Annotated in this window: 244 protein-coding genes, 4 tRNA genes, 2 other RNA genes, 1 pseudogene, 1 riboswitch and 1 other annotated feature (2 of these 253 only partly in view); of the genes and pseudogenes, 64 read left to right on the top strand and 187 right to left on the bottom strand. The window is 42.1% G+C overall.

Annotated features, from left to right (window positions below):
• From BK582_RS22300 to BK582_RS22325, 6 genes are all read right to left on the bottom strand, one after another.
• Positions 1-74: the 5' portion of a Rha family transcriptional regulator gene (locus BK582_RS22300; RefSeq protein WP_169911217.1), read on the bottom strand. Its footprint begins 550 nt before the window's first position; only the first 74 of its 624 coding nucleotides appear in the window; its start codon is at positions 72-74; its stop codon lies off the left edge, out of view.
• Positions 75-146: 72 nt separating this feature from the next.
• Positions 147-344: a hypothetical protein gene (locus tag BK582_RS22305; RefSeq protein ID WP_078597142.1), complete on the bottom strand. Its 198-nt coding sequence runs from the start codon at positions 342-344 to the stop codon at positions 147-149.
• 232 nt (positions 345-576) lie between these two features.
• Positions 577-930 (bottom strand): hypothetical protein, encoded by a 354-nt coding sequence (locus tag BK582_RS22310; RefSeq protein ID WP_078597143.1) that lies wholly within the window; start codon positions 928-930, stop codon positions 577-579.
• Position 931: 1 nt separating this feature from the next.
• Positions 932-1,189 (bottom strand): helix-turn-helix domain-containing protein, encoded by a 258-nt coding sequence (locus BK582_RS22315; protein WP_078597144.1) that lies wholly within the window; start codon positions 1,187-1,189, stop codon positions 932-934.
• 92 nt (positions 1,190-1,281) lie between these two features.
• Positions 1,282-1,479: a hypothetical protein gene (locus BK582_RS22320; protein WP_078597145.1), complete on the bottom strand. Its 198-nt coding sequence runs from the start codon at positions 1,477-1,479 to the stop codon at positions 1,282-1,284.
• Positions 1,480-1,492: 13 nt separating this feature from the next.
• The gene (locus BK582_RS22325) at positions 1,493-1,726 is read right to left on the bottom strand and encodes a helix-turn-helix transcriptional regulator (RefSeq protein WP_078597146.1); all 234 of its coding nucleotides are present in this window, start codon (positions 1,724-1,726) and stop codon (positions 1,493-1,495) included.
• Positions 1,727-1,851: 125 nt separating this feature from the next.
• Between BK582_RS22325 and BK582_RS22330 the strand changes: the two genes are divergently transcribed.
• From BK582_RS22330 to BK582_RS27355, 7 genes are all read left to right on the top strand, one after another.
• Positions 1,852-2,289: a helix-turn-helix domain-containing protein gene (locus tag BK582_RS22330; protein ID WP_078597147.1), complete on the top strand. Its 438-nt coding sequence runs from the start codon at positions 1,852-1,854 to the stop codon at positions 2,287-2,289.
• A gap of 251 nt (positions 2,290-2,540) precedes the next feature.
• Positions 2,541-2,777 carry a hypothetical protein gene (locus BK582_RS26600; protein ID WP_139368285.1) on the top strand — a complete coding sequence of 79 codons (237 nt, stop codon included), beginning with the start codon at positions 2,541-2,543 and terminating at the stop codon, positions 2,775-2,777.
• A gap of 95 nt (positions 2,778-2,872) precedes the next feature.
• The gene (locus BK582_RS22335) at positions 2,873-3,484 is read left to right on the top strand and encodes a DUF4352 domain-containing protein (protein WP_078597148.1); all 612 of its coding nucleotides are present in this window, start codon (positions 2,873-2,875) and stop codon (positions 3,482-3,484) included.
• A 72-nt stretch (positions 3,485-3,556) separates the two neighbouring features.
• Complete coding sequence (locus tag BK582_RS27720; RefSeq protein ID WP_218190754.1) at positions 3,557-3,733, top strand: hypothetical protein; 177 nt, start codon at positions 3,557-3,559, stop codon at positions 3,731-3,733.
• 12 nt (positions 3,734-3,745) lie between these two features.
• A complete protein-coding gene (locus tag BK582_RS22340; protein ID WP_078597149.1) occupies positions 3,746-4,237 on the top strand; it encodes an ImmA/IrrE family metallo-endopeptidase in 492 nt (163 codons plus the stop codon).
• The gene (locus BK582_RS22345) at positions 4,238-5,773 is read left to right on the top strand and encodes a recombinase family protein (RefSeq protein ID WP_078597150.1); all 1,536 of its coding nucleotides are present in this window, start codon (positions 4,238-4,240) and stop codon (positions 5,771-5,773) included. It begins immediately after the preceding gene.
• Between the two features lie 224 nt (positions 5,774-5,997).
• A complete protein-coding gene (locus BK582_RS27355) occupies positions 5,998-6,147 on the top strand; it encodes a hypothetical protein (protein ID WP_167553243.1) in 150 nt (49 codons plus the stop codon).
• A gap of 49 nt (positions 6,148-6,196) precedes the next feature.
• Here BK582_RS27355 and comGB read toward each other — a convergent pair whose 3' ends face one another.
• Positions 6,197-7,222 carry a competence type IV pilus assembly protein ComGB gene (gene comGB, locus BK582_RS22350; RefSeq protein WP_078597151.1) on the bottom strand — a complete coding sequence of 342 codons (1,026 nt, stop codon included), beginning with the start codon at positions 7,220-7,222 and terminating at the stop codon, positions 6,197-6,199.
• Complete coding sequence (gene comGA, locus BK582_RS22355) at positions 7,219-8,298, bottom strand: competence type IV pilus ATPase ComGA (RefSeq protein WP_244895462.1); 1,080 nt, start codon at positions 8,296-8,298, stop codon at positions 7,219-7,221. Before comGA ends, comGB begins: the two co-directional genes overlap by 4 nt.
• A gap of 103 nt (positions 8,299-8,401) precedes the next feature.
• Between comGA and BK582_RS22360 the strand changes: the two genes are divergently transcribed.
• Positions 8,402-8,476, top strand: a tRNA-Gln gene (locus tag BK582_RS22360).
• 52 nt (positions 8,477-8,528) lie between these two features.
• On the opposite strand, the gene BK582_RS22365 is transcribed toward BK582_RS22360, so the two are convergent.
• Positions 8,529-9,059 (bottom strand): YtxH domain-containing protein, encoded by a 531-nt coding sequence (locus BK582_RS22365; protein WP_078597153.1) that lies wholly within the window; start codon positions 9,057-9,059, stop codon positions 8,529-8,531.
• Between the two features lie 236 nt (positions 9,060-9,295).
• Here BK582_RS22365 and BK582_RS22370 point away from each other — a divergent pair, with 236 nt between their 5' ends.
• On the top strand, positions 9,296-9,997 hold the full coding sequence (locus tag BK582_RS22370) for a helix-turn-helix transcriptional regulator (RefSeq protein WP_078597154.1): 702 nt from the start codon (positions 9,296-9,298) through the stop codon (positions 9,995-9,997).
• Positions 9,998-10,120: 123 nt separating this feature from the next.
• Positions 10,121-10,366, top strand: a complete 246-nt coding sequence (locus BK582_RS22375; protein ID WP_078597155.1) for a DUF2626 domain-containing protein — start codon at positions 10,121-10,123, stop codon at positions 10,364-10,366.
• Between the two features lie 122 nt (positions 10,367-10,488).
• On the opposite strand, the gene BK582_RS22380 is transcribed toward BK582_RS22375, so the two are convergent.
• Together BK582_RS22380 and BK582_RS22385 are read right to left on the bottom strand one after the other, a co-directional pair.
• Positions 10,489-11,622 (bottom strand): SAM-dependent methyltransferase, encoded by a 1,134-nt coding sequence (locus BK582_RS22380; protein WP_218190755.1) that lies wholly within the window; start codon positions 11,620-11,622, stop codon positions 10,489-10,491.
• Positions 11,623-12,078: 456 nt separating this feature from the next.
• Positions 12,079-12,720: an MBL fold metallo-hydrolase gene (locus BK582_RS22385; protein ID WP_078597157.1), complete on the bottom strand. Its 642-nt coding sequence runs from the start codon at positions 12,718-12,720 to the stop codon at positions 12,079-12,081.
• Positions 12,721-12,983: 263 nt separating this feature from the next.
• Here BK582_RS22385 and BK582_RS22390 point away from each other — a divergent pair, with 263 nt between their 5' ends.
• On the top strand, positions 12,984-13,169 hold the full coding sequence (locus BK582_RS22390; RefSeq protein WP_078597158.1) for a DUF2759 domain-containing protein: 186 nt from the start codon (positions 12,984-12,986) through the stop codon (positions 13,167-13,169).
• 78 nt (positions 13,170-13,247) lie between these two features.
• Here BK582_RS22390 and BK582_RS22395 read toward each other — a convergent pair whose 3' ends face one another.
• The 5 genes from BK582_RS22395 to BK582_RS22415 form a co-directional block, all read right to left on the bottom strand.
• Positions 13,248-14,342: an MTH1187 family thiamine-binding protein gene (locus BK582_RS22395; protein ID WP_078597159.1), complete on the bottom strand. Its 1,095-nt coding sequence runs from the start codon at positions 14,340-14,342 to the stop codon at positions 13,248-13,250.
• Between the two features lie 17 nt (positions 14,343-14,359).
• Positions 14,360-14,947 (bottom strand): hypothetical protein, encoded by a 588-nt coding sequence (locus BK582_RS22400; RefSeq protein WP_078597160.1) that lies wholly within the window; start codon positions 14,945-14,947, stop codon positions 14,360-14,362.
• 78 nt (positions 14,948-15,025) lie between these two features.
• Positions 15,026-15,988, bottom strand: a complete 963-nt coding sequence (locus BK582_RS22405; protein WP_078597161.1) for an ROK family glucokinase — start codon at positions 15,986-15,988, stop codon at positions 15,026-15,028.
• A 61-nt stretch (positions 15,989-16,049) separates the two neighbouring features.
• Complete coding sequence (locus BK582_RS22410) at positions 16,050-16,253, bottom strand: YqgQ family protein (protein WP_078597162.1); 204 nt, start codon at positions 16,251-16,253, stop codon at positions 16,050-16,052.
• Positions 16,254-16,535: 282 nt separating this feature from the next.
• Positions 16,536-17,048 carry a hypothetical protein gene (locus BK582_RS22415; protein WP_078597163.1) on the bottom strand — a complete coding sequence of 171 codons (513 nt, stop codon included), beginning with the start codon at positions 17,046-17,048 and terminating at the stop codon, positions 16,536-16,538.
• 302 nt (positions 17,049-17,350) lie between these two features.
• On the opposite strand from BK582_RS22415, the gene BK582_RS22420 reads away from it, so the two are divergent.
• Positions 17,351-17,749, top strand: a complete 399-nt coding sequence (locus BK582_RS22420) for a YueI family protein (protein WP_078597164.1) — start codon at positions 17,351-17,353, stop codon at positions 17,747-17,749.
• A gap of 41 nt (positions 17,750-17,790) precedes the next feature.
• On the opposite strand, the gene BK582_RS22425 is transcribed toward BK582_RS22420, so the two are convergent.
• Positions 17,791-19,251: a spore germination protein gene (locus tag BK582_RS22425; RefSeq protein ID WP_078597165.1), complete on the bottom strand. Its 1,461-nt coding sequence runs from the start codon at positions 19,249-19,251 to the stop codon at positions 17,791-17,793.
• A 176-nt stretch (positions 19,252-19,427) separates the two neighbouring features.
• Here BK582_RS22425 and BK582_RS22430 point away from each other — a divergent pair, with 176 nt between their 5' ends.
• Complete coding sequence (locus BK582_RS22430) at positions 19,428-20,327, top strand: hypothetical protein (RefSeq protein ID WP_078597166.1); 900 nt, start codon at positions 19,428-19,430, stop codon at positions 20,325-20,327.
• 293 nt (positions 20,328-20,620) lie between these two features.
• On the opposite strand, the gene BK582_RS22435 is transcribed toward BK582_RS22430, so the two are convergent.
• The 8 genes from BK582_RS22435 to BK582_RS22465 form a co-directional block, all read right to left on the bottom strand.
• Positions 20,621-22,189, bottom strand: a complete 1,569-nt coding sequence (locus BK582_RS22435; protein ID WP_078597167.1) for a rhomboid family protein — start codon at positions 22,187-22,189, stop codon at positions 20,621-20,623.
• Entirely contained in the window at positions 22,186-22,935 is a 750-nt protein-coding gene (locus BK582_RS22440) for an HAD family hydrolase (RefSeq protein WP_169911219.1), read from the bottom strand. Before BK582_RS22440 ends, BK582_RS22435 begins: the two co-directional genes overlap by 4 nt.
• A 251-nt stretch (positions 22,936-23,186) precedes the next feature.
• On the bottom strand, positions 23,187-23,363 hold the full coding sequence (locus BK582_RS26605; RefSeq protein ID WP_139368286.1) for a sodium:proton antiporter: 177 nt from the start codon (positions 23,361-23,363) through the stop codon (positions 23,187-23,189).
• Positions 23,364-23,479: 116 nt separating this feature from the next.
• Entirely contained in the window at positions 23,480-24,499 is a 1,020-nt protein-coding gene (locus BK582_RS22445) for a ThiF family adenylyltransferase (RefSeq protein WP_078597169.1), read from the bottom strand.
• A gap of 14 nt (positions 24,500-24,513) precedes the next feature.
• A complete protein-coding gene (locus tag BK582_RS22450) occupies positions 24,514-25,314 on the bottom strand; it encodes a DUF92 domain-containing protein (RefSeq protein ID WP_078597170.1) in 801 nt (266 codons plus the stop codon).
• Positions 25,311-25,916: a 5-formyltetrahydrofolate cyclo-ligase gene (locus tag BK582_RS22455; RefSeq protein ID WP_078597171.1), complete on the bottom strand. Its 606-nt coding sequence runs from the start codon at positions 25,914-25,916 to the stop codon at positions 25,311-25,313. The genes BK582_RS22450 and BK582_RS22455 overlap by 4 nt, the downstream gene beginning before the upstream one ends.
• Positions 25,917-26,184: 268 nt before the next feature.
• Positions 26,185-26,334 (bottom strand): 50S ribosomal protein L33, encoded by a 150-nt coding sequence (gene rpmG, locus BK582_RS22460; protein ID WP_078597172.1) that lies wholly within the window; start codon positions 26,332-26,334, stop codon positions 26,185-26,187.
• Between the two features lie 91 nt (positions 26,335-26,425).
• Complete coding sequence (locus BK582_RS22465; RefSeq protein ID WP_078597173.1) at positions 26,426-27,025, bottom strand: hypothetical protein; 600 nt, start codon at positions 27,023-27,025, stop codon at positions 26,426-26,428.
• A gap of 83 nt (positions 27,026-27,108) precedes the next feature.
• Between BK582_RS22465 and BK582_RS27360 the strand changes: the two genes are divergently transcribed.
• The 3 genes from BK582_RS27360 (at position 27,109) to BK582_RS22475 (ending at position 28,482) form a co-directional block, all read left to right on the top strand.
• Positions 27,109-27,255 carry a hypothetical protein gene (locus tag BK582_RS27360; RefSeq protein WP_169911220.1) on the top strand — a complete coding sequence of 49 codons (147 nt, stop codon included), beginning with the start codon at positions 27,109-27,111 and terminating at the stop codon, positions 27,253-27,255.
• A 318-nt stretch (positions 27,256-27,573) separates the two neighbouring features.
• Positions 27,574-27,912, top strand: a complete 339-nt coding sequence (locus BK582_RS22470) for a hypothetical protein (RefSeq protein WP_078597174.1) — start codon at positions 27,574-27,576, stop codon at positions 27,910-27,912.
• 15 nt (positions 27,913-27,927) lie between these two features.
• Positions 27,928-28,482, top strand: coding sequence for a hypothetical protein (locus BK582_RS22475; RefSeq protein WP_078597175.1), 555 nt, complete (start codon positions 27,928-27,930; stop codon positions 28,480-28,482).
• A gap of 46 nt (positions 28,483-28,528) precedes the next feature.
• Here the strand turns inward: BK582_RS22475 and BK582_RS22480 are convergent, their stop codons facing one another.
• The 9 genes from BK582_RS22480 to BK582_RS22520 all read right to left on the bottom strand — a co-directional run bounded on the left by BK582_RS22480 (position 28,529) and on the right by BK582_RS22520 (position 36,540).
• Positions 28,529-30,550 carry a penicillin-binding transpeptidase domain-containing protein gene (locus BK582_RS22480; RefSeq protein ID WP_078597176.1) on the bottom strand — a complete coding sequence of 674 codons (2,022 nt, stop codon included), beginning with the start codon at positions 30,548-30,550 and terminating at the stop codon, positions 28,529-28,531.
• A 171-nt stretch (positions 30,551-30,721) separates the two neighbouring features.
• Positions 30,722-30,926, bottom strand: a non-coding RNA gene (gene ssrS, locus BK582_RS22485) — 6S RNA.
• 74 nt (positions 30,927-31,000) lie between these two features.
• Positions 31,001-32,257 carry an MFS transporter gene (locus tag BK582_RS22490; RefSeq protein WP_078597177.1) on the bottom strand — a complete coding sequence of 419 codons (1,257 nt, stop codon included), beginning with the start codon at positions 32,255-32,257 and terminating at the stop codon, positions 31,001-31,003.
• 730 nt (positions 32,258-32,987) lie between these two features.
• Positions 32,988-33,596: a superoxide dismutase gene (locus BK582_RS22495; RefSeq protein ID WP_078597178.1), complete on the bottom strand. Its 609-nt coding sequence runs from the start codon at positions 33,594-33,596 to the stop codon at positions 32,988-32,990.
• 227 nt (positions 33,597-33,823) lie between these two features.
• Positions 33,824-34,021 carry an iron-sulfur cluster biosynthesis family protein gene (locus tag BK582_RS22500; RefSeq protein ID WP_167553247.1) on the bottom strand — a complete coding sequence of 66 codons (198 nt, stop codon included), beginning with the start codon at positions 34,019-34,021 and terminating at the stop codon, positions 33,824-33,826.
• Between the two features lie 417 nt (positions 34,022-34,438).
• Positions 34,439-34,531, bottom strand: a tRNA-Ser gene (locus BK582_RS22505).
• A 12-nt stretch (positions 34,532-34,543) separates the two neighbouring features.
• A tRNA-Ile gene (locus BK582_RS22510) sits at positions 34,544-34,620 on the bottom strand.
• 37 nt (positions 34,621-34,657) lie between these two features.
• Positions 34,658-34,734, bottom strand: a tRNA-Met gene (locus BK582_RS22515).
• Between the two features lie 168 nt (positions 34,735-34,902).
• Positions 34,903-36,540, bottom strand: a complete 1,638-nt coding sequence (locus BK582_RS22520) for a Na/Pi cotransporter family protein (protein ID WP_167553248.1) — start codon at positions 36,538-36,540, stop codon at positions 34,903-34,905.
• Between the two features lie 255 nt (positions 36,541-36,795).
• On the opposite strand from BK582_RS22520, the gene BK582_RS22525 reads away from it, so the two are divergent.
• The 3 genes from BK582_RS22525 to BK582_RS22535 all read left to right on the top strand — a co-directional run bounded on the left by BK582_RS22525 (position 36,796) and on the right by BK582_RS22535 (position 38,744).
• Positions 36,796-37,590 carry a DUF1189 domain-containing protein gene (locus BK582_RS22525; RefSeq protein ID WP_078597181.1) on the top strand — a complete coding sequence of 265 codons (795 nt, stop codon included), beginning with the start codon at positions 36,796-36,798 and terminating at the stop codon, positions 37,588-37,590.
• Positions 37,591-37,881: 291 nt separating this feature from the next.
• Positions 37,882-38,220, top strand: a complete 339-nt coding sequence (locus tag BK582_RS22530; protein ID WP_078597182.1) for a helix-turn-helix domain-containing protein — start codon at positions 37,882-37,884, stop codon at positions 38,218-38,220.
• 296 nt (positions 38,221-38,516) lie between these two features.
• Positions 38,517-38,744 (top strand): helix-turn-helix domain-containing protein, encoded by a 228-nt coding sequence (locus BK582_RS22535; RefSeq protein ID WP_078597183.1) that lies wholly within the window; start codon positions 38,517-38,519, stop codon positions 38,742-38,744.
• Between the two features lie 115 nt (positions 38,745-38,859).
• On the opposite strand, the gene BK582_RS22540 is transcribed toward BK582_RS22535, so the two are convergent.
• From BK582_RS22540 to BK582_RS22550, 3 genes are all read right to left on the bottom strand, one after another.
• Positions 38,860-38,991, bottom strand: a complete 132-nt coding sequence (locus BK582_RS22540; protein WP_078597184.1) for an anti-repressor SinI family protein — start codon at positions 38,989-38,991, stop codon at positions 38,860-38,862.
• Positions 38,992-39,019: 28 nt separating this feature from the next.
• Positions 39,020-39,107: riboswitch (cyclic di-GMP riboswitch) on the bottom strand.
• Between the two features lie 265 nt (positions 39,108-39,372).
• Positions 39,373-40,005 carry an NfeD family protein gene (locus BK582_RS22545; protein ID WP_078597185.1) on the bottom strand — a complete coding sequence of 211 codons (633 nt, stop codon included), beginning with the start codon at positions 40,003-40,005 and terminating at the stop codon, positions 39,373-39,375.
• Between the two features lie 143 nt (positions 40,006-40,148).
• On the bottom strand, positions 40,149-41,090 hold the full coding sequence (locus BK582_RS22550; RefSeq protein WP_078597186.1) for a DUF1002 domain-containing protein: 942 nt from the start codon (positions 41,088-41,090) through the stop codon (positions 40,149-40,151).
• A 348-nt stretch (positions 41,091-41,438) separates the two neighbouring features.
• Between BK582_RS22550 and BK582_RS22555 the strand changes: the two genes are divergently transcribed.
• On the top strand, positions 41,439-41,807 hold the full coding sequence (locus tag BK582_RS22555) for a hypothetical protein (protein ID WP_078597187.1): 369 nt from the start codon (positions 41,439-41,441) through the stop codon (positions 41,805-41,807).
• 56 nt (positions 41,808-41,863) lie between these two features.
• Positions 41,864-43,000, top strand: a complete 1,137-nt coding sequence (ispG, locus tag BK582_RS22560) for a flavodoxin-dependent (E)-4-hydroxy-3-methylbut-2-enyl-diphosphate synthase (RefSeq protein WP_420841239.1) — start codon at positions 41,864-41,866, stop codon at positions 42,998-43,000.
• A gap of 48 nt (positions 43,001-43,048) precedes the next feature.
• On the opposite strand, the gene BK582_RS27935 is transcribed toward ispG, so the two are convergent.
• The gene (locus BK582_RS27935; RefSeq protein WP_244895463.1) at positions 43,049-44,011 is read right to left on the bottom strand and encodes a hypothetical protein; all 963 of its coding nucleotides are present in this window, start codon (positions 44,009-44,011) and stop codon (positions 43,049-43,051) included.
• 272 nt (positions 44,012-44,283) lie between these two features.
• On the opposite strand from BK582_RS27935, the gene BK582_RS22570 reads away from it, so the two are divergent.
• The gene (locus BK582_RS22570) at positions 44,284-44,925 is read left to right on the top strand and encodes a 5' nucleotidase, NT5C type (RefSeq protein WP_244895464.1); all 642 of its coding nucleotides are present in this window, start codon (positions 44,284-44,286) and stop codon (positions 44,923-44,925) included.
• A 112-nt stretch (positions 44,926-45,037) separates the two neighbouring features.
• On the opposite strand, the gene BK582_RS22575 is transcribed toward BK582_RS22570, so the two are convergent.
• The 6 genes from BK582_RS22575 to BK582_RS22595 form a co-directional block, all read right to left on the bottom strand.
• Positions 45,038-46,633 (bottom strand): IS1182 family transposase, encoded by a 1,596-nt coding sequence (locus BK582_RS22575; RefSeq protein ID WP_078593299.1) that lies wholly within the window; start codon positions 46,631-46,633, stop codon positions 45,038-45,040.
• Between the two features lie 65 nt (positions 46,634-46,698).
• Positions 46,699-46,941 carry a hypothetical protein gene (locus BK582_RS27365; RefSeq protein WP_218190756.1) on the bottom strand — a complete coding sequence of 81 codons (243 nt, stop codon included), beginning with the start codon at positions 46,939-46,941 and terminating at the stop codon, positions 46,699-46,701.
• Positions 46,925-47,335 (bottom strand): Fur family transcriptional regulator, encoded by a 411-nt coding sequence (locus BK582_RS22580; protein WP_078597189.1) that lies wholly within the window; start codon positions 47,333-47,335, stop codon positions 46,925-46,927. The genes BK582_RS27365 and BK582_RS22580 overlap by 17 nt, the downstream gene beginning before the upstream one ends.
• 28 nt (positions 47,336-47,363) lie before the next feature.
• Positions 47,364-48,209: a metal ABC transporter permease gene (locus tag BK582_RS22585; protein ID WP_078597190.1), complete on the bottom strand. Its 846-nt coding sequence runs from the start codon at positions 48,207-48,209 to the stop codon at positions 47,364-47,366.
• Between the two features lie 37 nt (positions 48,210-48,246).
• Positions 48,247-49,080 carry a metal ABC transporter permease gene (locus tag BK582_RS22590; RefSeq protein ID WP_078597191.1) on the bottom strand — a complete coding sequence of 278 codons (834 nt, stop codon included), beginning with the start codon at positions 49,078-49,080 and terminating at the stop codon, positions 48,247-48,249.
• Positions 49,077-49,889 carry a metal ABC transporter ATP-binding protein gene (locus BK582_RS22595; RefSeq protein ID WP_078597192.1) on the bottom strand — a complete coding sequence of 271 codons (813 nt, stop codon included), beginning with the start codon at positions 49,887-49,889 and terminating at the stop codon, positions 49,077-49,079. Before BK582_RS22595 ends, BK582_RS22590 begins: the two co-directional genes overlap by 4 nt.
• Before the next feature lie 229 nt (positions 49,890-50,118).
• On the opposite strand from BK582_RS22595, the gene BK582_RS22600 reads away from it, so the two are divergent.
• Complete coding sequence (locus BK582_RS22600) at positions 50,119-51,042, top strand: Ppx/GppA phosphatase family protein (protein WP_167553249.1); 924 nt, start codon at positions 50,119-50,121, stop codon at positions 51,040-51,042.
• A gap of 88 nt (positions 51,043-51,130) precedes the next feature.
• Here the strand turns inward: BK582_RS22600 and BK582_RS22605 are convergent, their stop codons facing one another.
• The 3 genes from BK582_RS22605 to BK582_RS22615 all read right to left on the bottom strand — a co-directional run bounded on the left by BK582_RS22605 (position 51,131) and on the right by BK582_RS22615 (position 53,673).
• The gene (locus BK582_RS22605; RefSeq protein ID WP_244895465.1) at positions 51,131-51,853 is read right to left on the bottom strand and encodes a lytic transglycosylase domain-containing protein; all 723 of its coding nucleotides are present in this window, start codon (positions 51,851-51,853) and stop codon (positions 51,131-51,133) included.
• Positions 51,854-52,051: 198 nt separating this feature from the next.
• On the bottom strand, positions 52,052-52,915 hold the full coding sequence (locus BK582_RS22610) for a metal ABC transporter permease (RefSeq protein WP_078598245.1): 864 nt from the start codon (positions 52,913-52,915) through the stop codon (positions 52,052-52,054).
• The gene (locus BK582_RS22615) at positions 52,915-53,673 is read right to left on the bottom strand and encodes a metal ABC transporter ATP-binding protein (protein ID WP_078597195.1); all 759 of its coding nucleotides are present in this window, start codon (positions 53,671-53,673) and stop codon (positions 52,915-52,917) included. The genes BK582_RS22610 and BK582_RS22615 overlap by 1 nt, the downstream gene beginning before the upstream one ends.
• A gap of 422 nt (positions 53,674-54,095) precedes the next feature.
• Here BK582_RS22615 and BK582_RS22620 point away from each other — a divergent pair, with 422 nt between their 5' ends.
• Positions 54,096-54,371, top strand: a complete 276-nt coding sequence (locus BK582_RS22620) for a DUF2624 family protein (protein WP_167553250.1) — start codon at positions 54,096-54,098, stop codon at positions 54,369-54,371.
• Positions 54,372-54,550: 179 nt separating this feature from the next.
• Here the strand turns inward: BK582_RS22620 and BK582_RS22625 are convergent, their stop codons facing one another.
• On the bottom strand, positions 54,551-55,444 hold the full coding sequence (locus tag BK582_RS22625; protein WP_078597197.1) for a deoxyribonuclease IV: 894 nt from the start codon (positions 55,442-55,444) through the stop codon (positions 54,551-54,553).
• Between the two features lie 31 nt (positions 55,445-55,475).
• Complete coding sequence (locus tag BK582_RS22630) at positions 55,476-56,771, bottom strand: DEAD/DEAH box helicase (protein ID WP_078597198.1); 1,296 nt, start codon at positions 56,769-56,771, stop codon at positions 55,476-55,478.
• 354 nt (positions 56,772-57,125) lie between these two features.
• Here BK582_RS22630 and vrrA point away from each other — a divergent pair, with 354 nt between their 5' ends.
• The 3 genes from vrrA to BK582_RS22645 all read left to right on the top strand — a co-directional run bounded on the left by vrrA (position 57,126) and on the right by BK582_RS22645 (position 59,880).
• Positions 57,126-57,923 carry a VrrA/YqfQ family protein gene (vrrA, locus tag BK582_RS22635; RefSeq protein WP_169911222.1) on the top strand — a complete coding sequence of 266 codons (798 nt, stop codon included), beginning with the start codon at positions 57,126-57,128 and terminating at the stop codon, positions 57,921-57,923.
• A gap of 176 nt (positions 57,924-58,099) precedes the next feature.
• Positions 58,100-58,594 carry a CarD family transcriptional regulator gene (locus BK582_RS22640; protein ID WP_078597200.1) on the top strand — a complete coding sequence of 165 codons (495 nt, stop codon included), beginning with the start codon at positions 58,100-58,102 and terminating at the stop codon, positions 58,592-58,594.
• 320 nt (positions 58,595-58,914) lie between these two features.
• Complete coding sequence (locus BK582_RS22645) at positions 58,915-59,880, top strand: 4-hydroxy-3-methylbut-2-enyl diphosphate reductase (RefSeq protein ID WP_078597201.1); 966 nt, start codon at positions 58,915-58,917, stop codon at positions 59,878-59,880.
• Between the two features lie 184 nt (positions 59,881-60,064).
• Here the strand turns inward: BK582_RS22645 and BK582_RS22650 are convergent, their stop codons facing one another.
• The 7 genes from BK582_RS22650 to BK582_RS22680 all read right to left on the bottom strand — a co-directional run bounded on the left by BK582_RS22650 (position 60,065) and on the right by BK582_RS22680 (position 67,335).
• Complete coding sequence (locus BK582_RS22650) at positions 60,065-61,183, bottom strand: Nif3-like dinuclear metal center hexameric protein (protein WP_078597202.1); 1,119 nt, start codon at positions 61,181-61,183, stop codon at positions 60,065-60,067.
• On the bottom strand, positions 61,180-61,887 hold the full coding sequence (locus BK582_RS22655; protein ID WP_078597203.1) for a tRNA (adenine(22)-N(1))-methyltransferase: 708 nt from the start codon (positions 61,885-61,887) through the stop codon (positions 61,180-61,182). The genes BK582_RS22650 and BK582_RS22655 overlap by 4 nt, the downstream gene beginning before the upstream one ends.
• Before the next feature lie 163 nt (positions 61,888-62,050).
• A complete protein-coding gene (locus tag BK582_RS22660; RefSeq protein WP_078597204.1) occupies positions 62,051-62,419 on the bottom strand; it encodes a c-type cytochrome in 369 nt (122 codons plus the stop codon).
• Positions 62,420-62,590: 171 nt separating this feature from the next.
• The gene (locus BK582_RS22665; RefSeq protein WP_078597205.1) at positions 62,591-63,307 is read right to left on the bottom strand and encodes a glycerophosphodiester phosphodiesterase; all 717 of its coding nucleotides are present in this window, start codon (positions 63,305-63,307) and stop codon (positions 62,591-62,593) included.
• A 334-nt stretch (positions 63,308-63,641) separates the two neighbouring features.
• A complete protein-coding gene (gene rpoD / locus BK582_RS22670) occupies positions 63,642-64,760 on the bottom strand; it encodes an RNA polymerase sigma factor RpoD (RefSeq protein WP_078597206.1) in 1,119 nt (372 codons plus the stop codon).
• A 47-nt stretch (positions 64,761-64,807) separates the two neighbouring features.
• Positions 64,808-66,619, bottom strand: a complete 1,812-nt coding sequence (gene dnaG, locus BK582_RS22675; protein ID WP_078597207.1) for a DNA primase — start codon at positions 66,617-66,619, stop codon at positions 64,808-64,810.
• Between the two features lie 248 nt (positions 66,620-66,867).
• Complete coding sequence (locus BK582_RS22680) at positions 66,868-67,335, bottom strand: DUF188 domain-containing protein (protein WP_139368287.1); 468 nt, start codon at positions 67,333-67,335, stop codon at positions 66,868-66,870.
• A 563-nt stretch (positions 67,336-67,898) separates the two neighbouring features.
• On the opposite strand from BK582_RS22680, the gene BK582_RS27725 reads away from it, so the two are divergent.
• Positions 67,899-68,225, top strand: a complete 327-nt coding sequence (locus BK582_RS27725) for a hypothetical protein (RefSeq protein WP_139368288.1) — start codon at positions 67,899-67,901, stop codon at positions 68,223-68,225.
• On the opposite strand, the gene BK582_RS22685 is transcribed toward BK582_RS27725, so the two are convergent.
• From BK582_RS22685 to rpsU, 20 genes are all read right to left on the bottom strand, one after another.
• Positions 68,191-69,015 (bottom strand): pyruvate, water dikinase regulatory protein, encoded by an 825-nt coding sequence (locus tag BK582_RS22685; protein WP_236939246.1) that lies wholly within the window; start codon positions 69,013-69,015, stop codon positions 68,191-68,193. The genes BK582_RS27725 and BK582_RS22685 overlap by 35 nt on opposite strands.
• Positions 69,016-69,038: 23 nt before the next feature.
• A complete protein-coding gene (gene ccpN, locus BK582_RS22690; protein WP_078597208.1) occupies positions 69,039-69,680 on the bottom strand; it encodes a transcriptional regulator CcpN in 642 nt (213 codons plus the stop codon).
• A 112-nt stretch (positions 69,681-69,792) separates the two neighbouring features.
• Complete coding sequence (glyS, locus tag BK582_RS22695) at positions 69,793-71,886, bottom strand: glycine--tRNA ligase subunit beta (RefSeq protein ID WP_078597209.1); 2,094 nt, start codon at positions 71,884-71,886, stop codon at positions 69,793-69,795.
• Complete coding sequence (gene glyQ, locus BK582_RS22700; protein WP_078597210.1) at positions 71,879-72,766, bottom strand: glycine--tRNA ligase subunit alpha; 888 nt, start codon at positions 72,764-72,766, stop codon at positions 71,879-71,881. The genes glyS and glyQ overlap by 8 nt, the downstream gene beginning before the upstream one ends.
• Positions 72,767-73,070: 304 nt before the next feature.
• Positions 73,071-73,820 carry a DNA repair protein RecO gene (recO, locus tag BK582_RS22705; protein ID WP_078597211.1) on the bottom strand — a complete coding sequence of 250 codons (750 nt, stop codon included), beginning with the start codon at positions 73,818-73,820 and terminating at the stop codon, positions 73,071-73,073.
• Positions 73,821-73,853: 33 nt separating this feature from the next.
• Positions 73,854-74,000 carry a YqzL family protein gene (locus tag BK582_RS22710; protein ID WP_078597212.1) on the bottom strand — a complete coding sequence of 49 codons (147 nt, stop codon included), beginning with the start codon at positions 73,998-74,000 and terminating at the stop codon, positions 73,854-73,856.
• A gap of 492 nt (positions 74,001-74,492) precedes the next feature.
• Positions 74,493-75,392 (bottom strand): GTPase Era, encoded by a 900-nt coding sequence (era, locus tag BK582_RS22715; protein ID WP_078597213.1) that lies wholly within the window; start codon positions 75,390-75,392, stop codon positions 74,493-74,495.
• A gap of 7 nt (positions 75,393-75,399) precedes the next feature.
• On the bottom strand, positions 75,400-75,798 hold the full coding sequence (locus BK582_RS22720) for a cytidine deaminase (RefSeq protein ID WP_078597214.1): 399 nt from the start codon (positions 75,796-75,798) through the stop codon (positions 75,400-75,402).
• Positions 75,799-75,809: 11 nt separating this feature from the next.
• Positions 75,810-76,559, bottom strand: a complete 750-nt coding sequence (locus BK582_RS22725; protein ID WP_078597215.1) for a DUF502 domain-containing protein — start codon at positions 76,557-76,559, stop codon at positions 75,810-75,812.
• A gap of 20 nt (positions 76,560-76,579) precedes the next feature.
• On the bottom strand, positions 76,580-76,972 hold the full coding sequence (locus BK582_RS22730) for a diacylglycerol kinase family protein (RefSeq protein ID WP_078597216.1): 393 nt from the start codon (positions 76,970-76,972) through the stop codon (positions 76,580-76,582).
• Positions 76,953-77,423 carry an rRNA maturation RNase YbeY gene (gene ybeY, locus BK582_RS22735; RefSeq protein ID WP_078597217.1) on the bottom strand — a complete coding sequence of 157 codons (471 nt, stop codon included), beginning with the start codon at positions 77,421-77,423 and terminating at the stop codon, positions 76,953-76,955. The genes BK582_RS22730 and ybeY overlap by 20 nt, the downstream gene beginning before the upstream one ends.
• Positions 77,423-79,672, bottom strand: a complete 2,250-nt coding sequence (locus tag BK582_RS22740; protein WP_078597218.1) for an HD family phosphohydrolase — start codon at positions 79,670-79,672, stop codon at positions 77,423-77,425. The genes ybeY and BK582_RS22740 overlap by 1 nt, the downstream gene beginning before the upstream one ends.
• Positions 79,673-79,702: 30 nt before the next feature.
• Entirely contained in the window at positions 79,703-80,680 is a 978-nt protein-coding gene (locus tag BK582_RS22745; protein WP_078597219.1) for a PhoH family protein, read from the bottom strand.
• The gene (yqfD, locus tag BK582_RS22750; RefSeq protein ID WP_078597220.1) at positions 80,673-81,881 is read right to left on the bottom strand and encodes a sporulation protein YqfD; all 1,209 of its coding nucleotides are present in this window, start codon (positions 81,879-81,881) and stop codon (positions 80,673-80,675) included. The genes BK582_RS22745 and yqfD overlap by 8 nt, the downstream gene beginning before the upstream one ends.
• Positions 81,882-81,902: 21 nt before the next feature.
• Positions 81,903-82,184, bottom strand: coding sequence for a sporulation protein YqfC (yqfC, locus tag BK582_RS22755; RefSeq protein WP_078597221.1), 282 nt, complete (start codon positions 82,182-82,184; stop codon positions 81,903-81,905).
• A 144-nt stretch (positions 82,185-82,328) separates the two neighbouring features.
• On the bottom strand, positions 82,329-82,886 hold the full coding sequence (locus tag BK582_RS22760; protein ID WP_078597222.1) for a hypothetical protein: 558 nt from the start codon (positions 82,884-82,886) through the stop codon (positions 82,329-82,331).
• A 63-nt stretch (positions 82,887-82,949) separates the two neighbouring features.
• Positions 82,950-83,957, bottom strand: coding sequence for a flotillin-like protein FloA (gene floA, locus BK582_RS22765; protein WP_078597223.1), 1,008 nt, complete (start codon positions 83,955-83,957; stop codon positions 82,950-82,952).
• A gap of 14 nt (positions 83,958-83,971) precedes the next feature.
• Complete coding sequence (locus tag BK582_RS22770) at positions 83,972-85,315, bottom strand: NfeD family protein (RefSeq protein ID WP_078597224.1); 1,344 nt, start codon at positions 85,313-85,315, stop codon at positions 83,972-83,974.
• Positions 85,316-85,495: 180 nt separating this feature from the next.
• On the bottom strand, positions 85,496-85,939 hold the full coding sequence (locus BK582_RS22775; protein WP_078597225.1) for a GatB/YqeY domain-containing protein: 444 nt from the start codon (positions 85,937-85,939) through the stop codon (positions 85,496-85,498).
• Between the two features lie 17 nt (positions 85,940-85,956).
• The gene (gene rpsU / locus BK582_RS22780) at positions 85,957-86,130 is read right to left on the bottom strand and encodes a 30S ribosomal protein S21 (RefSeq protein ID WP_078597226.1); all 174 of its coding nucleotides are present in this window, start codon (positions 86,128-86,130) and stop codon (positions 85,957-85,959) included.
• 167 nt (positions 86,131-86,297) lie between these two features.
• Here rpsU and BK582_RS22785 point away from each other — a divergent pair, with 167 nt between their 5' ends.
• Positions 86,298-87,224 carry a Na/Pi symporter gene (locus BK582_RS22785; RefSeq protein ID WP_078597227.1) on the top strand — a complete coding sequence of 309 codons (927 nt, stop codon included), beginning with the start codon at positions 86,298-86,300 and terminating at the stop codon, positions 87,222-87,224.
• A gap of 225 nt (positions 87,225-87,449) precedes the next feature.
• On the opposite strand, the gene deoC is transcribed toward BK582_RS22785, so the two are convergent.
• The 12 genes from deoC to BK582_RS22845 form a co-directional block, all read right to left on the bottom strand.
• A complete protein-coding gene (gene deoC, locus BK582_RS22790; RefSeq protein WP_078597228.1) occupies positions 87,450-88,124 on the bottom strand; it encodes a deoxyribose-phosphate aldolase in 675 nt (224 codons plus the stop codon).
• 154 nt (positions 88,125-88,278) lie between these two features.
• A complete protein-coding gene (gene mtaB, locus BK582_RS22795; protein ID WP_078597229.1) occupies positions 88,279-89,616 on the bottom strand; it encodes a tRNA (N(6)-L-threonylcarbamoyladenosine(37)-C(2))-methylthiotransferase MtaB in 1,338 nt (445 codons plus the stop codon).
• 5 nt (positions 89,617-89,621) lie between these two features.
• Positions 89,622-90,374 carry a 16S rRNA (uracil(1498)-N(3))-methyltransferase gene (locus tag BK582_RS22800; RefSeq protein ID WP_078597230.1) on the bottom strand — a complete coding sequence of 251 codons (753 nt, stop codon included), beginning with the start codon at positions 90,372-90,374 and terminating at the stop codon, positions 89,622-89,624.
• An 8-nt stretch (positions 90,375-90,382) separates the two neighbouring features.
• A complete protein-coding gene (gene prmA, locus BK582_RS22805; RefSeq protein ID WP_078597231.1) occupies positions 90,383-91,324 on the bottom strand; it encodes a 50S ribosomal protein L11 methyltransferase in 942 nt (313 codons plus the stop codon).
• A 27-nt stretch (positions 91,325-91,351) separates the two neighbouring features.
• Entirely contained in the window at positions 91,352-92,476 is a 1,125-nt protein-coding gene (gene dnaJ, locus BK582_RS22810) for a molecular chaperone DnaJ (RefSeq protein ID WP_078597232.1), read from the bottom strand.
• 147 nt (positions 92,477-92,623) lie between these two features.
• Positions 92,624-94,474, bottom strand: coding sequence for a molecular chaperone DnaK (gene dnaK / locus BK582_RS22815; protein WP_078597233.1), 1,851 nt, complete (start codon positions 94,472-94,474; stop codon positions 92,624-92,626).
• A gap of 34 nt (positions 94,475-94,508) precedes the next feature.
• Entirely contained in the window at positions 94,509-95,117 is a 609-nt protein-coding gene (gene grpE, locus BK582_RS22820; RefSeq protein WP_139368289.1) for a nucleotide exchange factor GrpE, read from the bottom strand.
• 116 nt (positions 95,118-95,233) lie between these two features.
• Positions 95,234-96,262, bottom strand: a complete 1,029-nt coding sequence (gene hrcA, locus BK582_RS22825) for a heat-inducible transcriptional repressor HrcA (protein ID WP_078597234.1) — start codon at positions 96,260-96,262, stop codon at positions 95,234-95,236.
• A 191-nt stretch (positions 96,263-96,453) separates the two neighbouring features.
• A complete protein-coding gene (gene hemW, locus BK582_RS22830) occupies positions 96,454-97,593 on the bottom strand; it encodes a radical SAM family heme chaperone HemW (RefSeq protein ID WP_078597235.1) in 1,140 nt (379 codons plus the stop codon).
• 74 nt (positions 97,594-97,667) lie between these two features.
• Positions 97,668-99,500, bottom strand: coding sequence for a translation elongation factor 4 (gene lepA / locus BK582_RS22835; protein ID WP_078597236.1), 1,833 nt, complete (start codon positions 99,498-99,500; stop codon positions 97,668-97,670).
• 316 nt (positions 99,501-99,816) lie between these two features.
• Positions 99,817-100,242: a hypothetical protein gene (locus BK582_RS22840; RefSeq protein ID WP_078597237.1), complete on the bottom strand. Its 426-nt coding sequence runs from the start codon at positions 100,240-100,242 to the stop codon at positions 99,817-99,819.
• Positions 100,243-100,248: 6 nt separating this feature from the next.
• On the bottom strand, positions 100,249-101,436 hold the full coding sequence (locus BK582_RS22845) for a stage II sporulation protein P (RefSeq protein ID WP_078597238.1): 1,188 nt from the start codon (positions 101,434-101,436) through the stop codon (positions 100,249-100,251).
• Between the two features lie 130 nt (positions 101,437-101,566).
• On the opposite strand from BK582_RS22845, the gene BK582_RS26615 reads away from it, so the two are divergent.
• Both BK582_RS26615 and BK582_RS27370 read left to right on the top strand, forming a co-directional pair.
• Entirely contained in the window at positions 101,567-101,929 is a 363-nt protein-coding gene (locus BK582_RS26615; RefSeq protein ID WP_139368290.1) for a hypothetical protein, read from the top strand.
• Positions 101,930-102,026: 97 nt separating this feature from the next.
• On the top strand, positions 102,027-102,173 hold the full coding sequence (locus BK582_RS27370; protein WP_169911224.1) for a hypothetical protein: 147 nt from the start codon (positions 102,027-102,029) through the stop codon (positions 102,171-102,173).
• Between the two features lie 63 nt (positions 102,174-102,236).
• Here the strand turns inward: BK582_RS27370 and gpr are convergent, their stop codons facing one another.
• On the bottom strand, positions 102,237-103,364 hold the full coding sequence (gene gpr / locus BK582_RS22850; protein ID WP_078597239.1) for a GPR endopeptidase: 1,128 nt from the start codon (positions 103,362-103,364) through the stop codon (positions 102,237-102,239).
• A gap of 170 nt (positions 103,365-103,534) precedes the next feature.
• Between gpr and rpsT the strand changes: the two genes are divergently transcribed.
• On the top strand, positions 103,535-103,801 hold the full coding sequence (rpsT, locus tag BK582_RS22855; protein WP_078597240.1) for a 30S ribosomal protein S20: 267 nt from the start codon (positions 103,535-103,537) through the stop codon (positions 103,799-103,801).
• Positions 103,802-104,012: 211 nt separating this feature from the next.
• Here rpsT and holA read toward each other — a convergent pair whose 3' ends face one another.
• Complete coding sequence (gene holA / locus BK582_RS22860) at positions 104,013-105,047, bottom strand: DNA polymerase III subunit delta (protein ID WP_078598251.1); 1,035 nt, start codon at positions 105,045-105,047, stop codon at positions 104,013-104,015.
• Positions 105,048-105,362: 315 nt separating this feature from the next.
• Between holA and BK582_RS22870 the strand changes: the two genes are divergently transcribed.
• On the top strand, positions 105,363-105,500 hold the full coding sequence (locus tag BK582_RS22870; protein ID WP_078597242.1) for a YqzM family protein: 138 nt from the start codon (positions 105,363-105,365) through the stop codon (positions 105,498-105,500).
• A 70-nt stretch (positions 105,501-105,570) separates the two neighbouring features.
• On the opposite strand, the gene BK582_RS22875 is transcribed toward BK582_RS22870, so the two are convergent.
• The 4 genes from BK582_RS22875 to BK582_RS22885 all read right to left on the bottom strand — a co-directional run bounded on the left by BK582_RS22875 (position 105,571) and on the right by BK582_RS22885 (position 109,626).
• Entirely contained in the window at positions 105,571-107,862 is a 2,292-nt protein-coding gene (locus BK582_RS22875; RefSeq protein ID WP_078597243.1) for a DNA internalization-related competence protein ComEC/Rec2, read from the bottom strand.
• A gap of 135 nt (positions 107,863-107,997) precedes the next feature.
• Positions 107,998-108,564 (bottom strand): ComE operon protein 2, encoded by a 567-nt coding sequence (locus BK582_RS22880; protein WP_078597244.1) that lies wholly within the window; start codon positions 108,562-108,564, stop codon positions 107,998-108,000.
• A 251-nt stretch (positions 108,565-108,815) separates the two neighbouring features.
• Positions 108,816-108,968 (bottom strand): hypothetical protein, encoded by a 153-nt coding sequence (locus BK582_RS27375; RefSeq protein WP_169911226.1) that lies wholly within the window; start codon positions 108,966-108,968, stop codon positions 108,816-108,818.
• A 46-nt stretch (positions 108,969-109,014) separates the two neighbouring features.
• The gene (locus tag BK582_RS22885; protein ID WP_078597245.1) at positions 109,015-109,626 is read right to left on the bottom strand and encodes a helix-hairpin-helix domain-containing protein; all 612 of its coding nucleotides are present in this window, start codon (positions 109,624-109,626) and stop codon (positions 109,015-109,017) included.
• 95 nt (positions 109,627-109,721) lie between these two features.
• On the opposite strand from BK582_RS22885, the gene comER reads away from it, so the two are divergent.
• Positions 109,722-110,564 (top strand): late competence protein ComER, encoded by an 843-nt coding sequence (gene comER, locus BK582_RS22890; RefSeq protein ID WP_078597246.1) that lies wholly within the window; start codon positions 109,722-109,724, stop codon positions 110,562-110,564.
• 10 nt (positions 110,565-110,574) lie between these two features.
• Here the strand turns inward: comER and BK582_RS22895 are convergent, their stop codons facing one another.
• From BK582_RS22895 to BK582_RS22930, 8 genes are read right to left on the bottom strand one after another with little or no spacing between them, the layout of a single operon-like run.
• Positions 110,575-111,339, bottom strand: a complete 765-nt coding sequence (locus BK582_RS22895; protein ID WP_078597247.1) for a class I SAM-dependent DNA methyltransferase — start codon at positions 111,337-111,339, stop codon at positions 110,575-110,577.
• 39 nt (positions 111,340-111,378) lie between these two features.
• The gene (gene rsfS / locus BK582_RS22900; protein ID WP_078597248.1) at positions 111,379-111,732 is read right to left on the bottom strand and encodes a ribosome silencing factor; all 354 of its coding nucleotides are present in this window, start codon (positions 111,730-111,732) and stop codon (positions 111,379-111,381) included.
• A 20-nt stretch (positions 111,733-111,752) separates the two neighbouring features.
• A complete protein-coding gene (yqeK, locus tag BK582_RS22905) occupies positions 111,753-112,313 on the bottom strand; it encodes a bis(5'-nucleosyl)-tetraphosphatase (symmetrical) YqeK (RefSeq protein ID WP_078597249.1) in 561 nt (186 codons plus the stop codon).
• Entirely contained in the window at positions 112,306-112,881 is a 576-nt protein-coding gene (locus BK582_RS22910; protein ID WP_078597250.1) for a nicotinate-nucleotide adenylyltransferase, read from the bottom strand. Before BK582_RS22910 ends, yqeK begins: the two co-directional genes overlap by 8 nt.
• A 15-nt stretch (positions 112,882-112,896) precedes the next feature.
• Positions 112,897-113,187, bottom strand: a complete 291-nt coding sequence (gene yhbY, locus BK582_RS22915; RefSeq protein WP_078597251.1) for a ribosome assembly RNA-binding protein YhbY — start codon at positions 113,185-113,187, stop codon at positions 112,897-112,899.
• A gap of 6 nt (positions 113,188-113,193) precedes the next feature.
• Positions 113,194-114,030, bottom strand: coding sequence for a shikimate dehydrogenase (gene aroE / locus BK582_RS22920; protein ID WP_078597252.1), 837 nt, complete (start codon positions 114,028-114,030; stop codon positions 113,194-113,196).
• A gap of 25 nt (positions 114,031-114,055) precedes the next feature.
• Positions 114,056-115,174, bottom strand: a complete 1,119-nt coding sequence (gene yqeH / locus BK582_RS22925; RefSeq protein ID WP_078597253.1) for a ribosome biogenesis GTPase YqeH — start codon at positions 115,172-115,174, stop codon at positions 114,056-114,058.
• Positions 115,147-115,677 carry a YqeG family HAD IIIA-type phosphatase gene (locus tag BK582_RS22930; RefSeq protein ID WP_078597254.1) on the bottom strand — a complete coding sequence of 177 codons (531 nt, stop codon included), beginning with the start codon at positions 115,675-115,677 and terminating at the stop codon, positions 115,147-115,149. The genes yqeH and BK582_RS22930 overlap by 28 nt, the downstream gene beginning before the upstream one ends.
• 529 nt (positions 115,678-116,206) lie before the next feature.
• Here BK582_RS22930 and BK582_RS22935 point away from each other — a divergent pair.
• A complete protein-coding gene (locus BK582_RS22935) occupies positions 116,207-116,365 on the top strand; it encodes a sporulation histidine kinase inhibitor Sda (protein WP_414457999.1) in 159 nt (52 codons plus the stop codon).
• A gap of 28 nt (positions 116,366-116,393) precedes the next feature.
• Here BK582_RS22935 and BK582_RS22940 read toward each other — a convergent pair whose 3' ends face one another.
• A complete protein-coding gene (locus BK582_RS22940) occupies positions 116,394-116,612 on the bottom strand; it encodes a hypothetical protein (RefSeq protein WP_078597255.1) in 219 nt (72 codons plus the stop codon).
• 399 nt (positions 116,613-117,011) lie between these two features.
• Here BK582_RS22940 and BK582_RS22945 point away from each other — a divergent pair, with 399 nt between their 5' ends.
• From BK582_RS22945 to mnhG, 7 genes are read left to right on the top strand one after another with little or no spacing between them, the layout of a single operon-like run.
• Positions 117,012-119,441 (top strand): Na+/H+ antiporter subunit A, encoded by a 2,430-nt coding sequence (locus BK582_RS22945; protein WP_078597256.1) that lies wholly within the window; start codon positions 117,012-117,014, stop codon positions 119,439-119,441.
• A complete protein-coding gene (locus BK582_RS22950) occupies positions 119,438-119,863 on the top strand; it encodes a Na(+)/H(+) antiporter subunit B (RefSeq protein ID WP_078597257.1) in 426 nt (141 codons plus the stop codon). The genes BK582_RS22945 and BK582_RS22950 overlap by 4 nt, the downstream gene beginning before the upstream one ends.
• The gene (locus BK582_RS22955) at positions 119,863-120,201 is read left to right on the top strand and encodes a Na(+)/H(+) antiporter subunit C (protein WP_078597258.1); all 339 of its coding nucleotides are present in this window, start codon (positions 119,863-119,865) and stop codon (positions 120,199-120,201) included. Before BK582_RS22950 ends, BK582_RS22955 begins: the two co-directional genes overlap by 1 nt.
• Positions 120,194-121,678, top strand: a complete 1,485-nt coding sequence (locus tag BK582_RS22960; RefSeq protein ID WP_078597259.1) for a Na+/H+ antiporter subunit D — start codon at positions 120,194-120,196, stop codon at positions 121,676-121,678. The genes BK582_RS22955 and BK582_RS22960 overlap by 8 nt, the downstream gene beginning before the upstream one ends.
• 5 nt (positions 121,679-121,683) lie before the next feature.
• Complete coding sequence (locus tag BK582_RS22965; protein ID WP_078597260.1) at positions 121,684-122,160, top strand: Na+/H+ antiporter subunit E; 477 nt, start codon at positions 121,684-121,686, stop codon at positions 122,158-122,160.
• Positions 122,160-122,441: a Na(+)/H(+) antiporter subunit F1 gene (locus tag BK582_RS22970; RefSeq protein WP_078597261.1), complete on the top strand. Its 282-nt coding sequence runs from the start codon at positions 122,160-122,162 to the stop codon at positions 122,439-122,441. The genes BK582_RS22965 and BK582_RS22970 overlap by 1 nt, the downstream gene beginning before the upstream one ends.
• Complete coding sequence (gene mnhG, locus BK582_RS22975; RefSeq protein ID WP_078597262.1) at positions 122,422-122,781, top strand: monovalent cation/H(+) antiporter subunit G; 360 nt, start codon at positions 122,422-122,424, stop codon at positions 122,779-122,781. The genes BK582_RS22970 and mnhG overlap by 20 nt, the downstream gene beginning before the upstream one ends.
• Before the next feature lie 75 nt (positions 122,782-122,856).
• Here the strand turns inward: mnhG and BK582_RS22980 are convergent, their stop codons facing one another.
• Positions 122,857-123,657: a phosphatidylserine decarboxylase gene (locus BK582_RS22980; protein ID WP_078597263.1), complete on the bottom strand. Its 801-nt coding sequence runs from the start codon at positions 123,655-123,657 to the stop codon at positions 122,857-122,859.
• Between the two features lie 185 nt (positions 123,658-123,842).
• On the opposite strand from BK582_RS22980, the gene BK582_RS22985 reads away from it, so the two are divergent.
• A complete protein-coding gene (locus BK582_RS22985) occupies positions 123,843-126,443 on the top strand; it encodes a CBS domain-containing protein (RefSeq protein ID WP_078597264.1) in 2,601 nt (866 codons plus the stop codon).
• Positions 126,444-126,647: 204 nt separating this feature from the next.
• A complete protein-coding gene (deoD, locus tag BK582_RS22990) occupies positions 126,648-127,358 on the top strand; it encodes a purine-nucleoside phosphorylase (protein ID WP_078597265.1) in 711 nt (236 codons plus the stop codon).
• Positions 127,359-127,503: 145 nt separating this feature from the next.
• Here deoD and BK582_RS22995 read toward each other — a convergent pair whose 3' ends face one another.
• From BK582_RS22995 to BK582_RS23015, 6 genes are all read right to left on the bottom strand, one after another.
• On the bottom strand, positions 127,504-128,037 hold the full coding sequence (locus BK582_RS22995; RefSeq protein WP_244895466.1) for a CBO0543 family protein: 534 nt from the start codon (positions 128,035-128,037) through the stop codon (positions 127,504-127,506).
• A 112-nt stretch (positions 128,038-128,149) separates the two neighbouring features.
• Positions 128,150-129,136: a lipoate--protein ligase gene (locus BK582_RS23000; protein WP_078597266.1), complete on the bottom strand. Its 987-nt coding sequence runs from the start codon at positions 129,134-129,136 to the stop codon at positions 128,150-128,152.
• A gap of 147 nt (positions 129,137-129,283) precedes the next feature.
• Complete coding sequence (gene sigK, locus BK582_RS23005) at positions 129,284-130,003, bottom strand: RNA polymerase sporulation sigma factor SigK (protein ID WP_078597267.1); 720 nt, start codon at positions 130,001-130,003, stop codon at positions 129,284-129,286.
• 390 nt (positions 130,004-130,393) lie between these two features.
• Complete coding sequence (locus BK582_RS23010) at positions 130,394-131,305, bottom strand: peptidylprolyl isomerase (protein WP_078597268.1); 912 nt, start codon at positions 131,303-131,305, stop codon at positions 130,394-130,396.
• Positions 131,306-131,569: 264 nt separating this feature from the next.
• Positions 131,570-131,740 (bottom strand): hypothetical protein, encoded by a 171-nt coding sequence (locus BK582_RS27380; RefSeq protein WP_167553252.1) that lies wholly within the window; start codon positions 131,738-131,740, stop codon positions 131,570-131,572.
• Between the two features lie 226 nt (positions 131,741-131,966).
• Positions 131,967-132,710: a PRC-barrel domain containing protein gene (locus BK582_RS23015; RefSeq protein WP_218190757.1), complete on the bottom strand. Its 744-nt coding sequence runs from the start codon at positions 132,708-132,710 to the stop codon at positions 131,967-131,969.
• A 177-nt stretch (positions 132,711-132,887) separates the two neighbouring features.
• On the opposite strand from BK582_RS23015, the gene BK582_RS23020 reads away from it, so the two are divergent.
• The 3 genes from BK582_RS23020 to BK582_RS23025 all read left to right on the top strand — a co-directional run bounded on the left by BK582_RS23020 (position 132,888) and on the right by BK582_RS23025 (position 135,991).
• Entirely contained in the window at positions 132,888-134,876 is a 1,989-nt protein-coding gene (locus tag BK582_RS23020; RefSeq protein ID WP_078597270.1) for a S9 family peptidase, read from the top strand.
• Positions 134,877-135,078: 202 nt separating this feature from the next.
• Positions 135,079-135,222 (top strand): lmo0937 family membrane protein, encoded by a 144-nt coding sequence (locus tag BK582_RS26620; protein ID WP_134163595.1) that lies wholly within the window; start codon positions 135,079-135,081, stop codon positions 135,220-135,222.
• A gap of 139 nt (positions 135,223-135,361) precedes the next feature.
• Positions 135,362-135,991 carry an NUDIX hydrolase gene (locus tag BK582_RS23025; RefSeq protein ID WP_078597271.1) on the top strand — a complete coding sequence of 210 codons (630 nt, stop codon included), beginning with the start codon at positions 135,362-135,364 and terminating at the stop codon, positions 135,989-135,991.
• A 243-nt stretch (positions 135,992-136,234) separates the two neighbouring features.
• Here BK582_RS23025 and BK582_RS23030 read toward each other — a convergent pair whose 3' ends face one another.
• From BK582_RS23030 to mtnN, 3 genes are all read right to left on the bottom strand, one after another.
• Positions 136,235-136,471 (bottom strand): YrhC family protein, encoded by a 237-nt coding sequence (locus tag BK582_RS23030; RefSeq protein WP_078597272.1) that lies wholly within the window; start codon positions 136,469-136,471, stop codon positions 136,235-136,237.
• 130 nt (positions 136,472-136,601) lie between these two features.
• Positions 136,602-137,159, bottom strand: a complete 558-nt coding sequence (locus BK582_RS23035) for a thioredoxin family protein (protein WP_078597273.1) — start codon at positions 137,157-137,159, stop codon at positions 136,602-136,604.
• Positions 137,160-137,283: 124 nt separating this feature from the next.
• Positions 137,284-137,982 carry a 5'-methylthioadenosine/S-adenosylhomocysteine nucleosidase gene (gene mtnN / locus BK582_RS23040; protein WP_078597274.1) on the bottom strand — a complete coding sequence of 233 codons (699 nt, stop codon included), beginning with the start codon at positions 137,980-137,982 and terminating at the stop codon, positions 137,284-137,286.
• A gap of 230 nt (positions 137,983-138,212) precedes the next feature.
• On the opposite strand from mtnN, the gene BK582_RS23045 reads away from it, so the two are divergent.
• Entirely contained in the window at positions 138,213-138,425 is a 213-nt protein-coding gene (locus BK582_RS23045) for a DUF2536 family protein (RefSeq protein ID WP_078597275.1), read from the top strand.
• 44 nt (positions 138,426-138,469) lie between these two features.
• On the opposite strand, the gene BK582_RS23050 is transcribed toward BK582_RS23045, so the two are convergent.
• The 20 genes from BK582_RS23050 to BK582_RS23145 all read right to left on the bottom strand — a co-directional run bounded on the left by BK582_RS23050 (position 138,470) and on the right by BK582_RS23145 (position 158,593).
• On the bottom strand, positions 138,470-139,180 hold the full coding sequence (locus BK582_RS23050) for a YrrS family protein (protein ID WP_078597276.1): 711 nt from the start codon (positions 139,178-139,180) through the stop codon (positions 138,470-138,472).
• Positions 139,181-139,376: 196 nt separating this feature from the next.
• Positions 139,377-139,850: a transcription elongation factor GreA gene (gene greA, locus BK582_RS23055; RefSeq protein ID WP_078597277.1), complete on the bottom strand. Its 474-nt coding sequence runs from the start codon at positions 139,848-139,850 to the stop codon at positions 139,377-139,379.
• Positions 139,851-140,210: 360 nt separating this feature from the next.
• Entirely contained in the window at positions 140,211-140,846 is a 636-nt protein-coding gene (gene udk / locus BK582_RS23060; RefSeq protein WP_078597278.1) for a uridine kinase, read from the bottom strand.
• On the bottom strand, positions 140,846-142,114 hold the full coding sequence (locus BK582_RS23065; protein WP_078597279.1) for a peptidase U32 family protein: 1,269 nt from the start codon (positions 142,112-142,114) through the stop codon (positions 140,846-140,848). The genes udk and BK582_RS23065 overlap by 1 nt, the downstream gene beginning before the upstream one ends.
• 190 nt (positions 142,115-142,304) lie before the next feature.
• Positions 142,305-143,234, bottom strand: coding sequence for a peptidase U32 family protein (locus BK582_RS23070; RefSeq protein ID WP_078597280.1), 930 nt, complete (start codon positions 143,232-143,234; stop codon positions 142,305-142,307).
• Positions 143,231-143,899: an O-methyltransferase gene (locus BK582_RS23075; protein WP_078597281.1), complete on the bottom strand. Its 669-nt coding sequence runs from the start codon at positions 143,897-143,899 to the stop codon at positions 143,231-143,233. The genes BK582_RS23070 and BK582_RS23075 overlap by 4 nt, the downstream gene beginning before the upstream one ends.
• Before the next feature lie 167 nt (positions 143,900-144,066).
• On the bottom strand, positions 144,067-145,182 hold the full coding sequence (gene mltG / locus BK582_RS23080) for an endolytic transglycosylase MltG (RefSeq protein WP_078597282.1): 1,116 nt from the start codon (positions 145,180-145,182) through the stop codon (positions 144,067-144,069).
• 644 nt (positions 145,183-145,826) lie between these two features.
• Positions 145,827-146,138, bottom strand: a complete 312-nt coding sequence (locus BK582_RS23085) for a DUF1292 domain-containing protein (protein WP_078597283.1) — start codon at positions 146,136-146,138, stop codon at positions 145,827-145,829.
• A gap of 33 nt (positions 146,139-146,171) precedes the next feature.
• Positions 146,172-146,588 (bottom strand): Holliday junction resolvase RuvX, encoded by a 417-nt coding sequence (gene ruvX / locus BK582_RS23090; RefSeq protein ID WP_078597284.1) that lies wholly within the window; start codon positions 146,586-146,588, stop codon positions 146,172-146,174.
• A complete protein-coding gene (locus BK582_RS23095) occupies positions 146,585-146,860 on the bottom strand; it encodes an IreB family regulatory phosphoprotein (protein WP_078597285.1) in 276 nt (91 codons plus the stop codon). The genes ruvX and BK582_RS23095 overlap by 4 nt, the downstream gene beginning before the upstream one ends.
• A 102-nt stretch (positions 146,861-146,962) precedes the next feature.
• Positions 146,963-149,599: an alanine--tRNA ligase gene (gene alaS / locus BK582_RS23100; RefSeq protein WP_078597286.1), complete on the bottom strand. Its 2,637-nt coding sequence runs from the start codon at positions 149,597-149,599 to the stop codon at positions 146,963-146,965.
• Positions 149,600-150,002: 403 nt separating this feature from the next.
• Positions 150,003-151,076, bottom strand: coding sequence for an AI-2E family transporter (locus BK582_RS23105; protein ID WP_169911230.1), 1,074 nt, complete (start codon positions 151,074-151,076; stop codon positions 150,003-150,005).
• A 64-nt stretch (positions 151,077-151,140) separates the two neighbouring features.
• Complete coding sequence (locus tag BK582_RS23110) at positions 151,141-151,332, bottom strand: hypothetical protein (RefSeq protein WP_078597288.1); 192 nt, start codon at positions 151,330-151,332, stop codon at positions 151,141-151,143.
• A gap of 15 nt (positions 151,333-151,347) precedes the next feature.
• A complete protein-coding gene (locus BK582_RS23115; RefSeq protein ID WP_078597289.1) occupies positions 151,348-151,824 on the bottom strand; it encodes a PRC-barrel domain-containing protein in 477 nt (158 codons plus the stop codon).
• Between the two features lie 26 nt (positions 151,825-151,850).
• A complete protein-coding gene (gene recD2 / locus BK582_RS23120) occupies positions 151,851-154,163 on the bottom strand; it encodes an SF1B family DNA helicase RecD2 (protein ID WP_078597290.1) in 2,313 nt (770 codons plus the stop codon).
• 18 nt (positions 154,164-154,181) lie between these two features.
• Positions 154,182-154,853, bottom strand: a complete 672-nt coding sequence (locus tag BK582_RS23125) for a tetratricopeptide repeat protein (protein WP_078597291.1) — start codon at positions 154,851-154,853, stop codon at positions 154,182-154,184.
• A 66-nt stretch (positions 154,854-154,919) separates the two neighbouring features.
• On the bottom strand, positions 154,920-156,032 hold the full coding sequence (gene mnmA / locus BK582_RS23130) for a tRNA 2-thiouridine(34) synthase MnmA (protein WP_078597292.1): 1,113 nt from the start codon (positions 156,030-156,032) through the stop codon (positions 154,920-154,922).
• A gap of 236 nt (positions 156,033-156,268) precedes the next feature.
• Positions 156,269-157,408 carry a cysteine desulfurase family protein gene (locus BK582_RS23135; protein ID WP_078597293.1) on the bottom strand — a complete coding sequence of 380 codons (1,140 nt, stop codon included), beginning with the start codon at positions 157,406-157,408 and terminating at the stop codon, positions 156,269-156,271.
• Between the two features lie 122 nt (positions 157,409-157,530).
• The gene (cymR, locus tag BK582_RS23140; protein WP_078597294.1) at positions 157,531-157,950 is read right to left on the bottom strand and encodes a cysteine metabolism transcriptional regulator CymR; all 420 of its coding nucleotides are present in this window, start codon (positions 157,948-157,950) and stop codon (positions 157,531-157,533) included.
• A complete protein-coding gene (locus BK582_RS23145; RefSeq protein ID WP_078597295.1) occupies positions 157,934-158,593 on the bottom strand; it encodes a YczE/YyaS/YitT family protein in 660 nt (219 codons plus the stop codon). Before BK582_RS23145 ends, cymR begins: the two co-directional genes overlap by 17 nt.
• A gap of 621 nt (positions 158,594-159,214) precedes the next feature.
• Here BK582_RS23145 and BK582_RS23150 point away from each other — a divergent pair.
• Positions 159,215-160,549, top strand: coding sequence for an AAA family ATPase (locus tag BK582_RS23150; protein WP_078597296.1), 1,335 nt, complete (start codon positions 159,215-159,217; stop codon positions 160,547-160,549).
• Positions 160,550-160,669: 120 nt separating this feature from the next.
• Complete coding sequence (locus BK582_RS23155; RefSeq protein WP_078597297.1) at positions 160,670-161,365, top strand: RsfA family transcriptional regulator; 696 nt, start codon at positions 160,670-160,672, stop codon at positions 161,363-161,365.
• A 60-nt stretch (positions 161,366-161,425) separates the two neighbouring features.
• Here BK582_RS23155 and ssrS (BK582_RS23160) read toward each other — a convergent pair.
• The 15 genes from ssrS (BK582_RS23160) to BK582_RS23225 all read right to left on the bottom strand — a co-directional run bounded on the left by ssrS (BK582_RS23160) (position 161,426) and on the right by BK582_RS23225 (position 177,175).
• Positions 161,426-161,619, bottom strand: a non-coding RNA gene (ssrS, locus tag BK582_RS23160) — 6S RNA.
• Between the two features lie 420 nt (positions 161,620-162,039).
• A complete protein-coding gene (gene aspS, locus BK582_RS23165) occupies positions 162,040-163,824 on the bottom strand; it encodes an aspartate--tRNA ligase (RefSeq protein ID WP_078597298.1) in 1,785 nt (594 codons plus the stop codon).
• 76 nt (positions 163,825-163,900) lie between these two features.
• The gene (hisS, locus tag BK582_RS23170) at positions 163,901-165,172 is read right to left on the bottom strand and encodes a histidine--tRNA ligase (protein ID WP_078597299.1); all 1,272 of its coding nucleotides are present in this window, start codon (positions 165,170-165,172) and stop codon (positions 163,901-163,903) included.
• A gap of 118 nt (positions 165,173-165,290) precedes the next feature.
• Positions 165,291-165,528: a binding site (T-box leader), on the bottom strand.
• Between the two features lie 70 nt (positions 165,529-165,598).
• A complete protein-coding gene (locus BK582_RS27385; protein WP_167553255.1) occupies positions 165,599-165,775 on the bottom strand; it encodes a hypothetical protein in 177 nt (58 codons plus the stop codon).
• Positions 165,776-165,903: 128 nt separating this feature from the next.
• Positions 165,904-166,344, bottom strand: coding sequence for a D-aminoacyl-tRNA deacylase (gene dtd, locus BK582_RS23175; RefSeq protein ID WP_078597300.1), 441 nt, complete (start codon positions 166,342-166,344; stop codon positions 165,904-165,906).
• A 103-nt stretch (positions 166,345-166,447) separates the two neighbouring features.
• On the bottom strand, positions 166,448-168,628 hold the full coding sequence (locus tag BK582_RS23180) for a RelA/SpoT family protein (RefSeq protein WP_088035810.1): 2,181 nt from the start codon (positions 168,626-168,628) through the stop codon (positions 166,448-166,450).
• Between the two features lie 268 nt (positions 168,629-168,896).
• Positions 168,897-169,409: an adenine phosphoribosyltransferase gene (locus tag BK582_RS23185; RefSeq protein WP_078597302.1), complete on the bottom strand. Its 513-nt coding sequence runs from the start codon at positions 169,407-169,409 to the stop codon at positions 168,897-168,899.
• Positions 169,410-169,512: 103 nt separating this feature from the next.
• Complete coding sequence (gene recJ / locus BK582_RS23190) at positions 169,513-171,864, bottom strand: single-stranded-DNA-specific exonuclease RecJ (protein WP_078597303.1); 2,352 nt, start codon at positions 171,862-171,864, stop codon at positions 169,513-169,515.
• A 74-nt stretch (positions 171,865-171,938) separates the two neighbouring features.
• Positions 171,939-172,286, bottom strand: a complete 348-nt coding sequence (locus BK582_RS23195; RefSeq protein ID WP_078597304.1) for a LapA family protein — start codon at positions 172,284-172,286, stop codon at positions 171,939-171,941.
• A 6-nt stretch (positions 172,287-172,292) separates the two neighbouring features.
• Positions 172,293-173,201, bottom strand: a complete 909-nt coding sequence (locus BK582_RS23200) for a cation diffusion facilitator family transporter (protein ID WP_078597305.1) — start codon at positions 173,199-173,201, stop codon at positions 172,293-172,295.
• A 164-nt stretch (positions 173,202-173,365) separates the two neighbouring features.
• Positions 173,366-174,295: a protein translocase subunit SecF gene (gene secF, locus BK582_RS23205; protein ID WP_078597306.1), complete on the bottom strand. Its 930-nt coding sequence runs from the start codon at positions 174,293-174,295 to the stop codon at positions 173,366-173,368.
• Complete coding sequence (gene secD / locus BK582_RS23210) at positions 174,285-175,595, bottom strand: protein translocase subunit SecD (protein ID WP_078597307.1); 1,311 nt, start codon at positions 175,593-175,595, stop codon at positions 174,285-174,287. The genes secF and secD overlap by 11 nt, the downstream gene beginning before the upstream one ends.
• Positions 175,592-175,789 carry a hypothetical protein gene (locus BK582_RS27390; protein ID WP_078597308.1) on the bottom strand — a complete coding sequence of 66 codons (198 nt, stop codon included), beginning with the start codon at positions 175,787-175,789 and terminating at the stop codon, positions 175,592-175,594. Before BK582_RS27390 ends, secD begins: the two co-directional genes overlap by 4 nt.
• Positions 175,790-175,879: 90 nt before the next feature.
• The gene (locus BK582_RS23220; RefSeq protein ID WP_078597309.1) at positions 175,880-176,188 is read right to left on the bottom strand and encodes a post-transcriptional regulator; all 309 of its coding nucleotides are present in this window, start codon (positions 176,186-176,188) and stop codon (positions 175,880-175,882) included.
• Positions 176,189-176,368: 180 nt separating this feature from the next.
• A complete protein-coding gene (locus tag BK582_RS23225; RefSeq protein WP_078597310.1) occupies positions 176,369-177,175 on the bottom strand; it encodes a DUF368 domain-containing protein in 807 nt (268 codons plus the stop codon).
• Between the two features lie 170 nt (positions 177,176-177,345).
• Here BK582_RS23225 and spoVB point away from each other — a divergent pair, with 170 nt between their 5' ends.
• Positions 177,346-178,899 (top strand): stage V sporulation protein B, encoded by a 1,554-nt coding sequence (spoVB, locus tag BK582_RS23230; protein ID WP_078597311.1) that lies wholly within the window; start codon positions 177,346-177,348, stop codon positions 178,897-178,899.
• A gap of 203 nt (positions 178,900-179,102) precedes the next feature.
• Here spoVB and BK582_RS23235 read toward each other — a convergent pair whose 3' ends face one another.
• Positions 179,103-179,765 (bottom strand): DUF421 domain-containing protein, encoded by a 663-nt coding sequence (locus BK582_RS23235; protein WP_078597312.1) that lies wholly within the window; start codon positions 179,763-179,765, stop codon positions 179,103-179,105.
• Positions 179,766-179,964: 199 nt separating this feature from the next.
• Positions 179,965-181,254 (bottom strand): ArsB/NhaD family transporter, encoded by a 1,290-nt coding sequence (locus BK582_RS23240; protein ID WP_167553256.1) that lies wholly within the window; start codon positions 181,252-181,254, stop codon positions 179,965-179,967.
• Positions 181,255-181,979: 725 nt separating this feature from the next.
• Between BK582_RS23240 and BK582_RS23245 the strand changes: the two genes are divergently transcribed.
• A complete protein-coding gene (locus tag BK582_RS23245; protein ID WP_078597314.1) occupies positions 181,980-182,357 on the top strand; it encodes a TIGR04086 family membrane protein in 378 nt (125 codons plus the stop codon).
• 77 nt (positions 182,358-182,434) lie between these two features.
• Here BK582_RS23245 and yajC read toward each other — a convergent pair whose 3' ends face one another.
• The 14 genes from yajC to BK582_RS23320 form a co-directional block, all read right to left on the bottom strand.
• Positions 182,435-182,701 carry a preprotein translocase subunit YajC gene (gene yajC / locus BK582_RS27940; protein ID WP_269148991.1) on the bottom strand — a complete coding sequence of 89 codons (267 nt, stop codon included), beginning with the start codon at positions 182,699-182,701 and terminating at the stop codon, positions 182,435-182,437.
• Between the two features lie 215 nt (positions 182,702-182,916).
• Positions 182,917-184,056, bottom strand: a complete 1,140-nt coding sequence (gene tgt / locus BK582_RS23255; RefSeq protein WP_078597316.1) for a tRNA guanosine(34) transglycosylase Tgt — start codon at positions 184,054-184,056, stop codon at positions 182,917-182,919.
• A gap of 14 nt (positions 184,057-184,070) precedes the next feature.
• Complete coding sequence (gene queA, locus BK582_RS23260; protein ID WP_078597317.1) at positions 184,071-185,099, bottom strand: tRNA preQ1(34) S-adenosylmethionine ribosyltransferase-isomerase QueA; 1,029 nt, start codon at positions 185,097-185,099, stop codon at positions 184,071-184,073.
• A gap of 54 nt (positions 185,100-185,153) precedes the next feature.
• Entirely contained in the window at positions 185,154-185,372 is a 219-nt protein-coding gene (locus BK582_RS23265; RefSeq protein WP_177344652.1) for a DUF2905 domain-containing protein, read from the bottom strand.
• Positions 185,369-186,370: a Holliday junction branch migration DNA helicase RuvB gene (gene ruvB, locus BK582_RS23270; RefSeq protein WP_078597318.1), complete on the bottom strand. Its 1,002-nt coding sequence runs from the start codon at positions 186,368-186,370 to the stop codon at positions 185,369-185,371. The genes BK582_RS23265 and ruvB overlap by 4 nt, the downstream gene beginning before the upstream one ends.
• Before the next feature lie 27 nt (positions 186,371-186,397).
• Positions 186,398-187,006 (bottom strand): Holliday junction branch migration protein RuvA, encoded by a 609-nt coding sequence (gene ruvA, locus BK582_RS23275; protein ID WP_078597319.1) that lies wholly within the window; start codon positions 187,004-187,006, stop codon positions 186,398-186,400.
• Between the two features lie 366 nt (positions 187,007-187,372).
• Positions 187,373-187,930: an intercompartmental signaling factor BofC gene (locus BK582_RS23280; RefSeq protein ID WP_078597320.1), complete on the bottom strand. Its 558-nt coding sequence runs from the start codon at positions 187,928-187,930 to the stop codon at positions 187,373-187,375.
• A gap of 217 nt (positions 187,931-188,147) precedes the next feature.
• The gene (locus BK582_RS23290) at positions 188,148-189,143 is read right to left on the bottom strand and encodes a YhcN/YlaJ family sporulation lipoprotein (RefSeq protein WP_078597322.1); all 996 of its coding nucleotides are present in this window, start codon (positions 189,141-189,143) and stop codon (positions 188,148-188,150) included.
• Positions 189,144-189,287: 144 nt separating this feature from the next.
• Positions 189,288-190,448, bottom strand: coding sequence for a SafA/ExsA family spore coat assembly protein (safA, locus tag BK582_RS28165; RefSeq protein WP_139368291.1), 1,161 nt, complete (start codon positions 190,446-190,448; stop codon positions 189,288-189,290).
• 310 nt (positions 190,449-190,758) lie between these two features.
• Positions 190,759-191,655: a prephenate dehydratase gene (gene pheA, locus BK582_RS23300; protein WP_078597324.1), complete on the bottom strand. Its 897-nt coding sequence runs from the start codon at positions 191,653-191,655 to the stop codon at positions 190,759-190,761.
• Positions 191,656-191,672: 17 nt separating this feature from the next.
• Positions 191,673-192,122, bottom strand: a complete 450-nt coding sequence (locus BK582_RS23305) for an ACT domain-containing protein (protein ID WP_078597325.1) — start codon at positions 192,120-192,122, stop codon at positions 191,673-191,675.
• Positions 192,123-192,264: 142 nt separating this feature from the next.
• A complete protein-coding gene (gene obgE / locus BK582_RS23310; protein ID WP_078597326.1) occupies positions 192,265-193,548 on the bottom strand; it encodes a GTPase ObgE in 1,284 nt (427 codons plus the stop codon).
• Positions 193,549-193,581: 33 nt separating this feature from the next.
• A complete protein-coding gene (locus BK582_RS23315; RefSeq protein WP_078597327.1) occupies positions 193,582-194,118 on the bottom strand; it encodes a Spo0B C-terminal domain-containing protein in 537 nt (178 codons plus the stop codon).
• Between the two features lie 65 nt (positions 194,119-194,183).
• Positions 194,184-195,338, bottom strand: coding sequence for an ATP-binding protein (locus BK582_RS23320; RefSeq protein WP_218190758.1), 1,155 nt, complete (start codon positions 195,336-195,338; stop codon positions 194,184-194,186).
• A gap of 227 nt (positions 195,339-195,565) precedes the next feature.
• Between BK582_RS23320 and BK582_RS23325 the strand changes: the two genes are divergently transcribed.
• A complete protein-coding gene (locus BK582_RS23325) occupies positions 195,566-196,525 on the top strand; it encodes an agmatinase family protein (protein ID WP_078597329.1) in 960 nt (319 codons plus the stop codon).
• 284 nt (positions 196,526-196,809) lie between these two features.
• On the opposite strand, the gene hemY is transcribed toward BK582_RS23325, so the two are convergent.
• The 5 genes from hemY to BK582_RS23350 form a co-directional block, all read right to left on the bottom strand.
• A complete protein-coding gene (gene hemY / locus BK582_RS23330) occupies positions 196,810-198,228 on the bottom strand; it encodes a protoporphyrinogen oxidase (RefSeq protein ID WP_078597330.1) in 1,419 nt (472 codons plus the stop codon).
• Positions 198,229-198,234: 6 nt separating this feature from the next.
• Positions 198,235-199,164, bottom strand: a complete 930-nt coding sequence (hemH, locus tag BK582_RS23335; protein WP_078597331.1) for a ferrochelatase — start codon at positions 199,162-199,164, stop codon at positions 198,235-198,237.
• Positions 199,165-199,178: 14 nt separating this feature from the next.
• Positions 199,179-200,234, bottom strand: coding sequence for a uroporphyrinogen decarboxylase (gene hemE, locus BK582_RS23340; RefSeq protein WP_078597332.1), 1,056 nt, complete (start codon positions 200,232-200,234; stop codon positions 199,179-199,181).
• 219 nt (positions 200,235-200,453) lie between these two features.
• On the bottom strand, positions 200,454-202,619 hold the full coding sequence (locus BK582_RS23345) for a transglycosylase domain-containing protein (protein ID WP_078597333.1): 2,166 nt from the start codon (positions 202,617-202,619) through the stop codon (positions 200,454-200,456).
• A gap of 192 nt (positions 202,620-202,811) precedes the next feature.
• The gene (locus BK582_RS23350; RefSeq protein WP_078597334.1) at positions 202,812-203,324 is read right to left on the bottom strand and encodes a type 1 glutamine amidotransferase domain-containing protein; all 513 of its coding nucleotides are present in this window, start codon (positions 203,322-203,324) and stop codon (positions 202,812-202,814) included.
• A gap of 219 nt (positions 203,325-203,543) precedes the next feature.
• Between BK582_RS23350 and BK582_RS23355 the strand changes: the two genes are divergently transcribed.
• From BK582_RS23355 to BK582_RS23360, 3 genes are all read left to right on the top strand, one after another.
• A complete protein-coding gene (locus tag BK582_RS23355; RefSeq protein ID WP_078597335.1) occupies positions 203,544-204,290 on the top strand; it encodes a cytochrome c biogenesis CcdA family protein in 747 nt (248 codons plus the stop codon).
• An 18-nt stretch (positions 204,291-204,308) separates the two neighbouring features.
• On the top strand, positions 204,309-204,464 hold the full coding sequence (locus tag BK582_RS27400; protein ID WP_169911233.1) for a hypothetical protein: 156 nt from the start codon (positions 204,309-204,311) through the stop codon (positions 204,462-204,464).
• A 475-nt stretch (positions 204,465-204,939) separates the two neighbouring features.
• Complete coding sequence (locus BK582_RS23360; RefSeq protein WP_078597336.1) at positions 204,940-206,145, top strand: M20 family metallopeptidase; 1,206 nt, start codon at positions 204,940-204,942, stop codon at positions 206,143-206,145.
• A gap of 69 nt (positions 206,146-206,214) precedes the next feature.
• Here BK582_RS23360 and BK582_RS23365 read toward each other — a convergent pair.
• From BK582_RS23365 to BK582_RS23390, 6 genes and pseudogenes are all read right to left on the bottom strand, one after another.
• Positions 206,215-207,135 (bottom strand): annotated as a pseudogene (locus BK582_RS23365) (IS3 family transposase); the annotation flags it as partial.
• A complete protein-coding gene (locus BK582_RS23370) occupies positions 207,090-207,761 on the bottom strand; it encodes a helix-turn-helix domain-containing protein (RefSeq protein ID WP_088035827.1) in 672 nt (223 codons plus the stop codon). The pseudogene BK582_RS23365 and the gene BK582_RS23370, both read right to left, overlap by 46 nt.
• 112 nt (positions 207,762-207,873) lie before the next feature.
• On the bottom strand, positions 207,874-208,614 hold the full coding sequence (locus BK582_RS23375) for an EcsC family protein (RefSeq protein ID WP_078597337.1): 741 nt from the start codon (positions 208,612-208,614) through the stop codon (positions 207,874-207,876).
• A 32-nt stretch (positions 208,615-208,646) separates the two neighbouring features.
• Positions 208,647-209,879 (bottom strand): ABC transporter permease, encoded by a 1,233-nt coding sequence (locus tag BK582_RS23380; protein WP_078597338.1) that lies wholly within the window; start codon positions 209,877-209,879, stop codon positions 208,647-208,649.
• Positions 209,869-210,618 carry an ABC transporter ATP-binding protein gene (locus BK582_RS28405; protein ID WP_078597339.1) on the bottom strand — a complete coding sequence of 250 codons (750 nt, stop codon included), beginning with the start codon at positions 210,616-210,618 and terminating at the stop codon, positions 209,869-209,871. The genes BK582_RS23380 and BK582_RS28405 overlap by 11 nt, the downstream gene beginning before the upstream one ends.
• A gap of 64 nt (positions 210,619-210,682) precedes the next feature.
• Complete coding sequence (locus BK582_RS23390; protein WP_078597340.1) at positions 210,683-211,840, bottom strand: MFS transporter; 1,158 nt, start codon at positions 211,838-211,840, stop codon at positions 210,683-210,685.
• Positions 211,841-212,011: 171 nt separating this feature from the next.
• Here BK582_RS23390 and BK582_RS23395 point away from each other — a divergent pair, with 171 nt between their 5' ends.
• The 5 genes from BK582_RS23395 (at position 212,012) to BK582_RS23415 (ending at position 215,970) form a co-directional block, all read left to right on the top strand.
• Entirely contained in the window at positions 212,012-212,446 is a 435-nt protein-coding gene (locus BK582_RS23395; protein WP_078597341.1) for an HIT family protein, read from the top strand.
• Between the two features lie 217 nt (positions 212,447-212,663).
• Positions 212,664-213,752 carry a 3-phosphoserine/phosphohydroxythreonine transaminase gene (gene serC, locus BK582_RS23400; RefSeq protein WP_244895467.1) on the top strand — a complete coding sequence of 363 codons (1,089 nt, stop codon included), beginning with the start codon at positions 212,664-212,666 and terminating at the stop codon, positions 213,750-213,752.
• Between the two features lie 111 nt (positions 213,753-213,863).
• Positions 213,864-214,226 carry a hypothetical protein gene (locus BK582_RS23405; protein WP_078597342.1) on the top strand — a complete coding sequence of 121 codons (363 nt, stop codon included), beginning with the start codon at positions 213,864-213,866 and terminating at the stop codon, positions 214,224-214,226.
• Positions 214,227-214,384: 158 nt separating this feature from the next.
• Positions 214,385-214,969 (top strand): HTH-type transcriptional regulator Hpr, encoded by a 585-nt coding sequence (locus BK582_RS23410; RefSeq protein WP_078597343.1) that lies wholly within the window; start codon positions 214,385-214,387, stop codon positions 214,967-214,969.
• A gap of 446 nt (positions 214,970-215,415) precedes the next feature.
• Positions 215,416-215,970: a DUF3267 domain-containing protein gene (locus tag BK582_RS23415; RefSeq protein ID WP_078597344.1), complete on the top strand. Its 555-nt coding sequence runs from the start codon at positions 215,416-215,418 to the stop codon at positions 215,968-215,970.
• 42 nt (positions 215,971-216,012) lie between these two features.
• On the opposite strand, the gene BK582_RS23420 is transcribed toward BK582_RS23415, so the two are convergent.
• Positions 216,013-216,591, bottom strand: a complete 579-nt coding sequence (locus BK582_RS23420) for a YpmS family protein (RefSeq protein ID WP_078597345.1) — start codon at positions 216,589-216,591, stop codon at positions 216,013-216,015.
• 114 nt (positions 216,592-216,705) lie between these two features.
• Here BK582_RS23420 and BK582_RS27405 point away from each other — a divergent pair, with 114 nt between their 5' ends.
• Complete coding sequence (locus tag BK582_RS27405) at positions 216,706-216,882, top strand: hypothetical protein (RefSeq protein ID WP_167553258.1); 177 nt, start codon at positions 216,706-216,708, stop codon at positions 216,880-216,882.
• 317 nt (positions 216,883-217,199) lie between these two features.
• On the opposite strand, the gene BK582_RS23425 is transcribed toward BK582_RS27405, so the two are convergent.
• Positions 217,200-217,445: a sporulation YhaL family protein gene (locus BK582_RS23425; protein ID WP_078597346.1), complete on the bottom strand. Its 246-nt coding sequence runs from the start codon at positions 217,443-217,445 to the stop codon at positions 217,200-217,202.
• A 140-nt stretch (positions 217,446-217,585) separates the two neighbouring features.
• Here BK582_RS23425 and BK582_RS23430 point away from each other — a divergent pair, with 140 nt between their 5' ends.
• A complete protein-coding gene (locus BK582_RS23430; RefSeq protein WP_078597347.1) occupies positions 217,586-217,906 on the top strand; it encodes a hypothetical protein in 321 nt (106 codons plus the stop codon).
• Between the two features lie 160 nt (positions 217,907-218,066).
• Here the strand turns inward: BK582_RS23430 and yhaM are convergent, their stop codons facing one another.
• From yhaM to BK582_RS23460, 6 genes are all read right to left on the bottom strand, one after another.
• Positions 218,067-219,026 carry a 3'-5' exoribonuclease YhaM gene (yhaM, locus tag BK582_RS23435; RefSeq protein ID WP_078597348.1) on the bottom strand — a complete coding sequence of 320 codons (960 nt, stop codon included), beginning with the start codon at positions 219,024-219,026 and terminating at the stop codon, positions 218,067-218,069.
• Between the two features lie 72 nt (positions 219,027-219,098).
• Positions 219,099-220,472 carry a sensor histidine kinase gene (locus BK582_RS23440; protein WP_078597349.1) on the bottom strand — a complete coding sequence of 458 codons (1,374 nt, stop codon included), beginning with the start codon at positions 220,470-220,472 and terminating at the stop codon, positions 219,099-219,101.
• Positions 220,469-221,140, bottom strand: coding sequence for a response regulator transcription factor (locus BK582_RS23445; protein WP_078597350.1), 672 nt, complete (start codon positions 221,138-221,140; stop codon positions 220,469-220,471). The genes BK582_RS23440 and BK582_RS23445 overlap by 4 nt, the downstream gene beginning before the upstream one ends.
• A 121-nt stretch (positions 221,141-221,261) precedes the next feature.
• Positions 221,262-224,282, bottom strand: a complete 3,021-nt coding sequence (locus BK582_RS23450; protein ID WP_078597351.1) for an AAA family ATPase — start codon at positions 224,280-224,282, stop codon at positions 221,262-221,264.
• Positions 224,279-225,517 (bottom strand): metallophosphoesterase family protein, encoded by a 1,239-nt coding sequence (locus tag BK582_RS23455; protein ID WP_078597352.1) that lies wholly within the window; start codon positions 225,515-225,517, stop codon positions 224,279-224,281. The genes BK582_RS23450 and BK582_RS23455 overlap by 4 nt, the downstream gene beginning before the upstream one ends.
• A gap of 105 nt (positions 225,518-225,622) precedes the next feature.
• A complete protein-coding gene (locus BK582_RS23460) occupies positions 225,623-226,024 on the bottom strand; it encodes a hypothetical protein (RefSeq protein WP_078597353.1) in 402 nt (133 codons plus the stop codon).
• A 596-nt stretch (positions 226,025-226,620) separates the two neighbouring features.
• Here BK582_RS23460 and BK582_RS23465 point away from each other — a divergent pair.
• On the top strand, positions 226,621-226,806 hold the full coding sequence (locus BK582_RS23465; protein WP_078597354.1) for a YhzD family protein: 186 nt from the start codon (positions 226,621-226,623) through the stop codon (positions 226,804-226,806).
• A 55-nt stretch (positions 226,807-226,861) separates the two neighbouring features.
• Here the strand turns inward: BK582_RS23465 and BK582_RS23470 are convergent, their stop codons facing one another.
• From BK582_RS23470 to BK582_RS23485, 4 genes are all read right to left on the bottom strand, one after another.
• Positions 226,862-227,293: a PaaI family thioesterase gene (locus BK582_RS23470; RefSeq protein WP_078597355.1), complete on the bottom strand. Its 432-nt coding sequence runs from the start codon at positions 227,291-227,293 to the stop codon at positions 226,862-226,864.
• A 146-nt stretch (positions 227,294-227,439) separates the two neighbouring features.
• Positions 227,440-228,291 carry a Cof-type HAD-IIB family hydrolase gene (locus tag BK582_RS23475; RefSeq protein WP_078598261.1) on the bottom strand — a complete coding sequence of 284 codons (852 nt, stop codon included), beginning with the start codon at positions 228,289-228,291 and terminating at the stop codon, positions 227,440-227,442.
• 935 nt (positions 228,292-229,226) lie between these two features.
• Positions 229,227-229,583: a YlbF/YmcA family competence regulator gene (locus BK582_RS23480; protein WP_078597356.1), complete on the bottom strand. Its 357-nt coding sequence runs from the start codon at positions 229,581-229,583 to the stop codon at positions 229,227-229,229.
• A gap of 160 nt (positions 229,584-229,743) precedes the next feature.
• Positions 229,744-230,686, bottom strand: partial view of a DUF445 domain-containing protein gene (locus BK582_RS23485; RefSeq protein WP_169911235.1) — the 3' portion only. The gene runs 200 nt beyond the window's last position; 943 of the gene's 1,143 nt are visible here — the last part of the coding sequence; its start codon lies off the right edge, out of view; the stop codon is at positions 229,744-229,746.

Raw genomic sequence — 230,686 nt, forward strand, 5'->3', positions numbered from 1 at the left:
ACGTCTGCAATTGTAAGTGAGTCAGTTACCACCTGATGGTCCTGGGTGTAAACAAGATCAATGGCTTGTTCCACGTCCCTGCCTCCTTTCATTTCTGTTGAGTAGGTTAAATAGTTTTCTCTTCTTTCATGGAGAACATCTTCGAACTACGAAACAACCGAAAAGAATATTTTTTCTCCTTCTGCTGTCACTCGGAAATAAGCCATGCTATCTTCCCAACCTCTATGCTTTGTGGCATAACCCTTATTTACTAAGTCATTCCACTCTTTGTTATTTGCTTCCGCATAAAATCTATTCCCGTTTTTTAATGCGTGTTTTACTAATGAAACCTGTATTACATCCATTTTATTCACTCCTTTTTATGTCATAATTTTGGTCTAAACTGTCGGCTTCATTCACCTTCCTTTCTGATGCCAGCTGCACCGATCAGTTCATATCAGAGGATTGCGAAGGAGGAGGCGAAAAACAATCTTGATATGAACCCATCGGCAAAGCCGGATGGCTTGCCTTGATATTAAAAGGGGGTTATAATCGAATTAGGTTAAATATTTTTTTGTTCTTTCTACAGCTGATCGTTCACGCGGTCAGCTCTTTCTTTTGGCCTACCTTCGGACCATTATCTCTCTGGAAGATAATCCTCTTAATATCTACTTCATGAGCAATATTGAGCAGGAGCTGCCTGCGTTCTTTCATTTCACTTGCTCCATGTTTTTTGAACAACATAATGCTTGTCCTCTTTAAAGCCAGAGAAATCTGCCTCATTCCCATTCCGTCTAATTCTGCTTCCTTTTTAAACCGAACAACTTTAGCAAAATCGAGATCAAACAGATCACGTTCTGATTTAGGTAGTGTGTCCCTGTAAGTTTGCATAGAGCTAATAACTGTCCTTATTTTCTTATTATTAAAATCTTTCAATGGTTGAGTTTTCATATTATCCTCCAAATAATCTGGCTATCATTTCTAAACCCTGTGTAATTGTGTTTGGATCAATGCCTATCAATGTTGCGATCATGATGTCCTGGGCGTTAGTATGTTTTGCCCATTGGACAAAAGTTGGTACATCAATAATTTGCTTATTGTTTTCGAGCTTTGAAATTGTACTACGTGGCATGTAAAGCTTCTCAGCAAGTAATTCTTGTGATAGTCCTTTTCGCTTCCTTGCCGCCTTTAAAACGGCGCCGACATCCACTCCCCTCACCCCCTCCCAATTGTTCTGAATTAGAACATGTTCTGATGATGAACAGACAAGTTATTATGATGGTCATACAATGAAGGTAAGAGCTAACTTACTTTCTCTTTGCTGAGAAGCTCCGTTAATTCGTCATACATAGGGGTGATTGGCTTCTTTTTTTCGCCCCATTCACGCATTAAGCGCAGTGCTTCTTTTTCGTCCTGGTAGGACAATTCAGCGATTAGCTTCGGGATCTCCATTTTCTTGTGCAAAATCACCGGGTCGATTGGTAGGTTTGTTGATTGCATATTAATCCTCCTTTCAGGCTGAATTGGGTTTTTGTTTAACACGTTGAACACTATCTATAAAAAAAATTTGCGATACATCTTTTTTCAATGCCTTAGCAATAGAAAACATTAGCATTCCAGAAACATCTTTATGGTCTTTCTTTTCAATATTATAGATGGTTTGCCTTGTCGTTCCTGCCCTTCTCGCTAATTCAGAAACAGACATTCCGATTTCGGTTCTTACTTCTTTCAGCTTGTTGTTCAACACGTTTAACACCTCCTTGTACACATTGTAAAACACGTTAAACACTAGTGTCAAGTATGTAGAACAAAAAATATTATGAAATTTTTATTCCAATAGTGTAAAGTATGTATTACAGGTAGGTGGAGAATGTGAACGAAATTAGTAATGTTATCAGAGAATTAAGGGGAAAAGATTCCTTAAGATCCGCAGCTAAAAAAATTGGCATAAGTCACAGTTATCTAAGTATGTTAGAAAGTGGCTTAGATCACAGAACTAAGGCTCCAATAAAACCATCTCCGGATACATTGAGGGCGATTTCAGAAGCTTACAACTACCCTTACAAGAAACTACTCGAAATTGCAGGGTACATTGAACCCGAAGAAAATAACTACGACCCCCTCGAAGATTTAAAACAGTACATGATCGAAAACAACATGCAAGACATGGACTTCGGATTTTTTGATATAGAAAAGTGGAAAAAGCTAGGACCCGATGAAATTGACGAGGTTAAACGGCATTTTGAGTGGGTAGCCGCAAAGGCCGAGCAGATGGCTAGAGAAGAAGAGGAACGAAAAAAGAAGAAATGATGCCGCTCTATAAAGTAATTTATAGGTGAAAACCGGATGAATTCAGGGAAAGCCTAAGTCCTTGGATAAGGTAACCTTGATCCAAGCCAGGGAACCCTTTAAAGTACCTGGAAGGTGCAACGCATAGTCGGTGAGCAAAGGGAGCAATAATCCGGCCACGAGCGTCCGGCATCCCTCAAGGGATGAAGATATATGCTGAACTTTATGGAAACATAAAGAAGCACCGGATAAAAAACCGGTGCGATAACAAAATGATAGCAGTCGAAAGCTTGTCGTCAGTAACTCAGACTCTCGATAATGTAACTACGGGGGTAGATAATACACTAATGACCGGCAACATCAAATCAGTTGTAGAAGAAGCCTGCAGAATCAGTCCTAAGCTTTCCGACTACGGTATTAATTTTATTCTTCTTTTCTTTTATTATACCATTTATATGTATGATAACCATTATTGGTGTTCTTCTTTTTTTTATCTTTTTACTGTTTAAATTTGTCATTTTAAGATATATTTACTACTTAGTGGTGATAATTGGCTTTTGCCAATCACATATAAAAATACATTACATAAAGGGGAAATTTTGTTATGAAGAAAATTTTATCAGTTTTATCTTTATCTACTATTTTGATGTTGGCTGCATGCGGGGAGTCGGAGGTAACACCTGTGGAAGGGAGCACAAACAATAACTCTGATAACGACAACACAGAAGTAAATGAGTCAAATAACAACGGAAATGAAGAAAATGACAACGTTGCTGATAATGAAGATAATGATGCAAACGACAACGAAGGAAGCGAAGAAGGCGGAGATCAAGAAGAATCTGTCTCTATTGGTGATACTATTAATTTTGACGGCTTAGAAATTACAATTAATGATGCCTACTCTACTGATGGCGGAGAATTTGACGAGGCTGAGTATGACCACTTCGTAGTGTTGGATTTAACTATTGAAAACACAACAGAAGAAGCTGCTAATGTATCTACACTCCTCCAAATGTCGTTACAAGACGAAGAAGGGTATACGCACGACCCAGCCTTTATGATGGATTTAAAAGGAACGCTGGATGGAGAAATCGGTCCAGGACGTGACAACCGCGGAGAAGTAGGTTTTGATGTTAATGAATCCGGAGTTTATGAATTTATCTTCGAACATCCATTCACAACTGGACAAGCAATCTGGGAAATCGAGATTGACTGAATTAATATAAAGAAAGGCCCTTATCGGGCTTTTCTTTTCAAACAAAAAGGGAACAAATGTTCTTTTTGGGAGGTGATACTGCTGGGTGAATGGGTAAAAATCTCTGAAAATAGGATTCAAATAATTGATAAAGGGCTTAAGATTCCGGTCTTCACTTCATTTAAATTAATAGATGGAGAAATATATGGAAAATTAGAAGGTTACAAGGTAGCTCCTGAAAAATTGACCCCTAGCTACTACCAACATTAAGGAGTGGTCACTGTGCAATACATCCATAGCCACCGAGAAGAATGGGTACTTCGCTTTTATAAACGTATGCAAATCAATCACCCAGATGATATTGATATAAAGGTAATCGCTCGACATCATCGTATTTATTTAAAATACCACTATAAACCCACAACATTCGTCCAGATGGGCAATTATCGGGCAATCAATCTGCAATATGGACTGACTACTCAGGAAGAGAGGATTCACTTTTTTCATGAATTAGGGCATTTGTTGAGACATTCTGGTAGTCAATTATTTATGACTGATAGTTTTAAAGAGTTGCAGGAATGGGATGCTAATTTTTTTACCTTTTATGCCTCTCTCCCGTTTCATATGATAAAGGATTATGATTTTGATGATAAAGGTACGATTATTGAATTAAGTCAGGTATTCATGGTTCCGGAGTGGTTTGCTGCTAAACGGGTTGAGTTTATAAAAAAGAAAACTCATGAATATCAACTTCTCATGAAAGGAGTCATATAAATGCGTTGTGCTAAATACATAAGAGTCAGCACTCATCTGCAGGAGAAGAAGTTTTCCCTAGCTGCTCAGCAGTTAGAATTAGAGGAATACGCAAAGAAACAAGGGTGGAAGATAATTGGGGAATTCAAAGACGTAGAAACGGGCGGCAAGCTTAACAAAAAGGGATTAAGTAAAATGCTAGACCTTGTAGAAGATGGCCGGATAGATGTTGTCCTCTGTATCGACCAGGACAGACTTTCAAGGCTTGATACAGTTGCCTGGGAATACCTTAAATCCACATTACGGGACAACAATGTAAAGATAGCTGAGCCGGGGACCATTACAGACCTTGGAGACGAGGATCAGGAGTTCATTTCTGACATTAAGAACCTTATTGCCCGTAGAGAGAAAAAGTCTATTGTGAAGCGAATGATGCGCGGAAAACGGCAGCGACTTCGCGAAGGTAAGCCCTGGGGAAAGCCGCCGATCGGATATACTTACAATAAGGAAACAAGCACTTTTCATATTGATGAGAAATGGGCTTGGGTAATCCCTATGATTGACCGCTTATACCTCGAAGAACAACTCGGTATGAAGACCATTGCACACAAGCTAAATGAGGTGTCCAGGACTCCGCGTGGGACTCTCTGGAATGAAACGCTTGTATTCCGTCGATTGGTCTCTAAAGCCTTCCACGGTGTCATGGAGAAGAAATTCTCTAATGGGGAAACCATTGAAATAGAAAATATATACCCTCCATTAAGAACCAAAGAAACTTACGAACGAATCCAGGAAGAACGAAAAAAACGAGGGACCATTTACAAGGCCACCAGCCGGCGCAGAGAAAATTTAAATATACTTAGACGAACTCTTGTTACATGTGGCCTATGCGGGCGAAAACTTAGCTTACAGCAAAATTCTCCCTGGCATGATCCGAATTATTATTTAAAGCACGGAAGAAAACAAATGGGGTTAAAGGAAGAGGCAGTTTGTGATATTTCTGTTAATACAAAACGTTTTGAACCAAACTTAATTAAAGCAATCAAAGACATTTTGACAGACGAATCATTTGCAATGAAGTATATAAATTTAGAAACTACTCCTGACGATCTTACCGAGTTAAAACAAAAAACAAGTATTGCTAAAAAGAATATGCAAGCAGTCCAGGAAAAGATTGATCGATTACTCGACCTATACTTGGATGGTAAATTTTCAAAGGAACAGCTTGACCAAAGGCAAAAGCAATTAGAGATACAATTAAATCAGCTTGAAGAGGAATATAAACAGGCTACAGCGAAGTTAGAGGCATATAAGCGTAAAGAGTGGAATTACGAAACAATTTATGCTTATCTGGAGATAGCAAAAGACTTCGACACAGACCTCACCCACTTGGAACGAGCGCAGCTGCTCGGTAGCCTCTTTCCGAAAGCTATCCTCTATAAAGAGAAGATTGTCTTAATTGGAACCATAAACGAAGAATTGCCACTGGAAATTGAGATACCCATCGAATTAGACCGTTATTTATGGCACCACAGCAAGAAAAAGAAGGGTGTTTAATGTACCCTTTTTATGTTCTTGCCCCCCTTCATTTCAATTAAGGTAAACCCTTTTTCATTTCTAAGTCCCTTGTTAATTAACGATTTAATCTTTTTCATAATTCCTTCCACTCCTTTTTTGTAGATATTTCGCTAATGCTGGCGGAAAAAGTCTTTTATTTTTTCTGTTGAATGAACGGGAACGCAGTTATAATATTTCATAGAACGATACAGGGAGAGATGAAAGTGTCTGAAACAATGGGGAAACTACTGTACGAAGAATTTATTAATAAACTCGGGAGACCACTGACCGAGGAAGAAGCTGAGCTCCTCGAATGGGCGGCAGGGAATCTTACCGGAGAACAGGGAGAGCTGAAATTGAAGGGTACATCATAATACAATCTTCGGCTGTCACAATTAGATGAACATCGATAACACAATCGATTTACCATCCATCAACGATACTGAAAACCGGAAGCATCATAGACAGAAATAAAATCAATACAACGGCTCCTATAAGACTGAAGAGAACAGGCTGAAGAACAGTTATGAAACGTTCCATTTTTTCATAGTGGGTGTTGAACAAATAATTTCCATAGCGTTCAAGTTCTTCACCGACCTTCCCCTTCGCTTCTCCAAGTGAAATTACTGCTGAGAGCTGAGGTTCAAAATGTCTTCGGCTGCTAATGCATTCTGAAAAGGAATTACCCTCAAGCAAGTCAAATGTCACGGACTCTGCCTCCTGACGAAAGAAGAGAATAGGAGCGTCTTTTTTAATTGTTTCAAGAGAACTCTTCATGGAAAAACCGCTTTTCAGCAGCGGAGCTAACTGGGAGATAAAATAATATGTGAGCATAGATCTGGTTAAACTGCTGATATAAGGTATTTTCACCAGCATCTGCATTCTCTCAAGGGCCGGCTTTTTCTTGAGCCAGATAAGAGCCAGTAAGATTACTGTTAAGAAACTTATGAGAAAGGGCAGCTGAAAAAAAACAGTCAGGGAGATAACCGCAGATGTAATCCATGGAAGGGGCTGTCCTGATGAAGCGAAGTAAGACTGAAAGTGAGGGAATACCCCCTCTGATAATGCTCCTGCCATTACAAGCAGACCTGTAAAAAGAAATAAAGGATACTGAAGGAGTTTCCTTCCCTTTTGTCTGATATCGTGTTTCTTCTTCAGCAGGAGGCTGCCATTATTGAGGGCACTGCTGAAATCACCTGTCCGTTCAGCAAAATACAAATAACTTATCACATCATTTGTAAAGCCTGCATCACTGAGCTGTTCAGCAAAGTATTCACCAGCCTGCAGGGCGTCATATACTCTCAAAGACCAGTCTCTTGCCGCTCCTGGCTGATACGCTCCTAAGAGCTTTAACGCCTCCCCCATGCTGTATCCTTCTTCAAGAAGAGATCCTAAATGCCGGAGCCATTCTCCTCTTTCCAAATCATTACGGAAGATGTACTTTTTCATTTCAATTCCTCAATTTCCAGAGCTGGTATAAATCCCAGGGCTATCCCTTTATTTACTACCGCCCCCAGCTTTTTTATGTTTTTCCGTGCTTCTGTCTCCCGGCCAGAAAGCGCGTCATCCAGCAAGGTTCCCTGCAGCAGTTCGAAGACTGCGCCTCTTCTTCTGGAGCGGTATTTTTTGCAATATGGAGTGCACTCTTCACAGTACGGACATCTTATTTCTACCAGCCTCTGTGCTGCCACAGCTTTTACAGTATCCCTCAGCTCTTCATTACTGATCCCAAGGTCATTAAGCCTTCTTATAGCGTTTAATGTATCACTGCTGTGCATAGTGGAAAAAACAAAGTGTCCTGTTAAGGCTGCTCTTACAGCCATCCTCGCAGTTTCACCGTCTCTGATTTCACCAATCATTATGATGTCAGGGTCGTGGCGCAATAAGCTTCTGAGCCCTTCAGAATAGGTGACTCCGGCTCTTTCATTAATTTCCATCTGTAGAAAATTGTCATGCTTCTGCTCCACCGGGTCTTCAAGGGTAATAATATTTCTGTTCATTGTGTAAAAGCAGGAATCGAGAAGAGAATATAAAGTAGTAGTTTTCCCGGAACCTGTCGGACCGCAAAGAATAAACAATCCGGATCTTGACTTGACGGTATTCAGCAGCTGTTCTGCCTGATTAGGAAAAATGGCAAGCGTCTGGAGTTTTTGTCTGTTGTAATAAGGAAATAACCTGATGACCAGTGTTTCACTGGCTGAAGAAGGAAAGGTGGATAAGCGCATTGCATAAGGGGTATTTCGAAGTAATATTTCCAGAGAACTGTTTTGCGGACGCCTCCGTTCACCAACATCCATACCTGATAAAAACTTAAGGTGACTTATAATCTTTACCATCATATGGACCGGCAGGCGTTCCATTTCTGTCAGATGGCCATCGATACGAAATCGTACAACCGCTGTTTTCTCCATGGGGACAAAATGAATATCAGAGGCATTAAATGAGGCGGCGCGATGAAGAATATTTTTTGATTTTTTTTCAACTTCCATAAAGACACCAACACCTTTCTGTATCAATTTTTTCAAACACTAATTTATTCGCTGTCTTTTTACAAATACCTTCTTTTTTCTGCAAAAAAGTTGAATATTTTTTTAAGTTTTTTCGTACTATATGTAACAGATAAGATAATGGGATGTAGCCAAGCGGTAAGGCAACGGACTTTGACTTCGTGATACGCAGGTTCGATCCCTGCCATCCCAGCCATTTTCATGACAAAGAAGTAAGCAATGGAGCGATTGCCCCATTGCTTATTTTTTTACTGATTATTAGTATTTGCTGTATCTTTACCAGACTCGCTTTCCACCTTAGTGTCTTCAGTTCCCTGGCTTCCTGCCTGATTACTGTATTGCTCAATATCGCTTCTCAATTTCTGGCTTGTGTCCTCGATTTCAGCCACTACTTTTTCAGCAAGTTCCCGGCCCGCGTCTTTTTCAGTCTCCATTATATTTTTAATATCCTCAGTCAGTTCAGAACCCATATTAGCTGCTTTATCAGCCACCGATTTATAATCTCCTTTAACACGGCTGAACTGCTCTTTAGCTGCTCTGGAAAGCTCGGAGGACTTATCTTTAGCAAGCTGAGTATACTCGTTGCTCTTTTCCACTGCAGTGTTTTTGAACTCTACAGTCTTACCTTTAGCCGTGAGCGCCTTCTCGTTTATATTTTCTCTAAGTTCCCTGCCTGACTTCGGGGCAAGCAGCATTGCTGATGTTGCTCCAATAACTCCGCCAATAATTGCACCGATCAGAAAATCTTTCGTATCCATGCTGTTACCGTTTTTTCCCATTATAAATAACCTCCCTAATTAAGTATCTCTTCTTTATTACTATACGTTCCTTGTTTTTTCCTTCAATAAACCCCGATTACTTATGTACATCAAGGAATTTTTTTCAAATGTTCACAAAATTGTACGGGGCCAGGCCCCCATTTATCACGTAAAGTAGTTTATTATATTGTAAAATACACTTTTTTATAAAGCTGCCTCTTGTAAATGGACGGCGGTTAAAGGCAGGAGTGAAATTTATGGAACAGCAAACACTAAAAATCACAGGGGTTCTGTCAGACCCTACCCGTTTTTCAATTTATCAGTATGTATCCCGCCAGCATCGTGATGTCACTGTTCAGGAAATTGCCGAAACTTTCGAGATCCATGCAAATGTTGCCCGCCTCCATTTGACTAAACTTGAAGATGTAAACATGCTTGTTTCAGATACGAAAAAAACAGGTAAAGGAGGAAGACCAAGCCGTTTCTACAGACTTTCTGATGAGGTTGTCAGCTTGCAGTTTCCTTCCCGGGATTACCAGCGTCTTTCGGAGATTGCAATTCAGACTCTCGCCTCCCTTGGAGAAAAAGGCGAACAGGCGCTGATTGAAACAGGCAGAACCTTTGGATTTGAAACGGCAAAGGAGTTTGCCGAGAATCTAAACTATAACCCTAGGCTTATGAGCCCCGAAGAAAAAACAGAGATTATTCAAAAAATTGCATTGTCACAAGGCCTGAACCCTGAAATTAATTATAACAACGAAACAAATGAAATTTCATTTCGGATTTTCAACTGCACTTATAAAGAAATCGCCCAGCACCGCCGGGGAATCTGCAAGATGCACCATGCGCTGATCAATGGCATATTCAGCTATTTTTTCGGGGATATTAAGCTTAAAGAAGAAGCAAACATGTTCGCCAGAAACGCAGCGCCGTGCATGTATTCAACAGTAACTGTATAGCTGTTCCTGGCTGATATATTTATTTTTATTTTACAAAGAACTGCTTTCGTTTTATAATAAGGTGTACTGTTAGCGTCCCATATTATAAAAACTTAAGCAGTTACATAAAAGGAGGGAAGCATCTTGGATCGCATGTTCCGTGTTTGCGGCTTCTGGACTGGTATATTTGCCGTATTATTTTTGGTTGGATCCATGCATGAGATGGCGATTTTGTTCTTCGGGCAGACTGGTGCTTTTATCGCGCTTAGCTACCTGAAGCTGACAGAAAGAGCTTACATGTATATTTTCGGCGCATACTTAACTTTGTTCTTCGTAGGATTCACGTATTTTTCAACATTCCTGCTCGAACCAGGAATCGGAGGACATTAATAGTCCCTTGCCGAAATTATCTAAAACCCCCGCCTGGCTGGATCTGGCGGGGGTTTTAACGTTTTGGAACTGTAAAAGCATGTTTTCATGATTTCAAAGACCAGCATTTCGCCAGCCTGACGCTATAAAGAATACGGATCTTCATTGAATATTTTATACTCAGCAGACCTCGCAGTGTTTTTACCGAGTATATTAACCTGGAAAGCCGAGCTAATGCCTCCAGGCTGAACCAGAGACTGTATAGCTCTGTTTTGCCTGAAACTATCGGAAAAAGGATGCGGGTCCCTTACCTCCTGAAGAAATTTAAACAATCCCCCATTTACGAGAAATTTATCCTGATTATTATGATAAATAATAGAATAACCTGCATCTTCCCCAATCTTAATAAAAGCATCCCACTGTACATGAGAGGTAATATCCATTTCTCCAGGCATATCTAAAGGATTATCAACCAGTTGGTGCTTATGATAACCTCTTAATGAACCCTCTCTCCTCTCAGGCTGAATTAGCTGCTCATTTGTATACCCATAATCGACTGTTACGAGGAGTCCTCTCTTTTGCCATCCGGCAAATTCCTTAAGCAGTTTCTTCATTTCCAGATTTACTTCTGTGCGGAATCCTTCCGGCAGCTCAGGACCATAATCCTTTATCCAGCTGATAATCTCATCATTTTCACAGGCTCTCAACTCTTCTTTCAGGAGAGCTTCTTCCCCTGGAAAAACAACAGCTTCCAGCAGCTCCTCTTTACCCTGTACAACAGAATGGACAGGCAGGGCATCAATAAGCTCATTGGAAAAAATTATGCCTGAGAAGTCAGGCACAAGATTCCTTGCTGAGGCTGCAGAGGAAACTATCTGAACCTTTTCTCCGTAAGCTTCGGATATCTTATTAAGTGTGCTACGGTGATAGGGGCTTGCATCGGCAATAATATATATAATATCTTCATACAATTCAGGCACTTCGTCTTTGAAATATGAGAGTACATTAGAAGCAAAGCTTCCATCTCCGCCCCCTGCTTCAAAGATGACTGGTGTAAGCTCCTCTTTCTTGAAAACATCCGCAAAAAACCTGGCAAATGTCCGTGCGAAGACAGGGTGTACATGGTTGCTCGTATAGAAGTCTCCTGCTTTCCCGAGCTTCGTTTTCTCTTTCATATAATAACCTGTATCCGCATTATACAAGGCAGTCCTTATGTATTCAGCATAGCTCCATGGCGGGTCTGTCTGAGCGAGCAGTTTATAAACAATGTTAGTCATAAATCCATCTCCTGTGTATATCGTTATCATTTAATCAGGCTGAAATCATATTAGTCCTGGTTGCCTCTGGTCACTGTCTTTCTGTCTTCTGTTCAGACCTGCAGCTGGATTTTTTACACCAAAAAATAGTTTAACAACATTGACATAGTGTTTATGTCGATTTATAATAAATTTGTCAGTAGAACAATGAATTTCGGGAGTTCCCCCTCCCCCCTCAAAAGTTCATTGATACTTGATTAACTCCCCAAACGACCTTTCATTTCCCCATGAAAGGTCAATTTTTTTTGCACTTTAAGAAAGCATTAAATTTTGCAGTGAAGCTGCCTCGACGCAGTGAAAAATTTTTAAGGCTAAAGTATAAATGCAACTACGCCTCTGTCATCGCGAATCTGCGAGTTTTCTTTACCTGAAAACAAGGGCGCGGCATTCAGAAAAGCGCCCCCATTCAGACAGCTGTTACCAGCCAAAGCCGTTAATAAAAGGATTTATTTCTTTCTCCTTGCCAATCTCCGTAACAGGACCATGGCCATTTGCTACAATTGTTTCATCAGGCAGACTGAGCATTTTTTCATAAATCGTATCCATGAGTGTCTCATGGTCTCCCCCTGGCAAATCTGTCCGGCCTACTCCTCCATGAAACAAAACGTCACCAGAAAATATGATGCCCTTTTCTTTCCAGTAATAAGAAACACTTCCTGGAGAATGACCTGGTGTTTCAAGTATTTGTAAGTGGATTCCTATTAGTGAAATGTCTTTTTCTTTCGAGGACAGAATATGATCAGCCGGACCAGCCTTCACCGGCTCTATCCCCGGAAAGAGACCTGACCCGTTAAGCTGTGGATCAGTGAGCCATTCAGCTTCTTTTTCGTGTATGTATACTGGCGCTTTAAAAGTGTCTCTCACGATGTCCACTGCCCCGATATGATCGAAGTGAGCGTGTGTCAGCAATATTGCCTTTACAGATATGTTTTCATCTTTCAGCCAGCCCAGCAGCTTTTCTCCATCACCGCCAGGATCCACGATAATCCCCTCTGTCCCATCGTAAATGACAAAACTGTTTGTTTGCAGAGGCCCCAGGGGAATTTGTTTCCATTTCATAATTTATACCTCCTCTTATTACACTACTAGTATTGTACTATTTTAAATGCTTACAGGAAAATAATTAATTCTCCCCCTTTTTCAGTCTTTATTCAGCTTTCCCTCGACAAAAGCTAAAAAAGACAGTAAAATATAATATGTATTTTGTTCTCATAATAAAGAATGATGGCTGATTGTCCATCACTGTATTCCATCTTTCAGAAAAGCAGCATTCTGGAAACATTTACAGAAAAAGGATTACATAATTGAAGGAGGCACAATAAATGGAATTTGGTATCATTACCTTGTTAATTGCCATTTTTGCAGCAATTGGCTTGTTCCGCGAACTGAAAACGAAAAACTTTTTCGCTGTCGGTTTCGCAGCAGTTACTGTTGCTGTGTTTGGGTGGTTCGCTGTCATGACACTTTACTCTGTAATATTCACTGGCGGCGGTGGAACAGTAGGATAAAACTTAATTTCAAAAAAAAGGAACGGGAAACCCCGTTCCTTTTTCCATTATTTATAACTTTATCCCGGTTTGAAACCATTAGGAATTATCCGGGTTCTCTCCCTCATTTATTTTTTCCCTTACAGAACGCAGTTTTCCTTCCATTGAAGAACCAGCTGAGTCCCTGCGGTCATCAATTCTGATGTTAGTTGCCGTTCGCTGATGCCCTGACTTGAAAGGCAGTTCATGAATTTCCCTGATTATCTCGAACAGCACATCAATATCTCCTTCAATAATTGTACTCATAGGAGTCAGTTCAAATTTTATCGGTTTATCTGTTTTCTTTAACATCTGATGTATTTCCGCTACAGCTCCCGATACACTTGTAGTGTTTGTTCCAATTGGAATTACCGTAATATCTGCTATTGCCATTTTTGATTCCTCCCTTTTATTAACGTGCGTGCTGCGAGGCATTCTCACTCTTGAAGGAAATTCCTTCAGAGCAAGCCGGCGATATGCCCTGACAGCAGTTTTCAAGTGGCGGTCTTCAGGATCTCCAGTGGTCACATACTTCTGAAGCTGGTATGACAGATTTAATATCTGTGTATGCAGCTTTGTACCGCCTCTCCTGTTCATCCAGTATGCAGCGGCAGGCAGAAGTATCAGAGACAGAACGGAAGCTGCCTCAAGAGCTCTGAGCCATGGTACCCCGGCTGCTGATATACCCGCAAATAATATTGGCACCATCAAAAAATAAAGCAGGACTACATTTGTGGAGCAGTACCTGTTTGTAATATCCGCCGCCCTGATCTTGTCCATATTTCTTGTGGACACGACCCCTTTATAGCTGAATACTTTATGTTCAGCTCCATGATATTTTTTTAATTCCCGCGGAAACCAGAAATGTGTTCCAAGCAAAAAATAAATCAGAGTAAATGCCGGCAGTCCGGTCCATCCATCCCATCCGGCAATTGATGCAGCATAAGGAATAATTATGAGCAGAAGCCATGTTAAGAAGAAAAAATGAAACCACAGAGGCATGGAGAAGTATAATATTTTCCCTGCATAGGCAAGTGAAAATATATTCAGAGGTTTCAGCCATGTTTTCGATCTGCCATTCACTTCATGTGTACATGCGATATTACTTTTCCCGATAAATAATATGCCTTTATTAAACGACATTCCTTTTATCATTTAGGTGAACCCCTTTTTTACGGAAGCCTCTCAAGACGCTGCAGTTCCCAGTATTTACCGGAACCTTCGTTTAATATGTCTCTGACAGAGACACCTTTCTGCCCTGTTATATCCGAATCTTCCCAAGTATGATAATAGCTTACTTCAATATATTCCGCTGTGCTGGAAAAATCAGAGAAGGTTATCGTCACTTCACCGAGTGGTCCGTAATATATATTCTCATCCGCTCTGTTAGGAAACTGTACGAAAATTCCTTCATCTCCCTGTTCAAACTGATCTCTTTCATAAATAATTTCTGCAGACTGTGTTAACAGGAGCCTGGAATCCATTATCTCAAAATCAACCGGTTCGCCTGCATCATCAACAGGAGTAATTTCTATAAAACCCGCGCCTCTCAGACCATCACTCGGGAAATCCCCCCACTGCCAGTTCACCCTCAGTTCTGTTTCACCATTATTGTTTTCTGTCTCAGCCGCCAGCTGGACAAAATTTAAAAGCTCTTCATTAGTCACCTGTTCCGCTTGGTTTAATGTCATATACCCCATAATGAATAAACCTATCATTACAGTGAGGGGCACGAATAATACGATTTTATTTCCTCTCATGTCTCTGTTCTCCTTCTCTGCTAAACTTCTTAAAAGAAGGCTGGAGCATATGCCCCAACCTTTCCGGCTCAAAATTTGCTATAAATTCTGTTTCGCAAGCCATGCTGCCCCAATGACTCCTGCATCATTGCCCAGCTGAGCCTCCCTGATCCTTGTTTCCATTGCGATCTTAGGAATGGCATGTCTTTTAAACACTTGTTCAATTTTATTAATAAGGTAGTCCCCGGCCTTAGATACACCACCACCGACTACTATCATTTCAGGATTCAGCCCGTTAGCAAGGTTTGCCAGCGCAAGACCAAGATGAGCAGCAGCGTGATTAACTACTTCCAAAGCTGCATTATCTCCTTCTTTTGCACAATCAAAGACATCTTTAGCAATCAGCCTGCCTGTTTCTTTATAAAGCGTGCCTAGTTTTCCAGCCGGATCCCGTTCCGCTGCTTTCATACCCTCTCTTGCTATACCTGTTGCCGAAGCAACCGTTTCCAGACATCCGTGCTTTCCGCAATTACAAGGGCGGCCATCCTCCATCACAGTTGTGATATGGCCGATCTCCCCGGCCATACCACTCATTCCGTGGATAATTTCTCCCCCTGCAATTATTCCTCCGCCCACACCAGTGCCCAGAGTGATACAAAGGAGATTTTCGGCACCATTACCTGCACCCTTCCACATTTCTCCTGCTGCTGCAAGATTAGCATCATTGTCTGTAAAAACAGGCACACTAAGCAGCTTTTCCATTTCATCTTTTAAATAATAATTTTTCCACCCCAGGTTTACAGCTTCATAAATCAGCCCGATCTCAGTATTTATAAACCCTGGTGCACCGATACCCAGCCCCAGTAACCGTGAAAAATCAAAACCAGCCTCTTTCAATTTAGCAGAAACAGAGTCGGCGATGTCCTTTACTATGTTCCTGCCTGCATTTGATACGTCTGTATGTATCTCCCATTTCTCAAGGATATTACCTTCAAGGTCAGTTAACGCAAGTTTTACAGTAGTTCCTCCTATATCCACTCCAGCCAGCAAATGCTTTTCCATCCTTCTTCATCCTTTTTATGCAGAATACTTTTTTCATGGCAGCAATATGTTTCTATATTTCCTATTGCTTGTCCTTACCTACAGCGAGCCGCTGCTCCTTTTTAATCAGGAGCAGGCTGTCTAGGTATACATCTTTTTCAATTAAGCCAAGCCGTTCCAGTTCTTTAATCTCTTCTTCCATGAGTTCCAGGTCAGCGGCCCTGTTCCCTGTATAAATGATTGTTCCATATTTTTTTAATAACTGCTGCAATTTAAAAAAAGTCACGGTAACCACCTTATATTAAATAACTAGATTTTAAATTTTATCGTTGATATTCACTGCAGGACGCTCTTGTCCTGTGGGCATTGCTTCAAAGAGCGTTACTTCGCCGTAAATGCGTCGATTTGTCTCGACGGTTTCTCTCCGGAGCTACGCTGGCAGTGGAAGAGACAGTCTCGCACCTTTCATGGAAATCAACAATGCGCCTAAAATTAACTTCTGCCTTTAATACACCAAATTTTAAATCTGACCTGTTAAAATGCAGTGTCTGGTAAAGCTCTGTGTTTATTATACCAGCTTAAACAGGGCAAGGAAGATAAAAAAGAACAGTGGAACATAAATAAGCACTGCGCCCAGTCTGAACAGCATCTTTAATTTCCACATTAAAAGCGCCCCAAGAAACAGCATGCCTGCAAAAACAGGGAGGAATAAAAATAAGAACCATGCTGAGAAGCCAATTATAGCAAAATCGATTCCTATGATAAAGAAGAAAGCCGCTAATAGGACCCAGTGCAGCCAGCCACGGTATGGAAAATACCCATAGGACGGATGAAACTGGCGGAAAAAGAAGAAGGCTAAACCAAGACAAAAGAGAATAATAAAAAATTTAGTGAAAAAGACAGGAAGCCAGCTGAAAAATGCCGCCCCTGTTATAATTCCAAACCAGAATGAAATAAAACATACGGCTCCGGCCACCATTAAAAATACCGGCAGAGAATACCAAATTTTCACTGTGGCTAAAGTACCTATCGCCATTCCCGCCAGGCTGATAAAAATGAAAAATAAAAAAAACTGACCCATATTACTCGCCCCCTCACAGTATCTTATGACTGGCAGTCCATGATAAGGACAACTAATTTATCCCGATGTAACCGTCCGTATAACTCCCGCCCCAAAACACGAGATGAAGTGAAGATGTTCAGGCGGGATATAACGGGCGCTAACATCCCGATTGGTTCAGCTAACAATCAGTGGGGATGAACAAAACTCCCACTGATTGAAAGTTCACTTTATCGTTTGTAAAGTCTTCCTGAATCCTGTTATACTAACCCACATAAATACGAACACTAAGACCAGCCTGGTAAAGAAGAGAGGGACATAAAATGTCTAAGAACAAACTGGAAGAAATTTTAGAAAGAGGATTATACGGTACTCCGGAAATCCGCCCGGAAGAACGAAAATTATTCCTCGGCACGATTGCAGAACGGGTTCATCTTGCATTGACAAATAACCAGGTACGGAAAAAAGGGCTGTATGAAGAGGCAGTGGAAGTGATGAAGAAAAACAGCGATGTTCAATTATACATTAACGGATTTTTAAGCTACCCTGCTTACTCTAACTATATCCAGGAAGCAAACAAACACTCCGTCGGTTTTACGATTGTAAATGACGGCCATCCCACGCCATTAGGAATCGTACTGGCTTCTTCCCGTGCTCTGGATACTCCTGAAGACTTTTTTATTAAAGATGATGAATTTTACAGAGACATGCCTGATGAATAAAAGAAATGCCGTCAGCTCAATATGCTGCCGGCATTTCTTTTTTATTTGTCCGGATCCATCGGATGGATAGCTCTTGGTCTTCTGTTTTTCAAAGGCATAGGTGCTCTTAATAAAACATCGCGAAAACCACGGAAATTAAACGGAATAAATGGCCAGAAATATGGTGTGTCGTATACCTTGATAAAGGTGAGCAGGAAAATCAGTGCTAAAGAACCTGCCATGTAGCCAGGAACATGAAAGAAAGCGGCTATTAAGAGCAGGATTACTCTCATAAGCCGGTTCGCAAGACTCATTTCATAACTTGGTGTTGCAAACGTTCCTATTGCCGCCACCGCCAGGTATAAAACGACTTCATGGGAAAATAAACCAACCTCAATCGCAACTTCCCCAATCAGTATTGCCGCCACCAGTCCTAAAGCTGTAGCCAAAGCTGACGGAGTATGAATAGCCGCCATCCTCAGCATCTCAATTCCTGCTTCCGCGATAATAAACTGTGCAATTAAGGGCACCTGCCCTGTTTCATTTAAACCAATATAAGACAAGCCTTCAGGAAGAAGGTCAGGGTTATCGGCAAAAAGGAACCATAAAGGCAGCAGAAAAATAGAAGTCCATACTGCTGCAAATCTTACTAACCTGAGAATACTTCCTATGACAGGCTTCTGTCTGTATTCTTCTGCATGCTGCAGATGGTGCCAGAAAGTAGTTGGAGTAATAATAACACTGGGCGAACCATCTACAATAATTAAAACATGCCCTTCAAAAAGATGGGAAGAAGCTACATCCGGCCGCTCTGTATACCTTACAAGAGGATAAGGGTTGTAATGCTGTCCAAATATATACTCTTCAATTGTTTTATCCCCCATGGGCAGCCCGTCAGTATCAATCTTTTTCAGTACTTTTTTAATATGGCGCACTAATGCCGGGTCAGCAATGTCCTCAACATATGTAATACAAAGATCCGTATAGGAGCGTCTGCCGATCCGGAGATATTCATTTCTTAATGTCCGGTCCCTCACACGCCGCCGGATCAGCCCGGTGTTAAAAACAAGGGTTTCCACAAATCCATCTTTGGAACCGCGGATAACCTGCTCTGTATCCGGCTCATCCGGGCCCCGTACCGGATACTCTCTTGTATCCATTAATATTATATTGTCATAACCATCCACTAAGAGAGCTGACTGTCCGGACAGAATCTGGATAATTACTTCCTCCAGGTCTGTTGAGGTCTCAAGCTCAATGTAAGGAATTCTCGACTTGATCCAGTAATCTACAAGGTCGACCTCATCAGGCTCCGCTTTGCTCCTGTTCAATTCTCTTTGAATCTGAGTCAGAGCTACATCTTTCGCAAAGGCATCAACCGTGAATAAGGCCAGTTTTACACCTTTGTATTCCAGTTCGAGGAAAATGAGGTCAAAGCTTTTGTCGACAGCGAGCTGTTCTTTTAAGTAGGCTACATTTGTACTCAAATTCTTTGCCGCCGCTTTTTTTACAGGTTCAGCCATATATTCACCCCCTGTCCTTCCTACATTGTTTGCTATTTAAGAAAAAACAATACACTTTTTCCAGCAGCATCTCTAACAAGGCATTAACAGAAGAATAGCTGGCATACCCCACAACTGCTGCACATATAAGTAAATAAGACAGGCTGCAAAGCGATTTTTGCCGGGGGTGCATATTGATGCAGAGAAAAAAACAGCTGATGCTGCTAGTGATTTTATCCGTCTTGGTTACATTTATACTTTTAGTTTTTAATACTCCTTGGTTTTCTTCATCAGCTATGCGAGAATCCTTTGTATATCATCCCCAGGCTGATGAACGTCTCCTGTTTTCAGAGGCGGAAACAAAGCTTTACATTTCTGATATAAAGGATGAAAATGAATATTCCCTTGAAATGGAATATTCAGCAAGACTGAATATTCCTGCCTATTCAATTCATTCGATAGCACTGCTGTTTGAAAATGGCATACTTGTTGACTTTAAGGCAGATAAGGTGGCTAAAACCGACAATATTGAAGGTCAACTGAATTTTCATGGGAAAGACAGTGGAAGGCACGAAGCGGTTACCTACTACTATGCAGAAAGCAGGTATGGAGAAAACAGCATTAAAAGTAAGCAAACGATGAGCAGTGATATTATCTATATTACTGATTCACCATTGTCACCACTCACCAGTTTTGAAGTTCCAGGAGATGAAGAGGAGAAAAAAACAAAACAGCTGCTGGATTCCGTAATTGAACAACAGCTGAATTTTGTATGGGAAGGGTTAACCGAAGAATTTGGTTTAAACGAAGAAGAATATTTTAAAATCCCGTTAAATGAATTCCCTGAATTTTTGTCCCGGCTGCCGGAGTCTATACAGCCATCTGAAGCAGCCGAGATTACCGGGAGATTATGGGAAGGCATTTATAGATATTATATCCTTGGAGCTGATACTTTTACTGATTCCCCTTATAATCCAGCAGGAAATACAATGCCTCTTGTACTTTTACACAGGAATGGAGGACATTTAATTACAGTTTATGAGACTTCAGAGAACAATAAACAACAAATCCTTCAGCTAATCCCATATGTGCATTGATAAAGAGGGGCTGCACTCTGCCCCGGCTTTTATCACATAACATAGGAAATCAGATGGAGCCTCCTTTGCTCCGGGCTCAACATCTCTGTGATACATATAGTGAACCTTCAATCAGCGGGGGGGGGGTTTATTCATCCCCCACTGATTGTTAGTTGAACCAATCGGGATGTTAGCGTCCGTTATCTCCCACCTAAACATCTTCGCTTCCACTCATGTTTTGAGGCGGAAGTTTTTACGGACGGTTACATCGGGATAAATTTTACAGACATCCTGAGCTAATGACATACTCTATTCTAATCAATATGCTGAGAAAGTTCGGATTCCAGCTGGTTGTATGCGTCCGATTCAGGCTGGAGCTGGAGAGCTTCTTCCAGCTGTGCATAAGCTTTTTCATAATCCCCTCTCTCATAATAAATGAGCGCAAGATTAAAATGAGCTTCATGGAACATCGGGTCTCTTTCAATTGTCCGAAGCAGATTTTCTTCGGCTTCAGCTAATTCGCCCTCATTTGCCTGGATATACGCAAGCCAAAAATATGCATCTGTTAAAATTATTTCATGGTTTGGTATATCAGCTTCAATAATTGCTTCAAAATATGTCTTTGCTTCTTCCGGTTCATCATTCTGAATATACTCAATACCAGTCTGTAAGTATGCTGCATAAGACTGTCCGGTCAATTCCTGAGAGTAACCGTAAAATAACAGCGCCCCAAGTCCGGCTGCCAGCAGTCCAAGTGAAAGTACCCGGCGGCGGTTTTTGTGTTTAGGAAGCCCCATTACCGCTGAAGCCGCAAAACCGCCAACAAGACCGCCAATATGAGCACCGTTATCCACCATGGGCACCATAAACCCTATCCCGAGATTTATAAGAAGAATAACGATTACATTCATCCCCATCGTTCGGAAAAATAGCCGTTTATGCTTTACGCCAAAATAGAGTAAAGCTCCGAAACAGCCGAATATAGCTCCGCTGGCTCCTGCAGACACCTGTTCATTAAAGGCGAAGCTGGCAACAGATCCTGTCAGTCCTGCAACACCGTAGATAAAAAAGAACCTGGCAGTTCCAAAAATTCTTTCAACCGCCCCGCCCAGATAAAATAAAGCCAGCGAGTTCATTAGCAGGTGAAACACGCCAATGTGCAAAAACATAGCACTGAAAAAGCGCCACCATTCCCCCTCATATATGAGCGGGTTAAATTTAGCGCCAAAATTTATGAGCGTCTCCGGGCTTGTGGAGGAACCGTACATTTCAACTATAGTAAAAACAGCAAGAATAACACCTAAAATAAGGTATGTCAGAATCGGTTTCCCATAGAAAAACAGACCTTTTTCCTTTTCGTGGCGTGTATCAGAAGCTCTCTGCACCTCTGATTTTAATACCCTTACGATAGCTTCTTCATCCTCTAACTGTTCCGGAACCGTAAAATCCGGCATCTCCTTAAGTCTCCACTCTGTAGCCAGAGGGAAGAGCTGCTCCCTGAGGTTTTGCAGGGTCAAAAGGATCGTTCTCTGCTCGTTCTTGCCCCGGCCGGAAAGCGGCACCGGCTTATCAACCAGCTCCGAGTAATCATCTACCGGTGCATAAACAGACAGGATCACATTAACAATGTTCGCTGAACGAAGCCCGATTTGTTTTCGAAGCTGTTTACCTCGCTGATATGTTTGTTTAATGTCAGCCCTTAACTCATTACTCCAGTCCAGTTCTTTATAACTAAGGCGAATAAGCTGAAAAGGCTCTTTCCGGTCATCCTCTATCCAGACCTCGTCTCCGTTTCTCCCAATGTGAACAAGGCGCAAATCTTCCTTTATAACTAAGTAATGTATAATTTCCCAAAAGCGTAGCTTTAATAAAACTGCGTTCATGGAGTCTCCCTCCGCCCGAATATCTCCGCTAAATAATCTTTCACATCAGCCAGTTTCTTAACCGTGGCTGCTGGTCTGTGTGCCGAATCGGGAGATGCTTCTCTCGAATTCAGATATACAGCCTGCCATCCTGCATTTATAGGCCCTTCCACATCATGTTTCCATGTATCGCCCACGTAGAGAAGCTGTTCTGCTTTCAGGCATAATTTATTTTCGGCCAGCTGAAATATTTCTTTCTGAGGTTTTTCAAATCCTGCTTCTTCAGAAATAATAGTATTTTCTTTTTTTATCCATTTGTCGGCACCGATTGACTGAATTTTAGCATGCTGTGTTTTTATTTTTCCGTTTGTAATAATTGACATGCTGATTTGCTTTCGGGCTAAATATGATAATAATTCTGCCATCGCAGGGAAGGGGGTGCTAAAATCACTGACCACTTTATAATATAAAGAATGAAACCTTTCCGAAGCCTTGTCATTGCCTGGAAGATTAAAATTCTTCATTGTTTCGTTAAAGCGAATACGATGATACTCTTTTCCCGAGATTTTCTTTTTCTCAAACATACTCCAGTACTTGTCGCAGTTATTTTTAAAGATATGAAAAAACTCTTCAGGCTGGATGAGCCTGCTTTTCTCAATCTCTTTCTGAATATATGCGGAGAAGCAATATTTTATCGCCTTTTCAAATGCTTCTTCGTGGCTGTAGAGCGTATTATCCAAATCAAATCCGATTCCTTTAATCCCCACGGGCATTTCACCTCAGAATAATTATAACAATACGGGAATAATTTTACGATTAATATAAAGAAAGTAAAGAAAACTTGCCGATTGGCAAGCCTTAATAATAAGGATCTTCGGCAAAGTTCTTCACGTCCTGTGGAAGTCAGAAGCCTAGTTGCATTTATACTTTAGCCATAAAATATTCACTATGTCGAATCAGCTTCATAGCTAATATTTTATAATATCTTAAAGTGTAAAAATCCCGGCGGACCGGGATTTTAACGAAGGGCCTGAAAAAGCATTTTTTCTCTCAAAGCCGGTATTCTCATGATCATGGCGACCGACAGGCGCCTGAGCCATTTTTTCGATAAAAAGATGTTGAGTAACTTGTATTTGTTCCGGTATAAGCTGCTTAAACTGATTACTAAACCTACAAAAAACAGAATTCTTCTCATAGTAAGACCTCCTCCGTATTATCATTTTTAAAAACGGAGCTTTTTATTGATGACAAAATTTGTATTTTCATTTAATAAACTCAGAAAAACGGCTGCCCCAGGGGACAGCCGCTGCTTTACATTCCTATATATTTCGAAAAAACTGTTTTGGCACGGCTGATGTCTTCTGTCCCCTGAACAAGCACTCTTCCGTCCGGAAAAATAACAAGAGTTATATCTTCCACTTTGAGCCTTGCCCTTAAAAGGAATGGAGTCTTTTTCGTCTCAGCAACAGGGGAAAGCCGTTCTTCCCATTCACTTAAGTCCATTTTATGCTTCAGGAGTATTTGCACTGTCTCTCGGCCGCAAAGAGTTGTTACTCCGTCATCTTCTCTTTTTGTGAGCGCAGGAAAAATTTCCTGGCCGCATGTTTCGCAGCCTTCCCGCCTTTTTCCTAACTGAAGATTATAACTATGGTTGTTCCAGACATCAAATGTAGTAAGCTCCCCGCGTAATTTTTCCGTGTTTCCTGTTAAATATTTCAGAGCTTCGATTGTCTGCATGCTTGCAGAAATATCAACGACGGGCGCTAGCACTCCGATAGTATCACATGTCTGGCCGCCACTCCCTCCATCAGGAAAAAGACAGCGGAGACACGGTGTTTCTCCCGGTATCAAAAGTGCGCTCATTCCTCTTGAGCTCACCGCCCCTCCATAAACAAAAGGAATATTGTATTTATATGACACATCATTGATTAAATATCGTGTCTGGAAATTGTCTGTACCATCCATAATAATATCCACACCATCAATAAAATCTTCCATATTGTCCGCATTTATATCAGTGACGTGGCCTTCGATTCTTACTTCACTATTCAGTTTTTTTAGTTTTAATTCTGCTGCAGCTGCTTTTGGCATATATTTCTCAACATCTTCTTCGTCAAATAACATCTGCCTTTGCAGATTGCTTTTTTCTACATAGTCCCGGTCACAAAAAACTACATGGCCGATTCCGGCTCTTACCAGATGGTTTGCAATCACAGTTCCCAGAGCGCCCATACCGATAATCAGTACTTTTGAATCTTTAAGTTTTTGCTGTCCCTTTTCGCCTATCGGCTTAAAAAGCATCTGTCTCGAATACCTCGTCCAGTCTTCCATAAGTAACACCTGCCTTACGTGAATATTGCCAGACCTGCCAGCCATACGAATAATACGGCGGAAGCTGTACATATATAATTGACCGCATCATTTGTAACTTTCCGTGACCCTTTAATCAGTCTCGTATTTTTACCGCAATGCTTCCTTCTTTCTGTTATTTCACTGCATTCTCTGCATTTATATAAGCCCTGGAAATAAGCTCCGGCAATGCTGTCTGCCCATTGGCCTGCAAAACCTGCCAGTGCGGCCAGCACAAACAGTTCAGGAGAAACGGACAGCTTATCAGGTCCCGTTCCGGCAGCTAATAAAAAATATGCAGCACCTGTGACGAAGACACTTCCAGCCAGCGCAGCTCCTGTTCCAAGAGCGGTAATGCCTCCTGACTGCCCTGCAGGTACTGGCCGGAGTGTAAATATTCGCACGGGCTGTTTTTTACTTTTCTTCCCCGCTTCAGTTGCCCATGTGTCACTTGCTGCGGCAGCCAGGGCTGCAACGAATGAAACAGCCCATAAAATATGCCCGGTATATCCATATAAAACAGCACAAGCCGCGGCCACCCCTCCATTCGCCCCGACCTGGCCAGCATCCCTTCTTCCACCTTTTTCTTCCATCAAGCTTTCGTTGCTGCTTTTTAAAACCCTTCCAAGAAAAGTGGATGAAACAAAGAAGACAGCCAGAACTGCCAGCCCGAACAGAGACAGTCCGAAAAGAACAAAAAGCCCGGCAGTTACTGCGGCTATGGCACCGCTTCCTGATAATGCATCCTTTCTGTATGCCAGGAACGCAAAGAAAATAACCGCAATAAAATAAATCATTTTTTTATCGCCTTGACCGGTGAAATAATATAATTCACAGGTATATCAAAGGAATCATGGGGGAGCTTCCGGACAAGCTGGAAATCATAGCATAGAGAACATGTCTTTATGTCCCTGCCTTCCAGAAATCGGTCATAGTAGCCTCCGCCGTAACCTATTCTGTAGCCTTCTTCATCAAACACAAGACCCGGCACAAGCAATAATTCCATCTCTTCAGGGGTTATTTTCAAAGTTTTGGAAGGTATCGGTTCCTTTAGCCCGTAAAAACTTTCTTCAAGGTCTTCAAAAGAAGAAAACTCATAAAAAATAAGCTGTCTGTTTTCAGGGAAGCATTTCGGTGCTGCAATTCGCTTATTTTCTTCCCAGGCCTGTTTAATAATGCTGTACGTATCTAATTCATTGCCAACAGAGATCGTGGTACCCACAACGTCTGCTTTTTTCCATAATTCTGACGTGAATAGTTTTTCCTGTACCGTTTTTGATTGTTCCTTCATTTCGGCCTGAGAGAGTTCGTTCATCACTTTTTTTATTTCTTTCCGCCACTGGCTCTTATCCATCTCACTCACCCTGTTTCCTGTTTTGTCTCCTAAATAGTTTAACACAAAGTGAACCTTCAATCAGTGGGGGCTTTTATTCATCCCCCACTGATTGTTAGTTGAACCGATCGGGATGTTATCGTCCGTTATCTCCCGCCTGAACATCTTCGCTTCCACTCCTGTTTTGAGGCGGGAGTTTTACGGACGGTTACATCGGGATAAAGTAACTTGCCAATCAGTGAGTCTGCCCGGCAGTATGAACCAATATATGCAGAAAAAATAAAAAAGAGCGGCAAAATCTTTGATAAGATTCCTTCCGCTCTCTTTTTGCTACTTATTTTGTTTCACGGTGCAACGTGTGACGCTTCAATCTCGGGCTGTATTTTTTAAGCTCTAGACGTTCCGGATTTTGACGTTTATTTTTAGTAGTAATGTAGTTGCGGTCGCCTGTCTCTGTGCAAGCTAACGTTACTTGTACACGCATGTTTATCCCTCCAACTCTGTCTGTTCTTACTCATACTTTAAAATAATAACAAAATCAGCGGAGAGATTCAAGAGAAAGAAAATTCTGTAATTTAAACTGGTACTTCTCTTTTTCTTAACAGGCACTGATATTGTAAATGTACTTCTTCTAATTCCTGGAGATTCTCTCCTGAAAAAGACCATTCGTATAAATAACCTGAACTGTTTTTTTTCATAGAAAAACAATATTCTGTTCCCCAGCCGCTGCTCTGCTTAGAAAGAGGCTGCATATTAAAAGGTTTCCCTTTCAGCCAGTCAACGGTTTCTACTTGTACTGTACTGAACTGATTTCCGGTTCCGGAGCTTCCTACACCTCCAAACAGCCGATAATAAACATCATCATATGTAACAAGGGCATTTCGCGTAGAAGAATAATAAACAAATGGAATGTCACTTGCCGTTTCCACCTTGTAATCTACTAAAATTGAAAAATTGAGATCCTTGCCAGATCTGTTTACAAATACAAGTTTATTCAATTCATTCTGAACAGGCTTAACAGGCAATTCAAGCCACTTCCAGGCCAGCTTTTCGCTCCAGCCTTCCTGAAAATGGTTGAGCTCCGCAGGTGTTATACTGATTGTTTCTCCAGACTCCATTTTAATTACATATTCCTTAATAAATCCGGCCTTTATATCCGGGGGCTGTGTTGCCATTATCACCACTCCTTATTAATTTTTAAAATGAATGAATTTCATCTATAGACTTTGCATAAAAACAGACGGACATTACTTTTCGATTGAAGCGTAAGACGGCGACTCTTGCGGGAACAGCGCGAGCTGAAAATCCATTTTTGACGGCTGAACGCCGTCAAAAATTAGTTGAAGCCGTGCCCGCAGAACGCGTCCGTCTGAAGCGTAAATCGAACAATAAAGTAACATTATAAGATAGTGTTCGTATTAATTATGAAAATCTTGAATTATGAAATTGATTCAAATATAAAATAAAATGCCTGGCTCGTCCTTTTTATTTAAATATAAATATATGGATTCCAGTATGGGCATAAGTTAAACCTTGAAAGATGCTGTATTACCATCTTACCCACTCTTCGGGACTTGAACAAGAAGGTATTTTTGTCATAATTTGTTCTATTATCCCCAGGTCGTACAGTTGGATATAGCTTTTATTTTTTCTCCAAGAGGAAGCTGAATGTGCTATAATTATAAATGTTTGCTGAGAATTAATATTTATCGGAGGAAAGATAATGGAATTAATGATTGTTAGTTTATTAGGAGCCGGCTGTTTGTTAATCCTCGTTTCCCTGCTTCAGAAGGATCCGGCAAAAGAAGTGGAAAAACAGGTGGAAAATGTCTCTATTCAGCTTATGCAGGAGATGTACCAGCTTCGTAAAAAAGTTAGTTTACTTGAAGAGGAACACATGCTTAGTACTCCTGTACATAAAGCTGAGAATACAGTGGATGAACAGTCTTTATCGAGAGATTATGTCTTATCTCTTCATGAAGAAGGTCTCTCCGTCGCTGACATAGCAGGGATGACACAATACAGCGAGGAAGAAATTGAAAATATCCTTGCAAACGATTAGAAAGGAAGAAGTAATGTGTCTTTAAAATATACTTTAAGAGGTACCGGTATCGGATTGGTTGCAGCAGGAGCAGTTATTGCAGGAATTCAATATATGGGAATCACAGAGGCAGATTTCGAGACGGGTGCTCAAGCCTCAGAATTAAATATTGAGGAAGCGCTTGCCCTTCTGGAAGACCATACGGAATTCTTTGTTATACCTGAGAAGAAATACAATGAGCTTACAACTACTCTTTCTGAAACTGAGCTGGAACTCGAAGCGTTAAAGGAAGAAAAGGAAAAAAGAGAAGCTGAAAGCAACGAAGAAGCTGAATCTGCAGAAGAAGGTACGGATGAAGAAACGAATGAAGAAGCCCCGGCAATCGTAAACCAGACGATCTTCAGCATTGAAGCAGGAATGAACTCTAAAGATATTGCTGCTGAACTGAAAGTACTGGAAATCATTGAGGATGAAAGAGAGTTTGAACGATATTTGCTTGATCAGGAAGTGGACCGCTATTTAAGAACAGGGCGTTACCGCCTGGACAGCGGGATGAGTTTCCAGGAGATCGTCACCGTTTTAACAAATTAAAAATGAATCAAAAAAAGGAACCCACACTCGTGGGTTCCTTTTTCGTTTATTCTTCATCGTTATCTTCGCTGACTTCCCTCTCCTGTGGCCCGTTTCTTTCTTCCTGTAATTCAAAATAAGCGTCAAGAGAAGCTCTAGCAATTCCGTTAGCGACACCTGATCTTTCCCGGTCCACACCAGGAACGACAACAGTAACGGTCACTTCCGGATTATCATAAGGAGCGTACCCTACGTAGGTCTGGTTGTTAGCTCTCTCTCCGTCAACAAATACCTGGGCTGTACCTGTCTTTCCAGCTGAACTGTATGAAGCATCAGCAAAGAATCTGGTAGCAGTACCATTAGAACCATTATTTACTCTGTAAAACCCTTCCTGTACTCTCCTGATGTAGCTTTCGTCCACATCAATTTTATTTAAGACCTTAGGTGCCATTTGCTGTGACAGCCTTCCAAGCTCCTCTTTTGAGCTGCCAGGTTCCCGTATTTCCTGAACAAGACGAGGCGCGACCCTGTAACCACCGTTTGCTATTGTTGAAATATACTGGGAAAGCTGCATAGGAGTATATGTGTCAAACTGCCCGAATGACAAATACAGTAAACGACCTGGTTCGGCCCGGCCTCCGTTAAGGCCTGATGTCTCACTTGGCAGATCTATTCCAGTTTGGACACCAAGACCAAACTGGGCAAAATAATCCCTCAAAAAGTCGTACCCCGCAAAATAGTTGCCCCAATTTCTCCCTGAGACACCAGGTATATAGCCAATCTTCCTCATAGCGACTTCAATCATATAAATATTGGAAGACTGTTCAAGTGCCTGAAGATCGTTTATTCTTCCTAAAGGTCTGTGTGAACTGATATCCGGGGTATCCGGAAGCTGCACTGTTCTGTCAATGATTGTAGTCCCTGGCGGCATAACGCCGGAATCATAGCCGGCAAGCACAGTAGCCCCCTTTATAGTAGATCCCATCTCGTAAGCACTGTTAATGATAGGGAGGGGAGACATGTGTTCGTTATAACCTGCCATTGCGAGGATGTCTCCAGTATCCGGCTCCATCATAACTACGTATGCTTCAGGGGTATCAAGAAGAATATCACTTCTTGCATCATTCATTGCCTCTTCCAGAATTTCTTCCACCTCTTGCTGTAATTCCATATCGAAAGAAAGAATTAAATCATTCCCCCGGCTTCCGAGTCTTTCCTCCGGGTTCCGCAAGAAGTCCCCATCCTGATTCATAAAGTTTTCAAGTTCCCCTTTTCGGCCTCTCAGCACTGACTCATACTGTGCTTCAAGGTAACTTATGCCGACCTCTTCATTTCTCTCATATCCGTTGGAAAGGAAATAATCCAGGTCATCACGAGGAATGGATCCCACCCTGCCGAAAACGCCAGTCAGAGAATCTCCATAAACATATTTCCTTTCAGAATCACGGATGATATCCACTCCTGGTAGCTCTTCCATATTTTCCATTATCTGTGCAGCTTCTTCATAAGTAATTCCTTGTTTTACTTTATGCGGCAGATTATTATACCCTGCGTTAAATTCTCTCCAGAGAGCAAAAATTTCCATCTCTTCTCTGGTAAAGGATTCTAATTCACTATCTGTTATTGAATCAATCCTTCTCTGATGAGCATCACTATCACTGAGCCCCTCGGAAGCAGCTTCTTCCACACTTAGTTTTTCTAAGTATTCGTCAGGATTTAAGATTGACCAATATTCCCTCAAATCCCTGTCCCCAGGGTTGTCGTTTTCCACTGTAATATATTCGTTTAATTTTTTTGCCGTTTCAATCATCTCATCCTGTGAAGTCCGCCGGTTTGTATAAGTAACAGTAAACAGCAGCTCATTATCCACAAGTAAATTTCCAAACCTGTCATACATCAGGCCTCTGGGCGCTTCAACAGGAGAACTGATATTTATAGTTCTTTCAAGCTGTTCTTCAAAATCTTCCCCCTGCACAATCTGTACTACTCCAAGGCGAAGAATCAGTGCAGAAAACAATACGAAAACAAGAAAAAATAATATATTAAGACGGACAGGCAGATGATTTTTCTTTACTTTCTTTTCATTCATATATGACAAATTCCTTTCTCAGCATGTAACTTTACTATGACAGCTGCTGTTATAACAACGACAGCATTTAAACTTAGCAAAATCTACAGCAACAGCCTTTGCTCCATAATTATTATCAGCGAAAAAGTATTTATGCGCAACAATAGACACCTCTGAAAGGTGTCTATTAATGGTTTGCCCGCAATGCGGTTATCTTCCAGATTTCACGAACCCGCACTAGGCAGGTGGGTGCCTTCAAAAACATTTCCAGCTTCCTGCCGAAGTACTGAACGTACCATTAACCAGGCATGCTGTACGTGTTCTAATATTAGGCTCCCAATGTGAATTGGTGTTCGGTTCGAATTAAACTCGAAGTTCACCAACACCGCAGGCAGCATTGTTTTTTCCTAATTAATTTAACAATATTATATCATATTCATCTGTTTTTTCAATCAATACAATAGTCCTGCTTTATCTCTCTTTTTGGACATTAACCGACCCTTTTTTGACTCCAGGCTGTAAATTTATCTCACGAATGAACCAGTAGATCAGCATATGCCCGGACCCTAATATTGCAAGGGCGAACGGAATTCCTGTCTTTTCCCCGAAAAGAAGGATAAACACCATTAATATGGCGATAGATATGATCCTCCCGCTGTTAATAAACAGTTCTCTTACTACAATATACTCCACCCTCATTTCTGCTGCCTTCCAACCCTTTCCAATGACATCGTAAGTAAGGGAAACGTAAGGTACAAGGAGCAGAGGATAAGCTGCTGAGACAATAACTCCGTAAATTATTAAACGGGTAAACGACAGTTCAAATAAAATGATAAAAATAGCTGCGTAAAGCACTATACCACCAATCAGAATTGCCTTTTTCCGATAGACAGGCTTCAGGAACCTCCCTACACAATAATAAACGACGAAGGAAACTCCTGATGCAATCAGTCCATATGTACCGATCGCAAGCTCACTTCCGGTTGTCACATATACCCACAGGACTATTATAAAGATAAAGCTTCCTTCCCGCAGTCCCTGTAAAAAGTTTGCTTTTAAAATTCTTCCCCAGTTTTTGTACTTTTTTCTCAGCCTCATGATTTCCCTCAGGTGATACTGGCCATCAGCAGCTCTCCGTTTAATGAAAAAACTTAAAATAACAGCCAGCAAAAACATGCCAAGTGAAATACCAAAAATAAGCCGGTACCCTGTAAGCTTTTCCATATGAGTAATAAGAAACCCAGCACTAAACGGGCCGATCATTCCGGAAAATGATGTTAACAGACCGAGAAAGCCATTAAATATATCCCTCGTTTCCGGTTCAGTAATTTCAAACGTCAAAATATTGAAGGACAGCCAGTAAAATCCGTACCCGATACCAAGCAGTGAACCAAGCACCAATAAATAGCTGCCGGCATTTTCTCCAAGAAACAAAACTGTAAAGAAAAATACGGATAAAAATATTACACCAAGACGCAGCACCACTACCCGGTCAATTTTCTTTGCCCACCGGCCCGCAAGTATAAATGTCAGAAGCTGCAGGACTACGACAGCCAGATTGTATGCCGCAAGGTCCATAAATTGTCCTGATTGTTTCCACAGATATACGTTCACAAAAGTATTGGAAAGGGCAACACTTAATGAATATAATCCACCGATTACAAGAAGCAGTATCAGGTCTTTCGTGATCTCCGGCCCGCCTGTAACCGTCTGTAATAATTTCTTCATTAGAACCGCACTCCTTTTGCAGTAACAATAACTATTGTGCCACTTAGCATGAAAGGATATGCGGTAACTGCAAAAACACACTGCGTTCATTGTGCCAGTCCATTTTACGGGCAGCTCGAAATAAAATAGACTCTAATTAAGTATAAAGCTCTGTTAAACTTTAGTGTTGATTTTCACTACAGAACACTCGCTTGCACACAGGCATAAGCACACAACTTCTGCCTACTACATAGCCAATTAAAGAAAAGCGCAAGCGCCTTGGTCACGAGCGGCGCTTTATATCTGCAACGAGTAACCGCTGCTCCAGTGGTCCAGACACTGCCTCTTCCTCCTCGATTGTATATCCGGTGTTGTTGTTGAGCTAATTGCTGCTCTTTCGTACGTTTTGTGGCATTGGTCAACCGATTCAATTCCTGAATCAGCTTCAATTCATCCCTTGAGTGAGTGATTCGGAGGACAGCATAATTAGATTGCTGCTTTTTCCTCTTCATCCAGTACTTCGAGGTGCTTCAGCAGAGAGATGCAAATTCAGGTAGCAGCCTGCCTGAAGTGACCTCGAGTAGCTGTCTCTTCCTCTTCCAGCAGAGCTTCGATGTGTATCCGTCGAGACAACTCGAAGCATAATCGTGATGAAAACGCTCGTCGCTGGAGCTGGACGACTTATCCACAGAATTAAACTTTTATAATTTCCTAAATAAAAAAGCTGCCCTGCTAAGGACAGCTTCAGTAATTATTTTGCTTCGTTGTAACGCTTGGAAACTTCTTCCCAGTTAATTACGTTGAAGAACGCATCCACATAATCAGGACGCTTGTTTTGGTATTTTAAGTAGTAAGCATGCTCCCAAACATCCACTCCAAGGATTGGTGTTACGCCTTCCATGATTGGAGAATCCTGGTTTGGAGTGCTTGTAACTTCTACTTTTCCTCCTTTAACAACAAGCCATGCCCAGCCGGAACCAAAACGAGTTAAAGCAGCATTTTTAAACTCTTCTTTGAACTTATCTAAGCTTCCGAAAGCATTGTTAATTGCATCTGCAAGATCGCCAGAAGGCTCTCCGCCGCCGTCTGGAGACATGATCTGCCAGAATAATGTATGGTTGTAGTGTCCACCGCCGTTGTTACGTACAGCACCACGAATGTTCTCAGGAACCGCGTCAAGGTTACCAAGTAAATCCTCTAAACTCTTCTCCTGTAAATCACTGTGACCTTCAAGAGCATCGTTTAACTTTGTTACATAAGTGTTATGATGCTTTCCGTGGTGGATTTTCATTGTTTCTTCATCAATATAAGGTGTTAATGCGTCTGCTGAATAAGGTAGTTCTGGTAAAGTAAAAGCCATTTCATATCTCCTCCTTTAGTAGTATGTAGGTACAGAGCTTATCCGCACCGTACTGGCAATATTTAATCAAAACAGTTAAATATTACCCTATTCAATCTAAACATTATCAAATATTGAACCGCCTTTCAAATATTTGAACTTGCAATAGCACAAAAAACAGGCATAAAAAGTATACCCGCCAAGCCGTAATTTAAATCTGTCTTATCCTTCGAAGCTTCTGGAAATCACTACAGTGATTTCAGCTTCATCCTGGGATTAAAAATCTGATTATCACTTCTAAGCAGGAAACTTTGCGCCTTGCTGTTAAAATCAATTTTCATGTTTTCATCATAAGCCCACTCATATTGTTTTTCAACAGCTAAAGTAAGAATATTTCTGTCAGTTTCAGCAATCAGGTGGCTGTCGTCTGTTTGTTCTGTTTCCAACAGAACAGGAATCCCATTAACTGTTCAGCCATCCTCTGTATCATAATGAATCAGAATACTGTTTTTGGAAATGGAAGTACAATTCTTCTTTAACTCTTCCAAAGCAGTGTCAGTGACTTCTATAAACACATCTCTCACTCCTGTTAAGTTATTACTTATTGTTATACCCCGGAAAAAAAATCCTGTAATCATTGATTGTAAACTTAATACCATTCCAGGCCGCAATTACCGATCGTATCATTTTTGACTACATTAAGAAAGTGTTTTGCTTTCTGCCAGGTAATACACGGCTCTCTTTCAGCCTGTCAGACATACGACAGCTTAACCTCAAATTTTACAATTTATCCTCCACTTATACAAAAAAAAACGATCTGTACGCTCTAAGCATACACACCGCTGGTTCAATGGTTTTAATTATGGCGGAGGAAGAGGGATTCGAACCCCCGCGGGCTTTGACACCCCTGTCGGTTTTCAAGACCGATCCCTTCAGCCAGACTTGGGTATTCCTCCGTGGAATACAAATGGTGGACCCTGTAGGACTCGAACCTACGACCAACCGGTTATGAGCCGGTTGCTCTAACCAACTGAGCTAAGGGTCCATTTAGAAAAGTCTTTCATTGCTTTTCTTTGCATTATTGGTAGCGGCGGAGGGGATCGAACCCCCGACCTCACGGGTATGAACCGTACGCTCTAGCCAGCTGAGCTACACCGCCACATTTTATTCAGAGACAATGAATATAATAGCATGTCATTCGTTTTACTGTCAACGTTTTTTAATAAATCTTATTTACGTGGAAAACACGGCCACTGTCCAGCCGGAAATCATCCTGAAAACAAAAGCCGGACAGTAACCATATTGGCTTACAGTCCGGCTTTACTATTTATTCTTCACCAATTACTGCTTCTGCAATATTTACAGCATGATCGCCGATTCTTTCCAGGTTACTGATCATATCTGCAAATATTATTCCTGCTGATGGTTCACAACGGCCTTCGTTCAGTCTGATAATATGCTCTTTACGAAGCTGCCTTTCCATCTTATCTATCTTCTCTTCTTTAAGAACTACCGCACGAGCTTCGCCAATGTCATCATTCTCAAGAGATTTAATAGCCTGTCCTACTGTCTCAATTGTTAAATTGAACATTTCATCCAGATCATTCATAGCATCAGGGGACATCTTCACTTTATTAGCAACTTGATATTCAGCAAGTTCAATAATGTTTTCCATGTGATCCCCAATTCTTTCAACATCTCTGACAGTTCCCATTAATGTGGAGTGAATAGCAGAATCATGATCTGACAGAGAGTTAGCGGATATCTTCACAAGGTAATCTGTAATTTTTCTGTCCAGATTATTAATTGCGTCCTCAAACTGATACGCAAGTTCAGCATGGCGTTTTTGTTTTGTCTGTACGAATTGAGAAGCTTCAGCAAGCCCCTGTTCAGACAACTCAGCCATACGCAAAGTTTCCTTCTTCGCCTGGCCCAAAGCTATAGAGGATGATTGCTGGATAAGCACAGGGTCAAGATGCTGCGCCTTATATTCAATAACATTTTCCTTCCCTGGTATCAGCTTTGTTACTATCAGCGCCAGCACTGCTACGAACGGAAGCTGAATAATAACGTTAGAAACGTTAAATATACCATGAGCCACGGCAATGGTCATTTCTGGATTTAACTGCCATGCTGCCTGAATGTATTGCATCATTGCGATGTAAGGATTAATGACAATCAGAACGATAATTGTACCGACTAAATTAAAAATAACATGGGTTAAAGCTGCACGCTTTGCTGCCAGAGAAGCTCCTAAAGCTGCAAGCACAGCTGTTATCGTTGTACCTATATTATCCCCGAATAAAACCGGGAGTGCCGCGCTGAGTTCCATAGCTCCCTGAGCATAAAGCTGCTGCAGCAGACCAATTGCTGCTGATGAGCTTTGAACAGCTACAGTAAAGATAGTACCAATAAGTACACCAAGAAGGGGATTCTCACTCATCGTTACAGTGAGCTCTGCAAAGACATCAAGCTCCCGCAGCGGGTATAAACCCTGTCCCATAAGGTTAAGTCCATAGAATAACGCTCCAAAACCAAAGAATACCTGACCTATATTATTAGCTTTTTTATTCTTCAGGAAAAAGATCAGGAAAGTCCCTATTGCAATAATAGGTAAAGCATAATCGGATATTTTAAGACCGATAATAAATGCAGTCACTGTTGTACCAATATTCGCTCCCATGATAACCCCGATTGACTGCCGAAGAGTCATGAATCCGGCATTAACCAATCCAATGGCAAGAACGGTGGTACCAGTACTCGTCTGTAGTAATATTGTAACTATAATACCTGCTATAACACCCATTATTGGATTGCTTGTAAATTTATCAAGAACATCCCGCAGCCTGTCCCCCGCTGTTTTTTGGAGGCCATCACCCATATATTTAATCCCGAACAGGAAAATAGCCAGTCCACCAAAGAACATAAATAGAAGATCTCTTAACGCTACATCCAACAACCTCATCCCCTTATTTCAGCATATGACACGTTTTTTCAATACCTTACAAATCATACTTGCAAATTATTAACTTTTTGTTAACCAATTGTAAAGATTTTATTAAGTTTTTGCCATAGACAATCCTACACTGTTTCGACAAAAAAGCCAATGCTTGTTTGAAAGTTTTCTATCATATAAAATAATAACTGAAAAAAACCAGACTTTGTCTCACGTTATTAACAAAGAATATAAAACTGGCAATAATAAACAAGGAGTGCAGAAATGAATATATTCCAGCAATTTTTTAAGAGCTTGTATTCTCCGTCCACAATATCAAAATTTCGGTTTCAAAAAATAGGTAAATCAATTCTGTATGTATTTTTCCTCATGCTAATAGCTACTATTCCGGCAGCTGTTATACTCGGAGTGAGCCTCAGCTCTGTATATAACTCCGCAGAGAGACATCTCACTGAAACATTCCCTGAATTTGAAATTCAAAATGGAGTATTAACTGCAGAAACAGATGAGCCGATAATAATTGAAGAGGACGGTGAGCTGATCATATTCGATCCAACAGGCGAACTGAATCCTAATGACCTGGCAGGGGCCCGGACTGCTATTGGCCTTTTTGAACGGGAAGCTGCTATCGTAACGGACGGTATACCACAATCAGCAGCTTATAATGAAATTAACATTAATATAACAAGTAACGAGTTAGCTGAATTGCTTGAAAGTGTAGGTGGTGTATTACCACTTATTATTAGTTTCATAATAGTACTTATGTATATATTTTCTACTGGGATGAAATTTATTGGTATTTTTTCCTTATCTTTTATTGCACTGCTCATGAAAAATAGTATGGCCCCGCAGCTTAAATACCGCCATTGCTGGGTTCTTGCAGCCTATACCGTTACATTACCGACCATACTTTTTGCCCTTCTGGAAGCAATGCAGATTTTCATTCCATTTTCTTTTACCCTATACTGGGTAACTGCAATCGCAATGATGTATTTTGTACTTAAAGAAATACCTGTACCAAATAGAAGCACAGACGGGGAAGATCTAAGAACTCCTTAACTGAACTTATGGACCGTGAGTAACCGTATAACCGAAGGATGCTTCACCAATTTATTTCGGAACGCTACTTTAGTTCTGGAGCTTTTTTGCATATTTCCTGCTCACTTTTTACAGATACAATTATTATTGCGTGTTAGAGATAAAAGTATGGTATATTATTCATATTAATGTGTATACCATAAGTATTTTGTTCAGAGGCCGGTCATACTGACAAGACCTTCATCGAATATATAGTTAATAATTACAATTATTCAGCGTATAAACATACAGAATAAAAGGAGATATGGGAATATGATAGGAGAACGAGTAAAAAAGTATCGTTCTGAAGCAGGTATGACTTTAACTGAACTGGCTGACAGAGCTGGAGTAGCTAAATCGTACTTAAGTGCTTTGGAACGAAACATCCAGACAAACCCATCCATTCAGTTTTTAGAAAAAATAGCTTCCGTGCTGGATGTCTCGATGGATCAGCTTCTATACGATGAGGAAAACCGAAACACTGGGGATGGAAATTCCGGCCTTGATAATGAATGGAGCAAACTTGTTAAAGAAGCAATGGATTCCGGGATCTCTAAAGAAGAATTCAGGCAATTCCTTGAATTTAATAAATGGAAAATGAATCAAAAATAAATTAATAAAGGAAATGAATTAAATTCACTTCCGTTAAAATGAGCTGTTAAATACCAGCTCATTTTTTTATTGCCTTATTTTAGATAAAGGTTCCACATTAAATTTGGCATTTAATTATACTTTATTGTGTTAATTCTGAAAAGCTTCAAAAAAGTTGTTATTCTTTATAAAGAACAAATAAGATCGTCATCCCTCTCTTTTTCTTCAAATTATTCTTTTTTATCCCCCTTTAAATAAAATCCCCTGTGCTATATAATGAACAAAAAGCTGTTTTGTTTTATAAAGGAGGTTTGTCTTTGATTGGAAAAGTGATCAGACAGAAAAGAAAAGAAAAAGGGATTTCCTTATCAGAACTATCCCGATTGACGGGTGTATCAAAATCATATTTAAGCTATATAGAAAGAGGCTTAAAGAAAAATCCTTCCATTGATGTAACAAAAAAAATCTTCAAGACACTTGATTTACCAATCACACTTCTTGCTTCGCTTGAAGAGAAAAAACCCTTTAAGGAATATCATCATTAGCAGGATCCTTTTTAATATCAAAAAAGATTAAAACCTTTTAACAAATGTTAAAAGGTTTCTCTCTGTCCTGTGCTGGCAGGTGCGATTATGTAGAAGAAAGCAGACCAGGAGAATATTAAACTTTGGATAAATTTCTCTTGCTTGTTAAGAAAGCCCTGATTTGTTCAGGTGTCAAGCCTATTTCCTTCGCCTCCTTTAATAAACTCGTCCATTCTGCTTCATAATTCTGGTTCTCTGTTTTTTCCATTTCCCCCCGCTCCTCCTCTTCTGCTCTGCTAGGCAGCCCGGCTGTCATAGACGTTCCCCATCCTTAGATCCGTAGCTTTGCGTCTCTATTTTTCAATAGATTTGCCCTTATCTAGAGAAGAATGGCTATTAATTCTTAACTTACTAAGATTATATTAGTATCCAAATATAAATTTTAGGGAATCTTGTCAGGAAAACAAAAATAGGCTAATAGTCCCGAAATAATTGTTAAACTGACAAAATCCATGTCTTCGAATTTTTCATTTATTATAAATAAAGATAATTGTATGGCTTTATTTTCATCTCTGTCTTCCATCAAGAGATTTTCGACATTTAGGCGAAAAAAAACCGGCTACTGGGCCGGTTTTTGCTAATCCTGTCGTCAATCTGTTTCCGGAACTACAACAATGCGGGTTCCATCAACAGAAATTACTTTTACTTTCTGGTCCGCCTGTACCCACTGGTTATCTGCAGTAGCGCTGTATAGTTTCCCATCAAGCTCTACTGTACCTGTAGGACGAAAAGGCGTTTTAGTTACCCCCGTTTTTCCTATAAGATCTTTGTAGGATTCATTCATAGAATTATAGCCAAGATCACTTGTTAATTTATCTGCCAGTGTCATCTTTGCCCACATATTTCTTGATGGAAAGACTTTGGTAAACAGATAAGAAGCGGGAGCCGCTAAAATAAGGGCCATTGCGACTAATATTCCATATATAATCCCAGGAGCAGGCAGCGCCAGACCAAGGACCATCAGAAGCAGACCGAGTAATGCGATAGTGCCATCTGTTGTTACCTTCCCATCGAAAATAATCAGTCCAAGACCTACGAGATACAAGAGAACGACCCACAAACTATCGGCCGCAGAAAGATGGTACGAAAAATAAATCGCCATAATTACGATCCCAATAACTCCGAACAATCCCTTAGCTCTCACAAACAGCTCTGCGAAAATAAACAGAGTCCCGATAAATACTACGAAAAAGCCAAAGGAGGCTATATCGAGCAATTCCATAAAAAGTCCCCCTTTCAGTACCAATATAGTATAACTTTATTTTACCAGAAAATAATTATTATGTTTATTTACGTACAAAAGGAGAAAAAGTTTCAGCAGATATATAAATTGGCTGCTTCTGTATATTGAAGCAGCCAGCACAGTTATAGCTTTATCCGTTCCTCAATCCCTTTTGCTGCATCAATATTTCCGGGAAGTATCGCTTCCGATGAGCTTAACCACCCTCTGATAGCCTCAATGAGCCTGCTGAAAAAGTCCAGTATTGACTGAATAAGCCCCTGTCCTTCTTCACTGTTTACGAATTCACTTAAGTTATCCCGGATACTGTTAAGCTGAGTACGAACCTGATCCCAGTCAATATTTAAGTCCTTCATACGATTAAATAACGATACAAGACCGTCAAGTTCACTGTCTGTTAATTCCATCCCCAGTTCATTTGCAAGACGCTGAATCAAAGCCCGCAGATCTTCTTCGGTTTCCACATCCTCTTCAGCGATCGCTTCTTTTATTCTGGCCATCAGTTCAGATGCCTGCTCCACTCCATGCTTTTCTCCTAAATCCGCTGTTTTTACGAGTTCCTCATTAGCGACCTGTTTTTGTTCCTCAGGAATTTCCACATCCGCGGATGCTTCATATGCTTTAATTAATCCAGTAAGGGCACCTGTGCCAGACACATCAAATGGTGCTGTAACATATACATCGGCATCCTGGACACCTGCTGTAACAAGAGCATTCGCGTACATGCCTTCAGAAACCCAGGTAATTCTGTTTGTCTCTACATTTATCCCTTCTCCGGAAGAAAGCAGAGTAATCTTTGATGAAGATAATGCTCTGGATCCAATAATATTTGCACTTATATAATTACCCAGGTAATGATGTTCTTCTTCATTACTTACATAAATAATTTCAGTACCTTCCTCTTCAACTCCCATTTCATTCAGTAAATTTCCTCTCTGCTCTGCATTCAGATCCTCACCTAATGTCACGACTACCTCACCTGGTACTGCATCGGCAGAAATAACCGATACAAAAAGAAACCAGAAGGAAAAGAAAGCAATAACGCCCGTCCACAATCTGTTTTTCATCTGATGAACCCCTCTCTCTTTCTGAACCATAAATTATTATTTTAGTATGCTTTTTTAAAATTACCGGCTCTTCAGTCCTCTATAAAAAAACGAAGAGCATTGAGCGAAAAATTCGCCTCTACTTTTTAAGACGGTTCATGCGCTCAAAAAGTTACAAAGCTCCAAGGATTCCATCCTCCTTGAAAAAAACTTTATTAAACAGTGTAATTATTTCTGTATATGAATATACGGGTTTCCCTGGTGAAGGTTCCCTAAACAAAAATTAATCAGACATTGTTTGTAAAATCAGTAATATCAACATATGGACAAGCATAGGCTGTATAAAACCTTCAGGAAGGAGCAAGTATAATGCGGCCTGTTCTGGTGCTTGCAATCATTATTCTTTTCATAATAAGTGCTTACTATGACCTGAATAACGGTACTATACCTGATAATCATTATGAGGGCAACAATACAACGGTAAATACAGAAGAAAAAAAGGAAGGGAACAATGAAATATCCAGCAGCCAGGACTATCTGGAAGTCATTGTGGAACCAGGCCATACCGTTTACGGCATTGTACGGGCATTGCATGATACGGAGCTTACTGTACCACCGTATATAGTTACGGAGGATTTCGAACTTCTGAATCCTGGGACGGAAGCCCACAGAATTCAAACCGGACAAGCATACCGCTTTCCTGTATATAATAGTTCAGAATCAGATAATCAGTCATAGTCCTTGCCTCTGGGTTAACTCGCTGATACAATATACAAGGATATTTGTATATAATTATGATTTATTATAAAGGGGCGATCAGCTTGACCCAGATTATTCACAGAAAGAATACACGTCCTGTCAAAGTAGGTCCGATTACTATAGGCGGCAGTGACGAAGTAATCATTCAAAGTATGACGATGACCAAAACTCATGACGTAGAAGCTACAGTAGCTGAAATTAAGCGCCTGGAAGAAGCGGGCTGCCAGATTGTTCGTGTTGCCTGCCCGGATATGAGAGCTGCGGAGGCTATTCCGGAGATTAAAAAACGAATCAATATCCCTCTCGTAGTGGATATACATTTTGACTATAAGCTCGCCTTGAAGGCAATTGAAGGTGGAGCTGACAAAATCAGGCTTAACCCGGGGAATATAGGGCGCCGGGAAAAAGTGGAAGCAGTTGTAAAAGCAGCCAAAGAAAAAGGGATTCCGATCCGAATCGGAGTTAACGCCGGGTCCCTTGAAAAACGAATTTTAGATAAATATGGCTATCCTACTGCAGACGGAATGGTGGAAAGCGCGCTGCATCATATAAAAATCCTGGAAGATCTGGATTTCCACGATATTATTGTTTCCATGAAAGCTTCTGATGTAAGGCTTGCGATAGAAGCATATGAAAAAGCGTCCAAAACCTTTGATTATCCTCTGCATCTTGGTATTACAGAATCAGGGACTTTATTTTCCGGCACAATAAAAAGTGCTGCAGGTCTTGGAATTTTATTAAACCAGGGCATCGGAAGCACTGTCAGGATTTCATTAAGTGCGGACCCTGTGGAAGAAGTTAAAGTTGCCAAGGAACTTCTTAAATCGTTCGGACTCGCTGCCAACGCAGCTACACTGGTTTCCTGTCCTACATGCGGGAGAATTGAAATCGATCTAATCAGCATTGCGAATGAGGTTGAAGAATATATACAGAAAATCAATGCGCCGATCAAAGTCTCTGTTTTGGGATGTGCCGTAAACGGCCCTGGTGAGGCAAAAGAAGCCGATATTGGGATTGCCGGAGCAAGGGGAGAAGGATTACTCTTCCGCAAAGGTAAAACCATCCGTAAAGTACCGGAAGCTGAAATGGTGGAAGAGCTGAAGAAGGAAATCGATAAACTGGCAAAAGAGCATGAAGAGAAACAAAAAGCTGAACTAAGCAGCCAGGAATAAAAAGAAAGGCGCACGATTATTCGTGCGCCGTTTCTGTATTTGCTTCATTCAGGTAACAAATGGAGCAAAGAATACGCTCATAATAATAGAAAATGCACTTATAGCGATCGCGGTGTAACCCAGACCTTTACTGTTTCTGTTAACGGTAATAAAACCAAGAACCAGACCTGCTGCGCCAAAAATTACCGGCATGAAAAATAAGGAGACAATAGATAAAGCAACTGCAAAGGTACCTACACCTTTTCCTTCTGCTGTCTCAGTCTCTGCTTCAGCCCGTGCTGCTGGTTCCTCTTCCACTCTGTCTGCTGTAACTGCAGCTGGAGCAATTTCCGCGGCTGTTTCTTCAAGATAGTCATCGTTTTCTATGCTGCTTTCAGCTGTTGCTTCTGGTTCTTCTGAAGCACCGAAAATTTCTTCATACTCTTCCTGACGAGCATTGTGAATTTCTTTATTTTCCTCTGCAGCTGTATAGTTCTGTTGGCTCACCGGCTGCTGTAATTTTTCATACTGCTGATTCATGCTGCTCTGAGCAGCGAATTGTGCCTTGCCGCCAATCGGCTGCTGCATTGTACTTTGCTTCCCTGATAGTTGCTGCATTGATTCTTTATACTGCTGGTTTATGCTGCTTTGAGTGCCTGACTGGGCCTGCTGGACACCTGTCATTTGCTGCATGTTATTCTGCTGTCCTGTTGTCTGCTGCAGCGATTTATTATACTGCTGATTCATGCTGCCCTGAGCAGACGGCTGTGTCTGGGACTGCAAGCCTCCAGATTGCTGCTGCAGTGACATTTTATATTGTTGATTTATACTGCCAGCTGACCCCTGGTTCTGGCCCGCACTATTTTGTTGGGTGAATGGCTGGCTGGCTGACTGCTGCTGATTAAAATTTTGCTGGTTGTTATTCTGCCCATTCGTAGTGCCCGCCTGCTGTGTCATCATTTTGTACTTCTGGTTTATTGAACTCTGCTGGTTTGCAGAGCCCTGCTGATTGAAGGTGTTCTGCTGATTCATTAAAGACTGTTTATTCATACTTTGCCCAGTATTTGAATTTTGGGGATTCTGCCCATTCTTTACTAAATGGAAATTGTACGGATTTTTATTTCCATTCTGCGGCATATCTTTTTCACTCCTTTACCAGTTGATACACTTTTATTATTCCAATGGTATAATGGATTATCTATGACAATGATTTCAAATTAACGAAAAGCCATCCCCTGTCACTTCCTCTTCCGGACTTCTTTTAAAGAAAATATAGAGGCCATTTATTCCTGGGGGTACCGGCCATGGCTGAGATTACATTAAATAAAAAAAGTGGTGATCATATGAAACGTCGTTTAGGAATCGATATAGACGGCACGGTAACAAGCCCGTCCGCCTTCCTTCCTTACTTAAATAAGCATTTTAATAAAAAACTTACAATAGAGGATATAACCGAATATGAATTATCTGCAGCTCTCGGTATAAATAAAGAAGAGTTCTGGAAATGGATGCAGGAGCACGAAGGGAATATTTATCAGGCTGCGGAGCTTGCCATAAATGCAAAAGTTACATTGACCCAATGGAAGAAAGAACATGAGCTTTATTATATAAGCGCACGGCCAGCGGAATATGGGGAAATTACTAAAAAATGGTTTCATAAATACGAAATCCCATATGATTATATAGAACTTATAGGCAAACATGACAAACTGGCTTCAGTAAGGGAGCACAACATTGAACTCTTCTTTGAAGATAAACACGATAATGCATGTAATATTGCTGAAGATTGCCATATCCCGGTAATTCTGATGGATACACCATATAACCGTGACCCTGTCCATCAATTCGTCTACCGGGTGAATAACTGGAATGAAGCAAAACAAACAGCGGAAGACATACTCGGCAAAGCCCTCAATATTGAAACAAAAATAAACAGCAAAATTTAACAAGCCCAAAATTAAAAGAGGCTGTCCCAAAAGGTCGCTAAATTGCGATCTTTAAAGGACAGCCTCTTTTTGTAAGCTTTTTTTAGTTAATTTTTCGAGAGTCGAAGGCCTCTTACCCTGCCTTTGGCTCTCTTTTTATTTCTTTTTGTTCCTTCAACCTCAGATGTGTTTCCCATTTTAGAAAGTTATGGGCAATACAAAGAAGACCCCATTCCAGCGTCGTTTTGGAAAGGCCTCTCAGATGGAACCGATTAAAGCCTCGGTTATATTTAATTTGTCCAAAAACCGGCTCTACGTCACACTTTCTCCGCCGGTAAAGCTGACTTCCTGTTTCTGTCTGAAGCCGTTCCCGAACCTGCCTTCGCTGTTCCTGATTCTTCATGGACACACTAATCGTTTTCGTATCTTTTCCTTTAGCGCATACTTCCTGGAAAGGACAGCCGTGGCAATCCACGCACCGGTAAACACGTTTGATCGTCGTATAACCGTTTTCTGTTTTTCGATTAGAATTATACTGAAACGTAAGACGCTTATTATTAGCGCAATTCCACTCGTCTTCCTCTTCATCATATTGGAGGTTCTCCACCCGACCGATCTGATCTTTAAACTTTTTGGTCTGTTCCTTATCCAGTGTACTGTATTTCACATAGGCTTCTATCTTCTTCTCTTTACAAAAGGAGTAGTTTTCCTCACTTCCATAGCCTGAATCGGCGATCAGGTTGTTGGGAAGTCGGCGACCGTATTTTTCCAGTAAATCGAAGTGTGGTTTCAGGCAGCCTGGATCTCCAGCTCGCTGATGAAGGCTAAATCCGGTGATAAACTGGTTTTCTGTCCCTGTCTGTACATTGTAGCCTGGCTTAAGCTGGCCGTTACGCATGTGGTCATCCTTCATTCTCATGAAACTCGCATCAGTGTCGGTTTTAGAGTAACTGTTTCGGCCGTTCAGAATCTCTTTTTGCGTCTCATATTTTTCTTTTCGTGGAAGGAGATCCTTTTCAAGAAGGCGCTTCGCCTTTTTAACCTCACGGTTTTGTGGTGCCTCATCCAGTTTCTCTTCGAGTTCAGTAATGGACTGTTTGATGTCAGCTGAAGTGATTGGGTCAGCCGCTAGTTTCTCTTGTTCGTCCAACTCTCCTGCGTGATCCTCGTCTTGCCGGATCACCTTCTCTATACCCTGCATAATCTTATGGTACTTTTCGTTGAGCTGGCTGTCGTAGCGCTCGGTGGCTTTTCGCCAGACGAACGTATATTTATTGGCGTTAGCTTCAACCTTGGTGCCATCAAGGAAGTAGTCTTCTAACTTTACGAGACCATGATTCCGAAGGAGATCCACGATAGAAAAGAAAATCTCATAGATAATTTCTTTCATTTTCTCGGAGCGAAAACGGTTAATGGTGCGGAAGTCCGGCTGTTGGTGGCGAGCCAGCCACATAAAATAAATATTTTCCTTAAGCTGTTTTGCGATTTGTCTGGAGGAGTAGATTTTCTGTGTATAGGCATAGAGGATAATTTTTAACATCATTTTCGGATGATAAGGAGGACGTCCGCCCCCGTCATAACACCGATAGAGAATATTCTTATCGAGTTCTTCCACGGCTCGATTGACAATGCGACAAACGTGATGGGTTGGGATTTCTACTTCAAGATCCATTGGTAAATACAGCTGATCCATGTTATAATCTTGGAAAGAAATATGATCATGTTTCATAAAGAAATCGCCTCCTGGTATGGTTTTGGTGTGGTGCTTTAATTATACCAAATGGGGCGATTTCTTTATTTTTCAATTTTATTAAAATAGCTCGAAAGAGCGGCAGGCGGCGACTCCCGCGGGAAAAGCAACGGCTGAAGACCCCGCAGGGCGTTTTTCCCGAGGAGGCTGAAGCGTTGCCCGGGGAACGCGTCCGCCGAGAGCGATGCGAGCGAACTAATTACATTTACTTCAATTAATTGGTAAAGAAAGAGGGTGTCACCAAAAGCTAGGCTTTTGGGACACCCTCTTTTAACTGCATTCTTCACAGTATCCGTATATTTCAAACTTATGGCCAACTACTCTGAATTTCTCTTCAGGTACTGAAAGAGTATCCATAGGGCATGTATGAATATGCTTTGTTTTTCCGCATTCAAGACAAATAATATGATGGTGATGATGTTCTGTAGAACACATAAAACGGAATTTTTTTTCACCATCCAGCTCTGTGGACTCCAAAATTCCCAGATCTGCAAACAAAGATAAATTTCTGTATATAGTGTCAAAGCTTAAACCGTTATATTTCTTGTGCAGATGTTCAAGTACATCTTTGGCAGCCAGGTATCTTTTTTCGTCTGAAAAAAGCTGAAGGATATCCTCTCGTTTGTCAGTATGCTTGTATCCATTTTCTTTTAAAAGAATCATCGCTTCTTTAAGGTCCATTTCACACCCCACCTTTTATCCACAATACTCAGGAAGCAGCCGTTCCAGCCTGGGTTAACCGCTTCACTAAATTTGTGATTATAAGAATAACTACACCGGCTACTACGATTACTCCTCCGGTTGCAATATTTAAGTAATATGATAAAGCAATCCCTGCTATCATTGCTGTTTCACCAAAAATAATCCCGAGTATTATAACTTGTTTAAAGCTCTTTGCTATCTGTATACTCGCGGCAACCGGAAGTGTTACCATCGCGCCCACGAGCAAGATACCAACAACTTTCATGGACATGGAGATGACCAGTGCGACTAAAACTGCGAAAAAGAAATTCAGTCTGTTCACTGAAATTCCCGTTGTTTCCGCAAACTCCTGATCAAATGATATTGATAATAACTCCTTATAGAAAGCACCAAGAATAAGCAGTGCTGCAAGTCCGGTAAACATAATGAAAAAGAGATCATTCAGCGTAACTGTTACGATACTGCCAAAAAGATAGCTGTACCATTCATTATAACTGCTTTGGGCAAGACTGATAAGCACTGCGCTCAGCCCGATACCTGAAGATAAAATTATCGGAACAGCGAGCTCCTGAAAATGCCGGTATATTTGCCGAAGCTTTTCCACTAACAGAGAACCTGCGAGAGAAAATAAAAAGCCTGTGTACAGAGGGTTAACAAAATTTAGCCAGATTACCGCCTGGCTCAGAAAAACACCAGCAGTAATGCCTGTTAAGGTTATATGTGATAGTGCTTCAGAAATTATCGTAATTCTGCGTACAAGCAGGAAGGCTCCCACGAGAGGGCATATAAACCCAATAATTAATCCTGCTATAATGCCTCTTTCTAAAAAAGTAAGCTGCTGGAGAATCTCCATATTTACCACCTGTGTTAATTATTTTTACATTCCCGCTTTATCCTTGCTTTCCCTTCGTTAAAGCAAGCGAAATAAGAAGGATAAGAATATTTACCATAACGATCATTCCCCCTGGAGCCACATCCAGATGAAAAGCGCTCACAAGCCCTGTGACTACAGATATTTCTCCGAAGATTACCGCATAAACAAACATTTGCCTGAAACCTCTGGCCCATCGTATTGCTGCAGCAACAGGAAGTGTCATTAATGATGATACAAGAAGGATTCCAACAACCCTCATGGAAGCGGCAATAACAAGAGCGACCATGACAATAAACAAAGTGTGAAGCACACGTTTAGGTATGCCTGAAACAACCGCCTGATCTTCATCAAAACTAAGAAAAAACCATTCTTTATAAAAAAGTATTATCATAATGCTGACTACTATTGTCAGTATACCGATTAACTGGAAGTCTGACTGACGTATGGCAATCACACTTCCAAATAAATAATTAAACAAATCATTGTTAAAACCGTCTGCGAGAGATATAAAAACCACACCTGCACCGATACCAGCAGACATAATTACAGGTATTGCCAGCTCCTTATAATATCTGTATACATTGCGGAGCCTTTCAATAAATAGCGCACCGCCAACTGAAAAGGCCATGCCCATGTATAATGGATTCAATCCGGCAAAAAAAGGATAATACCTTCCAAGCAGAAGACTGAATGCAATACCTGACAATGTTATATGTGAAAGAGCATCAGATATAAGAGAAAGACGTCTGACAACGAGAAAAACACCCAGAAAAGGTGCCATAAAGCCAATCATCAGACCTGTATATAAGGAATAGGTTAAAAAGTCATACTGAAAGAAAACCTGAATCATTGAGGAGCGCCTCCATCATACTCGTGGTGATGGTGGTGGTCATGATTGTGAGTTAGAACCTGCACGTCATGTCCATACAGTGCAGACATCATTTCCTCCTGCTGGAACTCAAACTCCTGTGCTCCACCATGGAAATGTAAGAACTTATTTATACAGGCTACATCTGTAACATACTCTGACATAGCTCCAATATCATGTGTGACAAGTATGAGTGTGATTCCCTTTTCCTCATTAAGCTGTTTAAGCATTGTATAAAAGTTATTCACGGAGCGGGCATCCACCCCTACTGTAGGCTCATCCAGAATAAGCAGGCTTGGCTCGCTGACCAGTGCCCGGGCAATAAAGACACGCTGCTGCTGGCCGCCGGAGAGCTGACCGATATTCTGGTTAATATAATCTTCCATCCCTACCTGTTCTATCGCTTCGATTATTTTTTCTTTATGTTTTTTAGTAAGGAAACGGAACATTCCTATTTTCCCGTATAGACCCATGGAAACAACTTCATAAACAGTAGCGGGAAAACCACTGTTAAAACTGTTTGCTTTTTGTGATACAAAACCGATCCGGCTCCAGTCTCTGAACTTATTTAATGGTTTTCCAAAGATTTTAACCGACCCCTTCTGCGGGGTAAGTAAACCGAGAATACTTTTAATTAATGTGGATTTTCCGGATCCATTAGGTCCTACCAAGCCTAAAAATGAACCTTCATCTATCTTCAGATTAATATTTTCAATAGCGTTACGGCGCCCATAGGAATAGGATAAATTTTCAATTTCCAAAACGTACGGTCTTTCTTTCTTTCTCTCCATTTGTTCCTCCGTTTTTTATTTATCAGTGGCCCATTTCTGTCCGGATTAAGAACCACTTTTACTACAATAAGAATGATTACGATTTATTATCTCATCGTAGTATAACTTACAGCTTTCCTTTTGTAAATAAACAGGCTTGCTGTTTTATTTTTGGAAGTATAGTGTACTATTAAACCATAGTTGTATTATGTTCTGCTTGTGTTCTTGAAATATGCCAGAGGTGAAAAATATGCACCATAAAAATATTGGAGTAATAGATGCAGGCTCCAATTCAATAAAGCTTGTTATATTTCGTGCAAAAGACGAAGAACGTTTTTTGCTGACAGAAAAATATACGGTTAATGCAAAAATGGGAAGTTATATAAACAATAACGGAATGATAACAGAGGAAGGCATTTCTGTGCTGCTGAAAAGCCTTAAGGAGCTAGCGGGCACTGCTTTAAAGGCCAATCTTGCTGTTTTAAGAATAACAGCAACTGCAGCAGTACGTAATGCCCGGAACTGGAAAGAAATTAAAGCAGCAGCCGAAGAGCTTATTGAGCTACCTTTTGAGGTACTGAATGAAAGATCGGAAGCTTATTATGGTTACTTAGCAGTTAAACATTCTGTTCCCGTGAGAGATTGCATTATTGCCGATCTTGGAGGGGGAAGTACAGAAGTCAGTTTAATGAAGAGGGGGGAATTTTTCCATTTCCACAGCTTTCCTTTCGGCACCTTGACCTTACAGCAAAAATTCACATGCACTATTTCAGGGGAAACAAACATCGTGGAGATGAGGAACTGGATCATGGAACAATTTTACCAGCTTTCATGGCTTAAAGATATTAACCTTCCTGTAGTCGGAATAGGTGGGAGCGCAAAAGCAGCCGGGAAAATATTAATAAAGAACAGACTGGAGTCAGTTCCCGGGCTCCATTTATGCACTCTATCAATAACTGAGATTCAGCAGCTGAATGCTCTGCTTCTCCCTCTTTCCTTAAAAGAACGGAGAAAAATAAAAGGGCTGCCAAAAAAAAGAGCTGCCGCGATTGTTCCTGCTTTAACGGTTTTCGAGGAGCTTGTTAACTGCTCAGGGGGGCATTCTTTCATCATCAGTGAAAATGGGCTTAGAGAGGGCATTATGTTTGAGGAACTGGCCAGCGACCTGGGTTAAAGAGCATAAAAAAAGCAGCGCATATCCGGATAATACTGCTGGAAAATGCGCTGGCCAGGGATCATGGTTTATCTGTCCACTTTGACTTCTATGAACCGCTTCCAGTTACAACAAGGGAGTTATCTTTGGCGTTCTCCTGAATTTCCACAGCATACCAGCTTTTCGCATTACCATTTTTTTCGATGTATTCTTTCATTCCGTAGATGCCTCGATGGTACGCTGTTAACGCATGATCCCAGTCTCCAAACTGATCATATAAAAAGTCAAGGTACACAACAGAGAGCTGAATGGAGTAATATGGGTCAAACAACATTTCATGCTCATAGTGAAGGCCAGCCATGTCAGCTATCCAGGGGCCAGTATTTTCCATAAACTGGGCCATCCCATATGCATGTCCATATTTAGTTTCCGGCCCCACCGCTTCAGGGTCAAAGGTGCCTCCAGTTTCAACCTTCAGAAGCTCATACACGATGAGTGGGTCAATGCCCCTTCTTTCCGCTTCTAATGCCATAAAGGTTCCCCAGTCCTGCCGGAACCTTCCCTCGCTTTCCTCATAGAGATATTCCGCAACATATTTAGCATTCATCCAGGCATCATACCCTGCCTGCTTATATTCCTCGGGAAGGGACCTTGCGTATCCTTTAATTCTTTCTATTTCCAGTGCATGTTTAGTTTCCGCTTTCAGATCTTCTTTCTTCACTTCTATTATTTCCAGCTCATCCTGCAATTCAGCGTAGTTATTTCCGAGCTGGAAAGAATATATACCTATAACTACTAAAATAAATGACAGTAAATAGACCGTCGTTTTCAAGTCTTTTCCTCCTCCGTCCACTGTAAGACCCATTCGGCCTTACATGTAAGCCTTTCATATTCTCCCTAAACAAGTTTGAAGAAATAAAAAAGGGCAATCGCTTTACACGATTACCCATTTACCCGTTTATATAAAAACAAAACATGCGGCCAGGCGGTTTTTTATTCCATTAGCTGTCCAAGTCCTTGCTGCTCAGCTTTAACTGCTATGCTGCACAGACCTGAAATACCTGGGGATAATACCTTGTTTTGGTGAGAAAAAGAATGCTGCCGCGAAAAGGACCGAAGCTACAAGGACAATCGCCGCTCCGGATGATATATCATAAATAACTGAGAAAAACAGCCCGGAAACGGCTGAAATCACTCCTGTAACAGCCGAAAGTACAAGCATGACAGAAAATCTTTCAGTAAGGAGATATGCTGTTGCCCCTGGCGTAATCAGCATAGCTACAACGAGAATTATACCAACAGTCTGCAGAGATGCAACTGTTACGAGAGACAAAAGCAGCATAAGCATGTAATGAATAAATCTTACAGGAAGCCCGCTTGCTTTTGCCATTGTTTCATCAAAAGTACTTAATAATAACGGGCGGTAAAATAATATCACCATCAAAATGACAAATATGCCGATGCCTAAAGTAATCCATAAATCAGCCCTTGAAACAGCCAGGACATTACCGAACAGAATATGCCATAAATCAACACTCGTTCCCTGAAGCCCAGTGATCATAGCGATCCCCAGAGCAAACATGGCGGTGAACATTATTCCAATCGCTGAGTCTTCCTTAACCTTGCTGTTCCTGGTAATATAACCTATCGACAGAGCAGTCAATACCCCTGTGATAACCGCACCAATGAAGAAGCTTGCTCCAAGCATATAAGCGATTACCACTCCTGGAAGAACAGCATGAGATATAGCATCTCCCATTAAGGCCATCCCTCTTAAAATAATAAAGCAGCCGATTACACCGCAAATCACGCCCACAAGAATAGCAGCGAATAATGCATTCTGCAGATAAGGGTAGCGAATCAGCTGGTCAATAAACAGTAGAATCTGATCGATCAAGGGTTCACCACCACCATCTCTTTACCCTCTTTAATTACCGCTGTGTTACCTTTGTAAGCTCTCTGTATATTTGAAGAAGAGTATACTTCGTCAACTTTTCCTGCATGAATTAATTCCTGATTAAGAAGGACGAGCTGATCAAAATACTTCTCTACCTTGCTTAAGTCATGATGAATGACAAAAATAGTTTTTCCTTCACTGCTTAAGCTTCTCAGAAGATTGATAATGATCTCCTCAGACTTTACATCGATACCTACAAATGGTTCATCAAGGAAAAATAAGTCGGCGTTTTGGGTGAGTGCTCGTGCGATGAAGACACGCTGCTGCTGGCCGCCTGAAAGTTCACCTATCTGCCGTCCAGAAAATTCTTCCATTCCGACCTTCCTCAAAGCTTCTGCTGCTTTAGCTTTATCTTTCCTGCTTGCTAATTTATACCATGGAATATGCATATACCTGCCCATCAGCACCACATCTTCCACCCGGACAGGGAAATCCCAGTCAATCATACTCCTCTGTGGCACATACGCTATATTCTTCCTCATACTTTTTACAGGTTTTCCGAAAAAACTGACGGATCCGCTGCTTCTCTCCAGCCCAAGCATCGCCTTCATTAGCGTTGATTTTCCCGCTCCGTTAGGCCCGATCACTCCGACAATAGAGCCCTCATCTACTGAAAAGCTTACATTTTTTAAGGCCGTGTTTCCGTGATAATTTACCGAAAGATTTTTTACCTTAATAGTACCTGGGTTATTCACTGTTTATTCACTCCTCCCTGTTCAAACTCTCTCATCATGCTATTCATGTTTAATTTATCTCTGCAAATTTCACTCAGACGGTGCTGTCAAAGCCTCCCAGCGCAGACAGGACCTGATACTGCAAGCCTCAAATTAATATCTCAGACTTTTAATAATTGATCGTGTTTAATATATGTCGCAAGCTCAATGATTGTGCGTAAATTCGAAAATTTTTCCCTCGAATCAAAAAGTTGGTCTAAGGCAAAACTCCCCTTTATTCCATTATAAAACTCTTCATTGAATTTTTCAATAAGAAGGGATAAAAGCAGCTTTTTATTTCTGTCTCATAGGGGGATTGTGTAACATTTTTTTTGTTTTCCCATATTTATAAAGTGGATGCCCAGATTGCAGGAGAATAAATTTTACCGGGAGGGGGAACTTTATTGAATCCGGTTATTCGCAAAATTGTTAATCAGAAAATAAGAGAACTTACAGTAAAAGAAATTATCAGACTTGCAAGGGAAAACAATATAAACATTACAGTAAAGCAGGCAAAAGAAATATTCGCTGTTTTGCAGGAACAACCTTTTGACATCGGGAATAAAAATACGGTTTTAAAAGTGAACAGACGGTTAAAACAGCTGGATCCTTCCTTATATAAAAAGGCAAGAAAACTGTTAAAGCCTTATGAGGCTTATCTTGATTACTCTCTGGACTAAGAAAAAAGGAAAAAGCAAGGAGAAACCAGCCAAACGCTGAATTTCATCCTTGCTTTTTCATTAGCTGTTTTAAATTTCGCTCTGTTAAACTTTAACGTTGATTTTCACTTCGGCACGCTTGCTGCAATCAACAACGAGTAAAATTAACAGTAACCTTTATCAAAGCCTTAAACTTAAAACTATACAAGCTCCAGTAACCGGTCTTTTAATGCAGTATCAAATTCCCTGTTGCGAATCATTTCAATTTCATGTTTGTACGGGGCTTTTTTGTTTTTCTTATCCGTGCCTATATATGGTGTTTCAAGAATCTTAGGAACATCGCTGAAAGCTTCATGATAGAGAATCCGCTCTAATGCCTCGAAACCAATATGGCCGAAGCCAAGATTTTCATGGCGGTCTTTGCGGGAGCCCCTTTCATTTTTACTGTCATTAATATGAAGAACTTTAAGCCGGTCAAGCCCTATCGTTTCATCAAACTCCTTTACTACATTGTCCAGATTGTTAACTATATCATAGCCAGCATCATGAACGTGGCACGTATCAAAGCATACGGATAGCTTTTCGTTATGTGTGACTCCATCGATTATTTTAGCGATTTCATCAAAAGAACGGCCGCATTCTGACCCCTTTCCTGCCATTGTTTCGAGAGCAATTTGCACATCCTGGTCAGGGTCAAGCACCTCATTAAGGCCTTCAATTATTTTTTCAATCCCTTTATCAGCCCCTGCGCCAACATGAGCGCCAGGGTGCAGAACAATCTGCTTAGCTCCGAGAGCTTCCGTGCGGTCAATTTCACTTCTCAGGAAGTTTACTCCAAGTTCGAAAGTTTCTTTCTTTGTCGTGTTAGCGATATTAATAATATATGGCGCATGTACCACTATATGTGAAATTCCATTTTCCCCCATATGTTTCTGACCAAGCTCAATGTTCAAATCCTCAATCGCTTTTCTTCTCGTATTCTGCGGTGCTCCTGTATATATCATAAATGTTGTTGCGCCGTATGAAGCTGCCTCTTCACTCGCTGCCAGGAGCATTTTCTTTCCGCTCATAGATACATGTGAACCTAATAACATTTTTCTTTTTCCTCCCCCGGCGAAACAGACTTTACTTCTTGTTGTTCCGCTCAATTCTTCGTTTTCTTCTTTCTTCCTTTTCCTGTTTAAATCGTGCTTTCTTTTTGTAACCTGGTTTTACTTTTTTGGGTTTCGCTACTGCTCTGGCTGCTTCTCCAGTTTCCTTTTTCGGCTGGGGCCGCTTTCGCTTTTCCAGATCCACCCATTCATCTTTCTTTAACTCTTTATATACAAATTTGATTCCCTGTTTTTCAAGCTTACTGACAGGAAGCTGGTCTTCCCGGCCAATAAAAGTAACGGCAATACCATCCCACCCTGCGCGGGCGGTTCTTCCTACCCGGTGAACATAATACTCAAGCTCTTTAGGCAGTTCGTAGTTGATAATATGGCTGATTCCTTTTACATCGATCCCTCTGGCGACAAGATCTGTAGCCACCAGGTACTGCACTTCCGCATCCTGAAGGCGTTTCATTACTTTCTTCCGCTGCCTCGGACTGACTCCTCCATGGAGAACGTCTGCATTAAGTCCTGCAGCCTGGAGTGCTTCAAACACTTCGTCAGCCGTCTCTTTTGTATTTGTAAAAATCACTGCCAGAAACGGGTTAAGCTTTTTCAGGACCGGTATTAACAGCTGTTTTCTGTCCTTATCTCTGTCAGGAACAAGCCAGTGTTCAATCTGCTTAGGAGACACATTTTCCGGCTGCACTTCCACCTGACGGGGATTTTTCATATATTTACGGAGAAACGGCTTCAGCTTTTCCGGTATCGTAGCGGAAAAAACCATCATTTGAACTTCCTTTTTCATTTTTGAGGCAGCCCGGTCTACATCTTCCAGGAATCCCATGTCAAGCATCTGATCTGCTTCATCTACTACAAGCATATCCACATGGTAAACATCGAGTGCTTTCTCATCAATCATATCCGCAATACGGCCAGGTGTGCCTACAATAATATGAGGCTTATGTTTCAGCTTTTCGATCATCCTTTGTCTGTCTGTTCCTCCGGTAACTAATTGTGAACTGATTGCCTTCTCAGAAAAACGGGTGAGTTTTGTCAGTTCATCATAAAGCTGAGTTGCCAGCTCCCTTGTTGGAGCTGTAATGACAGCCTGTGTCTCTTTTCTGTCAGGGTTTATTCTGTGGACTGCAGGAATCATAAATGCATATGTCTTCCCGGTTCCAGTCTGAGATTGCCCGATCACATCCAGGCCGTTTTTAATAGCCGGAATTAAACGTTCCTGAATTTCCGTAGGAAGGTCTATGTTTTGCTCCATTAAAGCTTGAATTAAAAATGGCTGCAATTCAAATCGATTAAAGTTATGCTCCATCTTATTTCATCATCCTTTTCAATAAAGTGAAACTTCAATCAGCGAGGTGTACTTCCCCCGCTGACTGTTAGCTGAACCAATTCCGATGTTAGCGTCCGTTATCTCCCGCCCGGATATCTATGCTTCCACTTATGTCTGTGAGGCGGAGGGTTTACGGACGCTTACATCGGGATAAATAACCCGTCCGTACATATTATTGCACTAATTATATATTTTAGCATGAATTGGGAAGATATAGCTACTGGCTGTTCCTGTGAGGTTTGTTTTTTAATAATTTTGTTTTTGCCCATACATATTATTGACTGTTGCATATACCTATCATGAGAGATCTTGTAAATCGAAAGGATGTTTCTCATGTTCGGACCAAGACCCTTTCCTCCAGGCCCAGCTCCTCCAGGCGGACTGTTTGGCGGTGGTTCCTTCCTTGGCCCGCAGGCCTCTATGCTTCCTCAGACAATGGCCCCTGTGCAGCAGGCCGGACAGGGGGCAGGGCTGCTATCCCGCTTATTAGGCGGCGGATCCTCATTGGGCGCTGCCGGACCTGCAGGCTCAGCTGCTACCAGTGCAGTTGGAAGTGCAGGAGCAGCTGGCGGCGGATTAACCGGATTGATGGGTTTCGTGGAGAACACCCAAAAGGCGATCCAGGTTGTACAGCAATTTGCCCCAATGGTCCAGCAATATGGTCCTCTTGTAAAATCTTTGCCTCAGCTGCTATCTTCCATGAGCTCTTCTGATGATGAAGAAGAAGAGGATGAAGAAATTAATGAAGAGGAAACTGCGCCGGACGAGGAAGAAGCGGAAGAAGACACTTTAGAGAATCCTGGTGAAGATGATTCAGAAGATGAAGATGTTAGTAAAGAAAAAAACGACGGAGAAGATAAGAATAAAAGCAAACCGCCAGCAAAGAAAAAAAACGCGTCAGGTGATGTCAGAAAAAAAAGTAAGCAAAATAAACAAAACGCTGCAAAAAAGAAAGCTGCTGTAAAAGAAAAAAAAGAAGGCGTTACTTCCAGCACTAAAAGCAAAAACGACATAAGCAATAAAAAAACAGGAATGTCTGCAAAGAAACAAAGCCGAAAACGCCCTCAAAAAAATACAAAGAAGCCAGACAGGAGTATCGGGAATTCTCCTGCGCCGAAACTTTATATTTAATCCAGCCTCCGTAGTTTGCAGGCTGGATTTCCCTGCTTTTTCTTTTCTTTTTTTATGAAGTTCGACACTGTTTTTTCTCTGTTTTTCATTGACTATTAGGGGATTACATAGTAAAATTTTAAATTTAATTCATTTTATGATACAATATAGATACTATTGTATTTGGAGGAATGCTCATGTTTAATGTCGGTGATCACGTAGTTTACCCTTACCACGGAGCAGGAACGATTCAGGATATTGAGGAAAAGGATATCTTAGGGCAAAAGTTAAATTACTTTGTTGTATACTTTCCTCTTAACCATGTCACATTAATGCTTCCGGAAAACAGAATTGATTCATCAGGGCTTCGAAAAATTATACAGACTAAAGAAATAGAGGAACTGGCTACAGCATTGAAGCCGGCGGAAGATAATGCCTCCAAGAAGGATGCAGCGAGACCATACTCCAAAGAAAATGAAACACTATTGAAATCAGGATGTATTCTCGATGCAGCAGCAGTAATATCAAACCTGACATCAAAAGAAGGCGAGAGAACAAACGGCCTGCATATGGAGGACCGCAAAAACCTTGATCGCGCAAAACAATTTATTGTGAGTGAACTTATGCTCGTTAAAAACATTACTGAAGAAGAGGCATACAGATTCATAAGCGACAATTCAAAAGGCGCCTGACTTCTGGATATAGTATAAAAAGGCTATGTTAAAGATAATTCTGTGTTGATTGTAGCATAAGGAGGCGAGACGCGCCTTCGGGAATAGCATTAGCTGAAGACCCCCTCGGAAGCCAAAAAGGCTTCCGAGGTAGCTGAAGCAATGCCCGAGGCAAACGAGCGTCCTGTTGCGGAAATCAACTTTAAGGTTTAACTAAGCTTTAAAAGTGGTCTTTCGCATCCTTGCGAAAGACTGTTTTGTTGTCTGGATTGTAAAATCAGATCTTAAAGCTTTATAATAGACCTATATTATAAATAGTGTTTTTGTTAGGAGGAATCACAGTGGAAGTCATTAAAATTTCTCCCCGCGGTTACTGCTACGGTGTCGTTGACGCCATGGTACTTGCCAGACAGGCGGCGGAAAATCTTGATTTGCCAAGACCGATCTATATACTGGGTATGATCGTTCATAATAAACATGTAACTGATGCATTCACAGAAGAAGGAATTACTACCCTTGACGGGCCGAACAGGCTGGAAATATTAAAGAAAGTCGATAAAGGAACAGTCATCTTTACAGCTCACGGAGTTTCTCCGGAAGTCAGGAAGCTCGCAAAGGAAAAAGGGCTTACGACCGTTGACGCTACTTGTCCCGATGTTACAAGAACCCATGACCTTATCCGCGAAAAAAAAGCGGAAGGCTATGAAATTATTTATATCGGCAAAAAAGGCCATCCTGAACCGGAAGGAGCAGTTGGAGTAGCTCCCGATATCGTTCACCTCGTAGAAAAAGAAGAGGATGTAAGGGCGCTGAATATTAACTCTGATAAAATCCTTGTAACAAACCAGACGACAATGAGCCAGTGGGACGTGTCACATCTGATTAACAGCTCCATTAAAAAATATCCTCATGCTGAAGTCCATAACGAGATCTGCCTTGCGACTCAGGTAAGACAGGAAGCAGTCGCTGAACAAGCCAAAGAGGCTGATCTCCTTCTTGTTGTCGGGGATCCTAAAAGCAACAACTCGAACCGCCTTGCCCAGGTTTCTAAAGAAATTGCCGGCACACAAGCATACCGGATCGCAAATTTAAACGAACTCAATCTGGAATGGCTGAAAGGTGTTAATAAAGTGGCGGTTACCGCAGGAGCAAGTACACCTACTCCGATCACAAGGGAACTCATTAAATTCCTTGAACAATTTGATGAAGACGACCCGCATACATGGGATGCCACCAGCACAGTCAAGCTGACAAAAATACTCCCTAAAGTAAAAAAGAAAAGCACCGATAAAAAAGCGGTGAATTAATAAAAAACCAGCCAGTATAATCTGGCTGGTTATATTAATATATGAACCAATTTCATAATTAAAGATGATCATACTTTTTCTGAAAATAGTATTGTGTTATTCGATTTACACTTCAGACGGACGGCAATCGAAAAGTAGTGTTCGCCTTTTTTTTATTCTGAGCCTATATGAAATTCATTCATATTTATAAAAATTTAAAAGGATCTGTATTTATTTTTGAGCTGATAACTTCTGTCTCATAGTTGTTTTCCTTTATAAAGCCATCAAGAATCCGCTTTACTCCATCCTTCATTATTTTTTCGACGTTATGGCCAGGATCCACCATAGCCAGTCCTTCGAGCATCGCATCATGGGCAACGTGGTAATACACGTCCCCTGTTACAAAAGCATCCGCTCCTTTAAAAAGAGCTGCGGAAACATACTTATTCCCGTCTCCGCCCAGTACGGCAACTTTCTTTATCAGTTTATCAAGATCTCCTGTCACTCTTACCCCATCTACTTCATAAGCAGCCTTTACATGGCCGGCAAATTCCTTCAGGGTCATTTCCTCCTTCAGACGGCCAATGCGACCCAGACCATACTTGTCTCCCGGAACAGCAAGCTCATAAATATCATAAGCCACTTCTTCGTATGGATGAGAATTAATTACAGCGCGAATAACCTTTTTTTCAATGGAAGCCGGAAAGACTGTTTCAATTTTCACTTCATCCACATATTCCATTTTCCCTTGTTCGCCGATAAATGGATCTGTTCCTTCACCTGGCCTAAACGTACCTGTCCCCTTCGTATTAAAAGAGCAATGGCTGTAGTTACCAATAAAGCCTGCACCTGCATTCCCCAGTGCGCCCCTCACTTTGCCAGCTTCGTTTTCCGGTACAAAGACGACAAGCTTCTTAAGGGAGTCCTCAAAAGTTTCCGCCAGCACTTCTGTTTCTTCAAGGCCTAGAGCTTCTGCCATTAAATCATTAACACCCCCCGGTGCTACATCCAGATTAGTATGGGCGGCATAAACGGTAATGTCATTTTTTATCAGTTTTTCAATAGTCCGGCCGTATGTCTGATCGGTACGTAAAGCTTTTATTGGCTTAAAAATAATTGGATGGTGAGCGATAATTAAATCCACTCCTGCTTCGACAGCCTCGTCAACCACTGGTTCGATCACATCAAGAGCAATCATTACTTTTTTAACCTTTTTATTTAGTGTACCGATCTGCAGACCTATTTTGTCCCCTTCCACAGCATATGCTTTAGGAGAAAAACTTTCAAAAGCCTGGATCAATGTCTGCCCGTTTGCGATTTTCATGTTAATTCCTCCTTTATCCAGCCAGCTTTTTTTTCAACTTCCTTTTTTCTATCCAGAAGTTCACCCGAGTCCGAAGCTTTATCAAGCTGTATTCGAATATTCTCCAGCTGTCTTAATTCCCTGTTCCACTTCTTTTTAAAAGCAGAATTCTTTTCTTTCAGCAGCAGCGGGCCGAGCCATATTTCTTTTTCAGTATTTTCGCTGTACAGAGCAAGAGGATCACCTTTTTCCGCTGTAAGGATTTCATAGATATGCCCGTCCTCTTCCATGATCGCTTCCTGCGTAAGCTTCCACTCATTTTCAATGAGCCACCGGCGTACAGAATCAGCAGCTACATTAGGCTGTAAAATGAGCTTCCTGACAGCCTCCAGATTCTCTTTGCCTTCTTCGAGGATCTGGCTTATAAGCGGTCCACCCATCCCTGCGATAACTACAGTGTCGGGTGCCTCTCCTTTAATAACAGAAAGCCCGCTTCCAAGCCGGGGTTGAATCTTATTTTCCAGGCCGTGCTTCTTAACCTGTTTAATGGCTGATTGCAGCGGGCCTTCATTTACCTCTCCAGCGATCGCTTTTTTAGCAATTTCATTTTTAATAAGGTAAACAGGAAGATATGCGTGATCCGAACCAATATCGGCAACATATGCTTCTTTATCAACAAATGAAGCAACTTTTTCCAGTCTCTTTGATAGTTTAATTTCGGCCATTTTATTCACCTTTGGTTTTAAGTTTGTCTTTTCCCTATGTACTCTTTATATCTTTATATTTATTGCTCCACTTCATGCCTTCTTCAGAAGAGTTCCTGTGAGATATTTCATGAATTAAGATAGCAAAAAAGAAGGATAAACATCCTTCTCTTTGTCCTGGTATTTATTCTGTTTCTGTAATAAGATACTCCGCAACTGCCTCTGCTTCTTCTCCTGATACAAGGCCTGGTGGCATTGCACCTGGACCTTCAGCAATGATATTCACGATATCTTCCTGAGAAAATCTGTCTGCAGCGTCAGTTAAAGCCGGATTTCCATCAAGGTTTTCTCCGTGGCAAGCGGCACAGTTCCCGATATATACGTGTTCACCTAGTTCATACGGGCTGTCAAAGTTCTCGGCAGCTTCATTGTTCTCACCGTTCTCGCCAGCCATATCATCACCAATATTAAGGCCGATAAAGGAAAGAATGATTATGAGACCAATGCCCAGTACCGCTGTGATACCAAATGGATAAAGGGGTTTCCCTTTCATAACTATGTACCTCCTTCTGACTTAAAGAAATTACTGTTGCTTAAAAGTTGTGAGCTTGTAAGAAGTCAAGCTAATGTATATTGTACTTCAAATTCCTCTTTTAGAAAAGTAAAATAAAGAAAATCCGAAAAGCATTGCTATTTGTTGTCAATTGTTGTCGATTAAAGCCTTTTACTTTAGCAGCCCGCTCATCAATTTAGGATCATCTGAAATAATCCCGTCCACTCCCGCTGCCTGGCAGCGAAGCGCCTCTCTCGTACTGTTAACATTGTAAGTTCTTACTGTATGGCCGTTTCTGACCCATGATCTGTAAAATTTAGCATAATAATAAGAATGCCTGATATGGATGGAATCCGCATTGACAGTTTTCCTGTATCCGCTGATACGAATAATTGGCGTTTTCGTCAGAAGCGCCGTCTCAATAGAAGAGTTACGTTCTTTAATATACGGGAGGTAAGAATGGGCAAAAGTAGAGATAACCACCTTTTTCTCGGTTCTGGTACCGTGTATTACAGCAAGGCAGCTGTCTAAAAACGCCTCGTAATTATCTTTCTGCTCTTTTAATTCTACATGCATAGTTATATTTTTCTCTTTTACCCACAATAATACTTCCTCGAGGGAAGGAATTTTTTCTCCGCGAAACTGTTCGCCAAACCAGCTTCCGGCATCAAAATTACGCAGTTCTTTAAAAGTAAACGAATTTACATTTCCTTTTCCGTCAGTGGTCCGGTCTATTTTGCTGTCATGAATAACGACAGGAATATGATCCCTCGTAATCTGAACATCCAGTTCGATACCATTTATTGAATACTCTGCAGCAGATATAAACGCTGCCATAGTATTTTCAGGTGTGTAACGCTTATTCCCCCGATGGGCAATTATTTTCATTCCACAGCACCCTTTACATCGATTGATTACTAAGATAAAAGCATCTATATTCTTTTTTTGTTCTACAGCTATCTTTGGCAACATAAGAAAAAAATAAGGACCTGTATTTTCAGCAGCTGCATTCCATTGTATACTGTTGCCCTGACTGAATCTGTTCCCCAAAGTCAAGTATTAAAAACATATTTTAATCAGCTGCGCTTTTTCATCAGTTTGCATTAACCGATGAAAATGAGTACAATAAGTTACAACAATGTCAGCGCTTACAAAAAAGACCGGGTTACTATTAACAACTAAAAAAACAAGGAGCCTGACAAATGACAGGCCCCGTGAATTTTTATTCCAGGAAGTCTTTCAGGCGCTTGCTTCGGCTTGGGTGCCGCAGCTTACGTAACGCCTTTGCTTCGATTTGACGGATTCGTTCCCTTGTTACACCGAATACTTTCCCCACTTCTTCGAGTGTACGAGTTCGGCCGTCATCCAGACCAAATCGTAAGCGAAGCACATTTTCTTCACGGTCTGTAAGAGTATCCAGAACATCTTCCAGCTGTTCTTTTAACAGCTCATAAGCCGCTGCATCAGATGGAGCCAGAGCTTCCTGGTCTTCAATAAAGTCACCAAGATGAGAATCGTCTTCTTCTCCAATTGGTGTCTCAAGCGAAACAGGTTCCTGGGCAATTTTAAGGATCTCCCTCACTTTATCAGGGGTCAGATCCATTTCTTTCGAAACCTCTTCAGGTGTTGGTTCACGCCCAAGATCCTGCAGCAGCTGCCGCTGTACCCTGATCAGCTTATTGATTGTTTCAACCATATGAACCGGAATCCGGATCGTTCTCGCCTGGTCTGCAATCGCACGGGTTATTGCCTGGCGAATCCACCATGTAGCATACGTACTGAATTTGTATCCTTTATTATAATCAAACTTTTCCACTGCTTTAATCAGGCCCATATTCCCTTCCTGAATTAAATCAAGGAAAAGCATGCCTCTTCCCACATACCTTTTAGCGATACTGACAACGAGACGCAGATTGGCTTCCGCAAGACGCCGTTTAGCCTCTTCGTCACCGTCTTCAATTTTCTTTGCAAGTTCAATTTCTTCCGTAGCAGATAATAAAGGCACACGCCCGATCTCTTTTAAATACATACGGACAGGGTCATTTATTTTAATTCCCGGAGGAACACTTAAATCGTTCAGATCGAATTCTTCCTCTTCCTTTTCCACTTGCTGGAGACTTGGCACAGCTTCTGTTTCATTTAAAATCTCTACTCCCTGCTCACCAAGATACTCAAAAAATTCATCCATTTGTTCTGAATCCTGATCAAAAGCGGCAAGGCGTTCGGTAATATCGGTATAAGATAAGACCCCCCGTTTTTTACCCAGTTCCACTAACTGTTCTTTTACCTGATCGATGGTAATGTCACCTTCCGCCATCGGACGCAATGGTTTGTCTGCCATGCGACCCCTCCTTCCTGAAATTCAAGCCAACTTCCACAATTTTCGCTTTATATCTTTTTTAACGCTTGCTCCATTTTAATTATATCCATAGCTATCGAGGCTGCTTTGTTAAAATCTCCGGCTTCTTCAGCCTCTTTCCTTGCTGTTTTCAGCTGTTCGATTTCAAGGCGCTTTGGATACTTCTTAATTTGTTTTATATAATCGTCCAGTTCCTGCTCAGACATTTCAGTGTTTATAGTCATCATCGCAAGTTCTGTTGTGATCCTTTTCAGTTTTTCATCCTCCATCCGTTCAATGAACAGAGACGGGTCGGGAGAATGGCCTTCTCCGTAAAAGCTGTACAGGTGAGCGGCTATCGCCTGATACTCATCTATATTAAAGGTTCCGCCAACCTGATCCTGCACCTGGGCAGCCACACTGTCACTGTGCAGCATATGGGCAAGCAGAAGCCGTTCTGCATTTTCATGGGCCAGCTTTAATTTTTTTTGCGGTTTCATCGCATAAGATCCTGCAGCTGACCTGATTTCCCGTTTTTCTTTCTTTTTCTGGGATTTAAAAATCTGGTGCTGTTCCTGCTTTAGCGCTTCAAGGGATATATTAAATTCCTCAGCAAGCTGACGGATATAATGATCCCGCTCGACCGCTCTCTCAAGCAGGCTGATTTCTTTTAGTACAGTATGGATATAGTCCATTCTTTCGCCTTCATCAAGCAGATTTCTGCCCCGGCGAAAATATTGGAACTTAAAAGCCATTAAAGTCATACTTTGTGAAATCACCTGGCTGCTAAATTGCTCAGGCCCGTTTTGCTGAATATAATCATCCGGGTCATAACCTTCCGGCAGCCTTGCCACCCTGACCTGAAGTCCGGCCTCTTCAAGAATTACAGCATTTTTAAATGTCGCGTTCTGGCCTGCATCATCGCCGTCATAGCAGATGATCACCTTATCAGCATTACGCCGGAGCATTCTGGCGTGATTTTCTGTAAGTGCAGTGCCCAGGGCTGCCACTCCATGTTGTATACCCGCTCTCCATGCCGAGATAACATCCACGTAACCTTCAAACAACACTGCCTCGCCCTTTTTTTTAATTGCCTTTCGCGCCTGATGAAAATTATACAGAATCTCGCTTTTTTTAAAGAGAGCTGATTCAGGGCTGTTCAAATACTTAGGATTGCCTTCACCAAGTATCCTTCCGCCAAAGGCAACTGCTTCCCCGTTTTTATTCCATATTGGGAACATTATTCTGTCTCTGAAACGGTCAAATGATTTCTTGTCAAAATCACGAACTGCCAGAAGACCGGATTCAGCCATATCTTTTAGAGAAAAATTCCGCTTTTCTAGGAAATTAGTCAGCAAATCCCATGAATCGGGAGCATATCCAATTTGAAAAGTATCAATCGCCTCTCTCGTAAACCCTCTTTTTCGCAAGTATTCCCTTGCATCCCTTCCTTCATCAGTGGCTGTAAGAATGTGGTGATATAATTTTGCAGCCAGCGTATGGCCTTCAATCCAGGGTTGTAACGTCTCGTCTTTTTTACCTGAATTTCCTGCAGCCTCTTCTGCTTCCGGAACCGATATATTCACTCTTCGGGCAATCTTTGCGACCGATTCACTAAAGGAAAGGCCGTCTGTTTCCATAAGAAAAGAAAAGACATTCCCTCCCGCTCCGCATCCAAAGCAGTGATAGAGCTGTTTATCAGGTGATACCGAAAAAGAAGGGGTTTTCTCTCCATGAAAAGGGCAAAGACCGGTGAGGTTTCTGCCTTGCTTTTTCAATTGAACATATTCACTGATAATATCCACAATGTCCACGGATTTTCTGATTTCTTCGATTTTCTCTTCGGGAATTCGTGGACTCAATGTTAAATCACCAGCCTTTTTTCAGTAGGCTTTGTTAAAATTTGCTGTTGATTTCCGTTTCAAGGTACTTGCTTGCCTCGGGCATTGCCTCAGCTCCTCGGGAAAACCGCCCTGCGGGATCTTCGCCTAATGCTATTCCCGAAGGCGTCTCGCACCTTTTCACTACCATCAAACATAATCTTTAAAAATCAACATTGGCCTTCAATGTTTTTTCAATAAGGATGGCGTATATAGTTTCGCCCTCTCCGTCAAAATTCCTGCCAATTTGACAGAACTTTTTCTAATTCTTTAATAAAAGTTTCCCTGTCTTCTGAAGTAAGCTTTTTTGGACCTTTTGTCTTTTTCCCCGCCCGGCGGAGTTTGGCTGACTGGTACCTTGAGTCAAGCAGATAATCGATTTGCTGATTTGTGACCTGTCTGCCTCGTGAATTGAGAACAGTTACACCTTTTCCGAGGAGCAGGCTGGACAGCCCAAGATCATCAGTCACAGCGATCTCGTCTTTGTTTATTTCATTCGCAATCTTCAGGTCAGCAGCTTCCTTATCCTGGTCAACTGTCAGCTGAACTACAAAGTCAGGAAATTCTCCTTTCCGGATATGAGCATAGGAAGAAACAAATACTACAGCAGCCCTATAATTTTCCGCTGCTTTCAGAACTTCGGGAACAACAGGGCAGGAATCTCCATCGACAAAAATCTTTGGTTTATTCTTTTGCATATCTTTCTATTCTACATCCTTTTAGATATTCCTTCTTTCCCGCTTCTTCTTATCAGAATAAAACTCATTTTAAACTCATTTACTATCTTTACCAAAAAAACGAGAAAAAGTCTTGACATTTACATTTTATTTGTTCTACTTCTCTTTATGCCCAATTTCAATGAAAAATATATGAAATCACAATATTTCATTATATAGTAACAACTGGGTATACGCTATAATTTTGCTCACAATTTTTATGGAATTATGGAAGTCACTTATAAATTAATAAATTATGCTCTTGATTCTTTAAAAGACACGCGCTTTCCTCGGGCGTTGCCTGGTTCCATGTCTCAGAGTATCGATCTGGAGCAGTGTCAGTCGAGATAACTCGTAATAATTCAAGATGCGTTGGTCGTTGCTTTTCCCGATCGGCAAGAGCATCGCTCCCCCGCAAATGCATCGATTTGGCTCGATGTATGCTCTGTGTAGCTGATCTGGCAGAGGAAGAGTCAGTCTCGCGCTTTTACCTAAAAACAACTGAATGAATTGCATCGATAGGCTTTATATAACAAAAGCCGAACATGACTTTTCGATTACAGCGTAAGACGGCGACTCTTGCGGGAAAAGCGCGAGCTGAAAATCCATTTTTGACGGCGTCAGCCGGGCAGAAATTAGTTGAAGCCGTGCCCGCAGAACGCGTCCGTCTGAAGCGTAAATCGAACAACCAAGTAACTAAGATAATGTCCTCGTCAAAGTTGAAAATCGTGAATTATGAAATAAGTTCAACTACTTATAAAAAATCAGCATCCACCATAAAAAGAGCTAATAAAAAACAGCACAATTCATTATATGAAGTGTGCTGTTTTTTATATCTCATTCTTTATTATTCTGAATCATGTGATAAATAAGGTTTGCTGTTTCCTCCACAGCTTTATTTGAAACGTCAATAACATCACAGCCGATTCGCTCCATAATTTTCTTGGAGTATTCAAGCTCCTCCTGGATTCTCTTTACATTAGCATAATTCGCTTCTGCTTTCAGTCCCAGTGCTTTCAGACGTTCTGTCCTGATACTGTTTAACTTCTCAGCTGTTATATTCAATCCGATGACTTTTTCTTTCGGGATTGCAAAAAGCTCATCAGGTGGCTCTACTTCAGGGACAAGAGGGATATTCGCGACTTTAAGGCGCTTATGGGCCAGATACTGGGACAGCGGTGTTTTGGATGTTCTGGAAACCCCCACCAGTACAACATCAGCTCTCAGCACTCCCCGCGGATCCCGTCCATCATCGTATTTTACCGCGAATTCAATCGCTTCTACTTTCCTGAAATATTCCTCATCCAGTGCATGAACTAAACCTGGCTCGTTCCTTGGGTCTTCGTCCACCCTTGTCTGGAGCAAGTTAATCATAGGGCTCAGAATATCATATACAGGTATATTTTTTTCCCCTGCTTTTCTTGTCAGATGTTCGATTAACTCTGGTAAAACAAGTGTAAAAGCAATAACCCCGTTATTTTCTTCTGCCTGTATAATCACTTCATCGATAGTAACTTTTTCTTCTACATAAGGTACTCTTCTGATCTCGGTATTTGAGCCATTGAACTGGCTGGCAGCAGCTCTGACAACTAACTCTGCCGTTTCACCTACGGAGTCAGATACAACATATACGATTGATTTTTCACTCACAGGATAATTCACACCCTTCTCCCGGCCGCTGAATTTTATTGAATTTCATCGTTAGCGATACTGACAAAAGCTTTTGTTATGTTTGTTTTTGTAATCCTGCCGATGACTTCAAGTTTCTGAATGCCTTCCTTTTCTACTTCCTTTACAACAGGAACGCTGTCTATTTGCTTACTGATCAGTTTGGTTGCCACATCAATCAGGAGATCGTCAGGGCTGCAGCTGGTGATATTGGGCATTCGCGTCATAATGATACTGACCGGTACTGATTCTAAGTCCTGCTTCCCCATACTCGCCCTCAACAGGTCTTTCCTGGAAAGAATACCGGTAAGGCTGGATTGTCCGTCTACAACAAACAACGTGCCTACATCTTCTAAAAACATATTCACAATGGCATCATAAACTGAAGCTGATTCGTTAACGACCACCGGCATAGATTGAAAATCTTTTACTGTTAATTTCTTTATTCTTTCAGTCAGCAACTGCGAGCCAGTTTTACCGGTATAAAAATAACCTACTCTTGGTCTTGCATCCAGGTAACCAGCCATTGTCAAAATAGCAAGATCAGGACGTAATGTCGCTCTTGTCAGGGACAATCTCTCAGCGATCTGGTCCCCGGTAATAGGTCCGTTATCTTTTACTATTTGCAGAATCGTTTCCTGTCTGTTATTTAATTCCATATCTTCACCGCCCTCTGCCAGAGGCAATTATCAAATTAGCCAGCGCTTCTGATTTTTCACTTTTTCCGTCCCGCAGCACAGTTTGTTTAAACCACCTGTTTAACAACAGTTTCTATTCTTCCCCATGAAAAACTATTGACTGGAAATCAGCAAACCTGGTGATTAAATCTGCTGTGTCATTCATTTGAGCAAGCCTGTTTCGCTTAATCTCCGGATTGTCCGCCATAACCATAATATTATCAAAATATTTATGGATAACAGGTTCAAGGCTTCTTAGTTCCTTATATGCATCTTCCACATTCCCCTGCTTTAACAGATCACTAACTTTATCGCCGATTTTCAGCCTTAACTCCTGTAATTGTTTTTCTTCTTCTTCCTTGAGTAAAGCCGTATTGATTGTTCCCTGATTATCGCCTGCTTTTTTAGCAATGTTTGTAACACGGCTGAATGCTTCAACAGCATTTTTGAAATCCGGTTCAGCCAGCTGGTTCATCAGGAAGCTCGCCTTAGTGAACAGAAGTTCTAAATCTCCTGTATTGGTTTTTAAAACCGCGTCAATTACATCATAACGCACACCTTGTTCCTGAAGCAGACTTTTAATCCTGAGCTCAAGAAAGTCTTTGAGTTCATCCATGACTAATTCCGGGCTTCGTTTTAAATGACCTCTTTTTTCGGCAAGGTTAATAGCATCCTCAAGCACATCAAAAATATTAAGCTCCCAGTTTTGAGAAAGAATAACCTGAACAATGCCTGCTGTCTGCCTTCTAAGGCCATGGGGATCCTGTGAACCAGTAGGCTTTAAACCAATGCCAAAACTGCTCACAACTGTATCAGCCTTATCTGCCACACTGATAAGTGCGCCCGTTCTCGTTGCCGGCAGTTTGTCACCAGCCTGTTTTGGGAGGTAATGTTCGTAAATCGCTGCTGCCACTTCTTCCTCTTCTCCTGACAGCACAGCGTACTCCTGACCCATACGCCCTTCCAGTTCTGGAAACTCATTGACCATATTTGTAACCAGATCCGCTTTGCTGAGAGAAGCAGCCCGTTCTGCTTTTTTCAATTCTTCCGCATCAAATCCTGCTCTTTCTCCAATCTGCAAGGCCAGCTCTTTAATTCTTCTGACCTTATCACCCATAGAGCCCAGCTCTTCATGATACACGATTGATTCCAGCCGCTTCAGCCTGTTTTCGAGAGGCTGTTTTTTATCTTCCTCGTAGAAAAACTCAGCATCTGCGAGTCTTGCCCGAAGAACTTTCTCATTACCTTTCTGGACATTCTCGAGATGTCTGTGGTCACCATTTCTTACTGTGACAAAATAAGGAAGGAGCTTGCCTTCTGTGTTTTTTACAGGGAAGTATCTCTGATGCTCTCTCATCGATGTAATCAGCACTTCGTCTGGCAGCTGTAAAAATCTTTCATCAAATTCTCCGTATAATGCAGTAGGATACTCAACCAGATTGTTAACTTCTTCCAGAAGATTTTCATCAACAGGAATGTCCCATCCTTCTGATTCTGAAAGACGCATAAGCTGAGAACGGATTGCATCCTTTCTCTCCTGAGGATCCGTAAGTACAAATTGTCCCAGTAAAATCTCACGATAGCTGTCTGCATTATCAATTACAACTTCACCGCCAAGGAAACGGTGGCCATATGATATATTTCCTGTTTTCACTTCAGCAATCTCAAAATCAATAACTTCATTTCCGTATAATGCAATAAGCCATTTAACTGGCCGGATATATTTAAGGTTGTAATCCGCCCACTTCATATTCTTCGGAAACTGAAGATTAAGCAGCACATCTTTAAATCCGCTGAGCAGATCTTCTGCCGGCTGACCCTCTGTAAATTTCTTTACGAATACGTACTCTTCACCTTTTAATTCCCTGAAGAAAAGGTCGTCCACTGATACTTTCTGGCCTCTGGCAAAACCTTGCGCTGCTTTTGTCCAGTTTCCATCCTGGTCCAGCGCTATTTTTTTCGCCGGGCCTTTCGCCTCCTCCTCTTTATCAGCCTGCTTTTCGGAGAGGCCGTGTATAATGACAGCCAGCCTCCTTGGAGTGGAGAATTTTTCAATATTCTTATATGACAGCCGCTGTTCTTCCAGCCACTTTTCAGCCTTCTCAGCAAGCTGATTCATCGCATCCGTAACAAAGCGGGCAGGCATCTCTTCTAAGCCAATCTCAAGCAGAAAATTACGATTATTCATCGTTTCCACCCTCCTTTTTCAGCATTGGAAAACCCAGGTTCTCCCTGATGTCAAAATACTTTCCGGCACATTTTCTTGCCAGGCTGCGCACTCTCCCGATATACCCGGTGCGTTCTGTAACGGAGATTGCCCCCTGAGCGTCAAGCAGATTGAAGACATGGGAGCATTTTAATACATAATCGTAAGCAGGAATAACAAGCTCTGCTTCCAGTGCTCTTTCTGCTTCTCTTTCATAAGTGGAGAATAGATTAAACAGCATATTACTGTCAGCCACTTCAAAGGAGTACTTAGACTGCTCAAACTCATTTTGCAAGAATACATCGCCGTACGTAAAACCATTCACCCATTCTAAATCATAAACATTTTCCTTATCCTGAATATAAGAGGCAAGACGCTCAAGCCCGTATGTAATCTCCACTGCTACTGGACTGGCTTCAAGCCCTCCAACCTGCTGGAAATAAGTAAACTGCGTAATTTCCATACCATCAAGCCACACTTCCCAGCCAAGTCCCCAGGCTGCGAGTGTAGGCGCCTCCCAGTTATCTTCCACAAATCGAATATCATGCTCTTCCGGGTTAATTCCGAGCATTTTCAAGCTTTCTAAATATAATTCCTGAATATTGTCAGGCGATGGTTTCATTATTACCTGAAACTGGTGATGCTGGTAAAGGCGGTTAGGATTCTCTCCATACCTGCCGTCTGCCGGCCGTCTTGAAGGCTCTACATAAGCCACATTCCACGGCTCTGGACCGATACTGCGCAGGAAAGTCATCGGATTCATCGTTCCTGCTCCCTTTTCTACATCATAGGCCTGCAAAATTAAACAGTTTTGTTCGGCCCAGAATTTCTGCAATGTCAAAATCATTTCTTGAAGATTCATGGCGTTCCCTCCATTGTTTTCGGTGCTGGAACAGAAAGCTCTCCATTAAAAAAACCCCCGTCTATGTCATTGGACATAGGGACGAGAGTTACCCGCGGTTCCACCCTAATTGCTTAAAAGAAATTGTGGTTCCTTATAAGCCTCTTTCTGAAACACTGTGCTCTGGAGTGCCTTCACTGCTTTCTGTATCCCTGGCTTCCACCATCCCAGGTTCGCTTTATACAGATTGAGCAGATACTCTTTTCCATCTGCGCACCGATATTAATTTATACACATATTACTTAAAAAAAATCTCCCTGTCAACTTAACTCTCATATAGCTGATCCACCTGGTCAAGAAACTTTTTTGATTTAAGCCTGACTCCTACATATTCGTCATAATAATAATTCAAAAGGGTTTTAAGCTGCTTCTTTGTTTCATCTTTAACATTAATATTTCCGATACGTTTTATATCTATGTACTGAAAGAGCCTGAGAAGTTTTATAACCGAAGGGGAAACAGAAAGCCGGTGTTCATCCTCGGCCTCGCATCGCCGGCAGAGCAGTCCCGAATGCTTCAATGAAAATGAAACTCCTCCTTCAGGGTTTCCGCATAAGGTGCATCTGTCAAGCACAGGAGAGGTTCCGGCAACTTCAAGCATTTTTGTTTCAAAAATTCTGGTTAAGATATCCGGATCACTGCCTTCATTCAGATAGTTCATGGTTTGATAAAGAAGTTCAAACAGATAGGGGTTGCGGGAGTTGTCTTCAGTCAGCTTATCAATTAATTCAACCAAATAAGCTGCATGAGCGGTAAGTCTTAAATCACTCCTTACATCCCGGAAAGAGCTAATAACGTCAGCCTGGTTCAGCGTACCGATTCCTCTGGAACTCTGGTAAATAAAAATTCCGTATACAAAAAGCTGGGCACTTGAAGCGTGCCGGCTCTTAGGCCTTTTCGCTCCCCGTGCCATCAGTGCAATTTTTCCATTCTCCCTTGTATATATAGTTAAAATTTTATTTGTCTCACCATAATCATTTGTTCTGATTATGATCCCTTCAACCTTCTGAAGCATATTAGCACCACCTGTTGGCAGCATGCAGGGTCTTTAGTGGGCAGGAGGGTCTAATTCTTCAAATTCAAATTCATTATCCTTTTCATCAAATAAAGAACCATCTCGTTCAACTTCCTTGAATAACAAATACGAATTAATATTGCCTGTCAGGGAGAATACTTTCCAAGTTAAGTTGATCATGAATTTAACTCCACCTTTCAGCACAGACTTTATTTTCCTGACGTTATTTGTTATCTTGACCACTGCAGCATAATTAATGTTATGGAATAATTGTCAATCGACTGTTACAAATACAAATTGTATTTTAAAACTGCCAGACACACAAAAAACTGTATAAAACTATGATAGTATTTTTTAAAAGAAAAAACAACGGGGCGGACATCTAATATTATGATTTTTTTAAATTTTCCGAAAATATTACTATGTCCCAGGTATTACTTTTGCCTCCGGCTGCTTAAAGTAGTTGCCTGGCATCCTGGTTATAAGGGAAACTTTGATCAGTGGGGAGCTGTCTACCCCCACTGATCGTCAGCTAACCAACCGGGATGTTTAGCTGACGATATTTCCCGCATCATACATTTAGCTAAACCTCGTGTTTTTGGTAGGGAGTTTTACGGACAGGTACATCGTATTAAATACGAGAAATGCAGCTGCCTGCAGCCGCATTCCCTTTTAATACTCATCTTCCCGGTAGCCGAACTCTTTCAGGTACTTCCCTTTGTTGCGCCAGTCCTTTTCTACTTTAACCCAAAGTTCTAAAAAGACTTTGGATCCCAGCAATGCTTCTATGTCTTCCCGTGCCTTTCTGCCGATCTCCTTAAGCATCTTGCCTTGTTTTCCGATGATAATGCCTTTTTGGGAACTTCTCTCTACAATTATTACCGCACCAACATGGACAGCAGCATTTTCCTTCCTTCTGTTTATCTGCTCAATGTCCACAGCTATCGAATGCGGCACTTCTTCATGTGTAAGATGCAGAACTTTCTCCCGGATCATTTCTGACATTAAAAATCTTTCCGGATGATCTGTTACCTGATCCTCAGGATAATATTGAGGGCCTTCCTCCATATATTTAAATACCTGGTCAATCAGGGTGGAAATATTATTTCCTTTTAAGGCAGAGATAGGGATTACCTCCGTAAAATCAAACAGCTTCCGGTAATCATCAATAATCTCAAATAATTTATCCGGATGTATTTCATCAATTTTATTCACCACCAGAAAAACCGGCGTTTCCAGGTTTTTAAGGCGTTCTATAATAAAGTCATCCCCTCGGCCACGGCCTTCCTTGGCGTCAACAAGAAACAGAACTACGTCTACTTCCCTCAAAGTAGTCTGCGCCACTTTGGTCATAAAATCACCCAGACGGTGTTTTGGTTTATGAATACCAGGTGTATCAATAAAGACAACCTGTCCCCTCTCTTCTGTAAAAACACCCTGAATCCTGTTCCTGGTAGTCTGTGGTTTATCACTCATTATAGCAATTTTCTGGCCGAGCATTTCGTTCAGCAGCGTGGACTTCCCTACATTTGGCCGTCCAATTAAAGCTGCGAATCCTGATTTTTTTGTCATGATGTACTCACCCTTCCAGATCCTCCGGAGAAAATGCACCTGGTAATATCTCCTCGAGACTCCATTCAGATACTTCTCCATTTAAATTAGATAAAAATACTTTAGTGTCTTTCTGAAGCAGCTCAGACATAACCTGCCGGCATGCTCCGCACGGAGATACTGGTCCTTCTGTATCAGCAATAACTGCCATAGCAGTAAACTTACGGACTCCTTCTGAGACAGCTTTAAAGATCGCTGTTCTTTCCGCACAATTACACATAGAATAAGCTGCATTCTCAATGTTACAGCCGTGATAAACTGTACCGTCCTCAGCCTGAAGAGCAGCTCCTACCTTAAATTTCGAATAAGGCACATATGCTTTCTCTCTTGCTTTTTTGGCTTCCTGTATCAAACTGTTCTTATCCATATTTTTCCCCCTCAGTGATTGTTTCGGTGTTTCCCTACCCTTACGACCATTTCCTTAAACGATTTATCATTTGTATTATTATTCACTGCGTCTTTTTTCAAAAGTCTGGCTTTTTCAGGAGGAACTACCACACCGCCGGAAATTATGAATTTCAGCCCCTGCTCCACGCTCATCTGAAGCACCTTTACATCCTCTGCAGGTACAACAACGAGCCATCCGGAGGTTGGGTTAGGTGTTGTAGGGAGAAACACGTTCAGACAGTTTTTGTCTGCTATCCGCTTAACTTCTCCTTTCGTCTCACCTGTTAAAAAGCCGAGAGTATAAACTCCTTTTCTCGGATATTCAATCATTACAACCTTTTGAAACGATGTTTTTTCCTGAGTAAACGCGTTAATAAGCTGGTCAACTGACGAATATATGTAATTAACTACAGGAATCTTTCTGAAGAAACTGTCAACCCGGTGAAAAGCCTCTTCATTATTTCCCTTCCGCTTGGACGCCCCTACTGCAGCGACCAGTAAAATTGTGATAATGAATCCTACTCCAACAAGCCGTTCTGTAAACGGCGTATAAATCCCCAGAAGGTATATTGTGCCCTCTTCAATACGGACGATGCGGAGAACCCGCAAAACGTCCGTTATAAAAGGGCCGAGGAAATTATCAATTATTGAAAAAACCAGCTGCAGTACATAAATGGTTGCGATAGCAGGCAGAAGAAAGAACAGACCGGTTATTAAGTTACGCTGAAATGTTTTCCACATGGATGAGGCTCCCCCTCTCCTTAAAACAGTGCAATTATTTTAGGAAGAAAGATGAGTACACCCACCAGAGCAGCAGCTAAGGAAAATACAAATACTGCTCCGGCAGCTGTATCCTTTATAACCTTCGCTCTCGTATCATATTGCCGGACCATCAGATCGACAGTCCGTTCAATCGCAGTATTTATAAGCTCAAGAGCGAGCACTCCTCCTGCCATAACCGCAAGTATGGCCTGTTCTGTTAAAGGCACATTTAGCACCTGGGCAAAAATAAAAACTAACGCAGTAACGACAGAGTGAATTCTGAAATTCTGTTCATATTTCCAGGCCTTTTTAATTCCGTGCCACGCATAGACAAAACTTTTCGTGAGCCTGCTCCATAAGATGAACGGCTGTTTATCTTTTTTTGAGTCCATGTTTTTCCAGGATTTCCTCTTGCCGGCTGAACATGGATTTTTCCTGCGCTTCATCTCCGTGGTCATATCCGAGCAGGTGGAGAAAACCATGAACGGCCAGGAAGCAAAGCTCACGTTTTATATCGTGGCCATACTCTTCTGCCTGCTGTTCAGCCCTGGGCACGGATATAACAATATCACCAAGTAAATCCGGCATCCCTTCGACTGCTACTTCATCATCTTCGCCCTCATTAAGAGCAAAGGACAGCACATCGGTTGGTTCATCCTTGCCACGGTAATCACGGTTAAGCTCTTGTATTTGTTCATTATTCACAAATGTAACGGACAGCTCGGAATTTTCTTTAATACCTTCCATCTTCATTGCTGTATCAAGAACATCAGCCACTAAATTAAGCATATCCTCGTGAAGCTTCCCTGTTTCATCGATAAGGCCTGTTTGTTTATAATCCATTACGATTGGTCACCTTCTTTCTTTTCTGTTCTTTTATCCGAAACATCTTCCGGATATTCAATCCTGGTGTGAAAAGTTCCCTGTAATGTCTCAAGAATTGATACGGCTATCGTATTAAGTTCTTTTAAAGTTAAATCACATTCATCAAACTGACCGTCTTCAAGACGTTCTGTTATTATTTTTTTTACGAGCTTTTCAATCTTATCAACAGTAGGCTTCTGCATAGAGCGGACAGCAGCCTCCACACAATCAGCTATACCGACGATTGCAGCTTCCCTGGACTGAGCTTTAGGGCCAGGATATCTGAACTCTTCTTCAGGTATGTCTTTTTCCGATTCCTGCTGTGCTTTATGGTAAAAATATTTCAGTAAGGTTGTCCCATGGTGCTGTTCTGCGATGCTGATTATTTCTTTCGGCATCTTATATTCCCTCAGTGTGTCTGCTCCATCATAAGGATGTGAGATTATAATCGTTTTACTGAGCTGAGGAGAAATCTTATCATGGGGATTTTCAATTTTCATCTGATTTTCTATAAAGAAATGCGGGCGCCTTGTCTTCCCCAGATCATGATAGTATGCCCCTACTCTCGCTAATAAACCGTTCGCTCCTACTGCCTCACAGGCACCTTCAGCCAGGTTTGCTACCATTACGCTGTGATGATAAGTACCTGGAGCTTCCAGAAGAATTTTTCTTAAAAGTGGATGATTTGGATTAGACAACTCAATTAGCTTCGTCGTGGAGAGAACTCCAAAACCTGCTTCAAAAAACGGAAGAACACCTAATGTGAGTACTGCTGCCAGAATTCCCGCTAAAGCTGAAAATCCAATATGGAGCCCAAATTCAGCGAGGCTGTACTGCCCGTTTTTTAACAGCATCAGGGCAAGTATAACTAAGACGTTCAATGTCCCCACAAATAATCCTGCCTGAAGAATTCTCATCACTCTCTGGGAATGAGAGAGAAAGAAAACGCCTGCAACGGAACTGAAGAAGACATATATACCATGTGTAGCACTAAACGCACCAGATGCTTCCGCGTTAAATATAACGCTCGCTGTTATCGCAAAAATCATTGCTGTAAACAAAGCTGCCCGGGAATGAAGCAGTATAGTGATTAGCATTGTGCCCATAGCAGCAGGAACAACAAAAGTAAGCCCATATAATTCAAGCTGGTGGGTCAGGCTTACCACCTTAATAATAACCAATGTCAGCGTAAAGATAATCACATACATAAGAAGATGTGTATTATTTGTTTTCAGCGAAGTATGCGCATCACTTAAATAATACGCCAGTACTCCCACTAACAGCATGACGAGAAGAGCCAAGCCAATGAAAGGATATGCATTTGAATGATCATCCAGCAGCCCTACAAGAGAAAGCTGATTATAAATTTCCGAAGTAACCATCTGTCCTTCTTCTGCAATCAGCTGGCCTTCCCTGATCAGGACAGGTTCAACAGCCTCAACTGCAGCTTCTCTGGCTTCTTCTGTCGCCTCCTCATCAAGGAGATAATTGGCAGTCACTCCAAGCCTGGCAATTTCGATCATTGACCGGTACAGCCCCGGATCAATCGTGGATATGAGCACCCGCCGCTCTGCCTGGTTCCTGGCCTCTTCTACCTCATCAATGTGAATCTCGTTACTCATTACCTCGTGTATAGCGTTTGCAGTAGTCTCCTGAGCAAGTTCAAGGTCTTCTTCCGATGCCTCCAGTAAAGCAATCAGAGTATCATCTGAGAGCCCTTCACTAAGCTGCTCAGAAAAAATTGTGCGTATTCTTTCTACTTGTTCCTCTGTCGTAATCTCCTCGGGAGGATCTTCCTGGAGCCCCGCATTGTTCCCGTTCTCGTTTTCTTCTTCTAATTCCGCCGTCTCCTCTTCAAAATCCGCTATTTCCCTTTCACGTTCCCTGGCTTCTCTGCGAACAGTCTGAACGGTATTAAAAATATCGTTTATTCTCTCAATTTGGTTTTCAGTATATCGGTTTTTTGTTGTATAAATAGGGCTTACAGATTCGTATGCCTCCTGCTGCAGGCGTTCTGTTTCCGATCTATATTCAATAGTAAGCGGGGAACGGATATCCTGGTCGGCTGTCGTTCCAACCTCAGCCTGAAGCGTTTCAGGAACAACATTGGAAACCATCAGAGCATACGTAATAACTCCCAGTAGGATAAACAAAAAAAATCTGATATAGCGGTGGTTTTTCAGGTTCTGCCACCACTGCTGGTGATCGATTGACGATCGTTTCCCCATCTCCTCACCCCGTCGAGGCTGCCGGTATTTTTATTTTTCTTTATTCCGGTCAGCTTTATCATAAGCGTCAATGATTCTCTTGACTAATGTGTGCCTCACCACATCCGTTGACTCCAGATGTATAAACCGCATGCCATCAATATGCTGAAGGATATTCAAGGCAACCTTTAAACCGGATATCTTGCCTTTAGGCAGGTCAATTTGTGTAAGGTCGCCGGTAACGACCATTTTTGAACCAAAACCAAGTCTTGTCAAAAACATTTTAATTTGTTCAGATGTAGTATTCTGAGCTTCGTCGAGAATAACAAAACTGTCGTCAAGCGTTCTTCCTCTCATATATGCAAGTGGAGCAATTTCTATAGTTCCCCGCTCCATCAGCCTGGTTGTCTGTTCCATTCCAAGAACATCATGAAGAGCGTCATACAACGGACGTAAATACGGATCCACCTTTTCTTTCAGGTCTCCCGGAAGAAAACCAAGGCTTTCTCCTGCTTCAACAGCTGGCCTTGTAAGAACAATTCTTTTTACCTGTCCCTCTTTAAGTGCGTGCACAGCCATCACGACAGCAAGGTATGTTTTACCAGTTCCTGCAGGCCCAATACCAAAAACTATATCGTTTTTTCTGATGGCCGATACATAATGCCGCTGCCCAAGAGTTTTAGCAAGAATCGGCTTCCCTTTGGAACTGACAGTGATTTTGTCTTCAAATAATTCGGGCAGTTCATTGAGCATGTCCCGCTCAGCAAGCTGGGCTGCATACACAACATCCCTCTCCTGTATGGATGTTCCTTTTCTGATAAGCTGAAGGAGCAGCTCAAGAATGTCTTTAATATTATCAGCTTTTTCATTAGCTGCTGTTATTGTAACTTCTTCGCCTCTTGTGACAATCGAAGCGTTAAAAGCTTCTTCAAGTCTCTGAAGATGACGGTCATTAGGCCCAAACAAAGCCTGGACTTCGTTTGAATCCTGAGTATGGAGTTGAATCGTCTGTTTTTTGTCTTCAGTCAATCGTCTCAGTCTCCTTAGTCTCCTTGATTATCGGTTGTTTTACTGTTATTTCATCCACAATACGGTAGTGAATGATTACTTTTACTTTACCATTCTCAACCAGATGGTGCAAAACTTTTTCGCCCGTCACCACGGCTTCCGGGCTGAATTTGGAAAGCACTGCATCTGCCCCTTTTTCCTTCGCTGTATCTATAGCCTTGTCGACTGCCTGCTCGGCTTCCGCCTCTTTAGTTTCGAGGATATCCTTATAGCCATACTTAACAGGAATTTCAAATCCGAATATACTCCAGGAGCTTTTATAGCTCTCTTCTTTAATTTTTTCAAATTCAGGGGAATTCCATCCCCAAATTGGAATGTTAAAATCTCCTGCATGCAGATAATGCGTCCTGTATTTATTTCCAGTGGCAGTATACAGTGTCCGGGAAAGAGGTACTTCCACTTCTGCCTTATACCATATCTCCCCGAACACTTTCCCTCTGGCTGGCACCTCTTTCTCTTCACCTTCCCGGCCGATCAGCCCTGACACAAGCACGTCCCCTTTTTCAACAACCTGATTTATATCTACGAGAGGCTTCCCTTCCTCAACAAAAATGTCATGGATAACAGCTTTACGCACTGCTACTAAATTTCCTGCATCTGCTTCAGGTTCCTTTTCCGCAAATTCCTTTTGCACAATCTGAAAATGATAAGTTGTTCCTCTTTTGGTCACACCAATCCATGTAGCATCTTCAATCTCATCTGTTAACACTGACTGGAGATTTTCCGGAGCAGGAAGGAGAAACTGGAAAGCTCCACGTTTTACCCCCAGCTCTGCAGCTGTCTGTCTCAGTTCATGCTCAAGAGACGCTGTTGCTCCTTCCACTTCCACCTCCCAGACCATGTTAGATAAGAGATACAGGAGCAGCAATGCACCAGCCGCGCCAAACAGCAGCCCGTTGCGTCTCCACAGTCTTTTCATAACAAAAGGAAGCCCTTTTCTGTCCGTAAAAGAGATTTTACAATCAGATATTCTTGCCAGTTTTCTCAGCCGGGGTATCTCGTCCAATAAAACAGAGCAAACAAGCACCTGATCCTCCTGATGCTCGATATCCCATATTTGAATATCCGAATCAATGCAGCGGTTGACAAACAACTCGGGATAAGGGCCCGAAATTCTGATGCGTACATAGCCTGAGAGCTTGTGTACCCAGTGGTTTTTCATATACCAGCACCTGCCTGAACATTACTTTTTAATAAAACGCACATCCTGTATCTCTCCTTCCAGGAGTATTTCTTCAGGGAGAATATTTTTAATGACAAAAGCGTTCCCTGAAACGAGCAGTTCACCCTCAGTAAGCCTGAGCCTCAGCTCTTCACGGGTGAAACGAATAACTCCTTTATGATTTTCTATATATATGTGAAAGTTTCCGATCATAGTGATCCTCGGAAGATCCATCATGACATCTGCCGGAAGATCCATTTGTTCTGTCATCCATCTTCGCACACGTTTTTTTATTCTTTTCATGATAGACCTCCCTTCAAATCATATGTATGTTCATCCGGACCCTCCTATCACATAAATAATGAAGCCAAAAAGAGTAAAAAGAGTAATACAGTAATTACCCGCATAAAAAAAAGCAAGGGTGCATTATACACCCTTGCTCCATGTTTATTTATTTACTCTGCCGGACTTTGGCCTGCTTAATATTTCCGACCATACTACACCTTTAATGACTTCTTCCCTAGAAACTTTCGAAAAGTTCAGCGCTACTTTTGGTTTTATAACATCTCTGATTTCACCTTGCATAATAGGCGAATCACCAATTTCACCAATATCTTTAGCTACCTGCTCTTTTCGCTGTTTCGCTCTTTCGTATTTCTCGTAAAGCTCCCTGTTCGCCTTGTTCCGCTCTTTCTCCGCCTCGGTTTTAACAGCAACACTGTCTTCTGCAGGAATCTGGCTCTGGGTAGAACCAGATCCGGCCCTTGGCTGTCTCTCTGTAGGATGTTCCTGGTCCGGGAACTGTTCCTGCCTGAAAATCTCCCGCCAGTCTATCTCATCCTCCTGAGTTTCAGCTCTTCGGTGTTCCTGCTGCTGCGGACCCTGGCCCTGGCTCCGGCCCTGATCATTCTTGCCTCCGAGACCTTGAAAAAAGCTTAACAGAGCAGCGATGATAAAAAAGAGAAGGAGCGGGTTTCCAAGTATCGCTTCGAATAACCCTTCCATAATTACTGGCTCCCTTCCTGCGTGAAAGTTTACAAATCAGTGTTCACCTGTAGCAGGCTCAGATTAATATTTTCTCTTGCCGCCATCATTGTTGTCACTGCTTCCATCATCGGTTGCTTTTCCGATGGATTCACGCATTTCAGTATCAGCCATTACATTTTTAATATTCGTGTAATCCATGATACCCATATTGCCGGAACGGAATGCATCTGCCATCGCAAGAGGTACCTCTGCTTCAGCTTCAACAACCTTCGCACGCATTTCTTCGACTCTGGCTTTCATTTCCTGTTCTTGTGCTACAGCCATTGCCCGGCGCTCTTCTGCCTTCGCCTGTGCAATTTTCTTATCTGCTTCAGCCTGATCAGTCTGAAGGACCGCACCAATGTTTTTACCGATATCGATATCCGCAATATCAATGGACAGAATTTCAAAAGCAGTACCTGAATCCAGTCCTTTTTTCAGGACCGTCTGAGAAATCATATCTGGATTTTCCAGAACTTCTTTATGTGTATTAGCTGAACCGATAGTTGATACAATACCTTCCCCGACACGTGCAATGATAGTATCTTCACCAGCACCACCAACAAGGCGGTCGATATTAGCACGTACAGTAATTCGCGCTTTCGCTTTTACTTCAATCCCATCCATCGCAACACCGGCAATAAACGGTGTTTCAATAACTTTAGGATTAACACTCATTTGAACTGCTTCCAAAACGTCACGGCCTGCAAGATCAATTGCAGCTGCACGTTCAAAGCTTAAATCAATGTTCGCACGCTGTGCCGCGATAAGCGCATTAATCACACGGTCAACGTTACCACCTGCAAGGTAATGGCCTTCCAGCTTATTAATGTTAATTTCGAGACCTGCTTTCACCGCTTTGATTAACGGATTAATAACACGGTGAGGGATAACACGGCGGAGTCTCATACCTACTAAAGTAAATATTCCCACCTTTACACCGGCAGCCCATGCAGAAATCCATAGCATTACCGGGACAAATGTGAAAAGAACACCTAACCCAATGATAATTAAACCGATAATAATAATTAAACCTATTTCGCCTGTCATACATCTTCCTCCTTTTAATTCTGTTCTTCTGATTGTTCATTTACTTCGCGGACCACAATACGTGAGCCCGCTGCAGTAATTACTTTAACTTTGCTGCCCTGTTCAATATATCCTCCCTCGGAAACCACGTCAAGTCTTTCTCCATCAACTAAGGCAGTTCCGGAAGGTCTTAAGGCAGTAAGCACCTCGCCAGTTTTGCCCACGATTTCACTGCGGGTGACACTGGAAATATAACCTTCCTCTGTTCTCGTGGAATCAGTCAGGATTACGCGTTTCAGAGGCCCCCTGTATCCAATATATTTAAAGACGACAACAGACATAATTATCGTCAGCACTGCAGCAATAAGCAGAGACAATAATATATTCACAGTGGAATAGGAAGCCATGACCATACTGCCTACCATCGCCCCAATTCCTATAATGCCAAATATACCGAATCCGGGGACAAATATTTCAATGAGCAGGAGCACCGCCCCCACACCAAATAATATAAAAGTCTCCCATCCTGCAAACCCTGCAACCATATGTCCGAAGAAATAAAGGAACAGCGCTGAGGCCCCCATGATTCCAGGTATCCCGAAACCTGGAGAATACAATTCGAGTACAAGTCCCATACTGCCGATTGATAAAAGAATCGGTATGACTATAGGATGAGTAACAAAACGGGCAATTTGTTCTGCGAAGCTGACTTCCATTTCCCGTATTTGTGCATTTTCCATGCCTAAATATTCAAGAAGCTCATCCCGGTCTGAAACGATCGCTTCTGCGTACTCGGTTTCCAGTGCCTCACTGGCAGTTAAGGTGAGAAGGTCACCTTCTGCTGCACCGTATTGCGGCAGGTCTATTCTCGGATCTGCCATGGCAAGAGCAAATTGTGGATCCCGGTCATTTAATTCTGCAGCACTTCTCATTCGTGCGAGCCATGCCGACTGCGCCTTGTCGTCAGCCGCTGTGCCTGACCCGTCAATTACCTGGGCTGAGCCCATTTCAGAGCCTGGAACCATAACAATTTCATCCGCGTTCAATGAGATATAAGCTCCTGCGGACATGGCTTCCCCAACTACAAAAGCAGTGGTCGGTATAGGCGAATTACGGATAAGACCGGCTATATCTCCTGCAGCATCAACAAAACCGCCAGGAGTATTGACCTCAAACACAAGATGATCTGCTCCTTCTTCAAGCGCGGTGTCCACAGATCTGTTCAGAAACGCTTCAAGTCCTCTTTCCACCGCCTGCTCTACTGGTATGAAATAGACTATCTCGCCATCCCCTCCGCTTTCTGTAGCAGCCGGCAGAAAAGCAAGCAAGAAACTAAGACATATTAAAAATCCAAAAAAAGTAATTCTTACTTTTTTCATAATGGAAGTAAATCCCCCTTCCTGCTGAGACTTTATCGCATATCTTCTATACGGATAACCACCTGAAAAGTTTCAGTTGTTCATTAAAAAATATGTACATGTTTATTATACTTCCTTATGGCCATCTTTAAAACTTTTAAACAATTTTAAAACGCCTTGTATAAATACAAGGCGTTATGCTTAACTTAAGTTTTGTTCCACCATCTGTTTTACGCGGGTACCGTCTGCACGGCCCTTAACTTTTGGCATGATGGCGCCCATGACTTTCCCCATCTGAGCTTTAGATCCGGCACCTGTCTCCTGAATCGTTTCATCGACAATCTGCTGCAGTTCCTCGTCAGACAATTGGGCGGGCATATATTCTTCCAAGAGCTCTATTTCAAGCTTTGTTTTTTCGACCAAATCACTTCGATTGGCTTGTTCAAATTCATGGAGGGATTCTTTTCTTTGTTTCATTTCACGACTCAGAACGCTGAGTGCTTCTTCATCAGTAATTTCTTTACCAAGCTTAATGGATTCATTCTGCAAGGATGCTTTTACTGACCGAATGACTGAAAGCCGCTGCTTCTCTTTATTCCTCATCGCTTCCTTCATATCCTGATTCAGTGTATCAAGAAGTTTCAAGGAAAAACACCCTCTCCTTAGAACTTACGCTTACGAGCCGCTTCGGACTTTTTCTTACGCTTAATGCTTGGTTTCTCATAATGCTTGCGCTTACGAACCTCTGCCATTGTGCCTTCCTTAGACATGGTTCTCTTGAAGCGACGAAGAGCAGCATCAATAGATTCATTTTTACGTACACGTGTTTCTGCCATTCTGTATCCCTCCCTCCAAAAAACCAATCCAAAAGACACGCATATTTGCATGTCTTTGTAGATTATAAACGAATCCGGGATTATGGTCAACTTTTTCTGCAAAAAAACATTTGGATGTCATCCTTGTCCCAGGTACGCCATACATATGAAAAAGGGGGTGGGTACGTATGAATCAGCTATTTTCAATGTTTATTATATACATAGCTTTATTTTTATTCGGAATGACAGTAATGAGGCAGGGACTTCTGCAGCTTCAGAGGCAGCGGGTCACAGACTGGATCGCATATACTGTAAATACTCCACTGAAAAGTTTAATTGTCGGCACAATTGTTACAAGCCTTCTGCAGAGCAGTTCGGCAGTTATGATTATTACAGTAGGACTCGTTGCAGCAGGGGTAATTACTTTCCGGAATTCTGTCGGCATTATTCTTGGAGCTAATATTGGAACAGTTGTAACTCTGGAGATAATTGCCTTTGATTTATCGTGGCTGATATTCCCGCTGCTGATAACAGGCGTGTTGTTTATCGTAATGAGAAACCAGCTTTTATTTTGTACAGGCTGCTTTTTCTTTGGGTTCAGCAGTATATTAGTCGCAGTGGATGGTTTTGAAAAACTGGCTTCCCCTTTATCATCACTCACTTTAATTTATGACTGGCTGCTGTCCGCAAACAATATTATAAGTATAGCGGGCGCTGCCGGCATTTTGTTAAGCGCTGTAATACAGTCCAGTTCAGCAGTTACCGCTATTGCTATGAGCTTTATGAATGAAGGCTTCTTATCTCTTCCGTCAGGAATTGCCATCATGCTTGGAGCTAATATTGGCACTTGTGCAACAGCATGGCTTGCAAGCATTGGTGGCTCCAGGGAAGCAAAACTAACCGCGTATGCTCATATTTGGCTGAATATCGCCGGTGCCGCACTGTTTTTCCCTTTTATTATGCAATTCTCCAGTCTTATAGAAATGACAGCGACAGCGCCGTCCCAGCAACTTGCACACGCTGCATTATTATTTAATATTTTCACTTCCCTGATTGTCCTGCCGTTTATAAAACATTTTTCAAGGTTCGTGGAATGGGCGCATAAACGAGGGTAGCTGACTTTTGTTAATCGGTTCTTCTGTCTCTTCATTTAAACTACTGTTTTCGTCGATTAAACCGCCGATTTCGTTGATTGAATCTCTGTTTGAGGTATGTTTTCACAAAATGACATAACTTGTATTCGAAATCAATACAAAAAGGCTGTTGAGATGGCATTCTCAACAGCCTGACACTACTCACCTTTAAAAAACCGGTGTATTTTACAGGAGAAAAAGGATGATTTAATAATCCCCTTCGCCAGTGCCTCCCTGTACGATGGAAATTCCGGCACTTGCCCCGATTCTGGTTGCCCCCGCCTTTACCATTGCCTCTGCAGATTCTTTATCCCGGACGCCACCGGAAGCTTTCACACCAATTTCAGGGCCAACCGTTTTTCTCATAAGTTCAATATCTTCAACAGTAGCTCCGCCGCCGGAAAAGCCTGTGGAGGTTTTTACATAGTCTGCCCCTGCTTTTACAGCCAGTTCGCAGGCACGGACTTTTTCCTCTTCAGTTAAAAGTGATGTTTCAATAATAACTTTAGTAAGTGCTTTGCCTTCAGCAGCTTTCACAACCGCCTGTATGTCATTAAGTACTGCCTCATCGTCCTTGTCCTTTAAGGCCCCGATATTAATAACCATATCGACTTCTTCTGCTCCATTTGCGATGGCATTTTCTGTTTCAAATGCCTTAACCTCCGGTGCCGAAGCCCCTAAGGGAAATCCTATTACAGTACAAACTTTTACTTCCGGCTTATCTTTTAAGATTTCATAGGCAGTCTTGACCCAGGCTGGGTTTACACAAACAGAAGCAAATTCATGTTCCTTCGCTTCCTCGGATAACTTAACAATCTGTTCTTTTGTTACATCAGGTTTTAACAATGTGTGGTCAATCATTTTAGCTAATTCATGGTTCATTCTAGACATCCTCTCTAAAAATCGTTAGATGTATGTACCTCTTATGGTAGCATACCATGTTTTAAACACTATGACGAGTTTTCCCATCATGAGTTAAAATATTATAATACCCCTGCCCGGGATTTCGGACAGGGGCATGCTGAATAAATGAAGTTTAACCAGTAACAGTCTCTTCTTTAAGGACTCTTACAAAGCTTCCCACATTATATGGATAACCAGCTTTCTCAATCTTCACTTTAACGATTTCACCAACCATACTTTCATCAACCGGCACTTTAACTTTCAGGTAGTTATCTGTATAGCCGACATAGTTGCCGCTTTCCGGATCTTCTTTATCCGGCTCTTCCGGTATTACTTCAAGCACTTCCCCTTCATAATTTGAAGCATACTCTTTAGCAAGCTGCTCAGAAAGAGAAATTAACTTATGAACACGCTCATTCTTAATTTCATCATCCACCTGATCGTCCATCCTAGCTGCAGGAGTCCCTGTGCGTTTAGAGTATGGGAAAACATGAAGCTCAGAAAAACCAACTTTCCGGATAAAATCATATGTTTCCTGATATTCTTCTTCTGTTTCACCTGGGAATCCTACAATTACATCAGATGTAACCGCCAGTCCAGGCAAAGCTTCTTTCAGTTTTTCAATTCTTTCATAGAAAAACTCATTTGTATATTTCCTTCTCATCCGTTTAAGAACACTGTTGGATCCGGACTGGAGAGGAACATGCAGGTGATTAACAACTTTTTCAGATTTATCAATGACGCTGATAACTTCATCAGTAATCTGGCTTGCCTCTATAGAAGAAATTCTGATCCGCTTAAGTCCTTCTACTTTTTCGAGTTCCACAAGCAGATTAGCGAGGCTGTAATCTTTCATATCCTCTCCATATCCGCCTGTATGAATGCCTGTCAAAACAATTTCTTTATAGCCTGCTTCCACAAGCTGTTTTGCCTGGCTCAGCACATCTTCTGGTTTTCTCGATCTCAGTAAGCCTCGGGCCCATGGGATGATACAGAACGTACAGAAGTTGTTACAGCCTTCCTGGATTTTCAGTGAAGCTCTTGTTCGATCTGTAAATGAAGGAACGTCCAGTTCTTCATATACTCTCGCTTTCATGATATTACCTACTCCATTGATTGGCTGCCGTTCTTCCTGATACTGCTTAATATAATCAAGCAATTTATGGCGGTCCTGGGTACCTACAACAATATCAACACCAGGTATCGCCATAATTTCCGCAGGAGATGTCTGAGCATAACAGCCTGTCACACAAACTACAGCATCCGGATTTTTTCTTACGGCACGCCGGATAACCTGCCGGCTTTTTTTATCGCCTGTATTTGTTACAGTACAAGTATTTATTACATAAACGTCAGAGGTCTGCGTAAATTCCGTTTTTTCGTATCCCTCAGACTGAAACAACTGCCAGATCGCCTCTGTTTCATAATGGTTAACTTTACAGCCTAATGTATGAAATGCTACTGTTGGCATTTTATTCACCCCGATAGTTCAAAATGATAGGATATGGCTGACAGGCCATATAATGGAGCTGTTTCGCTTCGCAGGATTCTCGGTCCAAGGCCGCAGGGCACAGCTCCGTTTTGCTTCATAACGTCAATTTCACGATCAGAAAAGCCACCCTCAGGCCCGGCAATAAACAACAAACTGTCACCAGGACCCAGCTTTTTCAGCTCGGAATGAAAGCTGCTTTTCTCATCGCTTTTAGCCGCTTCTTCATAAGCTGCTAAAACACAAGTATAATTCTTAAACAGATCCGTCAGTTCATTCAGGGATTTAACATTCTCCACCAGGGGAATGTTCTGTCTGTGTGACTGTTCAGCCGCTTCTTTGGCTATCTTATTCCAGCGGGTAAGTTTCTTTTCTCCCTTTTTCTTATCCCACTTAACGACAGATCGTTCAGCAGAAAACGGGATAAACGAATTTGCCCCCAGTTCAGTCCCTTTCTGGATAACGAGCTCTAATTTATCACCTTTTGGAAGCCCGTGAGCAATAGTAACGCTGACAGGAAGCTCAGTATCTTTTTTTTCTTCAGCTATTATTCTGGCATTGACTGTTTCGTCATCCAAGCTGGTAATTTCACAAATAAAACAGCCCCGGCTGGCGGAACAGCAAATAATACTGTTCCCGGGCTCCATACGCATCACGCGCTGTATATGTTTTGAATCTTCTCCTGTAATTATCACATGTTCTTCCGTAAATCCGGATTCATCGATAAAATAACGCTGCATACTCTCACCTACTCTGGTTTTTTCGCAACTATCGCAACCCAGTCTTCCATTTCCGTAATTTCTTCAAGTGTAAAACCGCTTGAAGAAAGGGATCGCTTCACTTCTTCTTTCTTCCCTTCAATAATGCCGGAAGTTATTAGTATTCCGCCAGGTTTTAACAGCTCGAACGCATCATCCGTCATTCTTACGATTACTTCGGCGAGGATATTAGCCACAATTAAGTCAGGCGTTTCTCCCACATTGGCCAGCAGGTTTTTCTGTTCAACTGTAACCTTATCCTGAACCTTGTTCAGTTTAACATTTATTCTTGCAGCATTCACTGCCACTTCATCCAGGTCAGCAGCTAAAACTTTTGAAGCGCCAAGCTTCGCAGCAGCAATACTCAGAACACCGGAACCAGTACCTACATCAATTACGGAATCCCCTTTACTGAGATATCTTTCAAGCGTCTGAAGACACAGAACGGTTGTTGGATGGGTGCCAGTGCCAAAAGCCATCCCCGGGTCAAGTTCAATGATAAGCTCATCTTCTTTTACCTTTTCATACTCCTCCCAGGTAGGAGTAATAGTAAGCCGGTCAGAAACCTTCACAGGTTTATAGTATTTCTTCCAGGCGGTTGCCCATTCCTCTTCATTAACTTCACTGACTGTAACTTTATTATGTCCAAGATCAATATCATACAAAAGAAGTTGGTTAATAGCTTCTTTAATGGCTTCCACCGTCTCACCAAGAAAGCTGTTTACCGGAAGATAAGCTTTAACGATTACCCCTTCTTCCGGATAATCATCCGGAGACAGCTGGTAAACTTCACCAAACGTTGTATCCCAGGATTTCACCAGGTCATGGGGGTCTTCAATAACTACTCCGCTGGCTCCGGCCTCGTGCAAAACGTTGCTGACCGGTTCCACCGCTTCCTGGGTGGTGTGTATACTGATTTCAGACCACTTCATATTAACCAACCTCTCTTGTTTCAGATACTATTCTCCGAAGTTTTTAAATGCTCTTTTTACTTTTGCGAAGAAATTTTCACTTTGCTCATCAGGGGCTTCACTGCCGCTTATTTCTGCAAATTCCCGAAGCAGCTCTTTTTGCTTTTCGGAAAGCTTTTTAGGTGTAATGATTTTAACTTTAATATGCTGATCTCCCTGTCCCATACCTCGCACATTAGGCACACCTTTGCCGCGAAGCCTGAAATGGGTGCCAGTCTGTGTTCCTGCAGGAATTTTCAGCTTGACCTTTCCATTCAAAGTCGGCACTTCTATTTCATCTCCGAGTGCAGACTGTACGAAGGTAATCGGCATTTCACAATGTATATCGTCGCCGTCCCTCTTAAAGAATTCGTGCGGTTTCACGTTAAAGACCACATATAAATCTCCCGGAGGCCCTCCGTTAACTCCTGGCTCGCCCTGTCCCGCTACACGGATTTGCTGGCCGGTATCAACACCTGCCGGAATTTTAATATGGATCTTCTTGCGTTTCTTAACTTTCCCCTGGCCGCCGCACGTTCGGCATTTATGTTTGATTTGCTGCCCAGTTCCATCACACTGGGTACAAACCCGTCTGTTTACTACGCGGCCGAACGGTGTGTTCTGCTCTATGTTCAGCTGGCCGGTCCCTCCGCACTGGCGGCATGTTTCAGGGCTTGTTCCTGGCTTTGCCCCTGATCCATCGCAAGTTTCACAAGTTTCTTCACGAGGGATTTCTATATCTGTTTCTTTCCCAAAGACTGCTTCCTTAAACTCAAGCCCCATCGTATACTGAAGATCTCCGCCTTGTCTTGGAGCATTTGGATCGCGGCGGCCGCCACCACCGAAGAACATATCGAATATATCGCTGAAACCGCCAAAATCACCGGCTCCGCCAGCCCCTCCGAATCCCTGGTTTGGGTCTGTATGTCCAAAACGGTCGTAATGGGCACGTTTTTGCTGATCACTGAGTGTATCATATGCTTCTTTTACTTCTTTAAATTTGTCTTCAGCGTCCGCTTCCTTGTTCACGTCCGGATGATATTGACGTGCAAGTTTTCGGTACGCTTTCTTTATTTCTGCTTCAGACGCGTCTTTCCCCACGCCGAGCACGTCATAAAAGTCTCTCTTACTCATGCGTTTCACTCCCGACTCTAATCCATAACGAATATCTTATCATTCCGGCCTTAAACAGGCAAGGAACAAAATTTGTAAGGATATGGTTTTTCGTGAAAAAAGTCAAAGCCGAGGACTACCTGACTTTGACTTTTCCACTAACCTTGATTATTGCTGTTTTTTATCGTCATCATTAACTTCTTCGTATTCAGCGTCAACAACATCGTCTGCGTTTTCGCTTCCCTGCTGTCCTTCCGCTCCTTCAGCTCCCTGCTGAGCCTGAGCCTGCTGTGCAGCCTGCTCGTAAAGTTTTGTGGAAAGCTGCTGGACTACTTCCTGAAGCTCGTCTTTTGCAGTGCGGATCGCTTCAATGTCTGTACCTTCAAGAGCTGTTTTTACTTTGTCTTTTGCAGCTTCCGCTTTCTCTTTGTCTGCTGCGTCAACATTGTCGCCAAGGTCTTTCAATGTTTTTTCTGTAGTAAAGACAAGCTGATCAGCCTCGTTGCGAAGATCCACTTCTTCACGGCGTTTCTTATCAGCCTCTGCATTTTCTTCTGCTTCTTTTACCATGTTTTCAATCTCTTCATCAGAAAGACCTGAGGAAGAAGTAATAGTAATGGATTGTTCTTTATTTGTACCAAGGTCTTTTGCACGTACGTTAACAATACCGTTTGCATCGATATCAAATGAAACCTCAATCTGAGGCACGCCTCTAGGTGCCGGAGGAATATCAGTTAACTGGAAGCGGCCTAAAGTTTTGTTATCGGCAGCCATTTCCCGCTCTCCCTGCAGAACATGAATATCTACTGACGGCTGGTTATCAGACGCAGTGGAGAAAGTCTGTGATTTACTTGTAGGAATGGTTGTGTTTCTGTCAATAAGCTTAGTGAATACTCCGCCCATTGTCTCAATTCCTAATGACAGTGGAGTTACATCAAGAAGAACAACGTCTTTAACGTCCCCTGTTAAAACTCCTGCCTGGATAGCTGCACCAAGTGCAACAACTTCATCAGGGTTAACCCCTTTATGAGGATCTTTTCCTGTAAGCTGTTTTATTGCTTCCTGTACTGCAGGAATACGGGTAGATCCACCAACTAAAACAACTTTATCGATCTCGCTTGATGAAAGTCCGGAATCCTGCAATGCACGGCGTGTAGGCCCCATTGTTCTTTCCACAAGTTCGGAAGAGAGCTCTTCAAACTTAGCACGGGACAGTGTAAGTTCCAGGTGCTTAGGACCGGACTGGTCAGCTGTAATAAATGGAAGGGAGATTTGTGTCTGGGAAACACCAGATAAATCTTTCTTCGCTTTTTCAGCCGCATCCTTTAAACGCTGAAGTGCCATTTTGTCCTGAGAAAGATCAATACCATTGTCCTTCTTAAATTCCGCTACTAAATAATCAATAATTACCTGGTCAAAGTCGTCTCCGCCAAGTTTATTGTCGCCTGATGTAGCTTTAACTTCAAAGAATCCGTCTCCGAGCTCAAGAATGGATACGTCAAAAGTTCCTCCACCAAGGTCATATACTAGAATTGTCTGGTCCTCTTCTTTGTCAAGCCCGTAAGCAAGAGCAGCTGCAGTAGGCTCATTCACGATACGCTCAACTTCGAGCCCTGCAATTTTACCTGCATCTTTTGTTGCCTGACGCTGAGAGTCGTTGAAATAAGCAGGAACTGTAATAACAGCTTTTGAAACTTTCTCGCCAAGATAAGCTTCCGCGTCTTCTTTCAGTTTCTGAAGGATGATCGCTGAGATCTGCTGAGGTGTATATTCCTTCCCTTCAGCTTCTACTTTGTAGTCAGTACCCATATGGCGCTTAACGGAAGTAATCGTATTAGGGTTAGTGATCATCTGGCGTTTTGCCACTTCACCAACCTGGCGCTCTCCATCTTTAAAAGACACTACAGAAGGGGTCGTCCTTGAACCTTCTGCGTTAGTTATAACAGTAGATTCACCGCCTTCCATGACGGCTACACAAGAGTTTGTGGTTCCTAAGTCAATACCAATAACTTTACTCATAATACTTCCTCCCTTTAATTCAGTATGTAATTCTTTAACTGTTCACTTTAACCATTGCTGGTCTGATTACCCGGTCTTTAAGCATATAACCTTTTTGCAGTTCTTCAACTACTGTATTGGAATCGAAGCCTTCTTCTTCCACCTGCATCACTGCCTGGTGAAAATTAGGGTCAAACGGCTTTCCAACAGCTTCTATCTCTTCAATCCCTTCTTTCTTAAGGGCATCCTTCAGCTGACGGTAAACCATTTCCACACCGGCCATAAGGTTTTTTGCTTCCTCTGACTCGATCTCCGTTTTCAGTGCTCTTTCGAAATTATCGATCGCAGGAAGAAGTTCTTCTGCGAGCCTTTGAGATCTATATTTAGCATCCGCCTCTTTTTCCTGTCGTGTACGGCGGCGAAAGTTTTCATAATCTGCATGTAAGCGAAGGAGGCGGTTGTTTGATTCCTCCAGTTTTTCTTCCAGTTCCTTCTCATTGGAAGGGCTGTTTTCCTCTTCTGAATCTGAAACAGCATCTTCCTCAGCTGTTTCTTCCTCAGCCACTTCCGCATCAAATGGTTCTTCTGCATTTTCTGGTGCGGATGCTTCCTCATCAACTTTATGTTCAAGATCTTCCTTGTTTATTTCGTTTTTGTTTTCCACTACTGTCACCTCCTTAAATTCAGTGCTCAAAAGCACCGCAGGGAACTTCCTGAGTACAAAAAGCACCCCGCTGCACTATGCACATTAAATCCCCATCGTACAATTGTCAAGCAATGTTACTGCTGGTACCTTTTTGTCAATAGTTTCGACAAATCCTTGGAGAGATAATCCAGAATACCAATGACTCTCTGGTATTCCATTCTCGTTGGTCCCAATATACTTATCGTCCCCATGTTTTTCCCTTCTACTGAATAGGTGGCTGTAACCACTGTACAGTCATCAAAAGGCTCAAAACGGTTTTCCTGGCCTATCTTTATTGTTAGTCCTTTATCTTCAGGGCGAAACAATCTTGAAATCAGTTCATCTTCTTCAAAGATATTAAACAGCCGCCTTACCCGTTCAACATCATTGAACTCAGGCTGTGCCAGTATGTTCGTTTTGCCGCCGAAAAATACTTTTTCATTTTGCTGCGAGAGAAAAGTTTTATTCAGCAAAGAGAGCATTTCATCATACTGGTCAATATATTTTTCAAGGACTTTGCTTATTTCAGTAGTGAGTTTATCACGCAATTTCACAAGCGGGACCCCTTTAAGGCTGGCATTCAAAATATTTACAACCTTCTCCAGCTCATTAACATCGAGGTTCTCCGGAAGCGCAACTGTCTGATTTTCAACATGCCCGGTATCAGTAACTATAATCGCCACTGCTGCACTTGAGGATATTGGAACAATTTGAATTTGTCTGAGAGTGGATTCGAAAACTTCCGGCCCCAGAACAATCGAAGTGTAGCTTGTTAGATTGGAAAGGATTTTTGCTGATTGCTGGATCACTTGCTCAATTTCGCTGAAGCGGTCCCTGAACATGGACTGAATACCAATAATTTCATTTTTCGACAGCTTTTTTGGAGACAATAAATGATCAACATAATAACGATAGCCTTTGTGAGACGGAATTCTCCCTGCTGAACTATGGGGCTTTTCAAGAAACCCCAGCTCTTCGAGATCTGACATTTCATTACGTATTGTCGCAGGACTGTAATCAATGTCCTCCCGTTTAGATACGCTTCTTGAGCCTACAGGTTCTGCATGAGTAATATAGTTGTCTACGATAGCTTTTAATATAAGCAGCTGGCGCTCTGTCAGCATATTCATCCCCTCCTGTTAGCACTCGGGAGTGTTGAGTGCTAAATCTATATAATAACTTACCAAAGAAGGATTCCTCTTGTCAATCGACAGAATTTACTGCTGTAAAATTTATTTTAAAGGTAAAGCAAAGCACTTAAATTGCCTTATAACTCCTGCCCAGTTTCCGCGTTTAACGAAGATAAGAAGTCGTTTTAATCATCGCTCAGAAGAAAACCTTCAAAGACTTCATTTCCTAACAGCAGTCCTTTTTCCGTAAGCCTGAAAGTATCCTCATCTTCCTCCAGGAGTCCCTTTTCTGTCAGGTTTGCCGCTAACGGAAAAACCTCGGATATTTCCCTGCTGTATTTATCCTTGAACAACTGCTTTGAAACACCAGCAAGTTTACGCAGTCCCATGAACATCTCTTCTTCCATTTTTTCCTTTAAGGTAACTTCGTGTTCTTCCCGGTATGGAAAGCCGCTTTCTTTAACAGCATTCATATATTTTGGAAGTGGGCCATGGTTTATTCTTCTGGTACCGGCAGTATAGCTGTGGGCACCTGCACCTATCCCGTAGTATTCTTCGTTTTGCCAGTATGTTAAGTTATGGGAGCTTTCAAAACCAGGTTTCGCAAAGTTACTGATTTCATACTGATGGAAACCTGCATCCAGCATATACTTCCTAAGCTCTTCATACATCTCCGCTTCTGCATCCTCTCCTGGAAGCGGGAGTTTCCCTTTTCTCCAGAGCTGATAAAACACTGTTTTCTCCTCAACTTTAAGGGAATACGCGCTCACATGGTCAATGGGGAGCGCCACTGCCTTTTCCAACGTTTCTCTGAACTGTTCCAATGTCTGGCCCGGAAGGCCGAACATGAGGTCAACAGATATATTAGTTATCCCAGCAGCACGTGCTGCCGCAATAGTTTCCTCCACCTGCTCCGGTCTGTGGTCTCTGCCGATTTTATTAAGAAGAGCTTCATCAAAGGTCTGAGCTCCGATACTGAGCCGGTTTACCCCGGTTTCGTTCATCATTTTAAATTTTTCACTGTCTGCACTTCCCGGGTTTACTTCCACAGTCCATTCATATTTCGGCGCCAGAGGAAAATTAGCCTTCACGCCATTCAGAAGCTTTTCAAGCTGATGGACATTCAGCGAGGTTGGCGTCCCTCCGCCAACATAGATTGAAGAAAGACCTTCAGTGGAAAAAGCTTTCACTGTATTTCTCATTTCAGTTTCACAGAGGTCCAGGTATTCATCAACAGGCTGGTTTGCCAGGAAAAATTTATTAAAATCACAGTAATGGCATATCTGTTCACAAAAAGGCACATGTACATATAAAGCCTTAATCATTCTGTATCCCGCCTCTTTTTATTATGGTAAAGACCGCAGGAACCTCCTGCGGCCTTCTGGACAATTATAGTATTTTATTTACTGTCGCCTTCGTCCATGCTCAGTACTGACATAAATGCTTCCTGAGGAACTTCCACACTTCCTACACTCTTCATCCGCTTCTTACCTTCTTTTTGTTTTTCAAGAAGCTTACGTTTACGGGAAATATCTCCGCCGTAACATTTTGCCAGTACGTTTTTACGCATTGCCTTTATGGTGGACCGGGCAATAATTTTCTGGCCTATACTGGCCTGGACAGGCACTTCAAACTGCTGCCTTGGAATAAGCTCCTTCAGTTTTTCAACTATCGCTTTTCCACGCTGATAGGCGCTGTCACGGTGAACGATAATCGACAAGGCATCAATCTGCTCTCCATTAAGAAGAATATCCATTTTAACGAGGCGGCTTTCCCGGTGGCCGATCATCTCGTAATCGAAAGAGGCATAGCCTTTTGTGTTAGATTTTAATGTATCGAAAAATTCATACACTATTTCTGCAAGGGGCAGTTCATAAGTAATCGTTACACGATTTTCATCCATGTACTGCATATCTACGTATGTTCCCCTTTTCTTCTGGCACAGTTCCATTACCGCTCCTACATACTCGTTAGGAACCATCAGCTGTGCTTTTACATAAGGTTCTTCCACATATTCGATTTTCTGAGCATCAGGCATCGCGGATGGGTTATCAATTCTCATTGATTCGCCGTCAGTCAGATGAACATTATAAATAACGCTCGGTGCAGTTGTAATCAGGTCAATATTAAATTCACGTTCAATACGTTCCTGTATGATTTCCATGTGAAGCAGACCAAGAAAACCACATCGGAACCCAAATCCTAAAGCCTGGGAAGTTTCGGGTTCAAACTGGAGTGAAGCATCATTTAACTCCAGTTTTTCAAGAGCTTCCCGAAGGTCATTATAATCATTCGTATCTATTGGATACAATCCGCAGAATACCATAGGGTTCAGCTTTCTGTACCCTGGAAGAGGTTCTGCTGTCGGACGGGCTGCGTGTGTAACTGTATCACCGACTCTTGTGTCACTGACATTCTTGATAGAAGCGACCATGAATCCTACATCCCCGACTGTGAGTTCGTCTCTTGCGTCAGGCTTAGGAGTAAATACTCCTAATTCCTGTACTTCAAACTCCTTGCCGGTAGCCATCATCCGTACTTTTTCACCTGGCTTCACAGTCCCTTCCACTATTCGCATATAAACAATAACGCCTCTGTATGGATCATAAAGAGAATCAAAAATCATGGCTTTCAAAGGTGCTTCCGGGTCTCCGGATGGAGCAGGAACTTTTTCAACTATAGCTTCAAGAATCTCCTCAATACCAATCCCGCTCTTAGCAGAGGCAGGAACACAATCTTCCTTTGGAAGGCCGATCACGTCTTCCACTTCCTGGGCAACCCTCTCAGGCTCCGCGCTCGGAAGATCTATCTTATTAATTACAGGAAGAATTTCCAAATCATTATCCAGAGCTAAATACACATTAGCAAGTGTCTGGGCTTCTATACCCTGTGCTGCATCCACAATAAGCAGAGCACCTTCACAGGCTGCAAGGCTTCTTGACACCTCATAGGTGAAATCCACATGCCCCGGAGTATCAATCAAATGAAAAATATATTCCTCTCCTGCATTGGAAATATATTTCAGCTGTACAGCGTTCAATTTTATAGTAATACCGCGTTCTCTCTCCAGATCCATTGCATCAAGCATCTGATCCTTCATTTCCCGCTGTGTTAACGCACTTGTTTTTTCAAGAATACGGTCAGCCAAAGTAGACTTGCCGTGGTCAATATGGGCTATTATAGAAAAATTACGTATTTTGTCACGCCGTTTAATACGGTCTTCTCGTTTCATCTCGCCATCACTCCTACTGTTTTCCGAGAAATACACTAACAAACATTATAGCAATAATGGCGGTTATTCATCAAATATCTTTTTACCGAAGTGTAAATTACTTTAGTTTCCTTGAGTCACTTGTGGGTCGAATGGGACTTTTCGTTACCTGACGGTGCTGCTTTCACATAACGCGGGAAAGAATCATACCCTTTCGTTACCTGACCACGCCCTTTGCAACAGCGAGGGAACGAATCCTACTTTCTGAAGTTATGTAACCCCTCGTTTTTTCACAAAGAAAAAACCTTTAAACAAAGTTTAAAGGTCAAAGAGGTACTCAATCATCAACAAGAGAGAAAAATTTCCGGAAAGTTCCTTCCAGGGCATCAGCTGTTCTGAGACCCATATCCGAGAAAAAATTATAACCGGCATCCTCATCCGCCTGCTGCTGTTTACCAGTAAGGTCCCTTTTTAAATCTTCCCTTTGGATAAGATTTTCTCTGATTGATTCGTCATCATGTTCATAAATGACTGTATTATCCCCGTCTTCAATTTCAATTTTATAATCTTCCGTCTCTTTCAGTATATATCCCTGATAAGGCTGCCTGTTACTAAGAGAGGCAAGAATACCCGAACCTGGTCCGTTATTCTCCTGATGTCTTTCTGGTCCGGCTGATATATGGTTAGAGTATAAAATCCCAAGTATAAACCCAAACATCAGAATAGTTGTAAGAAAAAATCCTCTGCCAAGGAGATGTCCCATAATAATCTACTCCCTTTCCCCATCTTCCGATAGAGCACCGGAGAAATAATAATCGCTGAAAACCTCTGCAAAGGCCTCTACAGAACGATAAACCTCTTCTAAAGAATTATCCACTCCGCCGAATTCTATTAAGATGGAGTTAGGAGATAGATCCTGGTTATAAACTCCATTCCTCCCGCTTGTAACAGGCGGGGAATAGACCGACTTCCCTACTCCAGGATATTCCTGCTTCAACCTTTCAAATAAATCGTTTGCCACCATCAGATTTTTCTCATACTCAGGATTCCCTTTACCAATAACGAACAAGATTTGCGCATATTTTTCTCCGTTTAGTTCAACGGTAGTTTTTTCCCTTCTTGCTGAATCACGGTGAAGATCAAAGTAAAATTCAAATTCTCCATGGGCGTCAATTGCTCCCTGCAGAACCTCCCGTGACATACTGTACGATTGCCCGTACTGCCAGCCCCTCTCGTTAAGCTTTGCGCCTATATCACTTGTATCGACTTCTGCTCCAATCCCTCTTTTCGCAAGCTCCAGACCAAGACGTTCACCGGCGAGGGTAATATTAACTGTACCGTGATTTGCCTGATGTGGATCAGAAACATCTACATCTTTGAGTTCAGGGAAAAATGATTCACGATTATGTGAATGAATAATATGAACCACCTTCTCGAGCTCTTCTTCCCCTGATAATGCTTCCTTGAACTCATCCATTTCTTCCAGACGCTCTGTTGATGCTTCTCTCTCAGCCATCAGTACTTCCATTGGAGGAGAAGATTCCACAGGCATATCTGCATAACTGATTTCCTCACTTGCCGCAAATATTCTTCCGTCAAAAAGAGCGAAGCCAGGAAGCTCTCTTCCAAGCAGGCTCCGCGGATCTTCCGGATTAATGCTGGTAGCCAATTCAAAAACAGCCGAGGTTACGGAAGGAGCTTTATGGTCTTCGGGCAAGGCCTTCAACAGATGCCTGTTTTCCATGCCCATCATATAGACGAACATTTCGTTGGAGATATTCCTGCTCGCATCATTAATTGATGATGAGGAGAGAGAATATCCAGGGCCCATAGCAGTGAGCAGTGAGCTGAAGAAAAAAAGCGAAATTATTCCTAAAACAGCCGAAACGATGCTTTTTTGAATGCTTGTCCTGTTCCAGGCACTGTTTTTTCTTCGTCGGTATGGATGTTTTCTCATACTGTCCATCCTTTCTTCAGCAGTGTCCTGATACATATTTATGACAAGCTGGACAGGATAGAACAGTTATTTACTAAATGAATGGAAATTCATATATAACTTTGAATAAAAAGCCGAACATTACTTTCGATTGCAGCGTAAGACGGCGGTGACTGTCTCTTCCTCTGCTCCTGCGGTTACTCGTCGCAAAAAGAACTCTGCTCCTGCGGTTACTCGTCGCAAAAAGAACTCTGCTCCTGCGATTACTCGTCGCAAAAAGAACTCTGCTCCTGCGATTACTCGTTGCAAAAAGAGTATTGCCAGGATTAGCTCGGTAGAAAATCCGTCGAGACAACTCGACGCATTTTCGGTGAAGAAGATGCTCGTTCTTGCGGGAACAGCGCGAGCTGAAAATCCATTTTTGACGGCGTTCAGCCGGAAAAAATTAGTTAAAGCCGTGCCCGCAGAACGCGTCCGTCTAAAGCGTAAATCGAACAACAAAGCAACTTTTTAAGATAATGTGCGTATTCGATTTGAAAATCTTGAATGATGACGTTGATTCAAAGAATTAATATATAGGGTGTGTAAAAAAAGACGAACATTGCTTTCGATTGCAGCGTAAGACGGCGACTCTTGCGGGAACAGCGCGAGCTGAAAATCCATTTTTGACGGCGTTCAGCCGGAAAAAATTAGTTGAAGCCGTGCCCGCAGAACGCGTCCGTCTGAAGCGTAAATCGAACAACAAAGCAACTTTTTAAGATAATGAGCGCATTCGATTTGAAAATCTCGAATGATGAAATTGTTTCAAATACTTTAAAAACTTAATGAGTGTACGCCCCAACATTATCCTGGTTGATATTTTGATGCAAAGCAGCATTCAGGCCCTGGGCAAGTACATTGCCCAGGTCCTCAATAAAAACATCCACTTCCTTTGGTGTAACCATAAGATTGTGTCCGATAGGATTCAGAACTTCCGAGATAAGCTGCCTTTTTTCATTATCTTCAAGAGAACCTATTACCCCCATGTACTGTTTTCTTTCCTCTTCTCCAGGGAGGTCTTCTTCTGTCAGCACTCTTTTTTCGCCGAATGTCATACCTGCCGGCGCCAGCTTGCGTTTAGGGTTTCCCTGTTCTCTTGTTTCTCTGCCAAGGTGCTTAAGTATGAAATCAATCGTGTCACTCGTAATGGAAACAGCATCCACTACTGTCGGTATACCTACAGCGATAACTGGAATTCCAAGTACTTTTTCTGAAAGTTCCTTCCGCTTATTCCCCACTCCTGAACCAGGATGAATACCAGTGTCCGAAATCTGAATTGTTGTGTTAACTCTTTCAATGGACCTGGACGCCAGCGCATCAATAGCTATAATGAAATCCGGCTTCACCTTATCCACAACTCCGTGAATAATATCGCTCGTTTCGATTCCTGTAATTCCCATTACTCCCGGAGTGATTGCGCTCACCGGCCGGAAGCCTTCTTCCACGTTTTCAGGCTGCAGTTCAAACAGATGGCTTGTAATAAGGAGATTTTCAACGACAAGGGGGCCAAGAGCGTCAGGAGTAACATTCCAGTTTCCCAGACCCACTACAAGACAGCTGGAATCCTTCGTAATCCCCAGCTCTTTTAGAAACAAACTAAACTCTTTTGCGAAAATCTCCTCCAGACGATCCTGAAGCTGCGTATCTTTCTGCCTGATCCCCTGCACTTCAAACGTCAAGTACTGGCCCGCTTTTTTCCCTATTTGTTCTGTAGCTTCTTCAGAAATATCTACTTTAGTAATCCTTACCCCGTCTTCTTCCCGCTCCTTGACGACGACTCCATCTATTGAAGACTGATTCTCCTGTTCTTCCGCAATTTGCTGTTTTTCTTTTTCCATTAACATTTCGTGTGCTTCCAGCGCCAGGTCAGTCCGTACCTGGTATTGGCTTAAATCCAGTTCTTCACCCATTTTTCATATCACCTCTTTATAGTTTTCTTATCTCTGCACCTGCATGAACATGATGGGAACTGCCCCGTATGTTAATTTTCCTGTTGCAATTTAAAAATGCTTTTGGTACAATCCTTATTGTTGCACGTAAAAGGGAACGTTATTACGGTTGCATCAAGGAGGTGAAACGGATGGCTAACATTAAATCTGCTATTAAACGTGTTCAGACAAGCGAAAAGCGTCGCGCACAAAATGCTGCATTCAAATCTGACCTGCGAACATCTATCAAAACGTTTAACGCAAAAGCTGAAAACAATGATGTTGAAGGTGCTAAAGAAGCATTCTTGGTGGCAACCAAAAAAATTGATAAAGCAGCTGACAAAGGTCTTATCCATAAAAACGCTGCAAATCGCCAGAAATCCCGTTTGCAAAAGCGTTTAAACGAAGTATCTGCATAAGTAATCCGGTATAGGCATTCCCTTAAAAGAGGTTGAATGCCTTTTTACTTGCTCTATATACATATAATGTGCAGATGATTATGGATAGTATGTACGAATACTGTCTAAAGTAGTACAGAACATGAAAAAGGCGTCCGCCATGGACGCCTTTTTTGTTATTAAATTTTACAGGATGTACCCCTTTACACAGGGCATAAGGGTACAAGAGCACTCATACAGATTTGACCGGCATACTGCGTCTGGAAAAAAACATTTCAACAGCAATAAATTTATCAATTTTTCCTGTTTTTATCTGATAATCCATATCTGCCAGCTGATCCAGAAGGCTGAGAAGCTCTCCGTCCTCAAACCTTCTCGATTCATTTGCAGTTAGTTTAACGACATATGGGTGAAGCTTCAGCTGTGAGGCAATTTGTTTCTGCCCATACCCTTGCCTTGAAAGTTGTTTCACCTGGTAAAGAATTCTGAACTGCCTTACCATCAAAGCGATAATTTTCAGCGGATCTTCCTTCTGTTTCAGCAAGTCCTGGTATATTTTCCAGGCTTTATCTATTTCCTGCTTTACAACGCCATCAACTAAAGCAAAAATATTTTGTTCCAGTGATCTTGCTGTTAAGCTGTCCACAATGTCCTTTGTTATTTCGGCACCTTCCCCTGCGTATATAGAAAGCTTCTTTAACTCAGAAGCCATTATCATCAGGTTTGCGCTTGTCAGCTGTATTAACAGCTCTGAAGCTCCCTCCGTAATCGAGGTGCCAAACTCTCTGCACCTTTCTGCAACCCATTCCCCTAATTCTTTATCAGATAAAGCTGAACCATCCAAATGTTCGCCATTCTTTTTAGCAAGTTTTACTATTTTTCTCCGTTCGTCCAGTTTCTCATACGGGGCGAGAATTATAAAGACAGTTTCAGGTGCAGGATTCTCCAGATAAGCTTCGAGTTTTTTCAAATCATGCTCAATTTTTGACGACTCTTTTCCAGAACTGTAAAAATAAGCGTCTTTGACAATAACAACTCGTTTACCGCCCATAAAAGGAAAGGTGTAAGCTTCTTCAACAGCCATTTCCACAGGATACTCCTTCATATCATATCTGGAAAGGTTGAACTCTTTTTCTTCAGCTGTTAAGCATGCATTCACTATACGGTGGAGTGTATCTTCAATAAGATAATCTTCCTGCCCGGCAAGCAGATATACCGGAGATAAATTCCCCTTCTTTATTCGCTGTATTAAGTTAATATACGACAATTTCAGCCCCCCCTCCAGCTTTCTTTCCATATTACCATATGTGTTAATATAATGGAAAAAGGGAAGAGGACAGTAATTGTCTCTTCCCATTTATGATAAACGCTGAAGTGAAGCACCCGGGAAAACTCCACTGCAGCGATAATCCTTTATTGATCTGTCTCTTTCTGTATTTGTTATCTTATCCTATGCAGCGCACTTCTATAGGTGACAACTCTTTACAAAAAAGTCAGCTTTCCGGGACTATTTTGATTGAATTAAAACTGGATTTTTTTTTATTATTACCGTATACTAAAATGGTGACAGGAGGGATTTTATATGAATGATTTCGAAAAAGATGTACAGTCAAAAAGAAATGACCTTATAGACAGCGGTGTAGGTTTTGTCGTATCTTTTGTATTCTTCATTTCCATTTTTGCTATCGCACAGGTAATTGAATTTTTTGGAACTCGTTAAGACAATTACATAGAACCATTAAAAAACACACTTCCCTGCCGGCAGTGTGTTTTTCCTTTTCATATACTTTTTATTGATCTCCGGTCATCGTCCTGAAATCAGCCCGTCCTCTCTTTACTGATATTTCTACCGCACCTTGCAGATCGGTTCGGTAAACAGCTATCCCCTGCTCTTCCAAACGGCTGATAACTTCCCCGTGAGGATGGCCGTATAAATTATTCCTTCCTGCAGATATCAATACAGCTTTTGGGCTGACATGCTGAAGAAACTCTTCTGTAGTAGAGGTACGGCTCCCATGATGGCCGGCTTTTAATATGTCAGCTGATAACACTGGGTAATCAGAAATCAGCCTTTTCTCCCCTTCTTCTTCAAGATCCCCATTAAATAAGAAAGCAACCTCTTCAATTACTGCATGCAATACAATAGAACGGTTATTCTCTGTAATTTCAGTTCCTGCAGGATTTAAAGCTGTAAAGACAGCTTCCCCTGTTTTCCAGCCTCCCCCCTCAGACACAAGCTTAAAAGCACTCCCTGTTTGCAGCATACATTGCAGTACAGGCAGAACCGACTCTGCAGGCGGTGAGGACTGAGGAAAATAAATTTCTTTTACAGGGAACTTTCTGGCAACATGACAGCCGTCTCCCATGTGGTCAAGATGTCCGTGAGTGATTATCAGCTTGTCGATTTTTTTAATCCCTTTTTCCTTTAAAAATGGCTGCAAAGCCCTTATTCCGGGCCCTTTCTGGTTTAGTATATCAGGCTCCTCCCCGAAAACCACAGCTCCTCCAGTATCAATCAAATAAATGCCTTTCCTGTATGGAAGCTCTATCACTACCGCGTCCCCCTGGCCCACATCAAGCATCGTAATAACCGCCTTATTATTGAAATATGGATGAATGAGCTGAAGAAAAAGCAAAAAACAAACAATTAGAGAGGAAAAAAGTCTGCTTATTCCTGAAGATCTTTCATAAGAAGTAAAAAAATAAAGAACGGACAGAACAATGAGAATAAGCATAAAGCCTGCGGGCCTTCCAAAAACAAGCATATCCCAGTGCCAGGTTGCAGCAGTATCAGCTGCAGTGTGTACAATTCTGAGGGTTGTGGAGATCAAATAATAACTGACAGAACCAGCTGATGGAAAAATAAACAATAAAGCAGTGGTGAAATATGAAAGAGGAAGAACCCAGAAGGATATAAAGGGGATAAAAATTAAGTTAAACGGAACGGTAAGCAGGGATATTTCATAAAAGTGATAAAGAATCAGAGGAAGAGAAATAAGCTGTGCAACAATAGTTACTTTTATTACCTGAACGACTGGAGAATCGTTCTTATAAAGATTATAAGAAAGTATTAAGGAGAAACTCGTTAAGAAGGAGAGCTGAAATCCCAGCTGAAAAATATAGAAGGGATTATATAACAGCAATATCAGACAAAGGATGGAGAGTGTATCCGCAGCCTTTACTTTCCACTTAAGCTGTCGTGCCGCAAGTACAGCTATACACATTAGAGAGGCACGTACTACAGAAGGAGCGCCGCCAGCTATTACTATATAGGCCGGTAGAATAAATATTAATACGAGGGATGATCTCTCCCTTGTAATCCCGATCCTGCAAAGCAAATAATACAGCGAATATGCTACAAGCCCTGTATGGAGTCCTGACACCGCGAGTAAATGAAGGATTCCAAGCTGCTGATAAACCCCTGTTCTGTCAGCAGACAGAAAAGACCTTTCACCGAAAACCAGGGCAGCAATCAGGGATGAGGCTTCTGCATCGTCTTTGGCCATAATCTTTTCTATGCCTGCTTTTCTGAATTTTAAAGCAGCAGCCATAAGTGTTGTATTATTTGTTCTGCAAGCCGGCCCGAAATGATCCGGTCTGATAATCCAGTTAATTCCCTGCCGCTTTAAATAGGTGCCATAATCAAAAGAGCCAGGGTTTCTTCCTTGCCCAGGCTGTACAAGCTCTCCTGTGAAGCCGCAATAATCATTATAGAATGGCGGTTCTTCATTCTCCTGCAGGAAAACCTGAATTCTTTCACCATTATTCAGCTTCATTTGAAAGGACCATTGTCCAGAACCGGTTGTGACAGGTTCTGTGATAATCTGACCGGCAAAGTAAGTCTCTGTACCCACGAGCACGGAGGCTGTCCTGTCAGAATACCAGCCGCCGTGAAAGTAAAAAAGCAAGAAAAGCAAGAGTGCGAATACTGCTTCTGCCTTCCCTGTTTTTCGCCGGGAACCAGCGAGCATAGGAAAAAGACCAGCCACCAGGAAAAAGATTCCCCACAGTCCAGGCCCATCAACAGCAAGAAGGATCCCCGCTACAGCCAGGAGGGCATATGCATAAGTGCGGGTATTCATAATTTATTATCACTCCCTTTTAATGAGGGATTTTTTATTATTTGGGATAAATATACAATCAGAAAGAGGAAAGGAAAAGAAGATAAAATCAGCCCGGCTGTTATGGGGGATAAAGGGGTTATCCCCCTGCCGGTGTCATGGTGAAGTATACAGCTTATTTGCTTTTTCTTTTAATTCCTCCAGCTGGTCTCTGTTAATACCAGTATCTTCAAGGAGAGCAAGGAGGTCTGCAGTGAACATCAGTTTTTCTTTATTGTTTCTGTCAAGAATCATTTCTTCAAGTTCAACCTGCTCGGCAGCCACACCTGCCTGGCTGAAAAGTTCTTCAGCATACGGATGGTTTTTGTAATCTGCTGCATAATAAACTTTTTTTATCCCAGCCTGAATCAAAGCTTTACAGCAGTTCAGACAAGGAAAGTGGGTAACATAAACCTCGGCGCCTTCTGTTGCAACACCAAATTTGGCACACTGAAGCAAAGCGTTAACCTCTGCGTGAATCGTTCTTACACAATGATTATCAATGACGTAGCAGCCTTCATCTATACAATGCTCTCCACCGGAAATAGCTCCGTTGTATCCGCCTGCGATTATTCTTTTATCCCTGACGATCGTTGCACCAACCATCAGCCTTGTACAGGTGCTTCTTAAAGCAAGAAGATGGCTTTGTGCCATAAAATATTGGTGCCATGAAATTCTGTCCATTATAAAGTCCCTCCGGCAAAAAATATCATTTTACTTATTAAGTTTAGACAATCCATTCCTGTTCCGTCAAACTAAAATTAATTAATATGTTATTGAATCAATTTCATAATTCAAGATTTTCAACTTTATTATGAAGATTATTATAAAAAGTTAATTTGTTAGATCGATTTACGCTTCAGACGGACGCTTTCTGCGGGCACGGCTTCAACTAATTTTTTCCGGCAGAACGCCGTCAAAAATGGTTTTTCAATTCATGCTATTCCCGCAGGAACGAGCATCTTCTTCACCGCAAATGCATCGAGTTGTCTCGACGGATATTCTTCGGAGCTAAGCTGGCAAAACTCTTTTTTGCGACGAGTAACCGCAGGAGCAGAGGAAGAGACAGTCGCCGTCTTACGCTGCAATCGAAAAGTAATGTTCGTCTTTTTTCACAAAGCCAATATTATAAAGTTATTTTACAGAAATTAATTCTTTTAATGTTTCCATCGTTTTTTCTCCTATCCCAGGTACATTCACCAATTCCTCTTCGCTTTTGAAGGGGCCTGCCTCTTCACGGTACTTCAGAATAGCTTCCGCTTTAGCTGGTCCTATTCCCGGCAGCGAGACTAGCTCTGCAGCAGAAGCATGATTTATACGCACTTTATCACTATCCCCGCCGCCCCCCTGGAAAATGACCTCCACATCCTCCCCTGCTGCAGGTACTGTAATCACCATTTCATCATAAACCTTTTCCGCCAGATTAACCGCTTCCTCTGCTGCATCCTCAGTAGTTCCCCCTGCCTTTATAATCGCATCATTGACCCTGTCTCCTTGTTCCATTATGTAAATCCCGGGGTTTACAACCTCTCCCTTAATATCAACAATAATTACAGTTTCTTCTTCTGCATAATCTGTCTTGTTCTCCTGCTGAGCGGCCCCTCCTTGAAGGAACGATTCCCAGTCTTCCTCGTCAGCTTCTCCTCCTTGTGTAGAGGGCAGCAGGAGAAATACAGCGGCAATAACCGTCAGTGCAGCTGCCCCGAACAACAGATTTTTTTTGTTTTCGCCAATGAAAGAATGCATTTTTATCACTCCTTAGAAATAAGATTTTGATTCATAATAAATAACAATCAATCATACGATTACTATGAGAATGTTTTGTAAAGGAGGGGAATGGTTTGAAGAAAGTTGGCTTTATCGGAACAGGAAGCATGGGCAGAATACTCGTTGAATCCTTATTAGATGCCCGGGCAATCTCATCAGATAATGTCATCGTTATGAACAGGACAGCTGACAAAGCCTACCAGTTAGCCTCTTCTTATCCTGGGTTAAAGGTTGTTCATGACCCCCGTGCCATAGTAACTGAATGCAGCTGGATTTTCCTGTGTGTAAAACCACTGCAGATGTTTCCGGTAATAAAAAGGGTTAATGACTTGCTTGACAGGAGAAAAACCCTCATTTCAATAACAAGTCCTGTATTAACAGATGAACTTGAGGAAATATCCGATTGTCAGGTAGTCCGCTTTATTCCAAGCATAGTAAACCGGGCAATGGAAGGGCCTTCTCTTGTTACTTTTGGAGAAAAAGTGGAGGAAACTAATAAACAGGAATTACTGCGTTTTTTCAGCACAATTTCCAGGCCGCAGATGATCGGGAATGGCATTACAAGGATTGCATCGGATCTTGCAAGCTGCGGTCCGGCATTTATAAGTTATTTAGTAGAAGAGATGATCAAAAGTGCTGTTGAGGAAACGGATATAAAAGAAGATGAGGCAATCAGAATTACTGAATCCATGCTGATTGGTTACGGTGAACTGCTGAAAAGGAAACACTTTACATTGGAGACGCTGCGAAAAAGGGTCACCGTTCCCGGAGGAGTTACCGGAGCAGGGCTGGAGGTACTTAGAGATGAGATAGGGGATCAGTTTAACCTGCTGTTCAGGAGAACACATGAGAAATACGCCGAGGACCGACAGCTGGTATGCCGGCAGATTAAAGAAAAGGAAAAGAGCAAGGACTAGTCCTTGCTCTTTATATTTCTCGGCCGTCTGAAGAATTCCTGCTGTTTTTTTCAGCTTTAATAAAAATTCTTTCATCTGTTTCCAGTGGTTCCCTGCGGCCGAAATCCCCAGTTATTTCAACTTTCGAAAATCCCGCTTCCTGAAGCCAGGTTTTATAAATCTCTGGTGGAAAAGTTCGCTGAAACTGCTCCTCATCTTTCCTTTCGTACAAACCGGTATGAGTTTTCAAAAAGAAAGTTAAAGAATGCTCCACACTATCCGGCTCCCTTCCTGGTGTACAAAACCATATATACGAAATATCCTCTCCGTTTTCTCCGTACATCTGGTCGTTGAAAATAGTGTTCATTTTAAACAAGGAATGAACATCAAATAAGAGTATGCCCCCAGGTTTTAAAGCGGAATATGCTTTTTTAAAAGCTTGTTGTACGTCCTCTTCCGTTAAAAGATAATTCAGACCGTCACAGAACAACGTAATACCATCAAGGTTATTAAATCCGGTAAGCTCACGCATGTCCTGCCGGTAGAGAGGAATTTCTAACTTTCTCTCCCTGATTTTCTCCTCCCCGATAGTAAGCATATCCTGAGAAAGATCCGTGCCAGAGGCATTAAAGCCTGCCTCCTGCAGCATAATGGTAAAAGTGCATGTTCCGCAGGCAAGATCCAGTACCCTGGAGCCTGCAGGCAGGAAGGCAGTGGTGTATTCAAGCCATCTGTCGTATGGGGCATCTTCCATTAGATAATCATACACAGATGCAAAATGCTCTTCGTTTTTCATTATTTTTCCCCTTCTGAATAAGCAGTAAAAGTGCGGGGATTAATTTAACACCTGTTCAGCTGTATATGCTGGTGCGTCTCCCCATAATTTTTCCAGATTATAATATGGCCTCTCATCTTTATGGAAAACGTGGACAACTATATCGTTTAAATCGATTAACACCCAGCGGCTTTCATCGATACCTTCCAGCCTCTTGATATCCTGCCCCTGTTCCATAGCACGGTCTTTCACTTCTCTGGCTATAGCTTCTACCTGCTTTTCTGAGTTACCATGGCATATAATAAAGTAATCGGCAATTAAAGAAATGCCTTTCATATTTAAAACAACTATATTTTCAGCCCTTTTATCATCAGCTGCTCTGACAGCGGTATCTAACAGTTCATTTGTGTCCATGAAAATGTGATAACCTCCTTTTATTTGTTCATCGTATAATAATTATACGCTTCAAAAGTATCCGGATAAACCGGCTTCTTCTTTTTCACTAAAAATCCAATCGTATTTTTTAAAGATAATAAACAAGCTTCGTCTAAACTTGCCTTAGCTGTCTCCCGAACTTCTTCAATACCTGGAAACGACCTTCCAGGTTCAATATAATCAGCAAGGAAAATAATTTTTTCAAGTTTTTTCATGTCTGCTCTTCCAGTTGTGTGGTAACGGACTGCCGAAAGAATATCTTCATCTTCAATACCCAGCTCTTCCATAATATAATACGCACCAACGAAAGAATGGAGTATTTCATCGCCAAAATAAAGTAAATTTCTGTTTAAACCAGCTTTTGTTACTGTCTGCCTCATTTCCGCCGGAGAGCGGTATTTCGCATAATCATGCAAAATTGCTGCTAAACGGGCTTTCCCCACATCTGCGCCATACATTTCAGCAAGGCGTTCTGCTTCTTCGGTTACCCGTTCCGTGTGTTCAAACCGCCTTTGTTTAAGGCTCTTTCTGACGGCAGCAAAAGCTTCTGCTTCATTCATATAGTCCCCTCTCCTTAATCAATGAATAGACATCTTTCGTTAACAAAAATTTGTTTAACTTCTTTTCATATATTGTTTCACGAATCAGCGTAGAAGAAACATCAATTACCGGACCTTGTATAATGGTAATAGATGGGGCAGTCTCCTGTTCTCCAAATGTATAGCCTGGCCTGCGGATAACGATAAAATTTACCATGGCCAAAAGCCGGTCACTGCCATACCAGTCTTGAAGAGTGAGCAGACTGTCCTCCCCGATAATAAAATAAAAAGTAAAACCAGGGAATTTTTCCAGAAGCTTATCAATCGTATGCACAGTATAGGAGGGGCCTTCCATCTTCAGCTCAATGTCGCAAACCTTATAGCTTTTATTGAGCTTTGTCATTGACTCAACCATATCGAGACGGTCCATGGCAGTTGTACGGCTTGTCTTTTCCTTATGTGGCGGAACCCTGTTCGGAAGCCACCAGATTTCATCAAGCTCCATTTTCAGACGTGCTTCTTCAGCCATTAATAAATGACCTATATGAGGAGGATCAAACGTACCTCCTAACAGCCCAATCCGCTTCATCCTCTCACCTCTTAGTTATGGCAGCTCTATCTTTTTCTGGTTTTTAGATTCCTTATACAGGACGATCGTGCTGCCGATCACCTGGACAACGTGAGCACCCGCTCCCTCAGAAATGGCTTCAGCTACCTCATATTTATCTTCTTCGCAATTTTGAAGGACACTTACTTTAATCAGCTCTCTGGCTTCAAGGGCATCATCCACCTGTTTAATAAGGTTATCATTTACCCCGCCTTTTCCCACCTGGAATATAGGCTTCAGATGGTGAGCTTCAGATTTTAAAAATTTCTTTTGTTTACTTGTCAGCATTCTTAATTATTCTCCTTTCAGGTTGCGGAGCACTGCTTCTCTCATTACTCTGATGGGAGCTTCCACCCCTGTCCATAATTTAAAAGCAATCGCTCCCTGGTAAACGAACATATTGACACCGTTTAAAGCAATTCCGCCTCTTTTTTCAGCTTCTTTAAGCCATCTTGTTTTGAGGGGATTATAAATTAAATCACTGACAATCGTTCCTCTGCTCAGCATTTCCATTGACATAGGCATACTTCCTGTTTCCGGATACATACCTACAGATGTGGTATTTATAATTACGTCAAATTCAGTCAGCCTGGCCTGTGCCCTGCCCATGGGAAGAACAGTTGTATTGGCGAATTTTAAGCATGTTTCTGCAAGGTTTTCTGACTTTTGAAGCGTGCGGTTAGTAATAACAAGTTCCCCGACGCCGTTTTTAGCAATTGTAACTGCGACAGCCCGGGCCGCGCCTCCTGAACCAATTACAAGCACCCGCTTATCTTCCAGGCTGCTTCCTGCAGCCTCTCTCAATGACTGGAAATACCCTTCTCCGTCAGTGTTATATCCTTTAAGCCGGCCGTCTCTGTTAACAATCGTATTCACAGCCCCTATTTCTGCTGCAAGGTTATCAATTTCATCCAGATAATTCATAACTTCCACTTTGTGGGGTATCGTAACATTCATCCCTTTTAATCCTAATCCTCTGATCCCCTTAACTGCGTCGCTTAAGTTTTCCAGCCGCACCTCAAATGCATGGTAAGCCATATTTAAACCTAGTTCTTTAAAGGCCGCTTCATGCATTGCCGGGGACAAAGTATGCCCTATCGGATAGCCTGCCACCCCCATTATTCCTCTCATACTGATCTCTCCTCCATATTATCTGTTAAAAGATTGATGGCCGGATCGTGACATGAACTCCTTTAGGAGCGTAAGTTTTTACAAAAGCGCCCTTTCCATGGACCGTAATCCAGCCCAGCCCGGATATTACAATATCCTGCTTCTCATTTTGCAGCTTCCATTCCCGCGCAGTAAACTCCGGGAAGTCATCTTTGTTCTTTTTGAACGGAGGGGTCAGCAGTTCTCCCAGATGTTTTTCATACAGCTCATCTGCTTTTTCAAGTTTTGTCCGGTGAATATTCAGGTCATTCGACACATAGCATACGAACGACATATCACTGCCCTGTACAAAATCAACCCTGGCCAGTCCTCCAAGAAATAAAGTTTGTCCATCTCCAAGCTGAAACACTTTCGGCTTTATTTCCTTTTTTGGACTAATCACTTTTAATTCTTTTTTATCAAGCAAATGAGCCATTTGATGATGATTAATAATTCCAGGTGTGTCATAGAGTGACGACCCGTCATCTAATGGAACATCTATCATATCAAGTGTGGTTCCCGGAATATTGGATGTAGTTATCATAAATTCGTCCTCCGCTCCGAATTCTTTTAGGAGCCGGTTAATAAACGTTGATTTCCCCACATTCGTAGACCCAACTACATAAACATCACGGCCTTTGCGATGTTCTTCAATTAAGTTGGCTGTTTCGATAACTCCTTCTCCGGTTGCAGCGCTCATCAAATGAACTTCTTCCGCTTTCAGGCCATATTCCTTACTGCGCTCCTTCATCCAGTTAGTAAGTTTATTTCTTTTTACGGATTTAGGAAGCAGGTCCACTTTGTTCCCTACAAGCAGTACCTTATTCTTTCCTGCAAAACGATGCAGCCCCGGAAGCCAGCTTCCGTCAAAATCAAATATATCCACCAGTTTAACAATTAAAGCATCTCTGCTGCCTATTTCATTTAGTATCTTCAGAAAATCATCATCTGTCAGGGAAACATCCTGTACTTCATTGTAATGTTTTAATTTAAAACAGCGCTGGCAAATAACTACTTCACGTTCCAGCGCCGCTGATGGAGTGTACCCTAATTGTTTTGGGTCTTCGGTCTGAATTGATACACCACAGCCCGAACATATTACTCGTTCTTCTTTTGCTTTTCCCATTCAATAAGCCCTCTCTTCCTCATTATTTCAAATACTCTTCTTTCAATACGCCTGTTCACTCTCGTAAGTACACCATCAGTCTGCGCTACAGGGACAACAAGGATTGTCTGAAAGCCGCTTCTGTTGCCTCCCAGAACGTCCGTCAGAAGCTGGTCTCCTATAACCACTACTTCTTCCCGTTTCAGCTTCATAAGTTTGGCAGCTGTTTTAAAGGCTCTGCTCAGCGGTTTCCGCGCACTATGAATAAACGTTACTTTATGAGGTTCCGAGAAACTTTTAACACGTTTTTCATTATTGTTCGATACAATGACGATTTCAAAACCGTGTTTTCTAACCTCCTCAAACCAGGCAACGACCTCTTCCGTCGCGTCTGCTCTGTCCCATTCAATAAGGGTGTTATCAAGATCTGTAATGATACCTTTAATGCCGTTTTCTTTCAATTCCTCAATAGAAATATCATATATAGACTTTACGTACTGGTCAGGAATAAACTGTTTTAGCACGGTTTGTCCTCCAATCTATTGGCAGCTTATGTTATACTTCCTTCCCTATAATACATGTATTCTATCTTTGTTTTCAAACTGGAGAGAATTTTTTTCCTTGATTGAGGTATTCTGGATGATTCGACACAGTTCTTCAGGCAGCCCGCTTTATTCTAAAAACTTTTCGACAGTTTCTGCACCCTGCCTTCATTGTGGATAAACTTACTAACATATCCCCCTTTATTCCAACAACCATCTGTACCTTTATATACAGTTCATCAACAGGTTATCCACTATGAATTGTGGATAATATACACGTTGAGAAGGCAGCAGGATCATGATATTATCAACTCAGTAAGAAACAGCAGGCTATAGAGCAGACTTTCAGTCAGCAGGACATTACATAACAGAAATTAATAATAGAGGGCAGCAACCAGATGGAAAATATATAAAACTAACCGGAGATTATTCAGAATTTTCCTTATTTTATTTCAGGTAACTGTAGAGCCTTCACTACTAATTAGTAAAAGGAATAGGAGGTGGAGCTGCTATGCAGCGGCAGGAGGCTATGAGATATTTATCCGATGATCTGTTGGTTGAGACCTATAATAAAGCACGAGACCTGAAACTGAGCGAGGACTTTATTCTTCTTATTCATGAGGAAATGAAGCGCCGTTCTCTGGCGGACAAGCATCCGTTCATGTCCTGATACAAATTGCCGGAAAAGCAATAATTCATTATTCTCTGGAAGGCTGCTTATCCACCTGGATATACTCTCTTGGCTGAAATTTCAGATCTTCCAGAGGTCTTCCTCCAATAAAGAAACCTTCAATATTTTCTTCGGAGGTCTGCCTCTCAATAATCTGATTGTTTGCGCTTATATGAAACGGAACTGCAGACAGTAATAGTACCAGGAAAACAGCAGCACTTACAGTATATGTTTTATTGTTGTTCAATCGTCTCATCTCCTTTGTAATAAGGATGAGGCGATTTTTTCTTTTTTATACGTAAGGCAGGTCACTTCTTTAAAAATTCCGTTTAGAAGTCGATATAAGAGGATAAGTGATGAAAGGAGACTCTGTCTTTTTACACGGAAACATTTCAGAATTTTTTCAAAAAAACCTTGACATACCGCCTTATTTAAGACGTTCGAAAAATTTTTTTCGAGTTTTTTTGCGCACTTTCTACTTATTTAATAAAAACTAAAATTATAGTAAAGGATAAAACTGCCTAACGTGCAAGCACTAATAATTTATATTATAATTTACAAAGCGATAAGCAGGAGGCAGTGGAATCAACAAAAATTACCAATAGTACTGACACCTGAAACAATTTACATAAAGGAGGTAAATCATTTGTCAACGCTTCATTACTTAGTTTTAGCACCATTTATTATGGCAATATTTGTCCCGTTTTTTTATAAATGGTTCCGAAATATCCATACCGGGTGGTTTGTATTAATACTGCCAACGGTGTTATTTGTTTATTTATTGCAATATCTGCCTGTTGGCGGTCCTATGGAGCCGCTTCAGCTTACAGTTCCCTGGGTTCCGTCCCTGGGTATTAACTTTACGGTGTACCTTGACGGTTTAAGCCTGTTGTTTGCTCTCTTAATAACAGGAATAGGAGCACTCGTAGTCCTGTATTCTATTTACTATATTGCAAACAAAAAAGATGAGCCGCTTAATAACTTCTATGTGTACCTTCTTATGTTTATGGGGGCTATGCTGGGAGTAGTTCTGTCAGATAACCTGATAGTAATCTATGTTTTCTGGGAACTGACGAGTCTTGCTTCTTCTTTATTAATTGCCTACTGGTTCCATAAGGAAAAGTCACGATATGGGGCACAAAAGTCCATGTTTATCACAGTTACCGGCGGATTCAGTATGCTTGCTGGTTTCTCCTTGTTATATGTGATGACAAATACGTTCAGTATTCAGGAGATAATTGCGCAGGCTGGTACAATAATTAATGATCCGCTGTTTATTCCGGCTATGCTGCTGATCTTATTAGGTGCATTCACTAAATCAGCTCAGTTTCCGTTCCACATCTGGCTTCCGGATGCTATGGAAGCACCTACGCCTGTTAGTGCGTACCTGCACTCAGCTACGATGGTAAAAGCAGGGATCTATCTTGTCGCCCGTTTGACACCTGTTTTCGGAGGAACAGCCCAGTGGTTCTGGCTGCTGACGATCTTCGGCCTTGTTACACTGGTCTGGGGCTCCGTCTCAGCAATCAGGCAAAAAGACCTTAAAGCAATACTGGCGTTTTCAACGATTAGTCAGCTGGGGCTGATTATGTCCCTGCTTGGCCTTGGTTCAGCCGCCGTTCACTATGATGTTGCAGAAGTGGATATGCTTTACGCTACTGCTGTAATGGCAGCTGTATTCCACTTAGTTAACCATGCTACTTTTAAAGGAAGCCTGTTTATGGTGGTCGGGATTGTGGATCATGAGACCGGGACCCGTGATATCCGGAACCTTGGCGGCTTAATGACCATCATGCCGATTACATTCACCATCTCTTTAATCGGTCTTGCTTCCATGGCGGGACTGCCTCCGTTCAATGGATTCCTGAGTAAGGAGATGTTCTTTACAGGAACGCTTAATGCTACGACTCTTGATATATTCAATGTTTCCACATGGGGCTTTTTATTCCCTGTGTTAGCATGGGTAGCCAGTGTCTTTACCTTTGCTTATTGTATGATAATGTTTTTCAGAACCTTCACTGGTAAATACCAGCCGGAGAAACTGAAAAAAGAAGCTCATGAAGCTCCGGTAGGTATGCTTATTTCACCAATCGTGCTTGCTTCTTTAGTTGTCATCTTCGGGCTGTTCCCTAACCTGCTTGGCTACACAATTATTGAGCCCGCAATGCAGTCTATTCTCCCTAACCTGTTAGGGGAAGGAGATAGATTCTATGTAAATATATACCACTGGCACGGGTTAAATCCGGAACTGTTTATGACTATAGGGGTCGTACTGTTCGGTATGCTCGTAGTCCTGAATCTGAAACGCTGGCAGGAAACAACTTTCTTCCTGAAAGAACGGGATCCGCTGAACAGAGTGTATGACAGCGGTCTGGATGGCCTTATTACAGGCTCTCAGCGTGTAACAAATTTCCAGATGACAGGATTACTGAGAGATTACTTTGCTTTTATGATGGTATTTATGATTTTCCTCGTCGGCTGGACATTTATTCAGTTTGACGCGTTATCGTTTGAGTCTCTGGCAATGTTTGACGCAGGGGAAGTCACGCCATTTCTCTGGATAATTACCCTGGTTCTTATTGCAGCCACAGTCACGATGCCTTTTATTCAGCAGCGTATTACAGGAATAATTGTCGTAGGTGTCATTGGGTTCCTGATCGCCCTTCTGTTTGTTGTATTCAGAGCACCCGACCTTGCACTTACACAGCTGCTTGTAGAAACAGTAATGGTAGTACTTCTGCTTCTTGCTTTCTACCACCTTCCGGAACTGAGAAAAGAAAAATTCACACCAAGATTCCGGTTTACCAACCTTGTTATCTCTGTAGGGATGGGGCTTATGGTGACAATAATTGCATTTAGCGTACATGCTTTACGGCAAACTTCAGGTTTTGATCCTATTTCCGACTTTTTCGTAGAGGCTTCTGTGCCTCTGGCGGGAGGATATAACATGGTAAACGTCATTCTTGTTGACTTCCGGGGACTGGATACATTGCTCGAAGTGCTTGTTCTAGCGATAGCAGCCTTAGGTGTGGTCACATTGATTAAGCATAAATTTAAAGGAGGCGAGGATGTATGAAGACGAACTTTCTGATGCTGCATACAATAACGCGGATAGTTGCATTCATTATCCTTTCCTTCTCCGTCTTCTTGTTTTTTGCCGGGCATAATAATCCTGGCGGCGGATTTATTGGAGGGCTGATGACAGCTTCTGCCCTGCTGCTTTTGTATGTCAGCTTTGACCTTAAGACAATCAAGAGAGTCATTCCTTTTAATTATTCAACAATGATTGCTGTGGGGCTTCTTATCGCAATTGCCACCGGCCTGAACAGTTTTCTTTTCGGAGATCCATTTTTAACTCAGTATTTTGAGTATTACGATCTTCCTGTCTTAGGAGAAACTGAACTGACAACAGCTCTCCCGTTTGACCTTGGGATTTACCTTGTTGTTGTAGGGGTAGCTTTGCTGACGATTCTTACGATCGCGGAGGATGATGCATAATGGAGATATTAATGATAATAACGGTTGGAGTACTCGTCTCCGTGGCAACCTATATGATATTGACTAAAAGCCTTCTCCGTGTAGTGCTGGGAATCATGCTCCTTTCCCATGGAGCCCACCTGCTCCTTCTCACTCTTTCAGGACTTGGAGAAGGAGCACCTCCCCTTCTCGGAGAACAGGCGGAAGCGTATAGTGACCCGCTGCCTCAGGCATTGATTCTGACAGCAATCGTAATCAGTTTTGGGGTAACAGCTTTTTTACTTGTTTTAGCTTACCGCACATATAAAGAACATAAAACAGATGATCTTGATGAATTAAGGGGTAGTGCCGATGAATAATATTGTCTTACTCCCTGTTCTGATACCTTTCATTATGGGCGTTATTTTGATCCTTTTCAGGAACAGCCCGTCCATCCAGCGTTTTATCAGCGCCGTGACAGCGTTCGCTATGCTCGCTGTCTCCATATACTTAACGTATATTATCTATCAGAACGGGATCACTACAGTTGAATTAGGAAATTGGCCTGCACCATTTGGAATAGTGTTAGTCGGTGATTTATTTGCAGGACTGATGCTTATCCTGGCCAGTATTGTCGGAGTGGCGTGTCTGTTCTTTGCATTTCAGACAATTCACTCAGAAAGAGAAAAATTCTATTTTTATCCTTTTTACTTTTTCTTATTGACAGGAGTAAACGGTGCATTTCTGACAGGGGATTTGTTTAACCTCTTCGTATTTTTTGAAGTTATGCTGATTGCCTCCTATGTTTTAATAGTGATAGGTGGAACAAAGTATCAGCTTCGTGAGTCTTTTAAGTATGTAGTAATAAACATTTTCGCTTCCATGTTTTTCATTATCGGGATAGCGTATTTATATTCTGTAACAGGAACGCTGAACCTGGCCCAGCTCGGGGAGCGGGTTGGCGAACTTGAACAGACAGGTGTCCTTAATGTTGTCGCTATTCTGTTTCTCATTGTATTCGGTATGAAGGGAGCCCTTTTCCCACTGTATTTCTGGCTTCCTAAGTCATACTATGGCCCTCCTGCAGCAATTGCTGCCCTGTTCGGGGGACTGCTTACAAAAGTAGGGATTTATGCAATCATCCGCTCGTTCACCCTTATTTTCACGCATAACCCTGATTTCACACACAATATTATTTTAGCTTTGGCAGGTTTTACAATGTTCTTTGGAGTATTAGGAGCTGTTTCCCAGTTCGACTTCAAACGCATCCTTTCCTACCACATCATCAGCCAGGTTGGCTATATGGTGATGGGGCTTGGGCTTTATACTCCACTTGCCATTGCCGGGGCAATCTATTACATCGCCCACCATATTATTGTAAAAGCTGCATTGTTCCTTTTTGCAGGTGCTACGCAAAAGATTACAGGCACCACTGACTTAAAGAAGATGAGCGGCTTGTTAAAGACCCACCCTGCACTGGCCTGGCTCTTTTTCATCGCAGCCATCTCACTTGCAGGGATACCGCCGCTAAGCGGATTCTTCAGTAAATTCGCGTTAATTTTATCCGGTATTCAGGAAGAGCGTTATTTTATCGTATTTGTAAGTTTATTAGTAGGGCTGTTGACCCTCTTCTCCATGATGAAGATTTTCGTCTATGTTTTCTGGGGCAAACCTTCATTATCAGAGGAAGAAGTTAAAAAGACGAAACTGGCTCCCCTTCTCTGGCCTGTCGCTCCGCTTGTAGCTTTATCCATTATTATGGGGCTTGCGGCCGAGCCAATCTTTTCTTTCTCTATGGAAGTTGCGGAACAGCTGCTCGACCCATCACTTTATATAAATTCTGTACTTAAGGAGTAGGTGCTATGGCTTTTCAAATCCTGCTTAATATCGGTATTGCGCTCATATGGATGCTGTTAAGAAACGAATTCTCCGGCGTGGAATTCATGCTGGGCTATATTGTAGGTTTAGCAATGCTATTTTTGCTCAGGCGTTTTTTAAAGTTCGACTTTTACTTTCGCCGGGTAATTGCAATGTTTAAACTGATTGGTTTATTTATCTACAAACTGATTCTGTCAAACATTGATGTAATTAAAATAGTATTAAGCCCGAAAATGGACATAACTCCTGGAATAATAGCTGTTCCCACAAAGCTGAAAACCGACTGGGAGGTAACCTTGTTAGCAACGCTTATTTCGCTGACTCCAGGAACACTGTCCATGGATTTTTCGGAAGATGGAAAAACGATATTTGTGCATTCTATTCATGTACCTGATAAAGACGAAGCAATCAAAGAAATTCATGATTCTTTCGAAAAGGCTATTCTGGAGGTGACAGAGTAATGCTGCAGCTTACAGCCCAAATAGTACTTGCTGTCATGTCACTTTCCATCCTGGTCTGCACATACAGAGCTGTAAAAGGTCCGACAATGTCAGACAGGATTGTGGCTCTGGATACAATCGGAATAAATCTTATCGGATTTACCGGGGTCATAATGGTATCCCAAGGTACCATCGCCTATTCAGAAGTGATGCTTGTATTAGCTATCCTGGCATTCCTTGGATCTGTTGCACTCGCTAAGTTTATTGAAGGAGGTGTGGTTCTTGACAGAGATCGTGATTAGTATCTTCCTGCTTATCGGCGGAGGCCTTTCTCTCTTAGGCTCTATCGGGATCATTCGTTTTCCTGACGTGTATGGGAGACTGCACGCGGCTACGAAAAGTGCCACACTTGGTGTTATCAGTATTATGATAGGGGTTTTCCTATACTTCCTGATTCTTGAGGGAATATTTGTTGGGAAAGTACTGTTAACCATCTTGTTTGTTTTCTTAACAGCCCCTCTTGCCGGTTTTATGATTTCCCGCTCTGCCTACAGAGTTGGAGCTGAACTTTCCGACAAGAGCATACAGGATGACTTAGAAAAAGAGATGAAAAAATCCGGTAAAAAAGCAACTACAAAATAGAGAAAAGCCACCGCAGACTGTTATTTGTCTTCGGTGGCTTTTTATTTTGGCTGTTAAAAGTATGTGTTTAACGGCTTATTGGTCCCGTTCCCTGAACCTTCCCAGAGTCTGTCCTTGTTTAACAATAACGTTTTCTTCATTCCAGTCTGTCAGCGGCTCAACAGTATCCGCTTCAAAAAGAAGGATAACCGTGGAACCAAAGGAAAAATAAGCAACTTCCTGGCCAGTTTTTACGTCCCCTTCCAAATGGGTTGGATGTATACTGTTAACATTCAAAGCCCCGATTTTAACCATCGCCATACGTACATTATTTTCGTTTTCGAACTCTGTAATAATTCGATAATTATTTGAAAGAGGATCTTTACCGAACATCAGACCTAGCTGGTTTACCGGGTCCGAATATTTTCCGAGAGCCCATCTTTTAGTAATAAAACCATTCAGTGGACTGTGAATACGATGGTAATCTTTCGGGCTTAAGTAAAACAGCATGTAATGGCCTCCGGTATATCTCTTCCATGTGTTTTCCAGGCCTACCATTTTACTTAAAGAATAATCTTTGCCTTTTACATGAAAAGCAGCATCCTCTGTAATAATCCCTGCTTTTGAGAGTACGCCGTCTACCGGACTGGCGATAATCCCCTTTTCTGATGCAACTGGCCGGGAACCTTCTTTAAGTTTTCGCGCAAACAATTCATTGATGGTTTTGTATTCTTTGATATCTAATTCCATTTCTTCTTTATTTATTTTATAGAAATCCACGAAAGATGAATTCAGTATTCTGCTTAATTTTGATGCAGTAAACATTCTGAGAATCTTCGTATACAGCGGGTTTTGAGTTAACTCCACAAGCGACTGGTAAAAACGCTGCTTTATCATTATCCTACTCTCCTTTTTTCCTGAGTTTCAGTTGCGTCTTTCATCGTCCTTATTGTACCATCTTTGTTAACTTAAGCAATTTCATGGTAAAAAAGATATAATAATATTAATGCGTTTTCCAAAGCGGAGAACGCTTTTTACAGCTGTTTAAATTTCAGCTTCTTCTATATGTGGAGGGACAGCACATGCAAATTATATTATCACATAACAATCTGGACTTCGATGGTCTCGCATCTATGATTGCTGCAAATAAGCTTCATCCTCAGGCAGCTATGGTGCTTCCGGCCAGATTAAGCCGGGACGTACGGCATTTTCTGGCTATATACAAGGATACTTTTAACTTTAAAAAAATTAAAGATATACCTTGGGAAGTTATAAAAGAAGTGATTCTCACAGATACCAGTGTCTTAGAAAGACTCGGTGAGCCAGGCGGAATACTTTCACGAAGACATGTAAATTACATAGTTTATGATCATCACCCGGTAACGGATTCATCAGTAAAAGCTGCTGGAATCATGCAGGAGACCGGAGCCTGTATCACTCTTCTGGCTGAAGAAATCATCAGAAACTCATTGGAAATAACTAATTTTGAAGCGACTGTCTTTGCTCTTGGATTATATACTGATACCGGGGCGTTTACATACGAAAACACTACAGCAAGAGACTTAAGGGCAGGAGCCTATTTTCTGGAAAAAGGAGCCAACCTGTCTGTAGTGGAACAATACCGGGACGCTCCTCTGCCAAAAGAAGGACAGGAATTGTTTCAAATTTTGCTGGAGAATGCCGAGACAGTAACTGTCGATGACGCAGAAATATTGATCAGCAGCTACGAACAAAAGGACTACTCAGGCAGCCTTGCTCAAATAACCCGAAAAATGGTAGAGATGACAGGCGCGTCAGCAGCCTTCTGTATAGTAAAAATGGGTACGAAAGTCTTTATCACTTCCAGGGCATCTTCAGGCAGGATAAATGTCCTCCCTGTCATCAGTTTATTGGGAGGAGGAGGACATACAAAAGCAGCTGCAGCCATGCTGAAGGAAAGACAAGTCTCCTCCGTCGTGAACGAGATTAAAGAAAACTTGCATAAAATCGTCGTTCCTTCAGTTACAGCTTCGCATATAATGTCCAGCCCTGTCCGGGTAGTTTCTCCTGAGACCACCATTGAAGATGTCTCAAAAATGCTTTACCGGTACGGTCACACTGGTTTCCCAGTAGTGGAAAATGACAAACTTTCGGGGATAATATCCAGAAGAGATGTCGATAAAGCTCTTCACCATGGGTTAGGCCATGCTCCTGTAAAGGGATTCATGAGCCGCCAGCCTGTTAAAATCAGCAGGAATGAAAGCATGGAAAAAATTCAGGAACTGATGATTGAAAAACAGGTTGGCCGACTCCCGGTAACAGACAACGGGGAATTAATTGGCATAGTATCTAGATCGGATGTAATTAAAGCCATGCATGGAAATGATAAACTGGATATAAAATACTCCTCTGCATCACTCTCTCCGTTCAAAAGAAGTCTTGATGCGGACATGCGGGAACAGTTTTCCCCTACCGTCTACGAACTGCTTAAGCTGATTGGAAGGGAAGCTGATACCCTTGGAATGAAGGCCTATCTTATTGGCGGCATGGTTCGGGATTTACTGCTGGAAAAACAAAACGAGGATATAGATATTGTCGCGGAAGGCGACGGTATTCAGCTTGCCAGGCATTTAAAGGAGAGATACGGGGGTTCTGTACGTTACCATGAAGATTTCCGTACGGCAACCTGGAAACATCCATCCAGCTTTAAAATTGATATAACGAGCGCCCGTACGGAATATTACGATTTTCCCGCGGCGCTTCCAAAGGTTGAAATGTCCAGTATTAAAGAAGACTTATACCGTCGGGACTTTACTATAAATGCTATGGGTATCTGTCTTCATAAAGAGGAATTCAGTGAACTAATCGACTATTTTCATGGTTACGAACATTTACGGCAGAAAAAAATTAAAGTCTTATATAATCTCAGCTTCGTTGAAGACCCAACAAGAATTCTCAGAGCCCTCCGCTTTGAAAACAGGTTCGGTTACAGAATGGACGCGCAGACAGAACAGCTGGCGAGACAGTCTGCCAATAATTTGACAGCAGTTTCCAGACCGAGAATAGCAAGTGAACTATCCAGATTGTTTTATGAAGAAGACCCTGTATCAGGAGCAGAGAGAATCTTAGACCTTAACCTGCAAAATTACATCTTAAAAAAAAGCGACGAGCCAACAGCTATTCTGAGGAGGATAAAAAACCTTGCAGCTGCAGTTAATATGTTTATGAGAAACGGGCTGGATGTCACTCCGTCAACCTGGATAGCATACCTCCTCGTATGTACACCAATGGAAGCGGAAGACTGGGAAGAGATATCCCTGTACGCTAAAAATAAAGAGGATGCCAAGCTGCTTAAGGATCTATACTCTATAATCGAAATTCAACCGCTGGAGAAGCACGATGTCTCCCATTTTCGATTAAGTGACTGGCACCGCATTTTCTCTGAAACAAATACTGCGCCACTGCTCATTTATTTCGCAGTATCAGGCGGGAAAGCAGCTGAAAAAGGGCTGGATTACTTAAAGTCCCGTGAAAAGTTGACGAGCAAGGTTAGCGGGGAATTATTAATAGAAACCGGTTTTCAACCTGGTCCTGTCTTTAAAGAGCTGCTCCATCAAGCGGAGATGATTCAGCTTGACTCACCCGAACTGACGACAGAGGATATATTAAACTCTCTTAAAATTCACTATAAAAATCGATTATAATCAGAAACTAGTTGAACCCATGCCCGCAGAATGCGTCCGTCTGGAGCGTAAATCGTCGAATCGCAAATTAACTTTTTAAGTAATTCCCACATTGAGAATCTTGATTTATGAAATTGATTATATTACCATGTCATTTTTTGCATTATGCTGTTCAAATGTGTTAATTTAAAGTGAAGAAAAAATCACTTGAAAGGGTGTTTTAACATGAGTGTACATATTGGTGCAAAAGAAGGGGAAATCGCTGAATCTATTCTGCTGCCAGGTGACCCTTTAAGAGCAAAATACATTGCGGAGAATTTTCTTGAAGATGCTGTCTGCTATAATGAAGTCCGGGGTATGCTCGGGTATACAGGAACATATAAAGGGAAGCGAGTTTCGGTACAGGGGACAGGAATGGGCGTTCCTTCCATCTCTATCTATGTCCATGAACTGATTAACAGCTACGGTGTTAAGAACCTGATCCGTGTAGGAACATGCGGCGCATATCAGAAAGACGTAAAAGTAAGAGATGTGATTATCGCAATGAGCGCTTCTACAGACTCCGGGGTCAATAACAAGTTTTTCAACGGAGTAACTTACGCTCCTACTGCAAGCTTCAAGCTCCTGAAAAAAGCTTATGACGGGGCTGTGAAAAATAACATGAACGTAAACGTAGGAAGTGTCTTCACAAGCGATGTTTTCTACCACGATGATAAAGAAATGGTACAAAGGCTCGCAGACCACCAGGTACTTGCAGTTGAAATGGAAACATCTGCTCTTTACACCATTGCATCCCGCTTTGGAGTAGATGCACTGTCAGTTCTAACAGTAAGCGATCATTTAATTACCGGTGAAGAAACGTCTTCACAGGAGCGCCAGGAAACATTCAATGAAATGGTTGAAGTAGCCCTGGCAGCCGCAGTGTCAGAGGACTAAAAATAGTTAAAAGAGCCGGCATGAAAGCCGGCTCTTTATTTGTCTCTTTTTCTCACCGTAAGATATACGGCCATACAAATATATATCCCTGTCAGAAGGGCAAAAAACAAAGGAGTAGATATCATATCCATATAAAAACTTCTTTCTATTTTAAATCCTGCAGCGGCGGGTGAAAAAACAGGAGCAGTACAAAAATAACAGGTACAGCAACAATCAAACCCAGAAGAGTATTTTTATGATGGAGTTTAATAATTGTAAAAGTAATAATATTAAAAATAAACGACCACCAGAGAGTCCAGCCATTATCCAAAACAAATAACCCTTTCTTTATAAACAGGAATTCAATAAGAGTAAAGTATAAAACCCAGGCAAATATGTAGGCCCACTGTTTTTTACCAGCAGGATAGTATTGCAGATAAATCATCAGCACAACCGGAACGATAAAAAGTGTAAATGTGAGATCTATCAGCGTGTGGTTCAGCCAGTCAACTGTAACAGCTTTGTACGACCATAGCGGATGATTATAAAAGAGAAAGTTATATAACAAATTACAAACGATGTAGAATTGGATAGTAGGGTAAAACTCTTTCCATCTTTTCCAGTCCACAAACACTTTAGCAAATATTATATAAACAATAACGACAAAAAGTAAATACATTAATCCCATACCTTTTTCCATTTCATTATTGACTGCCAGACTCCTGTTTATTCAGTTTAGTGATCTCTCTGTTTCACATCTGCCAAATTAAAAAAGCACGGACAACAGCGTTGTCCATGCTTTCCAGTCTGATTTAATAAATGAGTTCGGTTAACCCCTCTTTGGGAATTCTCCCGAAGTAATACGTCATATCCATCTCGTGCAGCGCTTTATGAATAGCGTTCTTTTCATATTTGACTCCTGTGAGCATATCCTGAACATCCGATACATCACCCACACCGAAGAAGTCACCGTAGATTTTGCATTCCTGAATGGTTCCTTTAGATATATTCAGACGGACATCAATCGTCCCTGCATCAAAACGCTGGGATCTCTGGATATCGAACTTTGGGGACTTTCCATAGTTCCAATCCCAGTTTTTATATCTCTTTTCGGAAATGTCGTGTATCCCCTTCCAGTCTTCTTCCGAGAGCTTGTAGGTGCCGATCTCCTGTTCCTTATACAAATATTCCAGTAAAAGCTGCTTGAACTCTTCCATAGTCAGCTTATTTTGGAGAAAGTCATTAATATTAGCCACACGGCTGCGAATGGACTTAATACCCTTTGAACGAATTTTTTCATCCTTTACTTTAAGGGCGTTGACCACGTTTTCGATTTCCGAATCAAGCATTAAAGTCCCGTGGCTAAACATCCTTCCCTTTGTAGTGTACTGAGCGTTCCCGGAAACTTTTTTATCTCCTACATGGATATCGTTTCTTCCGCTTAATTCAGCCTTCACACCCAGCTCGTGCAGCGCATCGATAACCGGTTGTGTAAAACGGCGGAAATTAAGGAAGCTGTCCCCATCATCCTTCGTTATAAAACTGAAGTTCAGATTACCTAAATCATGGTAAACTGCCCCTCCGCCTGATAACCGGCGCACAACATGAATATCATTTTCTTCTACATATTGTTTATTAATCTCTTCTATTGTATTTTGGTTTTTGCCGATAATAATTGAAGGGCCGTTAACATAAAAAAGCAGATATGTTTTATCCGGGTCGAGGTTCTTTAGTGCATACTCTTCAATGGCAAGATTAATTCTCGGGTCTGTAATATTTTCATTATCAATAAATAACATTGTCATCCTCCTTCAGAAATAACGCTCCGGTTTTATCTTATCATAACCCTCTGAAAGAGGAATAAAACTACGGCTTAAAGTCTCCTCTAAAAGAGACAAAAATAAAAAAAACGGTAATGTCTGGTTGTGACGTTACCGTTTTTTGCCCTATTCACTTGTGCGATAGACTCCTTTCTGGCTTTTATAAAACTCATGAAACAGTTTCATCAGAGCTCTCTTTTCAATCCTCGAGACATAGCTTCGTGATATGCCAAGTTCCTTAGCTATTTCCCTCTGTGTTTTTTCCTTTTTCATATCCAGTCCGAATCTGCCCACAATTACCTCTTTTTCCCTGCCGTCAAGAACATGAATGTATTCATAAATTTGTTTCTTTTCCATATTAAGATGAATCGTATCCGCTACATCTTCTGTATCAGCCTGAAGAACGTCTATAAGACTGATTTCGTTGCCCTCCTTATCCTGTCCTATGGGATCATGGAGAGAAACATCTTTTCTGACTTTCTTTAATGCTCTCAAATGCATGAGAATTTCATTTTCAATACATCGGGCCGCATATGTCGCAAGCTTTGTCCCCTTTCCCGGGGAATAACTTTCTATCGCCTTAATCAGCCCTATCGTTCCTATTGAAATAAGGTCCTCATTTTCTTCCCGGGTATTTTCGAACTTTTTGACGATGTGGGCGACAAGACGCAGATTATGCTCGATCAGGAGGTTCCTGGCTTCTTCATCTCCTTCATGCATCCGCTTAATGTATTCCTGCTCTGTTTTAGAATCAAGCGGTTGTGGAAACGCGTTGTTCTTGACGAACGAAACAAATAGAAATAATTCTTTTACAAAGCTGGCAACCGCCGCGAGAATGCTGGACATGGAACTGCACCTCCAATATTGGCATTGTATCTAATCTATATGCAGCCTGGAGGTTGTTTGTGTCTGTCTCGTTTTTTCGATTTTTTTCTTATTTGCCGCCGGCCATTAATACCAAGCAATAACTATATAAAGTGAACCTTAAATCAGAGGGGGGGATTATTCATCCCCACTGATTGTTAGTTGAACCAATCGGGATGTTAGCGTCCGTTATCTCCCGCTAAAACATCTTCGCTTCCACTCATATTTTTAGGCGGGAGTTTTACGGACAGTTACATCGGGATAAAAGCTGTTTCCTATTTTTACTTACACCGACCTTTTGGAAAAACGACAAAAACCCCTGGCACTCATCCATATGCCAGGGGTTTCTTGAATAATAAAGCACTACATTATTTATTCAGCTTCTTCTTCGTCAAAATCAAAGAGATTTTCAAATTCTTCAATCTTAATATCAATGACTCCGTCTTCAATAATTGCTGCTATTTTTTCCTGTACTTCGGCTGCGTCTGTCTGTTCATTAATTAACATGAGACGAATTTCATTTTTCACATCTTCAAAAGGTTCTGCATCTTCATTTTCCCTCTTGTCGTTCACTTTAATAATATGATAACCAAACTGTGTGCCCACCGGACTGCTGATTTCGCCTGCTTCCATCCCAAATGCTGCCTCTTCAAATTCAGGCACCATTAAACCAGATGTGAAGTAGCCAAGATCTCCTCCGTCATCAGCGTTAGAAGCATCCATGGAATACTCACTTGCTAATTCATCAAAATCTTCCCCGTCTTCAAGTTTCTGAAGAACTTCTTCAGCAGTTTCTTCGTCTTCCACAAGAATATGCTGGGCGCTAACTTCAATATTCATCTGGTCATATCTGTCTTTTACTTCTTCATCACTTATTTCAACACCTTCAGCTCTTGCTTCTTCCTGGAGCAAAGTAAGGTGCACAAGCTGGCGGAAGGACTCTTCGTTACCGAGATTCTGCATCTGGAGCCATTCGCTGAACTGGTCTCCTAACTGGTCTTTCAACATTTCGATTTCCTCGTCAATCTCTTCCTCGCTCACTTCATATTTATCTTTTAGAATTTGTAACGTTATCATTTCCTGCAGGATTTGTTCTCCATAACGGTCTTTTAATAGTTCATAAAAATCTTCCTTGGTAATATCCCCGCCTGAAGTCTCTGCAATTACCTCTGAGTCTGGCGTTCCTTCTGCAGCGGCAGCTTCCTGGTCATTTTCTTCAGGGCTGCAGGCAGCAGTTACCGCTACAACACCTGTCAGGAATAAAGTTAATGCGATCTTTTTCATCTGTTCCAATCTCCTTCTGCTGAATGAAGTAAGTTTGTGGACATACTAGTATAAACCTTGGGCAAAAAAAATAATAATAGCTGTTGCAAACATCAAATAGCCCTTCACGGAAATACACAGCCTGGCCAACTACTTCTTTTTGTAGTTTATTATACCATTATTCCTGACCTTGCATATAACCCGTCTGTACTAAAATAATAGATTCCGGGAAAAAATAAGACCTCCTGCCGTCCGGCAGAAGGCCAAGCTCAGTACTTTTAACTATCAGCAGCAGTCTGATTCAGTCCCTGTCATCATTAATCCCTTGCCTTCAGGTGTTTCCCTGACCTCCAGAGTAAGTTCCTTTGTCTGGGAATAGATAGTTTCATCAAACCCTACCTTAATACCGTTAATTTCTTCTATTACATCATCTTCTGTTGCCTCATCCAGAGACAAACCTAGCTGCGGGCCTCCTCAGCCCATGCCTGCGAAGAAGACTCGGATATTTCCGGCATTGTGCTCTTCCATTAGTTCTTGTATAAAGCTTTTAGCCTGATCTGTTATAACCATAGTTTCACCTCATTGTTTTAACTGTGTTGCTGCACAATGGATACCCTACCACTTATTTTTGAAAAACACAATTATTCTGCTTTCCTGGAGCAGAGGTATTCCACCTTCTGCCTTACCAGTACGGTGCTCTGTTGTAATAGGAATATAAATCAACTTCCATTTCCCGTGATAAAGGGATTTCCGGCAAGTATTCCGGTGAGTTTTCCACTTGCTCTTTTGTAACATTCGTCTGTATCTGCGCTTTTATCCAGTCAATGTTTTCCACCCAGTCAGCAGAGATCAGGACTTTTTTTCCGCCAAAAAATTTCCTTGTATCTATAACAAAATAACGTACTTTATAGGAATCTTCCTCTATAAGCAGGTCTTCTACCTGACCGAAGGAATCGTCCTGCGCTGCAAATTCGTAACGGATAATATCCTTTGCTTTGTAGATTTCCGGTTCTCCTTTACTATCTTCCTCAGGCTCCGGCATAGCCACTGGCTGCTGGGCAGCGAGCTCCCTTGCAGTAAAACTGGTCCCCCACACTCCAGGTCCTGTCCAGTATGGGTTCAGGCCATAATGAGTATGGAAATTTGTTTCGTACGTTCTGTCAATCAATTCTCTCCCTTCTAACCTGGGGGCGTTTTCAGCTTCTTCTTTAGTTATATCTGTTGTTATTACTTCATCGTTAACATTTATACTCTCAATGGAAGCAGGAGAAATATACATTTTTTCTCCGGAAAACCAATTTCCTGTTTTGACTGTAAAATATCTGATTGTCAGATCCTTTTCATCAATTAAGGCATCATCCACACTACCAAAATCTTCGTCTTTGCCAACTACATCAAATGACTTCAGCCAGCTTTTAAAATGCATCAGCATGGGATCACCACTTCCTTTCCCGGAAAGGATTTTATATATTATTTTCCCTGTACGGATATTTGTAAAACAGTGGATCTGCATTACAAAAAATTATTTCGGTTTTCGAATATTTTTGGTAAAATAATATGAAGGTTCAGAATTTACTTTTTTATATAAGAGAGGGGTAATTAAATGGCTGAAAAACGAGCTCTGCAAATGGAGGATCTGCGCCAGATTAATGTTTTGAATGAACCGCATCTCTCAGCTGACGGAGAAAAAGCAGTATTCGTGCGGCAGTACATAACGGAAAAAGATGAATACACTTCCCATTTATTTGTACAGTCAGTAAATGAAGCTGAATCAGTCCAGTGGACTTTCGGTAAAGGAAGAGTTTCCTCGCCTAAATTTTCACCTGACGGGAAATTCGTTGTTTTTGTAACTTCAAGAGGTGAAAAAGTTAAGCCTCAGCTTTATCTTCTTTCCACAGCAGGTGGCGAAGCAAAGCAAATTACAGAGCTGGAAAACGGCGCTTCCCAGCCTGTCTGGTCACCTGACGGCAGGAAAATACTGTTCACTACTTCTTTTAAAGAAAACGAATTACCAGGAGAGGAAAAAGCCAGTACTGAAGAAAAGGATAAGAAGTCTCAGCCTCTCGTTGTTGAAAGACTGAAATATAAATCAGATGCAGCCGGCTTCCTTGATGGAAAGCGAAAACAGCTGGCTCTGTATACACTGGCAGACGATTCTGTAACCTTCCTTACAGATGGGGACTTTGACTGTGAACCATCCGGCTGGTCGCCAGACAGTTCAAAGATAGTATATGCCTCCAATAAACAGGGAGATACAGCTATTATCGCCGACTTGTACGTTATGGATGTCAAGTCGAAGGAATCCACTTTGCTTACGGACAGCAATGGGATGTTTTTTAACGGAAGCTTCTCACCTGACGGCACTAAGGTAGCATGCTTCGGGCATGAGAGAGAGTTCTCAGGTGCTACCCAGCTAAAACTCTGGATAATAGATCCTGAAAAGAAAGAACGTAAATGTATTACGCCTGACTGGGATGTCCATCTGACTGACGCTGCAATTGGCGACATACGTTCAGGCCATCCCAACCCGGGGCCAGTCTGGTCAAAAGACGGAGAAAGAATTTACCTGACAGCAAGCACGCAAGGTAATACAAATTTTTACTCAGTTACCCTCGATGGGAAAATAGATGAACTGTATACTGGCAGCCACCATGTATATGGCTATACTGTTAACCCGGAAAAAGAGCTGGCAGTGCTTGGGGTCAGCAATTCTGTAAACCCAGGGGAACTCTATTTGTTTAACCTGAATACAGGGAAAGCTGAACAGCTCACAAATATGAATCAGTCGTTTCTTAATGAAGTCCATATCCAGGAGCCGGAAGAAATCCGCTGTAAAGCAGAGGACGGCTGGGAGGTCCATGGATGGGTGCTGAAACCGGCTGGATACGAAGAGGGCAAGAATTATCCTGCCATTCTGGAGATCCATGGAGGCCCGCATGCTATGTATGCAAATACCTTTTTCCATGAACTGCAGCTTCTTGCTGCTGAAGGCTACATGGTTCTTTATTCCAACCCAAGGGGAAGCCATGGCTACGGCCAGAAATATGTAGATGCTTGCAGGGGAGATTATGGTGGTAAGGATTATACCGATCTGATGAGCTTCCTTGATGCATGTATTGAGAAATACGATGCAATTGATACAGAACGGCTTGGAGTTACAGGGGGCAGCTACGGCGGATTCATGACAAACTGGATTGTTTCCCATAACAACCGTTTTAAAGCAGCGGCTACACTCCGTTCCATCTCAAACTGGATCAGTTTTTACGGAGTGAGTGATATTGGCTACTTCTTTACAGAATGGGAAGTCGGTACAGATGTGCTTAATGACCCGGAAAAACTGTGGCATCATTCGCCTTTGAAGTACGTTAACAATATTGAAACTCCGCTTCTCATTCTTCACGGAGAACTTGACTACCGCTGCCCTGTTGAGCAGGCGGAGCAGCTATTTGTCGCTTTAAAGCATCAGGACAAGGAAACAAGGTTTGTAAGATTCCCTGAATCAAATCATGAGCTCTCCAGAAGCGGCCCTCCCCATCTTCGTTTTGCCCGGCTGGAAGAACTCACTGGATGGTTTAATAAATATTTAAAATAAAAATTCATTTAATTAAATACCGCCTTTCACAGGCGGTATTTTTATTATGCAAGTGACGGCTTTATGAATGGAAGTACGCTTGTTTCATTACATGGTAATATTTACCAAAAATAATGATTTTGTTTTAAAAATATTTTTTTCGGGAAATTAGCGAACAAGCGTAACTAAATGCTTAACAAATAACCAATTGGAGGAATTAATCATGCTTTGGACAATCATCGGAATTTTAATTGTACTATGGTTACTTGGCTTTATTTTTGAAGTTGCAGGAGGATTAGTGCACATTCTTCTCGTAATAGCGCTGATAGTATTTATCTTCAATATGATTACCGGCAGGAAAGCCTGACTAAGATAAGCTGAACAAAAGGGATCCTTCAGGACTAGTCCTGAGGGTCCCTTTTTTCTTTAGTACTCTCCTGTCGCAGTACCGGACCGATTTTTGGTATGATTAGTTATATAACTGCTTTTAAAGGGGGAGAAAATAGTTGGATGAAAAACAATCGCTATGGCTGGAGCACTTCCGGAACAGAAAAGCAAACGTGATGGACCATGAACTTTATAATGAATTTGCAATTCTCGTGCCCCTTGTGGAGAAACGGGAGGAACTTCATTTTGTCTTTGAGGTGAGAGCACAAAATATCCGCCAGCCAGGGGAAATCTGTTTTCCTGGTGGTAAAATAGATAATACAGACAGCTCTCCGGCACATGCTGCCTTAAGGGAACTGGAAGAAGAATTAGGAGTACCTCCTTCAAAGGTACGGCTCGCAGGTGACCTGGATTATATGATCACCCCGTTTCGTTTTATGCTCTATCCATTTCTTGGCCTGATAGACTCTGATACAGTCTTTAAGAAAAATGATGATGAAGTGAAGGAAATTCTATTCGTCCCATTATCAAAACTTCTTGAGATGAAACCAAAAGAACATAAAATCTTTCTGAATGTAGAGCCTGATGAGGAATTCCCTTTCCACCTTATCCCAAACGGAGAAAATTATAATTGGCGAACTGCGTTTGTAAATGAGCAATTTTATGAGTATGAAGGCAATGTGATCTGGGGGCTTACGGCAAGAATTCTCACCCACGTACTGCAGGAAATTAAGGGGGTCAAGAAGTGATTAAATACGCAACCCACTTCCCCTTCCTGTTCCTGCAGGGATGTAAAAGAACCAAAGCGCAAGCGCTTTGGTCACGAGCGACACTCTTTACCTGCGACGAGTAAGCGCTGGAGCTGGACGACTTATCCACAGAATTAAACTTTTATAATTTCCATTTCCTAAACAATAAAAAAGCACATCGCAACCGATGCACTTCCTGTCCCTGCTATATATTAAAGAATAAGCGTTTCATGTTCACCTGACTTATTCTTCTTCATTAATTTCGTGTTGTGTGTTCATTGCCTGACGATGGAAAAAGTAAGCAGCAATTAACAATACAATTATTATACCTGCCAGAAGACCTTGCTGTTCTCCAGCTGAGAACTCTGTTGGCAGTGCTAAGCCGACAGTAAGAAATCCTGAGATTGCCAGTAAGATAAATGCAAATCTTTTAAAATCGGTTACTTTATTTTTCATATCATGCAGCTTCTTTTCAGTCATGTTAACCCACCTCTCTATTAAGCAGATGAACAATGAAACTATGAACAGTATAACATGACCAGGAAGCTTAAAATGCCGGTAATAGTTTCCACTTTCCCCTATAGCCCAGGCTTACAGACAGAACTGCCCCTTAAATAGTTTTTAATTTTTCTATTATGCTTCTGGAAACATATTTCCAAATCTGTTCATCTTCCAGGAAGGTTTTCGTAAGGTGGTTAAACATACTCTTTTGTTTTTCCTGAAAATCTTCAGCTCCCTTGTCTGGCAGTTCAGATTTGAATGAGTCAACCAGATCCTGCACCTCTCCAGCTCTGGGACCCCAAATAACCTTTTCCTCGCCCACATGATTTATAAAAATAAAGATAGGGATCGACCGGGATGTTCCGTTTGTTAAATATTGATCCATCAGCTCCAGGTTGGAATCCCGCAAAATAAAGCGGACATCCATCTTTGTTTGTTCTGCAATTCTTAATAAGACAGGAATGTTTAGCATGGCATCCCCACACCAGTCTTCGGTTAAAACAAGTACCTTTATTCCGGAAATATTCAGCGTCGAAAGTTGCCTTTTATCAGTTTCACTCAATTGAAAACGGTTATAAATCAATTCCATATTCTCATGATTTACGTTCATTTCAGTTTTATATTGTTCAACTGTCAATCCTTTTTCAAACCACGCAAGTAAATCCATGCAATACTCCCCCCTTTTCCTTTTCCTGTTCCTAATTTTTTGTAAATATACTGAAAGCCATAGCCCATAATTGAAATATGTTCTGTAAAAGAGGCCACCTGTATGATGGCCTCTTAGTTTCCTTTTACTTATTTCTCAGCTCTCCAAGCATTAATAACACCATATTAGCTGAATTAACAGAGGCTGTTTCAAGGAACTCCTCATAAGACACCCTTGCATCCTGGCCCGCCACATCTGAAAGCGACCGTATAATCACGAACGGACACTGAAATTGATGGCAAACCTGTGCAATAGCGCCAGCTTCCATTTCCGAACAATACGGGTCAGCAAATCTGCTGCGGATTTCTTCCACCCGTACTTGATCGCTCATAAAGGAATCTCCTGAAATAACAAGCCCTTTTACAGAGTTAACGCCTGTTCTTTCCGCACAGCTTTCCGCAACGGATACAAGCTTGCTGTCAGGCTTGTAGTATGCAGGCATTTGAGGAACCTGGCCAAATTCGTAGCCGAATACAGTAGCGTCCACATCATTATACCTGACTTCTGTAGAAACAACGATGTCGCCTACAGACAGTTCCTTATGAAAACCTCCCGCTGATCCTGTATTTATTATGTAATCCGGCTGAAACAGCTGATTCATTAGTGTAGTGCTTATTGCTGCGTTTACTTTGCCGATGCCTGATTTTGAGAGAACTACATCAACGCCTTCCAGCTTTCCGGAAATTAATTCACAGCCGGCAATCTCTGTTTTGTCTTCTATATCCATTTTAGATCTGAGAAGTTCAACCTCTTCTTCCATCGCTCCAATTATACCGATTTTCATGGGAATACCTTCTTTCTGTTAAGCATTATTAACTCTTTTTACATAATAACGAATCAGGTATCCAATAACAAGGCATAACCGTTTTACATGCACACCCCAGTATTCTTGCTGAACAAGTTAAAGGTAAAAATGCGCCATAGCCTGACTTCCGGGAAAAAGATTCAGTATTTGTCATTCGCGAGTACATCAGCTATCCTATAGATGAGAAAAACAGTGAGGTGGAAATGATTATGTTTATCCAGACGAATCCTTTGAAAGATAAAGTTGAATTTTTTGAAGCAGGGAGTATAGAAGCATTAGAAAAACAAATTACTGAAAAGATTGAAGATAATCAGGCGATTATGCTCGGCGTGCACCATGTTCAGCATAATACAGCGTTCGATCCGAAAACAGGCCAGCGTTTATATACAGCAGTAGTGCATTTTAAGGCAGAAAAAAAATAAAATTATAAAGGCAGCGGGAATGGTGCTCCCGCTACCTTTTACTATTAATTATATGGATTGCTGTTTAATCGTTCTACTGATACAGGCATCCATCCTTCGTTAGTTACCCATTCGATGCGCACCTGATATGGTGTATTGCTGTTTTCCGGAGTACTTAATGTTCCAACAGCAGATTTTTGATCCCCGCCGTTTTCAATACGCCATAAAGTCATTTCATCTTCGCTCAGACCTGTTGCATACGTTAAAGCCTGTACCATTTCATTCCAGTTCGTACTGCCCCGCTCAAAAGAAATTGTGAAAGGCTCACTTTGTACGGTACCTATCGGCTCCCAGTTACCCTCAGTTTCAGGGCGTTCGTCGTTGTTATCGTTATTTTCTTCATTGTTCTCATTGTTATCGTCATTGTTGTTATTTTCTTCATTATTCTCGTTATTATTTTCCGAATTACCCTCATTATTATTATTTAGGTTGTTCTCCTCATTATCAGCCGTATTTATGTTAAAAACGCTGTTACTCTCCTCTGTGTTTTCATCTTCAGCATCAGCCTCCGGGATGTTCAGCGGGCCGTTATCCTGCTCTTCATTTTGATTAGTATCATTTTGAGTTACAGGCTCAGAACCCCCTCCAAATATCATTGAGCCCCCGACAAACAAAATTGCGAGAACCGCTACTCCAATAAGACCGTTCAACCATATATTCATCCGGCGCTTTTTTCTCAATTCACTGCGCCGTGTATAAGATCCATACTGACTCATATAAAAAAACTCCTCCTTTTTCCTTTCACTAAAACTATTATAAGGGATGTCGTCAAAAAATTCGATAGTAATTACGAATGTATGTCCGTAACAAAAAGTTTAGTACGTTAGACCCTTCTGCTTCTGAGGAGCGCAATATAAAAATCCCGCTGCAAACTGGAATAGCTTGCAGCGGGATCAATAGTAAAAAATATATTCAGCTTACTTTTGTTATTTCTACTCTGATATCTCCGCCAGGTGTGCTTACAGATACCTGGTCGCCAATTGTTTTGCCCATAAGGCTTTGGGCCATTGGCGAATCGTTGGATATTTTCCCCTCAATTGGATCGGCTTCTGCACGTCCGACAATTGTATATTCTTCCTCTTCTCCATCCGGCAGTTCCTTAAAAGTAACTGTTTTGCCAAGTGAGACGATAGAAGAGTTATCTCCATCATCTTCAATAATGTGGGCATTGCGGATCATTTTTTCCAGCTGATTAATTCTTCCTTCTACAAAAGCCTGTTCTTCTTTCGCTGAATCATACTCAGAGTTCTCTGAAAGGTCGCCGAAACTGCGGGCCACTTTTATACGCTCAACAACTTCCTTACGGCGCTCCGTTTTTAAATACTCCAGTTCTTTCTCCAGCTTTTCCTTACCTTCTGTGGTCATATAATGTTTTTCTTCTGTCATCTCTTTCACTCCTCCAAACTAAATCAAGGTTCCTCTTAGCGAACGCTTACATTAGTCTATTTTACAAGCATTCGTTTGAAATTAAAGCTATCAGGAAACGGCTTTGTTTAACCATATGAAGCCTGAACAAAAAATTGATTAATAATTTATTTATAAAGGCCCTTTACAGTATAAATTTTGAGTAGTATTTCCACCTAAAAGAATTAATACTCATGAGCCCCGGTCTCTCTTAAATAAATGGGAAGCGCCCAGTTATTCTGCCACCCATTTGGAGGCAGCCCACTGGAGCGCTGTTTTACAAGCATACATAAAGTATTCTTTACCGTTTCTAACAACTTTTTCCTTGTTTATCTAATGCTATTACAAAATCGATTTTTCTTCAAGAATGGTTTTAATTTTTGTAACCATTAAATCTATCGCAACCTGGTTATGGCCTCCCTCAGGGACGATTATATCTGCATAACGCTTCGTAGGTTCGATGAATTGAAGATGCATGGGACGCACAACGGAAGTATACTGGTCAATAACAGAATCAATCGTTCGCCCCCGCTCCTTAATATCACGCATAAGTCTGCGAATAATACGCACATCTGAATCTGTATCAACAAATAACTTAATATCCATCATATCTCTCAGCCGTTCATCTTCAAGAATTAATATTCCTTCAAGTATGATAACATCCCGCGGTTCAATGATAGTTACATCATCTGACCTTGTATGTTTTGCATAATCATATACCGGCTGTTCTATAGTTTCACGGTTAATAAGTTTTTTAAGCTGATCCAGCAGCAAATCGTTATCAAATGCCAGAGGATGGTCGTAATTCGTTTTCAGTCGCTCTTCCATTGGAAGATGAGTCTGATCCTTATAATAAGCGTCCTGAGCGATCATCAGTATTTGCTGTTGTTCAAATTTATTGTATATCTCTCTTGCTACAGTTGTCTTGCCAGAGCCTGAACCACCTGCAACACCGATTATAACAGGCTTTTTCTCCATTAAAATGCTCCCTTTCTCATCATGTTATTACGGTACACAGGCTTTTCTGCCTTAAATTTCACGATCTGAAGCGGATGACGGGCCGCATCAAGCTCCCTGCCTTTTTCATCCCATAGCTTGTCTACCTTCTGTGTAAAGTTATCTATTTCCGGGCCGAAAAACTCCACTTCATCTCCCGGGCGGAAGAAGTTACGCTGCTGAAGAGTTACTATTTCAGTTTCAGGATCGTAATCAAGCACGAGGCCGGCGAAATCATAGGCTGGTTTCTCTCCATGAATGCCAAACATCTGCTCTTTATACCCTGGTGTATTTTCAAAGAACGCAGGGGCTGCAGGCCGGTTTGCACATTTTGCAAGCTCTTCCAGCCACTCCCGTTTAATTTTAAAGTTATCAGGGTCTGCACAGTACGCATCGATCACTTTCCGGTAAACACTGACTACTGTTGCTACATAGTGGATAGATTTCATTCTGCCTTCGATTTTCAGGCTGTCTATTCCAGCCTCTACAAGTTTAGGTATTGACTCAATTAAATTAAGGTCCTTTGGAGACATTGCAAACGGTGAATCTGTTTCAGCAAATAATGCCTCGCTGCTGGTCATGTCCTCTCCGTCTTCATAAAGGAAATAATCCCAGCGGCAGGACTGGCAGCATCCGCCTCTGTTTGAGTCTCTGGCAGTCATATGATTACTAAGTACACAACGGCCTGAATAAGCAATACACATCGCCCCGTGGATAAATGTCTCAATCTCAATATCCACATTCTTTTTCATTTCAAGCATTTCCTGGAGTCCAACTTCCCGTGCCAGCACTACTCTTTCAAGTCCTTCTTCTTTCCAGAACTTAACAGCCTGCCAGTTAGTCAGGGACTGCTGCGTGGACAAATGTATTTCCAGTTTTGGTGCCGCCCGTTTACAAGCTTCAATTATTAGAGGATCAGCGACAATTATTCCTGCAACACCTGCTTCCTCAATCCCTTTCAAATACTCTTCCAGGCCTTCCATGTTTTCGTTATGGGCGAAAATATTTGTAGTTACATATATTCTTGCTCCATATTTTTTCGCGAACTGTACACCTTCTGCCATTTCTTCCATTGAGAAATTCCCTGCATTGGAGCGCAGGCCAAATTCCCGCCCTCCTATAAAGACCGCATCAGCGCCGTAATGAACGGCAATTTTTAACTTTTCAAGGTTTCCTGCTGGAGCCAGAAGTTCTGGTTTTTTTGTTATTACACGTTTTCCTTCAGCTGATTTAACTGCTGTTTTCTCCATCGCGGCCGCTCCTTTCTTATAACTTTGCAGTTGATTTAGCTTCAGGACGCTCGCTTGCCTCGGGCATTGCCTCAGCTTCCTCGGAAGTTAAAAGAGCACTTCCTGCGGGATCTTCGCCTAATGCTATTCCCGAAGGCGTCTCGCACCTTACGCTACAATCAAGTTAACTCTTTTTAAAAAGCAGAGCCTTCTAATAAACGGTTTCTTTAAAGAAGAATCCTGTATCTACGTCTCTGTTAGGAGGCTGAATTTTTTTTATTTCATCAAGGAAATATTCCCGCTTCTCGTCATACTGATCAGGGTCTTCAAAATATAGATCAATAGCCTGGCGATAAAGCTTAGTGGCTTTAACGAGATAGTCACCATCTTTTAAAATCCCGTCAATTTTCAGGGAATCGATTTTCCCTTCAAGGAGTTCTTCCAATTCATCAATAATACATATATCTTTTGGACTCATTATGTGTGTTCCATTTTTATCTTCCCATACAGGGTACTTTGCCTCCCGTTCAGGATCGTGCAAGTACAGGCTTCTGTCCTTACTGCGTCCTTCCACCTTAAGGTCCTTCCCCTGGAATTCCATATAATTACCCAGCAAGGTTCGCCTGGACTGGAACATGCAAGTCATTCCCTGTACCTGAACTTCTATTTCCACTTCGGCATTCTCTTTAATCTCAAGAATAGCGTCCATATTCAGTTCCCTGGCAAGTACAGCACGTTTCGCGCCTTTCCTGCCCCAATAATTTGCCGTATACCAGTTTGTAGCCGTAGTTTCTGTGTTCCAGTGCAGTTTCATATCCGGAGCTGTTTCCCGCACTGTCATTAATACACCAGGGTCGCCAAAAACTACTGCATCAACATTTGCTTCGCTGAGGAACTTTATATAATCAGGAAGTCCATTAAGCATGTCATTATGAAACAGCGCGTTTACCGCCACATAGACCTTTACTCCGTGCTTATGTGCGATACGGACGGTTTCTTTAACATCCTCCCGGTTAAACTCTCCTGCAAGTCTCAGCCCATATGCTTCTTCACCTATAAGCAGTGCAGTCGCACCAGCTTTAATTAACTCTTCCCCATTAACTGGAGAAACAGGAGTAACTAATAATTCAGGTTTTTTCATTCTTGTTCACCGCCATTCAGCACTTTTTTTCTGCTGACCATTACCCCGTCACCGACAGGATAGATCATTGAAGAAAAAGAGGAATCTTTCATAAGTCTTTCATTAAACTTCCTCAATTTGTTTACCATACTTTCCACTCGTTTAGAAGTTAATTCAGTTTCACCTGAAACCATCCCCTTAAACAGAACGTTATCTGAAATAATAAGGCCTCCAGGTAATACAAGAGGAGCATAAAGATCAAAGAATCTTTCATACTGGCCTTTAGCTGCATCGATAAATAAGACGTCGAACGGGCCATTGTCGGCTGCTTCTTTTTTGAGATCAAGTGCATCCCCTTCAAGAAGGAAAATTCTCTTGGAAAGGCCAGCCTTATTTATATTGTCCCTGGCTGCCTCCGCCCTCTCTTCATCCCGTTCCATAGTGTATATCTCAGCATGAGGAACAGCTTCAGCCATTCGGATAGCAGAGTATCCTATCGCCGCACCTACTTCGAGTATTCTGGCCGGCTGGTGGATCTCAAGAATTTGAAGGAGCAGTTTTATTCCGGTCTGTTCCATAATAGGAACCCCATGTTCCTCTGCATATTTCTCCATCTCCTCCAGAAGCGGTGTTCTTTGGGGAAGGAGACCATTGATATATTCTTCTGTTATGTTTTGTTTTTTCATAAAAAAAGCGCCTCCCTGGCTGCTCTTTTTCAGGCTTGTCTCTGTTTTAGAGAGAACACAGAGCCTGCTAAATTTTGTTTGGTGTTTTGACCGATATATTTTATCACAAAGAGAAAGAGAATGCGAACTTTCACATCCTCTTTCCTTATTTATCATTTTTACCAGCTTTAGTCAGGGCGATGCTCTCGTAACACTTCCTGGTGTTCTTCGTATGTTTCTGTAAAGAACACTTCTCCTTCCGGAGAATGGTAGAAGTATAAATAACCATGGTTCTCTGGAGCGAGTGCTGCTCTTATAGACTGTTCCCCTGGATTATTTATTGGTCCAGGCGGTAAGCCAGTATTTCTGTATGTGTTATATGGTGAATCAATCTCCAGATGTTCATTGAGCGTTCTCGAAAAATGTTCTCCATGAGCATATGCGATTGTTGGATCCATTTGCAGAGGCATATTAGCAATGATCCTGTTACTGATAACACCTGAGACTCTTTCACGTTCTTCATCGTTTCTGGCTTCTCCCTCAATAATAGAAGCGATGGTCAGTACCTCGTGATAGGATAGTTCCTGAGAGCCTACCTCGTAATGGTCTAAAACTGCCGCCGTGCGGTCAAGCATGGTCTCTACCAATTGTTCAGGTGTAATTTCTTCATCAACGAAGTCATATCTTGCCGGGAACAGATAACCTTCCAGAGGATATCTTATATCCTCATCCAGTATAACTTCCTCAAGCATTGTATAACGTTCGATTAAATCCTCAATATATTCTTCATCCTGGAGCAGATCTGCCAGTTCTTCTGCTTCAATATTCGTCTCATTTGAAACAATACCGACAATTTGTTCAAGCCATCTGCCTTCCGGAATGGTAAATGTCAGCTCATAATCCTGGTAAACTGTTCCCTCTTTTAGTTCAGTAATAATTTCATCCATATCCATGGAACGGCTCAGTTCATAATCTCCCGCCTGAAACCCTTCCTCATTTCTGTACCTGACATACACACGAAATAAAGTAGAACTGTTTATAAGATCATGTTCTGCAAGTATCTCACCTATCCCTGTGGTAGAAGAGCCTATCGGGATATTCACTTCGATCATTTCATCATCTGTTTCATCAACTGGCTCAAGAGCTCCCATCACATACTGATAAGCTCCGAAAACTGCCCCGCCTATTATAAGAATGAGAACTATGAAACAAACTAAAACAATTTTTCTTACGATGCTGGCTTCTTTCTGTCTCTCTACCAGTTTTGAAACATGTATATCTTTTGGATCCTTTTTATCTGACACTTATTATCCCCCTTTCGCACTAATCCATTATACTATGATGTTAAAAATTTTTCGATGTTTTCTGTCGAATGAAGCCTGTTGCTTTCTTTTATGTGTATGAATTTCAAAATTCAAGATTTTAATCTTTAATACGAACACTATCTTAAAATGTTACTTTATTGTTCGATTTACGCTTCAGACGGACGCGTTCTGCGGGCACGGCTTCAACTAATTTTTGACGGATGAACGCCGTCAAAAATGGATTTTCAGCTCGCGCTGTTCCCGCAAAAACGAGCATCTTCTTCCCCGCAAATGCGTCGAGTTGTCTCGACGGATATTCTACGGAGTTAAGCTGTCAGAGGAAGAGACAGTCACAGCCGTCTTACGCTGCAATCGAAATGTAATGTTTTCTTTTTTTATTCAGAGCCTATATATAAAATTCATTCATGTATGAAACAAACTACATTATTCTCTTTATTCGCTGAATTTCTTACTTTATACAAGTGCTTTCTTAAAGTCAAATGATATTCTATAAGCGAGCTTTTCCCTCTCTGCTCCTCAGTATACGTTTAGACAGAGAAAGGTATCCTCGACAGGCTTGCTGATTAAATTCCAAAAAAAGACTGCAGATTCGCTTCTGCAGTCTTTTTCAGTATTATTTTAACTTAGTGACTCTCTTCTTCTTCCTCTGAAAAGGTGTTAAGAAGTTCTTCAACCATATCCCACTCTTCATCTGTTTCAATAGGGAAGAGGGACAGGTCTTCACCTTCAGGTTCTTCATATCTGAAAGCTGTCACTTCCACTTCTCCCTCTTCGTCATCTCCTGACCCTTCTGGTACTAAAACCATATATGAACTGCCAGTTGAGTCAACATCGAAAGTAAAAAGAATTTCGAATAAATGTTCATCACCATTTTCATCCGGGACGATAATACGGTCTTCATCACCTTGAGGTAGGTTCATTTTATAATCGGACATTTGTGCTGCCTCCTTTCAATTTACAAACAAGCTTTACTGATGCCGGTCGAGATATCCCTGAAGAATCATTACTGCAGCCATTTTATCAATAACTTTTTTCCTTTTCTTCCGGCTCACATCTGCAGCTATTAACATTTTTTCCGCTGAGACAGTTGTTAAACGTTCATCCCATAATTCTGTTTTTAATTTTGTTCTGTCCTTAATCTTTTCCGCGAATTCCTGGCACATTTCCCCGCTTGGGCCAATCGTTCCATTCATGTTTTTAGGCAGTCCTACTACAATAGTTTCCACATCATGCTCTCTAATTATTTCATCCAGCCTCAGAAAATCTTTTTCCTCATTTCCTTCAGCGCGCTTGATTGTTTCCAGACCTTGAGCAGTCCAGCCCATTGCATCACTTACAGCCACCCCGATCGTACGGGTGCCTACATCCAGTCCCAGGACCTTCATTTTTTCCTCTCGGCATCATGGCTGGACAAATAGGACCTCACAAGTTCCTCAATAATTTCGTCCCGCTCTATTTTCCGGATGAGTGTCCTTGCATCATTATATCGTGGGATATAAGCCGGGTCTCCCGATAATAAATAACCAACGATCTGGTTAATAGGGTTGTACCCTTTTTCTTCCAGAGAAGAGTACACCGTAAGCAGTACATCTCTTACGTCTTCATCCATTGATTCATCATTAAAGTTAAATTTCATTGTATTGTCCATTGAACTCATTCTTTACACCTCTCTCCATTTTGAAGGAAATGGCAGGAAAGTCAGCAGAAATTAACACGTCCATCTGCCCTTGTCCTTTTATTGTACACGAATTACTGTTAATTAGTAATCGCTTTTTACTAATTCAGGAATAATTTTCAAAGCTTCCTGTAACTTATCAGGGTCTTTTCCTCCAGCCTGTGCCATATCAGGACGGCCTCCTCCACCGCCTCCGCAGCGGGTGGCGACTTCCTTCACCAGTTTTCCGGCATGATGGCCCTCTTCTATAAGATCTTTGGAAACACTCGCCACAATATTTACTTTCCCGTTATTCACTGCTGCAAGGACCAGGATACCAGAATCCACTTTAGCTTTCAGTGAATCCGCCAGCTGACGCAGTCTGTTCATATCCGGTACATTTACTTGTTTGGCAAGCACTGGTACGCCGCCTGATTCCGTCATGTCGTCTAAAATACTGCCTGCTTCAAGCTGGCTCATTTTAGCTGCGAGAGATTCATTCTGTCTTTCTGATTCCTTCAGTTGTTTCTGCAGCTGTTCAATGCGGTACGGGACATCATTTAATTTTGCTTTCAGCAGGCCTGCAGCTTCCTTGAGCACATCAACCTGTCCGTTCATATATTCATATGCAAATTTTCCAGTTACAGCTTCTATACGGCGTACACCTGCTCCAATACCTGCTTCAGAAACAATTTTAAATAAGCCTATTTCTGCTGTGTTGCTTACATGGCAGCCGCCGCACAGTTCGAGGCTGTAGTCGCCTACTTGAACGACCCGGACTGTATCTCCGTATTTTTCCCCGAAGAGTGCCATGGCACCCATTTCCTTCGCTTCACTCAGGCTGGTAAACATCGTGTTAACGAGGATACCGCCCCATACTTTTTCATTGACGATCTGTTCAATCTTCTCCATTTCGTCTGATTCGACCTGTCCAAAGTGGGAGAAATCGAATCTCAGCCGGTCTTCAGCTACCCGGGAACCTGCCTGATTTACATGCTCTCCAAGAACATCCTTTAATGCCTGGTGAAGCAGATGGGTTGCCGTATGGTTTTTAATAACCCCTTTACGATTCTGCTCATTTACTTTTGCAGTAATTTCCATTCCAGTCTCCACATTGCCTTTGATTACTTTGACTGTATGAAGATTCTGCCCGTTTGGAGCCTTTTGTACATCTGTTACTTCCAGTACAGCAGTGCTGTTTTCAAATATACCATGGTCTGCAATCTGCCCGCCGCTCTCTGCGTAAAACGGTGTTACATCAGTGATTATCTGTACAGTCTCTCCTTCTGCTGCGGAATCAGCAATTTCTTTCTCTTTTACGATTACTTTAACTACTGCCGGGCTCTCAAGAACATCATAACCGGTAAAAGCACTTTCTGTTTTTATCCCGCCGAGAACTTCATCCTGCGTCTGCATAGATCCTGTATCCTGTCGTGCAGTTCTTGCCCGTTCTCTTTGCTTTTTCATTTCTGCTTCAAAGCCTTCCCGGTCAATCGTAAATCCTTCTTCCTCCACATACTCTTCCGTAAGGTCCACCGGGAATCCATACGTATCGTAAAGACGGAATACATCCTCCCCTGGAATAACAGATTCTTTGCTTTCTTTCGCAAGCTCCAGTATACGGTTCAGAATGGAGAGTCCTTCATTCAGTGTTTCATGAAATCTCTCTTCCTCATTTTTAATTACTTTCTGGAGGAATTCCTGTTTTTCCTTTACTTCCGGATAAAAGTCCTCCATGACCTCTCCTACTACAGGTACAAGTTCATACATAAACGGGCGTTCTATATTAATTTGCTTTGCGAAACGAACCGCCCTGCGAAGAAGTCGTCTTAATACATAGCCTCTTCCTTCATTGGAAGGCAAAGCACCATCAGATACAGCAAAAGAAACAGTACGAATATGGTCAGCAATTACTTTGAAAGCAGTATCTTTTGCTTTAGTTTCTCCATATTTTTCTCCTGATATTTCTTCTGTCTTTCCAATAATAGGAAGGAACAGGTCTGTGTCAAAGTTAGTCCTTGCATCCTGGATAACAGAAACCATTCTCTCAAGGCCCATACCTGTATCAATATTCTTCTTAGGAAGGGGAGTGTAGCTGCCGTCAGCATTATGGTTAAACTGGGAAAAAACTAAGTTCCACACTTCAAGATAACGTTCATTTTCTCCACCTGGGAAAAGTTCCGGATCTTCCGGGTCATTACCATACTCTTCTCCACGGTCATAGAAAATCTCCGTATTCGGTCCGCATGGGCCTTCTCCGATATCCCAGAAGTTTTCCTTCAGACGGATAATTCTCTCTTCAGGGAGGCCTATTTCCTTATTCCAGATATCAAATGCCTCATCATCATCCGGATAAATAGTTACGGAGAGCTTATCCGGGTCAAAGGCAATCCATTTTTCGCTCGTAAGAAACTCCCATGCCCAGAGGATTGCTTCCTTTTTGAAATAGTCTCCAATGGAAAAATTGCCAAGCATCTCGAAAAAAGTATGGTGCCTTGCAGTTTTCCCCACATTTTCAATATCATTAGTTCGAATTGACTTTTGAGCATTAGCAATACGCGGGTTTTCAGGAATTACTCTTCCATCAAAATATTTCTTTAAAGTTGCAACCCCGCTGTTAATCCATAATAATGACGGATCTTCATGCGGTACAAGAGGGGCACTCGGTTCAATATTGTGGCCTTTCTCTTTGAAAAAATCCAAAAACATTTGCCTTACTTCAGCAGAACTATGCCGTTTCATGGGTATTTCCTCCTTGTTATTTAGTTTTTTGTACAAAAAAACTCCCATCCCTGAACAGGGACGAGAGTATTAGTCACGCGGTACCACCCTGGTTACAAACATAAAGGAAAACTGTCCTTAATGGTTTGCCACCTCGACACGAATAACGGCCGTGTACCGGCAGGTTTTGCCTGCTCTCAGGAGTAGCTGATTGTTAACCTTCATCCGGAATTTCTTTCAGCCTTGGAAATTCCTCTCTGGTGATGGACTTTAACAATTCTGTTCCTTCATCAATTTCATTATTATCGTTAAATATATATGCATTATAAAAATAACAACTTCTTTTGTCAACATATGTTCAAAAATCCACTGCTGCCCAGCAGTTGTATTTACATCATTGAACGAGGCCCAGGAAGGGGGAAAATTAATAAATTCCTCTCCTTTTTCTCATCGTTCCCCGAACATGAAGCAAAATTACTTTTATTACAGTAAGTAACGGAACAGATAATATCAGTCCGGCGATCCCAGCAAGTTCTCCTCCTGCCACCAGTGCAAAAATAATCAGGACCGGGTGCATATGAAGCGTTTTTCCAACAATCACAGGAGCTAGCAGATTGCTTTCCACTATCTGAACGGCAACCGTTACAGCGAGTGCCAGCGCGACAAGCTGAACAGATTCAGTCAGAGCAATGAACAGAACAGGGACGGTCCCGATAATCGGGCCAAAATACGGAATAATATTCGTAAAACCTATGAAAACTGCAAGAAGTACTGCGTAAGGCATATTGATTAGTAAAAATCCGATATAGGCAAGTATCCCTACTACCGCACAGACGATCAGCTGTCCACGAATATAATTACCGAGGGAGTGATCAATCTCCTTAATCATCTGCGCACCTTCGTGCCTGTATTTATCAGGTGTAAGGTACCAGCTGATTTTTTTTAAAAGCTTTATATCCTTTAACAAATAAAAAACAAGAAAAGGGATGACAATCAGCAGCAGCAGCCAGTCAAACACTTGTTTTAATAACCCGCCTATGTGTTCCAGGGATTCTGCTATCCATATTTCTACGTTTTCCACCCATGAATTTGCCCTTTCCTGAAAGGCGGAGGGAAGCGTCTCTGTCTGTTCGTGAATTGTATTAACAAAACTCCTGTATGTCTCTGACATAAAAGGCAGCTGATCAAGCAATTCCTGGCCTTCCTTCAGTATATAAGGGGTCCCTCTTAGGAGTATCCATATAAAACCAGCCAGAAACAGACTGTAAATAATCAAAATGCTTAAAGCCCTGGGTATTCTCTGATTCTCTAAAAATTCTACAACAGGGTGCAGCAAATAAGTAATCAGCCCTGCGATTAAAAAGGGCAGAAGAATCCTGCCAGCAATTATTAACAGGGGCTGCAGCAGAGTGAAAATATGGATAAACAGCAGAACTGCCAGCCCTGCTAACAGGAGGGTTGCAAGCTTTAAAGCAAGCTGCTTAAATTGTGTCTCCAATATTATCCTCCCCTAATTAAGCATAAATAAGCCGGCCTTATATAAGACCGGCTTCATTGTTCGGCTACTCAGCTTTAATCTGACGCTCTTCTTCACCAAACAAATCGTCAAGAGAGCTTAATGAACCGTCAGCTTCCACCTGATGAAGGCAGAAGCGCCCGTCCGTTATCGACAGCTCGATAAAGCACGTCCAGCAGTAGTACTGGTTTGTTCCAATTTTTCCAATATCTTTTCCTTTACAGTTAGGGCAGCGCATATGGGCCTCCAGAGTTTATAAATCGGTCCGGACAATGAAGGTTCTGCCTTTAATTTCAACTGGAATCTTAGGCTTAATCACCTTAATCCCTTTTTGTAAATCTGCAAATAAACCTTCCGTCAGCTCGTACCCTACAATCTTGCCCGTTTCCGGCAGATAATATACATCCTCTATAAGCCCGATTACTGAACCGGCCTCATTTAACAGCAAAGTTCCAAAAATGCGCTTTTTACCATCGGAAAATCTGCTGCATTCTTTCGGCGCCCTTTCCAGACATGCCTCTGACTCTGCAGATACAGTACCTCCAGGTTCATGCACTGCCCTGTTTAAGGATAGAAACCTTCTTTTTGACCACCAGCGCTTCGTATGCACCCAGTAACCGGCAATTTTAGCTTCTTTAAATGAAAAAACAATATCTGCAATATATCCTGCCTGATTTTCATTATTGGCAAAAAAAACCGGTGCTCCCCTGACTTTTTCGTATGTCCGCAAAGGAATCTCCTCCTTACCGAACATTTTTAGTCTGGGAATACACCGTTAGTTTCATGCTGGTATATCTCTTCCATAGAGTCATTAGTGAGTTTTTCTTTCAAAGTCGTATGCCTTTCAAGGTCTTTGTCATTTTTCACCGCGTAATCAAGAGCACTCCAGTCTCCGCAAAGGAGAAGGAAATCCTTTGCCCGGGTAATTCCTGTATAGATAAGTTTCTTTCTGAGCATCCGGTGATAGCCTTTTACAACTGGCATTATTACGATCGGAAACTCGCTTCCCTGGGATTTGTGTATGGAACAGCAGTATGCATGGGTGATCTGGGATAAGTCGGGCTTCGTGTAGGAAACTTCGATACCATCAAAGGATATAATGATCTTGAGTTCCCGATCCGTATTTTCTTTTTCTGTAAATATTGCTACTATTTCGCCTCTGTCCCCGTTAAAAACATTTTCTTCCGGATTATTGACAAGCTGGAGCACCATATCTCCCACCCGGTAGACAGAACTGCCAAAAGTCACTTCCCTGCGCTGGTCAGAAGGAGGGTTAAAGAGAGACTGGAGGATCTCGTTCAGCTTCTCCACACCCGCAACCCCTCTGTACATAGGAGCAAGCACTTGTATATCTCTGGCAGTATATCCTTTCTTTCTCGCTTTATCACAAATCTGCCGGATAACTTCAGGTACCTGGGGCTGGCCGCATGGAAAGAAACGAAGATCCTTGCTGGCTCCATCTATAGCCTCTGGCAGGCTCCCATCCTTTATGTCATGAGAGAATTCAATGATTTTGGATCCTTCAGACTGTCTGTAAATATCTGTGAGCTGTACAGATGGGATCCTGTCTGAAGTGAGCAGATCAGAGAGAACCTGGCCAGGACCTACAGAAGGCAGCTGGTCTTCGTCTCCTACCATAATTACCTGCATATTGTCAGGTATGGCTTTAAAAAGCTGATTTGCCAGCCACGTATCCACCATGGACATTTCATCCAGAATAATAAGCTCCCCTTCCAGCTGTTCATGTTCGTCATGATCGAAATCATCCTCGGTTCCTTTAAAACCCAGAAGCCGGTGAATAGTTGAGGCAGGCAGCCCTGTTGACTCGCTCATCCGTTTGGCGGCTCTTCCTGTAGGAGCAGCCATTAGTACCGGGAATGTTGATTTTTTATCATAATCTTCCGGGTCTACGGATATTCCTTTAAGCTGGCCAAATACCTCTACAAGACCTTTTATAACAGTAGTTTTTCCAGTTCCAGGACCTCCGGTAAGAATCATGACAGGAGAATGAAGCGCCTGTTTCACCGCTTCCTGCTGGGAAGGCGCGTAGCTGATCCCCAGAGATTCTTCCACCTTTCCCAGTGCCTTTAAAAATTCAGCATCTGGGAATACATCCAGCTCTTTTTTCTGTTCAATAAGCCGGTTAATATTAGTAACGATACCCTGCTCTGCGAAATATAGAGACGGTAAATACACTCTTTTGTCTTCCACTATAATTTTCTCTTCCTCGCCGAGGGCGATGACCTGATCAGCAATCTCAAGAGGAGTAATGATTTCTCCCCCTTCGCGTTCAAGAAGCTCTTTTGCCTCTTCAATCATGTCTTCCGTTCTTACATAAACATGGCCTTCGTTCATTGAACTCTCGTTAACAGTATATAGAATTGCCGCTTTAATTCTGTCAGGATGGTTGCCAGTCAGGCCTTGCTTTCTCCCGATTAAATCGGCTCTGCCAAAACCAATACCCTCCACGTCCTCAATCATCTTGTAGGGATTGTTTTCTATTACGTCGAGTGCTTCAATTTTATATGTCTGGTAAACCTTCATAGCAAGCTGGAGTCCAAATCCGAACTCGTAAAGCCGTACAAGTACCTGCTCAATACCCTGGTCTTCTAGCAGCGTATCATAAATATCCTCTGCTTTTTCAGGCTTAAGACCCGGGATCTTTTCAAGCACACCTTTATCCTGAATAATCAGGGATACGGCCTGCTTTCCGAGAGTACCGACAATTTTCTCCGCCGTTTTTCGCCCTATTCCGGGAAAACGGTCACTGGAAAGATACAGAATAATCCCCTGTTCTGTTTCTGGCATCACTTTCTTGAACTGTTCGACTTTATACTGTCGCCCAAACCTGGGATGATCTGTAAAATGGCCATGAAAAAGATAAGCAACATCCCGCTCAGGAGCCGGCATTACTCCTACAATGGTCGCCTCTTTATTTTCCACAGGCTGGGAAGAATCGGAGACTTTTATTTTAGCCACAGTGTAGAGAGATTCTTCATTATGGTATATGAGATGTGCCAGCTCGCCTTTTATAAAGTTTTTCTCTTCTTGAGGGGACGTTTCAGCCATACAAAAACCTTCTTTCTTTTACTCGCCTTGTTCAAGCAGCTGTTCAACCTGTTTTTTTCCGTTGGCACTGAGCAAGTGATCGGGCTGAATCTCAAGTGCCTTGTCAAACATACGAAGTGCTTTTTCAAGCTCTTCTTTATACGTGTAGGCTACACCTAAGTTGAAATAGCTGTCTGCATGATTCTCATCCAGTTCAATCACTTCGTTAAGTACCGGAATGGCTTCATCGATCTGTTCCAGCTGGGCAAGAGTAAGCCCGTACTGAAATTTCGCCTCTGTATCTTCAGGGTTCAGTTCTGCCGCCCGCTGAAGACCGGGAAGGGCTCTTCCAAGATCACCATGCTGATAGAAACTCATACCGAGCATGTAATAAACATCACCTTCATTCAGACCTCTGTTCAGAGCTTCCTGGTACGCATCAACTGCTTCAACGTATTTCTCATTATTATACAGCAGATTGCCCTTTCCGTAATAGGCTGTGGCAAGATCTTTATCCAGTTCAATTGCTTTATTGTAAAAAATCAGTGCTTTCTCATTTTCCCCTACTGCTGTCAGCAGGTTGCCGAAATTAGTGTATGCTACCGCATCTTTTGGGTTTTCTTCGATTGCTTCATTTAATAACTTTGCTGCCTGTTCAATATTTCCATCTCTCATTTCTTTCACTGCAAGTTCATTTTTATCTGTACTCATTTTTTAGCTCCTTTTTGTTCTCATCTGTATTTCTGGTCCGGACGCGGAAAAAGGACTGACAGGTTATCAGTCCTTTTTAATAACTTCATCGATTACACCGCCGCCGAGACATACTTCTTCATTGTAGAACACGACCGCCTGGCCTGGTGTAATAGCACGCTGAGGCTCGTCAAAGACCACTTTCACACGTGACCCTTCACCTGTTTTCACAATTGTTACTGGTTCGTCCTTCTGCCTGTACCGGAATTTCGCCGTGCAGCGGAATTCCTCTCCTTCAGCAGGCTCTTCATTAATCCAGTTAACATTGTCTGCCACTAACCCTTCTGAATATAATGCCGGGTGGTGATAGCCCTGGCCCACATATAATACATTTCTTTCCAGGTCTTTATCGACAACAAACCACGGCTCTCCAGGACCGCCGATACCGAGCCCTTGTCTTTGTCCTAGCGTATAATACATCAGACCGTCATGATGACGTTTTACTTCACCATCAAGGGTCTGCATTTCCCCTTTTTGGGCCGGAAGATACTGGCTCAGAAATTCTTTGAAATTCCTTTCACCGATAAAACAAATACCAGTACTGTCTTTCTTTGACGCTGTAGCCAGTTCCGCTTCTTTAGCGATCTCCCTTACCCTTGGCTTTTCAATATCTCCTATTGGAAACATTACATGCTGCAGCTGTTCCTGGGACAGGGCGTTCAGGAAGTATGTCTGGTCTTTATTGTCATCCTTCCCCCGCAAAAGCTCTACGCCTTTTTCGCTCCGGCGGACGTTCGCATAGTGGCCGGTTGCAACATAATCTGCTCCAAGAGACATGGCATGGTCCAGGAAAGCTTTAAATTTTATTTCTTTATTGCACATGACATCCGGATTCGGTGTGCGGCCAGCTTTATATTCTTCAAGGAAATACGTAAACACCTTGTCCCAGTATTCCTTTTCAAAATTTACTGCATAGTATGGAATATCCAGCTGATTACAGACCCTGATTACATCATCATAATCTTCTGTAGCGGTACATACACCATTTTCGTCGGTATCATCCCAGTTCTTCATGAATATTCCGATAACCTGGTAGCCTTGCTGTTTCAGCAAATAGGCTGCTACAGAGGAGTCCACGCCGCCTGACATGCCAACTACTACTCTTGTTTCTTCAGGTCGTTTCTCTGTTGTTTCATACATGAGAAAAGCCTCCTTTCCTTACTGTCTGTTATTCTGAGTTGATGCTGTTTTTACATTATTGTCGATTTACACTTCAGGACGCTCGCTTGCACCACAGGCATAAGCGCAACATCTGCTTAATCTTCACTCCGTTCGATTTCGCAGTGTTCTCTTTACCTCGGGCAATGCTTCAAAGAGCGTTAGTCACCCGCTTTCATCAACCTTCACAAAACATCAACATGAGTCTATGATTCGCTTTATTTCATGAGTCTTTTTACAACCTGGGCTGTTTTTAACGCTGCTGTTTTGACATCTTCTTCAGAAAGGCCGTAGCCAAAGCTGAATCTGATCGCTGAATGGCTTCTCGATTCGTCCTCACACATGGCAGTGAGCACATGTGAAGGGTCGATGCTTCCTGCTGTACAGGCTGAACCGCTTGAAACTGCCACACCTTCCAGGTCGAGATTCATGAGCAATGATTCTACATTTATGCCTGGAAAACTAAGGTTCAGAATATGAGGCAGATAGTTTTCAGTGTCCCCGTTTATCTCATAGGGAATCTCCTCCTGAGTGAGGGTTTCGAGTATTATCTTACGGTAGCCTTCATAAATTCTGCGTCTGTCCTGCCGTTCACCTAAAGCAATCTCAACTGCTTTTTTAAACCCTGCGGCGGCAGCAACGTTTTCCGTTCCCGCTCTTCTTTTCCTTTCCTGCTCTCCACCGTAAAGCAATGGATTAAAAATGAGGCCGGATTTTGCGTACAAAAAGCCAATCCCTTTTGGCCCGTTTACTTTGTGGGCGGAACAGGCAAGGAAGTCAGCCTGAATCTCATTCACATCTATTTCCTCAATGCCAAAGGCCTGAACAGCATCTGTGTGAAAAACAGCTTTATGCTCCGAGAGCACCCTGCCTATTTCTTTCACCGGCTGAATAGTCCCTACTTCATTATTTCCAAACATACAGGATACAAGTATCGTGTCTTCCCGCAGCTCTCTTTCAATGGCCTCAGGACTGACCGACCCATTTTCATCAACATCTGTATACGTAACTTCAAACCCTTGTTTTTCCAGGTATTCAAAAGCATGGAGGACTCCATGATGTTCTACCTTTGTGGTTATCAGGTGTCTCCCTCTGTCTTTATGAGCCATGGAATAACCTATAATAGCCAGGTTGTCCGCCTCTGTACCGCCGCTTGTAAAGATGATTTCTTCAAACGATGCTCCTATTGACTTTGCTATATATTCACGTGCTTCGTCAAGCCCCCGCCTTGCTTCTCTTCCAAAATGATGGATGCTTGACGGGTTGCCAAATTTAGTTTCGTAATACGGCTTCATTGCTTCAAAAACTTCCGGGTGAACAGGAGATGTTGCCGCATGATCAAGATAAATATGTTTCATTTTTTCCACCTCTGTAATTAGCTTTAATAAGAATACATGTTTTTCACCAAAAAGAAAAGCGAGGTGTTTTGATGAAATCCCTTCACCATCCCCCGCTCACTTTAACAGGCCGTTCTGCCCTGTCAAATATAAAACATATAGTATTCCTGATCCCCTTCTCCCTCGTAATCTGCAAGGTCAGCCAGTGTGGTGCTGTCAAGTACATTTTTTACAGCATCTCTGATTTTTATCCATAAATCCCGCTTCGCAGGTTCTTCATCATCCATCACTTCCACCGGGCTTATAGGGCCTTCAAGGACCCGGATTATATCGCCTGCGGTTATTTCCTCAGGTGCCTTTGTTAGCATATATCCCCCGTATGCACCGCGGACGCTTTTAACCAGGGTCGCATTTCTCAGCGGAGCGATAAGCTGTTCAAGATAATGTTCAGATAAATTATTTTCCTTGGCAATGGATTTTAACGAGACAGGGCCTTCCCCGTATTTTTTCGCCAGTGCCATCATTATTGTTAAACCGTATCTGCCTTTAGTTGATATTTTCAATTTTAATCCCTCTTTCCATACGCCGGTCTACCCAGGTTCTGCACCATGTCAGTGAAACACCTGTCACATGCCCGATTGTGAGACTGAATAAAATCGTACCGATAAACACAGGCCCTCCTAACAGCCATCCGAAGAAGAGCACAATAACTTCCATTGTAACCCTAACCTGAGCTACTGTAAAACGGGTCCTTTCAGCTACTGCGAGCATAAGGCTGTCCCTGGGGCCTGCTCCGCACTGCGGAGAAATATACACACCTATTCCGAAACCCATAACAAGAATTCCAGCTGTAAGCATTAAAGCCTGAACAAGCAGAACGTCAGGCTGTGGAAGAACAAACAGGAAAAAGTCAACGAACAATCCTACAAGGAGCATATTAAGATAAGCTCCGAGTTTTGGTTTCTCTTTCGTCAAAATCGTAGCAGCAACTAACAGAAGGAAACCCATAATGATCGTCCAGGTGCCTACCGTTAATCCCAGCTGTTCAGTCAGGCCTATATGAAGCACATCCCATGGAGCGCTTCCCAGGCCTGCCAGAATTGTTAATGAAATGCCTAAGCTCATAATTATCAATCCAATGATAAATATCCCCCACCGGAACAATAATCTAAAGTCGGTCTGTTTCTCTGTCTGTAAACCTCTCAAACTCGTCTCCCTCTTCTCTGTTCCCTGAATTTTCCGTTTACCTTATATACCTTACCAATTATAGCATAGAAATGGAATGATCGTTATCATGGTGATAAGATACATACATGTACACATTTAGAATTATTATGCTCGTTCCTGCGGGAAAAGCGCGAGCTGAAAATAGACGGCGTATAGCCGTAAAAAATTAGTTGAAGCCGTGCCCGCAGAAAGCATCCGTCTGAAGCGTAAATCGAACAACAAAACAACTTTTTTAATATAATGGCCCATTAACGTTGTAAATCCAGGTTTATGAAATGTATTCATTTGAATGAATTAAATCTATAAGCTTTAAAAAAGCCAAACATGACTTTTCGATTGCAGCGTAAGACGGCGACTCTGGCGGGAAAAGCGCGAGCTGAAAATCCATTTTTGACGGCGTATAGCCGGCAAAAATTAGTTGAAGCCGTGCCCGCAGAACGCGTCCGTCTGTAGCGTAAATCGAACAACAAAGCAACATTTTAAAATAACGTTCATATAAAAATTGAAAATCTTGAATTATGAAATTGATTCAAACATTGAGTTAACTCGAGGTTTATCAAAGCCAGAGTAAATTAGCACACAGACAGGAGAGTTTATGCAATGGATTTATTCGACCACTCCGAAAAAGATACGCCGAAAGGGCCACTTGCTGCGCGAATGCGGCCCAGAACAATAGATGAAGTTATTGGGCAAAAAGAAATTGTGGGACAGGGAACCCTTCTGAGAAGAGCTATTGAAGCTGACCGGTTAACACCGATGATTTTTTACGGGCCTCCCGGCACAGGAAAAACCACTCTCGCTAAGGTAATCGCGAATACCACTTCAGCCCGTTTTGAACAGCTTAATGCTGTAACAGCAGGTATCAAAGATGTAAGGGAAATAGTTCAGCGCGCTAAAGAACGCCTGAAATATGATAAAGAAAAAACAGTACTTTTTATCGACGAGATCCATCGCTTTAATAAAGGACAGCAGGACGCACTCCTTCCATCCGTGGAAGACGGGACGGTTATTCTCATCGGGGCAACAACTGAAAACCCTATGTTTGAAGTGAATCCAGCCCTTCTTTCCCGCTCCAGACTGTTCAGGCTCCAGTCACTAACAGACGATGAAATAAAAGAAGTGCTCCTGAAAGCGGTAAAAGATAAGGAAAGAGGCTTCGGGGAATACGATATTGACATTGAAGACAGAGCATTAAGCCATCTTGTTAACGTTTCAAACGGGGATGCCCGCACTGCCCTTAATGCTCTGGAACTGGCGATCCTGACAACGGATCCAAACGATGAAGGTAAGATAGTTATTGATACGGAAACCGCTGAGGCCTCCATTCAGCAAAGAATAGTAAAATACGATAAAACAGGCGACCAGCATTATGATACTGTGTCTGCTTTTATTAAAAGTATCCGCGGGTCCGATCCGGATGCAGTCCTCTACTGGCTGGCAAAAATGATTTATGCAGGTGAAGATCCTCGTTTTATTGCCCGGAGACTGTATGTACATGCAGCTGAAGATATAGGAATGGCAGACCCGAACGCGCTTTTAATCGCTCAGTCTGCTGCGTATGCTGTTGAATTCATCGGTATGCCTGAAGCCCGCATCCCCCTTGCCGAGGCTGCAATTTACCTGGCTACAGCACCGAAAAGCAACGCTGTAATAAGCGGAATAGACGCCGCACTTAGCACTGTGGAAAAAGAAAGAACAGGAGAAGTCCCTCTCCATTTACGGGATGCTCATTATAAAGGAGCTTCAAAGCTTGGTCACGGTGAAGGGTACAAATACCCTCATAATTTTGAACATAATTATGTTCCTCAGCAGTATTTGCCGGACCATCTCGCTTCAAAACAGTTTTATACCCCATCAGCAAACGGGTATGAAAAAACGGTTCAGAAAAGGCTTGATTATTATAAAATGCGCCAGCAGCGGGAAAGAGATAAATAGACAGTTTCTCAGCAAAACTCTGAAGTTTCCAGTAGAATGGTATATTTTTTAAACATAATGTCCATCTTATTAGTAAATTCATTTTTAGCAAAGTCTATGAATAAGAAAGGATTGGACATTATGAAAGTCAGACAGGACGCATGGTCAGAAGAAGATGATCTATTATTGGCAGAAACAGTGCTTCGACATATTCGTGAGGGCAGTACTCAATTAAAAGCATTTGACGAGGTGGGGGATGCTCTGAACCGCACTTCAGCAGCATGCGGCTTCCGATGGAATGCAGTCGTAAGAGATAAGTATGACGATGCAATCAAACTAGCAAAAAAGCATCGTAAAGACAGAAAGCGCCAGCTGGCATATCAGTCAAAGCCAGTTGCTGCATATTCAGTTCCGCAACAGCCGGAGTCTCAGTTGTTCAAACCCGCTGAAGTTATGGAGAGCGTACCTGTAACTCCACCTGCTCCTTCTGTAACAACTCCTGCTGCTGTGACTGAAGAAAATGAGATTACCTTAAAAGATGTAATCAAATTTCTTCAGAAAATGAGCGGCAACGGTTATCAGGAAAGCTTGCTTAAGCAGGAGAATGAAGCTCTGAAACTAAAAAATAATGAACTAACTGAAAAAGTTAAAAATCTTGAAGCCCACTTAAACAAACTTCAGGAAGAGCATCAAATTATCGAAGAAGACTATCAATCCATTATACAGATTATGAATCGTGCGAGAAGGATGGCCCTTCTTGAGGAAGAAACGGAAGAGCATCATTCTCCTAAATTCAGAATGGATAAAAACGGCAACCTTGAAAAGATCGCGAAATAAGAAAGAGGCTTTCCACTTCCGCAGCCGGAAGCAGAAAGCCTTTTCTGCTGCATTAAATTTAAGGATCCCATATGTGCCGTTTCAGGTTTCCTGGCTTTGAACCTGGACCTGAGTACGTGGGTGCCATGCCCGCCGATTCAAGCTTCCTCACATTATGTTAATAAAAGGCCTGCTCTCCCTGCCGGAACGCTGTGCTCCCAATGTAAAAGTGTTGGCTCAAAACGTTGGATGAATATCGTACACTACAGGACCCTTAAAATTAAGTAACGATTATGGAGTGTAGTTTTATCTTCTTAAGAATTACTAAAGCGGGGTTCTAATTCTTTGTTTGACGGTATTATTCCCGGTGTAGTTAATTATAAACACCTTTTTTTAAAAATATACTGAAAATTTTTAAAGTATTAGGATGAGGAATTATGAAAGCAGCATTATTGCTCTATTTTAATAGGCAGTTATAGATTTTTATATAGTGTGGGGAAGAGTTAAAGAGCAGGACAAATTTTCAGATTCTCCTTGAAATTTGTCCTGCATATTTTAAAATTTAAATTACGGTTAATCAAATAAGCTTTGCATATCCGGAAGCCGTTCAAAAAACAGGTCTCTCTTTATAAAGAGACCTGTTTTTTCATCCTACTTATTCCGTACGTGTTTTACGTACAGGAACATATGAATTACTATTCTTTATCTTTACTTTTTTCCCTGATAGACAGCGACAGTTCTTCCAGCTGTGCGTCACTGACTTCTGCAGGGGCATTCGTCAGCAGGCAGCTGGCGCTTGCTGTCTTAGGAAATGCTATTGTTTCCCGCAGGTTGCTTCTGCCTGCAAGGATCATTACTAAACGGTCGAGCCCGAGTGCAATACCACCATGTGGCGGCGTTCCGTATTCAAATGCATCAAGAAGGAATCCAAACTGCTCCTTTGCCTCTTCCTCTGAAAAACCTAATGCTTTAAACATCTGTTCCTGAAGTTCCCGCTCGTAAATTCTCTGGGATCCTCCACCAAGTTCATAGCCATTTAATACAAGGTCATATGCCTCAGCCCTGACTTCTTCTGGTGCGTCAAGAAGCTTAGCCTGATCTTCCTTCACAGGACGTGTGAACGGGTGGTGTTCCGCATGATAACGTCCTTCTTCTTCATCATAAGAAAGCAGTGGGAATTCAGTAACCCAAAGGAAGTTAAACTGTTGAGGATCAACAAGATCCAGTTCCTTCGCGAATTTAATTCGCAGGGCGCCAAGAGCATCCCATGCTACTTTCTTTTTATCCGCAACAAAGAACAGGACATCTCCTGCTTCTGCTTCAAATGCCTCACAAAGTGCGGCCGCTTCTGTTTCATCGAAGAATTTGGCAATAGGGCCTTTCAGGCTGTTGTTTTCTTCCACCTTCAGCCATGCGAGTCCTTTTGCCCCGTATATTTCAACAAAGGAACCTAGATTATCCAGATCTTTTCTGGAGTATTGATCTGCTACTCCTTTGACACAAATCCCTTTTACTACTCCCCCATTTTTCACTGTGTTCGAAAAGACTTTAAATCCACTGTCTTCAACAGCGCTGGAGATGTCAACAAGCTCCATTCCATACCTTGTGTCAGGTTTATCTGAGCCAAAGCGATTCATTGCATCTTCATATGTTAGCCGCTGGAAAGGAGCCTTTACTTCAATGCCTTTCAGCTCCTTCACCAGCTTAACCATCATCGTTTCCATCATTTCCAGCAGATTTTCTTTTCCGAGGAAAGAAGCCTCAATATCCACCTGGGTGAATTCAGGCTGGCGGTCAGCCCGAAGATCCTCATCCCGGAAACAGCGAGTAATTTGAAAATACCTTTCAAAACCTGACACCATCAGAAGCTGTTTAAAAAGCTGCGGCGACTGCGGAAGTGCATAAAACTCCCCTGGATGGACTCTGGAAGGGACGAGATAATCACGTGCTCCTTCTGGTGTACTTTTTGTCAGCATTGGTGTTTCCATTTCCATAAACTCTTCGTTATCTAAGAAGTCACGTATAAATTTGGTAGTACGGCTGCGGAGCTTCATCGTTTCGTACATTTTTGGACGGCGCAGGTCCAGGTAACGGTATTTCAGCCTGACATCCTCGGAAACTTCCACGTTGTCTTCAATGTTAAACGGCAATCCTTTTGCTGCGTTTAATATAGACACTTCTTCTACCAGTACTTCCACTCTGCCAGTTGGTATTTTTTCATTTACGTTTGACTCATCTCTCTTAACTACTGAGCCAAAGACTTCGATTACATATTCGTTTCTGATTTTTTCAGCGGCTTCATGGGCCTGGTGGTTGTTCTCTCCATTAAATACAATTTGTACGTATCCTGAACGGTCTCTGAGATCAATGAATATAAGTTCCCCCAGGTCCCGGCGTTTCTTTACCCAGCCTTGCAGGCGAACCTTCTCTCCTGTCAGCTGCTCTGTTACTTCTCCGCATATATGTGTTCTCTCGCTCACTTTTTTATCCCCTTTCTGTATCCGTTAATTGCGTGTAGTTGTAATTTAGATAAATTAGACCATTTATCCGTGGCTTTTAAGACTGTCTTGAATATAAGTACCCTGATAATTCATCGAGTGAGACAAGCTCCTGATCTCCAGTTTCCAGTTCTTTTACCATGATGCTGTTATTAGCTAATTCTTCTTCACCAAGAATTAAGGCATAAGCGGCATTTTGTCTGTCGGCTGCCTTAATCTGAGCTTTCATTTTCTTGTTCATGTAATCACCGTCAACAGTAAGACCTTTTGCTCTCATTTCATGAAGAAGCTTAGGCGCGCGTTTCTTCGCCTCATCTCCCATAACTACTAAGTAGGCATCTAGTCCCTGATTCAGCGGGAGCTCCACTCCCTGTGTTTCAAGAGCCATGAGCAGACGTTCAATACTAAGGGCAAATCCAATGCCTGGTGCAGAAGGGCCGCCGATCTCCTCCACGAGCCCATTATAACGGCCGCCGCCGCACAAGGTGGTAATTGCTCCGAAACCTTCTCCATCTACCATAATTTCAAATGCTGTGTTGTTGTAGTAGTCCAGACCACGCACAAGAGTCGCATCAACTTCATATGCAATTCCCATATCGCTCAGATAACTCTGCACCTTATTAAAATACTCTTTAGATGAATCATTCAGGTAATCCAGAATAGAAGGAGCACTCTTCATTAATTCATGATCTCTGTCTTTTTTGCAGTCAAGAATGCGCAGCGGATTTTTCTCAAGCCGGTCCTGACAATCGCCGCAGAACTCGGAAATTCTTGGTTTAAAGTGATTGATAAGGGCATTCCGGTGCTGATTGCGGCTCTCCTTATCACCTAGGCTGTTTATAACCAGCTTCAGATTCTTCAGTCCAAGTTCTTTATATAAATCCATTGCAAGTCCGATTACTTCACTGTCAATCGCGGGATCATCACTTCCCATTGCTTCGACGCCAAATTGTACAAACTGCCTCATTCTTCCTGACTGCGGCCGCTCGTAGCGGAACATTGGCCCGATATAATACAGCTTGACAGGCTGGTCAGCCCAGCCGTGCATTTTGTTCTCCACGTAAGACCGTACTGCTGAAGCGGTACCTTCTGGGCGGAGCGTAAGGCTTCGTCCCCCTCTGTCTTCGAACGTGTACATTTCTTTTTGGACGATATCTGTGGTGTCTCCTACTCCTCTTGTAAACAGCTCAGTTTGTTCAAAAATAGGAGTTCGTAATTCCTTGTAATTGTATCTCCGGCACAAATCATGTGCTTTTTGTTCGATATACTGCCATTTAGGGGAATTCTCAGGAAGAATGTCCTGTGTTCCTCTCGGGATTTTAAAATTCATGGCTCTTTTACCTCCTCTTTTATTTTCAATAATTAATTTTATTTAATATGTAAATTACAAAAAGCCTGGTCAAAGCAGGTGGGCTCGGAAAAACAAAAAAACTCCCATCCCTGAACAAGTCAGGGACGAGAGTTTATTCCCGTGGTACCACCCTAGTTGAAATACAGTTTCTCACAAATGTATTTCCTCTTAATCAGTTAACGCCTGATTTACGATTTCTCCTAATCGACTTTTCTTTCAGAGAGATACCTAAGGAGTGTTCATTCGTGCAGGACCATGCAGAAATGCTTCCAGCCGCGGCATTTCCTCTCTGAGCATGGGGAACCTTCACTACTGTGCTCCCTCACCGGTTTTGAATCGTTCAATTTTTTATAATCATACGAGGAGAATTATTAACTGTCAAGCATAAAAGTTAACAGTAATAATTTACCCCCTCTCAATTCGCTGTTTAATTGCTTTCATTTCCCTTGATGAGACTCCAAATTCTGAAGCCTGTTCAATATACCCTGCTCCCTCATCGGGTCCGGTAAAATGCCTGCCATCGACCCCGAAAACACGGGAGGAGTTGCTCGTGAACCGCTGTTGCTGCCGTCCTGACCTCATGAAACTTGTACCTCCGCTTTTTTATACAGTTTTACCGAAAAAGCAGGAAATTACTCATAAGAAAAGCGCAAGCGCCTTGATCACGAGCGACACTCTTTATCTGCCACGAGTAACCGCAGGAGCACTCTTTACCTGCTTTCCACTATTAGCGTCACAGGCCCGTGATTTGTAAAAGAAACATCCATCATCTCGCCAAATCTTCCAGTCTCCACATGGATCCCATTTTCCCTGAGCTTTTCATTAAAAAAATCATAAAGTTTCTCTGCATGGTCAGGTTTCGCAGCAGCCATAAAATTCGGCCTCCTGCCTTTTCGGCAGTCACCATACAAGGTGAACTGGGAAATGGATAAAATCTGGCCCTCTGTATCTTTTACAGAGAGGTTTAGCTTTTCATTTTCATCTTCAAATATACGCAGATTGACGATTTTATCTGCAAGATACTGTGCATCTTCTTCTGTATCGTCATGAGTAACACCGACCAGCAGCATTAATCCGGATTCTATCTTACCTGCTGTTTCTCCATTTACTTCTACTTTAGCCTGTAGTGAACGCTGTACAATAACCTTCATATCAATCCCTCAATCCCAACAGTTTCTTCCATTTCCTCATTTAGTATCTAAGGAGCGGCATTCGCCGGCCGGACTTTTTAAAAAGCATCCCGCACACTTAAAGTTAATGCATAATTCTTCTTACTGAATAAATATCGGAAATTTGTTTAATCCGCTCAACAACTTTCTGCAGATGAGCAACGTTCTGAATTGATATAGTCATATTAATTGTAGCCATTTTATTTTTGTCAGACCGGCCTGAGACGGCATTAATATTTGTCTTTGTTTCCGCTACTGCCTGAAGAACTTCATTTAACAAACCACGGCGGTCGTAGCCTGAGATTTCGATATCCACATTGTAATTCTTGGACTGCTCCTTAGTCCCTTCCCACTCTACCGGAAGAAGGCGGGTATTCGCTTCTTCTGTATTAATGTTAGGGCAGTCACTCCGGTGGATGGATACTCCCCGTCCTTTCGTGATATAACCGACGATATCATCACCTGGAACAGGTGTGCAGCAGCGTGAAATACGGATTAGTAAATTGTCTATCCCCTTCACTCTCACACCAGTGCTTGCTTTTTTAGTTGGTTCGTATTTTTTTAACTCTTCTACCGCTTCCGTTAGTGTCTGGTTTTCGTTCAGCTCATCCTGTTTTTTACGGATGTTGTCAGTCAGCCGCGTAACAATCTGAGAAGCAGTTATCCCACCATAACCTACAGCTGCATACATATCCTCTTCTGCTGTAAAATTAAATTTATTGGCGACCCTGTTAATATTTTCAGCAGTTAATGCTTCTTTTTGTGAATAACCTTTTTTCTCCAGCTCTTTCTCGACCATTTCCCGGCCTTTATCCACATTTTCTTCCCGGCGTTCTTTTTTGAACCATTGTCTGATCTTATTTTTTGCATGTGAACTCTGAGTTACTTTCAGCCAGTCCTGACTCGGTCCATAGGAATGTTTTGAAGTAAGAACCTCCACAATGTCCCCAGTCTGCAGTTTGTAGTCAAGAGGAACCATTTTGCCGTTAACTTTCGCTCCTATACAGCGGTTGCCTACTTCTGTATGAATTCTGTATGCAAAATCGAGAGGCACCGAACCTTTAGGCAGTTCAATGACATCTCCCTTAGGAGTAAAGACAAATACCATATCACTGAACAGATCGATTTTCAGAGATTCCATAAATTCCTGTGCATCACTTGTATCATTCTGCCATTCAAGAATTTCACGGAACCAGGACATCTTTGTCTCCAGCGTTTCTTTTGTATCCAGTGTTTTGCCTTCTTTATACGCCCAGTGTGCTGCAACCCCAAATTCGGCAATCTTGTGCATCTCCTCGGAGCGAATCTGGACTTCCAGAGGATCTCCTTTAGGCCCGATCACTGTCGTGTGAAGAGATTGATACATATTTGCCTTTGGCATGGCGATGTAATCTTTAAACCTTCCGGGCATTGGCTTCCAGTGCGTATGGATAATGCCAAGTACTGCGTAACAGTCTTTAATGCTGCTGACAATGATGCGTACAGCAAGAAGATCATAAATTTCATTAAATTGTTTGTTCTGCAGTGCCATTTTTCTGTAGATGCTGTAGATGTGTTTTGCCCGTCCGTGAATTTCAGCTTTTACATCCAGCTTCTCAAGTCGTTCTTTAATTTTGTTCTGCAGTTCTTCAATGTATTGCTCACGTTCCGCACGTTTTTTCTTCATAAGATTAACGATTCTGTAATACTGCTGTGGATTTAAATATCTTAAGGCAGTATCTTCAAGTTCCCACTTGATCTTTGAAATACCGAGTCTGTGCGCGAGGGGCGCGAAGATTTCCAGTGTTTCATTGGCGATTCTCCGCTGTTTCTCAGGAGGCAGATGTTTTAACGTCCGCATATTATGAAGTCTGTCCGCAAGCTTAATTAAGATAACACGAATATCCTTTGCCATTGCCACGAACATTTTTCTGTGGTTTTCCGCCTGTTGTTCTTCTTTAGATTTATATTTAATTTTCCCAAGCTTTGTAACACCATCAACGAGCATGGCTACTTCTTTACCGAATTTAGCTTCAAGGACATCCAGTGAAATATCTGTATCCTCCACTACATCATGAAGAAAAGCCGCTGCGATAGTATTCGGGTCCATACCAAGCTCAGTTAATATTCCTGCAACTTGAACCGGATGCCAAATATAAGGCTCACCTGACTTACGAGTTTGTTCACTGTGGGCAGACTCCGCCAATTTATACGCTTCCTTTAAAAAAGCGACATCTTTATCAGATAAATATTCACTTGCCTTTTCTAGCACCTGTTCATAAGTCATGAAATCACCTAACATCCAGTATATATTTCTTTTATTATTAATATATTTCAACTTAAAAGTAAAGTTTGAAAATATTGTCGAAAGTTCTATAAAAAAAGCGTCTCTTCCGCAGAAAAGACTTTATACAAGCATAACATATTATGATGAAAAATAGGATGAAAATAGTATAGTACAGAAAAAATAACAGTGCAATTACATTGACTGAAGGAGGCGCCTGTGAGGGCACCTCCTTCCAGTTTTATTATCGGCAAGACTGTTTTGCCGGATTTTAATAAGTCATAAGAGAGTATACATCGTAGTTTTCCAGCTTATCGCGGCCATCCAGATAGCTGAGTTCGATCATAAATGCAATACCTGCTACGATGCCGCCAAGGTCTTCAACCATTTTAATTGTTGCTTCAATCGTTCCGCCAGTCGCAAGAAGGTCATCGGCAATAAGCACCTTCTGTCCAGGCTTAATAGCGTCCTTGTGCATGCTTAGTGAATCTTTACCGTATTCAAGGCCGTAATCTACCTGAATGACTTCTCTTGGAAGCTTTCCTGCTTTACGGACAGGAGCAAAACCTACCTCAAGTGCGTATGCAATAGGACAGCCTACAACAAACCCGCGTGCTTCCGGCCCCACAACGATATCAATATCTTTTTCACGGGCAAAATCGGCCATTTCATCAATTGCCTTTTTATAAACTGCTCCATTATCCATAAGAGTAGTAATATCTTTAAATTTTATACCTTCTTTTGGCCAGTCCGGCACTACTGTTATATACTCTTTAAAATCCATACTCAATTTCCTCCTAGTTTCTGCATCGTTCGTTGAGAGCTGCAGCAAATATACTGATTCGTTTAGTGGTTATTGTTTGTCAGCTTTCCGGACTAAAATGTCCTTACTCCGCTGATACAGGAAATGTAGTTTCCTCCAGAAGATCTTCGAAGAGCTGTTTCAAATCAGCATTGGATGAATAAAACAGCTTATCTTCTATGTCGCTCTGCTCAAGCTGACGCCTGTATGAAGCTGATTCTGTCAGATCCTTCTTTTCAGGGCTATCTTTGAGCTCAACAACTCCATTGTTTATTGTAACAAATCCCAGTTCAAAAAACACCTTACATATAAAATGAACTGCCGTTACGGGCCAGCCTTTATGAGCGGAAAGGCTTTCAGCATTATCCTTCAGGTTAAAGGATTTTCGTTTCATTAAAAATGCGTAAAACCACTTAAAATGATCTCTTGTTGGAAGCATTTCAAAAAAATGATCTTTATCATGTATGAATGCTGCGTAAATCCTCCCTGGTTTACCATGTTTCTGAAAGAATTCTCTCAGATCTTCCATACTCCCGGGTAAATCAAACAGTAAAACATTCTTATTCGTAAGATCTGTCACTGTATCTTCCGGACCTTCCGTCATCTGAAGCACTTTCCAGTTATCAGGAAGTTTTTTAACCATTTCTCCTGATTCTTTATTCCATACAGTGACGATCACAGTTTCAGGAGTAAGATGTTCCATTTGCTGCCAGGGATCCTTCAGCCCTCTTAAATCAAAGAGCTGCCATTCATCCACCTTCATATCTTCAATAATCACCTGTGGTTTTACATGGCCATTCCATTCATTAATCGATAACTTCCCTACGACAGAGGCTTTAGCATGAGGCGAAATTTCATCGTAAAGCTCGCCCATACGAAACCCTATCCCGTCTACCATATTAGTACTCTCTTTAAAAGTTACTTTAAGGTGATCCTTTTTTGAGCCGATTTTTTTCAGAACGGATAAATTCACACCGTCCAGAAGTATTTTAGGAGACGGGTTCCCGACTCCAAATGGGGCCATCATTTGGAGGTCTTTTATTGCTTCTACTGTTACTTCTGATAATTTAACCGGAAGATCGACTGATAATGATCTTATCCAGTCTTCAGGCTTAACTGTCGCCTCAGCTATTTCATTCATTTTTTTCTGCAGCGGCTGTATATGCTCTGTTTTCATCGTTAACCCGGCGGCCATCGGGTGCCCGCCGAAGTGAGGGAGCCATTCACGGCACTGGGACAGGGACTTGAACATATCAAATCCATCAATGCTCCTTGCAGAGCCTTTTGCGAGCCCTGTTTCACTGTCTATGCTCAGAACAATTGACGGCCGGTAATACTTTTCAGTCAGTCTGCTTGCAACAATTCCAATAACGCCTGCGTTCCAGCCTTCGTTACCAACTATGATGACAGAAGACAGTCCCTGTTCCTCCACTTGCCGCTCTGCTTCTTCAGCGATATCAGCAACAACCTTCTGACGTTCTTTATTTAAATCGTCTATCATTACAGCCAGTTCATCTGCTTCCAGCATATCTTCGCTGATCAGCAGCTGTACTGCCGGATCGGCAGAATCCATTCTCCCAGCAGCGTTCAGCCGGGGACCGATACCAAAGCCGACAGATTCCTCCGTTAATTCCTGTGGATTAATTCCGCAATGATCCATAAGTGCTTTCAAACCGGGGCGCTGTACCATTGACAGTCTCCGGATTCCTGCGGATGCAAAGAATCTGTTCTCATCTGTTAAAGGCACTAAATCTGCGATAGTTCCAATGGCTATCAGATCCAGATATTTTTCCGGAAGTTCTCCAAGCAGAGCGTGAGCCGTTTTTCCTGCAACTCCCACACCAGCAAGGTTAGGGTTCGGATAGAAGCAGTCCTCCTGCTTAGGGTTGATAACCGCATAGGCATCAGGTATCTCTGGAGGAGGTTCATGGTGGTCTGTAATAATCAGGTCTATTCCCAGTTCTCTTGCAACTTGTGCTTCATATACTGCTGAGATACCAGTGTCCACCGTTATAATAATAGAAACTCCCTCTTCTTTCGCCTGCCTGAATGCACCTTCATTCGGACCGTACCCTTCTGTAAACCGGTTCGGAACATAATACCCTACCTGAGCTCCAAGTTCTCTGAGCGTTAAAAACATAAGAGAGGTACTCGTTACTCCATCCGCGTCATAATCACCAAAAATAAGTATCTTTTCTTCATTTCTTATGCCTTCTTTAATTCTCTCTATTGCTTTTTCCATATCTTTTAACAAATACGGGCTGTGAATACATGATTCGTCTATATTTAAAAAAGTTTTAGCCGTTTCCGTTTCTGTAAAACCTCTCTGTACTAAAAAACGGGAGGCTATTTTTGAAAGCCCCAGCTGTTCAGAAAAATAGTTAACTTTTAATTCATCAGTCTCTGAAACTTTCCACCGTGCCTTTGATGTTAGCATATAAAAAACCACCCCTGACCAAATTATTATACATAAGGTCAACAAAGGTGGCAATGATTCATATACTATTTCGTCTACTTTGATTTCATTCTTTTTCTGGCGACCCTTCCCCCTGGAAGCTCTTCTTCTTCTTCTTTGCCTGAAGCAACCTCGTTTTCTTGTTCACTCCAGCTTTCATCATGCGACTGAAGACGATTTTTCAGGCGTTTTATCTCCTGTTTCTGTTTATGCAGCTTATACATAGCTGCGCTTCCGGTAATTAAACCGCCCATAAGAACAGAACTGATAATTACTAATACAAGCGGCCATTCGGCCCGGCCGAATAAATAATTCACTTCTACAGGATCAACGTTTATAACAGCGAAGATAGCTATAATTAAAACAATAATAATGCCTGTAATAATAGCCCACTGACGCTTCATTATCCATCACCCCTCCTCAGAATAAGGATTTATATGAATTCTCACATCCTGAACATAATCATCCTCCATAAGTGTCTTTTTCACTTGTTTCCCGATTGTATGCCCTTCTTCTACAGATATATGTGGATCTACTGCAATTTTAATATCCACGATGACATAGTGTCCGTGTTCCCTGGCCAGGAGCTCGTTAACTGCCATAACTCCAGGTACTCCTCTGGCCATTTTCTCCATCTCAACAGTATCTTCTTCGTGTAGTACGTGGTCGAGAGTATTATGAATCGCTTCACTGCCAAGTTTCCAGGCCATTTTTATAATTAATACAGCAACAAATAACCCGGCAAGAGGATCAGCGTATACGAGCCATGGAATGTCTGCCATTCCCCCAAAAATGGAGGCTCCGATTCCAATAAGAGCAGCGACTGAAGAAAAGACATCTGAACGGTGATGCCATGCATCTGTAATCAACGCATCACTTCGGTATTTTTTACCCAGATGAATTTTATAGCGAAACATCAATTCTTTAACTATAATTGAAAAAATAACTGCATATATTGCCGCTGTACCAGGAACTGCAATGGGTTCAAAGAATGATTTTCCTGCATTAATTGCTATTTCCAGACCAACGATGAATAATAATACCGCCACGATAATCGCAGTAACAGTTTCCGCTTTTCCGTGGCCGTAAGGGTGATCTTCATCTGGAGGCATCTTCGCCGCCCTGATGCCGATTAGTACAGCCACTGACCCGACTACATCCGAGGCGGAGTGGACAGCGTCTGCCACAAGAGCCCGGCTGTCTGCGATAACACCGACTATAGCTTTAATTGCCGCAAGCAGAATATTTCCGATTATCCCAACCCAGGCACCAAACCGGACTTTCTTATACCGTTCATCATGTCTGTTTTCTTCAAGCATTTTATACACCTCGTTGAACATTTCCGCTTATTTTAACTACTATAACATTATTTGCTATTTCCCTCCTGTTAATTAACTTTCTTTTAAATTAATGACATTTCGAAGTACAGCACCAAAAAAGGGTGTCTCAAAAGTTAAACTTTGAGGCACCCCCTTAATTAAAATTATGCTTCTGTCGGTTCTGCTGTTCGCTGTTTCTTTTTCCGCTGAAGCTGTTTCCATTTCAGCACCATCCATAGCTGAGCAGCTATAAACAGAGAGGAATAAGTTCCAGCTACAAGCCCCACTACGAGAGCGAAAGAGAATGTACGAATTGCTTCCCCGCCGAAGATAAATAAAGCAGCTGCAGCGAATACAACAGTGAGCACCGTATTAATAGATCTTGCAAGAGTCTGCACCAGGCTTTTATTAACCACTCTTGCCAGGTCATCAAACGTTTTGATCCGTTTTTCATAACTCATATTTTCTCTGATCCTGTCAAAGGTTACAATCGTATCGTTTATAGAATAACCTATTATTGTAAGCACAGCCGCAATGAACGGAATATTCACTTCCATTTGCACAATAGCAAAAACGGTTAATATAAACAAAGCATCATGGAACAAGGCGATAATTGCCGATATGCCATACAGAAACTCGAATCTTATTGTCACGTAAATTATAATTCCCACCGCAGCAATAAGAACAGATATAATAGCATTTCGCGCCAGTTCTTCCCCAACAATCGGAGTAACGGTACTCACGTTTGGAGTATTCCCGTACAGCTCTTCAAAGTGGGCCTGGACTTCCAGCGTTTCCTGCTGGCCTAAAGCTCCGATAAATGCAGCTCTCGCAATATCATTTGCTCCTCCGGCCAAAGTAATATCATCAGGCTCGAGCCCGAGCTCCTGAAACTCTCCGGCAATTTCCTCGGCAGTTACAGTCTCGTCCGCAAGAACTTCAACCGTTGTACCGCTCCGGAAATCAATTCCCAGATTCAGGCCGAGCGTCACCAGGAGAATCACCCCGGTCATAAGCAAAATTCCGGAAAATATGAAAAACTTCTTTCTGTGTTTTACAAAATCAATTTTTGTATTTTCATGTTCAAAGTTCACTGATTTCACGCTCCTTTACACCGAACATACGCGGTTTCTGATTGAGCACCCGGCTGTTTACCCATAGTCCGAGAAGTAATCTTGAGCCGAATACGGCAGTCAGGAAACTGGTAAGTATACTAACGATGAGCATGACAGCAAAACCTTGAACAGCACTTGTACCAAAATAGAACAGTACGGCAGCGGCCAGAATGGTTGTTATATTAGCATCCAGAATGGTGGATAAGGAACGGCGGCTTCCTGCACGGAAAGCACTCATAGTAGACTTGCCGGATCTCAGCTCATCCTTTATCCGCTCGAAAGTAATAATATTAGCGTCAACTGCCATCCCCACTCCAAGGATTAACGCCGCTATACCTGGAAGCGTAAGAACAGCATTCATCCAGTTGAATACAACAAGCACCAGGTAAATATAGATACTTAAAGTAACAAGAGCGACAAGCCCCATAAACCTGTAGTAAAAAATCATATAAGCAAAGATCAGGCCTATTCCGATAAAGCCTGCATAGATTGCCTGGTCCATCGCTCTCTCACCGAGCGAAGCACCTACTGCGTTAGCAGAAAGCTCCTCAAGTTCAACAGGCAGTGCTCCTGCATTTAAAACTCCTGCAAGCTGCTGAGCAGATTCCACAGTGAAATTACCTTCAATCATAATGTCTGTTGTACGAAGAACACTTCTGACCGTAGGAGCAGAAACTATTTTTGAATCTTCTTTCTGGATTTCTTCGTAAAAGGTATCTTCTTCATCGTAGTCAAGCCAGATAGCCATACGGTTATCCGGATTCTGCATTATCTCCTGGCTGACATCACCCATAAGGTTTGCATCTTCAAGAGTAACTGTAACAATCGGCTGGTTCGTGTCAGGATGGAAGCTTTGTCTCGCCCCGCCTTCCACAAGGTCCGACCCGTCAAGCATTAAGTTATCGTCTACATCCCGGAACGATAATCGCGCTTCAGTTGCAAGCAGTTCCCGGGCGGCCTGCTGGTCTGTAACACCCGCAAGCTGGACACGCACCCGGTCGTCCCCCTCAATAGTAACGTTCGGCTCCGATACACCAAGGACGTTAATCCGGGCGTTCAGGGCCGCAACTGTATCAGTAAGCAATTCACGGTCCATCTGCTGCCCTTCATCAATAGGGTGCACTTCATAAAGGACCTCGAATCCTCCCTGCAAATCAAGACCTAAGCTAATTTCTTCGGCATGGTCAAGGACATTTGAAGCTATTAACGCAGCAAACGCAGCCACAATTACAAAAAATGCGGCAATATGCCCTTTTTTGACCCCTCTCTTTTTCTTCATGAACGAATGCTCCTCCTTAAATGCTGCTTTCCTGGAGATAATGATCTCCCGGCACGGTGATTCTGGATGTTAAAAAAAGTCATTATCAGAAGCTGTCCTGCAAAGCCTTCCTGCAGAACGGCTAAAGTTCCCTTTGTATACTGAATAACCATTACTATATCAATAAAATCAATAGTCTTATTATAGCGATTCAAAAAAAAACGTGCAATGCTTCATGTTCTTTATGAACCGTTATCCCCAGTTTCCGAATCACTTTTCTTTATGGATTTACCATATAATTCCTGTTAGCTGTTTTTATGATTACTAAGGCGTTCATCAACCGGCTCGTCCTCTTTAAACCAATCCGGCCCCTTATATGCAGCAACAGTCAGCCAGTTCATATAATCATGTGCTCTCAGCCTGAATACTTCAGCTACAATCCAGTGTGGCCTCACCTCTTCGGGAACTTCAATTCTCGGAAGTTTCGCAGTGAAGCATTCCCAGACATCTTCCGGAGAGACATTCTCATAACCCAGCATCTGTAATTCTTCCGCTTTACTATTTAAAACCGGCTCAATTTCTTCTTTCCATACCTGTATTTTTTCTTTTTCCATTTTAATGCCTCCCCAGATAAAGTGAACCTTCAATCAGTGGGATTTTGTTCATCCCCCACTGTTTGTCAGCTGAACCAATCGGGATGTTAGCGTCCGTTATCTCCCGCCTAACACATCTTCGCTTCATCTCATGTTTTGAGGCGGGAGGTTTACGGACGGTTACATCGGGATAAAAACTAATTAATTTTTACCGCCCAGGAGCAGCGCTGTAGCTGCGCCTCCAATAAAAGTAATAATGCTTGGAAACAGAGTACCCATACTTGAAATTCCAGGGTAAACCACGACAGTTGACCCTGCCACAAGACCAATTATTACGGAATATACCATTACAGGATATTTACGGAGCAGGAATTTAATCAATTTACTGCTGACTATAAACCCTATAGCAACCCCTGCCCCGATAGTAATTATGACAGGGAAATTCAGAGTAGCCAATGCATTTATTGCAGTCCGGTATACACCGAGAAGCAGAAGAACAAAAGAACCGCTGATCCCGGGAAGAAGCATGGACATGCTTGCCAGCCACCCTGAAAAAAACAGTCCGGCTGCTGCGGAAAATGATGTTAACTCAATAAGAGCCGAGGATTCCTCCGCAGGAATGAACCCCATACTGCCTACGAGCAGTGCAGCGGCTATCAGGGCGGTATAATGTTTTACAGTAAATGTTTCTTTTAAACGGGCGTTCCGGACGAGTAATGGAATTATCCCTATAATAAGCCCCAAAAAGAAAAATTGTGTTGGTTCAAAATGGTATGTAAGCAGCCATTCTATCAGGTTACTCAGTGAAAAAATTGCAAGTACCATTCCAACTCCCAAAGGAATAAGGAAAAGCAGATGCCTTTTCCAGTCTTTACTGAATATCCCGCTTACAGCTTCTATAAACTGATCGTATATCCCAAGCAAAACCGCTATGGTCCCCCCGCTGACACCTGGTATGAGATCGCTGGTCCCCATCATTGCTCCGCGGTATAAATTTCTCCATTCCACTTAAACATTCTCCTTCTCTGTACAAAAATTATGCAGTTGCAGTTCAGCGTTATATTAAAAACGTAATATATAAAGGTTATATTTTCAAACTTGTCATGCTTGACCCCCTTTTCAGCATATACATTCTTAATGAAAAAATCCATGATTTTTTACAGAAAGCAGGGGGGTTTATGACGAAGCAGTCTTTCCTGAAAGGAGCATTTATTTTAATAATGGCCGGGCTTATTACCCGGATTCTTGGGTTTGCCAATAAAATTGTTGTGGCAAGAATAATGGGGGCTGAAGGGGTCGGACTGTATATGATGGCAGTGCCCACCCTGTTACTGATAATCACTCTGACACAGCTTGGACTGCCAGTGGCAATTTCCAAGCTTGTAGCTGAAGCGGATGCAGATAATGACCGGACAAAAATAAAGCGGATTCTCGTAGTATCATTGTCAGTCACTGCAGTTCTGAGTATTATCTTTACATTGCTGATGATAGTCGGTGCACCGTTAATTTCGCAGCATCTTCTTACAGACCCAAGGGCTTTCTATCCTTTGGTAGCCATTTCTCCGATAGTGCCAATCGTAGCGTTGTCCTCTGTTCTAAGAGGGTATTTCCAGGGTCTTCAGAATATGAAACCCACAGCTTATTCGCAGATTATCGAACAGCTTGTAAGAATTACGCTCGTAGCCACATTTACCACTGCTTTTTTACCGTATGGCATCGAGTATGCTGCCGCCGGTGCTATGCTTTCCGCTGTGCTTGGGGAACTCGCTTCATTACTTTACATGATATATACGTTTAAAAGGAAAAAGAAGTTCCGGGTCAGGCGCCGTTTTTTCACTTACGCAAAAGATGGGAAGGATACTCTTAATGATTTACTGGCAATCGCCCTGCCAACGACCGGAAGCAGGCTGATTGGTTCTGTTTCTTTCTTCTTTGAACCCATTGTTGTAGCCCAGTCACTGGCTCTTGCCGGAGTAGCTACAGTTGTTGCCACATCACAGTACGGGGAACTGGCTGGTTATGTCATACCAATGCTTTTGCTGCCTACTTTTATTACCTACTCTCTTTCAGTCTCCCTGGTTCCTGCCATCAGTGAAGCCGCCCACCAGAATAACTACAAAATGATTCACCACCGGCTTGAACAGGCATTGAGGCTTGCTTTTGTCTCGGGAGGCTGCTCTGTAGTCATACTTTATGTTTTTGCAGAACCTATTATGGAACTCGTGTATAATGCACCCACAGTAGCAGCTTACTTGAAAATTATGGCGCCTTTCAGCCTTATGCTGTACCTTCAGGGTCCACTCCAGGCTGCCCTCCAGGCCCTGAGCCTTGCCAAAGCTGCTATGATAAACAGTTTTATCGGGGCCTTCGTAAAAATAGCAGCTATTTTTGTCCTTGCATCAAGACCGGAGCTTGGTATTATGGGAGCTGCACTGGCTATCGTTATCGGTTTTCTTCTGGTAACACTGCTTCATTTCGCCACTCTTGTCAAAACAATCAGCTTTACATTAAATATCAGAGATATATTTAAAGTGATAACAGCAATAGTTATCACCGGTACTCTCGCTCACTGGCTCTGGGACCATTCATTCACGCAGACCGATCTTTTGCCAAGAACGTTAGTGCTTATAATACTATCCGGCTTCTTTTACCTTCTGATCATTTCTGGCATGGGGCTGATTAAGAAAGAAGAAGCTTCCCGCATCCCCCTTCTGCGGAATTTTATCAGGTGAGGATGCAGCCTGCATGTTTAAGTTAATAGCATAAAAAAACTCGCCGATTGGCGAGCCTTAAGGCGAAGTCAGAGGCGTAGTTGCACTTATACTTCGGCCATAAAATTTTCACTGCGTCGAATTAACTTCTTCGCTAAAAATTTTATACTTTCCCAAACTGCAAAAAGGGACATGGAGCTCCGAATGGAAACCATGTCCTTTTTCTATTCATCGATCAGATCAATAAATAACTGATTATTCTTATCCAGAGAGCAGTATGAAATTTTCTTCACATCCCTGTAGCCAAGCTTTCTGAGTTCCTGCCTCAGCCACAGCTGATTTCTGCCTATCTCCTTTAAATGGTCATTTTGCACTCTCCCATCGAGTATTAACGGGAGAGGCAGGTAAGATACTGCACTTTGGTTATGCTCCTTCCCTTCCTCTTTTTTGATAATTGAAAGATCCCCGGACGGCTCAAGAATAGCAAATTCAACGTCAGACATATACCTGATATCCTTCTGCCGGAGCTGGAGCAGTAAGTCATCAAAATTATAGCGCTGCTTTCTCATTTCTTTTTCATCGATTTTTCCATTGCGGATTATCACAGAAGGTGAGCCATCAATAAGCTTCCTGAGTTTACGGCTTTTCAATGATATATAGGCGAGGCTGATCTGAATAATCATTAATATGAGCATAGGAGTGATCTGTCTTGCCAAAGGAACACTGACATTTTCAATAGACAGCACTGCCAGCTCTGCAAGCATAATGGAAATTACAAAGTCTACTACAGAAAGCTCTCCTATTTCCCTCTTTCCCATGAACCGAAAAACAAGGAGGATCACAATATAAATAACGATGGTCCTCGAAATGATTGTACCGTATTCCAAAGTGAACGCCCCTTTTCCATATTCTCCTCTTATCTTTAACAACTGCCCTATTATAAATGAACAGAAAGGGGTGGTAATTATGGGAAGTCCACAAGAATAGTGCTAGTACCTTGTCTTTTACCTGCCATCAGGAAGAATGAACTGATGCAATACCCGAGTAAAAAGTTCGCTGAACCTTTTACAGACGAAAAAACCTGGTTTACTGAAAATAAACCAGGTAGCGGAAGTATATATACAAACTGGACAGTACGAAGGAAATAATCGCTGTAGGAGCCCCTACTTTCAGAAAGTCCATGTAGGTGAATGGCTGCTTCGCTTTTACGGCCAGCCCGGCTACTATTAAGTTGGAGCTCGCACCTATTAATGTTCCGTTTCCTCCCAGACAGGCTCCAAGGGCAAGGGCCCACCAGAGGGGATCCAGATTGTTCATACCGTATTCCTGGAATTCTAGAATAACAGGAATCATGGCTGCTACAAAAGGTATATTATCCACAAAACCAGAAAGGATGCCGGAAGCCCATAAAATCAGCATCGCAGTTTTCGGCAGGTCCCCTTCCGTATAATAAATGATCGATTTTGCCACTTCATCAATAATTCCGGTCTCCTTTAATCCCCCGACTAACATAAACAATCCCACAAAGAAAAACAAAGTGACCCATTCGATGGTCTGAAATATTTCTTCTGTCTGTTTATCTTCATGAGTCAGGAGCATTAACAGCAGCGCTCCCCCCATTGCAATACTTGTTATATCAACGTTTAACAGCGGCTGAATGATGAAGCCGGCCGTTGTGAGCACTAACACTGTGACAGATTTGAACAGGAGCGGACGATCCCTTAAATAACTTCTCGGGCTGACTGCCATGAGCATTTCCTGGTTTTTGCGTGCCACGACTAACTGGTTTCGGTATAAAAAAGTAATTCCAGCCATTATAACAATATAAATGACGATGACGATGGGTCCCAGGTTTACGAGAAAGGCATTAAAAGTCAAGTGGTCTACTGCCTGCCCGATCATCAGGTTAGGAGGATCTCCAATTAAAGTGGCAGTCCCCCCTATGTTCGAGGCAATTATTGCAGCCATTAAATAAGGTATTGCAGTTATATTAAGCATTTTAGTCAGAGTAAGCACGATAGGTACTATAAGGAGCACAGTTGTCACATTATTCAGGAATGCCGAACCGATTGCCGTCAACGTGGAAATCACAATCAGCAAGGGGACAGGCCTTCCGTGGATAAACTTTGCAAGTGACACCGCAAGGAATTCAAAAAAGCCGCTCTGGCTTGTAATTGAAACGAGTATCATCATGGATAATAGAAGGACGATTGTATGCCAGTCGATATGTTCTAAAAAAGCGGAATTCAGGTCAATGACTCCTGCAAAAAGCATAAATACTCCGCCCAGACAGGCAATCAGCGCTCTGTTAATCTTCTCGCTGATAATAAACACATAACTTATTATAAAAATCACTAAAGCCAAAACCCAATCCATGAACCAGTCCCTCCCCCGGTCGTTCGATACATTGTATGACTGAAAAAGGACAAACATGTATCTTTGTTAAGAGAAGCGGCGGGTACGGATAGCTGCTGATTATTAGGTGTATGAACCTTAATATCATAAGTGAACTGCCGGTAGCGGAGATCAATTTTAAGTTGAATAAAGTTATCCCGATGTAACCGTCCGTAAAACTCCCGCCTCAAAACATGAGTGGTGGTGAAGATGTTCAGGCGGGAGATAACGGACGCTAACATCCCGATTGGTTCAACTAACAATCAGTGGGGGATGAATCCCCCCTACTGATTGAAGGTTCCCTTTATATAAATAAAAAAGTCGAACAGTACTTTTCGAGTGTAGTGTAAGACGGCGATTGTCCCTTCCTCTGCGAGCTTAGCTCCGTAGAATATCCGTCGAGACAACTCGATATGTTTGCGGTGAAAAAGATGCTCGTTCCTGCGGGAAAAGCATGAGAAGCTGAAAATCCATTTTTTACGGCGTTCAGCCGTCAAAAATTAGTTGAAGCCGTGCCCGCAGAAAGCGTCCGTCTGAAACGTAAATCGAACAACAAAGTAACATTTTAAATTAATGTTCGTATTAAAAATGAAAATCTTGAATTATGAAATTGTTTCAGTTTTAACCCCCTCCAAAAAAGCCCGTCTATTTTTTGTCTGTCCGAATATAAATTTTATAAAAGAATTTTTACAGGAGGGGAATAATCCATGCACCAGCGGATGCTAAGCAGTGCTTTATACGGTATACTTGCGATTTTGATATTAGTAGTAGCAGCCAGTTTCATCAGTTCACTTTTATTAAGATTTACATCAATGCAGGAAGGGAGTTTCACCTGGGTCTTATTAGGTTTTTCTTTTATTGCGGTATTTACGGGAGGATTTATTTCCGGAGGCCGTTCCGGAGAAAAAGGCTGGCTGACCGGAGCAGTAACCGCACTGCTTTTTACAGTGATAATATTCCTTGTTCAGTTTTTAGGCTACAACCAGGGTTTTGATACGGAACAGCTGCTTATCCATTGTGGTTATTTGTTTGCTGCTATTTTAGGCGGAATGCTGGGGGTAAACGTCAGAGGGGGCGCATACTAAAACGAGATTGTGGACGATGGGAACCATTACCGGATGCAAAAAACCGACTTCCTTTTATATGGAAATCGGTTTTTTTATTAGTTCTGGTTTACTACTTCACGGATTGCCTGACGATCAAAAGTCAGTTTATTTCCGCCGTCCACTGTAACGATAATTCGATTCTCATCGATTGCATCAATCGTACCGTGCAAACCGCCAATAGTAATAATTTTATCTCCCTTTTGAAGTGCCGCATGCATCTCCTGAATTTTCTTCTGTCGTCTTTGCTGCGGACGAATTAACAGGAAGTAAAAGATTGCGAACATTAAAAGTAACGGTAATAACGCGCCAAAAATACCTTCCACCAACTTCACCCCTTTCAGTGATAAACACCGCTGCTTTTGCTTTATAGGGTAATCCGGCAGATTGCCGGGCAAAAGCTCACTCATTCATCATATTTCCTGAGAGTAATCCAATATTTATTAATATATTGTCCTAAGCAGTTGTCTCTCCTGTTCTATTTTAGACAAATTATGGAGAGAAAATCAATAAAAATAGTGTGTTAAATATAAATTTCCCTTTAGAAGTTTTTTGCGTCAGGTTTATTAAACCCGTATGCTTCGAAAAATTCTTCCCTGTAATCAAGAAGACGGTCTTCCCGTATTGCCTGACGGACATTCTCCATAAGCTTCAGAAGGAAGTGAAGATTATGATAAGTGGTCAGCCTGAACCCGAATGTTTCATCACACTTCACAAGATGTCGGATATAAGCCCGTGAGTAATTCTGGCACACATGGCAATTGCAGTTTTCGTCAAGCGGCCTGAAATCCCGGGCGTATTTTGCATTCCTGACCACAAGCCTTCCGCTGCTCGTCATTAACGTCCCGTTTCTCGCAATTCTCGTTGGGAGAACACAGTCAAACATATCAATACCTCTGATTGACCCATCAATGAGTGAATCTGGTGAACCGACGCCCATTAAATATCTCGGCTTGTCAGCAGGCAGCAGCGGTGTAGTGTACTCAAGGGCTCTGTTCATCACGTCCTTTGGCTCTCCTACAGACAGCCCTCCAATGGCGTATCCAGGGAAATCGAGAGAAACAAGATCTTCTGCGCTTTGTTTACGCAAGTCTTCATATTCGCCTCCCTGTACAATTCCAAAAAGTCCTTGTTCGTCAGGACGCGCATGTGCTTTAAGGCATCTTTCAGCCCACCGGCTTGTCCGTTCAACGGATGCTTTCATATATTCGTACTCAGCTGGATATGGAGGACATTCATCAAATGCCATCATGATATCAGGCCCAAGATCATTTTGAACCTGCATTGATTTTTCAGGTGTCAAAAATAACTTTTCACCGCTCAGATGGTTACGGAATTCCACACCTTCTTCACTGATTTTTCTGAGGTCACTCAGGCTGAAAACCTGGAACCCGCCTGAATCAGTTAAAATTGGCCTGTCCCAGTTCATGAATTTATGGAGACCGCCCGCTTCCTTAATAATATCGCTTCCCGGGCGGAGCCACAGATGATACGTGTTGCTCAATATAATTTTTGCCCCCATGTCCTTCAGGTCTTCCGGGCTCATTGTTTTCACTGTTGCGAGAGTTCCGACCGGCATAAACATCGGAGTCTCAAAAGAGCCGTGGGGAGTATGGACTATTCCCAGCCGGGCTCCTGACTGTTTGCATGTTTTGATATGTTCATATGTTATTGCTGGCATTGTTTCACTTCCTTTTAAATTAACAGCATTGCGTCTCCAAAACTGAAGAAGCGGTATCTTTTTTCGACGGCTTCGTTATATGCCGCGAGTATATTTTCCCTGCCTGCGAACGCGCTCACGAGCATTACCAGTGTTGATTTTGGCAAATGGAAATTTGTAAGCAGTCCATCAATCGCCTGAAATTTAAAACCTGGATATATAAATATATCTGTCCAGCCGGAACTTTCCCTGAACGTTCCATTCCCATCCCTGGCGATTGTTTCGAGCGTTCTGGCAGAGGTAGTACCAACAGCGATAATCTTCCTGCCATTTTCTTTCGCTTCCGTAAGAGCCGACGCAGCATCGGCACTCACCTGGTAAAATTCGGCGTGCATCTTATGTGATTCCACATCCTCCACTGTTACCGGCCGGAAAGTCCCTAAACCTACATGTAAAGTAATATAAACTATATTAACCCCAAGCTCCTTTACCTTCGCAAGCATGTCTTCAGTAAAATGCAGGCCAGCTGTGGGGGCTGCAGCGGAACCGCTGTGCCTGGCGTACACTGTCTGGTAACGGTCTTTCTCTTCCAGCTGCTCCTGAATATACGGGGGCAACGGCATATGTCCCAGTTCGTCCAGAATTTCATTGAAAATCCCCGAAAAGTGAAACTTCAGCTTCCGCCTTCCTTCCGGCAGTTCTTCCAGGCACTCAGCTTTTAGCTTCCCATCCCCAAATGAAACAACCGCCCCGGTCTTGAGCCGTTTCGCAGGCTTAGCCAGTACTTCCCAAACATGGCTTCCTTCTTCTTTCAGAAGAAGAATCTCCACCTTCCCTGCCGTTTCCTCTTTTATTCCGAACAACCTGGCAGGCAGAACCTTTGTGTCATTTAGTACTAGCACATCCCCTTTGTTAAGGTACTGAAGCATATCGGGAAAATGACGGTGCTCTCGTTTTCCTGTTTTCCGGTTCAGAACTAAAAGTTTTGAAGCAGTTCTGTCAGCCAGAGGAGTTTGTGCAATCAGCTCTTCAGGCAGGGAAAAATCAAATTGTGATACATCCATTGTCATTCAACCTCTTTCCAGGCAGCCATAAAATGAACCGGCTTTTCCCCCGTCTCATCTGAACCTGCCTAATAGCAATAAAATTAATGATAAAACAACACTGATAATAATTGAAGTCATAAGAGGAAAATAAACAGTAGTATTTCCCCTCTTAATTAATATATCCCCGGGAAGTTTCCCTAAATTAATATATTTTCCTCCAACCTGCCAGAGCAATCCGGCTATAATAAGGACCACACCGGCAATTACAAGCAGTTTTGGCAGCTGGCTCATGAACCAGGCACCTCCAGTTTCAAATGATGATAAGCCTGATGGGTGGCTACACGCCCCCTCGGCGTCCGCTGCAGAAAACCGATTTGCAGTAAATATGGTTCATACACATCTTCAATTGTATGAGCTTCCTCACCAATAGTAGCGGCCATCGTATCAAGGCCAACTGGTCCTCCGCGGAATTTTTCAATTATATTTTTTAACAGTTTATGATCTATCTCGTCAAGTCCAAGCTTGTCGACCTGCAGAAGTTCCAGTGCTTTCTGAGTTCCTTCAAGGTTAATTGCCCCATCACCGAGAACCTGGGCAAAGTCCCTTACTCTGCGAAGAAGCCGGTTGGCGATTCTCGGAGTCCCTCTGGACCTACCTGCAATCTCCTTAGCCGCTTTATGGGCGATCTCCACTTCCATCACATCCGCAGTCCGCTCCACTATTTCTGTAAGTTCTTCATGTGTATAGTATTCCAAACGGCTCACCACCCCAAACCTGTCTCTTAGGGGGGCAGAAAGCATACCGGCCCTCGTCGTCGCTCCAACGAGGGTGAAAGGAGGCAGGTCAAGACGCACGGACCTTGCTGAAGGGCCTTTTCCTATAACAATATCAAGGCAAAAATCCTCCATTGCCGGGTACAGCACTTCTTCCACAGACCGGTTTAAACGATGAATCTCATCGATAAACAGCACGTCACCTGGTTCAAGCCCTGTAAGTATTGCCGCAAGATCACCAGGCCGTTCAATGGCCGGGCCGGCAGTAGTTCTTAAATTAACCCCCATCTCATTTGCGATGATCATTGAGAGAGTGGTTTTCCCAAGGCCAGGGGGACCATATAACAGCACATGATCCAGTGTTTCTTCCCGCATTTTAGCCGCCTCAATAAAAACAGTTAAATTTTCTTTGACTGTTTCCTGGCCGATATACTGAGAGAGGGTTTGCGGCCTGAGGCTTCGCTCTTCCCATTCTTCATGGCCCTGGGATTCGCCGCCTACTAATCGGTCCTCCATGATGATTCCTCCATTTTCGTTTTATTACTATCTCCTGAGCATAAGCTGCAGAGCTTTTTTAATGTATGCATCAATAGTCATGTCTTCCTTTTTCAGCTCAGGCATAACTTTATTAATTTCCTTATCGGCATAGCCCAGAGCTTTAAGTGCTTCCACCGCTTCGTCCAGATTAACACTTTCCCTGGAAAAAGAAAGTGTATCATTCTCTTCTTCTGTCTGGAAGAGAGGAGCAATAAATTCAGGCAGTTTTCCTTTCAAATCGAGGATAATCTGCCTGGCTGTTTTTTTCCCTACCCCAGGAAACCTCACGAGAAATTTTTCATCTTCCTCTTCAATCGCCTGTACTACAGTTGCCGGTTTACCTGAGGCAAGAATCGCCAGAGCTCCCTTAGGCCCGATGCCGGAAACCTGCAGAAGTTTTTCAAACAGGCGTCTTTCTTCCCGGCTTAAAAACCCGAACAGCTTTATAGCATCCTCTCTCACATGCTGGTATGTATATACTGTAATAGTCTCGTCCATCCATTCCTGGAATTGGTATGGATTGCCGCAATAAACTAAATACCCTGTATTATTTACGTCAATAACAATAAATTCTGTCTCAATATATGTTACTTTACCCCTTAAAAATTCAATCAAAGTAAACTCTCCTCCGCTTTTCACTCTTTAAATGAGAACACACATTTCTATTTTAACACATAACAGCTTCGCCAGGCCGTAATTGTCTTTCTGTCAATCTTTTTTCAAGAGGGACACAGGGGAAAAGCGGAGGAGGGAGGATCCACAACAATCGGTGAAACGGTTCCTCGTTCCGCTATATGTTTAAAAAGGGGACTTCTGGGAAAGGAAGGCAGATCCGCAAGCAATTAAGCATTTCCGAATAAAACGTCCAGGTACAGCAAGACAATTTAACAAACAAAACGCCTGGAAAATATAATCCAGGCGTTTTGTCTGCTGCTTACAGCGTTTCCACTTTCTCAACGAGACCGGAACTATAAGGCAGCTCTATAGCTCTCTAATCGCATATTCTTCATACTTTTTCAGTACTTCCAGGTAATCATCTTTTGAAGATACTGGTATACCATCTCTCAGACTTTCATAATGGTGGCTTTTAAGCCTGCTTGTATTCACCTGGAAAAATGACTGAATTACTTCGTTAGCATCGGGCTTCCCATTATAAATACTTAAAGTTCCATCTTCTGAAAGCCCGAAATACCCGTTAATTTTCAAAAGCGGTGAAATATCGTTCAGGGCCATCCGAAAGACTATCTGATCCTCGTTCTGGTCAATAAGCTGCCAGTCTTCATACAAAGCCCAGAAGTCTTCAACCGACCAGATCGTTTCTTCTACCCTTTCCTCGCTGATCTCCCCATCTAAATATTCTCTTTGCAGAATTACTTCTATAGTTTTCGCATTATAATCCGCTGCCTCAAGTTTTTCAGCCATTGTTACTCCCGGGAAAGCGGAGTATAAAATAACAATGGAGAAAACCATAAACAGATAGCTTGAAATAAGAAATACTGAACAGTTTCCGGTTTTCGCTGCCCGTTTGAACAGAAGCATAATATGACGCCCCCTTTAAATGACGGAATTTTACTGGTTTTCGGTTCCTTTGTTATTAGGTTTGACCAAAAAAATAGAATTTATCCAATAAAGACCATCTGGTTCATTTAAACAAAAAATCTTTTTCAGGAAAGCATCCATAATATTAGCAGGAAAAATGAGCCAATGAAAAGAACGAAAAAATGACCAGGCGATAACTGCCTGGTCATTTCTAATGCTATCTGCTTCTTTCAAAAGGTCTTTGGACGGCTCTTCCAAGGTCCTGCAGCATATCCTCGAACGTAGCTCCAATTTCTTCAAATGGTTCACCTGCACGGAGCCTGTCATTCATGCCACGAACGTCTCTGACCTGATCCTCGTCAGTTACTACATGGACATCAAGGTCGTCCGAAATATCTTTAACTTTAGACCGGATTCGATCATCCAGCTGACTTCCGTCCCTTCCGTCTGCATCTACTCCGACGATTACATCATCGCCATTTACAATGACACTGCAGTCATCAACGGCATCCATTCTGCTGACAGTATTTTCGATTCTGCGGGCCAGACGGCCATCTTCGCCATTATAATATCCGCCGTCCTGCTGCCCATGTACATTCCCACCACGGGGAATCGTACGCCCATTGCCCTGCATACGATTTTGCCCGCGCAGTCCCGAAAGCTCGTCTCCCTGGCCAGTACCTCTGTTCATCAGGCCACGATGCTGCCTTCCTGTAGATTGGCCTCTTGTTGTGTCTCTGTCAAAACGGCCATTCAGAATACCATCTTCATCCACCATTCCTGGACGGTCATCACCAGTAATGCCTCGGCCAAATCCTTGATTGTTATTTTGCCCGATCATCCCACGGTTTTCTGACCCAAAGCCTCGGTTATTGCCGGCAAAACCTGTACCATCATTACGGTTGGCTGCGTTCTTTCCAAAGAGTCCACCCATTCCGGTGCCCTGGCCAGCTCCACCGCCCTGCATTGTTCCATAACCTCTTCCCTGGCCGGTCCCCTGGCCGACGCCCCTTTCTGTTGTATAACCATGCTGGAGAGTACCAGACCTTGTTTCTCTCTGATTAACCCCTAATCCGGTCTGATTTCCATAACCTCTTCCCTGGTTATATCCAGACTGCGTATCATTCATACCGGCGTCGTTTACATCACCACAACCAGCCAGTCCTGTTAATAACATACTTGCTGCAGTTAAACTAAGTGCAATTTTTTTCATTCATTAACCTCCTTTCCCCCATAGGTTGCCTAGGAGAAAGGAGTTTGATTCTGTCAGTTATATGCAATTTACTGGTTCACTTTTCCTATCCTGTCACTTAAAGAACGGAAGACGAATGGCTGCTGCCATCCGCCCTGAGTCAGATTAAATATCTTCATCCCCGTCTTCATCGTCTCTCCAGCTGAAAGGCTGAACCATTTGTCCAGGCTGGAATGTTGTTGGATACATACCTGGCGTCTGAAACGGCGGCATTTGCTGACCATAGGCCTGCATCGGGTACTGGCCTTGCCCCTGTGGCTGCATAGGATACTGGCCAGGCATGGGCTGCATTGGGTACTGGCCGGGCATCTGCTGCATTTGCGGTTGGAAAGGCATCATAGGCTGGCCTTGCTGATGGAAAGACATCGGCATCTGATGCTGCGGGGTAAGGTCACCAAAAGCCTGCCCCATCTGATGGGAAGGCGGGAACTCGCCACCTGTCATTTGTCCGTCCGTCATATCAAAATCGTCATCGTCATTCATTTGCATGCCTTGCATATGTGGCTGCATACCTGCTCCAGGAGGATACATGGAATGCCCTTGCTGACCAGGCATCATTCCAGTTGGGTATCCTTGGTGCACAGGTGCCTGCCCTCCTGTAAATCCGTGCTGTGCTGGCATATGGCCATGCCCCATTGCTGATGGCCAGTTGTAAGGCACAACAGGCGGACAAGGACTGCAGCCGCTCATCATCACCGGTGTAACAGGATAACAGTCTGCCATATGAGGCATCGGTTTTGCAGGGGGCTGTTTAACCAGCGGTTTCACTGGCACTTTTGCCGGCATCTTCTTTACTGGTGCTTTTACAGGTGCTGGTTTTTTAGGAGCTGGCATCACCGGCGGCTTTTCTTGTAGTTTTGATGGTTCTTTTACTGCAGGCATCTTAGGAGGTGCTGTAACCTTTGTTGTTTGTGTTTTTTGTTTATAAAAATTAAAGTTCATATTCTGCATATGATAGGAAGGCTGAGGCACTGGCGGAGGTGAAGGCATAGCCACCGGCGCTTCTTTTTCCTCTGGCAGTGAAGGAGGCGGGGCCTTGGGTTTTACAGGCGCTTCCTTGATTGGCATCTCCTTAGGCTGTTCTTTTATAACAGCCTCCTTTTTTGCCTGGACCCCTCCAGTTGGAATTTTTATTTTCATACCTGGCATAATTAAGTCAGGATTGCTAAGATGGCTGTTCGCTGCTTTTAAGTCTTCAAAATTAACGCCGTACTTCTGCGAAAGCTTCCACAACGTATCTCCTTTTTGTACAATATGAATTCTCACTCTCTCGGATCCCTCCCATACAATGTCACTATATCCTATGCTTAGGTGGGCGAATCGTCACTCTTTTCCAGACAAAATAATCATTTTACGGACAGATTTGCCTGAGCAGCGCAAACAATGATTAATTATCAATAAAATGTATGCCTCGTAAAATCATTGTAGTACAAAGAAAAAAGAGGAAAATTTCGAAATTAGAAGTTATCGGCGGAACTTGAAAAAAAACACAAAAATAATTTAACCTAATTCAAAAGATTATATATAATGGCCGCATGAATTAAACATGCGGCCAGCTGGCTTTTAGTAATATTGGTTATTTAACAGCTTTTTTTTTGTCTACCGCAGATGCCCAGTTAAGACAAGGATAACTTCCGAGTATTTCCACTCCGCACCCCAGCGCTTTAATTTCCTCGAAAACACCTGGAAGCAGTACCTGATCCATTTGCATATCCGCATCTATAATAAAGAAATAATTCCCTAATCCTGTTTTCATCGGCCTGGATTCAATTTTGCTTAAATTAATTTTTCTCCAGGCGAAGGCAGAAAGCACCTGATGGAGTGCACCTGAATAATCAGAGGGTAACGTAACCATCATCGTAGTTTTATACCCTGAAACAGGATAGTCATTTTCAATATTTATTTCGTTTCCTTTAAAAGCACGATCGTATAAAACTACAAAACGGGTTGAATTGTTATTATAATCGTTTATTTCATTTACTGCTGGCTCAAGCCCATATTCTTCTGCTGCAGTAAAATTGGCAACAGCTGCTATGTTTTTCCCTTGCTGCGCACTTACATACTGGGCTGCTTCTGCTGTTGAATTAGTATAAATAATTTCTGCTCCTGGCAGACGCTCCCGAAGAAAATTACGGCATTGAGCAATTGCGTGAGGATGAGAGTATACTTCTGATATACTTTCCAGGCTGGACATGTTTTCCGGTCTCACCAGCAAATTCTGCTGGATAGGTTCGATGATTTCAGCGCCTATTTCCAGTCTTTGATGGTGAATCAGATAGTCAAGAGTTATGTTGACTGAGCCCTCAATTGCGTTTTCAAGCGGAACTACCGTATAATCAACCTTCTTCTCTTTGACCGCATCAATGCTGTCCGGTATATTACTGAACGGAATACGCTCGCTGCCAAAAAACATTTCTTTTGCGGCTGCTTCTGTGAAAGACCCCTTCGGGCCAAGAAATCCTACTTTTTTCATTTTACATTCCACCTACTTTATGTCCCTGAACCGATGATCTCTACTTTAACTACTGAATCAAGCTGTTCAATTTTATTAAGCAGCCCAGTAATCTCAGAGTTCATGGCAGCAGTTTCTATTGAGATTGTTATTGCAGCCCTTCCCTGTAACGGGATAGTCTGGTTAATTGTTAAAACATTAGCGCCGGTCTGCGCTATAAGTGAAAGAAGTTTAGACAGCGTTCCAGAGCGGTCTTCCAGCTGGATCCCAAGAGTAATGATTTTTTCTTTTACCATTGTGTGAAAGGGGAAAATTCCATCTTTATATTTATAAAAAGCACTTCTGCTTAAATCCACTTTCTTAACAGCTTCATTTATTTTATCGATTTCTCCGTTTTCCAGCATTCTCTTTGCTTCTGCTGTTTTCAGCATAGCTTCCGGCAGCATATCCTCCCGGACGAGATAAAACTGGTCCATCCTTTTGCGCATCCTTCACACCACCTGAATTTTCATACTGTTTCTTCATTATAATGAGCTCCTGCTGTATTGACAACACTTAGCAGGATTGTGAAGGGGCAGCTGGTGCAAAAAAGAAAAGGCGGTTCCATAAACCGGAACCACCTCATACTGGTTATTCAACAAATTCGAATTCGTAACTGAGGATACGGACTGTATCCCCGTCTGTCGCTCCTTTTTCCCTTAAAGCATCATCTATCCCCATATGCCTCATTTTACGGGAAAATCTCTTTACAGCATCTTCCCTGTCAAAGTTAGTCATCTTAAACATCGTTTCTATCTCATGTCCCTCAATTACATAAGCACCGTCATCATCACGGGAAATTGTAAATGGAGCTTCCCGCTTAGTAAATTTATATACAACACGCTGTTCCATTTCTTCTTCCTCATATAATGGGAATTCAGGTGTTGTTTCCACCTTATCCATTACTGCCCGTAACAGAGGGTCCAGCCCTTTTTTTGTTACAGCCGAGATAGGAAAAATTTCAGCTTCTTCCCCAACCTGTTCCCGGAAACGCGCCAGATTATCTTCTGATTCAGGCAGGTCCATCTTATTGGCAACAATTATTTGCGGTCTTTCTGTTAAACGGAGATTATACTCTCTGAGCTCTTCATTGATCGTCAGATAATCTTCGTATGGGTCACGCCCTTCCAGACCGCTCATATCTATGACATGGACAATAACTCGTGTCCGTTCAATATGTCGGAGGAACTGATGCCCCAGCCCTGTACCTGAATGAGCACCTTCAATAAGCCCAGGAAGATCGGCAAGTACAAAACTCCTGTTATCATCCGTTTCCACTACGCCGAGATTTGGAGTAAGTGTTGTAAAATGATATTCGGCAATCTTTGGTTTTGCTGCAGAAACAACGGAAAGTAATGTTGACTTACCTACACTTGGAAATCCTACAAGACCGGCATCAGCCAGTACCTTTAATTCGAGAACAATTTCCCGTTCCTGCCCTGGTTGTCCGTTTTCGGCAATTTCAGGTGCCGGATTTGCAGGAGTGGCAAAACGGGAATTTCCCCGTCCTCCCCTTCCACCGTGAGCAATGACAGCTTTTTGCCCCGCTTCTGTAAGGTCTGCTATAATTTTTCCGGTTGCCTCATCGATTACAGATGTCCCGGGAGGAACCCGTACTGTCATATCCTCCCTGCTTTTTCCGTGCTGGTTTTTCGGACGTCCGTTTTCTCCACGTTCGGCTTTAAAATGCCTCTGGTATCGAAAATCCATTAATGTCCTTAATCCTTCATCAACTACAAAAACTACATCGGCGCCTTTTCCGCCGTCTCCTCCGGCAGGTCCGCCGTTAGGAACATATTTTTCGCGCCGGTAAGCAACCATTCCATTGCCTCCATCTCCGGCCTTTACATACACTTTTACTTTATCCACAAACATAATTTCTCACCTCATATTTCACTGAACCAGCTTTTAAACGTCTGCGTCCAGCACTATAAAACAGCTCTTATTATCCCATTCCATTTTCTCAATAAAATATTCGTTTTTTTTCCTGAAATCCAGGAACTTTCTCTGTGCGGAAGAATCCAGAAGCAGTTCTCCCTGAAAATCCAGTTCTAATTTGAAGCCTTCAATATCTTTAAAGATAATTAGCAGATGATTATCATCACCATAGTTTGCGTAACTGTCAAACAGACTGAACAGTCCCGAAAGTATTTCATTAATATTATGCTCAAATTCAGACCAGTCTTTCTCTCCTGTTACAGTTTCCACCGCAAGAAAATAAGGATGACTTTCCCAGTTGAATGTTACCAGCTTTGATGCGAGTTTAGGGATGTTCATATTTGTCAGATGACTTTCATTTCTGGACTGCTGGATTACTTCGTCAATTATAGTCGCCGCTCTGTCTATTCTTCCCATATCAATATTCCCTTTAATCAGCTGTAATCTGTTCAGCCAATCATGGCGGTAGTTTTTTAATATCTCGAGTATTTCCCGTTCCCTTGCCATATTAACACTCCTAAATCGTCATCTGCGGTGCAGTTTCCATCTTAACACAGGATCAGTAAATTTTTTCATATTTTATTCTGATTAATGGATGAAAGGCTGCTGTTAAAAGTTATTTTAAAGCTTGTCCAGTTGTCAATTGAATAAACAGAGATATAACCATTATGTTTACTGACAATTTGCTTTGTTATCGCAAGCCCCAGCCCTTTCCCCAGTTCTTTCGTTCCTACAAAGGGGTCAAAGAGACTGCCTTTCAGCATCTGGGGGATGGGCGGTCCATTATTGGCTATTAAGAGGATGACTTCGTCGTCTTCCATCACATCAAGTGAAATTTTAATTTTCCTGTCCTCAGGTTTATTTATCAGCGCATCCACCGCATTCTGGACAAGTTTATAAAGAGCCAGTTTTAACTGGTCTTCTATTCCCGGGAGGTTCACATCCTTTTCATAAAAAGCTTCCATTTCAATCATATGTTCCTGAAAAACCGGATGAAAGGCATGGATAGTAATTTCAATTAATTTTTTTAAAGAGACAGCAGTAATATTCGTATCCTGATGGTTTTTATTATTTGACAGGAGTAAAATCTGGTTAACCTGTTCTTCCAGTTCGTTGATTTCCTGATTTATATAGTGAAAATACATATGTTCTTCTGAAGGTGCGGTAAGACGGCTTTCAAGCAGCTGAACAAATCCTTTTATCGATGTCAGAGGATTACGAATTTCGTGCGCAAAAGTGTTGGAAAGTTTTGTGAGTGTTTTCATTCGCTCCGATTCAAGCTGTTGTAATTGCTCATTCTTTTTTCTTAGTTCATCATTTTTAACCTGGTCTGCGTACAGGGAAACCGATTTATGAAGGTAGAAATAAAATTTATTCAGATTAGCTATGCCATTGGCTTTTTCTACATCAGGGAGCTTCTGTTCTGTTATCCAGGATTCAACTATTGCTCTGGAGTCTTCCAGAAAAAGAGCCAGATCCTTCCAGTCAATCCCCTTTGAAATTCGGTATTTTTCTATTCCTTTACCAGCCTGGGAAATTCTGTCCTCATTTGGTTCTGTTATAAAATCAAGGAAGTATCCAAATATAGTCCGGATATTATATTCCAGGTCGGCTTTAAAGTGTACATGGGTACCGAACCTTGTATTAAAGCTTTCAACTAATTCACTGACGATTGAATATTCTTTCTTACCCAGTTGTTCCCTTAAACTGCTCGTAATTGGATTCAATTCTGCTTCACCTCGTTTCATATCCACCAAACTAAAGTATATGATAAAATCAGCGGCAACTTGTTAATAACTTGTCGACAAATTATTCCTTTTCAAAGTTAGAAATAGGGAGAAGTTTAACCCCTTATTGGAAAGGGTACTAGATTTAACATTAAATTTCATGATAGTTCTGTCCTATCAGCATACTTTTTTTAAAACAGTTTAACAAATAAAAGGAGGTTACATAAATGACTGATAAAATAATTTATGGTAATACACCTAGTTTTCTCGGGGGAGAAAACCTTGTGAAAAATCCTGAAAAGATGAAAGATATGGATGTTATCGTATATGGGGTGCCATGGGAAGGGGCAGTTACATGGGGCGATTACACAGGCTGTGAGCTGGGTCCTAAAGTAATCCGCCTTTGTTCAGCAAGGTACAGCGGATATCTTCCTGAACTGAATCATCTTGATATTTTCGAACATCTTAAGCTGGGTGATAAAGGAGATGTGGACGTTGTACCTGCCGAACCACCAAGGACAATGGACAGAATTAAGGAATTCTCTAAAGAGATTTGGGATTCTGGCGCCTTTCCAATCGCTCTTGGGGGAGACCATGGGATAACCTACCCAATACTTGAAGGGCTGGCGGCAAGCCAGGATAAAAAAATCGGGATTATTCACCTCGATGCCCACTATGATAACAACGAATCATCAGAAGGGGACCCTTATGGAAGAGGCGCACCTTTTGCCAGATTATATGAGGCTGATAATGTAAGAAATGAAAGTCTCGTGCACATGGGCATACACGGTCCGCGAAATAAGCCGGAAAACGGCAAAGCTGCAAACGAAGCTGGTGCCACAACCATTACCGTCAATGATATAAAAGATACAGATGATCTAAGAGCTTTAACGAGGAGAGCATATGAAATTGCCTCCAAGGATACAGATGTAGTTTATTTAAGTATTTGCAGTGATGTACTTGACCACGCTTATAACCCTGGCGGCCCCGTTGACGGAAACGGACTTACGTCCCATGAACTTGTGACCATCGTCCACGAAGTATGCAAACAAGGTGCTGCAGGCATGGATTTCGTAGAAGTATATCCTCAGCAGGACGGCAATGATTTCAGTTCCCATTTCGTCTCCACAGTATTGCTTTACGCAATGGCTGGAGAGATTGAAAGAAGAAAAAACAAAAAAAATTAAAAAAAAAATAAAAAAGGTTAAAAAAGGGGTTTAAGTTATTTGAGTACAAGGTATATAGCTAATATAACTCCCCCCACTTTCTCATATTTCCTCTCCCTGTGGAAAGCCGCACGTCCGGTTAGCGTGCGGTATTTTTTTTGTCCAAAAAAGGATAAAGCTATCTCATTGTTGATTTGAACGAACAAGGATAAACAGACTTAAATATGTACACAAAAAAGGGTTCAATTATCTATTTACGATAATTGAAACCTTTTTTACTTAGGAGAGGCTGTTAAGTCCCTGCCTCATTTAGCTTCGGATAAGATTTTTTCAGCGGCAGCTTTTCCCTGGTCGATACAGTCAGGTATTCCTATTCCGCCAAAGGATGCTCCTGTTATGAGGAGACCAGGCAATTCAGCCTCCACGGACTTGTATACATCCTCCAGCTTCTTAAGATGGCCCACTTCATATTGCGGCATTGATTTTTTCCAGCGTTTAATCAGGTGAAATTCAGGTTTGCCATCGATCTCCATTATGTGGCTGAGATCCTTTAGTACGGCATCTACAATTTCCTCATCCGATTTATAAACAATCTCCTCATCTCCTGCCCGTCCTACATACCCTCTAAGAAGTGCGTAACCTTCAGGAGCAGACTTTTCCCATTTTCGATGAGTCCACGTACAGGCGGTGATAGAATAATCTGATGCCCTTGAAACGACAAAGCCAGCACCATCGATATCCTTTTTTAAAGATGACTCAGGAAAAGCCAGAACTACTGTAGCAACAGAAGTGGATGGCATCTCATTCAGATAGCTAATGTCAGCTCTGTCCTTCAGCAAGTCATAAGTTATATTATGTGGGGTAGCCATTATCACATTATCTACCCTGTCCTCAGAACCATCCTGAAATTTCAGCAGATAGCCGCCATCGAGCTTATTAATACTTGAGAGCACCGCATTTTTCTTAACTGAATCTGTATCAAGATGTTTTTCTACGGCGTCCACCAGGGTCTGCAGCCCGCCCTTGAAGGACAGAAACATTCCAGGAGCTTTTTTGCCCTTTGTATTCTTTTGCGGCTGTTCCCCCTGTTTAGCGATGGAAGATTTCATTCCTAAAACAAGGCTGCGGTATTTTTCTTCCAGCTGCTGAAAATGTGGGAATGTAGCCTGCATACTCAATTTATCCAGATCTCCAGCATAGATTCCTGATAATAGTGGATCAATCAGACGGTCCACAACTTCATTCCCTAGTCTTTTCCTGAAAAATTCCCCGAGAGCAATATCTTCACCCTCTTGCGTTACCCTTGGTCTTACGAGATCCCCGGCAGCGCGTATTTTACCTGCAGGGCTGAAAAGCTTTGTCTGAAGAAATGGCCCCCATTTAGTAGGAATTCCCAGAATGGCTCCCCCTGGCATAGGGTAGAGTTTGTCGTTAAACAAGATATAGGACTGGCCTGAACTGTTGCGAATCAGTTTGTCCTCGATACCAGTCTCCTTTGCCAGGACAGACGCGCTCTTTTTACGGGCGAGGAAGGAGTCCGGCCCCTGTTCTATCGTAAAGCCGTCTCTTTTCACTGTCTGGATTTTTCCTCCGAGCTGGCCGGATGCTTCATAAAGCACATACTCTGCATCAAGCTGGTTAGCTTCTATTTCTTTTTTTAAATAAAAAGCAGCACTCAGACCTGTGATTCCACCGCCAATAACAGCAATGCGTTTTTTAGCCATTCTTGATCAACCCTTTAAATGTTTTTCAATTACATCTGCAAGAGTACTGATAAATTCTGGTTTGGAATTTGGCATTTCCGGACGGTAGTAGCCTGCGCCAACTTCGTCAGTAACCACTTTGCATTCATAATCGTTATCATAAAGCACTTCCAGGTGATCAGCGACAAAACCAACCGGACAGTAAACAAATGCTTCATACTTATGTTCATGATACAAGTCCCTTGTTAAATCCTGAACGTCAGGGCCGAGCCAGGGCTCAGGTGTATTCCCTTCACTCTGCCAGCCTATTTCGTAATTTTCGATGTCTGCTTTTTCTGCAATCAAATCTGCAGTTTTTCTCAGCTGTTCCGGATATGGGTCCCCGCTTTGGAGAATTTTTTCAGGAAGGCTGTGGGCAGAGAAGATCACTACATGATTTTCCCGCTCTGCGTCTGTCATTTGTTCTCTCGTCTTTTGAATCTGATCCGCCCAGTACTCGATGAATCCTCGTTCCTCATACCAGCTGTCGACACTGGTGATTTCAGGGCCATCTATTTTTGCAGCTTCTTCTTTCGCTCGTCCATTATAGGATTTAACACTGAAAGTGGAATAATGAGGAGCAAGGACGATACTCACTGCTTCTTCAATCCCGTCTTCCTTCATTTGGTGTACTGCATCCTCAATAAACGGGTCAATATGCTTAAGACCCTGATAAGATTTGAATTCTCTGCCTTCATATCGTCTGTTCAGCTCTTCTTCAAGCTTTTTCGTCTGATCTTCAGTTATCTTTGCCAGGGGTGAGATTCCCCCGATAGCTTCATAACGTTCAATAAGGTCGTTCAGCTGTTCTTCCGAAGGTTTTCTCCCGCGGCGAATATGAGTGTAATAAGGCTCGACCTCCTCGAGACTTCTTGGAGTTCCGTATGCCATTACTAGTAATCCTGTCGTTTTTTTCATCTTCTGCACCTCTTTTAGTTCTGCTCCATTTTAGCCAGCTTTTCTGCTGAATACTCATGTACAAAGCTTGTGAGACGTTTTAGTGTTTCTGGTTTAATTTCCGGGAAGACTCCATGCCCCAGGTTGAAAATAAATCCTGGCTGTTCAAGCCCCTGGTCGACTATTGCTTTCGCTTTTTCTTCAATTACTTCCCATGGAGCCATCAACACTGCAGGGTCAAGATTTCCCTGCACCGTTTTCGTTATTCCGTCCCGTCTTGCTTCTGCAATCGAATAACGCCAGTCCAGTCCTACAACGTCAACCGGCAGATCATGCCAGTCTTTCGTCAGGTGCCGGGCACCTACACCGAACGTAATTAAAGGAACCCCTTCTTCTCTCAGCTCAGAGAAGATTCTCTCCATTACCGGCTTAACAAATTTCCTGTAGTCCTGCTGATTCAGAGCGCCTACCCAGGAATCAAAAATCTGAATGGCCTGCGCTCCGGCTTTAATCTGTGATTTAACGTAAGTTATGGTTGTATCAGCAAGCCTGTCCATTAGCAAAAACCATGCTTCAGGCTGGGAGTACATGAAAGCTTTCGTTTTATTATAGTTTTTTGAAGGACCGCCTTCAATCATATAGCTTGCCAGCGTAAATGGCGCACCACTAAAACTGATTAAAGGGACTGTAAGCTGATTTCTCAGTATCTTTATTGTTTCTAAAACAAAGTCCACGTCTTTTTCAGGCTCGATTACTCCTAATTTTTCCACGTCGCGAATGTTTTCGACCGGGTTGGAAATCACCGGGCCAACGCCTGATTTAATTTTCACATCCACCCCGATCGCCGGAAGCGGTGTCATTATGTCTTTATAAAGAATCGCAGCATCATTATTGTACTGGTCAACCGGGAGTTTAGTAACATACGCACAGAGCTCAGGCTGATGGGTAATCTCTTCAAGAGAATATTTCTTCTTAAGTTCCCGGTATTCCGGCTGGGAACGTCCAGCCTGTCTCATATACCATACAGGAACATGGTCGATTTTTTCCTTTCGGCATGATTTCAGAAACTGATCATTAAAAGTCTGACTCATTTTGGCCACTCCTTTATTTATAACCCTTATTTTGTGCAGAAAAAGTTAATTTTTACGTTTCTCTGATCCTCATACAAATCTTTTTAACTATACTAAAAGCTCACATGTATTGTACACATAATCGGGAAAAATGTCATAAAATCGCTACACTTATTCTAATGTTAGAATTATTAGTAAAAAAAAGACTGACAGGTCACCCTGTCAGCCGCAATGAATTAATTATGATGCATCTTCTGATTTTGAAAATAAGCTGTAATTCGCGTGTACAGTATTTGAAGCGTCTCCTTCCCTGTCAATTTGAGGATTATAAGGAACGACCACGTAAGAGCCTGGAGAAAAAACATTGGCACTTTGAACTGTATAGCTTGTTTCTCCAGTAACTTCAGCGATTTTATTATTCCCGGACGATGTTACTTCGTATACATTATACTGCAGCCGTTCATCATCACTGCCGCTCCAGTTAAGCTCCACTCTTGCCCCTCTCCAGCCAAGCGAAACCTCTGCAGTCAAGTCGTTAATCTCCACAAAGCGAATCGGATCTGACAGGTCGCTTACTTCTTCAGGAGGCTCGAATGCCGTGCTCAGCGACTCATTTCCAGCCAATCCGGCTGTCAATACAGACTTAAAAACTCTGGTGGGGACACTGCTTCTCTCTGTAAGATAATTATTTTCATCGGTCCTGTCCTGCCCCATCCACAGAGCCCCGGCAACTTCCGGAGTATAGCCGGCAAACCAAACATCACGGCTCGCGCCAGATATACCTTCAAATTGAGTAGTGCCTGTTTTCCCTGCAAGAGGCCCTTCATAACTGCCAGCTTGTCCAGTCCCTTCAGTGACGACGGCTTCAAGCATCCTCGTCATATACCATGCAGTCTGCGGGGAGAATACTTCATGCTCTGTTTCTTCATGGCTCGCATAAATTTCACCATTTCGGTCAGCAATTTCTTTTATAAAGTAAGGTTCTTTGTAAATTCCGTTATTCGCAAACGTAGTGTAAGCAGCTGCTATATCAAGCGGACTGACTCCTCCGTCAAGCCCTCCAAGAGCAATCCCAAGACCTTCTTCTTCAAAAACAATATTCTGCTTTTCCAGACTGTCTTTCGCCGTCTCCAGCCCAATCTCATTAAGCAGCCAGACTGCCGGCGCATTTGCAGAATCTTTCACAGCGTCATACATGGACAGCTCTCCACGATAATTCCCGTCCACATTTCCAGGAGAATAGTCGCCATAGGAGAGCTTCTCATCTTTTAACAGAGAATATGGCTCATACTCTCCTGTTTCCAGAGCCGGAGCATAAACTGCAAGGGGTTTAAAAACTGAACCTGGCTGCCTCTTGGCGGTTACCCGGTTAAACCCTTGTCTAACATACTCCCTTCCTCCCTGAGCCGCTAATACTCCCCCTGTTTCGTTATTTATGAGCACAAAACCGCCATCAGGCTTAATTTCACCTTCAGCTGCCGGGAAATTCCCCTCTTCCTGGAATGCATTGTATGCAGCCTGCTGTATCTCAGGATCCATTTCAACGACAATCCTGTATCCGCCTTTTAAAACTTCTTCCTGAGTCAGATTATACCGTTCCTCCGCTTCCTCTAAGACGAGATCCACATAAGACAAATAAGCAGGATTCTCTGTCATCCTTGCTCCCTCTGTCGGGATGGTCCTGCCTTGAAGCCTGACTGTTTCCTCGGCTGAGAGATATCCGTGTCTTTCCATTAACCCCAGAACAAGATCCCTTCTTTCCTTGCTTCGTTCGGGATGCTGTAACGGCGAATAATTATTGGGGCCTTTCGGAAGCGCTGCAAGCAATGCTCCTTCATCTGCAGTCAGTTCACTTACATGCTTGTCGAAGTAAAGCTTGCTTGCTGCCTGAACCCCATGTGCTCCATGCCCGAAATAAATACGGTTCAGGTACATTTCAAGTATTTCTTCTTTATCATAACGAACTTCAAGATTAACAGCGATCAGCACTTCCTGAATTTTCCTCCACCACGTTTTTTCAGGTGAAAGAAACACGTTTTTAGCCAGCTGCTGGGTTATCGTGCTGCCCCCCTCTACTTTCGCTCCGGACGTAACAACCCTGTATGCAGCTCGTCCAACAGAGCGGAGATCCACTCCTTTATGATCAAAAAAACGGTGGTCCTCCACAGCAAGGAATGCATGCTGAACATGCTCAGGAATGTCATCAAGGGCAACGAGCTCTCTGTTTTCCAAATATAAACTCGTTATTACATTTCCCTCTGTATCTTCAATAGATGTAGCCGCATCCATTACAAGTTCTTTATTATCTATAGCATAATTGCCAAACAGAACGATACCAAATATGACAGTAAGTGCTCCGGCTGCTAGCAGAAGAAAAAATGTAACTATAAACTTTAATTTAGCCATCGCTCCACCTCCATTACAAAACTATAATACTTCATATTCTGATGTTTGGCGACAGCCTCCCTGCCCTCAGTACGAAAAAAAGCTGTATTTTGACTATATATACGTTATTCTGTGAAAAATGTTTCATTTCTTCAGTCTCACGGGATCCCAAAAAAAGCCCTGGCTCTTAATGAACCAGGGCTTGCGAGTTATTTATTTTAATAGCTTTACAGCTTCGCGGTTAAACGCAGGAAGGTCATCCGGCTGACGGCTTGTAACGAGATTTCCGCAAACTACTACTTCTGCATCAAATACATTTGCTCCGGCATTTTCCACCTCTGTTTGAACAGATTTAAAAGCTGTCATTTTGCGTCCTTTTACAACCTTCGCATTTGTTAACAGCTGCGGGCCGTGGCAAATTGCAAATACAGGTTTATCATCCATAATAAAAGGTTTAACAAACTCTACGAATCTCTCGTCGCCTCTGAGCATATCAGGAGAGAAACCTCCCGGAATAAACAGTGCGTCAAAATCTTCGGGTTTTGCATCATCGATTCCAAGATCAGCTTTTGTTTTCTCTTCCCCCTGCTTACCTTCAAGTTCTTTTCCTTTTTCGTCACTGATAACTATTACTTCATGGCCTTCTTTTTCGAAAGCCTCCTTAGGACTTGTAAATTCGGAGTCTTCAAACATACTTGTCATAACACAGGCTATTTTTTTACTCATGAATCAACACCCTTTCTGTTGAAGTCTAATCAGCTTTTTCCCCTATGGATTTATTCTTAAACATGCCTGGTTGAATACCAAAAGTGACATAAATATGACGATCTCCGATTGCTGTGTTCTGGCTATTAAAAATCCGTTATAATATACTAGGCAGTAGTTTGTTCTCATATACTGTCTCTATAACATGTGGCAGTTTGAATTATACTGGAGGTACCTTAAATGCAATTGCTTAGCATATTTCACATTAATGAACTGACTTTCCTTACTATGTGGGTAGCACTGTTCGCCGGAGTAGTGTCTTTTTTATCCCCATGTGTTTTTCCCCTTGTACCGGCCTATGTTGCCCAGCTAACTGGAAGCGGCATTTCGGATAACAAGGTTATGGCCGACCGCAGGCTCATCTTATCAAGAAGTATAGGTTTCATTATCGGTTTCACATCTATATTTCTCATTCTCGGAGCTTCGTCCTCATATATAGGACATATATTCTTCCAGAACAGGGATCTCCTTGAAAGGCTGGGAGGAATCATTATTGTTTTATTCGGCCTTCAGCTGATGGGGATTTTTAATCTGAACTTTCTTCTGAGCGAGAAAAGGCTGATGAAACCGACAAAAACAACGAGCTTCGGACGGTCTGTTCTGTTCGGCCTCGTATTCGCTGCTGGCTGGTCTCCCTGCATTGGACTTGTATTAGGTTCAATTCTCACCCTGGCGGCTCAAAGCACCGATACATTTGGAGCAATGTTCCTGCTGCTGATGTATTCGCTCGGGCTTGGGATACCTTTCCTTATTGTGGCTATCCTTTATTCTAAATCACTTGATAAAGTACGTAACCTAAATAAATTCCTGCCAATTATCCAGAAAACGAGCGGGGCAATAATGGTTATTCTTGGGATACTGTTATTTACGGGACTGTTTTTCAGAATGGCTTCTTACCTGTCTCAGTACATCCCGTTTAATATTTAAGCTTAAAACAGTGTTCACGTGCTGTTAAAGGATGCCGTTATCGGGGGCTTTATTATTAAAAAGACGTATGAATTAGCATACGTCTTTTTCTTTATTAATCAAGTTTGGGGCGATATTTCATTAATTATGACTATAGCAATGGCGATTTTTTACGACAGAGAGAAATCTTTATAATTCCTGAATGAGGGCGATTCTTACCTTCAGCTCAGGATTGCTTCCTCTGAATTCAATAGACGGAGAGATTCCGCCTATTAACTCGAAAAAATAGAAAATGCACCATTTTGCATCACATAACCGGAAAACCTCTCCTTATATCACTCCGAAACAAGCTCCGATATGCATATAAACGGAAAATCTCCGGTTATTTTACTTTTGCTGATTAATCCCACGAAGGACAAGACGGCTAATTAGAAAGGTTTATCTCAAAAACAAGATTGATGCATTACGGTGACACGCTCCTCAAGTTAGTCTGGTTTCACTTTATATTTCTTCAGACTTTTCTGCACACTTCTCCGTCTGTTTATAGTACACTTATAATATTCATGGTTATATCATAGAAATTATTTAATCTTTTTTTTACTTAGCAGACAGGATTCCTTAAGAATTCTGGAGAATTATTCGGGGAACGAAACAAAAAGGAGTGGAGAGAATGCTTGAACAGGCAGCACAGTTAGAACAGTTAGATGAGCTTATCGAAGGTCTTTATGAAGAAATGGTGGAAATCCGCAGATATCTGCACCAGCACCCTGAGTTATCATTTGAAGAGGTGGAGACGCCGAAATATATAGCAGAATATCATCGAAAACTAGGTCTTGAAGTTAAGGAAAATGTTGGCGGCCGAGGTGTTACTGCGAGGCTTACAGGAGGAAAACCAGGCCCTGTAGTAGCGTTAAGAGCCGATTTCGACGGCCTTCCGATACAGGATGAAAAAGATGTTCCATACAAATCTAAAGTTCCAGGTGTAATGCATGCCTGCGGCCATGACGGCCATACGGCTGAATTATTGGTTCTGGCAAAAGCTTTAAACAGAATTAAAGAAGATCTCGCAGGAACTATTGTATTTATTCATCAGCATGCAGAGGAGTTTGCTCCAGGCGGTGCTATTGCAATGATTGAAGATGGATGCCTTGAAGGTGTGGACGTCATATTCGGAACGCATTTGTGGGCAACTGAACCCACCGGGAAGGTACAGTATACAAAAGGGGCCATGATGGCAGCAGCTGACCGGTTTGAGATCGTAGTGAAAGGGAAAGGCGGCCACGGTGCTCAGCCTCATAAAACGAAAGATTCCGTTCTGATAGGTTCTCAGATTGTACAGTCACTTCAGCATATTGTGAGCAGAAGTGTCGACCCTATCGACTCTGCAGTGGTAAGCGTCGGTGCTTTCGAGGCAAAAAATGCTTTTAATGTGATAGCCGACAGCGCAAAACTGACAGGGACAGTCCGTACATTTTCTCCTGAAGTACAGGAACAGGTGATCAGCGATATGAAGCGGATTGCCGACGGAGTTGCTGCAAGTTACGGAGCAACAGCAGAACTAACCTATTATAAAGGCTATCCTGCTCTCATTAATCATGAACCAGAAGCAGAGTTTGTAAGCAAGGCTGCTGAAGAAACACCTGGAATCGAAGAAGTGGAGCTTTCCAGGCCACAGATGGGCGGAGAAGACTTCAGCTATTACTTACAGCATGTAAAAGGTGCATTCTTCTTCACTGGCGCTAAGCATCCTGACTGGTCTGATGAGGAGACATATCCTCACCATCATCCAAAGTTTGATATTGACGAACGGGCAATGCTCCATGCAGCGAAAATTTTAGGAAGAGTCACTTTAAAGGCTTTCAGCAAATACGCTTAATTGTATAACAAAACCACCGGGCAGTGAACAGCACCCCGTCAAGTAGACAGCTGAAATAATAAAAATGTATTAAGCGGCCTTAGCTCTGTACTCACAGGGACTGAGGCCGTTTAGTTTTTCCTGGTAACGGTAATGGTTATAGAACTGTATGTAGTCATCAATGTCTTTTTGTAGTTCCTCGAAAGTATTGTATGAACCAAGCCTGTATTTTTCACACTTCAATTTGCCCCAGAACGACTCCATCGGGCCATTGTCAATACAGCGGCCAACACGGGACATGCTTTGCTTCATATTCGCCTGTTCGATCATTCTCTTAAAAGGATGGGAGGTGTATTGAAATCCTCGGTCACTGTGTAACAGTGCCTGTGAATCAGGTGCTGCCTTCAGAGCTTTTTTCAGCGTTTTAAACACGAGCTCATTGTTGTTTGATTTACCAAGTACATAAGAGATCACGCTGCCATCATGGAGGTCCATAATGGCACTGAGGTAAGCCTTACGGTTACCATACTTCATTTCTGTCACATCAGTTACCCACTTCTGGTTTGGGCGATCTGCCTGGAATTCGCGATTCAGTACATTTTCAGCTGTATGCTGGGGTGAAGAGTATTTATAACGGCATTTCTTACGACGAATGACAGACAAGAGGTTAGCACTTTTCATAAGACGGAGAATACGTTTATGGTTCAAAGGCTCCTTAAAGATCCGGTTCATCGAAATCGCCATTCTCCGATAGCCATAAATACCCTTCAACTTATGTTGAAGAAGAGTCATCTCTTCCATAACTCGTCGATTTAATTTCTCTCTGGCCGAAGGTCTGCGATTCTTCCATTTGTAATATCCCTGCCTGGAAACATGGGCAATGTCACAAAGTAACTGGACAGACATATTTTCTTCCGTGCTGAGTTCGTATATAGCAGTGTACCGGCTATGGTACCGGGTCTCACTCAATACCGCCTCCTTTCGATCTCCTCCAACTTTTTTAAGAACGCATTTTCCGCACGAAGACGCTCGTTCTCTATTTTCAGCTTCTTCATTTCTTTTTCTTCTTTTGTCATTTCTTTTTCCGTTCTTTGCTTTCCACGATTATCCTGAAGAGCTTCTTCCCCACCTTGAAGGTACTTTCTTACCCAGCTGTAAATCTGTGCATAAGAAACCTTGTGAATCTCCACTGATCGGGCATAATCTTTCCCATGAGCCAAACAGTCTTTAACGATTTCAACCTTTTCCTCGAAACAAACCTTCTTTCCCTTGGTCATAGAGCGACTCAATCCTTTCCTGTCATCCTTAAGTGCTTTATGACCATTATAAAGCTCGACCCATCCCATGAGAACCGATCTAGTTGAGATCCCATATTTCCTTATAACTTCATTTTGTGAAAATCTGCCGGAGAGATAGTCACGAACGGCTGCCTGCTTTAGTTCGGCTGAATAAGATGTATGACTCCTTATTGGTTCCAGGCTCTCAGCGCCGGACTCTTCATACAGAGCCCTCCAATTCCTAATGGTTCTTGCATTAAGACTATATTTTCTGGCTACCTCTTCACCAGGGAGGTCCCCTTCGTTATATTCAGCGATAATCCTAAGTTTTTCTGATGCCGTAAAGTCTTTTCTAGACACAAAAACTCCCCCAAAGGTAAACAGATTTTGTTTATTTCATCTGTCTACCTTTGGGGGAGCATATCACAGCTTGCATGCACCCGGTGGTTTTTATTTTGTCTGTCACTCGTTTTTAATCATTCAGCTGCTTCAGAAGTCTGTGCCTGTAGCTGTTTTTAGCATACTCAGCAAGGACATCAAGATAATGATAGTTTGCTGCAGCACCTACGATCGCCCCGAAACCAGGAATGAGCTGAAGTGTTTTCGGGAGATCGATGAAATCACGGTATTCCAGCTGAAATGTCTTCCAGTCCACAGAATTCAGAAATTCTGCTTCATCCGGTAAATCTGCCTTCTTTTCTTCCCAGTTCGTTATCTTCGAAAATGCCTCCCGCTTTTTTTTCTCTTTTGAAAAACAAAGCTGAAATACATTGAGAAGAAACAGCCTTTCACGATAATCTGCAGGATCAAAACCATAAATTTTACAGGCATCGAACAGAAACTTCATTTTTATAGTCAGGAGAAGAGGAAAATCCACTGCACCCAGTACAAGGCCTCCAGCGCCTGTCCCTGCTCCTTCAACCGCCGCTGTTCTTTTATACATAGAAATACGGTCTGCCAGCACTTTCTCCCGCTCCTCGAGCGACCCCTCTTCCAGCCTTTTCTGGTCTGACAGGTAATCACTCCCTGCCAAAGCAGCACGCACCATCTGTTTCACACTTTCCGAAACAGTACGATGAATTCTTTCCGGGATTTTTTCATTGATTTTCCTCTGCCAGTTTTTTGCTATTTTACTGGCAGCTGACGGAGACCTGAGTGTTTTTCTCTCCCACCGCTCCAGTTCACTAAACGCTTTTTCGCTGTACCCTGGCATTTTTCCACCTCTGCAATCTGAACTAAATCACTTTATTCAGCAGCTCCTGACGCATTCCCGTACACTTTTCCAAGGCGGACAGAGCTGTGGTAAAAATAAACGGCAGCAGCAAGAAGTAATACAACCAGACCATTTACCGGGCCGTATAAAACCGTAGTGAAAACACCAAAAATTACCGTCTGAAAACTCCCAAGCACCTGCACCCAGAATTTATGGCTTTCAAACTTCCCCTGCTCCTGGCCCGGATACAATTCCACCATACTGCTCATGTTGAAATGATGCCTTAACGTTTCAAGCTGAAGGGCAGTCATGTAGGCAAACGCTGCAGCTATCAGCCAGCGGCCCCAGTCCAGCTGCACGACAAACAGAAACAGAAGACCAAGTAATGTCAGTCTTATATAAATTCCAAAATAGTCATTTGACCTGGCAAAAGCCCTGCTGAATAAATATCTGTACACATTGCCCTGTTTGTAGGCCACAAACCTGAAAAGAAAGGATAGCCAGTTTCTTGGCCTGACTTTTGACTTAAGAGCCGGGACATCCGTAAATGAATTAGCTATCCGGTAAAAGGTCATTACCGTCTGGTCTTCAATATCAACTAAACGGTCCCATTTAAGACTATGTGTTTTAGACAGCTTATAGAAGTATGCAAAATAAAAAATTAACAGGAATGCAGCCAGCCCGCCGATCAGCCATATCGGCTGTACGGAAAACAAAGCATACACTGTAACAATGTTAAGACCCGCCCGAATAACTGTATGAAGCCTGTAACGGGATTGTTCCTGTATCCGCTGTTCTTCAAAACCGCTGGCCAGGTTCCACCATTTAAGCCCGCTAAGAAGGAGAAAAATACTCAGGAGCAGACTTCCTGAGGGATGAATCCGGTCAAAAAACAACGGAGCAAGAATCAGCAGCAGGAAAGCCATATAAAAGGTTTCCATCAGCCAGCTGTATATAATGGAAGACCTGAAATACGGAGCCATTTTCCCCTCTCGCGGAGTGAGAAAAAATAAGTCTCCTGTTTTGGCAAATGTTCTTACGCGTCCCCTTGTAATAAACCATGAAAAAAGGGCTGTAAAAAATAAAACAGCAGGAAAAGTTTCCGGAAGCCATTCCAGAAACTGCCCGTAATAATAGCTTCCAAAAACAAAGAGGAGGTAAATGGTGAACAAAAATCCGCTGTTTGCAATGAGCCTCAAGTATTTAACGGCCATCGCCCAGTAATCAGATCGTCGTTTATCCCATAGCTTCTTTTCATTCCACATGGTTATCTTCCTTAGTCATTTCAGTGTATATATCATCAAGATCTGATCCTGGCATACCAGCCTGTTCCTGAAGTTCGCCCAGGGTTCCCTGAAGTATAATCCTTCCATTATGAAGAAGGATGAACCGGTCACAATATTTTTCCGCTGTAGCAAGAATATGTGTGGACATCAGTATACCGCAGCCCCGTTCTTTCATTTCCAGCATCCGGTCCAGAAATGATTTAATCCCTAATGGGTCGAGACCGACAAACGGCTCATCCGCTACATAAAGAGCAGGACTGACGAGAAATGCGCACATGATCATCACTTTTTGCCGCATCCCTTTCGAGAAGTGGCTCGGGAACCAGTTACCCATTTTCTCCATTCTGAATTCTTTTAAAAGAGCTTCCGCCCGTTCTTTAAAAGTCTTTTCATCCAGGCCGTATGCCATGGCTGTGAGCTCCAGATGCTCCCATAATGTCATTTCCTCGTAGAGCAGGGGCATTTCAGGAATGTAAGCCATGCTCTGCCTGTATTCATCCCGATTTTTTGCCCAGGTCTTTCCCGATAGTCTCACTTCCCCGGAGTGCGGTTCCATAAGCCCAAGAATATGTTTAATCGTTGTGCTTTTACCGGCACCATTCAGGCCGATGAGACCGACAATTTCATGCTTTTTTACTGCAAAACTAACTTCATGAAGCACAGGCCTGCTTCTTTGATAGCCGCCTGATAATTTATCTACTTTAAGAATAGGTTCCATACACATTCTCCTTTAAAAGGTTCGTCCATTTCCTACTATAAATGATTCCGGCAGGCTTGAAAAGTTAAGTGCGGGAGACAGGAGCAGGATGGGCCTGTTTCAGCATGTAAGCCCCTTGCACTGCGACTACAGCCATCAGGACAAACCACGCAGTAAAATATGGGGAAATAAAGTCTCTTACTGCAGCAGCAATAAACGGCCCTGTAATTGTTCCTGTGGAAAATACAGCAGACAGGAATGCAAAAGCCATTCCTCTGCTTCCATCTCCAGTCTTTTCTGCCACAAGAGTCATCATAGCGGGAAAAATAATGCCTGATGCAGCTCCGAATAAAAGAATGCTGTAATACGGCAGCATTTTATCTGAGAACATCATTATTCCAAGAGCTGCAGCCATTAAAATTAATCCGGATAAGGCTCTGATGTCGCTCCGGATCCGGTGGAGGAAAATGAAGGCGAGCACGAGCATCGTACCTATGCCCAGCAGGCTTGTGAGTTTTCCGGCTTCTCCTTTCGAAATTCCTTGTTCTACTATTAAAAACGGAAGCTCATACATTAAAATACTCTGAGCGAACATAATGGCAAATGCAGTCAGAAAAACGGGATAAAAGAGAGAATTAAAAGCATTGCCTTTGATTACTTGCTTCGATACATTACGTTTTACGAGCACCGGCGGCTGTTCCAGAAATAAAACTGCTAAACAGAAAGCTGTTCCTGTCAGGACAGCAATGATTAAATAAGCACCATCGGCCCCGTATTTTTCCCCTGCCCAGCCGCCAAGCGCAGGAGCAGCCGCCATTGCCAGGGTAACCATAAATGTATTGAGTGCCATATTTCTGCTCTGTGATTCACTGTTTCTTGCAAACGAAGACAGAAAGGCCATACATGCAGGAGTTAAGAAAGCCAGTATAAAGCCGTTTAGTACTCTCAAAATAAACAAATGGCTTGTCTCCTGAACGAAAATATGGGCAAGAAAAGATATTGCCAGCATTAATAATGGTATAACGATAAAAAGCTTAGGGCCTGTCCTGTCGATTGACAGACCCGCAAGAAGGTTGCCTCCAAGATTTGCAAAGGAAGCCGTGCTCAGCATTAATCCTATGACCATACTGCCTGCCCCAAGGGAAACAGCAAGAGGAGTAAACACCGGGTACTGCATATGAACACTTATAAATATCAGCAGAAGTATAAGATGCAAAACTATCTTCTCTCTTCTGTATCTCATTCACAGACCACCTCGCTCCCCTATTCCTATGAGCCTCCCGTTAGAAATATGCTCATAGTCTGGTCAAGCGGCCCTTTCATATGACCGTATTTCAGCTATCAGACATGCTTTTTTGTTTACAAGGAGAATTATGATAATATAGAGGAAAATTAATGTACAGAGGTGGTAACTATGGCATTTTCTAATGATTGTATTTTCTGCAAAATTATTAAAGGTGATATTCCATCAGCAAAAGTTTATGAAGACGAAGACGTCCTGGCATTTCTTGATATCAGCCAGGTAACGAAAGGACATACATTAATTATCCCGAAAAACCACGAAGAAAACGTTTATGAGCTTTCTGAGCATACAACTAAAACACTTTTCTCAGCAGTGCCAAAAGTAGCTAAAGCAATTAAGGCAGCATATGATCCTGTTGGATTAAATGTTTTGAACAACAATGGCAAGGAAGCAGGGCAAACTGTCTTCCATTATCACCTGCACCTGCTGCCCCGCTATGGTAAAGGAGATGGGTACGGTGCTGTCTGGCATGACCACAGCAGCCAGTATTCGAGCGAAGACTTGCAAAAAATGGCGGGAGAGATTTCCGTTAAAGTTGTGAGGTAAATCTTTTATCTGAAGAGCACGATATCTATAAAGGAAATAAGCACCATATACAGGTTAAACAGAAATCCTTTATTATTTGAGGATTTCTGTTTTTTCTTTACAAAATCCTCTTAATTTTAAGCTAAAAATACTTTAATTTTGTAATCCGTTAAACTGCCGGCAGGAATTTCAGAATTATTTAAGAATGTATTTAGATAGAGAAATGGAGGGACACACAGTGAACGTAAAATATAATTTTAATCCAGGCCCAAGCGCTCTGCCCCGGGAAGTACTCAAGATAGCAGAGAAAAATATGTTTAACTATAATAATTCAGGAATGTCGGTCATGGAAATGAGCCACAGAAGCAGTCTGTATGAAGAAATTCACTACAATGCCCTGAACTTAATCCGTAAACTCCTTAAAATTCCTGATGACTTCACTATTCTGTTCATGCAGGGAGGCGCCAGTTTGCAGTTCGCTATGCTGCCGCTTAATTTTCGCCAAACGGGCAGACAGGCTGCTTACGTTCTTACCGGTTCCTGGTCGGAAAAAGCGTTCCAGGAAGCTTCCCGGACAGGCAGTGCCTATGCCCTGGCATCTTCCGGAGAATCCGGATACAGGACTCTTCCATCTGTTGATTATACCCATTGCCTGCCGGAAACTGACTATATCCATTTCACTTCCAATAATACGATCTTTGGGACTCAGTGGGGAGAAATTCCTCAGCGTGAAAGCATCCCGTTGTTTATCGATGCTTCGAGCGATATATTCAGCAGACAGGTAAACTGGAAAAATACAGACCTGTTGTACGCAGGAGCACAAAAAAATGCCGGCCCTGCCGGAGTGACGATTGTCGTGCTTCGTAATGAATTAGTAAAAGATACTATCGAAGGAGTCCCTCATTATCTGAACTACAACACACATATGAAAGCTGATTCTCTGTACAATACTCCACCTGCACTTTCCATATACGTGCTCGGTCTGATGCTGGACTGGATAAGTGAACATGGCGGAACGGAAGAAATGGAAAAAAGAGCAGAGCAAAAAGCAGGCGTTATTTATAATTTAATTGATTCAAGCAACGGTTTTTATAAGGGGTATGTTATGCCGGATGCCAGGTCTAAAATGAACATTACATTTAACCTGAGAAGTAAAGAACTTGAAGAAAAGTTCCTGCAAAAAGCGAATGATGCTGGTTTTACCGGACTTGCAGGCCATCGTTCCGTCGGAGGGTGCAGAGCTTCTCTCTATAACGGAGTTCCGGAAGAACACGCTGAACAACTGGCTTATTTTATGGAAAAATTTCAAAGACAATCTTTGCATTAACAAAATGAAGTATTAAAGTAATTTATAATTGTAATATTCTTTCTCTGTAATAAAAAAACTATATATTAATATTTCTCTCAAGAATAATTAACTAAAATAAAGGGTGAGTTTATGATAAATAAAACATATATAGCAGGAATTATAACGGGAACCGTTTTAGCTGGCGGTGCCCTACTGCTTTCAACTACCGGCACCGGGCGCAGTGCCTATGATAAGTATGATCAGGCAAAGGATACGCTGCTTACATCCTGGAACGAGCTGAAGATAGAAATCGAAGAGTTCTTAATTACTGTAAACGAGTTAAAAGACAAGGCAGTTTCCCTGATAAAAGAGTATGTTCCCTCTTTAAAAAAGCGTCTGGAACAGCTGAAAGAGGAGTTTAAGCCACTGGCAGAGGAAGTAAAGGAACTAGTATCAGAAATTGAAGAAATTCTTCTTGCGCTTACTAACGAACTTAAAAAGGTTAAGGAATAACGCTGGCTGATCAGCGTTTTCCAAAACTAATTTTCAGAAAATACTGAAATGAACTTGTGAAAATTTATTATATTATGTTATGATGTTAATATCATTTTCCTAGTAAAATAATGAATTTTTAGAAAATATTTATTGAGGATCTCGAATGGAGGGAGTTTATGGAACAACAAACTGTACAATCCATAAAGCAATCAATAATGTTCAACCATAAGGTTGCTCAACTTAGTAAAGCTTTGTGGAAATCTATTGAAAAAGACTGGCAAAGCTGGATTAAACCTTTTGACCTGAACATTAATGAACACCATATCCTCTGGATTGCTTATCATTTGGAGGCGGCCTCCATTTCAGACATTGCAAAATTTGGGGTAATGCACGTTTCTACTGCATTCAACTTTTCAAAAAAGCTGGAAGAGAGAGGTTTGCTTACATTTTCCAAACGCCAGACAGACAAAAGAAATACTTACGTATACCTTACCAAAGAAGGGGAAGAGTTATTCATCAAAACGATGGAAGGATATAACCCAAGTACTTACGGTGTTTACAGTGGCTCTCTTCCAATTAAAGAGCTTTACGGGAAATTCCCTGAATTTTCAGAACTGATGAGTATTATTAAACATATTTACGGGCCAGACTTCATGGATATATTTGAGAAGTCATTAACGAAAATCGAATCAGATTTTATCGAAGAGGACGGCAGGCTTACGGGCGTATCTAAACAGCAAACAGAAGTTCAGACTCCTTAAAACATACTTAAACCACCAGGATATTCGTGCCCTGGATACTTAAATTATAATTTACTCAGAAACCGGCTATAACCGGTTTTTTTTTTGGCAGCCGGCTTTTTTCACAGCTTTAAGAAATATCAGATATAGATAAGCCGTCCAGTCTCTTTTCTTTTCCAGTATTGCTCCCCTGTTTTCTGCTCCACTCATTTCGTGACCCTAACACCTCCTCATTTTTTAAGTAATTCTCTCGTCTCCTTTATAGTCATAATTATCCCTGTACGGAACCCTGGAATAAATTTCAGGATATATATAGATAATCTTTTAAGAAAATATAAAAAAAGGCTTGATTTATTCTTCGCCAGGGCTTAAATTACTATAAGTGCAATAATAATAAAACTTACTGAAAATAAGCATTCGGGAACATATCTGCGTTATTACTGGCTAATCTAAGGAGGTGTGAGCAGATGAACTGCTGGAAATCAATTTCAGTGGAGAAAGACATTGGTATGGTAAGATTGTTATTTTTATCTGCCCTCACCATGATGGTGTACTTTATGGTTTATTTTGTATTCTTCACTACATTTATTACTTCAGAGCCGTTAGTTGATTATGGAGTATTATTTTTAACGATATTAATGGTAATGGTTTTTCCCCTTCATGTTCTGCTGCACTGCCTGCCAATCTGGCTGTCTGGCAGCAAAGCAAGGATTCGGGTTAGAAAACAGCACTGGCCTTATATTTATTACTCAGCAATGGGTACCATTTCGAAACAGACTGCTATTTTATCAGCGATTTTTCCAGGGGTGGTTATCACCACAGGATCAGTTCTTGTAACGGTCACAATGCCTCACATTATGCATTACATGGCAATGATGTCTGCCCTTAACATTGGTATTTGTGTGTATGATTTTTTGCATATGAAGCAGTTGTCAAGAGCCCCTAAAAAATGCCTTGTCGAGGAACATCGGAACGGTTACCATATCCTGTATGATAACCAGTTTACTAAAATAAGAAATTAATAATTTAGGCGGATCCAGTTTTTTATCCGGATCCGCCTTTTACTATGGGATAACAATCTGTATTTCTATATCATCCTCTGGAAGATTGAGACTCTGTACTTCAATCTCCACTTCCTCTGAGATGCCATGACGGAGATCAAGGTAAAACTTGCTTTCCTCAGGAAGCACATGGATCCAGTCAGGAAGGTCATCACCATCCTGAATCAGGTTGAATACAGTGCTTGAAGGGAGCCCAAGACCAGCAATACTGAAAGATCTTGAAACAAGTTCCACATTGCCTCCATCAGTAACTAGAGGCTCCAGTTCCATCTCAACAGGCACGGTAAATCCCAGTGCTTCTACCTCCGTGTGAAAATATACGAGATCCTCAAGATAGAGCTGGTAGTCCTCTCCTTCTCCACTTTCCGCTAACTCTTTCTCCAGCCAGTAATTTATGTCATCTCTCGAAGCAGATACGGTAAACCTGGCACCTTCCGTCTGTTCAGTCTGCGGCCTTTGGAAATCGTCATTTACTGCACCTGAGGAAATAGAAAAAAGATATACAGCCAGGGAAGCAATAATGATAAAAATAATACCGGCCAGAATAATGAAGGCTATTCTCCAAGGGTTTTGTGTTTTCATAAACAACCTCCTGTTAATATTTGAGTTTATTGATTTACAGCGTATGACTATTCAATTTCCCGATATTTTGTTACAGTATATACAGGAGTCTACCTAATAAGTGGGGGTTACTACATGCTACCTTTCTTTTTATTTGCAATCTTTTATTTGTTTGTGATTAACTCTATGACAAATACATTGGTTATCCAGAAGGAAATACCTGAAGAACGGCAGGCCAAGGTGTTCCGGACAATAAATATTCTGATCACCATCCTGCTCACATCATCATATTTCAGAGTTTTTGTGGCCTGACGTGATTAGGGGTTTGGCAGAGAATTTATTCTCTGCCTTTTTTCATGCTGCTACCAGAATATAATTAATATGTTCCATTATTTTATTCCATTAAAACTTCCATTTCAATGCTGCTGGATCCTCAAGCGCATGTCCAATTGGGGGAGCCGATCCTCCTCCAGTTCAAGTACGATACAATTATCCAAAGATTATTTATTCATAGATAAGGAAAAACCAACAGACCAAATCATCAGATTTGGTCTGTAATTTAGTACACCTTTTTATATATTCCCATGAAACAGAACAATTTATTAATTGCTACCAGTCCTTTATTGATGCTATTGCTGCCTTTTCTCTTTATACTTTCTTAGAAATTCCTCTCCTTCTTCTTCGATTAGTTTCTGTTCTGCCTTTTCATCTGCCAGCCTTGTCTGGATAAACATAACCGCGCAAAAAACAATCGCAAGATATATTCCATAAATCCACCAGTGAGCAGGTCCCCCTGCTGCCGCAGCAAACTGCCATAGAACTACTCCAATAATTACTAATCCAATTACCGGAAAAATAACTACAGATGGCCTCATACCTCTTCCTCCTCCGCCATTCTATCTTTCTATTAAACTCTATGAAGAAGAAGCATAAATATGATAGGAAGTTATAGGAAGTTTGATTATTATTTTTACGGGGAATAAAGCACATAACACGATATACGGAGGGAATAACAATGAAAAACAAACCACTGGCACAATGGACATACGGTGAATTTCAGGAACATCTTGTACAACACGTCATGAATCATCTGGAAAAGAACGAAATTACATCCCCTCTTATTTATTTTCCCCTTGTAAACGAAAAAGTGGAAACATTCTTGTTCGCCCACTGGCAGGAAGCCTGGGATCAGTGTTCTCAATTAACATGGGAAGAGTGGAGAAATGATAATTGTTATAAAATATTTGAAGATGAGGTTATTAACGATACATTAAAAGAAGCACAGCTTATGGATATGAGAGGACCTGAACCGGTTGAGGAAAGAGAATTAATATAATGAGTTTTCAATATAAAAAGGAGGTGTTCTGAAAGCTTTACCAGAACACCTCCTTTTCAGTTTTTCAGGGAAGTCCCCCGGCACCTTGAATGGCCAGTACTTTCTTACCACTTTTGCGCAGAAAAAGAGTAAGGCCGCCTTAAAGGCGGCCTCCGCATTCTTACATATCAAATGGGACTTTATGAAACTTCGGCTTATAAAAAGAGCGGTTATCCATTGCATAAACTCTTTCGCTGAATTCCCCTGGCATTACTCTGTCAAGTGCTCTGTCCATCATAAACATTTTTGCATCGAAATTATCGATCATGTGGAGGATTTCTGCTTCCCTGATAAGAGGAGGTTTAGGGCTGCCCCATTCACCTTTACCATGATGGCTGAGAACCAGATGCTGCAGTACTGTTACCTCATCACCGTCTATTTCCAGCTCTTTTGCTGTCTCATCAATTTCGTTAACGATAATGGATATGTGACCAATAAGCTTCCCTTCCAGCGTATACTGGGAATCCAGAGGCCCTGAAAGTTCTCTGACTTTTCCAAGGTCATGGAGTATTACTCCGGCATAGAGTAAATCTTTATCAAGTGTCGGATAAAGCTGCGCAATACTATTTGCCAGATCAAGCATCGTTACAACATGGTATGCCAGCCCGGAAACGTACTCATGATGGTTTTTAGTCGCAGCAGGAGCTTCAGCAAAAGCCTTCTGGTGCTTTTTAAACAAATGCCTCGTAATCCTTTGTATTTTCGGGTTCTTCATCTCGAATATATACTGGGTGACTTTCTCGATCATCTCCTGGGGATCAAGCGGAGCTGAAGGAAGGAAGTCGGATGTTTTCACATGGTCCATGCCGGTTGTAGGTCTGATCGCCTTTATCTTTAACTGCCTGGCTCCACGGAATTCCTGAATTTCCCCATGAACATGGACGATTACAGAACTGACAAATACCTCCTGGTCTTCAGGTGATACTCCCCATAGCTTTGCTTCAATTTCTCCAGTCTGGTCTGACATCTGCAGTGTCAGAAAAGGCTTTCCGTTGCTGGCTATTCCTTTTTTCGCGCTTTTTATCAGTAAATATTGTTCAATGTTTTCCCCGATTTGATAGTAATTGATACCTTTCTTCATTCTTCTCCCCCCTGCCGGAAATTATTAAGTCTGTTATTTCAAATCTTTAACTTCTGGGCCTTATGGGATTCCTCAGCTTTTCCCGCTTCCTTTTCTAGGACGTTCGCCCTTCGGAAAAACCATAGAAAAACATACACCGTCCTGCTCATTTGCTACAGTCGGATATCCTCCATGAAGTTCACAAATACGTTTTACAATCGCCAGTCCTAAACCAAACTGGCCTTTATTCCCTTTCCTGAATGGGGTGAAAATATGTTCAATCTCTTTTTCAGGAATGTTTTCTCCATTGTTTCTGACCCGTATAATAACTTTGTCCTTCTTTTCCTCTGCTGAAAGCTCTATGGAATCCCTTGCATATCTCATAGCGTTCTCCACTAGGTTTTCCAGGAGAACACTCAGGAGCTCTTTATCACCATTAAGTGATACAGAATCTCCATGAACGGATATGTGTACATCTTCCCTGTGCAGGAAAAACCTCTCTTCAATCGCATATGCAATAGAGCCGAAGGGGAACGCCTCTTTTTCCATAGGACTTTCTTTTAACGCGTCCAGTTTTGTGTAATAAAGCATATCTTTAACTCTTTTTTCCATCCTGTTCGACTCTTCAATAATAACATCCATGGTCTTTTCTATATTTTCCTTAGGAAGAATACCGTCTTTTACGGAAGTGGCATAACTTTTCACTACCATAATTGGTGTTTTCAGTTCGTGAGAAGCGTGCTGAATAAATGTCTTTTGCGCCCGGTCATAGCGTATAAGATTCTGGCGCATTTTTTCAAACTGTCCGGATAATTTCTCGAAATCCTTATCGCCTTCCCAGTAAAAAGGCTCCTTCCAGTTACGTTCCGCAATCTGTTCAAAATGGTTTCCTAAGCTGGTAAGCGGCATCTTCAGATAGTGCTTGAGCCAGAAAGCTGGTATAAGGCTTAACAACCCTGCAATCAGAATAATATAAGCAAGAGTGCCCCAAAGTCTGTTTACCATCTGATTGAGATAGGTATCCCACATATAGGAAATATGGTAGGCTTCGCCGCCGGTTGTATAGACTTTGTAAATAACATAGAACAAAGTGGCTTCATTGTATGTCAGCTGATACCGGCCTCTCCGTTCCATCTGATTATGAGCTTTTTCCCCCATCTCCCTCAGTACCTCGGTAGGCACAGGCCCGCCTTCTATGGTTCCAAATTGATTAATCAGAGTAATATGCCCTACGGATCTTTCTGCGTTCCTCCGCTCTATAAAATCAATTTCCGAGGTAGGAGGAACGAGGTGTTCCCCGTGAGGGTTGGAAAACCTGGCTTGTTCCTGTTCGATAATTCGGTATGTTTCTTCAGTAAGAGTGTTCTGCAGCGAAAAATGATAGATCGTTCCTACAAGCAGGCCGACCATAACAATAATGGCTATAAAAGAAAACCAAATCCGCTGCGTTAAGTTAAGCTTTATCATGAAGACAGAACCCTGTATCCGTATCCGTAAAGCGTTTCTACATGTATTCTTGGAAGCTTTTTGCGTACCCGGCGGACTACATCATCCACCGCACGTTCAGATCCGTAATAGTCTGATCCCCAGACATACTCGATTATATCCTCTCTTGAGAGAGCCTTCCCTGTGTTGGTTGTAAGCAGAATAACAAGATCCATTTCTTTCGTCGTCAGTTCGATCGTTCTGTCGTCATCTGTAACTGTCCTGCCCTGAGGATCGATCACATAGCCGTTTAATTCTACTTTTTCAGCTTCCTGTCCGTCTTCGGGATAAGCTCTTTTCAATAGTTTTTTTGCCCTGATAACCAGCTCTTCCGGAAGAAATGGTTTAGCCAGATAATCATCGCTTCCAAGCTCCAGGCCGAGTACTTTGTCCAGGTCTTTGTCACGTGCAGATATAAATATCACCGGAGTGTCTTCGTAATTTTTGATAGCCTTTAACAGCTGATAACCATCCATACCAGGAAGCATTATATCAAGCACCCATAAATGAGGAGGGCTTTCAATGTGCGAAGAGGCCTCTTTACCGTCAGTAAAATGTGTCACTGCCCAGCCTTCTTTTTCCATATATGCTTTTATTACTTCTCCCAGATTTTCTTCATCTTCTACAAGGTAAATTTGATATTGGCTCATTTTAAAACAACCACCCTCCGCATTTCTGATTGAAAAGAGCAGTTAAGTTTTGAATACAGGCTGCCCTTTTAAATTTTTCTCCTGTGAATATTTTAATATAAATATACCGGAAAAGAAATTATCAGCCGGCCGCTGCTTCTGATTCTTCTCCCAGCTGATGAATTATACCGGACTGTACCTCTTCGGAGAGATGTTCATGGCAGGTAAAGAATAAAACCTGCCTTGACTCCGAGATCTTTTTGAGCAGCTCATTTACCCTGCTTCTCCGCAATTTGTCCATATTTACAAAAGTCTCATCCATAAACAAGGGAATACTGCTTTCGCTTCTGTATTTTGAGGCGAGAGCAAACCTGATTGCCAGATAAAGCAGCTCACAGGTTCCCCGGCTTACTTCAGACGGGTCGAATCTCGCCCCGTCGTTTCTTTCAAGAATAAACCTTTTCTCTCCAAGAGGGGCATAAACTCTCGTATACCTTCCATTAGTGAGAAAAGCAAAGAGACTCTCTGTCTCTCTGATCACTTCCGGCTGCCGCTCTTTTTCATAAACGGCCTTTACTTGTTTAAGAAGATCATTTCCTGTTGCCAGAACAGCCCATTTTTTAACAAGATACTGAAGCTCTTCTTTCATCTGTGAGAATTCCATCTGAAGTTCTTCATATTTCCCATCTTTTTCAAGATGTGAAATTTCTTTTTTTATCTGTACAAGCCTCTCAACTACTTTGTCATTCTCTGTTTCTATGGAAGCATACTCATCTTTTTTCTCCTGCTGTTCAGCAGAAGGGTCCGCGTTTTCGTCAAGGAGTGCTGCATAAGCTCTTTTAAGCTCCGTTTCATCAGGCTGTATTGTCTTCATCTGAATTCGCAGATCCCTCTCCCTGTCTTTCATTTTCTGTTGTCTTTCAAATTGCGCCGCTCGCTTACGGAATTCTTCCTCACCGTCTGAACGTGCTGCTGAAAAAAGAGCTGCTTTCTTTTCTTCCAGAGCCTCTTTTTCAAATTTCAGGCGGGAAATGTTTTCTTTTATACTGCTCAGCTTTTCCTGTTTTCTGTTCAGATCTTTTTCCCTTGTTTCCTCACTGCGCACAAAATTAAGCAAACTGGAGACAGCCTCCTGAAGATCAGGGATTTCATTGTTACTGAAAAATCCCGATTTCTCTGAAAGAGAAGCCACTTCTTCTTTAAACTGGTTCTGCTCTTCCTGCAGCAAACTTATTTTCCTGTTTGTTTTTTCAAGCTCAGATTCTGTCTGTTTCCATTCCTCCACAGCCTGAAGAAGACCTTCGCAGAAAGTCACTTCTAACTCCGGCGGCAGTTTGTATTCTATTGCCCAGCTGCGCAGCTCCCCATTAAGGGCTGCAATACGCCCAAGCCTTCTTTCCGTTTCAGTTTCCACTTCCGTTAAACGTTTTTCAGAAAGCTTGTACCTGTGCAGTGCCTCTTTATACCGCAGACGGTTTTCCTCATCTTCTCTGAGCTTCCGTTCAGCCTCACGACTGGATATAGCACCATCCGCTGAAAGTTCATGACTGAGAAAATCCAGCCTCTCATTGATTTCGTTCAGCTGTGTCTCATAATTATTCTTCGTACGAACAGCTTCTGACCGTTTCCAGAGCCCTCCGGCTAAAGCCCCCGCAGAAAGCCCTGCCAGTATGAATACAACTGATGGCCCGGTAAAATTAAATAATGCCAGACTCATTATCAGCAGCAATGCCGAAAGTAGATAAAATCCATTCTGCTGCCGGCGGTCCCTTTCAGCCTGTCTCGTTTTTTCTTCTGTAATAAACCCGAAACGTTCTTTCAGAGATTTGATTTCCCATTCAGTTTCAGGTGTCTTATTCGCTGAAGCTGATGTTTTTTTTAACTCCTGTCTTGTTTCCTCATCCAGAATCTGACTTTCTGCCCTTTCAACTTCCTTACCAGCAGATTCCGCTTCTTCCTGCAGTCTGTTTTTCTCATTTTCCGCCCTGGCTAAGTCACTTCTTTCATTTACGATTTCTTCTTTAATTCTCGTAAATTCATGCTTCATATAAGAGTGGAAAATAATATCCGAAAAAATAATTCCCCCTTTTGTCTGCCAGTTCTTTTCCAGGCGATCCATTTGATTCACTGCCGAGTTTCTGTATAATTCCTGTTCCCTTAGTTCGTTTTTGCTTTTTTTGTAGCTTTCAAACTGGTGAGATTTCGCGTAGACCTCATTTTTTATTTCCTGCAAGGATGGATGCACTGCCATAGCTTCCATTTCTTCTTCCAGCGAACTGGCTCTCAAGGTTTCTTCCTTAAGAAGAGCGCTAGTATTTATAAGTTCCTGTTGTACAGAGTCCAGTCTTTCATGGGCATTTTGAGGAAAGGTATCAATCATGTCCTCTTCGGCAAACCATAGTTCTAGCCCACGATACTCAGTGACTAATGGAAGAAGTGCAATATGTTTTTCCAGCTCATTTATAGCGGTATTGAGCTTTTTCAGCATTTCTTTGTTTCTGGCATAATTCTCTTCATTGATATTTAAATCTGACTTCAGATTTTCATACTGGCCGAGTCTCTCCTCCAGATTTTTTATTTCCTGTTCTTTCTTCTGCATCCTGTTAATCAGAAGGTTGAGCTCGGTTTTCTTTCCTCTTGGCTTGAACAGCTGCTCCATTTCCTTCTGTAGTTCTTTTTCCAGGTGAGTAACAGAACTCCCTCCTGAAAAGCCTGCGTCGTAAAGAAACTCATTTAAATCTTCCGGGTTTAAACTTCCTAAACCATTCAAACCATCCAAATCGAAATGAAAAATACCTCTGAATGTATTCAGATCAAGATTTTCAAGTATTCTCTCCAGCAGTTCTTCTCCACCATTTCTTCCATCATCCAGATGGACAGATACTTCCCCTTTCGCTCTTCTGCCCTTTACTCTTTTTACAGTTACAGTTTCCCCGATTGTTTCGAAAGTCAGTTCTCCCCCATACGCGTTTGAATTGCGGGGAATATACTGATTGTCTCCTTTCTTAGGAAACCCGAACAGCACCGCCTGAATAAAAGACATGAAGGTTGACTTCCCCGACTCGTTGCTTCCGAGAAAAATCTGAATACCGCTGTCGTCAAGCTCCCATGTCATATCTTCCCATTTACCGAAACCGTATATATGCACTTTTTTCAGTTTCATTGGTCCACTTCCTTCATGAGGCTGGAGATTAATCTGGATTCCGCTTGCGTAATAATCTCTTCCCGGTCTTCCGGAGTCAGCCTGTCTATGTATCGTTTCATTACAGGATGTGAAAACACCGGCTTTAGTGTTTTATCCAATTCTTTATCTGATGACTTGAGTATTTCTGATGTGTATATAATATCCCCTAGCAAATCATTTTGTTTTTTCAGCTTTTCTCTGTCGATATACGGGGCTGTCTGAAAACTGATACGGTCGACCCATACAGAATAAGAAACAAGTTCCTCACGAAGTAATTCCAGAAGTTCCTGCTGACTGGCACTGTCAGTTAATTCTTCATGAAGGGGCCCGTTGCCGGTTAATTTCAGGTCGGTAAAATACACCTTCTCTTTTAAAATAATAGCAGGGATTTTATCAATAATCGCAGCAATGAGTTCATCCATAGTTTCATGATCATTGATGAAGACCTCTATTTTTTCCCATTGTAAAAGGGAGGTATCCAGAAAATGAAGATTGGTGTGATGTTTTTCAAGTTCTACAAAATATGCTCCCTTTTCTCCTGTTTCTTTTCTCGTGCCTCCCTGGACATTCCCCGGGTAAACGACAGCCGGATGCATATTCAATGTCTGCCTTTTATGGATATGGCCGAGTGCCCAGTAATCGAGGTCCAGCTGTAAAAGGTCCTTTAACGCAAAAGGCGCATACGGTTCATGGCCATCCGATTGCTGGGTTTCCTGGCCATGAAGCATTCCTATGTGATAGGCTTCCATGTCGTTTTCCTTTTTAAATAGCGGGACAGGATTTTCATAAAATGCTTTTTGTGGATAACTGAAACCATATATATATGCCTTTTCTCCATTATTTTTCTCAAGGAAATAAGGTTCAGGTTCTGACGGAAAAATATGTACGTTATCCGGCATGGATACCATTTTGTTCTTATTATTAAGGGGATCGTGATTTCCATGAATAATGAACAGGGGAATTCCTGCCTCCCGAAGACGTTCTGCCTGTTTCTTTATAAACCACTGCCCTCTAAGGGATCTTTCCTCCTGGTCATATACATCCCCGCTTATTAAAACAAAATCTGCCTGACGGCTGAGTGCCTCATCAATAATTTTCTGAAAGGACACATAAGCCGCTTCCCTCGCTGTTTCTGCAAATTTTTCAGGCATATCCAAACGGGACTTTACCGGTCTTCCCAGATGTACATCAGCTGTATGTATAAATCGAAGCATACAAACCCTCCAACTCTGTTATTATGGTCAATTATAACATAAACAGAATAAACGTTCCCCTTCCGGAATGTAAAAAACCAGGCACTGTATTGTGCCTGGTTTTTATCAGAAATAAAACGGGAGAAGAATCAGGACGGTTAACCCGGCCAGCGGAAGAATTAAACGCCCGAAAGGACTTCTTCTGTACGGGTATCCGTACGGCCCGTAACCCCCGTACGCCGGGAATCCTCCATAAGGCCCGTATCCTCCGTAAAATGGAGCTGCCCCAAACCCGGGTGCAATAATACGCTGGTCCTCTCCATTATCTTCCTCACTATCATTTCCGTAACCAAATCCGGACGGTGCCCCCTGCATTGGGTAGCCGGCATATTGGTTCATCACTACCGCTAAATAAAGATTCTCATCATCCACATGCTCAACAATTCCGTCAAATTGCTGATTATCCTTTGTAGTAACAAGAACATACCGGTGCAAATGGTCCTCACACATTTTTTTCATATGCTGCATTCTGTGTAACCCCTCCTTCCACTGCCCAATATATTCAATTGCTGGGCGGATGGTTACAAAAGTGAGCAGTAGAAAACTCACTCCTTCTACTGGGCTATGTCAGAACTTCAGGCTTGAAGAAAGTCCTTAGAAAATTTAAAATAAAATTAAAGAAAAGCGCAAGCGCCTTGGTCACGAGCGACACTCTTTACCTGCGACGAGTAACCGCAGGAGCACTCTTTACCTGGACCGAGTAATCGCAGGTCCAAGCACTGGAAGGACTATGATAGAAGCCGCTCTTTGGCTTCTGAAAAGCCTGAAGTGACCTCGAGTAGCTGTCTCTTCCTCTTCTAGTAGCGCTTTGGGGCGTATCCGTCGAGACAACTCGAAGCATACTCGTGATGTAAACGCTCGTCGCTGGAGCTAGACAACTATCGTGGGATGTTATACTTTCTTATCCGTTAAAGAAAACTCGCCGATTGGCGAGCCTTTGGCGAAGACAGAGGCGTAGTTGTACTTATACTTTAGCCTTAAAAATTTTCATTACGTCGAATCGACTTCACCGCAAAAATTTTATACTTTCCGAAAAGTGTAAATTAAGCCAGGAGGGAAAATTAATGAAAAAGTACTTTTTAACAGCTTATGACAAATCAGGAAAACATTTAATTAACGAGGCTTTCGATGCAGCAGATGATACAAAAGCAAAGGAGCAGGGGCTTAGACGCCTGGAGGAGGAAAACCTGACTGAAAATCCAAGCAGGGTTGTCCGCTCTTCGGGAGGGCTTGTTCATTTCCATCAATAATTCAAAAAGCACAGGCTGGCAAGGCTAGTCTGTGCTTTTCCTGTTTATAGGTATGTCATTCAGCGATCGTATAAAAGGTGGCGGTTACATTGGCAAGGAGCCTGCCATTATCATCTTCCAGCCTGCATTCTGAAAAATGTATATTCGCACCTTTTTTCAAAAAGGAGGCATGGGCATGAATTTTTCCTTCTTTTGCAGAACGCAAAAACTGTGTTTTAAGTTCAAGTGATACAGCTGGTTTATCTGAAAAAGCTGCCACTAAATGTCCCATTGCTGTATCCGCTATATAAGTGATAATTCCTCCATGGAGAATCCCCATCTGGTTAAACATAATCTCTGTAACCGGGGCACTCAGGTGTACTGTTTCTCTCTCCTCGTCATAATCGAATTCAAAATCCATTAATGAGTATAAAAATAGTGCTCCTGAATCATCATTATGTGTTTCCAGAGCTTTTTCAAATAAGTCCCGAAGTTTCTGTTCTTCCACTTTCTTCCCTACTCTCTCTTTTTAATTATGTTCCCCTGATGAATTATAATCGCAGGAACATTCTATTTATTCCCTGATAATCGCCGGCAAAAACTAAAAACAAAAAACACGGCAGCTCTGTTCAGCCACCATGTTCTTTGTATTGATTATTTATATGTTTCTGTTCTGAGCTGTTTTCGGAAAACTTCTTTTACCATATACCCTACTCCATTTTGATTGTTTGAGCGGGTTACCCAGTCTGCCAGTGATTTCAGTTTGTCATTTGATTGCCCCATGGCTACACCCAGGCCTGCCTGTGCAACCATTTCTTCATCATTTTCATAGGAGCCGATAGCAACCATCTCACTGAGTTTTATTCCTAGTTTTTGCCCAAGCACCTGCAGCCCTCTCGCTTTTGTGGCTGAAGCATCTGTAATATCAAGGCTTCCTTCATAGGAAGAAGTCACCCTTACCTCACTTACTGCTTCTTTTATTTCTTCAATTGCATCCTGTCTCTCACTTTCATTCCAGAACTTCGCACATATTTTTGGTACTGTAAGCGGCTGGTCAATCAGGTAATTACTCGGTGAGTCTACAAAGTTTATCGGATAAAACAATGGGTCCCCCATTTTTGTATTCATCTTCGCGATCAGCTGGTTTTTCTGGTTCAGCTTATTTCCCAGTGCGTATTTTTCATGCAAAAGCCTCACATGGCAATGATAGTTTTCGAGAATATCTGTAATCTGATAAACACGGTCTGAGTCGAGACGCCGCTCAAAAATAGGAGCATCTGCATCGGCAGCTACAAACGCACCATCATGAGTTATTAAGTATACGTCATTTAGTTTCAGCGCTTTAGCAACTTTTCTGGCGGAAGGAAAAGCCCTTCCTGTCGCTAAAGTCACATAAACTCCTTTGTTTTTTACAAATTCAATTGCATCCTTAGTCTCTTTTGCCAGCCTGTGATTTGATTTTAACAGGGTACCATCGATGTCTAACGCTAATAAGCGATACGCCACTGCTGCCATCCCCCTTCATTGGTCCTTCCTTCATTGGTAAACATATATGTCCTTCCAAAAGCGAATAGAACAAAAAATGGGGTTGTGGACTGAATACAGGACCCTCTGTTACTGGAACTTTCTCCTTAGTGTCGGATGCATTGATGTAGTAGATGGAAGCATATGTTAGCCTTGGTGCAGTGTCCTCCGCATGCAGAAATGAAGGGCGTCTGCCATTTACACCTTGAGGTTGGAATTTACTATTAAAACAAGGGATGAATGGGATGATTCATCCCTTGTATAGGAAGGTTCCTGCCTCTCAAGTGGTGCAAGGACCTCTTGCATCCCTTCAGCGTGATGTTTTCCTCTTCTCAAGTGGTGCAAGGACCTCTTGCATCCCTTCAGCGTGATGTTTTCCCCTTCTCAAGTAACGCAAGGACCTCTTGCATCCCTTGAGTGTGATGTTTTCCCCTTCTCAAGTGGTGCAAGGACCTCTTGCATCCCTTCAGCGTGATGTTTTCCCCTTCTCAAGTGGTGCAAGGACCTCTTGCATCCCTTCAGCGTGATGTTTTTCCCTTCTCAAGTAACGCAAGGACCTCTTGCATCCCTTCAGCGTGATGTTTTCCTCTTCTCAAGTGGCGCAAGGACCTCTTGCATCCCTTGAGTATAGCGGCCTCCCCTTCTCAAGTAACGCAAGGACCTCTTGCATCCCTTCTGCGTGAGGTTTTCCTCTTCTCAAGTAACGCAAGGACCTCTTGCATCCCTTCTGCGTGATGTCCTCCCCTTCTCAAGTAAAGCAAGAACCTCTTGCCCTCCTGAGTGTATCATCCTCCCCTTCTCAAGTAGTGCGTCCGTCACTCTGAAGGCTGAACCTGCTCAGCCAGGATAAACAGACCTCGAAACATATTTAACAAACAAAAAACGGATGCTCATCGCATCCGTTCCTTAAACTCTTATTATCCTTGCTGTGGTTCTGCACCATACAGATCCTCAAGAGGACGAGTCATTTCTTTATTCAAATCACCGATCAGCTGGCTCATACGCTGCTCAGCTTCCATAAGCTTAGAGATTGTTTCATGCTGCTGCACTAATTCAAACTGCTTTTGTGCCTGCTGGATTTCGTCTTCAGTAATTTGAGCTCCCTGCATTTGCTTCTGCTGAAGCTCCATTTGCACGTTACGGAAGTTATCAAGCATACGCTTTGCAACCTCGTCGCTGTTAACTTCGTCATGCAAGCCCTTTAAAGTAGTAAATTCTTCTGTTTCTCTTAAGGCACTTGCAAGTTCGTGTGCCTTATCATAAGGATTAGCCATAAAATAATTTTCCTCCTTAGTTTTTTGTACGCACATCCGAAACTGGCAGTGCAGCAAAACATACGCACTATATCTATTCCCTTAAGACTATAACATGAATCCTATGCGAATTCATCCCGGGAGCAACATTCAGAATATTCCCACCTCAACCTGATGATATTTACGAGATAAACAAAATAAACAAAGCCTGAACAAGTCCTGCAACTGCGCCGATTAAAGCACCCAGCACAGCGATCATCTTCAGCTCCCGCTTAGCAATCTTCAAAACCATTTCTTCAAGATTTTCTAAAGGGAAGTTATTAACCTGGTCACTTACAATACCCTTAATTCCGATTCGTTTCATCACCGACTTTAACTGCCTTTCAGCCACCTGGGTGAAGCCATCAACGAAGGCTGGCAGCATAGTATAAGTAATTACCTTTTCGTACTGGTGAGCCCACTCTTTTAATGGCCTGTCCCATTCTCCGATAATCGGGGTTTCATCAACGATAGTCTGTACAAGATAATGTACGTTTTCTTCCAGTTTATCAGCCTTTATATAATCTTCCGGCGTCTTTTCCAGCATCTCATGCCATTCTCTCCTGATCCAGTAGGTGACATATTCATGCGCTCTTTCATCCCGGAACAGCTTAGTAAGCTCTTTCGATACAAGGGACGAAAAGGATACTCTCTGGGTAAATCTCCCGATCATTCCTCCAAAGCTCCCTTTTGTTTCAAAAAATCTGGAGACCATTTGGTCAACCTGGTCACGGCCTTCCGGAGACTGAAAGTATTCTTCACCTTTTTCAAGAACTTTAGCAGAGATTTCAGGAATGTAATCTTCTATTTTATCTTTCCATTCCTCCTGAAGCATGTCGTTGATTTTTTTATTTTTATAATCGTTAAAAAATACGAGCATTTTTCCTTTAATCGCTCGTTCGTATGCTTCTCTCGCTGCTTTGGTTGACCATGTATCACCTATATGTTCCTTAAGCCAGTCTTCCACAGTCAGTTCCTGCTGCAAAAAGGTTTCAAGAATAACTTTAATACGCCCTTCCGCTTCCTCAAGGAACTCTCCCTCAAAAATCTTCCGGGCAACTCCTTCAGGTGTAATCAGGTATTCT

This window comes from Evansella clarkii (genome assembly GCF_002019695.1).
Lineage (GTDB): Bacteria > Bacillota > Bacilli > Bacillales > Salisediminibacteriaceae > Evansella > Evansella clarkii.

Excerpts from the sequence above, each read along its gene's own strand:
- BK582_RS22305 (WP_078597142.1), bottom strand. The coding sequence starts at position 344 with ATGGATGTAATACAGGTTTCATTAGTAAAACACGCATTAAAAAACGGG.
- BK582_RS22310 (WP_078597143.1), bottom strand. The coding sequence starts at position 930 with ATGAAAACTCAACCATTGAAAGATTTTAATAATAAGAAAATAAGGACA.
- BK582_RS22320 (WP_078597145.1), bottom strand. The coding sequence starts at position 1,479 with ATGCAATCAACAAACCTACCAATCGACCCGGTGATTTTGCACAAGAAA.
- BK582_RS26600 (WP_139368285.1), top strand. The coding sequence starts at position 2,541 with ATGATAGCAGTCGAAAGCTTGTCGTCAGTAACTCAGACTCTCGATAAT.
- BK582_RS22335 (WP_078597148.1), top strand. The coding sequence starts at position 2,873 with ATGAAGAAAATTTTATCAGTTTTATCTTTATCTACTATTTTGATGTTG.
- BK582_RS22345 (WP_078597150.1), top strand. The coding sequence starts at position 4,238 with ATGCGTTGTGCTAAATACATAAGAGTCAGCACTCATCTGCAGGAGAAG.
- comGB (WP_078597151.1), bottom strand. The coding sequence starts at position 7,222 with ATGAAAAAGTACATCTTCCGTAATGATTTGGAAAGAGGAGAATGGCTC.
- BK582_RS22365 (WP_078597153.1), bottom strand. The coding sequence starts at position 9,059 with ATGGGAAAAAACGGTAACAGCATGGATACGAAAGATTTTCTGATCGGT.
- BK582_RS22370 (WP_078597154.1), top strand. The coding sequence starts at position 9,296 with ATGGAACAGCAAACACTAAAAATCACAGGGGTTCTGTCAGACCCTACC.
- BK582_RS22380 (WP_218190755.1), bottom strand. The coding sequence starts at position 11,622 with ATGACTAACATTGTTTATAAACTGCTCGCTCAGACAGACCCGCCATGG.
- BK582_RS22385 (WP_078597157.1), bottom strand. The coding sequence starts at position 12,720 with ATGAAATGGAAACAAATTCCCCTGGGGCCTCTGCAAACAAACAGTTTT.
- BK582_RS22390 (WP_078597158.1), top strand. The coding sequence starts at position 12,984 with ATGGAATTTGGTATCATTACCTTGTTAATTGCCATTTTTGCAGCAATT.
- BK582_RS22395 (WP_078597159.1), bottom strand. The coding sequence starts at position 14,342 with ATGATAAAAGGAATGTCGTTTAATAAAGGCATATTATTTATCGGGAAA.
- BK582_RS22400 (WP_078597160.1), bottom strand. The coding sequence starts at position 14,947 with ATGAGAGGAAATAAAATCGTATTATTCGTGCCCCTCACTGTAATGATA.
- BK582_RS22405 (WP_078597161.1), bottom strand. The coding sequence starts at position 15,988 with ATGGAAAAGCATTTGCTGGCTGGAGTGGATATAGGAGGAACTACTGTA.
- BK582_RS22415 (WP_078597163.1), bottom strand. The coding sequence starts at position 17,048 with ATGGGTCAGTTTTTTTTATTTTTCATTTTTATCAGCCTGGCGGGAATG.
- BK582_RS22420 (WP_078597164.1), top strand. The coding sequence starts at position 17,351 with ATGTCTAAGAACAAACTGGAAGAAATTTTAGAAAGAGGATTATACGGT.
- BK582_RS22425 (WP_078597165.1), bottom strand. The coding sequence starts at position 19,251 with ATGGCTGAACCTGTAAAAAAAGCGGCGGCAAAGAATTTGAGTACAAAT.
- BK582_RS22430 (WP_078597166.1), top strand. The coding sequence starts at position 19,428 with ATGCAGAGAAAAAAACAGCTGATGCTGCTAGTGATTTTATCCGTCTTG.
- BK582_RS22435 (WP_078597167.1), bottom strand. The coding sequence starts at position 22,189 with ATGAACGCAGTTTTATTAAAGCTACGCTTTTGGGAAATTATACATTAC.
- BK582_RS26605 (WP_139368286.1), bottom strand. The coding sequence starts at position 23,363 with ATGAGAAGAATTCTGTTTTTTGTAGGTTTAGTAATCAGTTTAAGCAGC.
- BK582_RS22445 (WP_078597169.1), bottom strand. The coding sequence starts at position 24,499 with ATGGAAGACTGGACGAGGTATTCGAGACAGATGCTTTTTAAGCCGATA.
- BK582_RS22450 (WP_078597170.1), bottom strand. The coding sequence starts at position 25,314 with ATGATTTATTTTATTGCGGTTATTTTCTTTGCGTTCCTGGCATACAGA.
- rpmG (WP_078597172.1), bottom strand. The coding sequence starts at position 26,334 with ATGCGTGTACAAGTAACGTTAGCTTGCACAGAGACAGGCGACCGCAAC.
- BK582_RS22465 (WP_078597173.1), bottom strand. The coding sequence starts at position 27,025 with ATGGCAACACAGCCCCCGGATATAAAGGCCGGATTTATTAAGGAATAT.
- BK582_RS22470 (WP_078597174.1), top strand. The coding sequence starts at position 27,574 with ATGGAATTAATGATTGTTAGTTTATTAGGAGCCGGCTGTTTGTTAATC.
- BK582_RS22480 (WP_078597176.1), bottom strand. The coding sequence starts at position 30,550 with ATGAATGAAAAGAAAGTAAAGAAAAATCATCTGCCTGTCCGTCTTAAT.
- BK582_RS22490 (WP_078597177.1), bottom strand. The coding sequence starts at position 32,257 with ATGAAGAAATTATTACAGACGGTTACAGGCGGGCCGGAGATCACGAAA.
- BK582_RS22495 (WP_078597178.1), bottom strand. The coding sequence starts at position 33,596 with ATGGCTTTTACTTTACCAGAACTACCTTATTCAGCAGACGCATTAACA.
- BK582_RS22520 (WP_167553248.1), bottom strand. The coding sequence starts at position 36,540 with ATGAGGTTGTTGGATGTAGCGTTAAGAGATCTTCTATTTATGTTCTTT.
- BK582_RS22525 (WP_078597181.1), top strand. The coding sequence starts at position 36,796 with ATGAATATATTCCAGCAATTTTTTAAGAGCTTGTATTCTCCGTCCACA.
- BK582_RS22530 (WP_078597182.1), top strand. The coding sequence starts at position 37,882 with ATGATAGGAGAACGAGTAAAAAAGTATCGTTCTGAAGCAGGTATGACT.
- BK582_RS22540 (WP_078597184.1), bottom strand. The coding sequence starts at position 38,991 with ATGGAAAAAACAGAGAACCAGAATTATGAAGCAGAATGGACGAGTTTA.
- BK582_RS22545 (WP_078597185.1), bottom strand. The coding sequence starts at position 40,005 with ATGGAATTGCTCGATATAGCCTCCTTTGGCTTTTTCGTAGTATTTATC.
- BK582_RS22550 (WP_078597186.1), bottom strand. The coding sequence starts at position 41,090 with ATGAAAAACAGATTGTGGACGGGCGTTATTGCTTTCTTTTCCTTCTGG.
- BK582_RS22555 (WP_078597187.1), top strand. The coding sequence starts at position 41,439 with ATGCGGCCTGTTCTGGTGCTTGCAATCATTATTCTTTTCATAATAAGT.
- ispG (WP_420841239.1), top strand. The coding sequence starts at position 41,864 with ATGATTTATTATAAAGGGGCGATCAGCTTGACCCAGATTATTCACAGA.
- BK582_RS27935 (WP_244895463.1), bottom strand. The coding sequence starts at position 44,011 with ATGAATCAGCAGAACACCTTCAATCAGCAGGGCTCTGCAAACCAGCAG.
- BK582_RS22570 (WP_244895464.1), top strand. The coding sequence starts at position 44,284 with ATGGCTGAGATTACATTAAATAAAAAAAGTGGTGATCATATGAAACGT.
- BK582_RS22575 (WP_078593299.1), bottom strand. The coding sequence starts at position 46,633 with ATGAAACATGATCATATTTCTTTCCAAGATTATAACATGGATCAGCTG.
- BK582_RS22580 (WP_078597189.1), bottom strand. The coding sequence starts at position 47,335 with ATGGACCTTAAAGAAGCGATGATTCTTTTAAAAGAAAATGGATACAAG.
- BK582_RS22585 (WP_078597190.1), bottom strand. The coding sequence starts at position 48,209 with ATGGAGATTCTCCAGCAGCTTACTTTTTTAGAAAGAGGCATTATAGCA.
- BK582_RS22590 (WP_078597191.1), bottom strand. The coding sequence starts at position 49,080 with ATGATTCAGGTTTTCTTTCAGTATGACTTTTTAACCTATTCCTTATAT.
- BK582_RS22595 (WP_078597192.1), bottom strand. The coding sequence starts at position 49,889 with ATGGAGAGAAAGAAAGAAAGACCGTACGTTTTGGAAATTGAAAATTTA.
- BK582_RS22600 (WP_167553249.1), top strand. The coding sequence starts at position 50,119 with ATGCACCATAAAAATATTGGAGTAATAGATGCAGGCTCCAATTCAATA.
- BK582_RS22625 (WP_078597197.1), bottom strand. The coding sequence starts at position 55,444 with ATGTTATTAGGTTCACATGTATCTATGAGCGGAAAGAAAATGCTCCTG.
- BK582_RS22630 (WP_078597198.1), bottom strand. The coding sequence starts at position 56,771 with ATGGAGCATAACTTTAATCGATTTGAATTGCAGCCATTTTTAATTCAA.
- vrrA (WP_169911222.1), top strand. The coding sequence starts at position 57,126 with ATGTTCGGACCAAGACCCTTTCCTCCAGGCCCAGCTCCTCCAGGCGGA.
- BK582_RS22640 (WP_078597200.1), top strand. The coding sequence starts at position 58,100 with ATGTTTAATGTCGGTGATCACGTAGTTTACCCTTACCACGGAGCAGGA.
- BK582_RS22650 (WP_078597202.1), bottom strand. The coding sequence starts at position 61,183 with ATGAAAATCGCAAACGGGCAGACATTGATCCAGGCTTTTGAAAGTTTT.
- BK582_RS22655 (WP_078597203.1), bottom strand. The coding sequence starts at position 61,887 with ATGGCCGAAATTAAACTATCAAAGAGACTGGAAAAAGTTGCTTCATTT.
- BK582_RS22660 (WP_078597204.1), bottom strand. The coding sequence starts at position 62,419 with ATGAAAGGGAAACCCCTTTATCCATTTGGTATCACAGCGGTACTGGGC.
- BK582_RS22665 (WP_078597205.1), bottom strand. The coding sequence starts at position 63,307 with ATGAAAATAATTGCCCATCGGGGGAATAAGCGTTACACACCTGAAAAT.
- rpoD (WP_078597206.1), bottom strand. The coding sequence starts at position 64,760 with ATGGCAGACAAACCATTGCGTCCGATGGCGGAAGGTGACATTACCATC.
- BK582_RS22680 (WP_139368287.1), bottom strand. The coding sequence starts at position 67,335 with ATGCAAAAGAATAAACCAAAGATTTTTGTCGATGGAGATTCCTGCCCT.
- BK582_RS27725 (WP_139368288.1), top strand. The coding sequence starts at position 67,899 with ATGACTTTTCGATTACAGCGTAAGACGGCGACTCTTGCGGGAAAAGCG.
- ccpN (WP_078597208.1), bottom strand. The coding sequence starts at position 69,680 with ATGGAATTAAATAACAGACAGGAAACGATTCTGCAAATAGTAAAAGAT.
- glyS (WP_078597209.1), bottom strand. The coding sequence starts at position 71,886 with ATGAATAATCGTAATTTTCTGCTTGAGATTGGCTTAGAAGAGATGCCT.
- glyQ (WP_078597210.1), bottom strand. The coding sequence starts at position 72,766 with ATGAATCTTCAAGAAATGATTTTGACATTGCAGAAATTCTGGGCCGAA.
- recO (WP_078597211.1), bottom strand. The coding sequence starts at position 73,820 with ATGCTTCAGAAGGTTGAAGGGATCATAATCAGAACAAATGATTATGGT.
- BK582_RS22710 (WP_078597212.1), bottom strand. The coding sequence starts at position 74,000 with ATGATCAACTTAACTTGGAAAGTATTCTCCCTGACAGGCAATATTAAT.
- era (WP_078597213.1), bottom strand. The coding sequence starts at position 75,392 with ATGACAAAAAAATCAGGATTCGCAGCTTTAATTGGACGGCCAAATGTA.
- BK582_RS22720 (WP_078597214.1), bottom strand. The coding sequence starts at position 75,798 with ATGGATAAGAACAGTTTGATACAGGAAGCCAAAAAAGCAAGAGAGAAA.
- BK582_RS22725 (WP_078597215.1), bottom strand. The coding sequence starts at position 76,559 with ATGTGGAAAACATTTCAGCGTAACTTAATAACCGGTCTGTTCTTTCTT.
- BK582_RS22730 (WP_078597216.1), bottom strand. The coding sequence starts at position 76,972 with ATGGACTCAAAAAAAGATAAACAGCCGTTCATCTTATGGAGCAGGCTC.
- ybeY (WP_078597217.1), bottom strand. The coding sequence starts at position 77,423 with ATGGATTATAAACAAACAGGCCTTATCGATGAAACAGGGAAGCTTCAC.
- BK582_RS22740 (WP_078597218.1), bottom strand. The coding sequence starts at position 79,672 with ATGGGGAAACGATCGTCAATCGATCACCAGCAGTGGTGGCAGAACCTG.
- yqfD (WP_078597220.1), bottom strand. The coding sequence starts at position 81,881 with ATGAAAAACCACTGGGTACACAAGCTCTCAGGCTATGTACGCATCAGA.
- yqfC (WP_078597221.1), bottom strand. The coding sequence starts at position 82,184 with ATGAAAAGAATAAAAAAACGTGTGCGAAGATGGATGACAGAACAAATG.
- BK582_RS22760 (WP_078597222.1), bottom strand. The coding sequence starts at position 82,886 with ATGGAAGGGTTATTCGAAGCGATACTTGGAAACCCGCTCCTTCTCTTT.
- floA (WP_078597223.1), bottom strand. The coding sequence starts at position 83,957 with ATGACAGGCGAAATAGGTTTAATTATTATTATCGGTTTAATTATCATT.
- BK582_RS22770 (WP_078597224.1), bottom strand. The coding sequence starts at position 85,315 with ATGAAAAAAGTAAGAATTACTTTTTTTGGATTTTTAATATGTCTTAGT.
- rpsU (WP_078597226.1), bottom strand. The coding sequence starts at position 86,130 with ATGGCAGAAACACGTGTACGTAAAAATGAATCTATTGATGCTGCTCTT.
- BK582_RS22785 (WP_078597227.1), top strand. The coding sequence starts at position 86,298 with ATGAATCAGCTATTTTCAATGTTTATTATATACATAGCTTTATTTTTA.
- deoC (WP_078597228.1), bottom strand. The coding sequence starts at position 88,124 with ATGAACCATGAATTAGCTAAAATGATTGACCACACATTGTTAAAACCT.
- mtaB (WP_078597229.1), bottom strand. The coding sequence starts at position 89,616 with ATGCCAACAGTAGCATTTCATACATTAGGCTGTAAAGTTAACCATTAT.
- BK582_RS22800 (WP_078597230.1), bottom strand. The coding sequence starts at position 90,374 with ATGCAGCGTTATTTTATCGATGAATCCGGATTTACGGAAGAACATGTG.
- prmA (WP_078597231.1), bottom strand. The coding sequence starts at position 91,324 with ATGAAGTGGTCTGAAATCAGTATACACACCACCCAGGAAGCGGTGGAA.
- dnaJ (WP_078597232.1), bottom strand. The coding sequence starts at position 92,476 with ATGAGTAAGAGAGACTTTTATGACGTGCTCGGCGTGGGGAAAGACGCG.
- dnaK (WP_078597233.1), bottom strand. The coding sequence starts at position 94,474 with ATGAGTAAAGTTATTGGTATTGACTTAGGAACCACAAACTCTTGTGTA.
- hrcA (WP_078597234.1), bottom strand. The coding sequence starts at position 96,262 with ATGCTGACAGAGCGCCAGCTGCTTATATTAAAAGCTATCGTAGACAAC.
- hemW (WP_078597235.1), bottom strand. The coding sequence starts at position 97,593 with ATGATTAAGGCTTTATATGTACATGTGCCTTTTTGTGAACAGATATGC.
- lepA (WP_078597236.1), bottom strand. The coding sequence starts at position 99,500 with ATGAAACGAGAAGACCGTATTAAACGGCGTGACAAAATACGTAATTTT.
- BK582_RS22840 (WP_078597237.1), bottom strand. The coding sequence starts at position 100,242 with ATGGGACATCTCCTTGGCAGAGGATTTTTTCTTACAACTATTCTGATG.
- BK582_RS22845 (WP_078597238.1), bottom strand. The coding sequence starts at position 101,436 with ATGAGAAAACATCCATACCGACGAAGAAAAAACAGTGCCTGGAACAGG.
- gpr (WP_078597239.1), bottom strand. The coding sequence starts at position 103,364 with ATGGGTGAAGAACTGGATTTAAGCCAATACCAGGTACGGACTGACCTG.
- rpsT (WP_078597240.1), top strand. The coding sequence starts at position 103,535 with ATGGCTAACATTAAATCTGCTATTAAACGTGTTCAGACAAGCGAAAAG.
- BK582_RS22870 (WP_078597242.1), top strand. The coding sequence starts at position 105,363 with ATGAATGATTTCGAAAAAGATGTACAGTCAAAAAGAAATGACCTTATA.
- BK582_RS22875 (WP_078597243.1), bottom strand. The coding sequence starts at position 107,862 with ATGAATACCCGCACTTATGCATATGCCCTCCTGGCTGTAGCGGGGATC.
- BK582_RS22880 (WP_078597244.1), bottom strand. The coding sequence starts at position 108,564 with ATGGACAGAATTTCATGGCACCAATATTTTATGGCACAAAGCCATCTT.
- BK582_RS22885 (WP_078597245.1), bottom strand. The coding sequence starts at position 109,626 with ATGCATTCTTTCATTGGCGAAAACAAAAAAAATCTGTTGTTCGGGGCA.
- BK582_RS22895 (WP_078597247.1), bottom strand. The coding sequence starts at position 111,339 with ATGAAAAACGAAGAGCATTTTGCATCTGTGTATGATTATCTAATGGAA.
- rsfS (WP_078597248.1), bottom strand. The coding sequence starts at position 111,732 with ATGGACACAAATGAACTGTTAGATACCGCTGTCAGAGCAGCTGATGAT.
- yqeK (WP_078597249.1), bottom strand. The coding sequence starts at position 112,313 with ATGAATGAAGCAGAAGCTTTTGCTGCCGTCAGAAAGAGCCTTAAACAA.
- BK582_RS22910 (WP_078597250.1), bottom strand. The coding sequence starts at position 112,881 with ATGAAGCGGATTGGGCTGTTAGGAGGTACGTTTGATCCTCCTCATATA.
- yhbY (WP_078597251.1), bottom strand. The coding sequence starts at position 113,187 with ATGCTGACAAGTAAACAAAAGAAATTTTTAAAATCTGAAGCTCACCAT.
- aroE (WP_078597252.1), bottom strand. The coding sequence starts at position 114,030 with ATGAGAGGAATAATGGGGGTGGCAGGCTATCCGATAGGGCATACTTTG.
- yqeH (WP_078597253.1), bottom strand. The coding sequence starts at position 115,174 with ATGGGAAAAGCAAAAGAAGAACGAGTAATATGTTCGGGCTGTGGTGTA.
- BK582_RS22935 (WP_414457999.1), top strand. The coding sequence starts at position 116,207 with ATGCAGCGGCAGGAGGCTATGAGATATTTATCCGATGATCTGTTGGTT.
- BK582_RS22950 (WP_078597257.1), top strand. The coding sequence starts at position 119,438 with ATGAAGACGAACTTTCTGATGCTGCATACAATAACGCGGATAGTTGCA.
- BK582_RS22955 (WP_078597258.1), top strand. The coding sequence starts at position 119,863 with ATGGAGATATTAATGATAATAACGGTTGGAGTACTCGTCTCCGTGGCA.
- BK582_RS22960 (WP_078597259.1), top strand. The coding sequence starts at position 120,194 with ATGAATAATATTGTCTTACTCCCTGTTCTGATACCTTTCATTATGGGC.
- BK582_RS22965 (WP_078597260.1), top strand. The coding sequence starts at position 121,684 with ATGGCTTTTCAAATCCTGCTTAATATCGGTATTGCGCTCATATGGATG.
- BK582_RS22970 (WP_078597261.1), top strand. The coding sequence starts at position 122,160 with ATGCTGCAGCTTACAGCCCAAATAGTACTTGCTGTCATGTCACTTTCC.
- BK582_RS22980 (WP_078597263.1), bottom strand. The coding sequence starts at position 123,657 with ATGATAAAGCAGCGTTTTTACCAGTCGCTTGTGGAGTTAACTCAAAAC.
- BK582_RS22985 (WP_078597264.1), top strand. The coding sequence starts at position 123,843 with ATGCAAATTATATTATCACATAACAATCTGGACTTCGATGGTCTCGCA.
- deoD (WP_078597265.1), top strand. The coding sequence starts at position 126,648 with ATGAGTGTACATATTGGTGCAAAAGAAGGGGAAATCGCTGAATCTATT.
- BK582_RS22995 (WP_244895466.1), bottom strand. The coding sequence starts at position 128,037 with ATGGAAAAAGGTATGGGATTAATGTATTTACTTTTTGTCGTTATTGTT.
- BK582_RS23000 (WP_078597266.1), bottom strand. The coding sequence starts at position 129,136 with ATGTTATTTATTGATAATGAAAATATTACAGACCCGAGAATTAATCTT.
- sigK (WP_078597267.1), bottom strand. The coding sequence starts at position 130,003 with ATGTCCAGCATTCTCGCGGCGGTTGCCAGCTTTGTAAAAGAATTATTT.
- BK582_RS23010 (WP_078597268.1), bottom strand. The coding sequence starts at position 131,305 with ATGAAAAAGATCGCATTAACTTTATTCCTGACAGGTGTTGTAGCGGTA.
- BK582_RS23015 (WP_218190757.1), bottom strand. The coding sequence starts at position 132,710 with ATGCATTTTAAAAGCTGGCTGAAGTCATTTGATGTAGTTGGCAAAGAC.
- BK582_RS23020 (WP_078597270.1), top strand. The coding sequence starts at position 132,888 with ATGGCTGAAAAACGAGCTCTGCAAATGGAGGATCTGCGCCAGATTAAT.
- BK582_RS26620 (WP_134163595.1), top strand. The coding sequence starts at position 135,079 with ATGCTTTGGACAATCATCGGAATTTTAATTGTACTATGGTTACTTGGC.
- BK582_RS23030 (WP_078597272.1), bottom strand. The coding sequence starts at position 136,471 with ATGACTGAAAAGAAGCTGCATGATATGAAAAATAAAGTAACCGATTTT.
- BK582_RS23035 (WP_078597273.1), bottom strand. The coding sequence starts at position 137,159 with ATGGATTTACTTGCGTGGTTTGAAAAAGGATTGACAGTTGAACAATAT.
- mtnN (WP_078597274.1), bottom strand. The coding sequence starts at position 137,982 with ATGAAAATCGGTATAATTGGAGCGATGGAAGAAGAGGTTGAACTTCTC.
- BK582_RS23045 (WP_078597275.1), top strand. The coding sequence starts at position 138,213 with ATGTTTATCCAGACGAATCCTTTGAAAGATAAAGTTGAATTTTTTGAA.
- BK582_RS23050 (WP_078597276.1), bottom strand. The coding sequence starts at position 139,180 with ATGAGTCAGTATGGATCTTATACACGGCGCAGTGAATTGAGAAAAAAG.
- greA (WP_078597277.1), bottom strand. The coding sequence starts at position 139,850 with ATGACAGAAGAAAAACATTATATGACCACAGAAGGTAAGGAAAAGCTG.
- udk (WP_078597278.1), bottom strand. The coding sequence starts at position 140,846 with ATGGAGAAAAAGCCTGTTATAATCGGTGTTGCAGGTGGTTCAGGCTCT.
- BK582_RS23065 (WP_078597279.1), bottom strand. The coding sequence starts at position 142,114 with ATGGAGAAAACAGCAGTTAAATCAGCTGAAGGAAAACGTGTAATAACA.
- BK582_RS23070 (WP_078597280.1), bottom strand. The coding sequence starts at position 143,234 with ATGAAAAAACCTGAATTATTAGTTACTCCTGTTTCTCCAGTTAATGGG.
- BK582_RS23075 (WP_078597281.1), bottom strand. The coding sequence starts at position 143,899 with ATGAAAAAACAAAACATAACAGAAGAATATATCAATGGTCTCCTTCCC.
- BK582_RS23085 (WP_078597283.1), bottom strand. The coding sequence starts at position 146,138 with ATGTCCGATTATAAAATGAACCTACCTCAAGGTGATGAAGACCGTATT.
- ruvX (WP_078597284.1), bottom strand. The coding sequence starts at position 146,588 with ATGAAGGTCCTGGGACTGGATGTAGGCACCCGTACGATCGGGGTGGCT.
- BK582_RS23095 (WP_078597285.1), bottom strand. The coding sequence starts at position 146,860 with ATGAGTTCAATGGACAATACAATGAAATTTAACTTTAATGATGAATCA.
- alaS (WP_078597286.1), bottom strand. The coding sequence starts at position 149,599 with ATGAAACGGCATAGTTCTGCTGAAGTAAGGCAAATGTTTTTGGATTTT.
- BK582_RS23110 (WP_078597288.1), bottom strand. The coding sequence starts at position 151,332 with ATGCGCTGCCCTAACTGTAAAGGAAAAGATATTGGAAAAATTGGAACA.
- recD2 (WP_078597290.1), bottom strand. The coding sequence starts at position 154,163 with ATGGCTGAAACGTCCCCTCAAGAAGAGAAAAACTTTATAAAAGGCGAG.
- BK582_RS23125 (WP_078597291.1), bottom strand. The coding sequence starts at position 154,853 with ATGAGTACAGATAAAAATGAACTTGCAGTGAAAGAAATGAGAGATGGA.
- mnmA (WP_078597292.1), bottom strand. The coding sequence starts at position 156,032 with ATGTATGAAACAACAGAGAAACGACCTGAAGAAACAAGAGTAGTAGTT.
- BK582_RS23135 (WP_078597293.1), bottom strand. The coding sequence starts at position 157,408 with ATGAAACATATTTATCTTGATCATGCGGCAACATCTCCTGTTCACCCG.
- BK582_RS23150 (WP_078597296.1), top strand. The coding sequence starts at position 159,215 with ATGGATTTATTCGACCACTCCGAAAAAGATACGCCGAAAGGGCCACTT.
- BK582_RS23155 (WP_078597297.1), top strand. The coding sequence starts at position 160,670 with ATGAAAGTCAGACAGGACGCATGGTCAGAAGAAGATGATCTATTATTG.
- hisS (WP_078597299.1), bottom strand. The coding sequence starts at position 165,172 with ATGAATTTTAAAATCCCGAGAGGAACACAGGACATTCTTCCTGAGAAT.
- BK582_RS27385 (WP_167553255.1), bottom strand. The coding sequence starts at position 165,775 with ATGAGGTCAGGACGGCAGCAACAGCGGTTCACGAGCAACTCCTCCCGT.
- dtd (WP_078597300.1), bottom strand. The coding sequence starts at position 166,344 with ATGAAGGTTATTGTACAGCGTTCACTACAGGCTAAAGTAGAAGTAAAT.
- BK582_RS23180 (WP_088035810.1), bottom strand. The coding sequence starts at position 168,628 with ATGACTTATGAACAGGTGCTAGAAAAGGCAAGTGAATATTTATCTGAT.
- BK582_RS23185 (WP_078597302.1), bottom strand. The coding sequence starts at position 169,409 with ATGGATTTTAAAGAGTATATAACAGTAGTGCCGGACTGGCCAAAAGAA.
- recJ (WP_078597303.1), bottom strand. The coding sequence starts at position 171,864 with ATGCTAACATCAAAGGCACGGTGGAAAGTTTCAGAGACTGATGAATTA.
- BK582_RS23195 (WP_078597304.1), bottom strand. The coding sequence starts at position 172,286 with ATGAAGCGTCAGTGGGCTATTATTACAGGCATTATTATTGTTTTAATT.
- BK582_RS23200 (WP_078597305.1), bottom strand. The coding sequence starts at position 173,201 with ATGCTTGAAGAAAACAGACATGATGAACGGTATAAGAAAGTCCGGTTT.
- secD (WP_078597307.1), bottom strand. The coding sequence starts at position 175,595 with ATGAAGAAAAAGAGAGGGGTCAAAAAAGGGCATATTGCCGCATTTTTT.
- BK582_RS23220 (WP_078597309.1), bottom strand. The coding sequence starts at position 176,188 with ATGGAAAAAGAAAAAATACAGGTATGGAAAGAAGAAATTGAGCCGGTT.
- spoVB (WP_078597311.1), top strand. The coding sequence starts at position 177,346 with ATGACGAAGCAGTCTTTCCTGAAAGGAGCATTTATTTTAATAATGGCC.
- BK582_RS23240 (WP_167553256.1), bottom strand. The coding sequence starts at position 181,254 with ATGGATTGGGTTTTGGCTTTAGTGATTTTTATAATAAGTTATGTGTTT.
- BK582_RS23245 (WP_078597314.1), top strand. The coding sequence starts at position 181,980 with ATGCACCAGCGGATGCTAAGCAGTGCTTTATACGGTATACTTGCGATT.
- tgt (WP_078597316.1), bottom strand. The coding sequence starts at position 184,056 with ATGCCAGCAATAACATATGAACATATCAAAACATGCAAACAGTCAGGA.
- queA (WP_078597317.1), bottom strand. The coding sequence starts at position 185,099 with ATGGATGTATCACAATTTGATTTTTCCCTGCCTGAAGAGCTGATTGCA.
- BK582_RS23265 (WP_177344652.1), bottom strand. The coding sequence starts at position 185,372 with ATGAGCCAGCTGCCAAAACTGCTTGTAATTGCCGGTGTGGTCCTTATT.
- ruvB (WP_078597318.1), bottom strand. The coding sequence starts at position 186,370 with ATGGAGGACCGATTAGTAGGCGGCGAATCCCAGGGCCATGAAGAATGG.
- BK582_RS23280 (WP_078597320.1), bottom strand. The coding sequence starts at position 187,930 with ATGCTTCTGTTCAAACGGGCAGCGAAAACCGGAAACTGTTCAGTATTT.
- BK582_RS23290 (WP_078597322.1), bottom strand. The coding sequence starts at position 189,143 with ATGAAAAAAATTGCACTTAGTTTAACTGCAGCAAGTATGTTATTAACA.
- pheA (WP_078597324.1), bottom strand. The coding sequence starts at position 191,655 with ATGAAAAAAGTAGGATTTCTTGGCCCGAAGGGGTCTTTCACAGAAGCA.
- BK582_RS23305 (WP_078597325.1), bottom strand. The coding sequence starts at position 192,122 with ATGCGCAAAAGGATGGACCAGTTTTATCTCGTCCGGGAGGATATGCTG.
- obgE (WP_078597326.1), bottom strand. The coding sequence starts at position 193,548 with ATGTTTGTGGATAAAGTAAAAGTGTATGTAAAGGCCGGAGATGGAGGC.
- BK582_RS23315 (WP_078597327.1), bottom strand. The coding sequence starts at position 194,118 with ATGGCAAGGGAACGGGAAATACTCGAGATATTAAAAAACTACCGCCAT.
- BK582_RS23325 (WP_078597329.1), top strand. The coding sequence starts at position 195,566 with ATGACTGATAAAATAATTTATGGTAATACACCTAGTTTTCTCGGGGGA.
- hemY (WP_078597330.1), bottom strand. The coding sequence starts at position 198,228 with ATGGCTAAAAAACGCATTGCTGTTATTGGCGGTGGAATCACAGGTCTG.
- hemH (WP_078597331.1), bottom strand. The coding sequence starts at position 199,164 with ATGAAAAAAACGACAGGATTACTAGTAATGGCATACGGAACTCCAAGA.
- hemE (WP_078597332.1), bottom strand. The coding sequence starts at position 200,234 with ATGAGTCAGACTTTTAATGATCAGTTTCTGAAATCATGCCGAAAGGAA.
- BK582_RS23345 (WP_078597333.1), bottom strand. The coding sequence starts at position 202,619 with ATGGCTAAATTAAAGTTTATAGTTACATTTTTTCTTCTGCTAGCAGCC.
- BK582_RS23350 (WP_078597334.1), bottom strand. The coding sequence starts at position 203,324 with ATGAGTAAAAAAATAGCCTGTGTTATGACAAGTATGTTTGAAGACTCC.
- BK582_RS23355 (WP_078597335.1), top strand. The coding sequence starts at position 203,544 with ATGCAATTGCTTAGCATATTTCACATTAATGAACTGACTTTCCTTACT.
- BK582_RS23360 (WP_078597336.1), top strand. The coding sequence starts at position 204,940 with ATGCTTGAACAGGCAGCACAGTTAGAACAGTTAGATGAGCTTATCGAA.
- BK582_RS23375 (WP_078597337.1), bottom strand. The coding sequence starts at position 208,614 with ATGCCAGGGTACAGCGAAAAAGCGTTTAGTGAACTGGAGCGGTGGGAG.
- BK582_RS23380 (WP_078597338.1), bottom strand. The coding sequence starts at position 209,879 with ATGTGGAATGAAAAGAAGCTATGGGATAAACGACGATCTGATTACTGG.
- BK582_RS28405 (WP_078597339.1), bottom strand. The coding sequence starts at position 210,618 with ATGGAACCTATTCTTAAAGTAGATAAATTATCAGGCGGCTATCAAAGA.
- BK582_RS23390 (WP_078597340.1), bottom strand. The coding sequence starts at position 211,840 with ATGAGATACAGAAGAGAGAAGATAGTTTTGCATCTTATACTTCTGCTG.
- BK582_RS23395 (WP_078597341.1), top strand. The coding sequence starts at position 212,012 with ATGGCATTTTCTAATGATTGTATTTTCTGCAAAATTATTAAAGGTGAT.
- BK582_RS23405 (WP_078597342.1), top strand. The coding sequence starts at position 213,864 with ATGATAAATAAAACATATATAGCAGGAATTATAACGGGAACCGTTTTA.
- BK582_RS23410 (WP_078597343.1), top strand. The coding sequence starts at position 214,385 with ATGGAACAACAAACTGTACAATCCATAAAGCAATCAATAATGTTCAAC.
- BK582_RS23415 (WP_078597344.1), top strand. The coding sequence starts at position 215,416 with ATGAACTGCTGGAAATCAATTTCAGTGGAGAAAGACATTGGTATGGTA.
- BK582_RS23420 (WP_078597345.1), bottom strand. The coding sequence starts at position 216,591 with ATGAAAACACAAAACCCTTGGAGAATAGCCTTCATTATTCTGGCCGGT.
- BK582_RS27405 (WP_167553258.1), top strand. The coding sequence starts at position 216,706 with ATGCTACCTTTCTTTTTATTTGCAATCTTTTATTTGTTTGTGATTAAC.
- BK582_RS23425 (WP_078597346.1), bottom strand. The coding sequence starts at position 217,445 with ATGAGGCCATCTGTAGTTATTTTTCCGGTAATTGGATTAGTAATTATT.
- BK582_RS23430 (WP_078597347.1), top strand. The coding sequence starts at position 217,586 with ATGAAAAACAAACCACTGGCACAATGGACATACGGTGAATTTCAGGAA.
- yhaM (WP_078597348.1), bottom strand. The coding sequence starts at position 219,026 with ATGAAGAAAGGTATCAATTACTATCAAATCGGGGAAAACATTGAACAA.
- BK582_RS23440 (WP_078597349.1), bottom strand. The coding sequence starts at position 220,472 with ATGATAAAGCTTAACTTAACGCAGCGGATTTGGTTTTCTTTTATAGCC.
- BK582_RS23445 (WP_078597350.1), bottom strand. The coding sequence starts at position 221,140 with ATGAGCCAATATCAAATTTACCTTGTAGAAGATGAAGAAAATCTGGGA.
- BK582_RS23450 (WP_078597351.1), bottom strand. The coding sequence starts at position 224,282 with ATGAAACTGAAAAAAGTGCATATATACGGTTTCGGTAAATGGGAAGAT.
- BK582_RS23455 (WP_078597352.1), bottom strand. The coding sequence starts at position 225,517 with ATGCTTCGATTTATACATACAGCTGATGTACATCTGGGAAGACCGGTA.
- BK582_RS23460 (WP_078597353.1), bottom strand. The coding sequence starts at position 226,024 with ATGCAGCATATGAAAAAAATGTGTGAGGACCATTTGCACCGGTATGTT.
- BK582_RS23465 (WP_078597354.1), top strand. The coding sequence starts at position 226,621 with ATGAAAAAGTACTTTTTAACAGCTTATGACAAATCAGGAAAACATTTA.
- BK582_RS23480 (WP_078597356.1), bottom strand. The coding sequence starts at position 229,583 with ATGGCTAATCCTTATGATAAGGCACACGAACTTGCAAGTGCCTTAAGA.